Annotated in this window: 192 protein-coding genes, 3 tRNA genes, 4 pseudogenes and 2 riboswitches (2 of these 201 running past the window's edge); of the genes and pseudogenes, 132 read left to right on the top strand and 67 right to left on the bottom strand. The window is 71.7% G+C overall.

The annotated features are described in order from the left end of the window. Together OG199_RS08680 and OG199_RS08675 are read left to right on the top strand one after the other, a co-directional pair. Window positions 1-444 carry the 3' portion of a GlxA family transcriptional regulator gene (locus OG199_RS08680; protein WP_405828889.1) on the top strand. Its footprint begins 510 nt before the window's first position, so the window shows 444 of its 954 coding nt (coding positions 511-954); its start codon lies beyond the left edge, outside the window; its stop codon occupies window positions 442-444. 16 nt (window positions 445-460) lie between these two features. After that, window positions 461-1,096 (top strand): DJ-1/PfpI family protein, encoded by a 636-nt coding sequence (locus OG199_RS08675; protein ID WP_356806217.1) that lies wholly within the window; start codon window positions 461-463, stop codon window positions 1,094-1,096. Here OG199_RS08675 and OG199_RS08670 read toward each other — a convergent pair. Further along, window positions 1,083-1,853, bottom strand: a complete 771-nt coding sequence (locus tag OG199_RS08670) for an enoyl-CoA hydratase/isomerase family protein (protein ID WP_401805204.1) — start codon at window positions 1,851-1,853, stop codon at window positions 1,083-1,085. The two genes, OG199_RS08675 and OG199_RS08670, sit on opposite strands and share 14 nt — an antisense overlap. A 300-nt stretch (window positions 1,854-2,153) precedes the next feature. Between OG199_RS08670 and OG199_RS08665 the strand changes: the two genes are divergently transcribed. Then, window positions 2,154-2,660, top strand: a complete 507-nt coding sequence (locus OG199_RS08665; RefSeq protein ID WP_356807322.1) for an ATP-binding protein — start codon at window positions 2,154-2,156, stop codon at window positions 2,658-2,660. A 30-nt stretch (window positions 2,661-2,690) separates the two neighbouring features. On the opposite strand, the gene idi is transcribed toward OG199_RS08665, so the two are convergent. The 4 genes and pseudogenes from idi to galE all read right to left on the bottom strand — a co-directional run bounded on the left by idi (window position 2,691) and on the right by galE (window position 7,071). Beyond that, entirely contained in the window at window positions 2,691-3,284 is a 594-nt protein-coding gene (idi, locus tag OG199_RS08660; RefSeq protein ID WP_356807317.1) for an isopentenyl-diphosphate Delta-isomerase, read from the bottom strand. A 677-nt stretch (window positions 3,285-3,961) separates the two neighbouring features. Further along, window positions 3,962-4,696: pseudogene (locus OG199_RS08655) on the bottom strand (class I SAM-dependent methyltransferase); the annotation flags it as partial. Window positions 4,697-5,016: 320 nt separating this feature from the next. Continuing rightward, the gene (locus OG199_RS08650) at window positions 5,017-5,955 is read right to left on the bottom strand and encodes a cation diffusion facilitator family transporter (protein ID WP_405828886.1); all 939 of its coding nucleotides are present in this window, start codon (window positions 5,953-5,955) and stop codon (window positions 5,017-5,019) included. A 138-nt stretch (window positions 5,956-6,093) separates the two neighbouring features. Continuing rightward, a complete protein-coding gene (gene galE / locus OG199_RS08645) occupies window positions 6,094-7,071 on the bottom strand; it encodes a UDP-glucose 4-epimerase GalE (RefSeq protein ID WP_405828884.1) in 978 nt (325 codons plus the stop codon). A gap of 381 nt (window positions 7,072-7,452) precedes the next feature. On the opposite strand from galE, the gene OG199_RS08640 reads away from it, so the two are divergent. From OG199_RS08640 to OG199_RS08540, 21 genes and pseudogenes are all read left to right on the top strand, one after another. Further along, window positions 7,453-9,246 carry a DUF5941 domain-containing protein gene (locus OG199_RS08640; protein ID WP_401805391.1) on the top strand — a complete coding sequence of 598 codons (1,794 nt, stop codon included), beginning with the start codon at window positions 7,453-7,455 and terminating at the stop codon, window positions 9,244-9,246. Then, the gene (locus OG199_RS08635) at window positions 9,243-9,995 is read left to right on the top strand and encodes a sugar phosphate nucleotidyltransferase (RefSeq protein ID WP_401805209.1); all 753 of its coding nucleotides are present in this window, start codon (window positions 9,243-9,245) and stop codon (window positions 9,993-9,995) included. The genes OG199_RS08640 and OG199_RS08635 overlap by 4 nt, the downstream gene beginning before the upstream one ends. Then, complete coding sequence (locus OG199_RS08630) at window positions 9,983-11,044, top strand: iron-containing alcohol dehydrogenase family protein (protein WP_266704310.1); 1,062 nt, start codon at window positions 9,983-9,985, stop codon at window positions 11,042-11,044. Before OG199_RS08635 ends, OG199_RS08630 begins: the two co-directional genes overlap by 13 nt. Next, a complete protein-coding gene (locus OG199_RS08625) occupies window positions 11,022-11,801 on the top strand; it encodes a CDP-alcohol phosphatidyltransferase family protein (protein WP_405828882.1) in 780 nt (259 codons plus the stop codon). The genes OG199_RS08630 and OG199_RS08625 overlap by 23 nt, the downstream gene beginning before the upstream one ends. A gap of 8 nt (window positions 11,802-11,809) precedes the next feature. Further along, on the top strand, window positions 11,810-12,682 hold the full coding sequence (locus tag OG199_RS08620) for a glycosyltransferase family 2 protein (RefSeq protein ID WP_405834468.1): 873 nt from the start codon (window positions 11,810-11,812) through the stop codon (window positions 12,680-12,682). Window positions 12,683-12,781: 99 nt separating this feature from the next. Next, window positions 12,782-13,711: an ABC transporter permease gene (locus tag OG199_RS08615; protein WP_356807306.1), complete on the top strand. Its 930-nt coding sequence runs from the start codon at window positions 12,782-12,784 to the stop codon at window positions 13,709-13,711. Further along, window positions 13,704-14,477 (top strand): ABC transporter ATP-binding protein, encoded by a 774-nt coding sequence (locus OG199_RS08610; RefSeq protein ID WP_401805211.1) that lies wholly within the window; start codon window positions 13,704-13,706, stop codon window positions 14,475-14,477. Before OG199_RS08615 ends, OG199_RS08610 begins: the two co-directional genes overlap by 8 nt. Before the next feature lie 358 nt (window positions 14,478-14,835). Beyond that, on the top strand, window positions 14,836-15,738 hold the full coding sequence (gene hpnC, locus OG199_RS08605) for a squalene synthase HpnC (protein WP_405828879.1): 903 nt from the start codon (window positions 14,836-14,838) through the stop codon (window positions 15,736-15,738). Continuing rightward, a complete protein-coding gene (gene hpnD / locus OG199_RS08600) occupies window positions 15,735-16,685 on the top strand; it encodes a presqualene diphosphate synthase HpnD (RefSeq protein ID WP_266704322.1) in 951 nt (316 codons plus the stop codon). Before hpnC ends, hpnD begins: the two co-directional genes overlap by 4 nt. Next, window positions 16,685-16,825 (top strand): DUF6380 family protein, encoded by a 141-nt coding sequence (locus OG199_RS08595; protein WP_356803113.1) that lies wholly within the window; start codon window positions 16,685-16,687, stop codon window positions 16,823-16,825. The genes hpnD and OG199_RS08595 overlap by 1 nt, the downstream gene beginning before the upstream one ends. Further along, on the top strand, window positions 16,822-18,363 hold the full coding sequence (hpnE, locus tag OG199_RS08590; protein ID WP_405828877.1) for a hydroxysqualene dehydroxylase HpnE: 1,542 nt from the start codon (window positions 16,822-16,824) through the stop codon (window positions 18,361-18,363). The genes OG199_RS08595 and hpnE overlap by 4 nt, the downstream gene beginning before the upstream one ends. After that, complete coding sequence (locus tag OG199_RS08585; RefSeq protein ID WP_356803109.1) at window positions 18,360-19,490, top strand: polyprenyl synthetase family protein; 1,131 nt, start codon at window positions 18,360-18,362, stop codon at window positions 19,488-19,490. Before hpnE ends, OG199_RS08585 begins: the two co-directional genes overlap by 4 nt. Before the next feature lie 150 nt (window positions 19,491-19,640). Next, window positions 19,641-21,644 carry a squalene--hopene cyclase gene (shc, locus tag OG199_RS08580; RefSeq protein ID WP_401805218.1) on the top strand — a complete coding sequence of 668 codons (2,004 nt, stop codon included), beginning with the start codon at window positions 19,641-19,643 and terminating at the stop codon, window positions 21,642-21,644. Next, on the top strand, window positions 21,644-22,285 hold the full coding sequence (locus OG199_RS08575; RefSeq protein ID WP_356803105.1) for a 1-hydroxy-2-methyl-2-butenyl 4-diphosphate reductase: 642 nt from the start codon (window positions 21,644-21,646) through the stop codon (window positions 22,283-22,285). Before shc ends, OG199_RS08575 begins: the two co-directional genes overlap by 1 nt. A 5-nt stretch (window positions 22,286-22,290) precedes the next feature. Next, on the top strand, window positions 22,291-23,313 hold the full coding sequence (hpnH, locus tag OG199_RS08570) for an adenosyl-hopene transferase HpnH (RefSeq protein WP_148012166.1): 1,023 nt from the start codon (window positions 22,291-22,293) through the stop codon (window positions 23,311-23,313). A 4-nt stretch (window positions 23,314-23,317) separates the two neighbouring features. After that, window positions 23,318-24,475: a flavodoxin-dependent (E)-4-hydroxy-3-methylbut-2-enyl-diphosphate synthase gene (gene ispG / locus OG199_RS08565; protein WP_266704334.1), complete on the top strand. Its 1,158-nt coding sequence runs from the start codon at window positions 23,318-23,320 to the stop codon at window positions 24,473-24,475. 28 nt (window positions 24,476-24,503) lie between these two features. Continuing rightward, window positions 24,504-26,402: a 1-deoxy-D-xylulose-5-phosphate synthase gene (dxs, locus tag OG199_RS08560; protein ID WP_405828874.1), complete on the top strand. Its 1,899-nt coding sequence runs from the start codon at window positions 24,504-24,506 to the stop codon at window positions 26,400-26,402. Beyond that, window positions 26,399-27,799 (top strand): aspartate aminotransferase family protein, encoded by a 1,401-nt coding sequence (locus tag OG199_RS08555; protein ID WP_405828872.1) that lies wholly within the window; start codon window positions 26,399-26,401, stop codon window positions 27,797-27,799. The genes dxs and OG199_RS08555 overlap by 4 nt, the downstream gene beginning before the upstream one ends. 246 nt (window positions 27,800-28,045) lie before the next feature. Beyond that, window positions 28,046-28,192, top strand: a pseudogene (locus OG199_RS08550) (lipid II flippase MurJ); the annotation flags it as partial. 266 nt (window positions 28,193-28,458) lie between these two features. Continuing rightward, a complete protein-coding gene (locus OG199_RS08545; protein ID WP_351720356.1) occupies window positions 28,459-29,112 on the top strand; it encodes an XRE family transcriptional regulator in 654 nt (217 codons plus the stop codon). 41 nt (window positions 29,113-29,153) lie between these two features. Further along, window positions 29,154-29,270, top strand: coding sequence for a DUF6126 family protein (locus OG199_RS08540; RefSeq protein WP_148012225.1), 117 nt, complete (start codon window positions 29,154-29,156; stop codon window positions 29,268-29,270). A 61-nt stretch (window positions 29,271-29,331) separates the two neighbouring features. Here OG199_RS08540 and OG199_RS08535 read toward each other — a convergent pair whose 3' ends face one another. Beyond that, window positions 29,332-30,129, bottom strand: a complete 798-nt coding sequence (locus tag OG199_RS08535; RefSeq protein ID WP_356803097.1) for a tyrosine-protein phosphatase — start codon at window positions 30,127-30,129, stop codon at window positions 29,332-29,334. Between the two features lie 552 nt (window positions 30,130-30,681). Next, window positions 30,682-30,838, top strand: a riboswitch (cyclic di-AMP (ydaO/yuaA leader). Window positions 30,839-30,843: 5 nt separating this feature from the next. On the opposite strand from OG199_RS08535, the gene OG199_RS08530 reads away from it, so the two are divergent. Together OG199_RS08530 and OG199_RS08525 are read left to right on the top strand one after the other, a co-directional pair. Further along, window positions 30,844-31,683 (top strand): LysM peptidoglycan-binding domain-containing M23 family metallopeptidase, encoded by an 840-nt coding sequence (locus OG199_RS08530; RefSeq protein ID WP_405828870.1) that lies wholly within the window; start codon window positions 30,844-30,846, stop codon window positions 31,681-31,683. Between the two features lie 273 nt (window positions 31,684-31,956). Then, entirely contained in the window at window positions 31,957-32,742 is a 786-nt protein-coding gene (locus OG199_RS08525) for an SGNH/GDSL hydrolase family protein (RefSeq protein WP_356803117.1), read from the top strand. 88 nt (window positions 32,743-32,830) lie between these two features. On the opposite strand, the gene OG199_RS08520 is transcribed toward OG199_RS08525, so the two are convergent. From OG199_RS08520 to OG199_RS08510, 3 genes are all read right to left on the bottom strand, one after another. Then, window positions 32,831-33,451, bottom strand: a complete 621-nt coding sequence (locus tag OG199_RS08520; RefSeq protein WP_405828868.1) for a TetR/AcrR family transcriptional regulator — start codon at window positions 33,449-33,451, stop codon at window positions 32,831-32,833. Window positions 33,452-33,649: 198 nt separating this feature from the next. Then, entirely contained in the window at window positions 33,650-34,840 is a 1,191-nt protein-coding gene (locus OG199_RS08515) for a Glu/Leu/Phe/Val dehydrogenase dimerization domain-containing protein (protein ID WP_405828866.1), read from the bottom strand. After that, complete coding sequence (locus OG199_RS08510; RefSeq protein WP_401805224.1) at window positions 34,837-35,022, bottom strand: hypothetical protein; 186 nt, start codon at window positions 35,020-35,022, stop codon at window positions 34,837-34,839. The genes OG199_RS08515 and OG199_RS08510 overlap by 4 nt, the downstream gene beginning before the upstream one ends. 595 nt (window positions 35,023-35,617) lie before the next feature. Here OG199_RS08510 and OG199_RS08505 point away from each other — a divergent pair. From OG199_RS08505 to OG199_RS08440, 14 genes are all read left to right on the top strand, one after another. Continuing rightward, a complete protein-coding gene (locus OG199_RS08505) occupies window positions 35,618-36,895 on the top strand; it encodes an MBL fold metallo-hydrolase (protein ID WP_356803089.1) in 1,278 nt (425 codons plus the stop codon). 355 nt (window positions 36,896-37,250) lie between these two features. Then, a complete protein-coding gene (locus tag OG199_RS08500; protein ID WP_356803087.1) occupies window positions 37,251-39,278 on the top strand; it encodes an ATP-binding protein in 2,028 nt (675 codons plus the stop codon). Window positions 39,279-39,349: 71 nt separating this feature from the next. Next, window positions 39,350-39,784, top strand: a complete 435-nt coding sequence (locus OG199_RS08495) for a roadblock/LC7 domain-containing protein (RefSeq protein WP_356803085.1) — start codon at window positions 39,350-39,352, stop codon at window positions 39,782-39,784. Between the two features lie 2 nt (window positions 39,785-39,786). Next, the gene (locus OG199_RS08490) at window positions 39,787-40,158 is read left to right on the top strand and encodes a DUF742 domain-containing protein (protein WP_153287578.1); all 372 of its coding nucleotides are present in this window, start codon (window positions 39,787-39,789) and stop codon (window positions 40,156-40,158) included. Then, window positions 40,136-40,735, top strand: a complete 600-nt coding sequence (locus OG199_RS08485; RefSeq protein ID WP_356803083.1) for an ATP/GTP-binding protein — start codon at window positions 40,136-40,138, stop codon at window positions 40,733-40,735. The genes OG199_RS08490 and OG199_RS08485 overlap by 23 nt, the downstream gene beginning before the upstream one ends. A gap of 101 nt (window positions 40,736-40,836) precedes the next feature. Continuing rightward, on the top strand, window positions 40,837-41,454 hold the full coding sequence (locus OG199_RS08480) for a GAF domain-containing protein (protein ID WP_356803081.1): 618 nt from the start codon (window positions 40,837-40,839) through the stop codon (window positions 41,452-41,454). 199 nt (window positions 41,455-41,653) lie between these two features. Beyond that, entirely contained in the window at window positions 41,654-42,847 is a 1,194-nt protein-coding gene (locus OG199_RS08475) for a Gfo/Idh/MocA family protein (RefSeq protein WP_401805229.1), read from the top strand. A 167-nt stretch (window positions 42,848-43,014) separates the two neighbouring features. After that, a complete protein-coding gene (tdh, locus tag OG199_RS08470) occupies window positions 43,015-44,043 on the top strand; it encodes an L-threonine 3-dehydrogenase (RefSeq protein ID WP_356802066.1) in 1,029 nt (342 codons plus the stop codon). Window positions 44,044-44,053: 10 nt separating this feature from the next. Next, window positions 44,054-45,247, top strand: a complete 1,194-nt coding sequence (locus OG199_RS08465; RefSeq protein WP_401805397.1) for a glycine C-acetyltransferase — start codon at window positions 44,054-44,056, stop codon at window positions 45,245-45,247. A 31-nt stretch (window positions 45,248-45,278) separates the two neighbouring features. Continuing rightward, the gene (locus OG199_RS08460; protein WP_401805231.1) at window positions 45,279-46,184 is read left to right on the top strand and encodes a LysR family transcriptional regulator; all 906 of its coding nucleotides are present in this window, start codon (window positions 45,279-45,281) and stop codon (window positions 46,182-46,184) included. A 201-nt stretch (window positions 46,185-46,385) separates the two neighbouring features. After that, window positions 46,386-46,958, top strand: a complete 573-nt coding sequence (locus OG199_RS08455; RefSeq protein WP_356809246.1) for an XRE family transcriptional regulator — start codon at window positions 46,386-46,388, stop codon at window positions 46,956-46,958. Continuing rightward, window positions 46,955-47,491 carry a GNAT family N-acetyltransferase gene (locus OG199_RS08450; protein ID WP_356809247.1) on the top strand — a complete coding sequence of 179 codons (537 nt, stop codon included), beginning with the start codon at window positions 46,955-46,957 and terminating at the stop codon, window positions 47,489-47,491. The genes OG199_RS08455 and OG199_RS08450 overlap by 4 nt, the downstream gene beginning before the upstream one ends. Before the next feature lie 112 nt (window positions 47,492-47,603). Further along, window positions 47,604-47,966 (top strand): MmcQ/YjbR family DNA-binding protein, encoded by a 363-nt coding sequence (locus tag OG199_RS08445; RefSeq protein WP_401805234.1) that lies wholly within the window; start codon window positions 47,604-47,606, stop codon window positions 47,964-47,966. Window positions 47,967-48,344: 378 nt separating this feature from the next. Continuing rightward, window positions 48,345-49,646: an MFS transporter gene (locus tag OG199_RS08440; RefSeq protein WP_405828861.1), complete on the top strand. Its 1,302-nt coding sequence runs from the start codon at window positions 48,345-48,347 to the stop codon at window positions 49,644-49,646. Window positions 49,647-50,101: 455 nt separating this feature from the next. Here the strand turns inward: OG199_RS08440 and OG199_RS08435 are convergent, their stop codons facing one another. Both OG199_RS08435 and OG199_RS08430 read right to left on the bottom strand, forming a co-directional pair. Further along, on the bottom strand, window positions 50,102-51,076 hold the full coding sequence (locus OG199_RS08435; protein ID WP_405828859.1) for a transketolase family protein: 975 nt from the start codon (window positions 51,074-51,076) through the stop codon (window positions 50,102-50,104). A gap of 100 nt (window positions 51,077-51,176) precedes the next feature. Then, window positions 51,177-51,878 (bottom strand): transketolase, encoded by a 702-nt coding sequence (locus OG199_RS08430; protein ID WP_405828857.1) that lies wholly within the window; start codon window positions 51,876-51,878, stop codon window positions 51,177-51,179. A gap of 229 nt (window positions 51,879-52,107) precedes the next feature. On the opposite strand from OG199_RS08430, the gene OG199_RS08425 reads away from it, so the two are divergent. The 8 genes from OG199_RS08425 to OG199_RS08390 all read left to right on the top strand — a co-directional run bounded on the left by OG199_RS08425 (window position 52,108) and on the right by OG199_RS08390 (window position 60,452). Continuing rightward, a tRNA-Pro gene (locus tag OG199_RS08425) sits at window positions 52,108-52,181 on the top strand. 408 nt (window positions 52,182-52,589) lie between these two features. After that, complete coding sequence (locus OG199_RS08420) at window positions 52,590-53,759, top strand: ATP-binding protein (protein ID WP_356808920.1); 1,170 nt, start codon at window positions 52,590-52,592, stop codon at window positions 53,757-53,759. After that, window positions 53,756-54,157 carry a roadblock/LC7 domain-containing protein gene (locus OG199_RS08415; RefSeq protein ID WP_168531241.1) on the top strand — a complete coding sequence of 134 codons (402 nt, stop codon included), beginning with the start codon at window positions 53,756-53,758 and terminating at the stop codon, window positions 54,155-54,157. The genes OG199_RS08420 and OG199_RS08415 overlap by 4 nt, the downstream gene beginning before the upstream one ends. Next, window positions 54,154-54,531, top strand: coding sequence for a DUF742 domain-containing protein (locus OG199_RS08410; RefSeq protein ID WP_356808921.1), 378 nt, complete (start codon window positions 54,154-54,156; stop codon window positions 54,529-54,531). Before OG199_RS08415 ends, OG199_RS08410 begins: the two co-directional genes overlap by 4 nt. Continuing rightward, entirely contained in the window at window positions 54,506-55,099 is a 594-nt protein-coding gene (locus OG199_RS08405; protein WP_266704403.1) for an ATP/GTP-binding protein, read from the top strand. Before OG199_RS08410 ends, OG199_RS08405 begins: the two co-directional genes overlap by 26 nt. Window positions 55,100-55,107: 8 nt before the next feature. Next, window positions 55,108-56,454 carry a cytochrome P450 gene (locus OG199_RS08400; RefSeq protein WP_405828854.1) on the top strand — a complete coding sequence of 449 codons (1,347 nt, stop codon included), beginning with the start codon at window positions 55,108-55,110 and terminating at the stop codon, window positions 56,452-56,454. A gap of 360 nt (window positions 56,455-56,814) precedes the next feature. Then, window positions 56,815-59,406, top strand: coding sequence for a tryptophanase (locus OG199_RS08395; protein ID WP_405834465.1), 2,592 nt, complete (start codon window positions 56,815-56,817; stop codon window positions 59,404-59,406). Window positions 59,407-59,705: 299 nt separating this feature from the next. After that, complete coding sequence (locus tag OG199_RS08390) at window positions 59,706-60,452, top strand: VOC family protein (protein WP_405828852.1); 747 nt, start codon at window positions 59,706-59,708, stop codon at window positions 60,450-60,452. A 92-nt stretch (window positions 60,453-60,544) separates the two neighbouring features. On the opposite strand, the gene OG199_RS08385 is transcribed toward OG199_RS08390, so the two are convergent. Next, entirely contained in the window at window positions 60,545-61,081 is a 537-nt protein-coding gene (locus OG199_RS08385) for an NUDIX hydrolase family protein (RefSeq protein WP_323138435.1), read from the bottom strand. A gap of 220 nt (window positions 61,082-61,301) precedes the next feature. Between OG199_RS08385 and OG199_RS08380 the strand changes: the two genes are divergently transcribed. Further along, complete coding sequence (locus OG199_RS08380; RefSeq protein WP_405828851.1) at window positions 61,302-62,465, top strand: N-acetylglucosamine kinase; 1,164 nt, start codon at window positions 61,302-61,304, stop codon at window positions 62,463-62,465. A gap of 81 nt (window positions 62,466-62,546) precedes the next feature. On the opposite strand, the gene OG199_RS08375 is transcribed toward OG199_RS08380, so the two are convergent. Beyond that, window positions 62,547-63,431: a MurR/RpiR family transcriptional regulator gene (locus OG199_RS08375; protein WP_405834464.1), complete on the bottom strand. Its 885-nt coding sequence runs from the start codon at window positions 63,429-63,431 to the stop codon at window positions 62,547-62,549. Between the two features lie 209 nt (window positions 63,432-63,640). Between OG199_RS08375 and OG199_RS08370 the strand changes: the two genes are divergently transcribed. The 5 genes from OG199_RS08370 (at window position 63,641) to OG199_RS08350 (ending at window position 71,159) form a co-directional block, all read left to right on the top strand. Beyond that, a complete protein-coding gene (locus tag OG199_RS08370; protein WP_401805245.1) occupies window positions 63,641-64,405 on the top strand; it encodes a sugar isomerase domain-containing protein in 765 nt (254 codons plus the stop codon). A 1,068-nt stretch (window positions 64,406-65,473) separates the two neighbouring features. Further along, complete coding sequence (locus OG199_RS08365) at window positions 65,474-67,867, top strand: M4 family metallopeptidase (RefSeq protein WP_405828849.1); 2,394 nt, start codon at window positions 65,474-65,476, stop codon at window positions 67,865-67,867. Between the two features lie 437 nt (window positions 67,868-68,304). After that, window positions 68,305-69,492: a thiolase family protein gene (locus OG199_RS08360; protein WP_405828847.1), complete on the top strand. Its 1,188-nt coding sequence runs from the start codon at window positions 68,305-68,307 to the stop codon at window positions 69,490-69,492. Window positions 69,493-69,617: 125 nt separating this feature from the next. Beyond that, entirely contained in the window at window positions 69,618-70,391 is a 774-nt protein-coding gene (locus OG199_RS08355) for a sulfite exporter TauE/SafE family protein (RefSeq protein ID WP_266704421.1), read from the top strand. 21 nt (window positions 70,392-70,412) lie between these two features. Continuing rightward, entirely contained in the window at window positions 70,413-71,159 is a 747-nt protein-coding gene (locus tag OG199_RS08350) for a cobalt-precorrin-6A reductase (protein ID WP_356809308.1), read from the top strand. 449 nt (window positions 71,160-71,608) lie between these two features. Here the strand turns inward: OG199_RS08350 and cobF are convergent, their stop codons facing one another. Both cobF and OG199_RS08340 read right to left on the bottom strand, forming a co-directional pair. Then, window positions 71,609-72,379 (bottom strand): precorrin-6A synthase (deacetylating), encoded by a 771-nt coding sequence (gene cobF, locus OG199_RS08345; RefSeq protein ID WP_356809309.1) that lies wholly within the window; start codon window positions 72,377-72,379, stop codon window positions 71,609-71,611. Between the two features lie 90 nt (window positions 72,380-72,469). Beyond that, window positions 72,470-72,997, bottom strand: a complete 528-nt coding sequence (locus OG199_RS08340) for a DUF309 domain-containing protein (RefSeq protein ID WP_401805252.1) — start codon at window positions 72,995-72,997, stop codon at window positions 72,470-72,472. A 101-nt stretch (window positions 72,998-73,098) separates the two neighbouring features. Between OG199_RS08340 and OG199_RS08335 the strand changes: the two genes are divergently transcribed. The 8 genes from OG199_RS08335 to thiD all read left to right on the top strand — a co-directional run bounded on the left by OG199_RS08335 (window position 73,099) and on the right by thiD (window position 83,105). Next, window positions 73,099-73,172: transfer RNA gene (locus OG199_RS08335), tRNA-Pro, on the top strand. A 303-nt stretch (window positions 73,173-73,475) separates the two neighbouring features. Further along, window positions 73,476-74,744 (top strand): FAD-dependent oxidoreductase, encoded by a 1,269-nt coding sequence (locus tag OG199_RS08330; protein ID WP_405828844.1) that lies wholly within the window; start codon window positions 73,476-73,478, stop codon window positions 74,742-74,744. Between the two features lie 94 nt (window positions 74,745-74,838). Beyond that, window positions 74,839-76,239 carry a rhodanese-like domain-containing protein gene (locus OG199_RS08325; RefSeq protein ID WP_405828842.1) on the top strand — a complete coding sequence of 467 codons (1,401 nt, stop codon included), beginning with the start codon at window positions 74,839-74,841 and terminating at the stop codon, window positions 76,237-76,239. Window positions 76,240-76,452: 213 nt separating this feature from the next. Then, window positions 76,453-76,806, top strand: a complete 354-nt coding sequence (locus OG199_RS08320; RefSeq protein WP_356800159.1) for an SH3 domain-containing protein — start codon at window positions 76,453-76,455, stop codon at window positions 76,804-76,806. A gap of 1,263 nt (window positions 76,807-78,069) precedes the next feature. Continuing rightward, window positions 78,070-79,287, top strand: coding sequence for a type III PLP-dependent enzyme (locus tag OG199_RS08315; protein ID WP_405828840.1), 1,218 nt, complete (start codon window positions 78,070-78,072; stop codon window positions 79,285-79,287). Between the two features lie 94 nt (window positions 79,288-79,381). Beyond that, window positions 79,382-80,488, top strand: coding sequence for a maleylacetate reductase (locus tag OG199_RS08310; protein WP_356800161.1), 1,107 nt, complete (start codon window positions 79,382-79,384; stop codon window positions 80,486-80,488). Between the two features lie 220 nt (window positions 80,489-80,708). Then, a riboswitch (TPP riboswitch) is annotated at window positions 80,709-80,803 on the top strand. Continuing rightward, window positions 80,793-82,187, top strand: a complete 1,395-nt coding sequence (locus OG199_RS08305; RefSeq protein WP_405828838.1) for a purine-cytosine permease family protein — start codon at window positions 80,793-80,795, stop codon at window positions 82,185-82,187. (Overlaps the previous riboswitch by 11 nt.) Before the next feature lie 105 nt (window positions 82,188-82,292). Beyond that, window positions 82,293-83,105 carry a bifunctional hydroxymethylpyrimidine kinase/phosphomethylpyrimidine kinase gene (gene thiD / locus OG199_RS08300; protein ID WP_405828836.1) on the top strand — a complete coding sequence of 271 codons (813 nt, stop codon included), beginning with the start codon at window positions 82,293-82,295 and terminating at the stop codon, window positions 83,103-83,105. 29 nt (window positions 83,106-83,134) lie between these two features. Here thiD and OG199_RS08295 read toward each other — a convergent pair whose 3' ends face one another. Continuing rightward, complete coding sequence (locus tag OG199_RS08295; RefSeq protein ID WP_401805259.1) at window positions 83,135-84,409, bottom strand: ArgE/DapE family deacylase; 1,275 nt, start codon at window positions 84,407-84,409, stop codon at window positions 83,135-83,137. A gap of 122 nt (window positions 84,410-84,531) precedes the next feature. Here OG199_RS08295 and OG199_RS08290 point away from each other — a divergent pair, with 122 nt between their 5' ends. From OG199_RS08290 to OG199_RS08270, 5 genes are all read left to right on the top strand, one after another. Continuing rightward, entirely contained in the window at window positions 84,532-85,011 is a 480-nt protein-coding gene (locus OG199_RS08290) for an Lrp/AsnC family transcriptional regulator (RefSeq protein ID WP_405828833.1), read from the top strand. Window positions 85,012-85,202: 191 nt separating this feature from the next. Continuing rightward, window positions 85,203-85,427: a hypothetical protein gene (locus OG199_RS08285; protein ID WP_356800165.1), complete on the top strand. Its 225-nt coding sequence runs from the start codon at window positions 85,203-85,205 to the stop codon at window positions 85,425-85,427. A 321-nt stretch (window positions 85,428-85,748) separates the two neighbouring features. Next, the gene (locus OG199_RS08280) at window positions 85,749-87,170 is read left to right on the top strand and encodes a hypothetical protein (protein WP_405828831.1); all 1,422 of its coding nucleotides are present in this window, start codon (window positions 85,749-85,751) and stop codon (window positions 87,168-87,170) included. A gap of 150 nt (window positions 87,171-87,320) precedes the next feature. Beyond that, window positions 87,321-87,394: transfer RNA gene (locus OG199_RS08275), tRNA-Pro, on the top strand. A gap of 164 nt (window positions 87,395-87,558) precedes the next feature. Then, complete coding sequence (locus OG199_RS08270) at window positions 87,559-88,017, top strand: RpiB/LacA/LacB family sugar-phosphate isomerase (RefSeq protein WP_356800166.1); 459 nt, start codon at window positions 87,559-87,561, stop codon at window positions 88,015-88,017. 14 nt (window positions 88,018-88,031) lie between these two features. On the opposite strand, the gene OG199_RS08265 is transcribed toward OG199_RS08270, so the two are convergent. Next, window positions 88,032-89,708: an FAD-dependent oxidoreductase gene (locus OG199_RS08265; RefSeq protein WP_405828829.1), complete on the bottom strand. Its 1,677-nt coding sequence runs from the start codon at window positions 89,706-89,708 to the stop codon at window positions 88,032-88,034. A gap of 236 nt (window positions 89,709-89,944) precedes the next feature. Here OG199_RS08265 and OG199_RS08260 point away from each other — a divergent pair, with 236 nt between their 5' ends. From OG199_RS08260 to OG199_RS08230, 7 genes are all read left to right on the top strand, one after another. Continuing rightward, window positions 89,945-91,081: a SchA/CurD-like domain-containing protein gene (locus tag OG199_RS08260; protein ID WP_356800168.1), complete on the top strand. Its 1,137-nt coding sequence runs from the start codon at window positions 89,945-89,947 to the stop codon at window positions 91,079-91,081. Between the two features lie 70 nt (window positions 91,082-91,151). Continuing rightward, entirely contained in the window at window positions 91,152-91,634 is a 483-nt protein-coding gene (locus OG199_RS08255; RefSeq protein ID WP_356800169.1) for a cupin domain-containing protein, read from the top strand. Beyond that, window positions 91,631-92,899, top strand: coding sequence for a beta-ketoacyl-[acyl-carrier-protein] synthase family protein (locus OG199_RS08250; protein WP_356800170.1), 1,269 nt, complete (start codon window positions 91,631-91,633; stop codon window positions 92,897-92,899). Before OG199_RS08255 ends, OG199_RS08250 begins: the two co-directional genes overlap by 4 nt. Continuing rightward, window positions 92,896-94,152, top strand: coding sequence for a ketosynthase chain-length factor (locus tag OG199_RS08245; RefSeq protein WP_356800171.1), 1,257 nt, complete (start codon window positions 92,896-92,898; stop codon window positions 94,150-94,152). The genes OG199_RS08250 and OG199_RS08245 overlap by 4 nt, the downstream gene beginning before the upstream one ends. 24 nt (window positions 94,153-94,176) lie before the next feature. Next, window positions 94,177-94,434: a phosphopantetheine-binding protein gene (locus tag OG199_RS08240; RefSeq protein ID WP_153287538.1), complete on the top strand. Its 258-nt coding sequence runs from the start codon at window positions 94,177-94,179 to the stop codon at window positions 94,432-94,434. Window position 94,435: 1 nt separating this feature from the next. Further along, entirely contained in the window at window positions 94,436-94,915 is a 480-nt protein-coding gene (locus OG199_RS08235; RefSeq protein WP_266704461.1) for an SRPBCC family protein, read from the top strand. 24 nt (window positions 94,916-94,939) lie between these two features. Further along, window positions 94,940-95,272, top strand: a complete 333-nt coding sequence (locus OG199_RS08230; RefSeq protein ID WP_153287536.1) for a TcmI family type II polyketide cyclase — start codon at window positions 94,940-94,942, stop codon at window positions 95,270-95,272. A gap of 109 nt (window positions 95,273-95,381) precedes the next feature. Here OG199_RS08230 and OG199_RS08225 read toward each other — a convergent pair whose 3' ends face one another. From OG199_RS08225 to OG199_RS08200, 6 genes are all read right to left on the bottom strand, one after another. Next, on the bottom strand, window positions 95,382-96,437 hold the full coding sequence (locus OG199_RS08225) for a methyltransferase (RefSeq protein ID WP_356800172.1): 1,056 nt from the start codon (window positions 96,435-96,437) through the stop codon (window positions 95,382-95,384). Window positions 96,438-96,501: 64 nt separating this feature from the next. After that, a complete protein-coding gene (locus tag OG199_RS08220) occupies window positions 96,502-97,566 on the bottom strand; it encodes a nitrous oxide reductase family maturation protein NosD (RefSeq protein WP_405828825.1) in 1,065 nt (354 codons plus the stop codon). A 267-nt stretch (window positions 97,567-97,833) separates the two neighbouring features. Further along, window positions 97,834-100,053 carry an NADP-dependent isocitrate dehydrogenase gene (locus tag OG199_RS08215; protein WP_356800174.1) on the bottom strand — a complete coding sequence of 740 codons (2,220 nt, stop codon included), beginning with the start codon at window positions 100,051-100,053 and terminating at the stop codon, window positions 97,834-97,836. A gap of 508 nt (window positions 100,054-100,561) precedes the next feature. Then, complete coding sequence (locus OG199_RS08210; RefSeq protein WP_356800175.1) at window positions 100,562-101,677, bottom strand: mechanosensitive ion channel family protein; 1,116 nt, start codon at window positions 101,675-101,677, stop codon at window positions 100,562-100,564. Between the two features lie 313 nt (window positions 101,678-101,990). After that, window positions 101,991-102,755, bottom strand: a complete 765-nt coding sequence (locus tag OG199_RS08205) for a crotonase/enoyl-CoA hydratase family protein (RefSeq protein WP_356800176.1) — start codon at window positions 102,753-102,755, stop codon at window positions 101,991-101,993. Between the two features lie 61 nt (window positions 102,756-102,816). Then, window positions 102,817-103,803: a lysylphosphatidylglycerol synthase domain-containing protein gene (locus OG199_RS08200; RefSeq protein WP_356800177.1), complete on the bottom strand. Its 987-nt coding sequence runs from the start codon at window positions 103,801-103,803 to the stop codon at window positions 102,817-102,819. A 225-nt stretch (window positions 103,804-104,028) separates the two neighbouring features. On the opposite strand from OG199_RS08200, the gene OG199_RS08195 reads away from it, so the two are divergent. Both OG199_RS08195 and OG199_RS08190 read left to right on the top strand, forming a co-directional pair. Continuing rightward, window positions 104,029-105,936, top strand: coding sequence for an ABC transporter ATP-binding protein (locus tag OG199_RS08195; protein ID WP_401805268.1), 1,908 nt, complete (start codon window positions 104,029-104,031; stop codon window positions 105,934-105,936). 149 nt (window positions 105,937-106,085) lie between these two features. Next, window positions 106,086-107,042 (top strand): NAD(+)/NADH kinase, encoded by a 957-nt coding sequence (locus OG199_RS08190; protein ID WP_356800178.1) that lies wholly within the window; start codon window positions 106,086-106,088, stop codon window positions 107,040-107,042. A 165-nt stretch (window positions 107,043-107,207) separates the two neighbouring features. Here OG199_RS08190 and nhaA read toward each other — a convergent pair whose 3' ends face one another. From nhaA to OG199_RS08155, 7 genes are all read right to left on the bottom strand, one after another. Beyond that, a complete protein-coding gene (gene nhaA, locus OG199_RS08185) occupies window positions 107,208-109,121 on the bottom strand; it encodes a Na+/H+ antiporter NhaA (protein ID WP_356800179.1) in 1,914 nt (637 codons plus the stop codon). A gap of 207 nt (window positions 109,122-109,328) precedes the next feature. After that, complete coding sequence (locus OG199_RS08180) at window positions 109,329-110,996, bottom strand: MFS transporter (RefSeq protein WP_401805401.1); 1,668 nt, start codon at window positions 110,994-110,996, stop codon at window positions 109,329-109,331. 152 nt (window positions 110,997-111,148) lie between these two features. Then, entirely contained in the window at window positions 111,149-111,610 is a 462-nt protein-coding gene (locus OG199_RS08175; protein WP_356800180.1) for a MarR family transcriptional regulator, read from the bottom strand. 154 nt (window positions 111,611-111,764) lie between these two features. Further along, on the bottom strand, window positions 111,765-113,972 hold the full coding sequence (locus OG199_RS08170; RefSeq protein ID WP_405828821.1) for a xanthine dehydrogenase family protein molybdopterin-binding subunit: 2,208 nt from the start codon (window positions 113,970-113,972) through the stop codon (window positions 111,765-111,767). Further along, window positions 113,969-114,958, bottom strand: a complete 990-nt coding sequence (locus OG199_RS08165; protein ID WP_356800182.1) for a xanthine dehydrogenase family protein subunit M — start codon at window positions 114,956-114,958, stop codon at window positions 113,969-113,971. The genes OG199_RS08170 and OG199_RS08165 overlap by 4 nt, the downstream gene beginning before the upstream one ends. Next, a complete protein-coding gene (locus OG199_RS08160) occupies window positions 114,945-115,475 on the bottom strand; it encodes a (2Fe-2S)-binding protein (RefSeq protein WP_405828819.1) in 531 nt (176 codons plus the stop codon). The genes OG199_RS08165 and OG199_RS08160 overlap by 14 nt, the downstream gene beginning before the upstream one ends. Before the next feature lie 388 nt (window positions 115,476-115,863). Then, window positions 115,864-116,463, bottom strand: coding sequence for a helix-turn-helix domain-containing protein (locus OG199_RS08155; protein WP_405828817.1), 600 nt, complete (start codon window positions 116,461-116,463; stop codon window positions 115,864-115,866). A 97-nt stretch (window positions 116,464-116,560) separates the two neighbouring features. Between OG199_RS08155 and OG199_RS08150 the strand changes: the two genes are divergently transcribed. Further along, window positions 116,561-117,943, top strand: a complete 1,383-nt coding sequence (locus OG199_RS08150) for an MFS transporter (RefSeq protein WP_405828815.1) — start codon at window positions 116,561-116,563, stop codon at window positions 117,941-117,943. Window positions 117,944-118,041: 98 nt separating this feature from the next. Here OG199_RS08150 and OG199_RS08145 read toward each other — a convergent pair whose 3' ends face one another. Together OG199_RS08145 and OG199_RS08140 are read right to left on the bottom strand one after the other, a co-directional pair. Then, complete coding sequence (locus tag OG199_RS08145; protein WP_405828813.1) at window positions 118,042-119,280, bottom strand: McrC family protein; 1,239 nt, start codon at window positions 119,278-119,280, stop codon at window positions 118,042-118,044. Beyond that, the gene (locus tag OG199_RS08140) at window positions 119,273-121,390 is read right to left on the bottom strand and encodes an AAA family ATPase (RefSeq protein WP_405828811.1); all 2,118 of its coding nucleotides are present in this window, start codon (window positions 121,388-121,390) and stop codon (window positions 119,273-119,275) included. Before OG199_RS08140 ends, OG199_RS08145 begins: the two co-directional genes overlap by 8 nt. Before the next feature lie 147 nt (window positions 121,391-121,537). On the opposite strand from OG199_RS08140, the gene OG199_RS08135 reads away from it, so the two are divergent. Next, on the top strand, window positions 121,538-121,936 hold the full coding sequence (locus tag OG199_RS08135; RefSeq protein WP_401805277.1) for a hypothetical protein: 399 nt from the start codon (window positions 121,538-121,540) through the stop codon (window positions 121,934-121,936). Between the two features lie 172 nt (window positions 121,937-122,108). Here the strand turns inward: OG199_RS08135 and OG199_RS08130 are convergent, their stop codons facing one another. Both OG199_RS08130 and OG199_RS08125 read right to left on the bottom strand, forming a co-directional pair. After that, window positions 122,109-122,651, bottom strand: coding sequence for a hypothetical protein (locus OG199_RS08130; RefSeq protein ID WP_405828809.1), 543 nt, complete (start codon window positions 122,649-122,651; stop codon window positions 122,109-122,111). A gap of 721 nt (window positions 122,652-123,372) precedes the next feature. Next, window positions 123,373-123,966 carry a TetR/AcrR family transcriptional regulator gene (locus OG199_RS08125; protein ID WP_405828807.1) on the bottom strand — a complete coding sequence of 198 codons (594 nt, stop codon included), beginning with the start codon at window positions 123,964-123,966 and terminating at the stop codon, window positions 123,373-123,375. Window positions 123,967-124,061: 95 nt separating this feature from the next. Here OG199_RS08125 and OG199_RS08120 point away from each other — a divergent pair, with 95 nt between their 5' ends. The 7 genes from OG199_RS08120 to OG199_RS08090 all read left to right on the top strand — a co-directional run bounded on the left by OG199_RS08120 (window position 124,062) and on the right by OG199_RS08090 (window position 130,363). Beyond that, on the top strand, window positions 124,062-125,312 hold the full coding sequence (locus tag OG199_RS08120) for an NADH:flavin oxidoreductase/NADH oxidase family protein (RefSeq protein WP_356800187.1): 1,251 nt from the start codon (window positions 124,062-124,064) through the stop codon (window positions 125,310-125,312). A gap of 301 nt (window positions 125,313-125,613) precedes the next feature. Beyond that, window positions 125,614-126,537 carry an acetoacetate decarboxylase family protein gene (locus tag OG199_RS08115; protein ID WP_405828805.1) on the top strand — a complete coding sequence of 308 codons (924 nt, stop codon included), beginning with the start codon at window positions 125,614-125,616 and terminating at the stop codon, window positions 126,535-126,537. A gap of 15 nt (window positions 126,538-126,552) precedes the next feature. Continuing rightward, window positions 126,553-128,151: a succinic semialdehyde dehydrogenase gene (locus tag OG199_RS08110; RefSeq protein ID WP_356800189.1), complete on the top strand. Its 1,599-nt coding sequence runs from the start codon at window positions 126,553-126,555 to the stop codon at window positions 128,149-128,151. Between the two features lie 113 nt (window positions 128,152-128,264). Continuing rightward, window positions 128,265-128,522: a hypothetical protein gene (locus OG199_RS08105; RefSeq protein ID WP_405828803.1), complete on the top strand. Its 258-nt coding sequence runs from the start codon at window positions 128,265-128,267 to the stop codon at window positions 128,520-128,522. Window positions 128,523-128,742: 220 nt separating this feature from the next. Beyond that, a complete protein-coding gene (panD, locus tag OG199_RS08100; RefSeq protein ID WP_392877868.1) occupies window positions 128,743-129,162 on the top strand; it encodes an aspartate 1-decarboxylase in 420 nt (139 codons plus the stop codon). A 113-nt stretch (window positions 129,163-129,275) separates the two neighbouring features. Then, window positions 129,276-129,620, top strand: a complete 345-nt coding sequence (locus OG199_RS08095; protein ID WP_405828801.1) for a GNAT family N-acetyltransferase — start codon at window positions 129,276-129,278, stop codon at window positions 129,618-129,620. Window positions 129,621-129,673: 53 nt separating this feature from the next. Then, window positions 129,674-130,363, top strand: a complete 690-nt coding sequence (locus OG199_RS08090; protein WP_405834461.1) for an aspartate/glutamate racemase family protein — start codon at window positions 129,674-129,676, stop codon at window positions 130,361-130,363. Window positions 130,364-130,780: 417 nt separating this feature from the next. On the opposite strand, the gene gndA is transcribed toward OG199_RS08090, so the two are convergent. Further along, window positions 130,781-132,220: an NADP-dependent phosphogluconate dehydrogenase gene (gene gndA / locus OG199_RS08085; protein WP_405828799.1), complete on the bottom strand. Its 1,440-nt coding sequence runs from the start codon at window positions 132,218-132,220 to the stop codon at window positions 130,781-130,783. 360 nt (window positions 132,221-132,580) lie between these two features. On the opposite strand from gndA, the pseudogene OG199_RS08080 reads away from it, so the two are divergent. After that, window positions 132,581-132,871 (top strand): annotated as a pseudogene (locus tag OG199_RS08080) (transglycosylase family protein); the annotation flags it as partial. A 177-nt stretch (window positions 132,872-133,048) separates the two neighbouring features. Then, window positions 133,049-133,786 (top strand): annotated as a pseudogene (locus OG199_RS08075) (peptidoglycan DD-metalloendopeptidase family protein); the annotation flags it as partial. Here OG199_RS08075 and OG199_RS08070 read toward each other — a convergent pair. After that, entirely contained in the window at window positions 133,776-134,975 is a 1,200-nt protein-coding gene (locus OG199_RS08070; RefSeq protein ID WP_405828798.1) for a DMT family transporter, read from the bottom strand. The pseudogene OG199_RS08075 and the gene OG199_RS08070 overlap by 11 nt on opposite strands. Before the next feature lie 210 nt (window positions 134,976-135,185). Here OG199_RS08070 and OG199_RS08065 point away from each other — a divergent pair, with 210 nt between their 5' ends. The 5 genes from OG199_RS08065 (at window position 135,186) to OG199_RS08045 (ending at window position 141,948) form a co-directional block, all read left to right on the top strand. Beyond that, a complete protein-coding gene (locus tag OG199_RS08065; RefSeq protein ID WP_405828796.1) occupies window positions 135,186-135,935 on the top strand; it encodes a (2Fe-2S)-binding protein in 750 nt (249 codons plus the stop codon). 88 nt (window positions 135,936-136,023) lie between these two features. Then, window positions 136,024-137,175: a glycogen synthase gene (gene glgA, locus OG199_RS08060; RefSeq protein ID WP_356806038.1), complete on the top strand. Its 1,152-nt coding sequence runs from the start codon at window positions 136,024-136,026 to the stop codon at window positions 137,173-137,175. 80 nt (window positions 137,176-137,255) lie between these two features. Further along, a complete protein-coding gene (glgC, locus tag OG199_RS08055; protein ID WP_401805296.1) occupies window positions 137,256-138,515 on the top strand; it encodes a glucose-1-phosphate adenylyltransferase in 1,260 nt (419 codons plus the stop codon). Window positions 138,516-138,978: 463 nt separating this feature from the next. Further along, a complete protein-coding gene (locus OG199_RS08050; protein WP_356806036.1) occupies window positions 138,979-140,310 on the top strand; it encodes a wax ester/triacylglycerol synthase family O-acyltransferase in 1,332 nt (443 codons plus the stop codon). Window positions 140,311-140,424: 114 nt separating this feature from the next. Then, a complete protein-coding gene (locus tag OG199_RS08045) occupies window positions 140,425-141,948 on the top strand; it encodes an SDR family NAD(P)-dependent oxidoreductase (RefSeq protein ID WP_266704512.1) in 1,524 nt (507 codons plus the stop codon). A 239-nt stretch (window positions 141,949-142,187) separates the two neighbouring features. Here the strand turns inward: OG199_RS08045 and OG199_RS08040 are convergent, their stop codons facing one another. The 3 genes from OG199_RS08040 to OG199_RS08030 all read right to left on the bottom strand — a co-directional run bounded on the left by OG199_RS08040 (window position 142,188) and on the right by OG199_RS08030 (window position 144,755). Further along, complete coding sequence (locus OG199_RS08040; protein ID WP_405828792.1) at window positions 142,188-142,994, bottom strand: SDR family oxidoreductase; 807 nt, start codon at window positions 142,992-142,994, stop codon at window positions 142,188-142,190. Between the two features lie 25 nt (window positions 142,995-143,019). After that, on the bottom strand, window positions 143,020-143,475 hold the full coding sequence (locus OG199_RS08035; protein WP_405828790.1) for a hypothetical protein: 456 nt from the start codon (window positions 143,473-143,475) through the stop codon (window positions 143,020-143,022). A 95-nt stretch (window positions 143,476-143,570) separates the two neighbouring features. Beyond that, on the bottom strand, window positions 143,571-144,755 hold the full coding sequence (locus tag OG199_RS08030) for a permease (protein ID WP_405828788.1): 1,185 nt from the start codon (window positions 144,753-144,755) through the stop codon (window positions 143,571-143,573). A gap of 490 nt (window positions 144,756-145,245) precedes the next feature. On the opposite strand from OG199_RS08030, the gene OG199_RS08025 reads away from it, so the two are divergent. Together OG199_RS08025 and OG199_RS08020 are read left to right on the top strand one after the other, a co-directional pair. Further along, complete coding sequence (locus OG199_RS08025; RefSeq protein ID WP_266704520.1) at window positions 145,246-145,422, top strand: hypothetical protein; 177 nt, start codon at window positions 145,246-145,248, stop codon at window positions 145,420-145,422. Window positions 145,423-145,482: 60 nt separating this feature from the next. Further along, window positions 145,483-145,965: a GNAT family N-acetyltransferase gene (locus tag OG199_RS08020; protein ID WP_405828786.1), complete on the top strand. Its 483-nt coding sequence runs from the start codon at window positions 145,483-145,485 to the stop codon at window positions 145,963-145,965. Between the two features lie 58 nt (window positions 145,966-146,023). On the opposite strand, the gene OG199_RS08015 is transcribed toward OG199_RS08020, so the two are convergent. Continuing rightward, the gene (locus OG199_RS08015; protein WP_405828784.1) at window positions 146,024-147,367 is read right to left on the bottom strand and encodes an amidase; all 1,344 of its coding nucleotides are present in this window, start codon (window positions 147,365-147,367) and stop codon (window positions 146,024-146,026) included. 253 nt (window positions 147,368-147,620) lie between these two features. Here OG199_RS08015 and OG199_RS08010 point away from each other — a divergent pair, with 253 nt between their 5' ends. Beyond that, entirely contained in the window at window positions 147,621-149,969 is a 2,349-nt protein-coding gene (locus OG199_RS08010) for an alpha-L-fucosidase (protein ID WP_405828782.1), read from the top strand. A 182-nt stretch (window positions 149,970-150,151) separates the two neighbouring features. Here OG199_RS08010 and OG199_RS08005 read toward each other — a convergent pair whose 3' ends face one another. Continuing rightward, the gene (locus tag OG199_RS08005; RefSeq protein WP_356798149.1) at window positions 150,152-151,198 is read right to left on the bottom strand and encodes a LacI family DNA-binding transcriptional regulator; all 1,047 of its coding nucleotides are present in this window, start codon (window positions 151,196-151,198) and stop codon (window positions 150,152-150,154) included. Between the two features lie 221 nt (window positions 151,199-151,419). On the opposite strand from OG199_RS08005, the gene OG199_RS08000 reads away from it, so the two are divergent. Genes OG199_RS08000 through OG199_RS07975 form a run of 6 tightly spaced genes read left to right on the top strand, consistent with a single transcriptional unit; the run spans window position 151,420 to window position 160,933 of the window. Further along, window positions 151,420-152,712 (top strand): sugar ABC transporter substrate-binding protein, encoded by a 1,293-nt coding sequence (locus OG199_RS08000; protein WP_356798151.1) that lies wholly within the window; start codon window positions 151,420-151,422, stop codon window positions 152,710-152,712. Between the two features lie 6 nt (window positions 152,713-152,718). Further along, entirely contained in the window at window positions 152,719-153,657 is a 939-nt protein-coding gene (locus OG199_RS07995; RefSeq protein ID WP_401805305.1) for a carbohydrate ABC transporter permease, read from the top strand. Then, the gene (locus OG199_RS07990) at window positions 153,654-154,565 is read left to right on the top strand and encodes a carbohydrate ABC transporter permease (RefSeq protein WP_405828778.1); all 912 of its coding nucleotides are present in this window, start codon (window positions 153,654-153,656) and stop codon (window positions 154,563-154,565) included. Before OG199_RS07995 ends, OG199_RS07990 begins: the two co-directional genes overlap by 4 nt. Before the next feature lie 38 nt (window positions 154,566-154,603). After that, the gene (locus OG199_RS07985; RefSeq protein ID WP_405828777.1) at window positions 154,604-155,836 is read left to right on the top strand and encodes a glycosyl hydrolase; all 1,233 of its coding nucleotides are present in this window, start codon (window positions 154,604-154,606) and stop codon (window positions 155,834-155,836) included. A 39-nt stretch (window positions 155,837-155,875) separates the two neighbouring features. Further along, on the top strand, window positions 155,876-157,885 hold the full coding sequence (locus OG199_RS07980; RefSeq protein WP_405828775.1) for an endo-beta-N-acetylglucosaminidase: 2,010 nt from the start codon (window positions 155,876-155,878) through the stop codon (window positions 157,883-157,885). A gap of 30 nt (window positions 157,886-157,915) precedes the next feature. Further along, window positions 157,916-160,933, top strand: a complete 3,018-nt coding sequence (locus OG199_RS07975; RefSeq protein ID WP_405828773.1) for an alpha-mannosidase — start codon at window positions 157,916-157,918, stop codon at window positions 160,931-160,933. Window positions 160,934-161,006: 73 nt separating this feature from the next. Here the strand turns inward: OG199_RS07975 and OG199_RS07970 are convergent, their stop codons facing one another. Beyond that, window positions 161,007-161,729, bottom strand: a complete 723-nt coding sequence (locus OG199_RS07970) for a FadR/GntR family transcriptional regulator (RefSeq protein WP_356798163.1) — start codon at window positions 161,727-161,729, stop codon at window positions 161,007-161,009. Between the two features lie 193 nt (window positions 161,730-161,922). On the opposite strand from OG199_RS07970, the gene OG199_RS07965 reads away from it, so the two are divergent. The 8 genes from OG199_RS07965 (at window position 161,923) to OG199_RS07930 (ending at window position 169,872) form a co-directional block, all read left to right on the top strand. Then, complete coding sequence (locus OG199_RS07965) at window positions 161,923-162,999, top strand: sugar ABC transporter substrate-binding protein (RefSeq protein ID WP_401805311.1); 1,077 nt, start codon at window positions 161,923-161,925, stop codon at window positions 162,997-162,999. Continuing rightward, window positions 162,996-164,552: a sugar ABC transporter ATP-binding protein gene (locus tag OG199_RS07960; RefSeq protein WP_356798167.1), complete on the top strand. Its 1,557-nt coding sequence runs from the start codon at window positions 162,996-162,998 to the stop codon at window positions 164,550-164,552. The genes OG199_RS07965 and OG199_RS07960 overlap by 4 nt, the downstream gene beginning before the upstream one ends. Beyond that, complete coding sequence (locus tag OG199_RS07955) at window positions 164,545-165,570, top strand: ABC transporter permease (RefSeq protein ID WP_356798169.1); 1,026 nt, start codon at window positions 164,545-164,547, stop codon at window positions 165,568-165,570. The genes OG199_RS07960 and OG199_RS07955 overlap by 8 nt, the downstream gene beginning before the upstream one ends. A gap of 61 nt (window positions 165,571-165,631) precedes the next feature. After that, entirely contained in the window at window positions 165,632-166,987 is a 1,356-nt protein-coding gene (locus tag OG199_RS07950; RefSeq protein ID WP_356798171.1) for an L-fuconate dehydratase, read from the top strand. After that, entirely contained in the window at window positions 166,984-167,742 is a 759-nt protein-coding gene (locus OG199_RS07945; RefSeq protein ID WP_356798173.1) for an SDR family oxidoreductase, read from the top strand. Before OG199_RS07950 ends, OG199_RS07945 begins: the two co-directional genes overlap by 4 nt. After that, window positions 167,739-168,725, top strand: a complete 987-nt coding sequence (locus tag OG199_RS07940) for an aldo/keto reductase (RefSeq protein ID WP_356798175.1) — start codon at window positions 167,739-167,741, stop codon at window positions 168,723-168,725. Before OG199_RS07945 ends, OG199_RS07940 begins: the two co-directional genes overlap by 4 nt. Further along, window positions 168,722-169,036, top strand: a complete 315-nt coding sequence (locus tag OG199_RS07935) for an L-rhamnose mutarotase (protein ID WP_356798177.1) — start codon at window positions 168,722-168,724, stop codon at window positions 169,034-169,036. Before OG199_RS07940 ends, OG199_RS07935 begins: the two co-directional genes overlap by 4 nt. Beyond that, window positions 169,033-169,872 carry an amidohydrolase family protein gene (locus OG199_RS07930; RefSeq protein ID WP_405828769.1) on the top strand — a complete coding sequence of 280 codons (840 nt, stop codon included), beginning with the start codon at window positions 169,033-169,035 and terminating at the stop codon, window positions 169,870-169,872. The genes OG199_RS07935 and OG199_RS07930 overlap by 4 nt, the downstream gene beginning before the upstream one ends. Here OG199_RS07930 and OG199_RS07925 read toward each other — a convergent pair. Further along, window positions 169,860-171,281, bottom strand: coding sequence for a lipase maturation factor family protein (locus OG199_RS07925; RefSeq protein WP_405828767.1), 1,422 nt, complete (start codon window positions 171,279-171,281; stop codon window positions 169,860-169,862). The two genes, OG199_RS07930 and OG199_RS07925, sit on opposite strands and share 13 nt — an antisense overlap. 117 nt (window positions 171,282-171,398) lie before the next feature. On the opposite strand from OG199_RS07925, the gene OG199_RS07920 reads away from it, so the two are divergent. The 3 genes from OG199_RS07920 (at window position 171,399) to OG199_RS07910 (ending at window position 175,788) form a co-directional block, all read left to right on the top strand. Further along, window positions 171,399-172,655 carry a DUF6777 domain-containing protein gene (locus OG199_RS07920; protein WP_405828765.1) on the top strand — a complete coding sequence of 419 codons (1,257 nt, stop codon included), beginning with the start codon at window positions 171,399-171,401 and terminating at the stop codon, window positions 172,653-172,655. A 109-nt stretch (window positions 172,656-172,764) separates the two neighbouring features. Continuing rightward, window positions 172,765-174,840 carry a SpoIIE family protein phosphatase gene (locus OG199_RS07915; RefSeq protein ID WP_356798185.1) on the top strand — a complete coding sequence of 692 codons (2,076 nt, stop codon included), beginning with the start codon at window positions 172,765-172,767 and terminating at the stop codon, window positions 174,838-174,840. An 87-nt stretch (window positions 174,841-174,927) separates the two neighbouring features. Next, window positions 174,928-175,788: a DNA-formamidopyrimidine glycosylase family protein gene (locus tag OG199_RS07910; protein WP_356798187.1), complete on the top strand. Its 861-nt coding sequence runs from the start codon at window positions 174,928-174,930 to the stop codon at window positions 175,786-175,788. A 25-nt stretch (window positions 175,789-175,813) separates the two neighbouring features. Here OG199_RS07910 and OG199_RS07905 read toward each other — a convergent pair whose 3' ends face one another. From OG199_RS07905 to OG199_RS07890, 4 genes are all read right to left on the bottom strand, one after another. Further along, window positions 175,814-176,479: a zf-HC2 domain-containing protein gene (locus OG199_RS07905; RefSeq protein ID WP_405828763.1), complete on the bottom strand. Its 666-nt coding sequence runs from the start codon at window positions 176,477-176,479 to the stop codon at window positions 175,814-175,816. A gap of 312 nt (window positions 176,480-176,791) precedes the next feature. Next, complete coding sequence (locus tag OG199_RS07900) at window positions 176,792-177,307, bottom strand: hypothetical protein (RefSeq protein WP_356798191.1); 516 nt, start codon at window positions 177,305-177,307, stop codon at window positions 176,792-176,794. A 134-nt stretch (window positions 177,308-177,441) separates the two neighbouring features. Next, window positions 177,442-177,981 (bottom strand): sigma-70 family RNA polymerase sigma factor, encoded by a 540-nt coding sequence (locus tag OG199_RS07895; RefSeq protein ID WP_351719093.1) that lies wholly within the window; start codon window positions 177,979-177,981, stop codon window positions 177,442-177,444. A gap of 282 nt (window positions 177,982-178,263) precedes the next feature. Next, window positions 178,264-178,728, bottom strand: a complete 465-nt coding sequence (locus OG199_RS07890) for a universal stress protein (RefSeq protein ID WP_168531334.1) — start codon at window positions 178,726-178,728, stop codon at window positions 178,264-178,266. 319 nt (window positions 178,729-179,047) lie between these two features. On the opposite strand from OG199_RS07890, the gene lysX reads away from it, so the two are divergent. Next, the gene (lysX, locus tag OG199_RS07885; RefSeq protein ID WP_405828761.1) at window positions 179,048-182,326 is read left to right on the top strand and encodes a bifunctional lysylphosphatidylglycerol synthetase/lysine--tRNA ligase LysX; all 3,279 of its coding nucleotides are present in this window, start codon (window positions 179,048-179,050) and stop codon (window positions 182,324-182,326) included. Between the two features lie 81 nt (window positions 182,327-182,407). Then, window positions 182,408-183,247: a polysaccharide deacetylase family protein gene (locus tag OG199_RS07880; protein ID WP_401805326.1), complete on the top strand. Its 840-nt coding sequence runs from the start codon at window positions 182,408-182,410 to the stop codon at window positions 183,245-183,247. A 267-nt stretch (window positions 183,248-183,514) separates the two neighbouring features. On the opposite strand, the gene OG199_RS07875 is transcribed toward OG199_RS07880, so the two are convergent. Beyond that, window positions 183,515-184,177: a class F sortase gene (locus OG199_RS07875; RefSeq protein WP_405828759.1), complete on the bottom strand. Its 663-nt coding sequence runs from the start codon at window positions 184,175-184,177 to the stop codon at window positions 183,515-183,517. A gap of 331 nt (window positions 184,178-184,508) precedes the next feature. Between OG199_RS07875 and OG199_RS07870 the strand changes: the two genes are divergently transcribed. Further along, on the top strand, window positions 184,509-185,171 hold the full coding sequence (locus tag OG199_RS07870; protein ID WP_405828757.1) for a hypothetical protein: 663 nt from the start codon (window positions 184,509-184,511) through the stop codon (window positions 185,169-185,171). A 147-nt stretch (window positions 185,172-185,318) separates the two neighbouring features. Here the strand turns inward: OG199_RS07870 and OG199_RS07865 are convergent, their stop codons facing one another. Together OG199_RS07865 and OG199_RS07860 are read right to left on the bottom strand one after the other, a co-directional pair. After that, entirely contained in the window at window positions 185,319-186,083 is a 765-nt protein-coding gene (locus tag OG199_RS07865) for a DUF4239 domain-containing protein (RefSeq protein WP_168531337.1), read from the bottom strand. A gap of 15 nt (window positions 186,084-186,098) precedes the next feature. Continuing rightward, window positions 186,099-186,653, bottom strand: a complete 555-nt coding sequence (locus tag OG199_RS07860; RefSeq protein ID WP_405828756.1) for a hypothetical protein — start codon at window positions 186,651-186,653, stop codon at window positions 186,099-186,101. A gap of 312 nt (window positions 186,654-186,965) precedes the next feature. Between OG199_RS07860 and OG199_RS07855 the strand changes: the two genes are divergently transcribed. The 4 genes from OG199_RS07855 to OG199_RS07840 all read left to right on the top strand — a co-directional run bounded on the left by OG199_RS07855 (window position 186,966) and on the right by OG199_RS07840 (window position 192,627). Further along, window positions 186,966-187,907, top strand: coding sequence for an SCO0930 family lipoprotein (locus tag OG199_RS07855; RefSeq protein ID WP_405828754.1), 942 nt, complete (start codon window positions 186,966-186,968; stop codon window positions 187,905-187,907). A gap of 504 nt (window positions 187,908-188,411) precedes the next feature. Continuing rightward, window positions 188,412-189,224, top strand: a complete 813-nt coding sequence (locus OG199_RS07850) for an SAM-dependent methyltransferase (RefSeq protein ID WP_356798204.1) — start codon at window positions 188,412-188,414, stop codon at window positions 189,222-189,224. Then, complete coding sequence (locus OG199_RS07845; RefSeq protein WP_356798206.1) at window positions 189,221-191,356, top strand: EAL domain-containing protein; 2,136 nt, start codon at window positions 189,221-189,223, stop codon at window positions 191,354-191,356. Before OG199_RS07850 ends, OG199_RS07845 begins: the two co-directional genes overlap by 4 nt. A gap of 491 nt (window positions 191,357-191,847) precedes the next feature. After that, window positions 191,848-192,627: an oxidoreductase gene (locus tag OG199_RS07840; RefSeq protein ID WP_356798208.1), complete on the top strand. Its 780-nt coding sequence runs from the start codon at window positions 191,848-191,850 to the stop codon at window positions 192,625-192,627. Window positions 192,628-192,657: 30 nt separating this feature from the next. Here OG199_RS07840 and OG199_RS07835 read toward each other — a convergent pair whose 3' ends face one another. Then, window positions 192,658-193,539, bottom strand: coding sequence for a LysR substrate-binding domain-containing protein (locus OG199_RS07835; protein ID WP_356798210.1), 882 nt, complete (start codon window positions 193,537-193,539; stop codon window positions 192,658-192,660). A gap of 120 nt (window positions 193,540-193,659) precedes the next feature. On the opposite strand from OG199_RS07835, the gene OG199_RS07830 reads away from it, so the two are divergent. The 5 genes from OG199_RS07830 (at window position 193,660) to OG199_RS07810 (ending at window position 198,887) form a co-directional block, all read left to right on the top strand. After that, window positions 193,660-194,331 carry a succinate dehydrogenase gene (locus tag OG199_RS07830; RefSeq protein WP_356798212.1) on the top strand — a complete coding sequence of 224 codons (672 nt, stop codon included), beginning with the start codon at window positions 193,660-193,662 and terminating at the stop codon, window positions 194,329-194,331. A 2-nt stretch (window positions 194,332-194,333) separates the two neighbouring features. Continuing rightward, complete coding sequence (locus OG199_RS07825) at window positions 194,334-196,292, top strand: fumarate reductase/succinate dehydrogenase flavoprotein subunit (RefSeq protein ID WP_356798214.1); 1,959 nt, start codon at window positions 194,334-194,336, stop codon at window positions 196,290-196,292. Then, window positions 196,289-197,038 (top strand): succinate dehydrogenase/fumarate reductase iron-sulfur subunit, encoded by a 750-nt coding sequence (locus OG199_RS07820; RefSeq protein WP_266704579.1) that lies wholly within the window; start codon window positions 196,289-196,291, stop codon window positions 197,036-197,038. The genes OG199_RS07825 and OG199_RS07820 overlap by 4 nt, the downstream gene beginning before the upstream one ends. Before the next feature lie 245 nt (window positions 197,039-197,283). Further along, window positions 197,284-198,054 carry a GNAT family N-acyltransferase gene (locus tag OG199_RS07815; protein ID WP_356798216.1) on the top strand — a complete coding sequence of 257 codons (771 nt, stop codon included), beginning with the start codon at window positions 197,284-197,286 and terminating at the stop codon, window positions 198,052-198,054. After that, window positions 198,054-198,887, top strand: coding sequence for a lysophospholipid acyltransferase family protein (locus OG199_RS07810; RefSeq protein WP_405828751.1), 834 nt, complete (start codon window positions 198,054-198,056; stop codon window positions 198,885-198,887). Before OG199_RS07815 ends, OG199_RS07810 begins: the two co-directional genes overlap by 1 nt. A gap of 210 nt (window positions 198,888-199,097) precedes the next feature. On the opposite strand, the gene OG199_RS07805 is transcribed toward OG199_RS07810, so the two are convergent. The 3 genes from OG199_RS07805 to OG199_RS07795 form a co-directional block, all read right to left on the bottom strand. Continuing rightward, window positions 199,098-201,464, bottom strand: coding sequence for a glycosyl hydrolase family 95 catalytic domain-containing protein (locus OG199_RS07805; RefSeq protein WP_405828749.1), 2,367 nt, complete (start codon window positions 201,462-201,464; stop codon window positions 199,098-199,100). 183 nt (window positions 201,465-201,647) lie between these two features. Beyond that, window positions 201,648-204,038 carry an ATP-binding cassette domain-containing protein gene (locus OG199_RS07800; RefSeq protein WP_405828747.1) on the bottom strand — a complete coding sequence of 797 codons (2,391 nt, stop codon included), beginning with the start codon at window positions 204,036-204,038 and terminating at the stop codon, window positions 201,648-201,650. Window positions 204,039-204,103: 65 nt separating this feature from the next. Further along, window positions 204,104-205,096, bottom strand: coding sequence for an LLM class flavin-dependent oxidoreductase (locus tag OG199_RS07795; protein ID WP_405834459.1), 993 nt, complete (start codon window positions 205,094-205,096; stop codon window positions 204,104-204,106). Between the two features lie 343 nt (window positions 205,097-205,439). On the opposite strand from OG199_RS07795, the gene OG199_RS07790 reads away from it, so the two are divergent. The 3 genes from OG199_RS07790 (at window position 205,440) to OG199_RS07780 (ending at window position 211,257) form a co-directional block, all read left to right on the top strand. After that, complete coding sequence (locus OG199_RS07790; protein WP_405828745.1) at window positions 205,440-207,221, top strand: FAD-binding dehydrogenase; 1,782 nt, start codon at window positions 205,440-205,442, stop codon at window positions 207,219-207,221. Between the two features lie 572 nt (window positions 207,222-207,793). After that, window positions 207,794-208,762: an aldo/keto reductase gene (locus tag OG199_RS07785; RefSeq protein ID WP_401805339.1), complete on the top strand. Its 969-nt coding sequence runs from the start codon at window positions 207,794-207,796 to the stop codon at window positions 208,760-208,762. Window positions 208,763-209,328: 566 nt separating this feature from the next. Then, window positions 209,329-211,257: a ricin-type beta-trefoil lectin domain protein gene (locus OG199_RS07780; RefSeq protein WP_405828743.1), complete on the top strand. Its 1,929-nt coding sequence runs from the start codon at window positions 209,329-209,331 to the stop codon at window positions 211,255-211,257. Window positions 211,258-211,339: 82 nt separating this feature from the next. On the opposite strand, the gene OG199_RS07775 is transcribed toward OG199_RS07780, so the two are convergent. The 3 genes from OG199_RS07775 to OG199_RS07765 form a co-directional block, all read right to left on the bottom strand. Then, window positions 211,340-212,599 carry a hypothetical protein gene (locus OG199_RS07775; protein WP_356798229.1) on the bottom strand — a complete coding sequence of 420 codons (1,260 nt, stop codon included), beginning with the start codon at window positions 212,597-212,599 and terminating at the stop codon, window positions 211,340-211,342. 231 nt (window positions 212,600-212,830) lie between these two features. Beyond that, the gene (locus OG199_RS07770) at window positions 212,831-213,547 is read right to left on the bottom strand and encodes a DUF4232 domain-containing protein (protein ID WP_405828741.1); all 717 of its coding nucleotides are present in this window, start codon (window positions 213,545-213,547) and stop codon (window positions 212,831-212,833) included. Window positions 213,548-213,667: 120 nt separating this feature from the next. Continuing rightward, window positions 213,668-215,050, bottom strand: a complete 1,383-nt coding sequence (locus OG199_RS07765) for a serine/threonine-protein kinase (protein WP_405828739.1) — start codon at window positions 215,048-215,050, stop codon at window positions 213,668-213,670. 46 nt (window positions 215,051-215,096) lie between these two features. Between OG199_RS07765 and OG199_RS07760 the strand changes: the two genes are divergently transcribed. Together OG199_RS07760 and OG199_RS07755 are read left to right on the top strand one after the other, a co-directional pair. Further along, window positions 215,097-215,648: an RNA polymerase sigma factor gene (locus OG199_RS07760; RefSeq protein WP_266704599.1), complete on the top strand. Its 552-nt coding sequence runs from the start codon at window positions 215,097-215,099 to the stop codon at window positions 215,646-215,648. Between the two features lie 177 nt (window positions 215,649-215,825). Then, a complete protein-coding gene (locus tag OG199_RS07755) occupies window positions 215,826-216,317 on the top strand; it encodes a hypothetical protein (protein ID WP_356798237.1) in 492 nt (163 codons plus the stop codon). An 871-nt stretch (window positions 216,318-217,188) separates the two neighbouring features. On the opposite strand, the gene OG199_RS07750 is transcribed toward OG199_RS07755, so the two are convergent. Continuing rightward, the gene (locus tag OG199_RS07750) at window positions 217,189-217,404 is read right to left on the bottom strand and encodes a dodecin (protein ID WP_356798239.1); all 216 of its coding nucleotides are present in this window, start codon (window positions 217,402-217,404) and stop codon (window positions 217,189-217,191) included. A gap of 215 nt (window positions 217,405-217,619) precedes the next feature. Here OG199_RS07750 and OG199_RS07745 point away from each other — a divergent pair, with 215 nt between their 5' ends. Next, window positions 217,620-218,879, top strand: a complete 1,260-nt coding sequence (locus OG199_RS07745; protein WP_405828736.1) for an extracellular solute-binding protein — start codon at window positions 217,620-217,622, stop codon at window positions 218,877-218,879. Between the two features lie 27 nt (window positions 218,880-218,906). On the opposite strand, the gene secY is transcribed toward OG199_RS07745, so the two are convergent. The 5 genes from secY to egtA all read right to left on the bottom strand — a co-directional run bounded on the left by secY (window position 218,907) and on the right by egtA (window position 225,004). Beyond that, window positions 218,907-220,214, bottom strand: coding sequence for a preprotein translocase subunit SecY (gene secY / locus OG199_RS07740; RefSeq protein WP_401805351.1), 1,308 nt, complete (start codon window positions 220,212-220,214; stop codon window positions 218,907-218,909). Window positions 220,215-220,564: 350 nt separating this feature from the next. After that, complete coding sequence (egtD, locus tag OG199_RS07735) at window positions 220,565-221,527, bottom strand: L-histidine N(alpha)-methyltransferase (protein WP_401805353.1); 963 nt, start codon at window positions 221,525-221,527, stop codon at window positions 220,565-220,567. Then, on the bottom strand, window positions 221,524-222,351 hold the full coding sequence (gene egtC / locus OG199_RS07730) for an ergothioneine biosynthesis protein EgtC (protein ID WP_405828734.1): 828 nt from the start codon (window positions 222,349-222,351) through the stop codon (window positions 221,524-221,526). The genes egtD and egtC overlap by 4 nt, the downstream gene beginning before the upstream one ends. After that, window positions 222,351-223,673 (bottom strand): ergothioneine biosynthesis protein EgtB, encoded by a 1,323-nt coding sequence (egtB, locus tag OG199_RS07725; protein WP_356803413.1) that lies wholly within the window; start codon window positions 223,671-223,673, stop codon window positions 222,351-222,353. The genes egtC and egtB overlap by 1 nt, the downstream gene beginning before the upstream one ends. Beyond that, window positions 223,670-225,004, bottom strand: coding sequence for an ergothioneine biosynthesis glutamate--cysteine ligase EgtA (gene egtA / locus OG199_RS07720; protein ID WP_405828731.1), 1,335 nt, complete (start codon window positions 225,002-225,004; stop codon window positions 223,670-223,672). Before egtA ends, egtB begins: the two co-directional genes overlap by 4 nt. Window positions 225,005-225,283: 279 nt before the next feature. Here egtA and OG199_RS07715 point away from each other — a divergent pair, with 279 nt between their 5' ends. Further along, the gene (locus tag OG199_RS07715) at window positions 225,284-226,177 is read left to right on the top strand and encodes a TIGR02452 family protein (RefSeq protein ID WP_405828729.1); all 894 of its coding nucleotides are present in this window, start codon (window positions 225,284-225,286) and stop codon (window positions 226,175-226,177) included. A 19-nt stretch (window positions 226,178-226,196) separates the two neighbouring features. On the opposite strand, the gene OG199_RS07710 is transcribed toward OG199_RS07715, so the two are convergent. From OG199_RS07710 to OG199_RS07695, 4 genes are all read right to left on the bottom strand, one after another. Next, on the bottom strand, window positions 226,197-226,652 hold the full coding sequence (locus OG199_RS07710; RefSeq protein ID WP_356803408.1) for a type II toxin-antitoxin system PemK/MazF family toxin: 456 nt from the start codon (window positions 226,650-226,652) through the stop codon (window positions 226,197-226,199). 188 nt (window positions 226,653-226,840) lie between these two features. Next, window positions 226,841-228,328 carry an SPFH domain-containing protein gene (locus tag OG199_RS07705; protein ID WP_356803406.1) on the bottom strand — a complete coding sequence of 496 codons (1,488 nt, stop codon included), beginning with the start codon at window positions 228,326-228,328 and terminating at the stop codon, window positions 226,841-226,843. A gap of 145 nt (window positions 228,329-228,473) precedes the next feature. Beyond that, the gene (locus tag OG199_RS07700; protein WP_356803405.1) at window positions 228,474-228,692 is read right to left on the bottom strand and encodes a hypothetical protein; all 219 of its coding nucleotides are present in this window, start codon (window positions 228,690-228,692) and stop codon (window positions 228,474-228,476) included. Between the two features lie 26 nt (window positions 228,693-228,718). After that, on the bottom strand, window positions 228,719-230,143 hold the full coding sequence (locus OG199_RS07695; RefSeq protein ID WP_356803404.1) for an amidase: 1,425 nt from the start codon (window positions 230,141-230,143) through the stop codon (window positions 228,719-228,721). Window positions 230,144-230,312: 169 nt separating this feature from the next. On the opposite strand from OG199_RS07695, the gene OG199_RS07690 reads away from it, so the two are divergent. Beyond that, a protein-coding gene (locus OG199_RS07690; protein WP_405828726.1) for a LacI family DNA-binding transcriptional regulator crosses the window boundary here: on the top strand, window positions 230,313-230,686 show its start. 661 nt of this gene lie beyond the right edge of the window; the window shows 374 of its 1,035 coding nt (coding positions 1-374); its start codon is at window positions 230,313-230,315; its stop codon lies beyond the right edge, outside the window.

Below are 230,686 nucleotides of genomic sequence, written 5' to 3'. Positions count from 1 at the left end.
GACCTCGGCCGCGAGGCCGCCCTCACCGTCGCGCGTCATCTGGTCGTCTTCCTGCGGCGTCCCGGCAACCAGGCCCAGTTCAGCGCACAGCTCGCGGCGCAGACGGCCCGGCGCGAACCCCTGCGCGAGGTCCAGCAGTGGATCACCGAACATCCCGGCGAGGACCTCTGCGTGGAGTCGCTCGCCGCCCGTGCGCGGCTCTCGCCCCGGCACTTCGCGCGCGCCTTCCAGTCCGAGACGGGGGTCACCCCGGGCCGGTACGTCGACCGGGTCCGCCTCGAACACGCCCGGCGTCTGCTGGAGGACACCGCCGACGGCGTCGCGGAGATATCCCGCGCCTGCGGCTACGGCACGCCGGAGGCCATGCGCCGGGCCTTCGTCCGGGCGCTCGGCGCGGCGCCGGCCGAGTACCGGCGCCGCTTCCGCCCCGCACCCGCGCACTGAACCGGAAAGGACCCTCATGCAGATCGCCATCGTCCTCTACGACCGCTTCACCGCCCTGGACGCCGTGGGCCCCTACGAGACCCTCGGCCGGCTGCCCGGCGCCGAGACCGTCTTCGTCGCCGAGCGCACCGGTCCGGTCCGCAACGAGACCGGCAATCTGGCACTCACCGCCGACCGCTCCCTGGACCAGGTGACGGACCCGGACATCGTCGTGGTCCCCGGCGGCCCGGGGCAGACCCCGCAGATGGAGAACCAAGTCCTTCTGGACTGGCTGCGCGCCGCCGACGCCACGAGCACCTGGACCACCTCGGTGTGCACCGGCTCGCTGCTCCTGGCCGCGGCCGGCCTCCTGGACGGCCGCCGGGCCACCTCGCACTGGCTGGCCCTCGGCACCCTCGGGGAGTTCGGTGCCGAGCCGACGGGGGAGCGGGTGGTCTTCGACGGGAAGTACGTGACGGCGGCCGGCGTCTCGTCCGGCATCGACATGGGGCTCCACCTGCTCGGCCGGATCGCGGGCGACGAACACGCCCAGGCCGTGCAGCTGCTGACGGAGTACGACCCGCAGCCGCCCTACGACGCGGGGTCGCCGCAGAAGGCGCCCGCGCACCTGGTGGAGGAGCTCCGCGCGAAGAGCCGGTTCATCCTGCGCTAGCCGGACCGGAACCCGGCGTGGTCCAGGTGAACCGTGGCGGGCGGCGCTCCAGGAAGGCGGCGACGCCCTCCGCGGTGTCGCCGCTGCCGCGTGCCTGCTCCGCCCAGTGCGTGTCCCGGTCGGTCCGCCCGTTCGCGAACTCCTTGGCGGCCGCCTGCGTCAGCAACGACCGCGCCGTCAGTACCCGGGCGAACTCCGTGACCCGCTTGTCGAGTTCGTCCCCGGCCAGTACCTCGTCCACCAGGCCCGTGCGCAGCGCGCGCTCCGCGTCGATCAACTCGCCCGAGAACAGCAGGTACTTGGCGGTCGCCGGTCCCACGAGCGACACCAGACGCCGGGTGGCGGAGGCGGGGTAGACGATTCCCAGCTTCGCCGGGGTCACGCCGAACAGCGCGCCGGCCTCCGCGAACCGCAGATCGCAGGCCGCCGCGAGCTGCGCCCCGCCGCCGACGCAGTACCCGCGGACGGCCGCGAGCGTGGGCTTGGGGAAGGCGGCGAGCGCGTCCTCGGCCCGCACGGCGAGGCCCTGTGCCTCGTCCGAGGACCCCCGCAGGGTCGAGATGTCGGCCCCCGCGCAGAAGGTGTCACCCTCCCCGGTGAGCACCACCGCTCGGACGGCCGGGTCGGCGGCCAGCCCGTCGAGCAGGGTCGGCAGCGCCCGCCACATCCCGGCCGTCATGGCGTTGCGCTTGGCCGGGTGGTGGATGACGACGGTGGCGATGCCGTCCCCGACGCTGTGCAGCAGCTGCGGCTCCATACGCGGGATGCTATCCGCACCCTCGAACGCGCGATCAGGCGAGGGCGGGCGCGTCCGGGGCCGCCCGCCCCGGCGGACACCGGACGCGTCGCGAGAGCCCGGTGGCAAACCCGTACAACCCGAATAGTTCTCGAAGTGGACACAACAAGGGCAGGAGCGGTCGTCAGGTCGCCCGTGTCATACGGCGACGATCAGAAAACGTCGATAAGCGCTGACTTCTGTTCAGTCATCGGGTCCGGACCAGCGTGTTCCCACACTCGACGTGTGGTGACAATCGAGCGCAAGGGTGGCGACCGGACGATGGAGAACCACGGGCGGGGGTCCGACTCCCGTCCCGAAGGCGGCGGGGACGTGCCTCCCGATCGGAGACCGCCGGGTCCGCTGCCGTACGAGGGGGTGTGGCGGTTCACCGCCCCCGCCGTCGACGCCTCGGTGCCGCAGGCGCGACACGCCGTCCGTGACCTGCTCGCCCGGCAACGGGTGCCCGCCTCGGACGACCTCGTGCAAGGGCTCCTGCTGATCGTCTCCGAACTGGTCACGAACGCCGTCCGGCACGCGGCACTGCTGTCCCCGACGCTCGCCGTCGAGGTGGCCGTCGGCGCCGAGTGGGTGCGTGTCTCCGTGGAGGACAACCACCCCTACCGTCCGACGGCCCTGGAGGCCGACCACGGCCAGACCGGCGGGCGCGGGCTGCTGCTGGTGCGGGAGGTCGCCAGGGAGTCGGGCGGGGTGTGCGACGTCGAGCACACGGCGACCGGCGGCAAGGTGATCTGGGCCGCCCTGCCGCTCACGCCGAGTGTCGTCTAGATCCTGCCGGGAAGCCTCCCCGCGGGTCCGTCACCAGCCGGCGGACGGGCCCGTCAGCTCCCTGACCGCGGGACGGGCCGCGTCCAGGACGGTCATGAACCACGACGAGAAGGGGTCCTTCTCGTGCCGCTCGTCGAGCTCGGCGGCGGTCACGAAGGCCGTGTCGCCGACCTCCTCCGCGTCGGGCCGCAGCGAGGCCTGCACCATCCCGACGAAAAGGTGGTTGTACTCCTGCTCCACCAGGCCGGACTCCGGGTCCGGGTGGTTGTAGCGGACCGTGCCCGCCTCCGCGAGCAGCGAGGGGGAGACCCCGAGCTCCTCGTAGGTCCGGCGGGCGGCCGCCGCGAAGGGGGCCTCGCCGGGGTAGGGGTGGCCGCAGCAGGTGTTGGACCACACACCGGGCGAGTGGTACTTGCCCAGGGCGCGCTGCTGGAGCAGCAGCCGCCCGCGCTCGTCGAAGAGGAAGACGGAGAAGGCCCGGTGCAACTGCCCGGGTGGCTGATGGGCGGCGAGCTTCTCAGCCGTGCCGATCGTATTGCCGTCCTCGTCGACCAGCTCGAGCAAGATCGCTTCAACGGTGCCGTTCGACGAACTGTGCGTCGCGGTGGCAGGTGTGATCGGCATACCCATCCTTCGCATCGGTCTTCGAGTCCCAAGTCTGCCGTACGAAACCGGCACTCCCGGCACTTCACGGCTCCCCGCATGTCCCGCTCCGGACTCCCGGGGCGGGACGTGCGGCCGGTCGGCATCGGGCGCCGGAAGTGGCCGGACACCTGATCGTGCCCGGTGCCGCGGACGAGGAATCGTCCAGGACAGGGGCCGACAGATGTTCGCCCCGCACCCCGTGCACGGTCCCCGTCGGGAAGATCGGATCCGGGCCGGACGCCGACCCCGGAGCGGGCGGGACGCCTCGCGGCGGGTGGGCCGTACGCCGACGGGGGCGGGCGCCGAGGCGCTCCGCGGTCGGCCGGGACGGGCGCGTACGCCGACGGGGGCCGTTCCGCTGTCGGCGGGGTCGGTCCGTGCGGCGGCGGGGGGCGGGTGCGGTACCGGGGGTTGGGTGCGGGGACGGTGGGGTCGGTTCGGGTGCCGAGGGGGTGCCGTGCCGGTGGGGTCGGTCCGAGCGTGGGACGGGCCGGGCGTGGAACGGGTGTGGAACGTGACGGGTGTGGAACGGGCCGGGCCCGATGCCCGATGCCCGATGCCCGATGCCCGATGACCGGCCCGGGCGTCGAGGGGGTTGGGTCGCCGCCGGGCCGGCTCGGACGGTGGTCGGGCCGGGGTCAGGTGCCGTCCGCCACCGGACGCAGCACATGGCCGACGTAGCCGTACTCCCCTCCGTGCGCGCGGCGCAGGGCGATCTCCGCCCGGGTGTCCGCGACGGCCTGGGCCATGCCGGGCCGGGCGAGGTCGGCCGCGTCCGCGTGGGCGGCGAGCGGCCGGTAGTACTCGTGCCAGTCGGACTCCGGCAGGAGCACCGTGCCCAGGACCTCGTACCCGGCGTCGCGTGCGGCCCGGGTGTCCTCCGCGGTCGTGCGCAGCAGCCCGTCCCAGAAGGCGCGGGCCCGGTCGGACGGCATCTCGACCGTCCACGAGCAGTGCGTGAGCACCAGCGTGCCACCAGGGGCGAGCAGCCGCCGCCACGTGCGCAGCGCGGTGTCGAAGCCGATCAGATAGGCCGAGCCCTCCGCCCAGACGAGATCGAACGAACCGTCCGGGTAGGGGAGTTCGCCCATGTCCCCGTGGACGGCGCAGATGGACGCGGAGAGGGAGCGCGCCTCGGCGGCCGTCCGCAGTTCGTCGAGGAACGGTTCGTGCAGATCGACGGCGGTCACCCGTGCCCCGGCCTCCCCGGCCAGCAACAGCGCGGACCGGCCGGGCCCGCAGCCCAGGTCGAGCACGCGCGGGCGATCCGGCAGCGGACCGGCGAGCGAGAGCAGGTGCCGGGTGGTGGCGTCGGACCCGGGGCCCTGCCGGGGCAGTCCGTGGTGCAGGGCGAAGAAGGCCTCGAGGGAGGCGTTGTGATCGGACAGCATGAGCAGCCTTCGGATGCGGGGCCCGGGCCGTCGCGCACGCCGTACGGCGTGGGTCAGCCGTGGACCCGGGGGACGGGGACACATCTGTCGCCGCGCACGGCGGCGTCGAACGTGACAGTCATCGACCCATCTCCTCCTCGGACGGCCGGAAGGCCGCCACGCTAGCACCGGGCGGCACGGCCCGGCATCCGTGTTTTCCGGACCGCCGACCGGCCGAAGAGGACCGTCTCCCGGCCCGCGCGACCGGTGCGTGCGACCGGCTCGTGCGTGCGACCGGTCCGTGCGTGCGGCCGCTCCGTGCGACCGGTCCGCGCACCCGCTCAGTGGCAGAGCCTCGCCTCGTGCCGCGCGTGTCCGCTCGGTTCCAGCTGGAAGGTGCAGTGCTCCAGGTCGAAGTGGTGGCCCAGGCGGCCCCTGAGCTCGAGGAGCACCTTCTCGTGCCGGCCGGCGTCCAGCACGTCCGCGGCGACGACCACATGCGCGGAGAGGACCGGCATGCCGGACGTGATGGTCCAGGCGTGCAGGTCGTGGACGTCCTCGACGCCGGGCACGGCCACGATGTGGGCGCGCACCTCCGCCATGTCGACATGCTGGGGCGCCGCCTCCAGAAGCACGTCCAGCGTCTCGCGGAGCAGCTTGCAGGTGCGCGGGACGATCATGACGCCGATGAGGATCGAGGCGATCGGGTCGGCGGCCTGCCAGCCGGTGGTCATGATCACCGCCGCGGAGACGACGACGGCCCCGGAGCCCAGTGCGTCCGCCGCCACCTCCAGGAAGGCGCCGCGCACGTTCAGGCTGTCCCGGCGGCCGCGCATCAGCAGCGCGAGGGAGACCGTGTTCGCGGCCAGGCCGACCAGGCCGAGGACGACCGTCGGTCCGCCCGCGGTCCCGGCGGGCGTCACGAAGCGCTGGACCGCCTCGTACAGGACGTAGCCCCCGACACCGAGCAGCAGCAGACAGTTGGCGAGCGCGGCGAGGATCTCGGCCCGGGCGTAGCCGAAGGTGCGGTTCCCGCCGGCCGGGCGGTTGGCGAAGTGGATCGCGAGCAGGGCCATGCCGAGGCCCAGCGCGTCCGTCGCCATGTGTGCCGCGTCCGCGACGAGCGCGAGCGAGTCGGCGAGGACACCGCCGGTGATCTCGACCGCCGTCACGGCCAGCGTGATCGACAGCGCCACCCGCAGTCGCCCGCGGTAGGCGGCCGCCGCCGTGCCGGTCGCGGGCCCGCCGTGCGCGTGCCCGTGGTCGTGTCCAGCCCCCATGGAAAGCCGCCTCCCGTCCGCTGCCCGGAAGCACAGTGAACTACGGGTGGGGGGTATCGGGCCAAGGCTGCACTGAACACCGTTGTCATCTGCTCTGACCTGCGCAAACGAGACGCAGGTCAGAGCGGGCAAAGATCGTTAATCCTGTGTCGGGGGGTGATGAAGCCGCCATCCGTCCCACGCCGACGCGACCATCTCGCGCACTCCGCGCCGCGCGGTCCAGTCCAGCTCCCGGGCGGCCAGCGCGGCCGAGGCGACCGCGCGCGGCGCGTCACCGGGACGACGCGGCTCGACGACCGGCTCCCGGGTGTCACCGCTGACCTCCGCGATGAGCGTGAGCAGCTCACGTACCGAGACGCCCTCGCCCCGGCCGATGTTCACGGTGAGATCGCCCGTCGCGTCACCCGTCAGCCGGCGGGCCGCCGCGAGGTGCGCCTCGGCGAGATCCGCGACGTGGATGTAGTCCCGGACGCAGGTGCCGTCCGGCGTCGGATAGTCGGCGCCGAAGATCCGCGGGGCCTCGCCACGGATGAGACGGTCGAAGACCATCGGGATCACGTTGAACACCCCGGTGTCGGCGAGCTCCGGCGAGGCCGCGCCCGCCACGTTGAAGTAGCGCAGGCACACCGTTGCGATGCCGTGCGCCCGGCCCGCTGCCCGCACCAGCCACTCCCCGGTGAGCTTCGTCTCGCCGTACGGGCTCATCGGCGCGCACGGGGTGTCCTCCGTGATGAGGTCCACGTCCGGGTTGCCGTAGACGGCCGCGGACGAGGAGAACAGGAACCGCCGCACGCCCGCCCCGGCCACCGCCTCGAGAAGCGTCGCGAGACCGCCCACGTTCTCCTGGTAGTAGCGCGTGGGCTGCTCCACGGACTCACCGACCTGCTTGCGCGCCGCGAGATGCACCACACCCGTCACCGCGTGCTCCGCGAGAACCCGCTTGAGCAGCTCCCCGTCCAGAGACGAGCCCTGCACCAGCGGGATGCTCTCCGGGAGCCGCCGGGCCACCCCGGCCGAGAGGTCGTCCAGGGCGACGACGCGCTCCCCGGCCTCCGCCATCGCCCGCGCCACGTGTGCCCCGATGTATCCGGCCCCGCCTGTGATCAGCCATGTCATGGACGACCACCCTATGCCGGGCCCGGTACCGCGCCCGTCCTGCCGTGTTCCGGACCGGTGTGCCGGTTCTCGTAGGCAATGCCGCCAATGGTCCGGTCTGGGGTCGCGGTTTGTCGCGCGGACCCCGGATCACCGATGATGATCGCGGCGCGGACGGTCACGCAGACCAGGTTGATCGGACCGTGAACGGGTGGTGAACACCCGCTTCCCATCATCCGATAGCCTCTGCCGACATGCCGCCCGGCGGCCGCAGGCGCTGGCCGCGCCCTCCCGCCCGCCCTCGGGGCGGACGACGGGAGGACGAGGAAAGGGCCCGGGCCCGGGCCGTCCCACCACGCACATGCCGGCGCGAGGCCGCCCGGCACCCAGGGAGTGAGTTCGCTGTCGACCGCCATCCTCACCGGCCAGCCGGTCCCCGGATCGTCGCTCGAGGGCGATCTGCGGTCGCTCGGGTTCGACGTGCGCTCCGCCGTCGAAGCCGGTGACGCCGAGACCCTGCTGGCCGCCGTACCGGCAGGTGAGCGGGTCGCCGTCGTCGACGCCCGCTTCGTCGGGCACCCGCACGCCCTGCGCCTCGGCCTCACGGACCCCCGGTTCCCGGCCTCCGCGGTGCCCGGCGCCGTGACCGTGCAGCCCGAGGCCCGCCGGGCGCTGGCCCGCGCCATGGCCCGCGAGAGCTCGGCGTCCGGCGGCCTGGCCGTCGCGACCGACAACCTCGCGGGGCGTCTCACCGCCGCCCTCGACGCGGACGGCGTCGCCGTGCACCACCCCGAGCTGGGCTCGCTGGTGGCCGCCGTCCCCAGCGACCCGCAGGAACGCAACGAGATCCGGCAGGCCGTCTCCGCCGTGGACGACGAGGCCATCCGGCTGCGCAGCGCCGTGAAGGCCCGCGACGGCTTCTTCACCACGTACTGCATCAGCCCCTACTCCCGCTACCTCGCCCGCTGGTGCGCCCGCCGCGGCCTGACCCCGAACCAGGTCACCACCGCCTCACTGCTGACCGCGCTGATCGCCGCGGGCTGCGCCGCCACCGGCACCCGCGCCGGGTTCGTCGCGGCCGGCCTGCTGCTCCTGTTCTCCTTCGTCCTGGACTGCACCGACGGGCAGCTGGCCCGTTACTCCCTGCAGTACTCGACGCTCGGCGCCTGGCTGGACGCGACCTTCGACCGTGCCAAGGAGTACGCCTACTACGCGGGCCTCGCCCTCGGCGCCGCCCGCGGCGGCGACGACGTGTGGGCGCTCGCCCTGGGCGCGATGATCCTGCAGACCTGCCGGCACGTCGTCGACTTCTCCTTCAACGAGGCGAACCACGACGCCACCGCCAACACCAGCCCCACCGCGGCTCTCTCCGGCAAACTCGACAGCGTCGGCTGGACGGTCTGGGTGCGCCGGATGATAGTCCTGCCCATCGGCGAACGATGGGCGATGATCGCCGTTCTCACGGCGCTGACCACACCCCGGATCACCTTCTACGCGCTGCTCGTCGGCTGCGCCTTCGCGGCGACGTACACCACGGCGGGCCGGGTACTGCGCTCGCTGACCCGCAAGGCCCGCCGCACGGACCGGGCGGCACAGGCGCTGGCCGACCTCGCGGACAGCGGACCGCTCGTCGACCTGCTGGCCCGCCTCGCCCGCGGCACCGCCCGGCACACGGCGCCCGTCAGCGCCCTCATCGGCGGCTTCCTCGTGGTCGCCTCGGCCGTGCTGTGGGGCTCCGGCTGGCAGACCGTCGTGTTCGCCGTCGTCTACACGCTGATGTCCGCCATCGCCGTCGTCAGCCCCCTCAAGGGCGCCCTCGACTGGCTGGTCCCCCCGGTCTTCCGCGCCGCCGAGTACCTCACCGTTCTGGTACTGGCAGTCAAAGCCGACGTGAACGGAGTACTTCCGGCGGCTTTCGGCCTGGTGGCCGCGGTCGCCTACCATCACTACGACACGGTGTACCGCATCCGCGGCAACGCGGGCGCGCCGCCGCGCTGGCTGGTGCGGGCGACCGGGGGGCACGAAGGCAGGACGCTGCTGGTCACCGTCCTGGCCGCGCTGCTCACCGCCGCACAGTTCGAGGTCGCGCTCACGGTGCTCGCCGTGGCGGTGGCCGTGCTGGTGCTCTTCGAGAGCATCCGCTTCTGGGCGTCCTCCGGGGCGCCCGCCGTACACGATGAAGGAGAACCCGCATGATCGGCCTCGTGCTGGCGGCCGGCGCCGGACGGCGTCTGCGCCCCTACACCGACAGCCTCCCCAAGGCTCTCGTGCCGGTTGGTCCCGCGGGCATAGAGGACAGCATCACGGTCCTGGACCTGACCCTCGGCAACTTCGCCGAGATCGGTCTGACCGAGGTCGGCATCATCGTCGGCTACCGCAAGGAGGCCGTCTACGACCGCAAGGCGGCCCTGGAGGAGAAGTACGGCCTCCGGATCACCCTCATCGACAACGACAAGGCCGAGGAGTGGAACAACGCCTACTCCCTGTGGTGCGGCCGTGACGCCCTCACGGACGGTGTGATCCTCGCCAACGGCGACACCGTGCACCCGGTCTCCGTCGAGAGGACGCTGCTCGCGGCCCGCGGCGACGGCAAGCGGATCATCCTCGCCCTCGACACGGTCAAGAAGCTCGCCGACGAGGAGATGAAGGTCGTCGTGGACCCCGACAAGGGCGTCCGGAAGATCACCAAGCTCATGGAGCCCACCGAGGCCACTGGCGAGTACATCGGCGTCACCCTCATCGAGGGCGAGGCCGCGGCCGACCTCGCCGACGCGCTGAAGACGGTCTGGGAGACGGACCCGCAGCAGTTCTACGAGCACGGCTACCAGGAGCTCGTCAACCGCGGCTTCCGGATCGACGTGGCCCCGATCGGCGATGTCAAGTGGGTCGAGATCGACAACCACGACGACCTCGCCAAGGGACGTGAGATCGCGTGCCAGTACTGACGAGGCTCATCCCCTCGCCGGTCGTCGTCGACATCCGTCCGGGTGCCCTGGACGACCTGGCGAGCGTGCTCTCCGACGAGCGGATCTCCCACTCGGGCAAGCTGGCCGTCGCGGTCAGCGGCGGCTCGGGAGCCGGGCTGCGCGAGCGGCTCGCCCCGGCCCTGCCCGGCGCCACCTGGTACGAGGTCGGTGGCGGCACCCTCGACGACGCGATCCGGCTGGCCGGCGACATGCGAGCGGGCCACTACGACGCGGTGGTGGGCCTGGGCGGCGGCAAGATCATCGACTGTGCGAAGTTCGCCGCCGCGCGGGTCGGCCTGCCCCTGGTCGCCGTGCCGACGAACCTCGCCCACGACGGCCTGTGCTCTCCGGTCGCGACGCTCGACAACGACGCGGGCCGCGGGTCCTACGGCGTGCCGAACCCCATCGCGGTGGTCATCGACCTCGACGTGATCCGCGAGGCCCCCGCGCGCTTCGTCCGGGCCGGCATCGGCGACGCCGTCTCCAACATCTCCGCGATCGCGGACTGGGAGCTGGCCCACCGCGTCAACGGCGAGAAGATCGACGGCCTGGCCGCCGCGATGGCACGGCAGGCCGGCGAGGCCGTGCTGCGCCACCCCGGCGGCATCGGGGACAACGACTTCCTCCAGGTGCTCGCCGAGGCGCTGGTCCTCAGCGGTATCGCCATGTCGGTCTCCGGCGACTCCCGGCCCTCGTCGGGCGCCTGCCACGAGATCAACCACGCGTTCGATCTCCTCTTCCCCAGGCGCGCCGCGAGCCACGGCGAGCAGTGCGGCCTGGGAGCGGCCTTCGCGATGTACCTGCGGGGGGCGCACGAGGAGTCGGTGTACATGGCCGAGGTGCTGCACCGCCACGGGCTGCCGGTGCTGCCCGAGGAGATCGGCTTCACGGTGGACGAGTTCGTCCAGGTCGTGGAGTTCGCACCGCAGACCCGGCCAGGCCGCTACACGATCCTCGAACACCTCGACCTGAAAACCCACCAGATCAAGGACATCTACTCCGACTATGCCAAGGCCATCAGTAGCTGAACTCCGCCCCGTCGTTCATCCCGCAGGGGTGAAGGACCGGCGCAGCGGTGAGCATTGGGCGGGACGCCTGTACATGCGAGAGATCTCGCTGCGCTGCGACCGCTACCTGGTGAACACCAGGATCACGCCCAACCAGCTCACGTACCTGATGACCGTCTGCGGTGTGCTCGCGGCCCCGGCCCTGCTGGTGCCGGGGATCGCGGGCGCCGTGCTCGGCGTGGTCGCGGTCCAGCTGTACCTGCTCCTGGACTGCGTCGACGGCGAGATCGCGCGCTGGAAGAAGCAGTACTCGCTCGGCGGGGTCTACCTGGACCGCGTCGGCGCCTATCTGACCGACGCGGCCGTCCTGGTCGGCCTCGGGCTGCGCGCCGCCGACCTGTGGGGCGGCGGGCGCGTCGACTGGCTGTGGGCCTTCCTCGGCACGCTGGCGGCCCTCGGCGCGATCCTGGTCAAGGCCGAGACCGACCTCGTCGGTGTGGCCCGCCACCAGAGCGGACTGCCGCCGGTCAAGGAGGCCGCGTCCGAGCCCCGCTCCTCCGGCATGGCCCTCGCGCGCCGGGCCGCCGCAGCGCTCAAGTTCCACCGGCTGATCCTCGGCATCGAGGCGACCCTGCTGATCCTGGTCCTCGCGATCGCCGACCAGGTCAGGGGAGACCTGTTCTTCACCCGGCTCGGCACCGCCGTCCTCGCGGGCATCGCGCTCGTGCAGACCCTGCTGCACCTCGTGTCCATCCTCGCCTCCAGCAGGCTGAAGTGAGTGCGGCGATGAAGGTCGGCGCGGTGATCATCACCATGGGCAACCGCCCCGACGAGCTCCGGGCCCTGCTGGACTCCGTGGCCAAACAGGACGGCGACCGGGTCGAGGTGGTCGTCGTCGGCAACGGCTCGCCCGTCCCGGACGTCCCGGCAGGCATACGCACCGTCGAGCTGCCCGAGAACCTGGGCATACCCGGCGGCCGCAACGTCGGCATCGAGGCCTTCGGGCCCGGCGGCGCCGACGTCGACATCCTGCTCTTCCTCGACGACGACGGACTCCTCGCCACCCACGACACCGCCGAGCTGTGCCGCCGAGCCTTCGCCGCCGACCCGGCGCTCGGCATCATCAGCTTCCGTATCGCCGACCCGGAGACCGGCGAGACCCAGCGCCGCCACGTGCCGCGGCTGCGCGCCTCCGACCCGATGCGCTCCTCGCGCGTCACCACCTTCCTCGGCGGCGCCAACGCGGTCCGTACGAAGGTCTTCGGCCAGGTCGGGGGGCTTCCGGACGAGTTCTTCTACGCCCATGAGGAGACCGACCTGGCATGGCGGGCGCTGGACGCCGGCTGGATGATCGACTACCGGTCCGACATGGTGCTGTACCACCCGACGACGGCGCCTTCGCGGCACGCGGTCTACCACCGGATGGTGGCCCGCAACCGTGTCTGGCTCGCCCGCCGGAACCTTCCCGCAACGCTCGTCCCCGTCTATCTGGGCGTGTGGCTGCTCCTGACGCTGGCCCGCCGCCCCTCCGGACCCGCGCTGAAGGCCTGGTTCGGCGGTTTCAAGGAGGGCTGGACCAGCTCGTGCGGACGGAGGCGTCCCATGAAGTGGCGTACGGTGTGGCGCCTGAGCAGACTGGGCCGTCCTCCCGTCATCTGAGAAGCTCGTTCCTGTGAGCACGAGGTCCCGACCCCGGTCCCGTGCCCACGGCCCTGCCCGACCCGGCCGTGCGCATCCTGAAGACGAAAGTTTCCCCTTGTGAGTGACACAACGCAGGACGGAGCGGTCGCGGTGAGCGACCACCCGTCGCCCGATGGCGGGCTCTCCGCCGCCGAGCTGGCCGGAAAGTACGGGCTGGCGGTCAGCGGTGCGCGGCCCGGCCTCGTCGAGTACGTGCGTCAGCTGTGGGGGCGGCGGCACTTCATCCTCGCCTTCTCGCAGGCCAAGCTCACCGCCCAGTACAGCCAGGCGAAGCTCGGCCAGCTGTGGCAGGTGGCGACACCGCTGCTGAACGCCGCCGTGTACTACTTCATCTTCGGCCTGATCCTGAAGGCCAGCCGGGGCATGTCGCACGACACGTACATCCCGTTCCTGGTGACCGGCGTCTTCGTGTTCACCTTCACGCAGAGCTCGATCATGGCCGGCGTCCGCGCGATCTCGGGCAACCTCGGGCTGGTGCGCGCGCTGCACTTCCCGCGCGCCTCGCTGCCCATCTCCTTCGCGCTCCAGCAGCTCCAGCAGCTGCTGTTCTCGATGCTCGTGCTGTTCGTCGTGGCGATCGCGTTCGGCAGCTACCCGGGCCTGTCCTGGCTGCTGATCGTGCCCGTGCTGACGCTGCAGTTCCTCTTCAACACGGGCCTCGCCCTCATCGTGGCCAGGCTCGGCGCGAAGACCCCGGACCTCGCCCAGCTGATGCCGTTCATACTGCGCACCTGGATGTACACCTCCGGTGTCATGTTCTCCATCAGCAACATGCTCGTCGGCCGTCCGGAGTGGGTCATCCGCGCGCTCCAGGTGAACCCGGCCGCGATCTACATGGACCTGATGCGCTTCGCGCTCATCGACGGTTACGGCGCCTCCCACCTGCCGCCGCACGTATGGGCGATCGCGACCTTCTGGGCCGTGCTCTTCGCCACGGGCGGATTCGTGTACTTCTGGAAGGCGGAAGAGAGGTACGGCCGTGGCTGACCAGGTGTCCCACATCCCCACCGTCATCGCGGACGAGCTGCACATCGTCTACCGCGTGAACGGCGCCAAGACCGGCAAGGGCAGCGCCACCGCCGCGCTCAGCCGCATCATCAAGCGCGGCGAGGAACGGGGCGTGCGCAAGGTGCACGCCGTCAAGGGCGTCTCCTTCACCGCCTACCGCGGCGAGGCCATCGGCCTGATCGGCTCCAACGGCTCCGGCAAGTCCACCCTTCTGCGGGCCATCGCCGGACTGCTGCCCGCCGAGAAGGGCAAGGTCTACACCGACGGCCAGCCCTCCCTGCTCGGCGTGAACGCGGCCCTGATGAACGACCTCACGGGCGAGCGGAACGTCATATTGGGCGGGCTCGCGATGGGCATGTCCCGCGAGCAGATCAGGGAGCGCTACCAGGAGATCGTCGACTTCTCGGGCATCAACGAGAAGGGCGACTTCATCACGCTGCCGATGCGGACCTACTCCTCCGGGATGGCGGCGCGGCTGCGCTTCTCCATCGCGGCCGCCAAGGACCACGACGTGCTGATGATCGACGAGGCCCTCGCCACCGGCGACCGCTCCTTCCAGAAGCGCTCGGAGCAGCGGATCCGCGAGCTGCGCAAGAGCGCGGGCACGGTGTTTCTGGTCAGTCACAACAACAAGTCGATCCGCGACACCTGCGACCGCGTGCTCTGGCTGGAGCGCGGTGAGCTGCGCATGGACGGCCCGACCGAAGAGGTCCTCAAGGAGTACGAGAAGTTCACGGGCAAATAACCCGTCTCGCCCGGGGCCCCGCCGGAACGGTTCGGCGGGGCCCTGCGTCTGCAAAGGGAAAGCCAACTCCTGCTGTCCGTAGGAATCTTGACGCCAATCGGTGTGTTGTTGTGATGTGCAGGACACCCCGACGGTCCGTGCAGCGTTGTACAACGTAAGCTGTACCGGTGCTGAATCGCGCCAAGTGGGGCGATATTGCGCTACGCCCGGTACCCGCGCGCTGCGCGGACCTCCGGGCGGCGTGTCCGAAATGGGCAGTATTGGGTCGGCAGTGTAGAACGGGAGATGTGACGGCAATGGCTACGGAAACTCTCCAGCTCCGCGATGCGTGTGCCGTCCTCGCGCCGGGCGGCGAGCGGTGACCGAAGCCGGGACGGCCCGCACCGGAGATCCGGAGCGCGGCACCCTCGACAAGGCCGCCGACGAGAACTTCCCCGTCGCGCCCTTCTTTCTGCCCCGGGCCTGGCGCGACGACCTGATGGCGGTCTACGGCTTCGCCCGCCTCGTCGACGACATCGGCGACGGCGATCTGGCCCCCGGCGGCGCGGACGCCCGGCTGCTCGGCGTGTCGCCCGAGGGGGCCGAGGACCGCCTCGTGCTCCTCGACGCCCTCGAAGCGGACCTTCACCGGGTGTTCGATTCGACCCCGCTCCACCCCCTGCTGCGCCGCCTGCAGCCCACGGCGCGCCGCGCCGGCCTCACCCCCGAGCCCTTCCTCGGCCTGATCGGGGCCAACCGCCAGGACCAGCTCGTCTCGCGGTACGAGACGTACGACGACCTGCTGGCCTACTGCGAGCTGTCCGCCAATCCGGTGGGGCGACTGGTCCTCTCGATCACCGGCACCTCGACGCCCGAGCGGGTCCGCCGCTCCGACGCGGTGTGCACGGCGCTGCAGATCGTCGAGCACCTCCAGGACGTGGCCGAGGACCTCGGCCGCGACCGCGTCTACCTGCCCGCCGAGGACATGAAGCGCTTCCATGTCCAGGAGGCGGATCTCGCCACGGCCACAGCAGGCGCATCGGTGCGCGCGCTGGTTGCATACGAAGCAGAACGCGCGCTCAACCTCCTGAATGAAGGCACCCCCCTCGTGGGTAGCGTCCACGGCAGGCTGAAGCTGCTGCTCGCGGGGTTCGTGGCAGGGGGAAGGGCGGCAATCCGTGCGATTGCCGTCGCTGAATACGACGTACTTCCCGGCCCGCCCAAGCCCGGCAAGCTCCAGTTGCTGCGCGAGGTGGGAGTGACTCTGCGAGGAAAGGGGTGATCCGGACCGTGGAGTCGGAACAACACGTGTCCGCACCGGTACTCGCCGCTTACAGCTACTGCGAGGCAGTGACCGGTCAGCAGGCGCGTAATTTCGCGTACGGCATCCGACTTCTCCCGACGCCCAAGCGTCGTGCGATGTCGGCGCTCTACGCGTTCTCACGGCGTGTCGACGACATCGGCGACGGCACGCTGGCACCGGATGTGAAGGCGGCCCGTCTCCAGGACACCAGGGCGCTGCTCACCCGGGTCCGTGAAGGCCGGGTCGACGAGGACGACACCGACCCGGTCGCGGTCGCCCTCAGTCACACCGCGGCGTACTTCCCGGTGCCGCTCGGCGGCCTCGACGAGCTCATCGACGGCGTCCTGATGGACGTACGCGGTGAGACGTACGAGACCTGGGACGATCTGAAGGTGTACTGCCGGTGCGTGGCCGGGGCGATCGGGCGGCTCTCGCTTGGCGTGTTCGGTACGGAACCGGGGGCGCGCGGCGCCGAACGCGCGCCGGAGTATGCCGACACGCTCGGGCTCGCGCTCCAGCTCACCAACATCCTGCGGGACGTACGTGAGGATGCCGCGGACGGGCGCACCTATCTGCCCGCCGACGACCTCGCGAAGTTCGGCTGCTCGGCCGGGTTCAACGGGTCGAAGCCGCCGGAGGGCTCCGACTTCGCGGGCCTGGTGCACTTCGAGGTGAGACGGGCCCGCACCCTCTTCGCGGAGGGCTACCGGTTGCTGCCCATGCTGGACCGGCGCAGCGGCGCCTGCGTCGCGGCCATGGCGGGCATCTACCGGCGGCTGCTGGACCGCATCGAGAGGGAGCCGGAGGCCGTGCTGCGCGGCCGCGTCTCGCTGCCGGGCCGGGAGAAGGCGTACGTCGCCGTGCGCGGCCTCTCCGGCCTGGACGCGCGGCACGTGTCCCGCCGCACCGTCAGGAGGCGCACCTGATGGACAATCTGGGCCAAGGTGACTCCACCGGAGAAATGCGGCACGCAACCCTCCGGCGGTCCGCGGCGTCCCTGACTGCGACGGCCGGTCGTACACCGTTCGAGGATCGCGGCGGGCCGAAGGGGGAGGACGCACGATGAGCGAGGCCACGCAGCCGGGGGAGCCGGACGCGGACGGTCCGGACGGCCCGGGCCGCTCCGGGACGCCCGCCGGTGCGGCCGGCCCCGGGACATCCGCCGTGGTGGTCGGTGGCGGGCTCGCCGGGATCACCGCCGCCCTCTCGCTCGCCGACGCCGGGGTGCGCGTGACGCTGCTCGAAGGCAGGCCGCGGCTGGGCGGGCTGGCCTTCTCCTTCCAGCGCGGCGAGCTCACCGTGGACAACGGCCAGCATGTGTTCCTGCGCTGCTGCACCGCCTACCGGTGGTTCCTCGACCGCATCGACGCGACCTCGCTGGCGCCGGTGCAGGATCGTCTCGACGTGCCCGTTCTCGACGCGGAGGGCACTGCGGGACGACGGCTCGGCAGAATCGGCCGCACCGCGCTGCCGGTGCCGCTGCATCTCGCGCGCAGCCTGGCGACCTATCAGCATCTGTCGCTCACCGAGCGCGCCAAGGTCGGCCGTGCCGCTCTGGCGCTCAAGGCGCTCGACCTCGACGATCCGGCGCTCGACGACCAGAACTTCGGCAGCTGGCTCGCCGGGCACGGTCAGTCGGAGCGTGCCGTCGAGGCACTGTGGGACCTGGTGGGGGTCGCCACCCTCAACGCGGTGGCCGGCGACTCGTCGCTCGGGCTCGCCGCGATGGTGTTCAAGACCGGTCTGCTGTCCGACCCGGGCGCGGCCGACATCGGCTGGGCGCGCGTTCCGCTGGGCGAACTGCACGACACACTGGCCCGCAAGGCGCTCGACTCCGCGGGCGTCCGTACCGAAGTCCGTACACGAGTCACCTCCATCTCCCTCAACGAGAACGGGCGTTGGAGCGTTCAGGTTCCCGGCGAGACATTCGACGCGGACACCGTGGTGCTCGCCGTGCCCCAGCGCGAGGCGCACGATCTGCTGCCCGCGGGCGCGCTGGACGCCCCCGAGCGACTCCTGGAGATCGGTACCGCGCCCATCCTCAACGTCCACGTGGTCTACGACCGCAAGGTGCTCACGCGTCCGTTCTTCGCGGCGCTCGGCTCCCCGGTGCAGTGGGTCTTCGACCGCACCGAGGCGTCCGGACTGCGGGAGGGGCAGTACCTGGCCCTGTCCCAGTCGGCCGCCCAGCACGAGATCGACGAGACCGTCGCCGTGCTGCGCGCACGCTATCTGCCGGAGCTGGAGCGGCTGCTGCCCGCCGCCCGCGACGCCGAGGTGAAGGACTTCTTCGTGACCCGGGAGCGCACCGCGACGTTCGCCCCCGCCCCCGGCGTCGGGCGGCTGCGGCCCGGCGCCCGCACCAAGGCTCCCGGCCTGTACCTGGCCGGCGCGTGGACCGCCACCGGGTGGCCCGCGACCATGGAGAGCGCGGTCCGCAGCGGCGCCGGTGCCGCGGGAGCCGCACTGGGCGCCCTGGGCCGGCCCCGCGATCACCTCCTCGCGTTCGAGGAGACGGCCCCCACCCTGCCGGGAGACACCCCCCGGGCCCCCGGCCGAACACCGGCGGGAACGGGCGCTTCACCGCGAGGTGGACTCAGGTGAGGGTCGAGCAGCGCGCGGTGGACCCCCGCACCCCCGGTACCGCAACAAGAGGAGAGACTGTGCCCACTGTGCCCCCGGCCGAATCGGCTGCCGACGCGGTGGACGTGACCGCGCTCCTGGAGCGCGGCCGGACCCTGGCCACACCGGTGCTGAAAGCGGCCGTCGACCGCCTGGCGTCGCCCATGGACACCGTCGCCGCCTACCACTTCGGCTGGATCGACGCAGCGGGCAACCCCGCCGACGGCGACGGGGGCAAGGCCGTGCGCCCGGCGCTGGCCGTCCTGTCCGCGCAGGCCGCGGGCGCCGCCCCGGAGGTCGGCGTGCCCGGCGCGGTCGCGGTGGAGCTGGTGCACAACTTCTCGCTGCTGCACGACGACCTCATGGACGGCGACGAGCAGCGCCGCCACCGCGACACCGTCTGGAAGGTGCACGGCCCCGCCCAGGCGATCCTGGTCGGCGACGCCCTGTTCGCGCTCGCCAACGAGATCCTCCTCGAACTCGGCACCGCCGAGGCCGGCCGCGCCACCCGCCGCCTGACCACCGCCACCCGGGCCCTCATCGACGGCCAGGCACAGGACATCTCCTACGAGCACCGCGACCGGGTCAGCGTCGAGGAGTGCCTGGAGATGGAGGGCAACAAGACGGGCGCCCTGCTCGCCTGCGCCTGCTCGATCGGCGCGGTCCTCGGCGGCGCGGACGACCGCACCGCCGACACGCTGGAGCGGTACGGCTACCACCTCGGCCTGGCCTTCCAGGCCGTCGACGACCTGCTCGGCATCTGGGGCGACCCGGAGGCCACCGGCAAGCAGACCTGGAGCGATCTGCGCCAGCGCAAGAAGTCCCTGCCGGTCGTGGCGGCACTCGCCGCGGGCGGGCCCGCCTCGGAACGGCTCGGCAGGCTGCTCGCCGAGGACGCCAAGGCCAGCGACTTCGAGAACTTCTCCGAGGAGGAGTTCGCGGCCCGCGCCGCGCTCATCGAGGAGGCGGGCGGCCGCGAGTGGACCGCCCAGGAGGCACGCCGTCAGCACACCATCGCCATCGAGGCCCTGAACGCCGTCGAGATGTCCGACCAGGTGCGGGCAGAGCTCGTCGCGCTCGCCGACTTCGTCGTCGTACGAAAGAGATGATCACTATCGGTCGAATAAACCTCGCGTAGTCGCCGGCCGGTGTCTCCCCAGGTTCTCCGCTTCGTACGAGAACAGGGGACCCCATGAGAGCGACGCACCGGCCGACGGCGGACCCACAGCAGAGACGTACCACTGCACGAAGGGGAAGCCATGACAGCGACGACCGACGGAAGCACCGGGGCACTGCCGCCCCGCGCTGCCGCGGCCAGCGAAATCCAGCCAGAGACGACTCCCGTGGCGGCCGGGACAGTCGAGACCCGAGACGTCGCCGAGCACGCCATACAGCGTGCCACCGGTTACCTGCTCTCGCGGCAGGACGCCGAGGGCTGGTGGAAGGGCGACCTCGAGACGAACGTCACGATGGACGCCGAGGACCTGCTCCTGCGCCAGTTCCTGGGAATCCTCGACGAGACGACCACCCACGCCGCCGGACTGTTCATCCGCGGCGAGCAGCGCGAGGACGGCGCCTGGGCCACCTTCTACCGTGGCCCGGGCGACCTCTCCGCCACCGTCGAGGCGTACGTCGCCCTGCGGCTGGCCGGGGACGCCCCCGACGCGCCGCACATGACGAAGGCCGCCGCGTGGGTCCGGGAGCGGGGCGGTATCGCCTCGGCCCGCGTCTTCACCCGGATCTGGCTCGCCCTGTTCGGCTGGTGGAAGTGGGACGACCTCCCCGAACTCCCGCCGGAACTCATCTACTTCCCGAAGTGGATGCCACTCAACATCTACGACTTCGGATGCTGGGCGCGGCAGACGATCGTGCCGCTCACCATCGTCTCGGCGAAGCGACCTGTGCGGCCCGCCCCGTTCCCGCTGGACGAGCTGCACACCGACCCGGGCAATCCCAGTCCGGTCAGGCCCACGGCTCCCGTGGCGAGTTGGAGCGGCGTCTTCCAGCGGCTGGACAGGGCGCTGCACCAGTACCGCAAGGTCGCGCCGCGGCCGCTGCGCCGTGCCGCCATGAACGCGGCGGCGCGCTGGATCATCGAACGACAGGAGAACGACGGCTGTTGGGGCGGCATCCAGCCGCCCGCGGTGTACTCCGTCATCGCGCTCCACCTGCTCGGCTACGACCTCGACCACCCGGTGATGCGTGCCGGGCTCGAGTCCCTGGACCGCTTCACGGTCTGGCGCGAGGACGGGGCCCGGATGATCGAGGCCTGCCAGTCGCCCGTGTGGGACACCTGCCTGGCGACCATCGCGCTCGCCGACGCGGGGCTGCCGGCCGACCATCCGCAGCTGGTCAAGGCCGCGGACTGGATGCTCGGCGAGGAGATCGTCAGGCCTGGCGACTGGTCGGTGAAGCGGCCTCATCTCCCGCCGGGAGGCTGGGCGTTCGAGTTCCACAACGACAACTACCCCGACATCGACGACACCGCCGAGGTGGTCCTCGCGCTGCGCCGTGTGCGCCATCACGACCCGGAACGCCTCGAGAAGGCGATCGGGCGCGGGGTGCGCTGGAACCTCGGCATGCAGTCCAAGGACGGCGGCTGGGGCGCGTTCGACGTCGACAACACCAGCCCCTTCCCCAACCGGCTGCCGTTCTGCGACTTCGGCGAGGTGATCGACCCGCCGTCCGCGGACGTCACCGCGCACGTGGTGGAGATGCTCGCGGTGGAGGGCCTCTCGCACGACCCGCGCACCCGCCGGGGCATCGAGTGGCTGCTCGCCGAACAGGAGCCCAACGGCTCGTGGTTCGGGCGCTGGGGCGTCAACTACGTCTACGGCACGGGATCGGTGGTGCCCGCGCTGACGGCCGCCGGACTGCCCGCCTCGCACCCGGCGATCCGCCGAGCGGTCGGCTGGCTGGAGACCGTCCAGAACGACGACGGCGGCTGGGGCGAGGACCTGCGCTCCTACGACGACGCCGCCGAGTGGAGCGGCAAAGGCGCCTCGACCGCCTCACAGACCGGGTGGGCGCTGCTCGCGCTGCTCGCGGCCGGGGAGCGCGACTCCAAGGCCGTGGAGCGCGGTATCGCCTGGCTCGCGGAGACCCAGCTGCCCGACGGCTCCTGGGACGAGCCGTACTTCACCGGCACCGGGTTCCCGTGGGACTTCTCGATCAACTACCACCTCTACCGGCAGGTCTTCCCGCTCACCGCGCTCGGCCGCTATGTCAACGGCGAGCCGTTCGCCGAGGTCAAGGGGGGTTGATGAGCACGAAGCCCGAACCGGCCCCGCTGCTGATCGCCTGCGCGCTCGGCATCGAGCACCTCGCCCTGCGCACCGGCGACCGGAGCGGTTCCGACGGGCCCGTCACCGTCCTGCGCACCGGCATGGGACCAAGGGCCGCGGAGCTCTCGCTCGGCCGGGTCCTCGCCGGCCCGGCGCTGCGCGAGGCCGCCGTCCTGGCCACGGGCTTCTGCGCGGGGCTCGCCCCGGGCATGCACCCCGGCGACCTGGTGGTCGCCGAGGAGACCCGGGATCCGCGCGGGAGCACTCCGTGCGTGGGCACGGAGCTGCTGGTCAAGGAGCTGGTGCGCGCCGTGCCCGGGCGCACCGTCCATACGGGGCCGCTCACCGGCTCCGATCACGTCGTCCGTGGTCACGAACGGTCGGACCTGTTCGCGACCGGCGCCATCGCGGTCGACATGGAGTCCGCGGCGACGCTGCGCAGCGCCGTCCGCGCGGGCCCCCGTCCGGTTGCGGCCGTCCGGGTGGTCGTGGACGCTCCAGAACATGAACTCGTCCGTATCGGCACGGTGCGCGGTGGAATATCAGCTTTCCGTGTTCTTCGTGCCATCCTTCCCGCTTTTTTTGAATGGCACCGTTCTTTGCTGCTCCCTCGGAGGTGAGCCAGATGGCCATGCCACTTCGGCAGTCCATGAAGGTCGCTGCATACCTGTTTGAACAGAAGCTCAGGAAGCGGGACAAATTCGCGCTGATCGTCGAGTTGGAACCCCTCTTCGCGTGCAATCTCGCGTGCGAGGGATGTGGCAAGATCCAGCACCCCGCCGGCGTGCTCAAGCAGCGGATGCCAGTGGCCCAGGCCGTGGGGGCTGTGCTGGAGTCCGGCGCCCCGATGGTGTCCATCGCGGGCGGCGAACCTCTGATGCACCCGCAGATCGACGAGATCGTGCGGCAGTTGGTGGCCAAGAAGAAGTTCGTCTTCCTGTGCACCAACGCGATGCTGCTGCGCAAGAAGATGGACAAGTTCAAGCCCTCGCCGTACTTCGCCTGGGCCGTGCACATCGACGGGCTGCGTGAGCGGCACGACGAGTCCGTGGCCAAGGAAGGCGTCTTCGACGAGGCGGTCGAGGCCATCAAGGAGGCCAAGCGGCGCGGCTTCCGGGTCACCACCAACTCGACCTTCTTCAACACCGACACCCCGCAGACCGTCATCGAGGTCCTCAACTACCTCAACGACGACCTGAAGGTCGACGAGATGATGCTCTCGCCCGCCTACGCCTACGAGAAGGCCCCCGACCAGGAGCACTTCCTCGGCGTCCAGCAGACCCGGGAACTGTTCAAGAAGGCCTTCGCGGGCGGCAACCGGCGCCGCTGGCGGCTCAACCAGAGCCCGCTCTTCCTGGACTTCCTGGAGGGCAAGGTCGACTTCCCGTGCACCGCGTGGGCGATCCCGAGCTACTCGCTCTTCGGCTGGCAGAAGCCCTGCTACCTGATGAGCGACGGGTACGTGCAGACGTACAAGCAGCTCCTGGAGGAGACCGACTGGGACTCCTACGGTCGCGGCAAGGACGACCGGTGCGCCAACTGCATGGCGCACTGCGGCTACGAGCCGACCGCCGTCCTCGCCACCATGGGCTCCCTCAAGGAGTCCCTGCGCGCCGCCCGCGAGACGTTCACGGAAAGCCGCGGGTGACGTCATGACCGCCGTTTCCTTGGGCCTCCCCGAGGTGCCGGTCCGACCGATCGCGGAGCGCCGTGTGTCACGGCGGATCCAGGTCGGACCGGTGGCGGTCGGGGGAGGAGCACCCGTCTCCGTGCAGTCGATGACGACGACGCGTACGTCGGACGTCGGTGCCACGCTGCAGCAGATCGCGGAACTCACCGCGTCCGGCTGCCAGATCGTCCGGGTCGCCTGTCCCACGCAGGACGACGCGGACGCCCTCGCGACGATCGCCCGCAAGTCGCAGATCCCGGTGATCGCGGACATCCACTTCCAGCCGAAGTACGTCTTCGCCGCCATCGACGCGGGCTGCGCGGCGGTGCGGGTGAACCCGGGCAACATCAAGCAGTTCGACGACAAGGTGAAGGAGATCGCGCGCGCCGCCTCCCAGGCGGGCACGCCCATCCGGATCGGTGTGAACGCGGGCTCGCTCGACCGGCGGCTGCTGGAGAAGTACGGCAGGGCGACGCCGGAGGCGCTCGTCGAGTCGGCGCTGTGGGAGGCGTCCCTCTTCGAGGAGCACGGGTTCCGGGACATCAAGATCTCGGTGAAGCACAACGACCCGGTCGTCATGGTCAACGCCTACCGCCAACTGGCGGCGGCCTGCGACTACCCGCTCCATCTGGGCGTCACGGAGGCCGGCCCGGCGTTCCAGGGGACCATCAAGTCGGCTGTCGCCTTCGGGGCGTTGCTCGCGGAGGGCATCGGGGACACCATCCGGGTCTCCCTGAGCGCGCCGCCCGCCGAGGAGTGCAAGGTCGGTATCCAGATCCTGGAGTCGCTGGGCCTGCGTCAGCGGCGCCTGGAGATCGTCTCGTGCCCGTCCTGCGGGCGCGCCCAGGTGGACGTCTACAAGCTGGCCGACGAGGTCACGGCCGGTCTGGAGGGGATGGAGGTCCCGTTGCGCGTCGCGGTCATGGGCTGCGTCGTCAACGGCCCCGGCGAGGCGCGGGAGGCGGACCTGGGGGTCGCCTCCGGCAACGGCAAGGGGCAGATCTTCGTCAAGGGCGAGGTCATCAAGACCGTGCCCGAGTCGAAGATCGTCGAGACCCTCATCGAGGAAGCGATGAAGATCGCCGAGCAGATGGAGAACGACGGAGTCGGGTCCGGGGAGCCGGCCGTCACCGTGAGTTGATCAGCACGGACCGAGAGGGGGCCCGAGCGTGACGATTCTGGAGAGCATCCGGGGACCACGCGACCTGAAGGCGCTGTCCGAGGCGGAGGTCGGTGAACTGGCTGATGAGATCCGGGAGTTCCTGGTGCACGCGGTCGCCAGGACCGGTGGACATCTCGGGCCCAATCTGGGGGTGGTGGAACTCTCCATCGCACTCCACAGGGTCTTCGAGTCACCCGTCGACCGCATCCTGTGGGACACCGGTCACCAGAGCTACGTGCACAAGTTGTTGACGGGACGTCAGGACTTCTCCAAGCTGCGCGGCAAGGGGGGCCTTTCCGGCTACCCCTCGCGCGAGGAGTCCGAGCACGACATCATCGAGAACAGCCACGCCTCCACGGCGCTCGGCTGGGCGGACGGCCTCGCCAAGGCCCGCCAGGTGCAGGGGGAGAAGGGCCATGTCGTCGCGGTCATCGGCGACGGCGCGTTGACCGGCGGGATGGCGTGGGAGGCGCTGAACAACATCGCCGCCGCGAAGGACCGTCCGCTGATCATCGTCGTCAACGACAACGAACGCTCGTACGCGCCGACCATCGGCGGCCTCGCCAACCACCTCGCCACCCTGCGGACGACGGACAGCTACGAGAGGGTGCTGGCCTGGGGCAAGGACGTACTGCTGCGCACCCCCGTCGTCGGACCCACGCTCTACGAGTCCCTGCACGGCGCCAAGAAGGGCTTCAAGGACGCCTTCGCACCGCAGGGCATGTTCGAGGACCTCGGACTCAAGTACGTCGGTCCGATCGACGGACACGACACGGGAGCCGTGGAGTCCGCGCTCCGGCGCGCGAAGCGCTTCCACGGGCCGGTGCTGATCCACTGTCTGACGGAGAAGGGCCGCGGCTACGAACCCGCGCTCGCGCACGAGGAGGACCGTTTCCACACGGTGGGCGTGATGGACCCGCTGACCTGCGAGCCGCTCGCGCCCTCCAACGGGCCTTCCTGGACCTCGGTGTTCGGCGACGAGATCGCCCGGATCGGGGAGGAGCGCGAGGACGTCGTGGCGATAACGGCGGCGATGCTGCACCCGGTGGGACTCGGCAGGTTCGCCGAGCGGTTCCCCGACCGGGTGTGGGACGTCGGGATCGCCGAGCAGCATGCCACGGTCTCCGCGGCCGGACTCGCCACGGGCGGCCTCCACCCGGTCGTCGCCGTCTACGCCACCTTCCTCAACCGGGCCTTCGACCAGCTCCTGATGGACGTCGCGCTGCACCGCTGCGGCGTCACCTTCGTACTGGACCGGGCCGGTGTCACCGGCGTCGACGGCGCCTCGCACAACGGCATGTGGGACATGTCCGTCCTGCAGGTCGTGCCGGGCCTCAGGATCGCCGCGCCGCGCGACGCCGACCAACTCCGCGCCCAGCTGCGGGAGGCGGTCGCCGTCGACGACGCCCCGACACTCATCCGCTTCCCGAAGGAGTCGGTGGGCCCGGCGATCCCGGCGACCGACCGGGTGGGCGGCCTCGACGTCCTGTACCGGTCCGCGGAGACCCCGCAGGTCCTCCTGGTGGCCGTCGGTGTCATGGCGCCGGTCTGCCTCCAGGCCGCCGAACTGCTGGAGGCCCGGGGCATCGGCTGCACGGTCGTCGACCCGCGCTGGGTCAAACCCGTCGACCCGGCCCTGCCCGGCCTCGCGGCCGAACACCGGCTCGTGGCCGTCGTCGAGGACAACAGCCGGGCGGCCGGCGTGGGCTCGGCGGTCGCACTGGCCCTGGGGGACGCCGAAGTGGACGTACCCGTAAGGAGGTTCGGGATCCCGGAGCAGTTCCTCGCGCACGCCAAGCGCGCGGAGGTGCTGGCCGACATCGGGCTCACGCCCGTCGAGATCGCCGGGCGGATCGGGGCCGGCCTGGCAGTCAAGGACGAGCTGTCCAAGGAGAAACAGGAATGACCACCCCTTCCGGAAAACGGGAGTTCGACCTCGGCGCGCTGCTGGCCGAGCGCGGGGCCGAGCGCTACGAGCTGCACACCAAGTACCTGAACCACCAGCTCCCGCGCATGCTGCACACCATCGGCTTCGACAAGGTGTACGAGCGGGCCGAGGGCGCGCACTTCTGGGACGCGGACGGCAACGACTACCTGGACATGCTCGCCGGGTTCGGGGTGATGGGCCTGGGCCGCCATCACCCCGTCGTCCGCCAGGCGCTGCACGATGTCCTGGACGCCTCGCTCGCCGACCTCACCCGCTTCGACTGCCAGCCCCTGCCCGGACTGCTGGCGGAGAAGCTTCTCACGCACAGCCCGCACCTGGACCGGGTGTTCTTCGCCAACAGCGGTACGGAGGCCGTGGAGACCGCCCTGAAGTTCGCCCGGTACGCCACCGGCAAACCGAGGATCCTCTACTGCGCGCACGCCTTCCACGGGCTGACCACCGGGTCGCTGTCCGTGAACGGCGAGGACGGGTTCCGCGACGGCTTCGCCCCGCTGCTGCCCGACACGGCCGTCCCGCTCGGCGACCTCGACGCGCTGGCCCGCGAGCTGAAACGGGGCGACGTCGCCGGGCTCATCGTCGAGCCCATCCAGGGCAAGGGCGTGCACGAGGCCCCGCCCGGCTATCTGCGCGCCGCCCAGGAGTTGCTGCACCGGCACAAGGCGCTGCTCATCGCCGACGAGGTGCAGACGGGCCTGGGGCGGACCGGGGACTTCTACGCCTACCAGCACGAGGACGGCGTGGAACCCGACCTGGTGTGCGTGGCGAAGGCGCTGTCCGGCGGTTATGTGCCGGTCGGTGCCACCCTCGGCAAGGACTGGATCTTCAAGAAGGTCTACTCGTCGATGGACCGGGTCCTCGTCCACTCGGCGAGCTTCGGGTCCAACGCGCAGGCCATGGCGGCCGGCCTCGCCGTGCTCTCCGTGATGGAGAACGAGCAGGTCGTCGCGAACGCGCGGGCCACGGGGGAGCAGTTGAAGACCCGGCTCGCGGCGCTCGTCGACACGTACGAGCTGCTCAGTGACGTCCGCGGCCGGGGGCTGATGATCGGCATCGAGTTCGGGCGGCCCAAATCGCTGAAGCTGCGCAGCCGTTGGACCATGCTGCAGGCCGCGCGCAAGGGGCTCTTCGCGCAGATGGTCGTCGTCCCGCTGTTGCAGCGGCACCGCATCCTCACCCAGGTCTCCGGGGACCACCTGGAGGTGATCAAACTGATCCCGCCGCTGATCGTCGGTGAGCGGGACGTGGACCGGTTCATGGAGGCCTTCGTCGCCGTGATGGACGACGCGCACAGCGGTGGCGGGCTGATGTGGGACTTCGGGAAGACGCTCGTCAAGCAGGCGGTGGCGAACCGCTAGGTCCCGTCCGCCCTTTCCCGTCCGCCCTTTCCTGTCCGGCACCGCTTGCCCGACGGGAAGGGGCGGGCTCGCCCCAGGGGCGGACACGACGCATCCGCGGCCCGCCCGGCCCCAGGGCCCGGAGTGTCCGCCCGCCGCGCCACGTGGACGGGAGACCGCGGGCCCACCGGAGAACCCGGGCCCGGCCGATCTCTACGCCGTAGATCGGGTACGTGGTGGAGGGGACGCGGAGCGCGGCGAGAACGCTACGCCTCCGCCGCGGACACGGCACTGCCCCATGGCGGGGTGGGATTTTCGGCCTAGACCTACGCGCAGACCATCTGGTCGCTGCCGCGGTCGGTCGTCACCGTCTCGCTGGTCACCGCCCTGCTGCCGCGGATGAGCCGGGCGGTGCTCTCGCACGATTCCTGGAGGTCAGCGAGGTGCGGAGCCTGCCGGGCCTGGGGTGAACGCCCGGTCCCGACCGCGTCGCAGCGGCCGGTCGTCGACGGCTGTCACCGGGCGAGAGCAGGCTTCCGGCCTCGGCGACGGTCTCCGGCGACGGCTCGAGGTCGCGACGGAGGTTCTCCGGCTTCCCGCGCCACGACGCCGGCCACGGCGTCTTTGCCTCTGAGGCAAGAAATTTGCCCGAGAGGCAAGATTGCGGCTCAATGGAGTGCATGAGCCCCATCGAGCCGGGGGCGGCCGGTACGCCGCCCGAGCCCGGGACAGCCGACGCGCTGCCCGTCGTCGCGCCGCAGTTGCGTGAACTGCGGCGGCGCGCCGCACTGACCCTGGAGGCCGCGGCCCGCGCCGCAGGGCTCTCGGCCGCCCATCTCTCCCGGCTGGAGACGGGACAGCGCCAGCCCTCGCTGCCGATGCTGCTCGCTCTCGCCCGCATCTACGGTACGACGGTCTCGGAGCTGCTGGGCGAGAGGGTCGCCGAACGGGACGCCATCGTCCGGGCCGCCGACATGGAGCCGACCGCGGCGGGCGGCTGGACCTACTGGCAGGCCGGTTCGCCGGGCCGCGGGATGCAGGCGCTGCGGGTGCACGTCCCCTACGGCTCCCAGGGCGACATCGTGCGCGTCCATCCCGGCGAGGAGTGGCTCCACGTCCTCCAGGGGCGGCTGCGGCTGCGCCTCGGGGACACCACGCAGGTGCTCGCGCCCGGGGACAGCGCGCACTTCGACTCGCTGACCCCGCACCGCATAGCCGCCGCCGACCAGGCGGGCGCCGATCTCCTCTTCGTACACACCCTGTTGCAGAGCCCCGCCGCCGCGCTGTGCCTCGGCCCGGCGGCGGCGCACCCGACCCTGGGAGAGATGTCATGACGGAACCCACGCAACCCACGGAACCCGGCCCCCGTCGGTCCATGGAGGACAAGTTCCCCCGTGCGCTGTGGGTACGGCTGATCATCTACGTCGCCGTCGGTCACCTCTTCGCCGCCTTCATCTACCTGCTGTTCACGCTGGGAGCGCAGAACCAGTAGACCGGGGGCCGGCGGACGTCCGTACAGCCGTACAGCCGTACCGCCGTACCGCCCGTGGACGTCAGTCGAGGAGCCGGTCGCGCAGCCGGTCGCGCAGGTCGGGGGTGAGGCGCAGGGCCTGCTCCAGGTAGCTGTCGACGCCGCCCCAGGTCTCCTCGATCGTCTCGAAGGCCGCCGTCAGATACTCGGCCCGCGCGTCGAACAGCGGGCTGAGCAGCTCCATGACCTCGGGGGAGCGGGCCGTGTCCGAGGTGCCGTTGCGGTGGACCTTGTAGCGGCGGTGCCGCGCGTTCGACTCCAGGTAGTCGGCGACGATGGCGTCGCGCTCGACGCCCACGGCGAGCAGCGTCACGGCTATGGACAGGCCGGCGCGGTCCTTGCCCGCCGCGCAGTGCATCAGCGCGGGCACGCTGTCCTCGGCCAGGGCGTGCAGCACCTGGGAGTGCTCGGCCGTCCGCTCGGTGATGATCGTGCGGTACGAACCGATCATCCGGTCCGCCGCCCGGCCGTCGCCGAGGTGGGCACGGAGCTGGTCGAGCTCGCCGTCGCGGACCATCTTCCAGAACTCGCTGCCGTCGGCCGGGTCCGTCAGCGGAAGGTTCACGTTCCGGACACCGGGCAGCTCGACGTCCGGCCCCTCCAGCTTCTGGTCCGAGGCATTGCGGAAGTCGAAGATCGTGTGCAGGCCGAGCGAGGAGAGGAACACGGCGTCCTCCTCCGTGGCGTGCGCGAGGTGACCACTGCGGAACAGCCGCCCGGACCGCACCCGTCGGCCGTCCACGGTGGGCAGGCCGCCCACGTCTCGGAAGTTGCGCACTCCGGCCAGCTCGGGCTCGGTCGACGGGACCTGCTGCGTCACGGGGGCTCCTCCCATAGGGCCGTCGGCACCGCTCGTCGTTGCTCGCCGACGGGAATCGCCTCTCGACGATACGACATGGGTTCCTCGGGCAATGAGTTGTCCACAGGCGCCCCGAGAACGGCGCTCTCGGGGCGCACGGACGGGTGAAACAGGTGAAGTGCATCGAAATGCGGTGCTGTTGCACCACGGACCGCGCCCGGGACCGCGCGGGGATCTCGGTGCGCCGCGGTCATCAACCTTTGTCTGATATTGGCGTTTTGTGTCAGTTGTCACTTCAGGTCGAACTCGCCCGGGAATATGGCTACATGGGAGGACGTGCGTGAGCAGCGTCATACGCGTGACGATGCGTGGCGGCATTCCCTCCACCATGTGCCCGGACCGCCGCGCGGATTGCCGGGATGGAGGGGGCGCTGTGCACGGAGGGTGACGGGCAATTCGGGCATCGATCATGAAAAGGGTGCGTGCGGGGATCGCGCACAGTTGTCGACGCCCTCTCCCCTCGCCTACGTTCGCCCTCAATCCGGACGGACGCCCAATCCTGCCGCCGCCCGGAATCCGCACTCACCCGTACGCGGCAGGAGCGGGGGATCCACAGGTATCGCGCCTGTTCCGGTCTCCGGAACGGCTAGGGGTACAGCCGCGCTGCCGCGCGGCCGGACATCTCCAGTCCGCACCCGACAGCTCACCTCGCAGGCGCCGGAGAGGAAATGCGCCATGCCCGCGAAGGGTAAGCACCGTCGCCCCAAGTTCCTGCGTCTGCCCCGCTCGATCGCCGTGCTCGGCACCGGTGGTGCCGCGCTCGCAATGCCGCTGATGGGGGCCGTCTGCGCCCATGCCGCGGCCCCGGCGGCCGCGGTCCCGTCCGCCGTGCAGAAGATCACGACGGTTTCCGTACCTGGGACCGCCGCGGAGAAGACCGCGGCGAAGACCTATGTCGTGAAGGCCGGCGACACACTCGCGAAGATCGCCGACCGGCAGCACGTCAGCGGCGGCTGGAAGAAGCTCTACGCCGACAACCGCGCGGTCGTCGGCGGCGATCCGACGGCGATCCACCCCGGTCTGAAGCTCACGATCGAGGGGCAGGGCGCCGCGCAGCCGGCCGCGTCCACCGCCACCCAGGCCTCCGCGGCCAAGGCCGCCGCAGCCGGGTACACCCTGCCGGTCGAGGGGGCCACCATCGGCACCGGCTACAAGGTGCCCGGCAGCATGTGGTCCAGCGGCTACCACACCGGTGTGGACTTCGTGGTCCCGACCGGCACCACGATCAGGTCCGTCGCCGCGGGCACCGTCGTCTCGGCCGGCTGGGGCGGCGCGTACGGCAACCAGGTCGTCATCCAGCACGCGGACGGCCGGTACTCGCAGTACGCCCACATGTCCGCGCTCTCCGTCGCGGCGGGGCAGACCGTGACCGAGGGGCAGCAGGTCGGCGTCTCCGGCGCGACCGGCAACGTCACCGGTCCGCACCTGCACTTCGAGATCCGCACGACGCCGGACTACGGCTCGGACATGGACCCGGTCGCGTACCTGCGCTCGTACGGAGTCGTCGTCGGCTGACGCCCCCACGCGACCCGCGGGCCGGACCCCACGATCCCGGGGTCCGGCCCGCGGTGTCTCGTCGATGCCGTGCCGGCGTCGTCTCCGGATCACGGTCTTCCAGGTGTGGCGGCTGTTCAACCACGCCTGAGAGAACCCTATTCCGGATTTCGCCGGTCTTTATGAGTGGCTTATCTCACCACCCGTCAACCCATTCCTACGGTCGCGTAGCTCACATCCCAAGGTGAATCATGGCTCGACGTGGCAGACGATTCGAAGAGTGACAACAGAGCGGTGATCGGGTCGTACGTGGCGGTGGGGGACAGCTTCACCGAAGGCGTCGGCGACCCCGGCCCCGAAGGAGCCTTCGTCGGTTGGGCGGACCGTTTCGCGGTACTGCTCGCGGACCGGCAGCCGGAAGGCGACTTCACCTACACCAACCTCGCCGTCCGCGGGAAGCTGCTCGACCAGGTCATCGACGACCAGCTCCGGCGGGCCAAGGAACTCGCCCCGGACCTGGTCTCCTTCTGCGCGGGCGGCAACGACATCATCCGGCCCGGCACCGACCCCGACGAGGTCGCGGAGCGCTTCGAGCGCGCGGTCGCCGACCTCACCTCGGCCGTCGGCACCGTCATGGTGACGACCGGCTTCGACACCCGTGGCGTCCCGGTGCTGAAGCACCTGCGCGGCAAGATCGCCACGTACAACGGACATGTGCGGGCCATCGCGGACCGGTACGGCTGTCCGGTCCTCGACCTGTGGTCCCTGAAGACGATCCAGGACCGGCGCGCCTGGGACGGCGACCGACTGCACCTGTCGCCGGAGGGCCACACCCGGGTCGCGCTGCGGGCCGGCCAGGTCCTCGGCCTCGACGTGCCCGCCGACCCGGACCAGCCCTGGCCGCCCCTGCCGCCCCGCGGCACGCTGGAGGTACGGCGCGACGACATCCACTGGGCGCGCGAATACCTCGTGCCGTGGATCGGACGAAGGCTGCGCGGGGAGTCCTCGGGCGACCATGTCGCGGCCAAGGGCAGCCTGTCGCCGAACGACATCAGGATGCGGATCGGATCCGTCGCCTGAGCCGCGTGACATCGCGGGACGGCCGACGGGCGGGACCGCGGGGGGGCGTCGCCCCGGACACGGCGGGGGATGTGCCGGGGCAGGCGCCTCAGCGCACCGCCGCCGTCAGGGCCGCCCGCTCGATTCCCAACTCCCGCGCGAGCGCGTCGTCCACCCACTCCTGGGCCCGCGCCCGCGACACCGCGCCCGTGTAGGCGGTCATCTGCACCGCCAGCCCGTCGAGCAGCGCCGTCAGCCGCAGCGCGGCTCCCGCGGGATCCGGGCACCGGAACTCGCCGCCGGCCACTCCCTCCGCGATCACCTCGGTGATCGCGGCCTTCCACTGCCTGTCGAGGTCACGCGTGACCTCCCGCAGCGCGGGCTCGCGCAGCGCCGCGCCCCAGCCCTCGATCCACAGTCGCCAGCCCTTGGCCTGGCCGGTCGGCGCGTACCAGCGGACGGCCGCGCGCAGTCGTCGCAGCGCGGACGTACGGCGGCCGAGCAGCTTGCGCAGATGGGCGAGGTCGTCCTCGGCGGCGTGGGTGAACGCGGCCGCGACCAGCTTCTCCTTGGTGGAGAAGTGGTACAGCACCAACGCGTTGCTCACCCCGAGCGACGAGGCCACGTCGGCGATCCGTACCGCCGCCACGCCCCGCGCCTCGATCTGTCCGATGGCAGCCCGCAGCAATTCCTGACGCCGCTCCGCCACGCTCAACCGCACCCTTGCCACGCGGCAACCCTAGTGCCTCGCCCGGGTCGGACGGCTCCCGGTGGCCGATCCGGACACGTCCTGTCTCTGCGGACACCGGGAACTCCCGTCCCGCGCAGGCGGATCGGACGAGAGCGCGACGGGATTCGGCGGCAGCGCGGTGCCGGAGTCGGGCCGGAAGCCCGGCGCGGGAGTCGGGCCCGGAACCCCGCTCCCGGGTCAGCGGTACCAGCCGAACCGTTCCGCGATCACCGGCAGCCGGTCGGCGACGATGGCGTGCGCGGCGGCCCGCGGCGTCGTCCCGTCGGCCTCCGCGCGGGCGAGCATCCGGTCGATCAGACCGCGCATGGAGCGTCGGGTGTACGCGAACGCCTCGTCGGCGTCCGCGCCGATGTCGCCGAAGAGCGTCCACCACCACCAGGCGTTCGTCCCGGAGTTGACGACGACGTCCGGCAGCACGAGGACACCGCGCGCGGCGAGCAGGTCCTCCGCCCCGGGCAGGACGGGCATGTTGGCCGCCTCCACGATCCAACGGGCGGTGATCCGGGCCTGGTTCGTGGTGTCGATCGCGTACGAGACCGCCGCGGGCACCAGGACGTCCGCGTCGGCCGACAGCCAGGCATCGGCCGGGAGTTCACGGTCGGCCGGGCGCAGCACCGCGCGGTCCACCGTCCCGTAGGCGTCTCTCGCCGCGAGCAGCGCGTCGACGTCGAGTCCGTCCGGATTCCCGATCGTGCCCTTGATGTCGGCGACGGCCACGACGGTGAGTCCGGCGCGCGACAGGAAGCGCGCGGTGGCTCCGCCCATGGTGCCCAGGCCCTGTACGGCGACGCGCGTTCCCGGGTACGCGACTCCGGCGCGGTCCAGGGCCGCGAGCACCGACTCGGCGACACCGCAGCCCCCCACGAGTTCGTCGAGCCCGATCCCGTCCACCTCGACCGCGAAGGCGTCCGCGAGACGGCTCCGCGCGCTCTTCTCGTCGTCGAGCAGCGGGTACACGGCCTGGATGGACGAGACGAGCCCCGCCTCCGTGGCGGCCCGGTCCACCAGGTCCTGGGAGAGCCCGAGATCCTCGCCCGTGGTCCAGAAGTTCTCGATGTACGGGCGCATGGCACGCAGATAGCGCACCAGGAGGCCGTACGACGCGGGGTCCTGGGGGTCGCAGTCGATGCCGCCCTTGGCGCCGCCCAGCGGGATGTAGCGGCCCTCGGGGTTGTAGTGCAGGGCCTCCTTCATCGTCATGCCCCGGGCCAGCCCGGCGACCTCGTCCAGGGTGCAGCCTTCGCGCATCCGCAGCCCGCCGCTGGAGACGCCCCGGACCAGACGGTCGACCACGAGGAACCCCGGGCGGCCGGTGACGTGGTCGGTCCAGGTGAGTGTGATCAGGGGCGTGGTCGGGGGCGCGGTCATGGGTACTCCTCGGGGGCGGGGATCAGGGTGGGGCGGTGGGTGCGCGGCACCTCGGCGGGGTGCGGGCCGGTTCGTCGACGGGCGCGCCGTCCGTGGGCGGTCGGCGGCGACCGGAGACCGCTCCCGGCCGGCTCGGTACCCACGGCGACGATCACATCGCGACCCGCCAGCCACTTCTGCACCGACTCAGTGTGCAGGGACACCCCTGGGCGGGAGGTGACGGCGCTCGGGATCGGTCGCCTTCGGTGAGTGCGTCGGCATCCATCGTTCCTCCCGGTGCGGACGGATCGGCGCGAGCGCCTCCACCGGAACCTTTACTGAATCGTCAGTCAGTATCGGAACGCTGCCCGCGCTGTGTCAATCCACTGGACGGATCAGCGGTGGGTGGGGGCGGACAGGGGAGTGAGGGGTGGCGTCGGCGCGGGCGGCTCCGCGCTGGTGGCCCAGGTGTTCGCGCGGCCGGCCCGTTCGGCGGCCGGCTCGCCGGAGGTGACCGGCCGGGCGCCGGGCCGGGCACCCGGCGGCCGTCGGGCCGGTCGGGCCCGCGCGTCCCGAAATCCCCTTCCCCGGTGCGGAAGAAGAGAGAGCGCCGCGGGGTTGCGAGATACGGGCCGTAGGCCCCTCCGGCGCGTTCGCCCGGCAGTGCGGGCGCCGGGACCCCGTCCTCGCGGCGCGCGTACCGGGGACACCACGCCGTGACCCCGCGAGGGCGGAGTCCCGGCACCGTCAGAGGGGCCGACCATAATGGGAGGCCTGACCGACTCCATTGGAGGTACCGTGACCGGTTTCCGTACGTTGAGCTCCGGGCTCCGCGCGCTGCAGCCCGCCGCCTTCGGCGCGGACCCGGGCGGTGAGCGCCTGGAGCGCATCCGCAGATCGCCGAATTTCGCGGACGGGGTCTTCCAGAACCCGGTGAGCGCCCGGACCCGCCCCGACGGCTCCATGATCGAGTTCGCGAAGGTCTTCTTCCGCAAGGAGGAGCGCGTCCGTCGCGCCCCCGCGGGCACGGTGCCGGTGCACGCCACGACGCTCGCCGACCTCGCCAGGCCCGCGAAGAGCGGGCTGCGGATCACCTGGATGGGGCACTCCAGCGTGCTGGCGGAGATCGACGGGCACCGTGTGCTGTTCGACCCGGTCTGGGGCGAGCGCTGTTCTCCCTTCAACTTCGTCGGACCCAAGCGGCTGCACCCGGTGCCGCTGCCGCTGGCCGCGCTGGGCCCGGTCGACGTCGTCGTCATCTCGCACGACCACTACGACCACCTGGACCTGCCCACCATCAAGGCGCTCGCCGACACGGACACGGTGTTCGCGGTGCCGCTCGGCGTCGGCGCCCACCTGGAGCACTGGGGCGTCTCCCCGGACCGCCTGCGTGAGCTGGACTGGAACGAGTCCACGAAGGTCGGCGGCATCTCCCTCACCGCCACGCCCGCCCGACACTTCTGCGGCCGGGGCCTGCGCAACACCCAGCACACGCTGTGGGCCTCCTGGGCGGTGGCGGGCGACGAGCACCGGATCTACCACAGCGGTGACACCGGCTATTTCGAGGGCTTCAAGGACATCGGCGCCGAGCACGGCCCGTTCGACGCCACGATGATCCAGATCGGCGCGTACAGCGAGTTCTGGCCCGAGATCCACATGACGCCCGAGGAGGGCATGCGTGCCCACCTGGACCTCCAGGGCGGCCGGCCCGACGGTGTGATGATGCCGATCCACTGGGCCACGTTCAACCTGGCCACGCACCCGTGGGTGGAACCGGGCGAGGGGACCATAGCGGCCGCGCAGGCGGTCGGCGCGCGCATCGCGCTGCCGCACCCCGGTGAGCCCTTCGAGCCCACCTCCGGGACCGTCCCGGCCGAGCCCTGGTGGCGCGGGGTGGCCGTGCCGCCCGAGGGTGGCTGGCCCGCGGTCGGGACGACCGGCGCCACCGCCCCGGCCTCCGGCGTGTCCGCCTCCGGGACGCCTGCTTCCGGCATGGCGGGCTCCGACACGCCGGGTGACACCGGCGGCGGCGCCGCGGAGGACACCGGAGAGCCGGAGACGGTGCCCGCAGGCTGAATCTCCTGAAAGTCCGATCTACGGCGAGGGCCGGGGCGCGTCGCGCTCCCCGGCCCTCGCCGTCTTTTCATGACCACTTCTGACCAGCACTGATCGGAACGGCACCTCTAGGGAACGCGTGTCCGACAGTGATATCGATCTGCCGTGCGAGGCCTCATACCAGAGCGGGACGCTGTCCGGGGGACTTTGTCAACTGCCCACCGCACCTGTCCCGTTGCCGACTACTGTCAGTTGCCGTCGGGCGACGCAGGGCCGTTTTTTTCGGCTCTCTCGACCGGCACCGCGATGGCGCACGCCCGAGTCGCGCAGACCCGCGGGAGCCCGAGTGCCCCCGACGCCCAGTACGAGGACGCAGATGTCTCACCTTCGCGCACCGGCCGCCCGCGCAGACCGCCGTGAGGGCGGGCGGCACGGACGGCCGGTGGCCCGTGCCGCCCCCTCGCCGCCCGAGACCCCCCTCCGGCCCCAACTGCTGCGGATGGCGGTCCTGCCGCCCACCGCGGTGGCCCTCAGCGCGTGTGCGGCCGTCCTGTTCACCGTGCGCTCCACCGGCGCCCGCCCGGGCGCGGTTCTCTGGGCGGTCCTCGCCGGCGCCCTCGGGGTGGCCCTCGCGGGCATCCTGATCGCCGCCGTGGCCGCCGACCGGGCCGCCCGGTCCGTCCGGGACCGCCTCGGCGCGATACGCCGCACCAGCGCGCGTACGGAGGCCGACCTGCGCGCCGTCGTCGAGGGCCTGCGCCGCGGCGAGACCCCGTCCCCGCGCGCACCGAACCGCCGGCCCCTCCCGGACGCCGACGACTTCGAGCTGCTCGCCGCCGACCTCTCCCGGGCGCACGACGGCGCCGTCACCGCCGTCGTACAGGCCGCGCAGCTCTCCAGCCGGGCCGGCAGCGAACAGAAGGTCGAGGTCTTCGTCAACCTGGCGCGACGGCTTCAGTCCCTCGTGCACCGGGAGATCTCGATCCTCGACGAGCTGGAGAACGAGATCGAGGACCCGGACCTGCTCAAGGGCCTCTTCCACGTCGACCACCTCGCCACCCGCATCCGGCGGCACGCCGAGAACCTCGCCGTCCTCGGCGGTGCCGTTTCCCGGCGCCAGTGGAGCAACCCCGTCTCCATGACCGAGGTGCTGCGGTCGGCGATCGCCGAGGTCGAGCAGTACTCGCGGGTCAAACTGGTGCCTCCGATCGACGGCACCCTGCGCGGGCACGCCGTCGCCGACGTCATCCACCTGCTGGCCGAACTCGTCGAGAACGCCACGGTGTTCTCCGCCCCCCACACCCAGGTGCTGCTGCGCGTCAACCTCGTCACCTCAGGGCTCGCGGTCGAGGTCGAGGACCGAGGTCTGGGCATGCCGCCGGGCGAGCAGGACAAGATGAACGCGCTGCTCACCGACCCCGATCAGGTGAACGTCGCGAGCCTTCTCCAGGACGGCCGCATCGGCCTCTTCGTTGTGTCGCAGCTCGCCCGGCGACACGGCATCCACGTCCGGCTCCAGAGCAACATCTACGGCGGTGTCCAGGCCGTACTCGTGGTGCCGCAGGAGCTGTTGGGCACGGAGCCGGGCGCCCCGGGGCACCTCGCGCAGGGGCGGCCCCGCGAGACGGCGGGCGGCGCGCTTCCGCCCGCGGGACCAGCGGCCGGGCAGGCCGTGCCGCTCCCTCCCGCGGGCGGGGCGGCGTCCCCCGTGCCCCGGCAGTCGCGCCGGGAACAGGCGGAGCCCGTCATGCCGCGGCGCGACGGCACGGACGATGGCGGGCCGGCGCCGCTCCCGGTGCGCGGTGCCCGCGCGGAGCGGCCCAATCCGGCGGAGGCCGTGCCCGGCATCCGCCCCGACGACCGGCACATCCTCGCGGAGAACGCGGAGATGCCGCCCACCCCGCGCAACGGAGCGGTCCGCGGCACCATGGCGAGGCCCCAACTGCCCCGCCGGCGCGCCCAGGAGCACATCGCGCCCCAACTGCGCGACGGGCCCCTGCCCCGCCCGGACTCGGAGCACGTCGCCGGTCACGACCCCGGGCTGATGGCGGCGTTCCAGCGCGGGATCGGACTGGCGGAGGCCCGGCAGACGGAGGTCCCCACCGATCGGCCGCACCCGGACCCCGGGCACCCGGACCCCGCGCGCCTGGACGCGCTGCCACCCCTGCGAGTGATCCGCGTCGACCAGCCGTCCCCACGCTCGCCCCACCTGGAAGGCCACCTGGACGTACCGCCCCTGGGGGCCGTCCGAACGGCCGACGAACCCGCGGGCGCTGCGCACAGGGCCGACCCGCACACCGCGCATGCGCCCGCCCCGCCCGACGCGCCGGGGACGCGTGACACCGCCCCCACGCCCGGACACGACCTCACGGCCCGGCACGACGGGAGCGCACCGGCCGGATGACCAGTCTCCTGAGCACGCCCACCCCCACCTGCGCTCCCGCAGACCTTCGTACCCCAAGGAGTCGATCCACCATGGCGAGCGACGTGCCGACCGGCCATGCATCCGATCTCGACTGGCTGATGAGCGGCCTCGTGCAGCGCGTGCCGCACACCACCAGCGCGGTACTCCTCTCCAGCGACGGGCTCGTGAAGTCCGTGCACGGCCTCGACCCGGACAGCGCCGACCACATGGCGGCCCTGGCCTCCGGCCTGTACTCGCTCGGCCGCAGCGCGGGCGCCCGCTTCGGGGACGGCGGCGACGTGCGCCAGGTCGTCGTCGAACTCGACTCGACCCTGCTGTTCGTCTCCACCGCGGGCTCCGGCACCTGTCTCGCGGTGCTCGCCGGACGCGAGGCCGACGCGGCGGTCCTCGGCTACGAGATGGCGATGCTCGTCAAGAGCGTCCGTCCGTACCTGATGACCGCGCCCCGGCAGGCCGCCGTCGGCCCCACGGCGATGAGGCCTTGAGGGTGGCCGCGGCCGGCGACGGGCCCTGGCTCGACGACGCGGCCGGGCGGCTGGTGCGTCCCTACACGGTCAGCAACGGCCGGACCCGTCCGACCACCGCGCTCGACCTGTTGTCCCAGGTCATGGTCACCGGAGCCACGCCCCTCGGCTACCTCGGCCCGGAGCACACCCAGGCGCTCGAACTGTGCCGGGCGCCCGTCTCGGTCGCGGAGATCGCCGCCCAGCTCAAGCTGCCGGCGGCGGTCACCAAGGTGCTGCTGTCCGACCTCGTCGACTGCGGGGCGCTGACCACCAAACCCCCCGAGTTCCACCACAACCCCACTGACCGGTCTCTTCTGGAGGCAGTGCTCGATGGACTACGACGACAGCTCTGATCCCTTCCCCACCGCGCTGAAGATCCTGGTGGCGGGAGGGTTCGGAGTCGGCAAGACGACCTTCGTGGGCGCGGTGAGCGAGATCGCGCCGCTCAGCACGGAGGAGCTGCTCACCACGGTCAGTGCCGCGACCGACAATCTCGACGGCGTCGAGAACAAGGTCGAGACCACGGTGGCGATGGACTTCGGCCGCATCACCCTCGACCCGGAACATGTGCTGTACCTCTTCGGCACACCCGGGCAGGAGCGGTTCTGGTTCATGTGGGACGAACTGTCCGAGGGCGCGCTCGGTGCGGTGATCCTCGCCGACACCCGCCGCCTCGAGGACTGCTTCGCGGCCGTCGACTTCTTCGAGCAGCGCGGTCTCGGCTTCATCGTCGCCGTCAACGAGTTCGACGGTGCCTTCCGCTACGACCCCGCCGAGGTACGGGCGGCCATCGACCTCGACCCCGGGGTCCCCATCGTGCGCTGCGACGCCCGGATCTCCAGTTCGGGCGTGCAGACCCTGCTCACTCTGGTACGGCACCTCCTCGCCCACGCTCCGGCGCACGCCCCCATTCATGGCGTCCACAGGTGACGTACTGACCTGCGCCGCCCGGCGAAAGAGCCCGCACGCGACCCACGTTCCCGACCATGGAGCCCGCATATGACACCCGGCCCCCACCAGGGAGTCCGTCCATGAGCTACGACCCGCCGCGCCCGGTCGGCCGGCTGCTGCTGACCCCGGAGGACAAGGACGCCCCCGCCCGGGTCCGGCGGCTGCGCCGACTCGGCCTGGGGGAGCACGCCGAGCCCGCTTTCGACGCCTTCGCGGACCGGCTCGCCGACGTCGCCGCGGTGCCGTACTCGATGGTCAACTTCATCGACGAGAACCGGCAGTTCTTCGCGGGCCTGCACACCCCGGACGGCAACGTCTCGACCACCCGGCCGGTCCCGGCTCCCGTGGACGGCACCCACCATGGTGTCGGCCGCTATATGACCCGCGACTACGGGTTCTGCCCCCATGTGGTGGTCCGCCGCCGGGCGTTGGTGCTGGAGGACGTCTGCGACTATCCGCGCTTCGCGGGCAACCCGGTCGTCGACGAGATCGGGGTCCGCTCCTACCTCGGCGCCCCGCTCATCGACCGCACGGGCATCGCCCTCGGCACCGTCTGCGTCGTCGACCTCGAACCGCGTCCGTGGGGCAGAGCGGGCCTGGAGACCATCAAGACGATGGCGGCGGAACTGGTCGAGCAGCTCGGACAGCGGGAGGGTGGCGTGGGAGGCATGGGTGGCGTGGGAGGCGTGGGGTTCTGAGGCCACGCGGCGCCGACCGCGCGTGCGCGGCGCACGTATGACGTGCCCGCGGGAGCCGTGCCCGCCGTGCCCGCCGTGCCTGCCGTGCGTGTCGTATCCGCTGTAGCCGCCGTATCCGCTGGGACCGCCGGGGGTTGACCCCGCCCGCGCGGAGGAACGCTGTGCCCGAGCCACCCCGACACGGCCCGGAAGGCACCCCATGACCGATCTGCGTCTCGGCGTTCTCGGCTTCGGCCTGCGCGGCCCCCTCGCGCTCACCGCCCACCGCCCCGGCCGGGGCTCACGTGTGACCGTTCTCGCCGAACACGACCCGCTGCTGCGGGAGTCCGCCGCGGCCCGGATCCCCGGCGTCCGGACCGTCGACGACCACCGCGAGGTCGTCCACGCCTCCGACGTCGACGCGGTACTCGTCCTCACCCCGGACCACACCCACGCCGACCTCGCCCGCGAGGCGCTGCGCGCGGGCAAGCCCGTCTTCGTCGAGAAGCCGCTGGACATCACCATCGAGCGCTGCGACGCCGTCCTGCGCACCGCCTTCGAGACGGGCACCCGCCTCTACGTCGGCCACAACATGCGCCACATGCCGGTGATCCGCCTGATGCGCGACCTCGTCCGGGGCGGTGCGGTGGGGAACGTCAAAACCGTGTGGGTGCGGCACTTCGTCGGCTTCGGCGGGGACTGGTACTTCAAGGACTGGCACGCCGAACGCCGTTTCACCACCGGCCTGTTGCTGCAGAAGGGCGCCCACGACCTCGACGTACTGCACTGGTTGGCCGGCGGCTACACACGGCAGGTGCAGGCGCTCGGCGACCTCATGGTGTACGGGGACAACCGGCATCGACGAGCGCCCGGAGTGCCCAAAACGGAGGACTGGTACACCGACGACGGCCACTGGCCCCCGCACACCCAGCGGGCCCTCAATCCGGTCATCGACGTCGAGGACGTCTCGCTGGTCAACCTGCGCCTGGACAACGGAGTGCTGGCGGCCTACCAGCAGTGCCACTTCACCCCCGACTACTGGCGCAACTACACCGTGATCGGCGACGCGGGCCGGCTGGAGAACTTCGGCGACGGGCCCGGCGCCGTGGTGAAGGTCTGGAACAGCCGCCGTTCGGGGCACCGGGACCGGGCCGACGCCGAGTACCCGGTACCGGAGCCCCCCGAGGACGCCGGACACGGCGGCGCGGATCCGCTGCTGATCGACGAGTTCCTCCGGTTCGTGCGGGAAGGAGGGCGCACCGACACCTCCCCGGTGGCCGCGCGCATGGCGGTGGCCGCCGGCTTCCGGGCGACGGAGTCCCTGCGGGACGGCGGCACCGCGCGCGAGGTGCCCGCGCTCGACCCCGAGCTGGTCGCCTACTTCGAACGGGGGCAGGTGCCCGGGGAGGTGTAGGGGCCGGGAATCCGACGTGTGAAGGAAAGCTGCGGCCGCGTTTAAGAAAACCTCGATGGACCAGGACTACGGTCGTACGGCAGATTCCTCAGGGAATACACCCCTCTCCCCGGTACGGGCCCCTTCGGCGTGCCCTGGCCCGGGGGCTCACCCACAGGAGCCGTCGCGTGAAGGCGCTGGTCAAGGAGAAGGCGGAGCCCGGGCTCTGGCTCGTGGACGTCCCGGAGCCGGAGATCGGCCCCGGCGACGTACTGATCAAGGTCCTCAGGACCGGGATCTGCGGAACCGACCTGCACATCCGCAACTGGGACGGCTGGGCGCAGCAGGCCGTCAGCACGCCGCTCGTGCTGGGCCACGAGTTCGTCGGCGAGGTCGTCGCGACCGGCCGTGACGTCGCCGAGATCAAGGCCGGCGACCGCGTCAGCGGCGAAGGCCACCTGGTGTGCGGCAAGTGCCGCAACTGCCTGGCCGGACGCCGCCACCTCTGCCGCGCCACGGTGGGTCTCGGTGTCGGCCGCGACGGCGCGTTCGCCGAGTACGTCGCCCTGCCCGCCACCAACGTGTGGGTGCACCGGGTCCCCGTGGACCTCGACGTCGCCGCGATCTTCGACCCGTTCGGCAACGCCGTGCACACGGCGCTCTCCTTCCCGCTGGTCGGCGAGGACGTCCTGATCACCGGTGCCGGACCGATCGGCCTGATGGCCGCCGCGGTGGCCCGGCACGCGGGCGCCCGCAACGTCGTCGTGACCGACGTCAGCGAGGAGCGCCTCGAACTCGCGCGCAAGATCGGCGTGAGCCTCGCCCTGAACGTCTCGTCCGCGACGATCGCCGACGGCCAGCGCGAGCTGGGGCTGCGCGAGGGCTTCGACATCGGCCTGGAGATGTCCGGCCGTCCCGAGGCGATGCGCGACATGATCGCCAACATGACACACGGCGGCCGGATCGCGATGCTGGGCCTGCCCGCCGAGGAGTTCCCGGTCGACTGGTCCCGGATCGTCACCTCCATGATCACGATCAAGGGCATCTACGGCCGGGAGATGTTCGAGACCTGGTACGCGATGTCGGTGCTCCTCGAAGGGGGCCTCGACCTCGCTCCCGTGATCACCGGCCGATACGGCTTCCGCGACCACGAGGCCGCCTTCGCCGAAGCGGCCGGCGGCCGTGGCGGCAAGGTCATTCTGGACTGGACCCTCTAAGGAACTGATGATGTTCGATTCCGTACGCGACGATCTGCGCACCACCCTCGACGAGATCCGCGCCGCCGGGCTCCACAAGCCCGAGCGCGTCATCGGCACCCCGCAGTCCGCGACCGTGAGCGTCACCTCGGGCGGCCGCCCCGGCGAGGTCCTCAACTTCTGCGCGAACAACTACCTCGGCCTCGCCGACCACCCCGAGGTCGTCGCCGCCGCACACGACGCCCTCGACCGCTGGGGCTACGGCATGGCGTCCGTGCGCTTCATCTGCGGTACCCAGGAGGTGCACAAGGAGCTGGAGGCGCGGCTGTCCGCGTTCCTCGGCCAGGAGGACACGATCCTCTACTCCTCCTGCTTCGACGCCAACGGAGGCGTCTTCGAGACCCTGCTCGGCGCCGAGGACGCGGTGATCTCCGACGCCCTCAACCACGCCTCGATCATCGACGGCATCCGGCTCTCCAAGGCGCGCCGCTTCCGGTACGCCAACCGTGACATGGCCGACCTGGAGGCCCAGCTCAAGGAGGCGTCGGACGCCCGGCGCCGCCTGATCGTCACGGACGGCGTCTTCTCGATGGACGGCTACGTCGCCCCCCTCCAGGAGATCTGCGACCTCGCCGACCGCTACGACGCGATGGTCATGGTCGACGACTCGCACGCCGTCGGTTTCGTCGGCCCCGGCGGCAGGGGCACCCCCGAGCTGCACGGCGTCATGGACCGTGTCGACATCATCACCGGCACCCTCGGCAAGGCGCTCGGCGGCGCCTCCGGCGGCTACGTGGCGGCCCGCGCCGAGATCGTCGCCCTGCTGCGCCAGCGGTCGCGTCCGTACCTCTTCTCCAACACGCTCGCCCCGGTGATCGCGGCGGCGTCCCTGAAGGTTCTCGACCTCCTGGAGTCGGCGGGCGACCTGCGCGAGAGGCTCGCGGCGAACACGGCGCTGTTCCGCTCCCGGATGACCGCCGAGGGCTTCGACATCCTTCCCGGCGACCACGCGATCGCCCCGGTCATGATCGGTGACGCCTCCGTCGCCGGGCGCATGGCGGAACTGCTCCTGGAGCGCGGCGTGTACGTGATCGGCTTCTCGTACCCGGTCGTCCCGCAGGGCGCGGCCCGTATCCGGGTGCAGCTGTCCGCGGCGCACTCGACGGACGACGTGAACCGCGCGGTGGACGCGTTCGTGGCGGCACGGGCGGAACTCGACGGCTGAAAGACACGTGTGACCTGAGAGAATCGGTCGCATGATCGAAGCGCGGCGGCTCCACATCCTTCGTGCGGTGGCCGACCACCGCACGGTGACGGCGGCTGCCGCCGCGCTCTATCTCACGCCTTCGGCGGTCTCCCAGCAGCTGACCGCCCTGGAGCAGGAGACCGGGCACCGGCTCGTCGAGCGGAGCGCGAAGGGCGTGCGCCTGACTCCCGCAGGTGAGATCCTGCTCGGCCACACCCACGCGGTGCTCGCCCAGCTGGAGCGGGCCGAGGCCGAACTGGCCGCCTACAGCTCGGGTTCCGCGGGCACGGTCACGGTCGCCGCCTTCGCGACCGGCATCGGCCTCGTGGTGGCTCCCGCGCTCGCCCGCCTCGCCGTCACCGCACCCGGTATCCACATCCGCGTGCAGGACGCCGAGGGCGACGCCAGCCTGCCGATGGTGCTCGACCGGCAGGTCGACATCGCGGTCGCCGTCGAGTACCGGGGAGCCCCGGCCGCGGACGACCCGCGGCTCACCCACGTACCTCTGTACGCCGAGCCGTTCGACGCGGTGGTGCCGGTCACCCACCGTCTGGCCGACGCCGACGAGGTGCCGCTCGCCGAGCTCGCCAAGGACCCCTGGATCGGCCAGTACCCTGGCAATCCCTGCCACGACGTGGTGGTCCTGGCCTGCGAGAACGCGGGATTCGAGCCGCGTCTCGAACACTCCTCGGACGACTTCCGCGCCGTCGTCGCCCTCGCCTCCGCCGACGCGGGCGTCGCGCTGGTGCCCCGCTCGGCCCTGATCGGCATGGACCTCACGGGCGTGGTCGTGCGCCCCGTCGACGGGGTCGCGCCCACCCGCCGGGTCTTCGCGGCCGTACGGCGTGGCGCGGAGGGGCATCCGCTGATCCGTCCGGTGCTGGACGCGTTGGCGCGGGCCGCGACCGTGGAGTGACGTCCATGTACTCCGCGGGTGCCATGAACTCCGCGGGCGCCATGAACTCCGCGGGCGCCAGGGGCACCGCGAGCGCCATGACCTCCACGAACCTGACGAACTCCGGCCGAGCCCGATCCCGAGCCCGATTCCGCTCCCGATTCCGCTCTCGTTCCGCTCTCGCACCCGATCCTGTTTCATATCTGGGATAACATCCTGAATATGGGAACCGATGTGCAAGACGCCGTAGACGTCCGCCTGGGGGCCCGGCTCGCCGAATTGCGGGCCGAACGGGGCTGGTCGCTGGCGGAGCTGGCGGACCTCAGCGGGGTCAGCCGGTCCACGCTGTCCCGGGCCGAGCGCGCCGAGATCAGCCCCACGGCCTCGCTCCTGAACCGCCTGTGCGCCGTGTACGGGCGGACCATGTCGCAGCTGCTCAGCGAGGTCGAGGCGGAACCCGCCGGACTGGTGCGGGCGGCCGACCAGACGGTCTGGAGGGACGGCGCCTCCGGCTTCGTACGACGGTCGGTGTCCCCGCCGCACACGGGGCTGCGCGGTGAACTCGTCGAGGGACGGCTCGCGGCCGGCGCCGACATCGCGTACGACCGGCCTCCCGTGCCCGGTCTGGAGCAGCACATCTGGGTGCTCGACGGGTCGCTGGAGGTGACGGCGCGGGATGTCGAGCACCGCCTGGGCACCGGTGACTGCCTCCGACTGCGGGTGTGGGGCCCGACCCGCTTTCGCTGCCCCGGCCCGCAGGACGTGCGGTACGCGCTGGTGGTGGTGGCGCCGTGACCGCCGTCTCCCGGCTGAACGCGGCCGAAGTCCTCGCCCAGGCCGAGGAGTTGGCCGGTCTCCTGACCGACACCGTGGACGACGGGGCGTCGGTCGGCTTTCTCGCGCCGCTCGACCGCGCGTCGGCCGTGGCCTGGTGGGAGGGGCGCGCGGCCGCGGTGTCGGCCGGCCACCTCGCGGTGTGGGTGGCGCGCGGCGCGGACCGGGTGCTCGGCACGGTCGGCCTGGCCTTCCCCGACAAGCCCAACAGCCGTCACCGCGCCGAGCTGGTGAAGCTGATGGTGCACCCGGACGGCCGAGGGCGGGGACTCGGCCGCACGCTGCTGACCACCGCCGAGCGGGCGGCCGTCGCGGCCGGGCTCACTCTCCTGCACCTGGACACGGAGACCGGCAGCCCGGCCGAGACCCTCTACCTGTCCGCCGGCTGGACGCGTCTCGGGGCGATACCCGACTACGCGACGACTCCCTCGGGAGAGCTCCGCGCGACGACGGTCTTCTACAAGCGGGTGGGGGCCGCCGCCGCGGCGATGTGAGGTGCCGCGCCCCGGCGACGACTCACGCGTTTCGCAGCACGAGCTAGCGGCCGTGCCGCTGATCGCGCAGGTCAGCGACGGTGTGTCGGTGCCATTGGCTACCGTGCGTCCCATGTCGCCGAACGCCGAAGACGTACGCCGGATCGCCCTGTCCCTGCCGGACACGACGGAGAAGACCGCCTGGAGCATGCCCACCTTCCGGGTCGCGGGGAAGATGTTCGCCACCCTGCCGGAGGAGGAGACCTCCATCGCCGTGCGCTGCCCCAAGGAGGAGCGCGACGAACTCGTCCTGGCGGAGCCCCGGAAGTTCTGGATCGCCGGCCACGAGGCGGGCTTCGCCTGGGTCCGGGTCCGGCTCGCGGCCCTGGAGGACGACGACGAACTCCGTGACATCCTCGCCGACTCCTGGCGGCAGGCAGCCCCGCCCCGACTGCTCGACTCCTACCCGGCGTTGGGGCTCCCCGCGGACCGATGAAAACCCCTCCGTCACCGGGTGCGCCGCGTGACATGATCCGGGTGCCGGAGCGGAGGCAGGGACGCCCGGTTCGCGGGGGGAACCGCGGGGCGACTGCAGGCGAGGGGCACGGGCGGGATGCACGGGACGTCACCGGGTGGAGAGCCGACGCGGTCCGGACCGCCGGCCGACGAGGGCACGGAGGATCCGACGCGCGGTGGCGGCCGGGGGACGCGCCGGAGACCCGACGGCGCGGGTCCACGACCCGGGCCGACGAGCGACGGGACACCGATGGGCGATGACCTACCGACGGTCCACGGGATACCGACGGTCCACGGGACATCGAAGGGCCACGAGGTACCGACGAGCCGCGAGGTGCCGGCGGCCCACGGGACACCGGTGAGCCCTGAGGTCCCGCGCCGCGAGAACCCCGTGACCGGGCTCGCGCCGGTCTGGTCGCGGGACTTCGCGCTGTTCTTCGTCGCACGGGCCCTGGCCCGGCTCGGCGACACGATGCTCCCGGTGGCACTCGCGGCCGGACTGCTCCAGCACGGCTACGGGGCGGGAGCGATCGGCCTCGCGATGGCCGCGTCCGCCGCCCCGTTCGCGGGGCTGGTGATCTTCGGCGGGGTCATCGCCGACCGGTTCAGCACACGCAAGCTGATGATCGGGGCCGACCTCGTACGACTGGTCACCCAGGCCCTCGCCGCGGCATTCTTCTTCGCCGGCCATGTGGTCCTCTGGCAGATCTGCGCGATCGGCGCGGTCAACGGCGCGGCCGGAGCCGTCTTCCAGCCGGGCGTCGCCAGTACGGTGCCGCGCCTGGCGGCCGACGTCCAGGGAGCGAACGGCGCGATCCGGATCGCCGAGTCCGCCGCACAGCTCGCCGGCCCCGCTCTCGCGGGACTGCTGGTCGCGTTCTCCTCGGCGGGCGGGGTCTTCGCGGCGCACGCGGCGACGTACGCGCTGAGCGCCCTGTGCCTGCTCCTGCTCCGCCTCCCGCCGGCCGCGCCCGGGAGCCGGCCGCACGGAGGCAGCTTCCGGGGCGATCTCGTCGTGGGCTGGCGGGAGTTCAGGGCGAGGACCTGGCTGTGGGGGGTCATCGTCATCTGGTGCGTGTACATGCTCTTCATCTCGGGTCCCACCGTCCCCCTGGTGGCCACGGAGGTGGTCCAGCAGCACGGCGCGAGCGCCTACGGCCTGGTCAACTCCGCGCTCGGCGCCGGCACGGTGGTCGGCGGCCTGCTGGCGCTGCGGCTGCGTCCCCGCCACATGCTGCGGGCCGGCTCGATCGCCCTGTTCGCCTTCGCCTGCTTCCCCGCCTCCGTCGGTGCGGGCCTCGGAGTCCCGGCCATGTCGGCCGGAGCGGCGGTCGCGGGCGCGGGCATGTCGTTCTGGGGCGTGATGTGGGCGACCAGCGTGCAGACCCAGGTCGCTCCCGACGTCCTCAACCGCATCCACGCCTACGACGTCGCGGGTTCCCTGGCGATGATGCCCTTCGGCCAGGCGCTGGCGGGGCCTGCCGCGACGGTCCTCGGCGCCGACACCGTCCTCCTCGTGGCCGGCGCGATGACGCTGGTCGTCTGCACGTCCCTGCTCCTGGTGCCCGCCATCCGCAACCTGCTGCGCGTCGACCCGTCCGTGCGCCTGCCGCGTACGGCCCCCGCCATGCGTCGACCGGCGCGACGCGCCGACCGCTGAGCCGGCCGAAGCCCCGTGCCCGGCCTCGGCCGCCCGGGGCGCGGTTGTCACCTGCCCGGGTCGCCCGAGTCACCAGTCACACTCAACTCGCGTCCTCCGGGCCGCCGGTGACCCGTGACCCGGAGGTGCCAGGCGTGCTGGTCGCGCACTACCGGGCGCCCGAGCCGCCGGTCACACTCAACTCGCGTCCTCCGGGCCACTGGTGACCCGTGACCCGGAGGTGCCAGGCGTGCTGGTCACGCGCTACCGGGCCCCGAGGCGCCGGTCACACACGACTCGCGTCCCTGGAACCGCCGGTGACCCGTGCCCCGGAGGTGCCAGGCGTGCTGGTCGCGCACTACCCGGCGCCCGAGCCACCGGTCACACACGACTCGGGCCCCCCGGGCCGCCGGTGACCCGTGACCCGGAGGTGCCGGGCGTGCTGGTCGCGCACTACCGGGCGCCCGAGCCGCCGGTCACACACGAATCGAGGCGGCCGGGCCGCCGGTGACCCCTGACCCGGGGTGCGGAGCCGTCGGTCGGACGGCACCCGGGGCGCGCAGGAAGCCGCCGATCCGCTCGCGCAGCGACCCCGCGTCGAGCCCGTGCGCGGCCAGGTGCTCGTCGACGGTTCCGTACTTGCGCAGCTCGCGGCGGCCCACGCCGAGGCCGAGCACGCGGTGGGGCACGTCGGCGAGCGCGTCGCCCGCGGCGGCCGTGGACGTGCCCGCGAGGAAGGGCTCGACGAGGACGACGTCGGTGCCCGCCGCCTCCGTGGCGCGCCGCAGCCCCGCCGCGTCGAACGGCCGGACGGTGGTGGCGTACAGCACGGTGACGTCGAGCCCCTCCGTCGCGGCGAGCACCGCGTCGAGCATCGGCCCGACGGCGACGACGACCCCGCCGCGCCCTTCGCGGACCGTGCGCAGCCGTGCGCCGTCGACCGGGCGGGCCTGCGCGTTGGACTGCGTCGACAGCCGCACGTACACCTTGTCGTCGCCGGCGGCGACCGCGTGCCGCAGCAGGGCCTCGGCCTCGTCGGGGTGCCCCGGCACATGCACGGTCCAGCCGTCCAGGGTGTCGAGCAGCGCCACGTCACCGGGTGCCATGTGGGTGAAGCCCCCGGCGGGCCAGTCGAAGGACGCGGCGGCGCTGACCAGGACCGCACCCACGTCCTGATGACCGAGGTCGAGCTTCACCTGTTCGAAGGGACGCTCGACGAGAAAGCTGGCGAAGGTGTGCACGACGGGCCGCAGCCCGGTGAGCGCCAGGCCCGCGCCCGCTCCGACGAGGAGCTGTTCGCGGATCCCGACGTTGATCACCCGCTCCGGATGCCTGGTCCGGGCGTCCGCGAAGCCGTCCATGCCGATCTCGGCCAGGACGACCGCGACCCGGGGGTCCTCGTCGAGCAGCTGGGAGACGACGGGGGCGAAACGGTCACGCATGGTGTCCATGGGGGTGGTCCTTTCGGCGACGTGCGGGATGAACCGGTGGGGACGGTCCCGGTGGAGAGGGGACCGGCGGTGACGGGACGGGTGCGCGCGGGGTGGCCGCTCAGGCGAGCTTCGGCTCGACCCGGGCGACGACGACGTGCGGCCGGCCCGGATGGGGCGCGGTGAAGGCGGCGTACAGCGCCTCGTGGTCCCGGCCGTCGACGGTCAGGGCGGACCAGCCCGCCGCCTCGAACCGGGCGGCGATGCCTCCGGGCCGGGCATGGCTGGCCGAGGAGTTGTCGATCACGACGGTGTGCAGCCGGTCGAGCCCGGCCGGACCGGCGTACGCGATCGCCTCGTGGTTGCTGCCCTCGTCCAGTTCCGCGTCGCCGGTCAGCACCCAGACACGCGGCTCGTCGCGTCCCTGCGCGCGCAGGCCCAGTGCGGTGCCGACCGCGATCGGCAGCCCGTGCCCGAGCGAGCCGCTGCCGATCTCGGCGCCCGGCACCAGCACCCGGTCCGGGTGGTGCCCGAGCGGCGAGTCGTACGAGCCGAAACCCGGCAGCCACTCGACGGGCAGGAAGCCCTTGGCCGCCAGCACCGCGTAGTACGCCATCGGCCCGTGCCCCTTGGAGAGCAGGAACCGGTCCCGCTCCGGATCGTCCAGCCGCTCGGGCGTGACCCGCAGCACCCGGTCGTAGAGCACCCACAGCGCGTCCAGCGTGGACGTCGCCGCCGGTCCGTGCTTCTCGTCTCCGGTCATCAGGCCCATCAGCCGGGGCAGGTCCGGGTATCCGTGGTCGCGTTCCGTCGTGATCGTCATGGTGTCGATCGTGCAACCTCGACCAAGCTTCAGGTCAAGCGGCGAGCTGGAGGTTCCGTCGGCCCCGAAGACTGGAGGTTCCGCCGGCCCCGAAGACTGGAGGTTCCGCCGGCCCCGAAGACTGGAGGTTCCGCCGGCCCCGAAGAAAGGGGTGCGCGACCACCGGTGGGAGTGCGGTATTGTTTCGGTGCACGTTCGGCCAGGGGGAAACCCCAGGTCAGGCGGGCAACGGGACGTGGCGCAGCTTGGTAGCGCACTTGACTGGGGGTCAAGGGGTCGCAGGTTCAAATCCTGTCGTCCCGACTTTTGAAGTCGTGGCTCGGAGGCCGTCTTCTCAGCGATGAGAAGACGGCCTCCGAGCTTTTTGGCGTCCACTCCGGGCACCGGTTGACGAAAGCGACAGAGCTTCCTTTTCGGATATCACCCCTTGATGCGGGATAGGGGACTGATTGCGGAAGGAATCCTGTCCGGCCGGAGGGTGCATGAGGCAACTGACCGGCCGTCAATGTTCGCAAGTGCTCCCCATATTGACGGTCCGTCATGACTTGGGGCGATGATACGATCGCCGCACTTGCCGAGCGGGCTACGGGCACAGAACGACTTTTCCGGCCAGCAGTACGGCCCGGGCGGTAATCCCTGCGCAGTGGGCTGTGGGCCCGCCGTGCTGACGGGAATTCAGTAGCTGGCTGCCAGTCGCTTGAAGAGAGTCTTATGACGCAATACATACAGGACCCGGCTCTCTGGGCTCTTATCGCTGGGACTCCGCTTGCAGCTGCCGCCATTATTCGTGGACAGCGGGCGGCGCGTAGTTTAAAGCAGGAGAATCAAGGGCTCAGGGATCACTACGCTGAGCTTGAGAATCAATATTCCGCCTCGGTGAAAAAGGCCCAGGAGCAAGCCGAAGAAGCAACGAGAACGGCGCTCAAGTCGGCGATGCGAACCCTTCAGGGTCTCGCCGCCGAACAGCAGCTCGCTATTTCGAAACTGCAGACGAAGTACGGCGAGTCGCTCATTCTCCAGGATCTCCTGGAAATCGACCACATGAACTCGCAGTTCGGTCGGCGCGCTCAGTCCATCGCGGTTCTCTGTGAAGGCTGGCTGGGGCGGCAGCGTGATATCGCCTCCGTCTACGACGTGGTACGCAGCGCGCAGGGAAGGATCCGTCACTTCCAGCGGGTCGAGATTCTCTCGCAGGTCGACTTCGCGGTCACCAGCCGGGCTGTCGAACCGGTGGCACTGGCTCTCGCCGAGCTTCTCGACAATGCGACCAGCTATTCCGCACCGGAATCCACGGTCGAGATCAACGTCCGCGCCGTACCCAAGGGTATCTGCATCGTCGTCGACGACGCCGGTGTCGGCATGAACGAGGAGGAGAAGACCAGGGCGGCGAAACTCCTGTCGAGTGAGCGGGCCTCGGGAGTCTCCGGGCTCGGCAATCCTCCGCAGTTCGGCTTCGCGGTGATCGGTGTGCTCTGCGAGCGCTACGGCTTCACGGTGTCCGTCGACTCCACCTCCCCCTACGGGGGTGTGCGGGCCGTGGTGCTGCTGCCGGACGAGCTGCTCACCAGCATGCCGCAACCAAAGGAGCGGGCGCAGACCGTGAGCACTGTTCCCTCGCTGAACCCGAGCGGTCCGGATCCCGTCGTGGCCGCGTCCACGACCGCCGACGGACTGCCCAAGCGCCGCCGCAGGCGGGCCATGGCCATCGTGCCGCAGAGTTCCGACACCGCGAGCGCGCCGGTCCGCTCCGAGGAGGAGACCGCCTCGATCATGGGCGCCTTCCAGCGCGGCACCCAGACCGGTCGAGCCGCGCACCCGGACCCCGCGGGCCGGACGAGCAACGCACATGAGGCAAGCAGCGAAGGGCATGAGGTTTCGTGAACAACGATCTGTCATGGATGCTTGACGGCGTCCTGGAGATTCCCGGCGCTCTGCACGCGGTCCTGGTCTCCGCCGACGGGCTCCTGATGGCCTCCTCCAAGGGGGTCGACAGGGACACCGCGGACACCGTCGCCGCCGCGATGAGCGGCGTGCAGTCGTTGAGCCGCTCGATCGGGTTCTTCTGCGACGGGACCGACCTGAAGTGGCGCCAGACGCTGGTCGAGTTCGACGGCGGCTGGGTCTTCCTGATCTCCGCCGGTGACGGCGCCTACCTCGCGGTCTCGGCCTCCACCGACATCGACATGGCGGACATCACCTTCCGTATGCAGCAGTTGGTCGGACAGCTGGGCAAGGCCCTGACGACCCCGCCGCGCGAGAACATCGGCGCACGCCCGTGACCGACTCCGACCAGCAGGAGCCCGAGGCCGCGGAGTTAGTGCGGCCGTATGTCATCACCAACGGCCGGGACCTCCCCGAGGGCGACCAGTTCTCGCTGATCACACTGGTCACGGCCGCCGCCGACCACCCCCAGCGGCGGACCCGGCTCTCTCCCGAGGAACAGAGCCTCCTGGAGATGTGCTCCGGCGGTTACCTCTCGGTCGCCGAGATCGCCGGACACATGCGCCTGCCCATGGGCGTGGTGAAGATCCTTCTCAACGCCCTGGCCGAGGGCGGTTACCTCATCACGCGTGCGCCGGTGGCGCGCGCCCGCCTGGTCGACGAGCAGATACTTCAGGAGGTGCTGGATGGTCTCCGGGCCCGTTTTGGATGAGAAGGCGTACGTCCGCGGCGGAGCGGCGCAGACCGCCGTGAAGATCCTGATCGTCGGGCACTTCGCGGTCGGCAAGACCACCTTCGTCGGGACGATGTCCGAGATTCCTCCGCTGTCCACGGAGGAGACGATGACCCAGGCCGGCGAGGAGATCGACGACCTCAAGGGCGTCCGCGGCAAGACCACCACCACGGTCGCCATGGACTTCGGACGCCTGACGATCAGCGATCACGTCGTGCTGTACCTGTTCGGCACGCCGGGACAGCAGCGGTTCGTCCAGATGTGGGAGGACATGGCGCGCGGCGCGCTCGGCGCGCTGGTGCTGGTCGACCCTGAGCGGCTGGCGGACTCCTTCGCCGTCATCGACCTGATCGAGCAGTACGGACTGGCCTACGCCATCGCCGTCAACCGCTTCGACGGTACGCCGATGCGTGAGGAGCACGCCCTGCGCGAGGCGCTGGATCTGCTGCCCGACACTCCGGTCGTCACCTGCGACGCGCGTGACGAGACTTCATCAGCCAGCGCTCTGATCACCCTCGTTCACTATCTGCAGGACCGTGCCCGCTAGGAGCAAGAATGAACACTGATTCCACCGTTCCCGTGCCCCCACCCGGGTGCCCGGCTCACGCCACGGGTGAGCCGGTGCCGCTGCACGGGCCGGAGTTCGCGGCCGATCCGCAGGCCTATTACGAGTACATGCGTCACTACGGGCCGACCGCGCCGGTCGAACTCGCCCCGGGTGTCGAGGCGACCCTGGTCACGGATTACTCGGCGGCGCTCCAACTGCTCCAGAACGCGGGTTCCTTCCGAAAGGACTCGCGCCGCTGGCGCGACTTCAACGACGGCGTGATCAGCCCGGACAGCCCGGTCCTTCCGCTTCTCGTGTACCGGCCCAACTGCATGTTCACTGACGGCGCGGAACACATGCGGCTGCGGCAGGCCGTCACGGACAGTTTCGCGCGTGTCGATTCGCACTGGCTGAGCCAGAGTGCCGAACGGGTCTCGAACTACCTCATCGCACAGTTCAGTACGCGCGGCTCGGCCGATCTGCTCAACGACTACGCCAAGCTGTTGCCGCTCTTCGTCTTCAACGAACTCTTCGGCTGCCCCGCCGAGATCGGTGACCGCGTTCTTTTCGGTATATCCGGCATCTTCGACGGTGTGAACGCCGAGAAGGCGAACGCGGTGCTGTCCCAGGCGGTGGGCGAGCTGGTGGCCCTCAAGCGAGCGCGCCCCGGCGACGACGTCACCTCCTGGCTGATGGAACATCAAGCAGGCCTGAACAACGAGGAGATGGCGCACCAGCTCGTCCTCCTCCTGGGCGCGGGCGCCGAACCGCTGCGCAATCTCATCTCGAACACCCTCCATCTGCTGCTCACCGACGACCGTTACGCGGCGGGCGGGTTGATCGAGGAGGCGATCGACACCACGCTGTGGAAGAACCCGCCCATGGCCAACTACGCGCCGCACTACCCGGCGGCCGACATGGAGTTCGCCGGGCAGAAGCTGGCGGCCGGTGATCTGGTCCTGGTCAGCTTCGCGGCGGCCAACACCGACCCGGCACTCGCCGCCTCCCGCCACGCCTCCAGCAACCGGTCCCACCTGGCGTGGAGTGCCGGACCGCACGCCTGCCCGGCGAAGGACCCGGCCCGGCTCATCACCGTGGCGGCCATCGAGAACCTCTTCAACCGGCTGCCGGATGTCGAACTGGCGGTCCCCGAGGACAGTTTGACCTGGCGCCCCGGCCCCTTCAACCGGGCGCTGGCCGCGCTGCCGGCCCGTTTCCACCCGGTACGGGCGGTACAGCAGCCGGATGCGCAGCAACAGCCGCAGGTCGCGGAACGGAGCGACCAGGGCGGCGCACCGGGCCGGCAGGACCGCGGCGGCCTGTGGAGTTCGTTCCTTTCCTGGTGGAAGGCGTGATCTACGCAACAGTCCGCAACATCCACGCACAGCATGAACTTTCAACCGTGGGGGTAGGGAAGAGCGCGGCATCCGTGTTGTAACACAAGTTAAAGGAGGTGTCGTGGAGCCCTCGTCCACCGACGCCACTTCAGCTCAGCACCCCGCAGCGGCCCACCGTCCCCTACGACCGACCCCGCGGAGGAGTTCCCACCCCCGCCGGGCCATACGCATCACACCGCACAGGCCGGAAGGCGAGATACCCGCCCGCACAGGCGGGTATCTTTTTGCCCTCTCTCCGGAGCCCCGCTCCCGCCGGGCTCCCGTCCCGCCCTACCCGTGGCGCGCGAACTCCGCGTCGCGTCGGGAGGGTTGCTCGTGATCTCCTCCCGTGTCGACGGTGGAAAGGTCGTGGCGACCCAGCCACTGGGCACCTTCGTGTCGGACCAGTTACTACGGCTGTGCCGAGCCGTGGGACTGCGCCGGTCCGACGCCGAGGTCTACGCGCGTGTCCTGACGGACTGTCTGGGCAGGGGCGCGGAACGGTTGTTGGACCAGCCGCCGCCCCACCCGAGCTTCCTGTCCGACGACCACACACCGGTCGAGTACTCCCTCGCCCTCGTCCCTGACGCGCCCCCGACCCTGCGGGTGCTGCTGGAACCGGGGTACGCGGCCGAGACCCTGGCAGAACAGGGCCGTACCGGACTGCGTGTCGTCCGCGCCATGGCGGAGCGATGGGGCTTCTCCACCGACCGGCTCGACGGATTGGAGGACCTGTTCTTCCCTCCGGACCCCCAGGGCCCCCTGGCGCTGTGGATCGCTCTGGAACTGCTTCCCGGCGGGGTACCCAAGGTCAAGATCTATCTGAACCCGGCGGCATCCGGGGCGGACCGGGCCGCCGAGACCCTGCGCGAGGCACTGGACAGACTCGGCCACCGGCGGGCGTTCGACGCACTGCCCCCGGCCGACGGCTATCCCTTCCTCGCCCTCGACCTCGGTGACTGGGAGACACCCCGGGTGAAGGTCTACGTCACCCATCGCGACGCGTCGGCCGCCGACGTCGGCTCGCTGTCCCGCAGTGAGTCCGGCCCGGAACGGGAGACCGTCGAGGAGTTCTTCCGGGTCGCGGCGGGCCTGGCGGGAGCGGACCGGTACACCGGCGCGGGGGAGGCGGTCCGGCTGGCGGGACGGCCGGTGCTCTCCTGCCACTCCTTCACGGAGCGGGCGACCGGTCTGCCGAGCGGCTTCACCCTCCACGTCCCCGTACGGGACTACGTCCGGCACGACGGGGAGGCGCACGCCCGTGCCACGGCCGTGCTGCGTCGCCACGGAATGGACCCCGCCGTGCTCGACCGGTCGCTGGCCACCGTCAGCTCACGACCCCTGCACGACGGTGTCGGCCTCCTCGCGTACCTGGCGCTGGTCCACGAACGCGACCGGCCGCCACGTGTCACCGCGTACATCTCCGCGGAGGCGTACGCGGTACGGCCGCCGCTGCCCGCCGGGCCGCTTCACCAGCCGTTCTCTTCCCCCCGCGCGGCGCGTACCGAGCCGCGTGCATTCCTCCACTCAGTAGGACACGGAAAGGCAGGAGCAGAAATCAGGATGGAGCCGTACCGGATCAAAGTCGTCGAACCCATTCCGCTCACGACGCCCCAGCAGCGCAAGGCGGCCATCGAGCGGGTGCACTACAACCTCTTCGACCTGCGCGCGGACGAGGTGACCATCGACCTGCTGAGCGACTCGGGCACGGGTGCCCTGTCCTCGGCGCAGCTCGCCGCGGGCATGGCCGGTGACGAGTCCTACGCGGGCTCGCGCTCCTTCTACCGTTTCCGGGAAACGGTGTCCGAACTGACCGGCTACACGCACATATTGCCGGCCCACCAGGGGCGTGCGGCGGAACGCATCCTCTTCTCCAACCTTCTCGAACCCGGCGACACCGTCCTGTCCAACACGCACTTCGACACCACCCGCGCCAACGTGGAACTGAACGGCTGCGTGGCCCGCGACCTGCCGTGCCCCGAAGCCCGGAACCTGGACAGCCGGGAGCCGTTCAAGGGGAACATCGACCTGCAGGCGCTGGAGCAGGCGCTGGGTGAGTCGACCGGATCGCGCGTCGCCGCGGTGGTCATGACGATCACCAACAACGGCGGTGGCGGTCAGCCCGTCTCCATGGAGAACCTGCGGCGGGCTTCGGAACTGTGCCGCCGGCACTCCGTCCCGCTGATCCTGGACGCGGCCCGGTTCGCCGAGAACGCCTGGCTGGTCACCCGGCACGAGGAGGCCTACCGCAACCACACCCCCCGGCAGGTCGCGGAGGAGGCGTTCCGTCTGGCCGACGGCTGTGTGATGAGCGCCAAGAAGGACGGCATCGTCCACATCGGTGGCTTCATCGGGCTGAACGACCCGGAGCTCGCCCAGAAGTGCGAACTCCTCCTGATCGCCACCGAGGGGTTCCCCACCTACGGTGGCCTCGCCGGTCGTGACCTCGACATGATGGCCCAGGGTCTGCAGGAGGTGACCGAACCCGCCTACCTCGCGGAGCGGGCGGAGAGCGCCGACCATCTCGCCCAACGCGTCCGTGCCGCGGGCGTCGACATCCTCGAACCGCCCGGTCTGCACGCCCTGTACCTCAACGCGGGACGGCTGCTGCCCCACATACCGCCCCACCAGTACCCCGGACACGCCCTGGCCTGCCGGCTCTATCTGGAGGGCGGCATCCGCTCGGCCGAACTCGGCTCGCTCTACCTCGGCGAGGAGGACGAGGACGGGAACCCGGTCAAGAGCCCGCCGTACGAGCTCGTCAGGCTGGCGCTGCCGCGTCGTGTGTACACCCGCAGCCACTACGACCACGTCGGCAGGACCCTGGAGCGGATCGCCAAGACCGCGGAGTCCGTGCGCGGTTACCGGATCGTGGAACAGTCCCCGATCCTGCGGCACTTCCGCGCCAAGCTCCAGCCGGTGACCGGCTAGCACGGCCGGGGGGTGGCGCCCGACGAGTCCCACGCGGGCCGTCGTAGCGCCACCCCCCGCCGCTGGACGGCGGACAGGCGGTCGGGGAGGGCCGCGGTGGTGCACCACCGCGGCCGCTTCAGAGACGGGCACCCGCGGGCGACGACGGTGCCGTTCCGCGCGGTCGTCGTCCTGTGGGGGACCAACTCCCCGTCCGCGGCGGAAACTCGGATGCGGGAGCCGCACGGACACCCCTAGGCTGCCGCCTCCGGGAGGTCGAGTCGCCGTATCGGCCGTCAGTGGATCGGAGACGCACGGGGATGACCAGTCAACTGTTCGCGATCTGCTTCCGCGCGACCCGGCCGTCGGACCTGGCACGGTTCTGGTCCGGGGTCCTGGGCTGGGAGTTGGCCGACGGTCCGGAGGACGACGTCGCGATCCTGCCCCCTGACGCCGCCGGGTTCCGCATCCGGTTCCTGCCGGACCAGGAGCCGAAGACCGGCCGGAACCGGGCGCACTTCGACCTGACGAGCGCCTCCCCGGAGGACCAGCGGCAGACCGTGGCCAGGGCGCTGGAACTCGGCGGGAAACACATCGACGTGGGCCAACTCCCGGAAGACGGGCACGTGGTGCTCGCCGATCCGGACGACAACGAGTTCTGCGTGATCGAGGCCGGCAACAAGTTCCTCGCCGACACCGGCTTCATCGGAGCGCTGGCCTGCGACGGGACGCAGGAAGTCGGCTACTTCTGGAGCGAGGCGCTGCGGTGGCCACTGGTCTGGGACCAGGATCAGGAGACCGCGATCCAATCACCGGACGGCGGCACGAAGATCACGTGGGGTGGACCTCCGGTGGCGCCCAAGACGGGCCCCAACAGGCTGTACTTCGAGCTGGCGCTTCCCGCCGGCGCGGACCGGGAGGCGGAGATCGACCGCCTGATCTCGCTCGGCGCGACGCGCACCGGCACCGGCACCGGCACCGGCATCGGCATCGGCGAGGGCGACGGCCGCCGGGTGCTGATGCTCGACCCCGACGGCAACGAGTTCTCTGTACAGCGGCCCCGGTAGCGGGGCTGTCGTCAGGAGGCGGCGCGGGACCCCGCAGCGGCCGGTTCCGGCCGGGGTCGGCGCCGCCCCCGGCCGGGGCGCTCCCGGCGAGTTCAGGACAGGCGGCCCACGTGCGCCAGGGCCTGCTTGAGCAGGGCGCCGTGACCGCCCGGCATCTCGTTGAGGACGACGGACGTCGACGCCTCCTCGGGGCTGAACCAGACCAGGTCGAGGGCGTCCTGCCGGGGACGGCAGTCGCCGGTGACCGGGACGATGTAGGCCAGCGACACCGCGTGCTGGCGCGGGTCGTGGAAGGGCGTGATGCCCTGGGTCGGGAAGTACTCGGCGACGGTGAAGGGCTGCAGGGAGGTGGGGATACGGGGCAGCGCCACCGGCCCGAGGTCCTTCTCCAGATGACGCAGCAGGGCGTCGCGGACCCGCTCGTGATGCAGCACGCGGCCGGAGACGAGGGTGCGGCTGACGGTACCGTCCGGCCCTATGCGCAGCAGCAGCCCGATGCTGGTCACTTCGCCGTTGTCGTCGACGCGCACCGGAACGGCCTCGACGTACAGAATCGGCATACGGGCCCGCGCCATCTCGAGCTCGTCGGGGGTCAGCCAGCCGGGCGTGGTCTCGGTCATGTCAGACATTGGCTGATCATACTTTCAACCCCTCCGGATTTGCGTGCGCCGCTCGACGCGACACGGAGAACGGCGTCTCCTTCGTGGGCGAACGCCCGCCCGGTGGGACGGGGTGCGCTGCGGCTCCGCCTCCACCGCGGGCCGGCCGCTCGCGCGCGGAGTGCGGTCCACCTGTCGGCACCGCCGAGAGGCTTGTCCCGGGTGAATGCATCAACCACCATGGTGGGCGATGAGCAATGGATCGAACCAGGATCTCGTGGTCGGCCTGGACGCGGGAGGCACCCGCACCCGCGCCGTTCTGGCGTCCGCCGCGACCGGACGCACCGTGGGCGAGGGCGCGGCGGGACCGGGCAACGCCCTGACGGTTCCGCTGCCGCGGCTCACCGATCACCTCGCCGAGGCCATCGGCCGGTCGGTGCCGGAGCGGGTCCGTGGCAGTGTCGTGGCCGTGGTCGGCGGATTCGCCGGCTCCACGGGCACGGGCTCCGCCGACTTCGGTGACTTCGCGGACAGGGAGCCGGGGCGGCTGAACGCCCTCGCGGCGCTGACCGAGGCGCTGCGACGGCTGGGCATCACGGCGCGGACGGTCGGTGTGAGCAGCGACATCGAGGCGGCCTTCGCCGCGGCGCCCGGAACTCCCGCCGACGGGCTGGCCCTGGTCGCCGGTACCGGAGCGGTCGCGACCCGCGTCGCCGGCCGCCGCTGCACGGCCACCGTGGACGGCGACGGCTGGCTGCTCGGCGACGACGGCAGCGGCTTCTGGATCGGGCGCGGAGCGGTACGCGCGGCCCTGCGGATGGCGGACGGGCGGGGCGGCCCCACGACGCTGGCCCGGGCAGTCGGCGTCGCCCTGGGACTGCCCGCCGATCTCCTGGAGGGGGCCCAAGGGGCCGCCGACGAGGCTGAGCGGGCCGGAGGAGCCGACGGTGCCGCAGACGGGACCGACAGGGCCGGAGGGGCCGGCAGAGCCGCGGGGGCCGGGGAGGCCGGGCGGACCGGGGCGGCCGCCGCGCGGTGGTCGGGACCGCGGCGGGAGGCCTACCGCATGCGGCTGCTGCCCATCGTGATGGCGCAGCCGCCGATCACGCTCGCCCGGCTCGCTCCGCTGGTGGCCGAGGCGGCCCGCGCCAAGGACCCCGTCGCGGAGGCGATCCTGCGCGAAGCGGTGGACCACTTGACCGCGGCGGTACGCGCGTTGGGCCCCCGGCCGGGTGAACGGATCGTCGTGACGGGCGGGTTGCTCGGCCCGGACGGTCCGCTGACCGCACCACTGACGGGTCGGCTGGAGGACCTGGGGCTGACGGTCGACCGGGTGGCGGACGGCTGCCGGGGAGCCGTGGCCCTGGCCCGCCTCGATCACGGCAGCCCGCCGCGCGCTGCCGGGACCGTCTGACCGACCGACCTCACGCGATCCGGCAGGGGGCGGCGGTGGTCCGCGGGCGGGTCGCCCACGGACACGCGGTGCCGGGAGGACTCAGCGGGTGCGCCGGGACGTGACCGCGTGCTGTCCTGCGATGTGGCCGGTCAGCGTCAATGAGGCGCTGGCGCGCGAGTACGACAGTTGCGCGACCCGTACGTACAGGCAGTCGATGAGGACCAGGACGGAGTGACGGGCACCGATGCTGCCGGTGCGGAAGCTGGTCTCGGACGAGGCGGAGATCAGCCGGACGTCCGCGGCGCGGGCGAGCGGCGAGCGCGGGTCCGCGGTGATCGCCACGGTGGTGGCGCCGCGCTCCTTGGCGAGTTCGAAGGGCTCGATGGTCTCGCGGGTCGACCCGGAGTGGGAGATGCCGATGGCGACGTCGGCCGGGGTGAGCAGGGCCGCGGAGGTGGCCGCGGCGTGCACCTCGTTCCAGCCGCGCACCGCGCAGCCGATACGGAAGAGGCGGACCTCGGTCTCCAGGGCCACCGCGCCGCTGCCGCCGACGCCGTACACGTCGATCCGGCGGGCGCGCGCCACGGCCTGGGCCGCGCGCTCCAGCGCGTCGAGGTCGATCCGGTCGATGGTCCGCTGGACCGCGCGCAGGTCCGCGCTGCCGACCACGGCGACGACCCGTTCGAGGTCGTCGTCGGGGGCGATGTCGGAGCCGATCTCCGCGGTGCCCCAGTCCGAGACCTCGCCGCGGCCGCGCTCCTGGGCCAGCGCGATCAGCAGGTGCTGGTAGGAGTCGAGGCCGACGGCACGGCAGAACCGGGTGACGGTCGCCTGCGAGGTGCCGGTACGGCGGCCCAGTTCGGCGGCGGAGCAGTGGGTGGCGGCGGCCGGGTCCTCGAGGATCAGCTCGCCGACCTTCCGCAAGGAGCCGGTCAGCCGCGGCAGTTCGGTGCGGATCAGTGCGGTGACATCCGTCGGGGGCAGCCCGCTGCCGGCGCCGGTCCGTTCCATGCTCTACCCGGTCTCCTCTGCTCTGCGTACATCCCGGCCCCTTCGGGACGCTTCGGGCCGTGAATGTACCAGCCAACGTCTGGCCGACAACTTGAATCGTAGGACCGAAGGAGGGGTAGGGTTCAGCCATTCATGGAGAGTCGCCCGAGTTGGTGGTTCGATCCACCGGTGGGGAGTGCCACGTGTCCACAGGGTCCATCAGCGCCGACGACTTCGCGCGCGAGAGCCTCGCCGTCCTCGACGGCATCACCGCGTCGGCTCGCGACGACGTGCGGCGTGCCGCCGAGCTGATCGCGGACTGTGTACGCGCGGACGGCGTCGTCCAGGCGTTCGGCACCGGGCACTCCCAGGCCCTCGTGCTCGAAATCGCGGGCCGCGCCGGGGGGTTGGTTCCGACCAACCGGCTGAGCATCGCCGACCTGGTCCTGTACGGCGGGGAGCGGCCGAGCGTCCTCGCCGACCCGCTCCTGGAGCGCCGGTCCGGGGTCGCCGCCCGGATCTACGCTCTCGTGGAGCCGCGGCCCGAGGATCTCTTCGTCATCGTCTCCAACTCGGGCGTCAACAACGTGGTCGTGGAGATGGCCCTGCACGCCAAGGAGCGGGGGCATCGCATCCTGGCCGTCACCTCGCTGGCCCACACGCGGGCGGTGCCCGCCTCGCACCCGAGCGGGCGGAAGCTGGCCGACCTCGCCGACGTCGTCCTGGACAACGCCGCGCCGCGGGGCGACGCGCTGCTCGAACTCCCGGGCGGCGGCGCCGTCTGCGCGCTGTCCACACTCACCGGCGTGATGCTGGTTCAGATGGCCGTCGCGGAGAGCGCCGCGCTCCTGCTCGCCGCCGGCGTCAGGCCGCCGGTCTACGTGTCGGCCAACGTTCCCGGGGGCTTCGAGGGCAACCTGGTACTGGAGGAGCGCTACGCGGGACGCATCCGCCGCACCGCGAGCTGACCCACGCCGCCGCGCTCCGCGTCCCGCGCCCGAACAAGCCCCGCGCCGGGGGGAGTTCGCATCAGTAGGGGAGGATTCGCCCGGACGGTGTCCGTCGGTCGATCTCCATCTTGACCTCGCGCCCGGAGGTGGGGCGGCGGCTGGTACGAATTCGGATCTGGCGGGTCATTGCGCCTCCTTGGACTCGTACGACCGGCTTCCACGCCGCCCGGCTCGGGCGCCGCGGAGTCATCTGCCCCAGCCCTGGAGGAACAGGCGCGTGCCTCAGGGGTACTGCCGGGAAAGGGGGTCCCTCCCGGCCGGCACGGCCCGGTGCGTCGCCGTGCTCTTCGGAGTTACCCCGTTCCGCGTCCGCATATTCCGTCGTCATGCCTCCGGCGAAGTCGGGCACCACGGCCCGCTGGTCACCGGCGGCCCCGGCATCCCGCCCCGGCGGACGGGCCGCTGGGCGCGGGGGCGGATGGGCGGAAGGGCAGAGGAGTGGAAGGCATAGAGGTGGAAGGGTGGGGTGGACTGGTGAACGGAGGTGTCGCCGGGCCCGGTTCACTCTCGGCGCCCTGACCCACGCGGGTGCGCGTCCGTCCTGCGCGGCGGGCCCGTCGTGGTGGATCCGGCGGCTCTCGGCTCCCGCGATCGGTTTCGCGGACTCGGACCGGCGCGGGCCCGGTTTGCGGGTTCCCACGACTGGGTCGCGGCCGACGAGGTGCACGGATACGGGCACGCCCGGAGCGAGAAAGCGTCGCTCGTCGGGCAGGCCGACCGTGCCGACCTCCTTCGTGGCGGTACCGGCCGGTCCGGCCGTGCGCCGCCCCTCGCGTCCATCCTCCGCCCGTCCGGGCCGCGCCGCCATCCGGGCCGGGGCGCCACCCGCCGAGGGTTAACCCTCGAATGCCCCGCTGGGGCATGACATGACTGCGTCAAGCTGCCATTCTTCCTCCACCTGTCGGACAGGCCCCCACGGCCTGCGCAGGGGCCCCGCACCGCACTGCTCAGCTCGTCCCGGGCAGCACATCCCGTCTGTCCGGGCTGTCACCGGTCGTCCCCGCGACCGCAGCAGTAGGAGTACGAGTGAGACGAATTCCCCGTCAGGCGGCCGCAGCCGGAGCGCTCGCGGCCACCGCCGCGTTGCTGGCCGTCGGTGTACAGACGGTTCCGGCGGTCGCCAAGCCCGCCGCCCCCCACCCCAGTCCGTTGCGCACCGGAGGGCTGGAGGCCAAGCTCACCCCGGCCCAGCACGCAGCGCTGCTGAAGAGCGCGGCGCAGAAGACGACGGCGACCGCCGGCACCCTCGGCCTCGGGGCGAAGGAGAAGCTGGTCGTCAGGGACGTCGTCAAGGACCAGGACGGCACGCTGCACACCCGCTACGAGCGCACCTACGCCGGTCTGCCGGTGCTCGGTGGCGACGTGGTCGTGCACACCCCGCCGGCCTCGCTGGCCGCCGGCACGGTGAGCAGCACCTTCAACAACAAGCGCACCATCAAGGTCGCCTCGACCACCGCGACCTTCAGCAAGTCGGCCGCCACCGGCAAGGCCCTGAAGGCCGCGCGCTCCCTGGTCGCCGACAAGGCCACCGCCGACAGCGCCCGCAAGGTGATCTGGGCCGGCAGCGGCACCCCGAAGCTTGCCTGGGAGACCGTGATCGGCGGCTTCCAGGACGACGGCACCCCGAGTCAGCTGCACGTCATCACCGACGCGGCCACCGGCAAGGAGCTCTACCGCTACCAGGGCATCGAGACCGGTGTCGGCAACACCCAGTACAGCGGCCAGGTGACCCTGACGACGACGCAGTCGGGCTCCAACTACACGCTGACCGACGGCGCCCGCGGCGGCCACAAGACGTACAACCTCAACCGGGGGACGTCGGGCACCGGCACGCTCTTCTCGCAGACCAGCGACACCTGGGGCAACGGCACCATCTCCAACGCCGCGACGGCCGCCGCCGATGCGCACTACGGCGCGGCGGAGACCTGGGACTTCTACAAGAACACGTTCAACCGCAGCGGCATCAAGAACAACGGCGTCGGCGCCTACTCCCGCGTCCACTACGGCAACGCGTACGTCAACGCGTTCTGGGACGACAGCTGCTTCTGCATGACCTACGGCGACGGATCCGGCAACGCGGACCCGCTGACCGCGCTGGACGTGGCGGGCCACGAGATGAGCCACGGTGTCACCTCCAACACCGCGGGCCTCAACTACACCGGCGAGTCCGGCGGTCTGAACGAGGCGACCTCCGACATCTTCGGCACCGGCGTCGAGTTCTACGCCAACAACACCTCCGATCCCGGTGACTACCTCATCGGCGAGAAGATCGACATCAACGGCGACGGCACCCCGCTGCGCTACATGGACAAGCCCAGCAAGGACGGCGGCTCGGCGGACAGTTGGTACTCCGGCGTCGGCAACCTGGACGTCCACTACTCCTCGGGTCCGGCGAACCACATGTTCTACCTGCTCTCCGAGGGCAGCGGCACCAAGGTCATCAACGGCGTCACCTACAACAGCACCACGTCCGACGGTGTCGCCGTCGCGGGCATCGGCCGGGCCGCCGCCCTGCAGATCTGGTACAAGGCGCTGACGACGTACATGACGTCCAGCACCAACTACGCCGCGGCCCGTACCGCCGCGCTCAACGCCGCCACCGCGCTGTACGGCGCCAACTCCACCCAGTACGCGGGGGTGGCGAACGCCTTCGCGGGCATCGCCGTCGGCGGCCACGTCACCCCGCCGTCGAGCGGTGTGACCGTCACCAACCCGGGCAGCCAGTCCTCCTCCGTCGGTACCGCGGTCAGCCTGCAGGTCTCCGCGAGCAGCACCAACAGCGGCTCACTGAGCTACGCCGCGACCGGCCTGCCCACCGGCCTGTCGATCAACGGCTCCACCGGCGCGATCACCGGGACACCGACCACGGCCGGCACCTACAGCACCACGGTCACCGTCACGGACAGCACCGGCGCGACCGGCACCGCGTCCTTCACGTGGACCGTGAGCACCTCCGGCGGCGGCGGCTGCACCTCGGCGCAGGTTCTCGGCAACCCGGGCTTCGAGTCGGGCAGCGCCTCGTGGACCGCGTCGAGCGGCGTCATCACGACCGACACCGGTGAGGCGGCGCACGGCGGTTCGTACAAGGCCTGGCTCGACGGCTACGGCTCCACCCACACCGACACGCTCTCCCAGTCGGTGACCATCCCCGCCGGCTGCAAGGCCAGCTTCACCTTCTACCTGCACATCGACACCGCGGAGACCACCACCAGCACCGCGTACGACAAGCTGACGGTCACCGCCGGATCGACCACCCTGGCCACGTACTCCAACCTCAACAAGGCCACCGGGTACACCCAGAAGACCTTCGACCTCTCCTCGTTCGCCGGCTCCACCGTCACCCTGAAGTTCAGCGGCGTCGAGGACTCCTCGCTCCAGACCAGCTTCGTCGTCGACGACTCCGCCGTCACGACCAGCTGACCGGCACCGGCCGAACGGGTCGGTAACAGCGCTGACGTGGGCCACCCCTCCGGGTGGCCCACGTTCGTGCACCGTGATGTCAGCTCTCTTGTGGGATGCCTTCACGGATGGCGTGACGTTTCCGCATGCGTGAACCATCGAGGCAAGGACAGTGACCGTGCGCAGACTCGCTCCCGGCGGGCACGAGAACCACGGCCGGCTCCAGGCCCTCGCCCTCCTCGCACGGCACCATCACGCTGGTGGTGAGCAGGTCCATCGAACGGGCCAGGCTGCACGGCCGAAGTGCCGCCGGCACCCGCTCCGTGCCGAGGCGCGCGAGCGCCCCGGGTTCCGTGGGACCGTGCTTTCCAAGGCGTGGACGGCGGGCTATAGTCAAAAACTAGCGGTGCTAATTAATCGTTGATCTCGTCGTTCCGGTGTCCGTCAGGAGTCCTGTCGTGCGTCCTGTCCACTTCGCGGCGGCCCGCCGCACCCCCATCGGCAAACTGCGCGGCGCCCTGTCCGGGGTGCGGCCCGACGACCTCGCCGCGACCGTGATCCGCGGTCTGCTCGCCGACGTGCCCGCGCTCGACCCGGCCCGGATCGACGACGTCTACTGGGGCGCCGCCAACCAGGCGGGCGAGGACAACCGCAACGTCGCCCGCATGGCGGTTCTCCTCGCCGGCCTGCCCGCGACCGTGCCCGGCGCGACCGTCAACCGGCTGTGCGCCTCGGGCCTCGAGGCCGTCACCACGGCGGCCCGCGCCATCGCCGCCGGCGAGGCCGACATCGTGCTCGCGGGCGGCTCCGAGTCGATGAGCCGGGCCCCCTTCGTCCTGCCCCGCCCCGACGAGGCACTGCCGCACCGCATCGAGACCGTCGACACCCGGCTCGGCTGGCGGCTCGTCAACCCGGCGATGAAGGAACTGCACGGACTTCTGTCGATGGGAGAGACCGCCGAGGAGGTCGCCGCCCGGTACGGCGTCTCCCGCGAACGCCAGGACGCGTTCGCGCTGCGCAGCCACCAACGTGCCGCGGACGCCCGCAAGAACGGCCACTTCGACGGCGAACTGCTCCCCGTCGAGCGGCCCGACGGGGTGATCGTCGACACCGACGAATGCGTACGCGAGGACACCTCGCTGGAGAAGCTGTCCCGCCTCAAGCCGGTCTTCCGCGCGGGCGGCACGGTCACCGCGGGCAACGCGTCGCCCATGAACGACGGAGCGGCCGGGCTGCTCCTGGTCGGCGAAGAGGCACTGAACGACCTCGGACTCGACTCGCTGGGCCGTTATGTCGCCGGCGCCTCGGCGGGAGTCGACCCGGACGTCATGGGCATCGGCCCGGTCCCCGCCACGCACAAGGCGCTGGCGCGGGTCGGCTGGAGCGTCGGCGACCTCGACGAGGCCGAGTTCAACGAGGCGTTCGCGGCCCAGGCCCTCGCCTGCGTGGACCGGCTCGGCATCGACCCGGAGCGGGTGAACCCCACCGGCGGCGCCATCGCGCTGGGCCACCCCCTCGGATGCTCCGGCGCCCGGATCCTCACCACCCTGCTGCACCGGATGCGCCGCACCGACGCCGGGCGCGGTCTGGCCACGATGTGCGTCGGAGTGGGCCAGGGCAGCGCGGTCCTGGTCGAGCGCCCCTGAACCCCGTCCGTGTGCGTGCCGGGCGCGCCCCGGGACCGTGACCGGGGCGGCCGGGCCGCGCGGGGATCATCTGACGAGACGCTCCTTACCGGGGCGAGATGCGTGGGCATAGCATCGGTCCCCGCATGAACACGATGACGCTCTGGCACATATCCGGCTGGGAATTCGCCGCCCTCGCCGCCGCGGCACTGCTCGTCGGCTTCTCGAAGACCGCCGTCAGCGGGGCCAACACGGTCAGCCTGGCGATCTTCGCCGCCGTCCTGCCCGCCCGCGCCTCCACCGGCGTGCTGCTCCCCCTCCTCATCGTCGGGGACGTGCTGGCCGTCCTGACCTACCGGCGGCACGCGCACTGGCCCACGCTGTGGCGGCTGTTCCCGGCGGTCGCCGCGGGCGTCGTCCTCGGCACGCTGTTCCTGGTATGGGCCGACGACGGGATGGTACGGACCTCGATCGGCGCGATCCTGCTGCTGATGGCGGCGGTGACGCTCTGGCGCCGCCGGGCCGCTCCCCAGGAGGAGGAACCCGGCGCGGTCGCGACCCGGGCCGGCCGGATCAAGGCACGCTCGTACGGCGTCCTCGGCGGGTTCACCACGATGGTCGCCAACGCGGGCGGCCCGGTGATGTCGATGTACCTGCTGTCCGCCGGCTTCCGCAAACTCGGCTTCCTGGGCACCTCGGCCTTCTTCTTCCTGATCGTCAACACGTCCAAGGTGCCCTTCAGCGTGGGCCTCGGACTCATCGACGGACACTCACTGCTCCTCGACGCGGCGCTCGCGGCCTTCGTCGTACCGGGCGCGTTCCTCGGCAGATGGGCCGTGCACCGCATCAACCAGCTGCTCTTCGAACGGCTGGTGATCGCGGCGACGGTGGTGGGCGGGGTGCAGCTGCTGCTGCGCTGACCACCTCGTAGGCTCGACGCCATGTCCCCCCATGTCCTGGTCCTCGGCGGCACCACCGAGGCACGCCGGCTCGCCGCCGAACTGGCGGGCCGCCCCGGAGTGCGGGTGACCACGTCCCTCGCGGGGCGTGTGTCCCGGCCGGGTGCGCTCGAAGGGGACGTGCGCGTCGGCGGGTTCGGCGGGGCCGACGGGCTGGCGCGGTGGCTGCGCGAGCAGCGGGTGGACGCCGTCGTCGACGCCACCCACCCCTTCGCCACCCGCATCACCGAGAACGCGGCCCGGGCCGCCGCCGCGACCGGAGTCCCGGCCGTCGTCCTGCGCCGCCCCGGCTGGCGGCCCGGCCCCGACGACCGGTGGCACTTCGCCGCCTCCCTGGCCGAAGCCGCCGCGCTCCTGCCGCCGCTGGGCCGGCGGGTCTTCCTCACCACCGGCCGTCTGGGCCTCGCGGCCTTCGCGCCGCTCACCGGACTCCACTTCCTCGTCCGGTCGGTGGAGGCGCCGGAGCCGCCACTGCCGCCGCACGCCGAGGTGCTTCTCGCCCGCGGCCCGTTCACGGTGGACGACGAGCGGACCCTGCTGCGCGCGCACCGCATCGACGTCCTGGTGACGAAGGACAGCGGGGGAGAGGCGACGGCCGCCAAGCTCACCGCCGCTCGCGCACTGGGCCTGCCCGTGGTCGTCGTGCGCCGGCCGCCGCTCCCGGACGGTGTGGCCGCGGTACCGGACGTGGTGTCGGCCCTGGCCCGCCTGGAGTTCGGCTCCGTCTGACGCGGGCGCGGATCGACTCGGCGCCCACAACCGGCGTCCGGCCCACCGCACCGGACGCGGCCCCCAGGTGCGTACGGGACGCGCCGCGCGGCGACATGTGACGGACGACCTGCCCCGAGGCAGCCGGACGCCCCGCCCGGCGACATGTACGGCAGGATGCCCGCCCGGCCTACGAGCCCGGACGCGCGTCCTGGCCGCGCGACCTTCACGCAAGCCCGTGCGGCGGCGCGCGGTGACGTGGCCTGCTCCCGCGCCTTTTGCGGAGGTCTGCGCGGCGGCGCGCAGTGACGTGGCCTGCCCTCCGACCTTCGCGGAAGCCCGTGCGGCCGGGGGGCGGTGACGGGACCTGCCCCTCCGGCATTTGCGGAAGTCCGTGCGACGGCGCGCGGTGACGGGCCCTGCCTCCTCCGACCTTCGCGGAAGCCCGTGCGGCGGGGCAGGTACGACTCCTACCCCCGCGGACGCCTGCGCAGCAGATACGTGTCCATGATCCAGCCCTTGCGCTCGCGCGCCTCGGCCCGCAGCCGCTCGATCCGGGGCGCCGCCTCCGCTATCGGGCCGGAGGCGAGGATCTCGTCGGGTGTGCCGATGTACGCGCCCCAGTAGATGTCCATGTCCTCGTCGGCGTACCGCCGGAAGGCCTGGTGGGCGTCGAGCATGACGACCACGTCGTCGACACCTTCGGGGAAGCCCTCCGCGAGACGCCTGCCCGTGGTGATCTGGACGGGCCCGGCGACCCGGTTGAGCCCCGTGCGGTGCCGGGCGACGAGCGCGGAGACGCTGCTGATGCCGGGCACGACGTCGTACGTGAACGCCACCGCGCCCCGGTCCAGGATCTCCTCCAGGATCCCGAGCGTGCTGTCGTACAGCGCGGGATCGCCCCACACCAGGAACGCGCCGCTCTCGTCCTCGCCCAGCTCCTCGGCGATGAGCCGCTGACAGATGTCGGCGCGGGCGCTGCGCCAGTCCCCGACGGCGGGGGAGTAGGCGGCGCCGTCGGCGGCTCGGTCGCGGTCCGGGTCGCGGGCCTCGACCAGGCGGTACGCCCCGTCGGGCAGGTGGGCGTCGAGGATGTCACGGCGCAGCTGGACGAGGTCCGACTTCGCCTCGCCCTTGCCCAGGACGAAGAACACGTCCGTGCTCCTCAGTGCCTTGACCGCCTGGAGGGTGAGCTGGTCGGGATCGCCCGCGCCGATGCCGATGACATGAATCTTTCGCACCCCCCGAGTCTGCCGCACGCCACCGACAGCGGACGCACCGCATCCGACCAGGGTTCGCGCCCCGGCCGGACCTGCCCGTGGAACGGCCCCTCAGCGCGTGCTCCCGCGCAACCGGGGCGCCCAGGCCCCGGCGCTGACCGCGGCACCGTCGCTCTCCACGACGGTCGCCAACTCCCTGGCCCATGCGGCCAGTTCGGTGAGATCGAGTCCGTAGGGACGGATCCGGCCGGCCGAGCCGGCCCGCCACTCGTCGACGGCTCCGGCGCCGCGCCGCAGCAGCCGGGCGCCGCCCGTCGTATTGCCCCGGGCCGCGTGCGTGAGGCCCACCGCGAGCTGGGCCAGGCCCCGCCAGAGCGTGCGCTCGTCCTCGGGGCCCGCCTTCCAGGCGTCCTCGAAGACCTCGTGCGCGTGGAAGGGCCGCCCGGCGTCCAGCAGCGCCTGCGCCTCGGTCACGGTCCGCTCGGGGTCGCGCACGACGCCCTCCGGCTGCCGCTCGACGCCGTCCGCGCCGTACGGCAGAGGGCGGCCCAGCCCGTCCCGTGGCCGGGCGTTGCGCGCCCTGCCCTCGGTGTCCCGATCCCGCCCGCCGCTCTGCCGACTTCCGGATGTCCCGCTCATGCCCCGATTGTCGCTCGCCCCGTGCCCTCTTCGGAGCAGCCCCCGCTGTGGGGTAAAGTTCTGTTCGCACGATCCCGCGGGACATCGCGGGGGAAACGCATCGGGACGTGGCGCAGCTTGGTAGCGCACTTGACTGGGGGTCAAGGGGTCGCAGGTTCAAATCCTGTCGTCCCGACGGTGCGAAGGGTCTTCACGGGCGACAGCCTGTGAGGGCCCTTTCTTCATGCACCCGGGGACGCCGGTTTCCTTCCGTCCTCCCAGGGGCTTCCGGCGCCCTCCCCGCGCTTCCTCGTCCGCCGGATGCCCGCGCCGCGTCACTGGCAACAGCCGCCCGGATTGTCAACTCCCCTTGCCTCAGGGGCAATTAACCGATCCCGCAGTGGCCCGCGCGCCCCGGGCGGGTCTAGCATCGCCGACGGCCGCATACCCCGCGGGGTATGCCTCGGGAGCGTGTCCCGCAGACGGCGAGGAGTCCTTCATGTCCTCCGTGTCCTCCGTGCTCTCCACCTTCGTCCCCCTCTCCACGTCCTCCACGTGCCGCGCCCCCGGTTCCGCCCCTGACCACCACCGGGTGCTGATCGTCGGCGGCGGCACCGCCGGGATCACCACCGCCGCCCGGCTGTGCCGAGCCGGTGTCACCGGCGTCGCGGTCGTCGAACCGGCCGCCACCCACTGGTACCAGCCCCTGTGGACCCTCGTCGGCGGCGGCAGGGCCCCGCTCTCCCTCACCCACCGCCCCGAAGCGTCCGTGATGCCCCGGCGGGCGCGCTGGATCCGCGAGGCCGCCACCGCCGTCGATCCCGAGGCGCGGACCGTCACCACCACCGGCGGCGTCCACCGCTACGACTTCCTGGTGATGGCCACCGGCCTGCAGCTCGACTGGGGCGAGGTCCCCGGCCTCGACACGGCCGTCGGGCACGGTGCCGTCTCCAGCAACTACTCCCATGAGCACGCTCCCCACACCTGGGAGCTGATCCGAGGCCTGCGCTCCGGCACCGCCGTCTTCACGCAGCCCGCCGGCCCGGTCAAATGCGGCGGCGCCCCGCAGAAGATCGCCTATCTCGCCGCCGACCACTGGCGCAGACAGGGTGTCCTGGACCGCATCCGGGTGGTCCTCGTCCTGCCCGCCGACTCCATGTTCGGGGTACCGGTCTGGCGCCGGGCCCTGGAACGGGTCGCCGACCGCTACGGCATCGAGGTCCGGCTGAACTCGGAGATGACCTCCGTGGACGGCGCCGCCCGGCGGCTGACCGTGGCGGACCGTGCCGCCGGTACCGCGGAGAGCCTCGCGTTCGACCTGCTCCACGCCGTACCGCCGCAGAGCGCCCCCGACTGGGTGCGGCGCGGTCCGCTGGCCGACCCGGCGAGCCCGTACGGCTACGTCGAGGCCGACCCGTACACGCTGCGCCACCCGCGCCACCGCAACGTCTTCGCCCTCGGTGACGTCGCGAACCTGCCCACCTCCAAAACCGGCGCCGCCGTCCGCAGACAGGCACCCGTCGTGGTCGCCAACCTGCTGGCCGGGATGAAGGGGGAGCGGGGGGACCGCCGCTACGACGGCTACACCTCCTGCCCGCTCGTCACCGCCCGTGACCGGGTGCTGCTCGCCGAGTTCGACTACGGCGGACGGCCCGCGCCCAGCATTCCGCTGGTGGACACGACCAAGGAGCGTCGTGCCATGTGGCTGCTCAAGCGCTACGGCCTGCCCGCCCTGTACTGGCACGGCATGTTGAAGGGGTTCGTCTGACAGGCCGGCGCGGGCCGGATCCGGGCGCGGCGGGGGGCGCCGAGAGCTCTCGCACCCCTTGAGGGCACATCTCCACTCGAAGGGAGTGACCGGCGTGTTCTTCATCGACACCCTTGACCTGACCGGTCTGGGCAACCGCAGCTACCTCGTGGGCGGTGGACGCACCGCCGTCGCGGTCGACCCACCGCGCGACGTCGAGCGGGTGCTGACCGCGGCGGCCCGGCGCGGGGTACGGATATCCCATGTCGCCGAGACACACCTCCACAACGACCACGTCACCGGCGGCCCGGAACTCGCACGGATCACCGGTGCCGCCTATCTGATCCCCGCCGACGCGCGGATCTCCTTCGCGCACACGCCCGTGCGGGACGGGGACAGGATGTCGGTCGACCCCGCGGACGGCGCCGCGGGCCTGATCCTCCGGGCGGTGGCCACGCCCGGCCACACCCCGCACCACACGGCCCACGTGCTGGAGGACGCCGGGACGGCGGTGGCGGTGTTCACCGGCGGCTCGCTGCTCATCGGCACGGTCGGCCGCCCCGACCTCGTCGAGCCGCGCCTGACCGAGGGCCTGGCCCGGGCCCAGCACGCCTCGGCGCACCGGCTGGCCGCCGAACTCCCGGACGAGACGGCCGTGTTGCCCACCCATGGCTTCGGCAGCTTCTGCTCCGCCGGGCAGGCCGGCGGCACGGCCACGACGATCGGCAGGGAGAGGGCGGACAACGTGGCGCTCACCCGGGACGTCGACACCTTCGTCGCCGGCCTGCTCGCCGGACTGGACGACATCCCCGCGTACTACACGCACATGGGCCCGGCCAACGCCGCAGGTCCGGCGCCGGTGGACCTCACCCCGCCCGCCGCGGCCGACGCCGAGGAGATCGCCGCGCGGCTGGCCGCGGGGGAGTGGGTGGTGGACCTGTGCAGCCGCGTCGCCTTCGCCGCCTGCCATGTGCCGGGCTCCTACAACTTCGAGGCCGAAGGACAACTGGCCGCCTACCTGGCCTGGTTGATCCCGTGGGGCAAGCCCGTGACCCTGCTCGCGGAATCGGCGGAGCAGTTGGCCGCCGCCCAGCGCGAACTCGTCGGGGTGGGAATCGACCGGCCCGCCGCCGCGGCGACCGGTGAGCCGAAGGGCTGGGTGCGCGAGGGCGAGGCCCCGGGGTCCTTCCCGCGCGCCGTGTTCGCCGACCTCGCCGACCTCGCCGACCTCGCCGGGCGGCGCGGACGTGAGGGCGTCGTGGTCCTGGACGTCCGGCGCGGGTCCGAGCGGGCCATGGGCTTCGTGGAGGGCTCGGTCCACATCCCCCTGCACACGGTGCGCCGCCGGCTCGGCGAGATCCCCCCGGGTGAGGTGTGGGTGCACTGCGCGGGCGGGATGCGCGCCGCCATCGCCGCCTCCCTGCTCGACGCGGCGGGCCGCACCGTGGTGGCCGTGGACGACGCCTACGCACACGCCGGGAAGGCGGGGCTCCGCGTCCGCGGCGCCCGGGGGTGACGCGACCGCCCCCGACGGCGACGTCCGCCGGCGCCCGTCACGGCCCTCCTCGATCATCCGGATCACGCCGGCCCCGGGGGCGGGACGTTTCGAGCGTGGTCGAAAGAAGTTCCCTGCCCGGAGCCGACCTTGCAAGGTTGCCCTGTGGGGCCGGGCGGGACGCGCGGTCCCACCCGGGAAGCACACCGGGACTCCACCACGGGGAAGGACAGCATGACCATGAGGATGAGGACCAGGGCGTTGAGCACGGCGGGTGTCGGGGCGTTCGCCGCCGGACTGCTTCTGACCGGCGCCGCCGTGGCGCAAGCCGCGGCGGCGGGGCTGCCGTACGGTGTCACGCCGTACGAGAACGTCAACGTCCGCTCCGGCCCGTCGAGTCAGACCGGTATCACCGGGCACGTCGCCGCGGGGGAGCCGCGCGGCGCGTCGTGCTGGACCCACGGCGAGACCATCCGCGACAACGGCTATGTCAACGACGTGTGGGTGCGGCTGGCCGAGGGCTATGTGAGCGCCGTGTATCTCAAGGGCGACCAGTACGGCGGACTGCCCGCGTCGGCCACCTGCTGACCTTGACCGGACGCGGTGCCCGGTTCCGTGCGGAGCCGGGCACCGCGTCGCGTCACGCCGGACCGCGTCGTGCGTCTCGCGCCGTCCCGACCCATCCCGTCCTGCCCGCCCCGACCCACCCACCCCGTCCCGGCTCACCCCCCGGTCCGAGCCACCCCGGTCCGAGCCACCCCGGTCCGAGCCACCCTGATCCGACCCGCCCCGATCTGAGGCGCTGCCACATCCGCTGGGCGCATCCCACGCTCCAGGATCTTCCGGGCCCGGGTGACGGGCCGTACCTGGACATCGCCGTGGCACCGGCGCCCACGCGCCCGTGCCCGCCGACCGAGGCCTGACAGCGATCGGCGCGGACCTCTGGCGCGGTCGACCGCGCCATGCCGCCGAGCGGCGGCCGGTCGTCGCGGACGACTCCCTCCCCGCCGCCACCTGCGGGCCAGCCGGTACCGACGTACCGACCGATGTGCCGATGTACCGATGTGTCGATGTATCGACCGGCCGACGTCCCCCCGTACGCGACCACACCGCCGTGCTGCCCGAAAGTTCCCAAGTGCCGTGCCCCGGAGGGCATCTCGTTCGCCCCGGGGTGCACATCTGCTCCAGCGGCGCGATCACCGACCACGCGCGCAGCTCCGACGCCTGGAACCCGGCCGTTGTCCGCGCCCGCGTCGTGTCCTGGCCGCTTTCCCCGACGAAGCACCTCAACGCCACATGGTGGCGCGCACCGCCGGAACGCCGTCGGCTACGTGCCCGTGGAACCGCGGCGTGGCAAGGTGTCGTGAGGTGTGGTGTGCGCCGGGCGACACTCCCGGGAGGCTGCCGCCCGCGAGCGGCCCGAGGTGCCTAAGGATCTCTCGACGGGTAGAGATCGTATCCGGGCCACGGGTTTTGGAGTCGCGGATCAGAATGATGGTGGGATGCCACAGGGCGCGAGCCCTGCGAGCGAGGGCGTCGGCCTGCCGGAGCGCGGTGGCGGTGCTCTCCCGGTCCCCGCTCGGCGCGCCGAACCGGACGCTCGGTCGGCGTATCGCGGCCACTCCACCCCGGACGACGGACCCGGCACGGACGACGGACCCGGCACGCGCGTCGCACACGCGTCCCGGGAGCGAGGTCGGCGATCCCGTGGCGCACGCGGTCCTGCTCCGCGTATCCGACGTGGCCCTGCTCCCCGTATCGCGCGCCGGCCGGTCGGCGATGCCCTCCGGCCGCTCGCCACCCGCGTCGCGTGCCCACGACATCCCGCGCCATACGACCCGGAGTGCCCCAATGATCACACCCCCGCGCGCGGTGCGCGACCGCATCCTCTCCCTGTCGCCCACGGAACTGCCCGCCTACATATACGACTTGGTGGCACTGCGCGCCCACGCCGCTTCCGTCAGAGCCGCGCTGCCGGATCGCGTCGAGCTGTACTACGCGGTCGAGGCCAACGGGGAACCGGAGATCCTGGCCGAACTCGGCCCGTACGTCGACGGTTACAAGGTGTCCTCCGGCATCGAACTGGACCATGTCGCCGAGGCCGCCGTGGACCGCCCGCGGGTCTTCGGAGGCACGGAGAAGACCCCGACGGAGCTGGCGGACGCGCTGGAGCGGGGCGTGACACGCTTCCAGGTCGAGAGCGAGTACGAGCTGTACATGCTGGCCGGGCTGGCCCAGCGGCACGCTCCGGACCGCCGGGTGGCGGTGCTGCTCCGGTTCGACCTCCCGGTTGACGGCCTCCTCGCGGCGGACGGCGGCGGGTCCGCCACCCCCTCCGGCCTCGATCCGGCCCGTGCCGACGTGATCGTCGGCCTGCTCACGGACGGCAGTTATCCGAGCCTCGAACTGCGCGGTGTCCACGCCCACTTGGCCAACGGGGTGCACGCCGAGGAGCATGTGGCGCTGGCCGAGTCCGTCGTCGCCTGGACCCTGGAACTGGCCGCCCGGAACGGCCTTCAGCTCACCGAGGTGGACCTCGGGGGCGGCATGGCGGTGGACTACGACCGCCCCGAGCGCCGCTTCGACTGGCACGCCTACGGCGAGGGCCTCGCCCGACTCGCCGCGGCCCACCCGGAACTGACGCTGCGGATCGAGCCCGGCCGCGCGCTGACCGCGTACTGCGGCTGGTACGCGAGCGAGGTACTGGACGTCGAGCACGGCTCCAGCGAGGACTTCGCCGTCATCCGCGGCGGCGCCGTCCACCTGAGCACCCCGGTGAACGGGCGGCACGACCAGCCCTGGTCCGTTCTCGAAGTGGAGCCGTGGCCGTACTCCTGGCCGCGTCCCGTGGTGCGGAGGGAGCGCGCCACCCTCACCGGCCAGCTGAGCACGCCGAAGGACGTCCTGGTCCGCGACGTCCGGGCGCAGGGACTGCGGGCCGGCGACCGCGTGGTGTTCTCCCTCGCGGGCGCCTACATCTCGTCCGCCCCGCACCCGGCCCCCGCGCGCTATCCGGAACCCGGGTTCCACTTCCTGGACGCGGGCGCCGGCGGCGACCGGTCCCGATGACCGTGCGACCGAACACCAGGAGTTGCCGTCGGGAGCGCGGCGGCGCATCCTCGGACACGCCTGGCAGGATCGTGTGCCGGACCAGGAGAGTGGCATGACCGTCGAACCGACCGACTTCACGACAGACAACCCGCTCGACTTCTCGTACGAGACCCGGCCCGGCCGGGTCGTCTTCCGGCCCGGCGCCGCCGTGTCCGCGACCCCCGGCGAGGTCGCCCGGCTCGGTCTGCACAGGGTGCTGGTGGTCTGCGGCGGCCGGGGCGAGGCCACCGCACGGGCGGTCGCCGACGCGCTGGGCGGCCAGTGCGCGGGGCTGCACGCCGAGGCCCGGATGCACGTACCCGCCGAGGTCGCCGCCCAGGCCGTCGAGGTGGCCCGCGAGATGCGCGCCGACGGTTGTGTGGCGGTCGGGGGCGGCTCCGCGATCGGCCTCGGCAAGGCGATCGCGCTGCGCACCGGGCTGCCGCTGATCGCCGTACCGTCCACCTACTCCGGCTCCGAGATGACCTCGGTGTGGGGCCTGACCGAAGACGGCGCCAAGCGCACCGGACGCGACCTCGTCGTCCAGCCCCGAAGCGTCGTCTACGATCCCGAGCTCACCCTCGGTCTCCCCGTCCCCCTCTCCGTGACCAGCGGCGTCAACGCCCTCGCGCACGCCGTCGAAGCCCTGTACGCGCCCGATGCCTCGCCCCTCGTCTCCCTCATGGCCGGGGAGGGCGTCCGGGCGATGACGGGCGCCCTGCCGGACGTGGCCGCCGACCCCGGCGACCTCGACGCGCGCAGCCGCGCCCTGTACGGCGCGTGGCTGTGCGGCGCCTGCCTCGGCGCGACCACCATGGGCCTGCACCACAAGCTGTGCCACGTCCTCGGCGGCACCTTCGGCCTGCCGCACGCCGAGACGCACACCGTGGTCCTGCCCTACGCCCTCGCCTACAACGCGCCCGCCGCGCCCCGGGCGATCGCCACTCTGTCCCGGGTGCTCGGCACGGACGACGTCCCCCGCGCCCTGCGGGAGTTCGCCGGAGGTCTGGGCGCACCCCGTACCCTCGCCGAACTCGGCCTGGAGGAGGCCGACTTGGCGGTGGCCGCAGCACAGGTCGCCGGCCAGGCATACCCGAACCCGCGCGAGGTCACCGCGCACGGCGTGCTGGGCCTGCTGACAGCGGCGTACGAGGGCTGGGAGCCGCGCGTCGGCTCCTAGCGCCGCGGCGCATCGCCCGCCGTCCACCACGCATCGACCCCGCGCACCCCGCGCACCCCGCGCACCCCGCGCACCCCGCGCACCCCGCGCACCCGACGAACCCCGCGGACCCCGCGGACCCCGCGGACCCCGCGCCGATTCGCCGGCCCCGCGCTCCCACGCGCACGGTCGGTGCGCACCCTGCCTGGGACGAACGCGCGGACCGGGCTATCCTGACGCCGAACCGGACACGGGGTGCCCCGCACGAGGGCTGAGATCACACCCGTCGAACCTGAACCAGTTAGGACTGGCGGAGGGATGTCTCATGTCGTTGCCGTATGCCCGTGGTGAAGTGGCCGTCGGGGGCCCGCAGGGCGTCTTCGACGGGCGGATGCCCGAGGCTCCCGGCGATCTGCGCGTCGAGGCGCGCGGCATCGCCCCGGTGCCGGAGGACCACCGCTACGGCGGCCCCGGCCGCCTGTTCACCGTGTGGTTCGCCCCCAACCTGACGATGACCGGTGTCTTCACCGGCACCGTGGGCGTCGCGCTCGGCCTGGACTTCTCCACCGCGCTGACCGCCGTCGTGCTGGGCACCCTGCTGGGCGCGGTGCCGACGGCGTACCTCGGCACCTGGGGCAGCCAGACCGGCGCCGGACAGCTGCCGCTCGCCCGGCTCGCGTTCGGGCGGGCCGTGCTGGTGCCGGGTGCGCTCCAGTGGCTGTCCTCGATCGCCTGGGACGCCCTGATCGGCCTGTTCGGCGGGGACGCGCTGGCCCAGCTGTGCGGCTGGCCGTTCTGGCTGGGAGTGCTGGTCATGATGGGCGCGCAGGGAGCGCTCGGCGTCCTCGGGTACGAGGTGATCCACCGGCTCCAGACCGTGATGACGTTCGCCCTCGCCGCCGCCTTCGCCGCGCTGACGGTGAAGCTCCTGAACGGCGACCACCCCGCCGCCACCGCCTCCGCGCACGGCGCCGACCGGGCCGGGGCGTTCGTCCTGACCTGCACCATCGCCCTCAGCCTGGCGCTGTCCTGGGCCCCCTACGCCAGCGACTTCAGCCGTTATCTGCCGCGCACGGCATCCCGGCCGCGCATGTTCTGGTGCACGCTCGCCGGTGTCAGTGTGTCCTTCGTGGCCGTCCAGGCGCTCGGCCTGTGGGGCGCCTCCGTCTTCACCGACCAGACCGCCCGCGGCGTCGACACCCTGCTCGGCGGCGGTGTCCTCGGCGCCTTCGGGCTGCTCGCCGTGGCCCTGGCCGCGCTGAGCAGCAACGCCATGAACGACTACAGCGGCTCGCTCGCCCTGCAGACCATGGGCGTACGCCTGCCGCGCCCGGCCGCCGCCGCGCTGGCGGCCGTCCTCGGCTTCCCGCTGGTGCTCTGGATGCACGCCGCCGACACCACGACCCGGTTCCAGAACGTGCTGCTGCTCGTCGGCTACTGGATCCCCGGGTTCGTCGCGATCGTCGCCGTCGACTGGCTCGTCCGGGCCAGGGCGCGCGCCGGCGCACCGATCGACCTGTCCGCCGAGAGCGCCCGCCCGCAGCCGTGGTGGCCCGCGCTGGTGGCGTTCGTCGGCGCCTTCGCCGCGGCGGTGCCGTTCATGAGCACCAGCCTGTACGTCGGTCCGGTCGCCCGCGCCCTGCACGGAGCGGACCTCGCCTACGGGGTGGCGTTCCTCGCGGCCCTCGCGGTGTACGCGCCGCTGCGGCTGCGTCGCTGACCACGGCCGCGGCCGGCCACGGGCCCTGTCGTCCCGCACCCCTCACCCGTCCCGCCTCACCCGCCCGCCTCATCCGTCTCGTCTCTCGTACGGAGCGAACCCGTCATGTCCTCGAACACGCCCGCCGCCCCGCCCCGCGTCCTGACCGTCGCCGGTTCGGACTCGGGTGGCGGCGCCGGCATCCAGGCCGACCTCAAGACCATGCTGGCGCTCGGCGCGCACGGGATGAGCGTGCTGACCGCGGTCACCGCGCAGAACTCCCTCGGTGTGCAGGGAGCCTGGGAACTTCCCGCGGAGGCGGTGCGCGCGCAGTACCGCAGCGTCGTGGACGACATCGGGGTGCAGGCGGTGAAGACCGGCATGCTCGGCTCCGTGCTGCTCGTCGAGACCGTCGCCGAGCTGCTGTCGGACGTCGCCGCGCCCGTGGTGGTGGATCCGGTGAGCGTCTCCAAGCACGGTGACCGGCTGCTGGCCGACGACGCGCTGGACGCCGTACGGGCCGCGCTGCTGCCGGTCGCGACGGTGGTCACGCCGAATCTCGACGAGACCGCAGAGCTCACGGGAATCGAGGTGACGGACGAGCGGGACATGGGCCGCGCCGCGGAACGGCTGCTGTCCTACGGCCCCCGCTGGGTCCTCGTGAAGGGCGGCCATCTGCCCGGCGAGGCCGTCGACCTGCTGACCGACGGCGCCGAACAGCACTGGTTGCGGGCCCCGCGCCACGACAACCGCCACACCCACGGCACCGGCTGCACCCTGGCCTCGGCCGTCGCGGTGGAGCTGGCGCGGGGGCGGGCGGTGCCGGAGGCGGTGCGGCGGGCCAAGGAGTACGTCACGGGCGCGATCGCGGCGGGCTTCCCGCTCGGTTCCGGACTCGGACCGGTCGACCACGGCTGGCGGATGCGCGCGGGGCGCTGAACGTTCCTCGGGGGCCCTGGTCCGTGTTCCTAGCAGGTTCCCACGGTGCGCAGTGTCGCCAGGACCAGCGCCTGGGCGACGGCGACCGTCTCCGCGAGGGACACGTGCTCGTCGGGGCCGTGGGCCAGACGTACGTCCCCGGGGCCGTACTGGAGTGTCGGTATGCCCGCCCCGGCATAGAGACGCAGGTCGCTCCCGTAGGGGGCGCCGCGTTCCCGGGCCCCGGGCGCGCCGGTGACGTCGGCGTGCGCGGTGCCGACCGTCTCGCGCAGGGGATGGCCGGCCGGGAGCCGCCCGCTGGTGAACTGGCCGCCGGGCCACGAGACGACCGCGGGATGCCCGCGCAGCCACGGATCGGCCGCGCACGCCTCCGCCACACAGCGTTCGAACGCGGCGCGCGCGGCGTCCGGGTCCTCGCCGAGCCGCAGCCCGAGCCGGCCGTCGGCGACGAGCAGCCCCGGCACGCTGCTGGCCCAGTCGCCGGCCTGGAGCATCCCGACGGAGACGGTGTACGGGAAGGGGTACTCGGCCATCAGGGGATCGGGCGTCTCGCTGCGGGCGACCTCCAGCCGGGCCAGTGCGGCGGCGATCGGCGCGTAGGCGTCGATGGCGCTCACCCCGGCGTCCCGGGTGCTCGCGTGCGTGGACCGGCCCGGCACGGTGACACGGAAGGTCAGGGCGCCGGCGTTCGCGGTGACGAGCGTGCCGCCGGTCGGCTCGCTGATGACGCAGGCGTCGCCGGTGTGGCCACGGTGCAGGGTGCCGAAGGCGCCTATCCCGCCGTCCTCCTCGCCGACCACGAAGTGGCCCGCCACGCTGCCGCGCAGCCGTACCCCGGAGGCCCGGATCGCGGCGAGCGCGGCGACGTTGGCGACGACACCGGCCTTCATGTCACAGGCGCCCCGGCCGTGCACGACGTCGCCGCGGACGCTCGGCACGAAGGGGGCGCCCGCCCACTGCGCGAGGTCACCGGGCGGCACGACGTCCACATGGCCCTGGAGGATCATGGTCGGACCGTCCTCGGTGCCGGGCAGTGTCGCGACGAGCCCCCACGCCTCGTCGCGCGGTACCTCCATGCCGGGGAAGCCGGGCTCGGCGCGCAGAGCGGGCAGATCCATCGACCACAGGTCGATGTCCAGGCCGGACCGGCCGAGGTCCCGCGCCAGACGGTGCTGCAGCTCGGACTCGGCCGCGCTTCCCGTCACGCTCGGCACGGCCAGGGTGTCGAGCAGCATCGTGGCGACGGCCGCTTCGTCGACGGCCTCCAGGGCTGCGGACTCCTCGGCACTGAGCACTGCGCGCATGCCACACGCTCCTTCCGCGGTGGACGACGAGGGGGCGTGAGGATGCTACGAACAGTTCCGGTACGCAAACAATCGCCGTTTGTTTCCGTCTAGGATCGATTTATTGTGAAGACTGGGCCTGCGTGGTGATTTCTTGCGCGGAGGAAGGGGCGAGCGACGTGGCCATGGACTCCATCGACGAGGACATCGTGCGGTGCGTGCTGCGCGACGCGCGCAGCACGTACGCGGAGATCGGCCGTGCCGCCGGGCTCTCGGCGCCGGCGGCGAAGCGGCGCCTGGACCGGCTCGTGGCCGACGGCACGATCCGCGGCTTCACCGCGCTCGTCGACACCCAGGCGCTGGGCTGGCGGACCGAGGCCTTCGCCGAGGTGTACTGCAAGGGCAATCCGACCCCCGCAGAACTGCGACGTGAGCTGGAGGCCGTGCCGGAGGTGGTCGAGGCCTACACGGTCTCCGGGGCCGCCGACGCGATGGTGCACCTGATGGCCCTGGACATTCCGCATCTGGAACGGGCCATCCAGCAGGTGCGCGAGGCCAGGGTCATCGAGCGGACGGAGAGCGTGATCGTGCTGTCCGGGCTGATCAACCGGCCGCGGGTCTGACCGCCGGCGACCCGCCCGGCCGCCTCCGGCAGGCAGTTCCCACGGGCACGGTCGCGCCGGAAATCGAACACGTGATTGAATTCGGCCATGGCGAACCCACACTCCTCCGGCGGCCCGACGACGGCGCGCGGTGAACGAGCACGACATCGGGCCGGGATGCAGGCCGGGACCGGAGAGGCGAGGCTGGATTCATGTCCGAACCGCTGCCTGTGATCGTGTCCCCGCCGGCGCCGACAGGTGGCCGCCGGGTCCGTGTGCACGGAGAGAGCCTCGGGTTGGCCTACAACCTGGGCGACCTGGCCGAGTTCCTGCGGCGTGCGGGGCTCGATGTCGATCCGCTGACCATCGCGGTGTCCCCGCTCATCGACTGGCGGGGGATCGGCCCGGAGTACTGGGGGCCGGAGACCGGGAGATGAGGGCGCCCGGACGGTCGCGTCTGCTTCCGTGGGCGGGGCGGTGACCGGTGCCTGTGGCCGGGGCGTGACCGGTGCTCCCGGTCGGGCGGGTGTGTGACGTCGCGTCGACCGGTCCTAGGTTCGCGTGTGTGACGCCACGTCAATTGGTCCGGGGCTCACGTGAGTTGAGGGAGCCGCGACCGCCTCGAGGGCGGCGGCGTGGCGCACATCACCCCTGAGGGGTGCGGAAAGGTGAAGCAGGTCTTCACGACTCCATGGCATGCTCACATCTAGTTACTCACCGGTAATTCCTTGCCGCCCCCACCCCCCTCAGGACTGATCTTGCGTATCCGCAAGCGGCCCTTGCGTGCCGTCATGCCCGCGCTCGCCGCATCCGCCCTCCTCCTCGCCGTCGGCTGCTCCGCAGACCCCGGCCCGCGCTCCTCCGCCGCCCCCGAACGGGTCCCGGACGCCCCTTCGACCGCCGCGCCCGCGGACACCGGCCGGCCGCTCGCCGTCGCCGCCGCGCCCGCGGCCACCTCGACCGCCGTCGCGCGGCCCGGTACGGCCGGCGGCAGGGCCCACAGGTCCGCGCTGACGGTGACGTCGTACGACAGCCGTACCCGACGTGCCGTCATATCCCCTGCCCACAAAGGGGATCCGTCCGCGTCGCCGACCCCCGGAGGGACGCCGGCGCCGGGCCGTACCGCCGTCGGCGACGTCATCGCCAGCGCCCCCGCGCCCGGCGCCCCCGACGGACTGCTCGCCAAGGTCACCAAGGTGATCGACGAGAAGCCCGACGGCACCGAGGTCCAGACCGCGCCGACGACCCTCGACGCGCTGCTCGGCGACGGTGAGGCGAAGGGCACCGTCCCCGTCGACCCCGCCTCCTTCGACGTCGAGCGACTGCTTCCCGACGTCAAGGTGTCCTGGGCGCGGGCCGGAGACGTGCACGCGGGACCCGAGGGCGCGAAGGTCCCGCTCGGCAGCCTTCGGGTCGACGTCGCCACCCGGGTCGCCACGGCCGAGGGCGCGCCGGCCTCCGCGACGGCGGCCGTGTCCGGCTTCGTCCAGGTCAGGCCGGAGGTCGACTTCTCCTACGGCGGCCGGTCCACCGCGGCCGGCCCGGCGACCGCCCACCTCGGTGTCTCCGGCGACTGGACCTCGCGGTGGGCGTTCAAGGGGCGCGCCGCCGCCTCCGCCCAGCCCGTCCGACTGCCGTTCGCGAAGCTGCACGCCGACCCCGTCCTCCAGGTCGGCCCGATCCCCGTCGTCGTGAACCTCGATCTGACCTGCTACTTCCAGATCAGCGGCGACGGCAGGGTCACCGTCGACGTCGAGCAGGACCTCAAGGGCGACTTCGACGCCGGCGGCACCTACGACTCGGCCAGGGGGTGGACCCCGGTCAACGAGTCGCACATGGCGAGCACCCCGGTGCACGCCCTGGTCACGACCGCCGGAGGGGTGAAAGCCGCCCTCGGCGCGCAGGCCACCGTCGGCCTGTACGGAGCCGTGGGCGTCACCGCCGACCTGGCGCCCTATCTGCGCGGTGAGGCCGCGGGCACCGTCGACGTCACCGCCCCGGCCGGCTCCGGCACGAAGGCCGACGTCGAGGCGACCGGTACCTGGGGCGTCTACGGCGGTCTCGATCTGAGCGGGACCCTGCGGATCCAGCTGTCCGTCTTCGGCACCCCGGTCCTCCAGCGGGGCATCCCGCTGGGCACGCTGCACCGCGAGTGGAGGCTGGCCGGCAGCACGGTGTAGCCGCTGTTCCCCTGGTCCGCGCGCCGGCCGTCGCGCCGCGGCCACCCCGGACGCCCCGCGCCGCCGACCGTCGCGTGTGCGGGCCCGCCCCCGCGCGTGCGGTAGGGTTTACCTGCACGATCACGCGGGATCACCGCGGGTGAACAGCATCGGGACGTGGCGCAGCTTGGTAGCGCACTTGACTGGGGGTCAAGGGGTCGCAGGTTCAAATCCTGTCGTCCCGACGGTGCGAAGGGTCTTCACGGGCAATGGTCCGTGAGGGCCCTTCTTCGTGCACGCCGGCCCTTCTTCGGCTACGCGGGTCCTTTCTTGGGGCAGGCGGGCCCCCTCGGGGCGTCGGACCGAGCGGGCCTGACGCACGTCCGCATCGCTGGGTAGGCTGCCGGGCATGCGGATCGCCGTCTCCTCGGACATGGACGAACCCGTGGCCCGTTCCCTCGTCGCGGAACTGCGCGACCGGGGCCACGAGGTCACGACGCACGGCGCGCTGCACCCCGGCCGGGACCCGCGGTGGGCGGTGTGCTCGGAGGCGGCGGCCCGCGAGGTGGCCGAGGGGAGCGCGGAGCAGGCGGTCGTGTGCTGCTGGACCGGCACGGGCGCGTCGATCGCCGCGAACAAGGTGGCGGGAGTCCGGGCGGCCCTGTGCACGGACGCGTACACGGCGGACGGCGCACGCCGTTGGAACGACGCGAACGTGCTGGCACTGAGCCTGCGGCTGACGTCCGAACCGCTGCTCAAGGAGATCCTCGACGCCTGGTTCGCCGCCGAGGCCGGCGAGGACGCCGACGACCGGGAGAACGTGGCGCACATCGGACGTCTCGACCACCTCGGCAGAACGGATCCCTGACCCACCCGGACTCGTCAGCGCCGGTCCAGCAGCGCCACGAGCACGTCCCGCAGCGTCGCGCCGGGATCAGCGGACGGGCCCTCGGACCGCCAGGCGACGAACCCGTCGGGGCGGACCAGCACCGCTCCGCCCGCGGTGACACCGTGCACCCGCGCCCAGTCCGTGCCGTCCTCCGGGGACAGCTCGGCGCCGGGTCCGCCGCCGATCCGGTACGAGTCGAGCGGCACCGACAGCCGCGCCGCGACGTCCTTCGCCGCGGCGTGCCACCCGGCGGTGCCGTCCGCCGAACTCAGGAGCACCAGGGACCGCTCGTACAGGTCGAGCGTGGAGATCCGGTCGCCGGAACGCTCCAGCCACATGTGAGGTGCCCGGCTGCCCGGCTCGCCCGTCAACCGCATGCCGTCCGGCACGATCGGCAGCGTGGGATCGGCGCCCAGGACCGCACCGCGCGCGTAGCGGTAGCTCAGCGCCACGTTGAGGATGCCGCCGCCCTTCCCGCCGGGACCGCCGGGACCCCCGGGGCCGCCGGTTCCGGGGGCCGGGGTGTATCCGGGGTGGCTGTGCTCGACCGAACGCGACGAGGCGCGCGCGCTCGTCGCCTCCGCGACCGGACGGCGCTCCGCGTCGTAGGACTCCAGCAGCCCGCGGCCGGCCCAGCCGCCCAGGACCGCGGCCAGCTTCCAGGCGAGGTTGTGCGCGTCCTGGATACCGGTGTTGGAGCCGAACGCCCCGGTGGGGGACATCTCGTGGGCCGAGTCGCCGGCGAGGAACACCCGGCCGTCCACGTACCGCTCGGCGACCCGCTCGGCCGCGTGCCAGGCGGCCCGGCCGGTGATCTCCACATCGAGATTCCCCACACCCGTGGCCCGCCGGATGTGCTCCGCGCACCGCTCGTCGGTGAACTCCTCCAGCGTCTCCCCGTGTTCGGGGTGCCAGGGGGCGTGGAACACCCAGTGCTCCTTGTTGTCGACCGGCAGCAGCGCCCCGTCGGCCTCCGGGCCGGTCAGGTAGCAGACGATGAAGCGCCGGTCGCCGACCGCGTCCGCGAGACGCCGGGAGGTGAAGGTGACGCTCACGTTGTGGAACAGGTCGCCCGGGCCGTTCTGCCCGATGCCGAGCCGCTCGCGGACGGGGCTGCGCGGACCGTCCGCGGCGACGAGGTAGTCCGCCCTGACGGTGCTGTGCTCACCCGTTCCACGGTTCATGAGCCGGGCGGTCACCCCCTCGGTGTCCTGCTCGAACGAGATCAGCTCCGTGCCGTAGCGAAGATCTCCGCCCAGTTCCCGAGCGCACTCCAGCAGCACCGGCTCCAGGTCGTTCTGGCTGCACAGACACCACTTGCTGGGACTGAAGCGCGCCAAGCCGCCGCCGGGGTCGATGCTCTTGAACAGCCACTCGCCCGCGTCGCCCACCAGGGTCGGCGCCTGAAGGATGCCGTGGTTCTCCGCCAGCACGGACGCGGCCTGCTCGATGCGCCGCTGCGCTCCGGCCACCCGGAACAACTCCATCGTGCGGACGTTGTTGCCACGGCCGCGCGGATGGATCGACGTGCCCGAGTGACGCTCGACGAGCAGGTGCGGAACGCCGAGGCGCCCCAGGAACAGCGAGGTGGACAGGCCGACCAGAGAGCCGCCGACGACCAGGACCGGCGTGTGGTGACCGACCTCGCCGGCCTCTTTCCATCGGTTCATCGATTGCCTCCAGCGCCACCCGCGAGGTGTGAGTCAGGAACGGGACTCAGGTTCCATGCCCTTCGGGGGCCCGCTCGCGCGCCGGGGGCACCCGGATGACACGCAGTTCACTCGTCCGCCCCGTGGGGCTCGCGCGTATCGGACGTCCCGTCAACGATCGGCTCATGGCGACCCCGGCCTTTCGGCCACGGCGGTCGTTCCTGACCTTCCGTGAAGAATGAAGAGAGGTGTGCCGGATGACCAGCTCGGGACGTATCTCGCAGTCGGCGTTCGACGGCTCCAAGCTGCGGGTGATCCTGCTGCTCGATCTGTACGAAGGAGCCCAGCAGCAGTTCCTCGACGCTTACGAACACATGTGCAACCAGGTCGCGTCCGTCCCCGGTCACATCAGCGACCAGCTCTGCCAGTCGATCGAGAACCCCTCGCAGTGGCTCATCACCAGTGAGTGGGAGAGCGCCCCGCCCTTCCTCGCCTGGGTGAACAGCGAGGAGCACGTCGAGACGGTCAGGCCGATGCACAGCTGCGTCAAGGACACCCGCTCGATGCGGTACAGCATCCTGCGGGAGACCCACCGCAACGAGCAGCAGGCGGCGCCGAAGGCGGGCAAGGCGGCCAAGGCCGCCAAGCAGGTGCAGGCCCGCGTGGGGGACGGGGTGGCCCGCCACGCCCTCACCTTCACCGTCAAGCCGGGCTCCGAGTCGAAGGTCGCGGAGATCCTGGCCGGGTACCAGGCGCCCCAGGCCCAGGTGGACGACACCACGCGCCTGCGCCGCACCTCGCTCTTCATGCACGGCAACCGCGTCGTGCGCGCGGTGGAAGTGGAGGGCGATCTCCTCGTGGCACTGCGCCACGTGGCGCGCCAGCCCGAGGTGAGGGCGGTCGAGGAGGCCATCAACCCGTACCTGGAGCAGAACCGCGACCTGGGCAACGAGGACTCGGCACGCGTCTTCTTCACCCGCGCGGCCCTGCCGGCCGTGCACCACGTGGTGGCGGACCGGCCGGAACCCGCGGGCCTTCGCCGGCACGCGCTGTACTACCCGGCCAAGCGCGGCCAGGGGATGGAGCTCGCCCGGCTGCTCGCCCATCAGGACGAGGCCGCGGCGGCCGACCCGAAGGGGGCGGTCTACGGGAGCACGGTCTTCCAGCGCGACGACATCGTGGTGCGCCTCATCGACATCACGGGCGAACTGGACGCCGACCCCGTCGCGTCGCTCGGCCTCAAGGGCGCCGGCAAGGCCGGGGAACTGGAGCGGCTCCTCGACGGTCCCGCGATCGGCGTCGAGGGCTCCCTGGAGACGGACCGCAACGTCAACCGTCTCCTGTCGCACGCCGACATGATGCCCGTCACCGACCGCACCTCGGCGCACTCCTGACGGACGGCCGCGGTCCCCAGGCCCGCGGCCGCCCCCTCGCACGCCACTTCCACAGTCGGAGGTATCAAGAATGATCCAGAAGCATCCACGCATCGTGGACCTGAGCGAGACGGAACCCAACCGCAGGCGCGGAGGCGACATCCGGGCCCTGCTCACCCCCGCCACGGCGGGCTCCACCAGCGGGTTCATGGGCCTGGCCATCATCCAGCCCGGCGAGCGCATCGGCGAGCACTACCACCCGTACTCCGAGGAGTTCGTGTACGTCGTCACCGGCGCGCTCGAGGTGGACCTGGACGGCGAGGCGCACGCGCTCCGGCCGGACCAGGGACTGCTGATCCCCATCAACATGCGCCACCGCTTCCGCAACGTCGGTGACACCGAGGCCCGCATGGTCTTCCACCTGGGCCCGCTCGCCCCCCGTCCGAGCCTCGGTCACGTCGACACGGAGGTGACCGACGGCCACGGGCCCACCCCCGAGTTCGTCGCCGCCGGGACGGACCTGTCCGCGCCTGACCACGGACGGCCGTCCGAGCGAAGTGGGGCCATAAAGTGACCCGGCGGGTGGCCGTCACCGGTATCGGTGTGGTCGCTCCGGGCGGCACCGGAGCGACGGCGTTCTGGGACCTCCTCGCCAACGGCCGTACCGCGACCCGCGGCATCACGCTGTTCGATCCGGTGGGTCTGCGCTCGCGCATAGCCGCCGAATGCGACTTCGACCCCCTCGCACACGGTCTCGACCCGGAGCTGAGCCGGCACGCGGACCGGTACATCCAGTTCGCCGCGGTCGCGGCCAACGAGGCCGTACGCGACTCGGGACTCGACACCGGCAGGGAGGACCCCTGGCGGGTCGGTGTATCGCTCGGCAGCGCCGTCGGCGGCACCACCCGCCTGGAACACGACTACGTCAAGGTCAGTGAGGGCGGCCGACGGTGGGACGTGGACCACCGCGCCGCCGACCCGCAACTGCACCTGGCGTTCTCACCCAGCACGCTCGCCTCGGTGGTCGCCGAGCAGTTCGGCGCGCAGGGTCCGGTGCAGACCGTCTCCACGGGCTGCACCTCCGGGCTCGACGCGGTCGGCTACGCCTTCCACACGATCGAGGAGGGCCGGGCGGACGTCTGCATCGCCGGGGCGTCCGACTCTCCCATATCCCCGATCACCATGGCCTGCTTCGACGCCATCAAGGCGACGTCGCCCGACAACGACGACCCGGAGCACGCCTCCCGGCCCTTCGACGCCCATCGCAACGGCTTCGTCATGGGCGAGGGCGCGGCGGTACTCGTCCTGGAGGAGTACGAGCACGCCCGGGCCCGCGGTGCGCACATCTACTGCGAGATCGGCGGCTACGCCACCTACGGCAACGCCTACCACATGACCGGTCTGACCAGCGAGGGCCGCGAGATGGCCCGGGCGATCGACACCACGCTCGACCAGGCGCGACTCGATCCGACACTGATCGACTACGTCAACGCGCACGGCTCGGGCACCCGGCAGAACGACCGCCACGAGACCGCCGCGGTCAAGCGGTCACTGGGCGCCCACGCGTACAAGACCCCCATGAGCTCCATCAAATCCATGGTGGGGCACTCGCTGGGCGCGATCGGGGCGATCGAGGTCGTCGCCTGCGTCCTCGCCCTGAAGCACCAGGTCGTGCCGCCTACCGCGAACTACGAAACTCCCGACCCCGAGTGCGACCTGGACTACGTTCCGCGCACCGCACGCCCCCGGAAGCTGAACAACGTGCTCTCCGTGGGCAGCGGATTCGGCGGTTTCCAGTCCGCGGTGCTCCTGACCGGGCCGGGTGGGAGGAAACCATGACCAGTCAGCGCACTCAGCGCCCCCGGCACGCGGCCATCACCGGCATCGGTGTGATCGCGCCCAACGGACAGCGAGCCGACGCCTACTGGAAGTCCATCAGTGAGGGGCTCGGCGTCCTGGACCGGATCACCCGCGAGGGATGCGAGCACCTGCCGCTCCGCGTCGCGGGCGAGGTCCGTTCCTTCGACGCCGCATCCCTCATCGAGGAGCGTTTCCTCGTCCAGACCGACCGCTTCAGTCACTTCGCCATGGCCGCGACCGTCCTCGCCCTGGACGACGCCGGCCTCGGCCACGGGGACCCCGCGGAGCCGTACAACATCGGCGTGGTCACCGCGGCCGGCTCCGGAGGCGGAGAGTTCGGACAGCGGGAACTCCAGAAACTGTGGGGCCAGGGATCCCGGTACGTCGGCCCGTACCAGTCCATCGCCTGGTTCTACGCCGCCAGCACCGGCCAGATCTCCATCCGGGGCGGCTTCAAGGGGCCGTGCGGAGTGGTCGCCAGCGACGAGGCGGGCGGCCTGGACTCCATCGCGCACGCCGCCCGCGGGGTACGGCGCGGTACTGGTGCCGTCCTCGCCGGGTCCGCGGAGGCTCCCCTCGCTCCGTACTCGATGGTCTGCCAGCTCGGCTACCCCGAGATCAGCACCGTCGAGGACCCCGATCGCGCCTACCGGCCCTTTACCGAGGGAGCCTGCGGGTTCGCACCCGCGGAGGGCGGCGCGATGCTCGTCGTGGAGGACGCGGCCCGCGCCCGCGACCGCGGTGCCGCGATCCGGGCCACCGTGGCCGGGCACGGCGCCACCTTCACCGGGGCCTCCCGCTGGGAGCAGTCCCGGGAGGGACTCGCCCAGGCCATCCGGATCGCCCTCGACGAGGCGGGCTGCGCCCCGCAGGAGATCGACGTCGTGTTCGCCGACGCCCTGGGCGTACCGGAGGCGGACCGCGCCGAAGCCCTGGCCATCGCCGACGCCCTGGGGGCGCACGGCACCCGGGTGCCCGTCACGGCGCCCAAGACCGGGATCGGGCGGGCCTACTGCGCGGCACCCGTGCTGGACACCGCGGCCGCGGTGCTCGCCATGGAGAACGGCCTGGTGCCCCCCACCCCCAACGTGTTCGACATCTGCCACGACCTCGACCTGGTGATGTCCAGTGCTCGCCCCGCCGAGCTGAACACGGCCCTGGTCCTCAGCAGGGGACTCATGGGATCCAACGCGGCGCTGGTCGTGCGCCGCGGCGGCGACTCCGCCCGATAGGACCGGGCGGGAAGGAGAACACAGATGATCATCGAAGTGACCGTCGACGAACTCGCCAAGCTGATGAAGAAGGCCGCCGGAGTCACCGTCGACCCCCAGCAGCTGCACCACGCGTCGGACTCCCCGTTCGGCACCCTCGGCCTCGACTCGCTGGGCCTGCTCGGCATCGTCGGCGAGCTGGAGAACCGGTACAGCAAGCCGCTGCCCCCCGACGCGGAGCGCTGCAAGACGCCCCGCGAGTTCCTCGACCTCGTCAACAGCACCCTCAAGACTGGAGCCTGAAGTGGCAGGACACACCGAGAACAGCATCACCATCGACGCCCCTCTCGATCTGGTCTGGGACATGACCAACGACATCGAGAACTGGCCGCAGCTGTTCAGCGAGTACGCGTCCCTGGAGGTGCTCTCCCGTGACGGCGACACGACGAGCTTCCGCCTGACCATGCACCCGGACGAGAACGGCAAGGTCTGGAGCTGGGTCTCGGAGCGGACCGTGGACCGCGCCGCGCGGACCGTACGGGCCCGCCGCGTCGAGACCGGCCCCTTCGCCCACATGGACATCCGGTGGGAGTACAAGGAGACCCCGGGCGGCACCCACATGCACTGGGTGCAGGACTTCGCGATGAAGCCCGAGGCTCCGGTCGACGACGCCTGGATGACGGACAACATCAACCGCAACTCCCGCGTCCAGATGGCCCTGATCCGGGACCGCATCGAGCAGGCCGCCCGCGACCGCCGCAACGCGCCCGCCGTACCGGGCTGATCACCGACCCAGGAAGGACCCCCGATGCATCACGCCCTGATCGTCGCCCGGATGGCGCCCGACTCGGCGCCCGCGATCGCCGACGTGTTCGCCGCCTCCGACCGCGGTGAACTGCCGCACCTGATCGGTGTCAACCGGCGCAGCCTCTTCCAGTTCGGTGATGTGTACATGCACCTCATCGAGTCCGACAAGGACCCCGCGCCCGCCATCGCGAAGGTGGTCGGGCACCCGGAGTTCCGCAGCGTCAGCGAGGAACTGTCGGCGTACGTCAGCGCGTACGACCCGCAGACGTGGCGCAGCCCCAAGGACGCCATGGCGCGCTGCTTCTACCGCTGGGAGCGCGCCGCCGCCTCCTGACCGGGCGCCGGGACACAACCCGAGGCCGCCGGCTCCGCGAACGCGGATCCGGCGGCCTCGGGTTTGCGGGGCCGGCCTCTGCGGGGCCGGCCCGGGGCGTCGCGGCGGCTCAGGCCGGGACGGTGCACTCGAACGCGTGGAGATACGCGTTGACCGGACGGACCTCTCCGATGACCAGGCCCGCGGCCGTCAGCCGGTCGACCATGCTCTGCCGGGTGTGCTTCGCGCCGCCTACGTTGAGGAGCAGCAGCAGGTCCATGGAGGTCGTGAACTTCATCGACGGGGTGTCGTCCACGAGGTTCTCGATGACGACGACACGGGCACCGGGCCGCGCCGCCTTCCGGACGTTCGCCAGCGCCCGGCGGGTGCTGTCGTCGTCCCACTCCAGGATGTTCTTGATGATGTACACGTCCGCCTGTACCGGGATGTCCTCGCGGCAGTCACCGGCCACGACGCGCACCCGGTCGGCCAGCGAACCGCCGTCGCGCAGGCGCGCGTCGGCGTTCTCCACCACGCCCGGCAGGTCGAGCAGGGTGCCGTGCATCCCGGGGTGCTTCTCCAGCAGGCTGGCCACGACCTGCCCCTGACCGCCTCCGATGTCGGCGACCGAGGACACCCCGTCGAGGTCGAGCAGGTTCGCGACATCGCGCGCGGACTGCTCGCTCGACGTCGTCATCGCCCGGTTGAAGACGTACGCGGACTCGGGCGCCTCCTCGTTGAGGTACTCGAAGAACTCCCTCTCGTACACGTCCTCGAAGACGTTGCGGCCGGAGCGCACCGCCTCGTCGAGCTTGGGCCAGACGTTCCACGTCCAGGGCTCGGTGCACCACAGGGCGATGTACCGCAGGCTGTGCGGGTCGTCCTCGCGCAGCAGCCGGGACATCTCCGTGTGGGCGAACGTGCCGTCCGGTTGCTCCACGAAGACGCCCTGGCAGGACAGGGCGCGCAGCAGCCGGCGCAGTGTCCGCGGCTGGGTCTTGACCGCCGCCGCCAGGTCCTCGACGCTCATCGGCGTGTCTTCCAGGGCGTCGGCCACGCCCAGGCGGGCGGCGGCGCGTACGGCGGCGGCGCACGCCGCTCCGAAGACGAGCTCCCGCAGCCGCATGGGCGGCGGGGGGGCCTGTTCGGCGGTCGTCCGGTGCGGAGCCTGCTCGGCAGTTGTCATCTGGTGCCTCGCTTCTTCTGTCGTGCCTCGAATGGGGGGTGGGGGTGGGGGAGCGATGGGGCCGTCAGCACCGGCCCGCGGGCTGGGAGACCCGGCAGATGTTGCGGAGGAACACGTTGTCCTTGCCGGCGGTGTCCCGGTCGGCCAGGTCGGCCGGGCCGTTGCGCAGCACCACGTTGTCGCGGATCACGTCGCCCCGGTTGGCGGCGCCGACGAAGCTCTTGAACAGCACGATGCCGCCCGACAGGGGCGAGGTGCCCACGTTGTCGACGACCCTGTTCCTCGTCACCAGGGAGTCCTCGGTGCCGGTGAGGACGATGCCCGAGCCCTGCAGCGCGGGCAGCCGGGGGGTCTTGGGACAGGACCTGTTGTTGGCGTGGATGTTGTTCCGGCGCACGGACAGCGCTCCGGCGTGCGGCTTGTTCTCGTCGCCCACGACGAACACGCCGGTGCAGTTGCCGGTCGCCTCGTTGTCGACGACGGTGAGGTTGCGCAGCCGGCGCACCGTGACGCCGATCCGGTTGCCGACCAGGCGGTTGTGACTGATCACCGTCCCCCGGGTGTCCCGGGCGCCCTCCTCGGTGGTGACCGTGTTGGCGACGAACAGGCCGGCGTCGCCGTTGCCCCTGGCGGTGTTGTACCGGAACACCCCGCGGACGGACCTCTCCTGGGCGATGCCCCACTGGCCGTTGTCCTCGGCGGTCACCCCGCGGACGGTCAGCCGGTCGGTTCCCGACGCCCACAGGCCCTGCTTGGCGAAGCCCCTGAGGGTCAGTGCGCGCACGGTGACCCCCGTGAGGGGACTGCTGTCCGTACCGGTGACGCAGATGCCGTTGCCGGCCTTGGCGCAGGCGTCGACGGCGGAGGCCGGGCCCGGCTCGATGACGGTGCGGCGGGCACCGAAGCCTCGCACCGTCAGGTTCGGCACGGCGACGCGGACGCTCTCGTGATAGGTGCCCGGGAGGATGAGGACGGTGTCCCCGGGGCGTGCGGTGTCCACGGCCTGCTGGATGGACTCGCCGGGTCTCACCCGGTGCACGGCGCGGTGGTCGGCCGACGGGGCGGCACCCAGCCCCGACGCCATGACGGCCGCGGTGCAGGCGAGGTAGGCCATCTGTCGTTTGGTCATGGGCCGAAGCTATGAGCGGGGGTTCCGGCACGCCACCGCTGATCACCCAGGTGGGCAGCCCTTGTCGCCCTTGGGTGTGCGCCGGTGTGTCGGTCGGCCGCGCGGGCGCTCTGAGGGGGTATCAGGACGGCCGGGGGCCGCGTTGGGCACGCACGGTCCGGCACGCTGCCCGACCCGGGATCACCGGACCGGTGGAACGCGGCCGCCCCGGCCGGAGGTTCCGGCCGGGGCGGCGCAGTCGTGGCCCGTCAGGGGCTCGACGGTGTGTCAGGCGAGGGTCGCGAGCGACTCGTTCCAGGTGGCGGACGGACGCATGACCTTCGCGGCCTTGGCGGGGTCCGGCTGGTAGTAGCCGCCGATGTCGGCGGGCTTGCCCTGGACGGCGAGCAGTTCGTCGACGATCGTCCGCTCCTGCGCGGTGAGCGTCTCGGCGAGCGGGGCGAACGCCTTGGCGAGGTCCGCGTCGTCGGTCTGCGCGGCCAGCTCCTGCGCCCAGTAGAGGCCCAGGTAGAAGTGGCTGCCGCGGTTGTCGATGCCGCCGACGCGACGGGTCGGCGACTTGTCCTCGTTGAGGAAGGTCGCCGTCGCGCGGTCGAGGGTGTCGGCGAGGACCTGGGCGCGGGCGTTGCCCGTGGTGGTCGCGAGGTGCTCGAAGCTGGCCGCGAGCGCGAAGAACTCGCCCAGGCTGTCCCAGCGCAGGTAGTCCTCCTTGACCAGCTGCTGGACGTGCTTCGGGGCGGAGCCGCCGGCGCCCGTCTCGAAGAGGCCGCCGCCCGCCATCAGCGGGACGACCGACAGCATCTTGGCGCTGGTGCCCAGCTCCAGGATGGGGAAGAGGTCGGTGAGGTAGTCGCGCAGCACATTGCCGGTGACCGAGATGGTGTTCTCGCCGCGGCGGATGCGCTCCACGGACAGCTCGGTCGCCTCGACGGGGGACAGGATGCGGATGTCCAGGCCCTCGGTGTCGTGCTCCGGCAGGTACCGCTTGACCTTCTCGATGAGCACGGCGTCGTGCGCGCGGGTCTCGTCCAGCCAGAACACGGCCGGGTCGCCGGTGGCGCGGGCGCGGGTGACGGCCAGCTTCACCCAGTCCTTGATCGGGGCGTCCTTGGTCTGGCAGGCGCGGAAGATGTCGCCGGCGGAGACCGTCTGCTCCAGGACGACGTTGCCGGCCTGGTCGACGAGGCGGACCGTACCGGTGGTCGGCACCTCGAAGGTCTTGTCGTGGCTGCCGTACTCCTCGGCCTTCTGCGCCATCAGACCGACGTTCGGCACCGAGCCCATGGTGGAGGGGTCGAAGGCGCCGTTGGCGCGGCAGTCGTCGATGACGACCTGGTAGACGCCGGAGTAGCTGCTGTCCGGCAGGACCGCGAGCGTGTCGGCCTCCTGGCCGTCCGGGCCCCACATGTGGCCGGAGGTGCGGATCATGGCCGGCATCGAGGCGTCGACGATGACGTCGGACGGCACGTGCAGGTTGGTGATGCCCTTGTCGGAGTCGACCATCGCGAGCTCCGGTCCTTCGGCGAGCTCGGCGTCGAAGGAGGCCTTGATCTCGGCGCCCTCGGGCAGGGCCTCCAGGCCCTTGTAGATGCCGCCGAGACCGTCGTTCGGGGTCAGACCGGCGGAGGCGAGCGCCTCGCCGTAGCGCGCGAACGTCTTCGGGAAGAAGGCGCGCACCACGTGACCGAAGACGATCGGGTCGGAGACCTTCATCATCGTGGCCTTGAGGTGCACCGAGAAGAGCACGCCCTCGGCCTTGGCACGGGCGATCTGCTCGGTGAGGAACTCACGCAGGGGCGCGACGTGCATGACGGACGCGTCCACGACCTCGCCCGCGAGGACGGGTACGGACTCGCGCAGCACCGTGGTGGAGCCGTCGTCGCCGACCAGCTCGATCTTCAGCGCGCCGGCCTCGGTGATCACCGCGGACTTCTCGGTGGAACGGAAGTCGTCGACGCCCATGGTGGCGACGTTCGTCTTCGAGTCGGACGTCCACTTGCCCATGCGGTGCGGGTGCGTCTTGGCGTAGTTCTTGACCGAGGCGGGGGCGCGGCGGTCGGAGTTGCCCTCGCGCAGCACCGGGTTCACGGCGCTGCCCTTGACCTTGTCGTAACGGGCGCGGATGTCGCGCTCCTCGTCCGACTTCGGGTCGTCCGGGTAGGCCGGCAGCGCGTAGCCCTGCGCCTGCAGCTCGGCGACGGCGGCCTTGAGCTGCGGGATGGAGGCCGAGATGTTCGGCAGCTTGATGATGTTGGCCCCGGGCGTCTTCGCCAGGTCACCGAGCTCGGCGAGGGCGTCGGGGATGCGCTGGCCCTCCTCCAGGAACTCGGGGAAGAGCGCGAGGATGCGCCCCGCCAGCGAGATGTCACGGGTCTCCACAGTGACACCCGCCTGCGAGGCGTACGCCTGGACCACCGGCAGGAACGAATACGTCGCCAGGGCCGGGGCCTCGTCAGTGTGCGTGTAGATGATGGTCGAGTCAGTCACCGGGTGCTCCGCTCCACGTCTGCAACATTGCTCGACATCAAGATATCTCGTGAGCGACCCCGGCTCGACAGGGGTCGGCGTCCGACCGTGCGCGACCGCGGATGATCAGGTCGGTCCCCTCGCGTGATCACGACGTCCCTGGGGCCCGCGGGCGAAGGGCACCCGGCACCCGGGCCCCGTCGTCCCTACGGGCCCCGGGCCACCCCGGCTCCACGGGTGTTCCGGGGCTACGGGCCGGGGCAGCGTCGGGTGGTCGAGGGCCCCGGCCCGGTGAGCGGGTGTGCTGGGCCCTTGGCCCGACGAGCGGGTGTGCATGGCCCCTGGCCCGACGAGCGGGTGTCCAGTGCCCCTGGCCCGACGAGCGGGCGTCCAGTGCCCCTGGCCCCACGAGACCGGGGGCACTCCGGCTCGGCGGACACCCCGGTCGCACCGTCCGGGGTACGGAGCCCCTCGGACCCCGGAGGCGAGTGGACGGGCTCCGATGCCTCCGGAGGCGACGCCTCGCGCGTCAGAACCGGGCCGGTCCGTCCGCCCGGCTCCGGTCCTGCGGCGGCGCGTCCCGCTGGTGCGGAATGCCCGACTCCAGGAGCTCCGCACCGCCCGTCCGCAGCGCGACCGTGCGGGCGGGCGACGGGATGCGGATGCCCTCGTCGCGGTAGCGCTTGTGCAGGCGCTTGATGAACTCGTGCTTGATCCGGTACTGGTCGCTGAACTCGCCCACGCCGAGGATCACGGTCAGGCCGATGCGGGAGTCCCCGAAGGTGTGGAAGCGGACGGCGGGCTCGTGGTCCGGGACGGCGCCCGTGATCCCGGTCATCACCTCGGTGACGACCTCGTTGGTGACGCGCTCGACGTGGTCCAGGTCGCTGTCGTAGCCGACGCCGACCTGCACGGTCAGCGTCATCTGCTGCTCGGGCCGGGTGAAGTTGGTCATGTTGGTGCCCGACAGCTGGGCGTTGGGGATGATGACCAGGTTGTTGGAGAGCTGACGGACCGTCGTGTTGCGCCAGTTGATGTCGACGACGTAGCCCTCCTCGCCGCTGCTGAGCCGGATGTAGTCGCCCGGCTGGATCGTCTTCGAGGCGAGGATGTGCACGCCCGCGAAGAGGTTCGCGAGGGTGTCCTGGAGCGCCAGGGCTACGGCGAGACCGCCCACGCCCAGGGCCGTGAGCAGGGGCGCTATCGAGATGCCCAGGGTCTGCAGGACGACCAGGAAACCGATCGCCAGCACCACGACCCGGGTGATGTTGACGAAGATGGTGGCCGATCCGGCGACGCCCGAGCGGGACTGGGTCACCGACCGGACCAGGCCGGCGATGAGCCGGGCCGCGGTGATCGTCGTGACCAGGATGAGCAGCACGGTCAGCGAGCGGTTGACCGTGCGTCCGACCGGCGCGGCCAGCGGCAGCACCGCGGCCGCCGACGCGACCCCGCCGGCGATCGCCGCCCACGGCACCAGGGTGCGCAACGCGTCCACGATGACGTCGTCGCCGCTCCAGCGGGTGCGCTGGGCGTGCTTGCCCAGCCATCGCATCAGCATCCGCAGCAGGAACGCCGCCAGCAGTCCCGCGACCACGGCTATGCCGGCGATCATCAGGTCGTCCAGGGTGACCGGACGCTTCATCGACGACCTCCTCGGAGACCGCGACCGGGGTGAGGGCCCAAGGGCCGTATGCGCTGTGTCGTCACTTGCCACCTGCTCGAATCCGGGAACGCACGATCACGCCCGGACAGCCGTCCGGCGTCCGGGGCGACCGCTCATCCTGCCGTACTCGGGGGTACGCCCGTCACCGGGTCGGCGCACCTCGGCCACCACTGTCCGTCCGTCACCGGGCCCGCGCACGGCGGGCCTTGACGCAGCCGGGGCCTCCGGCTGCCGTGGGGCGTGTTGGGAAAGTCCCGCCCGCCTCGCGACGCCCGGCACGCTCTGGCCCGCCTCACGTCCCGCTGAACGACCCGTGCCGCCCGGCTCCCGACGCGAAGCGGGCGGCGCCCTCCATGCCGTCGGCCAACACGTCCATGCCGTAGCGGAGTTCACCGCGCATGGCGGCCTTCTCGATCAGGCCCTCCTGATCGAGGACCGAGGCGCGGTCGCTGCGCAGGCAGGACTGGGGGAAGTCGGCGATGTCGGCGGCCAGTTCCTCGGCCGCGGCACGGGCCCGGCCGGTCGGGACGAGACGGTTGGCGAGCCCCATCTCGTACGCCTCGGAGGCGGGGACCGGGCGGCCGGTGAGGATCATGTCCATCGCGCGGCTGGTGCCGATGAGGCGGGGCAGGCGCACGGTGCCGCCGTCGATGAGCGGAACGCCCCAACGGCGGCAGAACACACCGAAGACCGCGTCCTCCTCCGCGACCCGCAGATCGCACCAGAGGGCCAGTTCCAGACCCCCGGCCACGGCATGCCCCGCGACCGCCGCGATGACCGGCTTGGACAGCCGCAGCCGGGTCGGGCCCATCGGCCCGTCACCGTCCTCGGCGACCCGGTTGCCGTGCTCGGTACCGATCGCCTTGAGGTCCGCGCCCGCGCAGAACGTGCCGCCCTCACCCCAGAGCACCGCCACCCGGGCCGTGTCATCGGCCTCGAACTCCCGGAAGGCGTCGGCGAGTTCGACGGCCGTCGGGCCGTCCACCGCGTTGCGGGCGGCGGGGCGGGAGAGGACGACCGTGGTGACGTACCCCTGGCGTTCGGTCCGGACCGGCATGTTGCTGACCCCTTCTCCCGGCTGACGTACGCCCGAGGCTACTCCGTGCCCTCCTGGCCGCTCAGATCACCTTCAGACGCACCAGCGCCCCCAGCGTCAGCGCCCCGGGCAGCAGCGGCAGCCACACCGTGATGATCCGGAACGCCAGGACCACCGCCGTGGCCACCGCCACCGGACCGCCCGCCGCCACCAGTGCGACGACGAGCGCCGCCTCCACCGAACCGATCCCGCCCGGCGTGGGCACCATCGCCACCGCGGCGGTCGCCGCCAGGTAGGCGAGAGCCATGTGCAGCGGCGGCACCGGCAGGTTCATCGCCTGTCCCACCGCGGTGAGACCGGCGGCCTGCAGCAGCGGGAAGGCGAGCGAACCGCCCCACAGGGCGCACGCGCGCGCCGGGCGGGAGTGCACCGAGCGCGCCTCGCCGAGCGCGGTGCGCAGGAACGACCACACCGCCACGCGCAGGCGCCGTACGAGCAGCAGCACCGTCACCGCGACGCACAGCAGCGCGCCCGCGCCGAGCAGCAGAGGGCCCGTCGCGCCGTCCGGGAGGAGGCCTCCGAGCCGCAGCGCGCCGGGGAACGCGACGAGCAGGCCCGCCAGCAGGGCGAGGCGGGCGACCGACTCGGCGAGCATGTACAGCGCGAGCGCCGCGGAGGAGCGGGCCAGCGGAACGCCGCACACCGTCATGAACCGCAGATTGACCGCGCTGGCGCCCAGCCCCGTCGGCAGCAGGTGATTGGCGGCGCCCGCCGCGAACTGGGTGGCGAGCAGCCTGCGCGCGGGCAGTCGCTCCACGACCGCGCCCTGCCGGGTGACGGCCGCGGCGACCCAGGTCAGACAGGTCGCGACGACCGCCGCCAGCAGCCACGGCCACTCGGCCGCGCGCAGATGGCCGAATCCCTCCACGAGCACGGAGCGGTGGCGTACGCCGACCACCAGCACGAGGGCGAGCGGGATCAGGCACAGGACCGACCGGAGGGGGAGGCGCCGGGGGAGTCCCTTGAGGGGAGTCCGCGGGGGCGTCTGGGGAAAACGGACCGCTGTCACATCCGGAGAGGTTTTCCACACCGCACCAACAGGAGGTTGCGGGCGAGGGTCCGGTGGCTGACACGCCGGGCAAGGTGCGGGAGGAGCCGGGGCCGGCGAGGTCGGCGGGGCCGTGGATACCGTCGTGGATGCCGTCATGAGTTCCCTGGGTCGTTCCTTCGTGCGCGTGGACTTCTTTCGCAAGACATTGACCTCAACGAAGCTTGAGGTCCTACGGTCACTTCCATGAGCATGGAGACCACAGCCTGGACACAGCTGCACAGCGTGATGAACGCGCAGCAGGAGCGCCGCCCCTTCGCCCGCGCGACGCTGCGCCGCATCGCCGCCTTCGCCCGCCCGCACCGCCGACGTATCGGCCAGTTCGTGGTGCTCAGCGTGATCACCGCGCTGCTGGCCGTCGCGACGCCGGTGCTCGCGGGGCGCGTCGTGGACGCCATCGTGTCCCGCGGCGACGAGGGCACCGTCGTCCGCCTTGCCGTGCTCATCGCGGTCATCGCGTTCGCCGAGGCGGGCCTCGGGATTCTCAGTCGCTGGCTGTCGGCGACGCTGGGGGAGGGGCTCATCCTGGATCTGCGGGCGGCTGTGTTCGATCATGTACAGCGCATGCCGGTCGCGTTCTTCACACGTACCCGTACGGGCGCGCTCGTCAGTCGACTCAACAACGACGTGATCGGCGCCCAGCGCGCCTTCAGCAACACCCTCTCCGGAGTGGTCGGCAACGTCGTCACCCTGCTGCTCACCCTCGCCGTCATGCTCACCCTGTCGTGGCAGATCACCCTGCTCGCCCTGGTCCTGCTGCCGGTGTTCGTGGTGCCCGCGCGGCGCATGGGCAGCCGGATGGCCAGGATGCAACGGGAGGCCGCACAGCTGAACGCGGCCATGGGCACCCGGATGACCGAGCGGTTCTCCGCACCCGGCGCCACCCTCATCAAGCTCTTCGGGCGGCCCGAGGACGAGTCCGCCGAGTTCGCGGCGCGGGCCGGGCGGGTGCGGGACATCGGGGTGCGTACGGCGATGGCGCAGTCGGCGTTCATCACGGCCCTGACGCTGGTCTCCGCCCTGGCGCTGGCGCTCGTGTACGGGCTGGGCGGCTGGTACGCGCTGCGCGGCAGCCTGGAACCGGGTGCCGTCGTCTCACTGGCGCTGCTGCTGACCCGCCTGTACGCGCCCCTCACCTCGCTCGCCGGGGCGCGCGTCGAGGTCATGAGCGCCCTGGTGAGCTTCGAGCGCGTCTTCGAGGTGCTCGACCTCAAGCCGCTCATCGAGGAGAAGCCGGACGCCCAGGAGGTCCCGGACGGCCCGGCGGCCGTGGAGTTCGACGACGTCACCTTCGCCTACCCCGCCGCGGACAAGGTCTCCCTCGCCTCCCTGGAGGAGGTCGCCGCCCTCGACACCCGGGCCGGCGCCGAGGTCCTGCGCGGTGTCTCCTTCCGCGCCGAACCGGGCCAGACCGTCGCGCTCGTCGGCTCCTCCGGAGCGGGCAAGTCGACCATCGCCCAGCTGCTGCCGCGGCTGTACGACACCGACGGGGGCGCCGTCCGCATCGGCGGCGTCGACGTCCGCGACCTGAGCGCCGAGTCGATGCGCCGCACCCTCGGCATGGTCACCCAGGACGGACACCTCTTCCACGACTCGGTACGCGACAACCTGCTGCTGGCCCGCCCCGCCGCGACGGAGCAGGAACTGTGGGACGTACTGCGCCGCGCCCGTCTGGAGGAACTCGTACGCTCCCTGCCCGACGGCCTCGACACGGTGGTCGGCGAGCGCGGCTACCGGCTCTCCGGCGGCGAACGCCAGCGGATGACCATCGCGCGGCTGCTGCTCGCCCGCCAGCGCGTCGTCATCCTCGACGAGGCCACCGCCCACCTGGACAACACCTCGGAGGCGGCCGTGCAGGAAGCGCTCACCGAGGCACTGGCGGGGCGCACGGCCCTGGTGATCGCCCACCGGCTGTCCACGGTGCGCGCCGCCGACGTCATCCTGGTCGTCGAGGCGGGACGGATCGTGGAGCGGGGTACCCACGAGGAGCTGCTGGCGCTGGAGGGGCGGTACGCGGAGCTGTACCGGACCCAGTTCGACGAGCCGAGGCCGGAAGGTGCCCGGGAGCCGAGCCTCGGGCTGATGATGGACTGAGGGGCCACCGGTCGCCGTACAGCCGGTCCCGGCACGGTCGGTCCCCGTACGGACACCGAGCGTGTTCCGGGTCGTACCGGCAGGGAAGCCGCACTGCAGGACAATGATGGAGCACTCGGGATCGTCGTATCGACGTAAGGGGAATCCTCATGGGTCAGATCGGATCGATCGGCCTGATTCTGCATCCCAGGCGCAATCCGGGGCCGGTCATCGAGTCCGTCGTCCACTGGGCCCGTACGCACGGGACCGAAGTGCTGGGCCTGCCGGACGAGGTGGGGCGCATCGCCTGCAGCGCCGTGGCCGTGCCGGTCGACGACCTGGTGGCCCGTGCCGGTCTGATCGTCAGTCTCGGCGGTGACGGAACCATGCTCCGCGCCATGCGGCTGCTCTCCGGCTCCGCGACCCCGGTGCTCGGCGTCAACCTGGGCCGGTTGGGATTCCTCGCCGAGATCGACGTCGAGGACCTGGCATCGGCGCTGGACCGCATCGACAGCGGCCGCTTCACCACCGAGGCCCGAATGGCCGTACGGACCCGTCTGCCGGACGGGCGCGAGTTCCGGGCGTTCAACGACATCGCCCTCGTCCGGGTGCCCGGCCACGGAATGGCCGCCATCTCCATCAGTCTCCAGGGGGACGAGTTCATCCGTTACGCCGCCGACGCGCTCGTGGTCGCCACCTCGACCGGATCGACGGCGTACAGCTTCGCCGCGGGCGGCCCGATCCTCTCGCCCAGGGTGGAGGCCATCCTCGTCGTACCGGCCAGCGCGCACTCGTCGTTCGACCGGGCACTCGTCCTGCCCGCGGACGAGGAGGTGGTGCTCGAACTGCTGCCCACGACAGGGCGGTTGGCGGTCGAGGTCGACGGCGAAGTGGTCGAGTACCTCGATGCGGGTGATCGGATCACCGTGACGGCCTGCCCCGCGGTCGCCCATGTGGTGCGCCTCGGCGGCACCACGTTCTACCAGCGGGCCCGCCGGAAACTCGGCATCAGGGGAAGCATCGAAGCGGGCCACCTCCATCCCGACGACCACGTCGATTTCGCGCTCCACGCCGATATCGCGGAGATCGCGGACGTCGCCGATGTCGCGGATACCGCGGAGCTGTGACGCACCGGGACCTCGTGCCGTGTCGGGGTGCTCGTCCGAGCGGATCCGGCGGCCGGGGCGCTGGGCGGTGCGGTACCCGCGGCGCGGCGGGCCGAGCGGCCGGCCGGCCGTTCTCCCTGGTCCCCGCCGCCAGGGTGCGCCCGCACCGGGCGGCGAGGACCGGTGTCAGGCCGTCCGGCCGGCCCCGGTGAGCGCCGCCCTCTCCCGCGCGGCGCGCACGGCCGCGGACAGCGAGGCGATGTCGTAGGCGCCGTGGTGACGGCGGCCGTTGACGAAGAACGTCGGGGTCCCCGAAACGCCGCTGAGATCGGCGGACTCCAGATCCGCGGCGATGTGGGCGGAACCCGCCCCGGCCCGGAGGTCGGCGCGGAAACGGTCGGTGTCGAGGCCGATCTCCTCGGCGTAGTGGAGCAGGTCCTTGGGCAGCAGGTCCCCCTGGTGCTCCAGCAGCAGATCGTGCATCTCCCAGTAGCCGTCCTGGAGGGCCGCGGCCTCGGCGGCCTCGGCGGCCAGCTGGGCGTTGGGGTGCACGTCGTGCAGCGGCAGATGCCGCCACACGTAGCGCACGTCCCCGAAGTCGGCGAGCAGCTCGCGCACCACGGGCTCGGCCAGCCCGCAGTACGGGCACTCGAAGTCCCCGTACTCGACCAGCGTGACCGGCGCGTCCAGAGGGCCGCGCACATGGTCGCGCCGCACGTCGACGGAGTCGCTGAGGTCCACGATGCTCTGGCTCGTACCGAGCAGGGCCCGGGAGCGGGAACGCTGCGGCAGGGCGCCGACCACCCGGGTGACCAGCCAGGTCAGGAGGAACGAGCCGACGACGGCGGCCAGGATCCCGATCTTCGCCTGCCCCAGTTCGTCGCCGTCGAAGGCGAGGGTCGCGATCAGCAGGGAGACGGTGAACCCCACCCCGGCCAGCGTGCCGCCCGCGGTGACGGCGCCCCAGCCGGCCGGCGGCCGGAGGCGTCCGCGGCTGACGCGGGTGGTGAGGAGGGCGGCACCGAGGATGCCGAGGGGTTTGCCGAGGACGTAGCCGAAGAGGATGCCCAGCGTGATCGGCGACGTGAAGGCGTGCGCCAGCTGGGCACCGCTGACGGTGATGCCGGCGTTGGCGAGGGCGAACAGCGGCACGATCACATAGCTCGTCCAGGGGTGGAACATCCGCTGGAGCCGCTCGTTGGGGGAGAGCGTCGAGGCCAGCCCCCGGCGGACCGTGCGCTCCAGTTCCGGCGTCGGCTGCTCGCGGAAGCGCCGGAACAGCGTGCTCGCGTGCTCCAGGTCGCTGCGTTCGGCCGGCCGGGCGTAGGTCAGCAGACCCATCGCGAGCCCCGTCACGACCGGGTCCACCCCCGACTTGAGGAGCGCCACCCAGATCGCCACGCCCAGCACCGCGTACAGCGCCGGGATCCGCACCCCCAGGACGCGGCGCACCAGCAGGAGGACGGCGAACAGGCCGAGCGCCGTCAGCAGCGCCGGTACCGACAGGGCTCCGCTGTAGGCGAAGGCGATGACGGCCAGCGCCACGAAGTCGTCCACGACGGAGACGCTGAGGATGAAGACCCGCAGACTGCCCGGCAGCCGCGTACCGAAGAGGGCGAGCATGCCCAGCGCGAAGGCCGTGTCCGTCGACATGGCGGTGCCCCACCCCTGCGCGGAGGCGTGGCCCGCGTTGACGGCCAGGTAGACCGCGACGGGCACGGCCATGCCGCTGAGTCCCGCGAGCACCGGCAGCGTGACCCGTCGTCGCTCCCGTAGTTCGCCCATGTCGAACTCGCGGCGCGCCTCCAGGCCCACGACGAAGAAGAACAGCGTCATCAGGCCGCTGTTCACCCACTCGCGCAGCCCCAGGGACACGCCGCCCGATCCGATGCGGACCGACAGCTCGGTGTGCCAGAAGGACGCGTACGAACCGGGCCCGAGGTTGGCCCAGGCGAGTGCCAGGAGCGCCGCGCTGAGCAGCACGGCGGCGCTGCCGGTCTCGGTCCGCAGGAAGTCCCGCAGCGGACCGTGGGCGCTCTTGCCGCACACGGTCTGCCCCGACAGGAGGGAGCTCTCAGGTGGCTCAGGTGGCACAGTCACTCCGTGATTCTCGCCCGGCGCGTCAACCCGCACCCGGCGAAGCCACGCCAAGGCGTGCCCCGGTCCCGCTCCGCTCCGACGGTGCACCCCTGGTAACTCCCCGCGGACGGTTCCTCTTCCGGTGCGGGTCCCGCGCGGGCGCCCTCCGGGTGACACGCGGACACGGCCCGGGCGCTTTTCGGGGGGCTTCCGCGGTGGCCGCCGCTCCTACGAGGGCGTGTTGTGCCGCTGTCCCGTCCGCGACGGACCGGCCGCGGCGGGCCCTCGGTCCTGTGGAGGGGCGTCCTGCGCGGGACGGCGCCCGCCGCGCAGGGCCGAGGCGAGCGCGGAGACCAGCGCCATGCCCGCGGCCACGCTGAAGACGATGGTGAGCCCGTGGTGGAAGGGGCCGGAGACCAGTCGGGGGAAGAAGGTGTGACCGGTCAGGGCCGCGTGCTGGGCCGGGGAGAGAGGGGCGAGGGCTCCACCGGACGCGAGCAGGTGTTCGATGGGGTTGTTGCCGAGGAACGTGGCGAACAACGTGCTCACCGGCGGGAGCGACGCGGCGTGTTCGGCCGCGCCGGCGGGCACGCCGTGCGCCTGGAGTCCGCCGCTGAGCGCCGCGGGCAGCGACGAGGCAAGTCCGGAGACCATCAGCGAGAAGAACACGCCGATGGACAGGGCGGTGCCCGAGTTCTGGAACGTGGAGCGCATGCCCGAGGCGACGCCCCGGTACTCGGGCGGCACGCTGCCCATGATCGAGGAGGTGTTCGGGGAGGAGAACATGCCCTGGCCCAGTCCGTTGAGCAGCAGCAGCGCCGCGAAGGTCCCGTAGTCGAAGTCGATGGGCAGGACGAGCAGCCCGAGGAAGGAGACCGCGACGACGATCAGGCCGGTCGTGGAGAACATCCGGGCGCCGAACCGGTCCGACAGGTAACCGGACAGGGGACCCGCGATCAGGAAGCCCAGGGTCAGGGGCAGCATGAAGATGCCCGCCCACAACGGGGTGTCCTCGAACGCGTAGCCGTGCAGCGGCAGCCAGATGCCCTGAAGCCAGATGATGAGCATGAACTGCAGCCCGCCGCGTGCGATCGCGGTCAGCAGCGCCGCCACGTTGCCCGCGGCGAAGGCCCGGATCTTGAACAGGGCCAGGGTGAACATCGGGTCGGCGACGCGCGACTCGACGTAGCAGAAGAGCAGCAGCAGGACGACACCGCCGGTCAGGCCGGCGAGCACCCACGGATTTCCCCAGCCGGTGGCGTGCGAGCCGTAGGGCTGGATGCCGTAGGTGATGCCGACCAGCAGGGTCCCGGCGCCCGCGGCGAAGGTGATGTTGCCCAGCCAGTCGATCCGGCCGGGACGCCCCGCCGAGGTCTCCCGCAGGCTCAGGTACGACCAGACGGTGCCGGTGATACTGACCGGCACGCTCACCCAGAACACCGCGCGCCAGTCGACGGCGGCCAGCAGTCCGCCGGCGAGGAGGCCGAGGAACTGGCCGGCGAGCGCGGTGATCTGGTTGATGCCGAGGGCCATGCCGCGCTGCCGGGTGGGGAAGGCGTCGGTGAGGATGGCGGCCGAGTTGGCGGTGAGCATGGAGCCGCCGAACGCCTGCACGACCCGCCACAGGATCAGCCACAGGGCGCCGGCGGCGGCCCGGAACGGGTCGAGGGAGAGCGCGACGGAGGCACAGGCGAAGACGAGGAAGCCGAGGTTGTAGATCTTGACCCGGCCGTACATGTCGCCGAGCCGGCCGAGGACGACGACGAGTACCGCCGACACCAGCAGATAACCCAGGATCATCCAGAGCAGATAGCCGATGTTGCCGGGTGCGAGCGGGTCGAGCCCGATCCCGCGGAAGATCGCGGGCAGCGAGATGATCACGATGGAGGCGTCCATCGTGGCGATCAGCACGCCGAGCGTGGTGTTGGACAGCGCGACCCACTTGTAGCCGGGACCCGCGGGCAGGTCCTTGCGGCGCAGGGAGCGCAGGACGGACGCGCCGCCTCCGCGCGGACCGCCCGGACCACCGTCGTCAGGCGTACGGACGGTCACAGTCGTTCCGCCAGTCGGTCGAGGAGGGGCAGCGCGGAGGCGAGGGTCTCGCGCTCCCGCTCGGTGAACTCGTCGAGAGCCGCCGCGAGGCGTTGGACGGACTCGGAGCGCCGCTCCGCCAGCATGGCCCGCCCCTCGTCGGTGATCGCCACGATGATCCGCCGCCCGTCCGCCGTGTCGGGAGCGCGACCGACCAGCCCGCGTTCTCCGAGCGCCGCGAGGGTGCTGGCCATCGCCTGGGGCCGTACGCGCTCCAGCTCGGCGAGGGACCCCGGCGAGCCGGCACCGTCGGCGGCGAGCCGCGCGAGCACCGAGACGCCGGAGAGCGACACGTCCCCCACGGCGTGGGCCTGGCGCAGTCGCCGGGTCATACGACCCACGGCGAGGCGCAGGGCGGAGGCGAGCCGGGCGGTGTCGCCGGGTTCCCGGACCTGGTCGTGACCTGCTTCTGTATCCACCTTCACAGATACTGACACTAGGTTTATCAGGCTGGGCTGCTCAATCAAATGTTAGTAATTATCGTGCCCCGGCCGCGCCCGCGGGAGCGCGTCGCGACAGGAATGCGTCCACCGAGTGGGTCCACCGAGTGCACCGAGTGCATTGAGGGTCCCTTCACAGCAGGGCGTCGAGAGTGATCGGCAGATCCCGCAGACGCTTCCCCGTGGCGTGGTACACGGCGTTGGAGATCGCGGGCGCGATGCCGACCAGCCCGACCTCCCCGACACCCTTGGTGCCCGTGGCGGTGCCGCGATCGGGCTCGCCGACGAAGACCACGTCCAGCTCGGGCACGTCGGCGTTCACCGCGACGAGGTAGTCGCCGAAGGTGCCGTTGGCGATGCGGCCGGTGTGCGGGTCGGTGACCGTGTCCTCGTACAGGGCCATGCCGATGCCGCCGACCGTGCCGCCGATGATCTGACTCCGGGCCGTCTTCGCGTTGAGGATGCGGCCGCCGTCGATCGCGGAGACCACCCGCGCGACGCGGATGAGTCCGAGATCCGCGTCCACCCGGACCTCCACGAACTTCGCGCCGTACGCGCCGGCCGGGGACATGCCCAGCTCGGTGGGGGTCGGCGGCGTGCTGTTCCCGTACGCCGTGAGCTCGGACATATCGTGCCGGGCGAGGATGTCGACGTACGACTCCCCTCGGTCCGGGCGGCCGGCCAGATGGACCCTGCCCCCGGTGCACTCCACGTCACCGGGGGACACTCCCCGCAGCGGCGAGTCGGTGTCACCGGCCGCGAGTTCGGCGAAGGAGCGCACCAGTCGCCGGCACGCGTCGTGCACGGCGTTGCCCAGCGCGCCGGTCAGGCCGGAGCCGCCCGCCATCATCGAGTTGGGCATGTCGGAGTCGCCCAGGTCGAAACGGACCAGATCCAGGGGCAGCCCCAGTTCCTCGGCGGCCAGTTGGGCCATGACGGTGTACGTGCCGGTGCCGATGTCCGTCGCCGCGCTGCGCACCAGCGCGCTGCCGTCGCTGTTGACGGTGGCCTGCGCCGAGCAGGGCTGCGCGAAGTAGGGGAACATCGCGCTCGCCATTCCGTAGCCGACCAGCCAGTTCCCGTCGCGCATCGAGCACGGCTCGGGGTTGCGGTCGTACCAGCCGAAGCGCCGCGCGCCGACCTCGTAGCACTCCAGGATCGCCTTGCCGGACCAGGGCAGCCCGTTGCGCGGATCGACGTCGGTGTGGTTGCGCACCCGTAGGTCCAGGGGGTCCATGCCCAGAGTGCAGGCCAGTTCGTCGAGCGCCGACTCCAGCGCGAAGTTGCCCTGTGCCTCGGCGGGGGCCCGCATGGACGTCGGCACGGCGATGTTGATCCGCGCCTGCCGGTCCCGCGTGATCACGTTGGGGCACCCGTAGGCGAAGGAGGTACCCGACGAGAACGGCTCGAAGTCGGTGTCCTCCATGCTCAGGGAGATGAGGCTGCGGTGGTCGAGGGCGACCAGTCCGCCGTCGCGCGTGGCGCCGACACTCAGCCACTGCACCCCGCTGGGGCGGTGCCCGACGGAGGTGAACATCTGCGGCCGGGTCAGGACCAGTTTGACCGGCCGCTTGAGCATCCGGGCGGCGAGGGCGGTCAGGATCACGTGCGGCCACGCGCGCAGTCCGGCGCCGAAGCCCCCGCCGACGTAGGGCACCAGGACCCGTACCGAGCTCTCGGGGATGCCGAAGACCATGGCCAGGGTGGTGCGCACCATGGACGGCCACTGACTGGTGTCGTGGACGGTGAGGGTGTCGCCCTCCCACACGGCGACCGTCGCGAACAGCCCGAGCGGGTTGTTGGTGTTGTCGGCGGTCGTGTACGTGGCCCGGACGGTCACCTCGGCGGACTCCAGCGCCGCGCCGGGGTCGCCGCGCGAGGTGTCCATCTCCCATGGATCGAGGACCTGTTCGGCCCGTGGGTCCCGCAGGTCCAGGAGCGGTTCCTCGACCTCGTAGTCGACCCGCACCAGCCGCGCCGCGGCCGTGGCCTGCTCGGGAGTCTCGGCCACCACGAAGGCGATGTGCTGCCCGTGGTGCACGATCCGGTCGTTCCTCAGCGGTGGCGGCGGCGACGCCCCGAGCACTGTCATCGGGCCCGTGCCGACCGACGGGACGTTCTCATGGGTGATCACGGCCAACACGCCGGGAGCGCCTTCGGCGGCCTCGGTGTGCATGCGCAGGATGCGGCCCGCGGCGACCGTGGACTGCACCACGGCCCCGTAGGCCTGGCCGGGGATGCTGAAGTCCATCGGGTACGGGGCGGTTCCGGTGACCTTGCGCGGGCCGTCGACCCTGCTGACGCCCGCGCCCACCAGCGGCCTGCTCTCGACGGTGCTCATGGCGTCACTCCTGAGACTGTCTGCAGCTCGCGCACCAGCGTGCGACGGGCCAGCGGCACCTTGAACGCCGTGCCGGGGACGGTGAAGGCATCGCGCATCGTGGCGTCGGCCGCGTCCGTGAACGTCGCGGTGGTGGCAGGCGCGCCCGTCAGCACGTGCTCGGCCTCGTAGGCCCGCCAGGGCTTCGTCCCCACCCCGCCGAGGCCGACCCGGGCGCGCCGGATCGTGCCACCCTCCATGAGGAGCAGAACGGCGGCGGAGGTGAGGGCGAACTCGTACGACGTCCGGTCACGGACCTTGAGGTACCCCGACCTGGCGGCCGGCGGGGGCAGCGGGATCTCGACCTCGGTGATCAGCTCGGCGTGCTCCAGGACGTTCTCGCGCTGCGGGCTCTCGTCCGCCGTCACATAGAACTCCGTCAGTGGCACGGTGCGACGCTCCGACACCCCCTGGACGTGCACGAGCGCGTCCAGCGCCACCAGGGCGACGGCGAGATCGGAGGCGTGCAGCGCGATGCAGCGCTCGCTCGCGCCGAGCACGGCGTGCATCCGCGCCACGCCCTCGACAGCGGCGCAACCGGAGCCCGGGGCACGCTTGTTGCACGCCTGGACCGTGGGGTCGCGGAAGTAGCGGCAGCGCGTGCGCTGGAGCAGGTTGCCCCCGATGGTGGCCATGTTCCGCAGTTGGACCGAGGCGCCCAGCAGCAGCGCCTCGCGCACCACGGGCAGCCGCTCGGCCACCGTGGGGTCGGCGGCCAGCTCCTCCATGGTCACCAGTGCCCCCACATGAAGGGATTCGCCACGGCGTTCGATGCCGTGGAGGGGGAGTCGGGTGATGTCGATCAGCCGCGGTGGCTCGAGGACCCCGTCCTTCATCAGGTCCAGCTGAGTGGTGCCGCCCGCGAGGCACGACGCGGCCGGGTCGTCCGCCAGCAACCGCACCACTTCCTGGGTGTCGACGGCCCGCACGTAGTCAAAGGTCCGCATCGAGGCCTCCCCGGGTCGCCGCCTCGCGTACGGCGGCCACGATGTTGGGATAGGCGCCGCAACGGCACAGGTTGCCGCTCATGAACTCCCGGATCTCCTCGTCGGAGCCGGCCCGGCCCTCGGCCAGGAGGGCCACCGCGGACATGATCTGCCCAGGTGTGCAGAAGCCGCACTGGAAGCCGTCGTGCTCCATGAACGCCTGCTGCACCGGGTGCGGTCCGTCGGGCCCGGAGACGCCCTCGATGGTGGTGATCTCCCGGCCCTCGGCCTGCGCCGCCAGGGTCAGGCAGGACAGCACTCTCCGGCCGTCCACGTGGACCGTGCACGCGCCACAGGCTCCCTGGTCACAGCCCTTCTTCGTGCCCACCAGACCCAGCCGGTCACGCAGGGCGTCCAACAGGGTGACCCGGGTGTCCAGGCGGAGCGTGTAGGGACGGCCGTTCACGTCGAGTGTCACGACCCGTTCGATGATCGCGGGACGCTCGTCCACGTCCCGCCTGCTCGCCACGTCCGTCATCGCGTCCTCCTCCGGACGGGTCGCGAAACGACTCGAGCCCCTCCTGGGGGCGGATCCGGTGAGTAGGTTTCGACTGATATGCGCTACTTCAGTAACTTTTCCCACCATATAGGCCGAACAGGTGATTCCGCGCGGGCACCGGCCTGAGCAGGGGCCCGCGCGGCACGTTCCACGAAGGCCTCTGAACGTTCCACGAAGGCCTCTGAACAAGGCGCCTCCGCTCAAGGGCGCCCGAGGCTCAAGGTCGGCTCGAGGCTCAAGGGCGCCCAAGGCTCAAGGGCGGCTCGAGACTCCGAGTGGCCCAAGACTCAAGGGCGGCTCGAGCGCCTCTGTTCGAGCGCCTGCGTTCAAAGGCCTGCGTTCAAAGGCCTGCGTTCCAAGGCTTCCCTCATACGACCGGCGGGCGCCCCGCGCTGTCGGCCGCCGGGCCGGCGCGCACGACGGCCTGGTCGCCGTGGGGCCCGAACAGATGCAGGATCTCCACCGGCTCGGCACCGGCGGGCCCGAACCAGTGCGGTTCGTCGGTGTCGAACTCGGCCACCTCGCCCGGCCGGAGCGTGACCTCGCGCTCCCCGAGGACGAGACGGAGCTCGCCGGCGAGCACGTAGAGCCACTCGTAGCCGGAGTGGGTTACCAGCCGCGGTTCGCGGTACGCGAGCACCTGCTTGAAGACCTGGACCCGGCCGGGGTACTGCGTCAGCGGGACGAGGACGCTGCCCGGCTTGCGGCTCCGCGGCTTGAGATGGACCCGCGGGTCACCGGTGGCCGGTGCCGCGACCAACTGGTCCAGCGCGACACGGTGGGCCCGGGCGAGCGGGATGAGAAGGTCGAGCGTCGGGCGGCGCAGCCCCGACTCCAGGCGCGACAGCGTGCTGACGGAGATCCCGGTGTCCTCCGCGAGGGATTCGAGGGTGAGGCCGCGGTCGTGTCGCAGAGCGCGCAACCGGGGCCCGATACCGGCGAGGAGTTCCGCGAGTTCGGCGTCCATGGGGCCATTTTGCGGTCTCCGCAAAGATCCTGGTTCCGGCACCTCCCCCGACGCGAGCCTGAGCGGGAACCGATCCCGTACCGAAGGGGGACCTCCCGTGCTCACGACATCCCTGGCCGCACCACCCTCCCCACTGGGCGCGCGCCGCCGCTGGACGGTGCTGGCCGTCTGCGCGCTCAGCATGTTCCTGGTGGGCGTGGACACCACCATCGTCAACGTGTCCCTGCCCGAGATCGGGCGTGGCCTCGGCACGGGCACCCACGGTCTGGAATGGGTCGTCGACGCCTACACCGTGGTCCTGGCCGGCCTCCTCATCGTCTCCGGCGCGCTCGCGGACCGTTTCGGGCGCCGCCGGATCTTCCAGTGCGGACTGATCGTCTTCGGTCTGACCTCCCTCGTGTGCGCCCTGGCCCCGTCGCTCGGCGTACTCGTCGCCGCCCGGGCCGCCCAGGGCGTCGGAGCCTCGATGCTCAGTCCGGTGGCCCTGGCGATCGTGGTGAACGCGATGCCCGACCCGCGGGAACGGGCCCGGGCGATCGGCGTGTGGGCCTCGGTCTTCGGGCTCAGCATGGCGGCGGGCCCGGTCACCGGCGGGGTGCTCATCGCCGCCTTCGGCTGGCGTTCGGTCTTCTGGATCAACCTCCCGGTCGTCGCCGCCGCGCTCGTCCTGGTCGCGGTGTTCGTGCCGGAGTCCCGCGCGGAGCGCCCCCGGCGCCTGGACCTGCCCGGCCAGGTGCTCCTCACCGTGGTCCTCGGCCTGGTCGTCGGTGTCCTGATCGAAGGCCCCCGCATCGGCTGGGCCTCGCCCACCGCCCTCGTCTGCTATGCCCTGACCATGGCGGCGGCGGCCGGGTTCGTCCAGGTCGAACTGCGCCACGGCGAACCCCTCGTGGACCTCGGCCTCTTCCGACGGCCGCCGTTCGCGTCGGCGGTGCTCGGCGCCGCGGCGGTGTTCGTCGCGCTGAACGTGAGCCTGCTGCTCAACACCCTCTACCTCCAGCACGCCCGCGGCTGGACTCCGCTCGCGGCCGGCGCCTCGACGCTGCCCATGGCACTCGGGGCGACCCTGTGCGCACCGTGGTCCGGCACCCTGGTCGGACGTCTCGGACCTCGGCGCCCGCTGATCCTCGCGGGCGGGTTCATCGCGGCCGGCGGACTGTGCCTGACGAACCTGCGGCAGGACACGAGCGTGCCGCTGATCCTCCTCGCCCATCTGCTGATCGGCGTCGGGTTCGGTTTCGCCAACGCTCCCCTCACCAACACCGCGGTCAGTGGTCTGCCGCGGGCCCGGGCGGGTGTGGCGGGGGCGATCACCTCCACCGCGCGCCAGGTCGGCGCGGCCATCGGGATCGCCGTCGCCGGGGGCATGGCCGCCGGGTCCGGCCCCGCCGGCCTCGCCGCCGCGTCCCGTCCGGGCTGGCTGCTCGTGACGGCCTGCGGGCTGTTCCTCTTCGTCGTGGCACGCGCCTCCCGGAGTTGAGACGCGCCCACTGGGGGAGTGCCGGGACGCGGCGCTGGTTCGTCTTCGCCAGTAGTGAAGGACTGTCGGAGGCGCTGCTCGGCAAGGTCGTCCAGCGGTCAGCGCAGCACTGAGCCGATCCACGCCGTCGCTTGCTCAGGTGTGGCGTGGGTGTTGATACCGAGGACGTGGATGACGCCCAATACGCCCCTGGGTCCGCACACTTGGAGAGTCCGCCGGGCGTGGCTGCCCGGCTGGGGATGGACGATGACTGCGCCGGGGGCGTCGGCCGCCGCGTAGCCGCAGCTGTACGTAAGCAACTGGTGGACGTCGGCCGCGCTCACGCCGTGGCAGTCGTAGCGCTTGTACTTGGCGTCTATCGGCAGCAGCGTGGAAGGTGCCTCGTCGTGGCCGGGAAGGCTGAGCAGGAGGTCGGGGCGGAAGGCCGAGATGTTGCCCAAGTCTCCACGGACGGTGATGCCGATACCGCTTCCGCCGAGTACGGCGTGGCCGCCGTACGGGCTGACGGCCTCGGTGCCGAGGCGGCGGACGACGGCTTCCCAGAGTGCGGGCATGGGGAGCAGGAGGCCGTCCGCCGTGGTGCCGTGGTCGCTGAGCAGATCGGTTACGCCTCCACCGCACAACAGGAGGCGGGCCCAGGTGTGGGCAGGGCGGTAGCGGGCGTTCAGGCGTGTGTAGTGGGAGCGGTCCAGCGCACGGACTGCCGCGGAAGGGGTAGGGGCCTGTGGAAAGGCGCTGGCGATGCCGTGCAGGGCGCGCGCCAGGTCGGGGCTGGAGGTCAGGCCGAGCGCCGCCTTGATCGCACTTCCCAGAACACGGTTGTCCCAGATGTCCGTCTCCCGGTCGAAGGTGCGGACGTGCAGTTGATCGAGTTGCCCGTAGCGGCGGGTGGTCTGGGCGACGACGTCCAGCCGTCCCCGGAGTACGGGTTCGACACGGCGCCGGCATACGTAGTCCCGGCGCAGGCCCTCCCGTAGCAGCCGCTCGCACTCTTCGAGCAGGGCTGAGGCGACCAGGTCGGCGTATCCGTCAGGTCCGGTGGCCCAACGCCTGGCCGTCGCCGGGACCGGTGTGCCGAGGGCGTAGGCGAGCCAGCTCATGAGCTGCTCTCCCGGGATGGCGAACTTGGGCGAGATCACCACGCGGACACGGTCCAGGAGCAGGACCCCGACAGTCGCGTCGGCCTTGAGGCGCCAACCGGTACGGTCAGGGATCAGGTCCAGGCAGCCCCGTGCCTGGAGGGCATGGAGGCGGTCGATGTCCCGGGGAGTGAGCTGATCGGGCTCCAGTACGGCGGTCTCGTACTCGCCGAGCTGGACCGAGGTGGGGTCAGGCATCCGGGCTGGACCCGCCGCTTGTGAACTCGGTCGCCATCGCGTCCGCCAGGTCCTGTGGAGACATGAGGAGCGGACGCCCGGTATCCGCGTCGACCAGTCCGCCGAGAATGCGGTGCAGCAGTTCCGCCCGGCCGAGACAGTAGTCCTCCAGGAGAGGGATGACCTCGTGGTGGAACGCGGCGGACAGATCCTCCTCGGTGGCGATCGGCGCACCGTCGCGTAGCAGATAGGCGTGCCCGATCTGGTGGTCGGTGTCGAGATGGCGGGCGATGCGGGTGTTGAGGGACTCGAAAAACGCGGCCAGGTCCAGGGGGCCGACGGTTCCGGAGACGGCGTCCGGGTCTGGGCCCACGGGCAGGAAGGCGAAGCGGCGGCGGACAGCGGCGTCCAGGTGACTGATGCTTCGGTCGGCGGTGTTCATCGTGCCGATGATGCGTACGTTCGGCGGGACGGAGAAGCGCCGCTTGCTGACGGGGAGGTCTACCGGCAGGTTCCGCTTGTCCAGTTCGAGAAGGGTGATCAACTCGCCGAAGATCCGCGGCAGGTCACCGCGGTTGATCTCGTCGATGACCAGGAGGAATTCCTGTTCGGGACAGGCGGTGGCCTGGCTGCACAGGTTGTGGAACAGGCCGTCCGTAAGGGCGAGTGTGAGCCCGGGACCCGTGGCACTCAGGTCCGGCTTGAAGCCCTCGACGAAGTCCTCATAGCCGTAGGAGGGATGGAAGGTGACCATGTGGACGCGGTCGCCGTGCAGCATTTCGGCCTGAGCCTTGGCGCGCTGGTCGGCGTTGGCATCGAGTGCCTCCGCGCGACCGTCCATGGCAAGGGCCGCTCCGAGGGCGAGCCGTGTCTTGCCTGTACCGGGCGGCCCGTGCAGGATCACCTGACCCTTGTGCTTCAGGGCGTCCAGGACGGTTTGCACGTCCTCGGGCAGTGCGACGGGCGTGCTCTGCGGTTCCCGGTTCGCCTTGGCGCCGGAGTCTGCCTGATACGCGGTGAGTTTGGCGAAGAAGGCCGGGTCGATCCTGGCGAAGGTGGACCGCCACTGCCTGGGCTCCGACAGCCGCTGCGCATGAGACAGATCCCAGTCCACGGGGACGGTGTGCTGGAACTCCGGGCGGCCCGGCTCGAAGCGGTAGTTCCCACTGACCGTGCCCGTGGCCAGTACCTCGTCCACCCCTCGATTGGCCACGATACGGTCGCCTTCCTCCAGGTCACGGAAAGCCAGCAGCCGACGGGCGAGCGTCAGGCTGCCCCCGCTCTTGCGGGGCCAGTGCGTATCCAAAGCCTGCTTCAGATCGGTGTCGCTCTGGTACAGGCCGAGGTCTCCTACCTGCTCCCATCCCACACGGATGACTCCGTCCGTTCGGCACTCCTCCCACAGACGACCGCGCTCACCAGGAGCGATCTTCCAGATGGTGCGCTGCCGAGGCCGCGGATCGGAGTGCCGGTACAGGAAGTGCATCACTTCGTACCGGCTCCAGCCCTCGAACTCCGTGTGGGCCCGCACGAGTTTCAGCAGACGGCGATTGCTGCGCCAGGCCGGGGCGTCGCCCTGCGCCGAGCCGCCCTGCGCCGAGTCGCCCAGCAGCAGGGCGACGAACCGTCGGAGATGTTCCCCCGCGTAGATGGGCAGAAAGTGCTCGGGGAAGTAGGTGGCCAGCGTCTTCGTCACCAACGTCGGCCCGTACCGCAGCACTTCGAGATCGTCCAAGGCGTCGAAGTCTCCCGACGCGACGGCGTCGAAGGCCTGGACGAACTGACCACGCAGATGTACCCAGGCTTCCTCAGGTTCCATGCCGCGCAAGGGGGCGGCCAGGCGCCATTCGCCGGAGACGTGGTGGTACATGATGTGCTTCGCGGCGCTGCCGCCTTTGATGCTGCCCAGGCTCGGCGTGAGGAACTCCAGCAGCCGGCAGTACGTGGGCGCCGATCCGGGGGACGCTGTCTGCCCCAGGGCGTAGCGCTTCAGCGGCAGTTCTGCCCACGCCTCCAGCGGAAACTGGGACAGCACCTGCTTGCGCTCGTCCTCGGCAGCCGACTCGACGGCCGCCACACTGCTCCGGTCGAACTCCGCCGCCGCTGTCCGCACATCCGCCCCGTTCGTCATGGAAGTCATGATGCCGGAGCGCGAGGGGCCGTTCCCCATGGGTGATGAGGTTGGGTGACTTCCTGCGTGCGAGTCGGAGTGCTGGCACGATGCTCAGCAGGGCGAGGTCGTTCCTGGGCGGCGCGCGCCACGGCGGCGGGAGAGATCGTGCAGGACTGGATCTACATCCTCAATCCGAACAAGGACACCCTTGACGGAGAACCTTCCGACAAAGAGACCTTGCGCCGGCTCGCTCACGAGGACCCCGAACTCGACCTCTGGCTCAGTCGGCGCAACCGCATGAACCCAGGCGACCGCCTGTGGTTCTTCTTCAGCCAACCGGATTCGGCGGTCGCTGCGGTGGCCGAGGTCGACAACGAGCCGCAGGAGGACCCCGCCGACCCCGACTTCGCCTACCGGGTCGACGTGACTCTGCTCCCCGAGCCCACGGACTTGCTGTACGGCAATCCGGTGGGCCGGGATGAGTTGGAGCTCGGTCAGGTCCGGTCCGTGCAGAAGGTCAAGCCGGGCGCATTGAGGATCCTGCTGGAGCGGGCCGGTCTGTGATGCGACCGTCCGTCACGCTGGACGCGTCTACAACGGGGACATCGCGCGAACGCACTTGAGGAAGTCGGGCGGGACACAGCCATCGATGGCCGGCCTTCTACGATGAGGTCGAGGTCGTCCAACTCGGCCAGTGAGCTGACAGGTTGACGGATTTGCCACTGGCGAATCGAGGTCAGGCCTCCAGGGAGCCTTCGGGGTCGTCCTTGCTTTCGGCCAACACCTTGCCCCCGACGAAGACCACGCCCAGGGCAAGTGCGGCACCAGCGCCGGCCAGCACTCTCTTGAGATTCCCGGACAGGAACTGCTTGTTCTCGCTGTCCTTCTGGAACTCCATCCTCAGGGTTTCCTGGATCTGCTCGATGATGAATTTCTTGTCTTCCCCGCTCAGATTGTCTTTGCTGAGTTCGACCCTGAGGATTTCCCTTACCTCCTGGCAGGACCGATGGGAATGTTCTTGGCTCTGCTTGTTGGCCGAGAGTGTGGATTCATACGCTTTCTCCATCACTCCCACGACGTCCTTGGCGAAGTCTTTGAACGCGGGGAACTGTTCAATTATCTTCAGAGCCACCTCGGTGCTCATGTCAGGCATCATCGCCACGAATCTGATCATCTTCTCTTTGGAGAGATGCCTCCATGATTCGATTCCAAGCGCCCGCTTGATCTCGTCTTCGTTCTTGTAGCCCATGCCGTGGTCCCGTCCGTCGTCCTGTCTCATTTCCCCAACCCCCGAGCGACCTACGGCAGCCGTCGGCTTGACCCAACGCCGTACTGCAGTCTCGAGCCTTCCCGCCCAGTTGCGACTCTGGTGGACTGTCGCCCCTCGGTCCGTTCGGGTTCTGCCGGTTCGCAGATCCTGCGAACCGGCGCGCTTCCCTCGGCGACCGCCTCGACGTCCGCCACGGTGGTCCGCTCAACTCGGCTGCCGCCGTGCACAATCACCCCGCTCGTCACGGAGGCCATGATGCCGGAGGGCGAAGGGCCAAATCCCGCGTGTGATGATGTTGGGTGACTCAGGTGGCCGCCGCGATGAAAGGGCCCCTGTGCCGGAGCGTGGGACGCCTCCTGGATTGTGCCGCGCATTCCTGGCGCGGATCCTGCTCGTCGTCAGGAGCGGGTGCGGGTGCGGGCGCGGCAGCGATCGATGGGGAAGAAGGTGTTCGACGTCGACGCCCTCGCGCCCCACGCGATGAGGGCTTCTGCGCTGCCTCACCTGTCTGGGGATCTGCGCCGCGTGAGGAGCGTGCTGCAGTGTGGCTACGTCCGACACTGAGGGGACGGAACGGCGACCACGTCTTCCCTTCCGGACACGTCGATCGTGTTGTACGTGGTGCTGGCGCCCGGTCGCCTACCGGCCGCCCCGCAGCGCCACCAGTGCGCTGCCGACAGCCGCTACCCCGGCCAAAGTCTGCGGCACGGGCTCGTCCTCCGAGGGCCGACTAGGTGGCGGACGTTCGCATCGCGGGTGCGGTGGTGAACAGGGCAGTCACGGCCGCGCGGACCTGACGGGCGACGATCTCGGGGGTGGAGGCGTCGAGTTTGCCGTCGAGGTGCAGGAAGGCCAGGCCGTGGACGAGTGCCCAGACCGTGGTCGACAGGGCGCCGACGTCTGAGCCGGGGAAGGCGCCGCGGACGATGTTCTGGACGTACTCCGAGATGACGGCGGTTGCCGCGACTCGTTCTTCGCTGGTCGGGTCGCAGGGTTCGGCGAACATCGCCCGGAACAGGGCTGGATGGTCGAGCGCGAACTGCACGTAGGCGACGGCGACGGCGGCCAGGTCGTCGACTGTCGTGGGCGAGGGGTGGGCCTTGGCGAGGTTCGTGGCGAGTTCGCGGTATCCCTCGGCGGCGACCGCGGAGACGAGGGCGTCCCGGTCCGCGAAATGGCGGTAGGGGGCTGTCGCTGAAACGCCGGCCCTGCGTGCTACCGCCCTGAGTGACAGGGCGGCGCTGCCGTCTTCCTCCAGCAGTTCCCGCGCGGCGCGCAGGCAGGCTGCCCGCAGGTCTCCGTGGTGGTACGTGGCTTGCGGCACAGGTCACACTCCCTCATGTTTACGCCGCTTACATCATCCCCTAATGTGAACGGTGTACACATCGTAGGCGATGGAGACGGAAGAAGGTAACTCGGATGTCCAGTGAGCTGTTCACGCCGCTGCCCCTGCGTTCGGGGCAGGTCCTGCGCAACCGGATCGCGAAGGCGGCCATGGAAGAGAACATGGCCGATGACGGCCAGCTTCCCGGTGAGGAGCTGTTGGCGTTGTACCGCCGCTGGGCCGCCGGGGGAGCCGGCCTGCTGATCACCGGAAACGTCATGGTCCATGCCGAGGCCCTGACCGGTCCGGCGGGCGTCGTGCTCGATGAGGCCGCGCCGCTGGAGCCGTTCAGCGAGTGGGCCGAGGCGGGCAAGAGCGGTGGCGGGGCGATCTGGATGCAGATCAACCACCCGGGCCGCCAGATCGGTTCCGACATGCCCGGGGTCGTGTGGGGACCCTCCGACGTGGGCGTCGACCTGGGAAAGCACAGCAGCCGCTTCGGCCGCCCCACCGCCATGACCGCAGAGCAGATCGGGGCCACCGTGACCCGCTACGCGGTCACCGCACTCCGGGCCGAGAAGGCGGGCTTCGACGGCGTGGAGATCCATGCCGCACACGGATACCTGCTGTCGCAGTTCCTGTCTCCCCTGGTCAACAAGCGCACCGACCGGTGGGGTGGAGCGCTGGAGAACCGGGCCCGGATGCTTCTGGACGTCGTCCGCGCGGTGCGAGGTGCCGTTTCGCCCTCCTTCGCGGTCGCGGTCAAACTGAACTCCGCGGACTTCCAGCGCGGTGGATTCGACGCCGACGACGCACGCCAGGTGATCGGCATGCTCGAACCGCTCGGCGTCGACCTGGTCGAACTGTCCGGCGGCAGCTACGAGAGCCCGGCCATGTCCGGCCGCGCCGCCGACTCCCGCACGCAGGCCCGTGAGGCCTACTTCCTGGACCTCGCCAAGGATCTCGTGCGGACCAGCCCGCTGCCTCTGATGCTCACCGGCGGCATCACCCGCCGGGAGACGGCCGAGCGGGTCCTGGCCGGCGGGGTGGCGATCGTCGGGATGGGGACCGCGCTCGCCGTCACCCCCGAACTGCCCGACCGCTGGCGTCGCGGCCGGGAGGCCGACCGGCGTCTGCGGCCGGTGACGTGGTCGGACAAGGCCCTCGCTTCCGCCGCGAGCATGGCCCAGGTCCGCCACCAGATGCGCCGGATCGCCCGCGGCAGCAGGCCCACCCCCAATACCCACCCGGCACTGGCCCTGCTCGCCGAGCAGCGCAGGCAGCGGCGCGCCCTGCGTCGCTACCGCCTGTGGCTGACCGAGGCACGCGCCACGCCGGCCCGGTAGGGCAACCAAGGGCAACCAAGAGCAACCGCGAGAAGCGAGCCGGCGAAGCGGGGGCCTTCAGCTCTCGCCGCCCGCGGTCATCCGGCCGTCGCCCGCGCCCTGCCGCGGGCGGATGACGGCCGGACCGAGGCCGGCCCACCTCAAGGTCCGGTCCCTCAGGCGCCGTTGCGCTTGTGGGCCCGGACCTTCGTCGCGTCCACCGCACCCATCACGCGGGGCACCCAAGAGCAGTGTTGACGGTGCTCACATCGAGCGTTAGGGTCATGTGTACATCGTAAACATCAACGGGAGGTAGTACCTCATGCCAGCACCCACGCAGAAGGACACGGTCGAGGTCGACCTGGGCGGCCGCACGGTCACCGTCCGCAAGGGCGGCCTGTACGACCGGTACCGGATGGACACCGACCTGGACGAAGTAGCCAGGGACCCCCGCGTCAGCGGTGTCGGCTTCTTCCGCCGACTCCCCAAGGCCAAGGTCGACTCACCGATCGGCAGCACGCTCACGCCGAACTTCTACTACGCCGTCTCGACCGCGCGGCTCACCATGCTCGCTCCCTCTCGCGCCATCCGCTCGCGCCTGCCCAGGGAACTGGCGCCGCTGGAGATCGCCCCGGGCCTCGGTCTCGTCTCGGTGATGTTCTTCCGCTACGACGTGTGCGACATCGACTTCTACACGGAGGCCGCAGTCGGCATCGCCGTCAGGCCGGCCCGGCACGGCAGGCTCGGCTTCCTCGACCTCGTCGCGGGCCTGACGAACGAGCGCCTCGACTCCTACGTGCTGTCCCTCCCGGTGAGCACGGAGATCGCCCAGGTGCGCGGCCACGACGGCTATGGCTTCCCCAAGTGGGTCACCGAACTCGACGTCGACATCGATCCCCAGCGCACCGGGGCGCGGGTCGCCAACGACGCCGGCGGGACCGACCTCTCCCTCCAGGCGGCCACGCCCCAGCAGACCGCCTACCGAAGCGGCGAGCGCGTCGGCTCACTCACCTCGTACACCTCCATCGGCAACGCGTGGCACTCGACGCTGAGTCAGACCAACGTCCTGTCGGCCGGCACGACGCGCCTTCCGCGCGACATCCGGCTCCAGGTCGGTGAGGGCCGCATGGCGGACGACCTGCGCTCGCTCAGGCCGATAAGAACCCTTCAGTTCGTCGTCATGACCCGGGGTCAGCTTGCGCTGCACATGCCGGTGCCCACCTCCGTCCCGAGCCGGACCAAGTAGCAACGGAGCCCCGTCATGGTCACCGAACACGCGCCCCGTCCCGCGACCGCCCGGGGTACCGGCCTGCCCCCATCGCTCTCCCCGGGCCGCATCGAGCACCTCGCACAGCGCATCACCGCCGCACCCGACGCCGCCCGGACCACGACCACCGCCCCCTACACGGGCCTGCCCTTGGCCGACCTGCCGGTCTCGACACCCGGCGACGTCGAAGACGCCTTCGCGCGCGCCCGCATCGCCCAGAGGTCCTGGGCCGCCCTGCCGCTGAGCCGGCGCAAGAAGATCCTGCTGCGGTTCCACGATCTCGTCCTCGCCCGCCAGGACGAGGCCCTGGACCTGATGCAGGCCGAAAGCGGCAAGACCCGCCGCGACGCCTTCCTCGAGGTGACCGACATCGCGATCACCTCCCGCTACTACGCGCGCAACGCCACCAGGTACCTGGAACCGAAGCGTCGCCGCGGCGCGATCCCGCTGCTGACCCACACCACCGAACTCCGCCATCCCAAGGGGGTCGTCACGGTGATCTCGCCGTGGAACTACCCGCTGAGCATGGCTGCCGGCGACGCCGTCCCCGCACTCCTGGCGGGCAACGCCGTCGTGCAGAAGCCCGACACCCAGACGGCTCTCACCGCGCTGTGGGCGCTCGACATGATGCACGAAGCCGGGCTGCCGGACGGCGTGTGGCAGATGGTGGTGGGCCGGGGCAGTTCCATCGGCGGCGCCCTGATGGACAACGCCGACTACATGATGTTCACCGGATCCACCGCCAGCGGACGCCGGATCGCCCGCGACGCCGGACAGCGCCTCATCGGTGCGTCCCTGGAACTGGGCGGCAAGAACGCCATGATCGTCCTCGACGACGCGGACATCGACAAGGCCGCCGACGGCGCCGTCGCCGCCTGCTTTCCCTCGGCCGGACAGCTGTGTGTCTCCATCGAGCGTCTCTACGTCGCCGAGTCCGTCCGGGAGCGGTTCATCGCCGCGTTCGTCGCCCGCACCCGCCGACTCGAGATCGGCGCCGCCTACGACTACGGCGTAGATGTCGGCAGCCTGACCAACTCCTCGCAGCTGGAGACCGTCACCGCACACGTCGACGACGCCGTCGCCAAGGGTGCGACCGTTCTGGCCGGCGGCCGCGCACGGCCGGATCTGGGGCCGCTGTTCTACGAGCCGACCATCCTCGAGGGCGTTTCACCAGACATGACGCTCCACGACCACGAGACCTTCGGGCCCGTCGTCTCCGTCCACTCCTTCCGCACCGTCGACGAAGCGGTCGCGCGGGCCAACGCCACCCCGTACGGCCTCAACGCCAGCGTCTGGACCGGCGACGGGGCCCGTGGCCGGGCCGTCGCCGCCCGCCTCCACGCCGGAACTGTCAACGTCAACGAGGCATTCGCCGCCGCGTGGGGAAGCATCGACGCGCCCATGGGAGGCATGGGCGACTCCGGACTCGGCCGCCGCCACGGGGCCGACGGAATCCTCAAGTACACCGAGCCGCAGACGGTGGCCCACCAGCGCGTCCAAGGCTTCACGCCGCCCGCCCGGATCTCACCCGAGGCCTGGGCGGCTCTCCTGACCGGCGCACTGAAGGCATTGAAAGCGGCCGGTGTGCGCTGACGTGCCGGCTGAAGAGGAACTCGGCTGCGAACCGCAGGCCGCGCCTCTCTCCGGACCCGCGGCGATGGGGGGCGGCGACCCCGATTCCGCGGCGCCGAGGTCGGTACCGTGCCGTGGAGATCGGCCCAGTCCCCGAACTCACCCCTGTCGTCGACGAAGGCCGGCACCCGCCCCCGGAGTTGTGTCGGCTCTGCCGCCTGCTCGGCGCGCGTACGACGGTGTTCGCGGACGAGGGTCAATGGCTGACCGACACCCACTCCACCCTCGCCGAGATCGCTGAGAGGCTGGGCCGGTGCACACAGCTCGCACCCGACGGCGACCACCGCACCGCACGCCAGATCGCCTCTGTGCGCCTTCCTGCTGGTTCGTGATCGTCATATAGAAGGCGTCGCCGTCCAGGACTGTCCTGGACGATCCTGCCAGGCGGCTTTCGGCGGCTTGGTTCGCGCAGATCGTGCAGGCGGGAAGCCCCCCCCCGCCGTGGCGGACGAACTTCTAGAAGGTCTTCGAGTGGAAGACGTGCCGCTGTACAGTGACGAAAGCCCTTGACCTGCAACAAGCAGGCAGGGAGCCGTCTTCCAGGAGTCCACAGTGCTGCGCACCATGTTCAAGTCCAAGATCCACCGCGCCACGGTCACCCAGGCCGACCTGCACTACGTCGGGTCCGTGACCATCGACGCCGATCTGCTCGACGCCGCGGATCTGCTGCCCGGTGAGCTCGTCCACATCGTCGACGTCACCAACGGCGCGCGCCTGGAGACGTACGTCATCGAGGGCGAGCGCGGCTCCGGCGTGGTCGGGATCAACGGTGCGGCGGCGCATCTTGTCCATCCCGGTGACCTGGTGATCATCATCAGTTACGCTCAGGTCTCCGACGCCGAGGCGCGGGCACTGCGGCCGCGGGTCGTGCACGTGGACCGCGACAACCGGATCGTGGCCCTGGGGGCCGATCCGTCCGAGCCGGTGCCGGGCTCGGACCAGGAACGCAGCCCCCAGGCGGTCACCGCCTGAGCCCCGGCCGAGGAAGTCCGGGGGGCGTCCGAGGCCGTCCGCCGAACCGGCGGATCCGCGGGCCGGGGGCCGAGGAACCAGGACCCGAGGAACCAAGGACTCGAGGAGTACCCGTGAGCGACATCGTGATCCGCGACGACCGGCCGGCCGGCCGTCTGGAGGCCCTCGCCGGGGACGAGGTGGTGGGTCACATCGAGTACTTCGTCCTCGAAGCCCCCGCGCGTGCCCTCGTCCCGGTGCACACCATCGTGGAACCCGCGCACGAGGGGAAGGGCATCGCCGGCTCCCTCGCCCGTGAGCTGTACACCATCGCCGCACGCGAGGGCATCGTGGTCGCGCCGCTGTGCCCGTACGTCGTGAAGTGGGCGGCACGTCACCCCGAGGAGGCTCCGGCGGCCGACCCGGAGCTGCTGGAAGCGGCGCTGGAGTGGCTCAAGGCGCACCCCGGACGCTTCTGATGCCTCCGGTGCCTCCGGCGCACCTGGCGCCTCGGATGCCGGCCGCGGGCCCCGTGCTCGCCCTGCTGCACACCTCGCCCGTGCACGTCCCCGTGTTCGACGCGCTGCGCGACGAGGACCATCCGGACCTGGAACTGCGGCACACCGTGGACGAGGTGCTGTTGGCCCGGGCCCGGATCGAGGGCCCCGCCGCGGTCGCGGGCGAGGTGCGGGCGGCGCTCGGCCGGGCCGTCGCGGACGGGGCCGGCGCCGTGCTGTGCACGTGCTCGACCATCGGCGGGATCGCCGAGCGGGCGGACGCCGGTGTGCCCGTGCTGCGGGTGGACCGCCCGATGGCAGCCGCCGCGGTGGCCGTCGGCCCGCGTGTCGCGGTGGTGGCGGCGCTGGAGAGCACCCTGGCGCCGACGGTCGCCCTCGTCGAGGACGAGGCCCGCGCGGCGGGCCGACGCGTGACGGTCAGTACTCTGCTGGCCGACGGCGCGTGGGCCCGCTTCGAGGCGGGCGACCGGGACGGTTTCGCCGCCGCGGTCGCGGCGGCCGCGGACGCGGTCACCGGCGCCGACGTGATCGTCCTCGCCCAGGCGTCCATGGCCCCGGCCCAGCGGCTGACCACGGCCGCGGTTCCGGTGCTGTCGAGTCCCCGTCCGGGGCTCGCGGCCGGGGCGGCCGCGGCCCGCCTCGCACGGACCCATCCGGTCCGTACGCGGACCCACCCGGTCCGTATCCCTCGCGCGACGGGGTGAGTGGGCGCGCGGGTGCCGGGTACGCGTGGGACAAGTCCAGAGCCGACGTACCGACAGGGACGTACCGACTGGCACGTACCGACTGGCTGGAGGACACGATGACGCATCCGCACCCCGAACCGGTGAAGCCGGGTCCCACCCCCGGGCCGGGGCCCGACCAACCGCAGCCCTTCCCGGACCCGAACCCCTTCCCCGACCCGACGCCGGACCCGGGCCCCCGTCCCACCCCGGAACCCACCCCGCCGCCGTCCCCCGTTCCGCCTCCGCCGGGACCCGAGCCGGTGCCCCAACCGGGACCTCTCTCGTAACAGCCCGGCGATCGGTGATCCGACGGGCCGGGACACCCGGCGATCCGCATGACGAGGCCGTCACACCCCCGCGCCCGGGGGTGTGACGGCCTCGGTGGTACGGGGATGCCTACGCCTCGACCTCCGACCGGTCGTCACCCCACAGCGTGTGGAACGAGCCCTCCCGGTCCGTACGCCGGTAGGTGTGCGCCCCGAAGAAGTCGCGCTGCCCCTGGGTCAGCGCGGCGGGCAGCCGCTCGGCGCGCAGCGCGTCGTAGTAGGCGAGGGCCGCGGAGAATCCGGGCGTCGGTACGCCCTGGCGGGTGGCGGCCACCACCACCTCGCGCCAGTCGTCCTGCGCCGCCGCGATCTCCTGCGCGAACGTGTTGTCGGACAGCAGGCTCGGCAGGTCCGGGCGGGCGTCGTACGCGGCGCGGATACGGTCGAGGAACGCCGCCCGGATGATGCAGCCGCCGCGCCAGATCGAGGCGATCGCGCCGAGGTCGATGTTCCAGTCGTACTCGTCGCTGCCCGCGGTGATCTCGTGGAAGCCCTGCGTGTACGACACGATCTTCGAGGCGTACAGCGCCTGCTCCACCCGGTCGGCGAAGGCCGCCGCGTCGACCTCGTCGAGCTGCTTGGCCGTGGGGCCCGCGAGGCCGCGCGAGGCCGCCCGCAGGTCGGCGTGCCCGGACAGCGAGCGCGCGAAGACCGCCTCCGCGATACCGGAGACCGGAACGCCCAGGTCGAGCGCGATCTGCACGGTCCAGCGGCCCGTGCCCTTCTGCTCGGCGCGGTCCTCGACCACATCCACGAACGGCTTGCCCGTCGCGGCGTCCACGTGCGACAGGACCTCCGCCGTGATCTCGATCAGGTAGGAGTCGAGCCGGCCGGTGTTCCAGGTGCGGAAGATGTCGGCGATCTGCGCGGGGGAGTACCCGGCGACGTCGCGCAGCAGCTGGTAGGCCTCACCGATCAGCTGCATGTCGGCGTACTCGATGCCGTTGTGGACCATCTTCACGAAGTGTCCGGCGCCGTCGGGGCCGACGTGCGTCACGCACGGGGCGCCGTCCTCGGCCTTCGCGGAGATCTTCTCCAGCATGGGACCGAGCGACTCGTACGACTCCGGCGAGCCGCCGGGCATGATGCTCGGCCCGTTCAGCGCGCCCTCCTCGCCACCGGAGACACCGGTGCCGACGAAGTGGATGCCCTGTCCGCGCAGTTCGCGTTCCCGGCGACGGGTGTCCGCGAAGTGCGCGTTCCCACCGTCGATGATCATGTCGCCGGGCTCCAGGAGCGGGGCGAACTCCTGGATCACCGCGTCGGTCGGCTCACCGGCCTTCACCATGATCACCAGGCGCCGCGGCCGCTCCAGCGCCGCCACGAACTCCTTCGCCGTCTCCGCGGCCACGAAGGTGCCCTCGTGACCGAACTCCTCCACCAGCGCGTTCGTCTTGGCCACGGTGCGGTTGTGCACGGCGACCGTGTAGCCGTTGCGTGCGAAGTTGCGGGCGAGGTTGCGCCCCATGACCGCGAGACCCGTGACGCCGATCTGGGCTGAAGTGCTCATACGGTTGGCTCCTAAAAGGTCCTGTAAGAGGTCCTGTATTCGGTAGTGCCGGTCGTGCTCGTCAGTATTGCCTCTGGCCATCCTGACGCGTCGAGGATGTGTACGCAGAACGACCCCCCGGTACCTCAGCCGTCGACGCGGTGAGGCGAGGGTGATCTCCACACGAGAGATATCACCCGGCGTTTCCGATCGCCGCGCACGCCGCTCTGCCGCGAGTGGCGCTCCCGGATCGGAGGGCGGCCGCGCCCCTTCGGCCACCCGGCCAACCCCCGGACGCAGCACGGCCGATTGCCGCCTTGTCCTGGCCTGTTCGCAGCGTTTACTTTTGCCGCTCCTGACGCATGTCGAGGGGGCTCCCACATGGCCGTACGCGGCCGGCACCGCCGGTATCAGCCGAACAGGATCAACCGCGCCTCACTCACCGTCACGGCGGGCGGTGCCGGAATGGCTCTCCCGCTGATCGCCACCGGCGTGGCGCACGCGGCCGACGTGGACACCTGGAACAAGGTCGCCGCCTGCGAGTCCGGCGACAACTGGAGCATCAACACGGGCAACGGCTACTACGGGGGGCTGCAGTTCAACCAGTCCACCTGGGAGGCGTACGGCGGCAAGGTCTACGCCCACCGCGCGGACCAGGCCACCAAGGACCAGCAGATCGCCATCGCCGAGAAGGTGCTGAAGGGCCAGGGTCCCGGAGCCTGGCCGGTCTGCTCGGTGCGCGCGGGTCTCACGCGCGGCGGCGGCGCCCCCGCCGTCGATCCGTCGGGCGGCTCCCCGCGGACGGCCACCGCGGGCACCTCGCCGCAGGCGGTCAAGCGTTCGGTCCGGGACGTGAAGCCGCAGACCACGCCCCAGTCGCACGCGGGCACGGCCGAGATGTACACCGTCGTCCACGGCGACACGCTCTCCGGCATCGCCGGCTCCCGGCACGTCGAGGGCGGATGGCAGCGGCTGTACGACGCGAACCGCGCGACCGTCGGCTCCGACCCCGACCTGATCCTCCCCGGCCAGCGCCTGGACCTGCACGGCAGGGCGCAGACGTCCGCGCCCGCGCGGAGTGCGCCGGCGAAGGAGTCCGCGGCGGACAAGCGCACCGCGGACAGAAGCACCCCGCACAAGGCCGCCCCGCACAAGGCCGCCCCGGACCGCTCCACCAAGAGACACACGCTGGTCGCCCCCGTGAACGCCGCGACGGGGACGCAGTACCACGCCGCCGGCGCGTCCTGGTCGAAGGGCTACCACACGGGCGTCGACTTCCCGGTGCCCACCGGGACCTCGGTGAAGGCGGTCGCCGCGGGCCATGTCGTCAGCGCGGGCTGGGGTGGTTCGTTCGGCTACCAGGTGGTCATCCGGCACGCCGACGGCCGCTACACGCAGTACGGCCACCTCTCGGCGATCTCCGTGAAGGACGGCCAGAGCGTGGGGGAGGGGCAGCGCATCGGCCGCTCCGGGTCCACGGGCAACAGCACGGGCCCGCATCTGCACTTCGAGGTGCGGACCGGGCCCGGCTTCGGTACCGACGTCGACCCGCTGGCCTATCTGCGGGCGGGCGGCGTCAGGATCTGACGCGGGTGCGCTGGGACTTCGGGAGCGGCGTCGTCGGTATGTACGGCCCGTACAGGGGGCCGAAACAAGCCACTTCCCCGGGCGGTGCGTCCTGTGGCGACGCGCTCTCCGGGGACGACGCCGCCACCGACGCCGGTACACGGGGTACGAGGGCGTTCTCGGCGTGCCCCGCGGCGGTCCCGTTCTCGGGGAGCCCGACGCCGCCCGAGCGGGCCTGAGGGACGGGTTGGTCGGGAAGGACGGCGAGCAGGAGCAGCTCCTCGACGGGGTTCGGCGTCGCGGCGCCGGCGGCGGCCGTGTCGTCCGGTCCGGCTCCGGGCTCCGTGTGCTCGGCCGGGGCGTCCACCGCGGGGCGCCCGGTGCTGCCGATCTGCTCCGTCGTGAGGAGGATCAGACCGCCCGCCGCGACGATCCCGCAGGCCAGTGCGAGCACGGTGCCCGTCTCGCCGTAGCGGAACGTCTCACCGAACATCGTGATACCGACGGCGGCGGCGACGACGGGGTTCACGACCGTCAGCGTGGCCAGCGGCGCGGCGAGGCCGCCGCCGCGGTAGGCGGCCTGCGACAGCAGCATCCCGGCCGTCGCGAAGACACCGATGAGCGCGAGGCTCGGCAGGTCGGAGAGCGAGACGTGGTGCTCCCAGTCGACCGCGACCGTCTTGGTGAACACCGAGGACATGCTGAAGGCCGTGCCCGACCCCACCGCGAGCAGCACACTGCGCACGGCCGGGTGCCGGTGCGCGGCGCGGCCCGCGACCATGAACGCCACCACCGCGCCGCCGGCCACCACGGCCAGCACCGTGCGCTGGGCGGTGCTCAGGGACTGCGCGTCCGCGGAGCCGACCAGCGCCAGCAGGACCGCGAGACCCACCGTGGCCATGATCGCGCCGCGCCAGGCGGTCGCCCCGGCCCTGCGGCCGACGAAGAGCGCCGCCATGGGCAGGGCGAACACGATCGTCAGCGCGCCCAGCGGCTGCACCAGGCTCAGCGGCCCGTAGGCGAGCGCCACCACGTGCAGCACGCCACCGAGGCCGGTCAGGGCGACGGCCGCCCACCAGCCGGGACGGCGCAGCGGGGCGTACGTCTGGTCGGGAGAGGTCAGCGCGACCTGCTCCTGTACGATCGCGCCGCCCGCGTACGCAACGGCGGAGACGAACGAGAGCAGGACGGACAGCGCGAGCGCGCTCATGAGTCCCTCCTCTGCGTGCGGCGTGGGCGCGGTGCCCGGCGTGACGAACGATCGGCCTTCATACTGACTACGATCCCTCGTTCGGCCCTCCGCGTCGTCGTACCTGAGCAGGCAATGAGTACTACTGCCGATGGAGTACGACACGCGCCGTGTCCTCCCCTGGGTGGGCGACACGAGGGGGAGGCCCGCCGGTGGAATCCCCTAGGGGGCTTGGTACTACTGGTTTTCGTGGACCTCGACCCCGATCTCGCGGCGCTCGACGCGCTCGGCGGTTTTTTCGTACTACGGACCGGCGTGCCGCCGCGCGGCCCGCTGCCGACCCTCGCGCGCGCGTACGAGGCACGAGAAGTCGATCACTCCGGAGAGGTTTACGGAGATCCGGTAATTTTCCGTGTCCGGAAGGTCTCGGACAGTCTGCGGACCCCGGAGACCCGTGTCGCGGTGTCGGTGGCACAGCAGGCGCTGGCGGCCCGCCTCTGGTCCGTCGCGCTGGGCGCCGCCGCGCTCTACGGGCACCTGCCCGACCTCGATCCGGAGCTGCTGCGCTGGGACCCGGACGGCAGCGCTCCGGACGACCTGTGGCTCTCCGAGGTGCGCGCCCTGCCCGCGAGCGCGATCGGGACGGTCGTACGCGAGGGCCATCTCGGCCCGCTGGAGACCGCCCTCAGGTCCCGGTACCGCGTCTCGCCGGGCCTGCTGCGGGGAAACGCGGCCTCGGCCCTGGCGGGCGCCTGGCGCCAGCTGGACCGCTGGGCCCGGACCCATGACCGTACGGACGTGGCCGACCGGGCCCGCACCCTCGCCGTCGGCCTCCTCCGCGAGCCGGGCCCGGCCGGCGCCCTCGCCCCCCGCACGCTCCGCCGCCGCAGCTGCTGCCTCTACTACCGCCTGCCCGGCGGCGGTCTGTGCGGCGACTGCTGCTTCGACCGCCCGCCGGACCGGACCCCCGGCCGCCGGTGATCGCCCCGTTCCTGAGGGCCGTGGTCTTCCCCGAGCGCTCCTTGTGGGTGACCATGAGGGACACCGACCGGACGACGGGGGGTTCTGTGTGCGAGTGGGACTGCTGACCCGGGAGTATCCGCCGGACGTGTACGGCGGCGCGGGCGTCCATGTCGAATTCCTCGCCCGGGAGTTGCGTGCGCTCACGGAGCTGGACGTGCACTGCTGGGGCGAGGGCGCGGCGGGCGGCGTCGTGCGCCACCGGCCCTGGCCCTCGCTCGACGGCGCCAACGACGCCCTGCGCACCTTCTCGGTGGACCTCGCCATCGCCGCCGCCCTCGAAGGCCGTGAACTCGTCCACTCGCACACCTGGTACGCCAACCTCGCCGGCCACTTCGGCAAGCTGCTGTACGGCATCCCGCACGTGATGACCGCCCACTCCCTGGAGCCGCTGCGCCCCTGGAAGGCCGAGCAGCTCGGCGGCGGTTACGCCCTCTCCAGCTGGGCCGAGCGCACCGCCATCGAGTCCGCCGACGCCGTCATCGCCGTCTCCGGTGCCATGCGCGAGGACATCCTGACCTGCTATCCGGCCCTGGACCCGGCGAAGGTGCGGGTCGTGCACAACGGCATCGACACCTCCCTCTACCGGCCGGATCACGGCACGGACGTCCTCGACCGCGTCGGCGTCGACACGGGCCGCCCCTACGTGCTGTTCGTCGGCCGTATCACGCGGCAGAAGGGCGTGCCCCAACTCCTGCGCGCGGTACGGGACATCGACCCGGCCGTGCAGGTGGTGCTGTGCGCGGGCGCCCCCGACACCCCGGAGATCGGCCAGGAGTTCCGTGACCTGTTCCAGGAACTGAGCGGCGTCCGCGAAGGGGTGCACTGGATCCCGCAGATGCTGCCGCGCCCGGATGTCATCCAACTCCTCACCCACGCTGCGGTGTTCGTCTGCCCCTCGGTCTACGAGCCGCTCGGCATCGTCAACCTGGAGGCGATGGCCTGCGGAACGGCGGTGGTCGCGTCCCGGGTCGGCGGCATCCCCGAGGTCGTCGAGGACGGGGTGACGGGCGTGCTGGTGACGGTCGACGAGGACTTCGAGGCCGCTCTGGCGCGTGCCCTCGACTCGGTTCTCGCCGATCCCCTGGCCGCCCGGCGGATGGGCGAGGCCGGACAGGAGCGCGCGGTACGGGAGTTCGGCTGGGACGCGGTGGCCCGAAGGACCGTCCAGTTGTACGAGGAAGTCCTCAAAGCGGGGTAACCATCGGAGAGGCGTACTTCGGCAACAGGGCCCTGTCCGGCAACCGGGCGCGGCCCGAGCGGGCGTAGAGGGGCGGCGGCATGCGGCGAACGGGATACCCCCTGGGCGAGTGGAGCCGGGACCTGGGGGAGGGGCCTTCCGTACTGGGAATCGTACTCGCGGGGGGAGAGGGCAAGCGTCTGATGCCCCTCACCGCGGACCGCGCGAAACCCGCGGTCACCTTCGGCGGTACCTACCGCCTCGTGGACTTCGTGCTCTCCAATCTCGTCAACGCGGACATCCTGCGCATCTGCGTCCTGACGCAGTACAAGTCGCACTCGCTGGACCGGCATGTGACCACGACCTGGCGGATGTCGAGCCTGCTCGGCAACTACGTCACGCCGGTCCCCGCCCAGCAGCGGCTCGGCCCGCGCTGGTACCTGGGCAGCGCGGACGCGATCCTGCAGTCCCTCAACCTCGTGTACGACGAACGGCCCGACTACATCGCGGTGTTCGGCGCCGACCACGTCTACCGCATGGACCCCCGGCAGATGCTCGCCCAGCACATCGAGAGCGGCGCGGGCGTGACCGTGGCGGGGATACGGGTGCCGCGCACCGAGTCCTCCTCGTTCGGTGTCATCACCCCCGGCTCCGACGGCCAGACCGTGCGGGGCTTCCTGGAGAAGCCCGCCGACCCGCCGGGACTGCCCGACGACCCCGGCTGCGTCTTCGCCTCGATGGGCAACTACATCTTCACCACCAAGGCGCTGGTGGAGGCGCTCCAGCGGGATGCCGAGGACGAGCACTCGGTGCACGACATGGGCGGGTCCATCCTGCCCATGCTCACCGACCGCGGCGAGGCGCAGCTCTACGACTTCAGCGAGAACCACGTGCCGGGGGAGACGACCCGGGACCAGGGGTACTGGCGCGACGTCGGGACGCTCGACGCCTACTACGACGCCCACATGGACCTGATCGCCGAGCGCCCCGCCTTCAACCTCTACAACCGCAGGTGGCCCATCTACACGCACTCCGGGCAGCTCTCGCCGGCGAGATTCAGCGCCGGGGGCATCGCGAGCGAGTCGATCGTCAGCGCGGGCTGTCTGATCCGGGGGCAGGTGTCGCGGTCGGTGCTCTCGCCGGGTGTCCTGGTCGACCCGGGCGCCGTCGTCCAGGGCTCGGTCCTGCACGACAACGTCCGCATAGGGCGTGGCGCGGTGGTGCGCGGCGCCGTCCTGGACAAGAACGTCGAGGTGCCCCCGGGCGCGACGATCGGCGTCAACCCCGAGCGGGACGCGGAGCTCTACACCGTCTCCAGGAGCGGGGTGATCGCGCTCGGGAAGGGCCGGCTCGTGTCGTAGACGGGGCCGCGCGCTCCGACGTCCGCGCGCTCCGACGTCCGCGCGCTCCGACGTCCGCCCGCTCCGACGTCCGTCCGGCCGGGCCCGGCCGGACGAGGTGCGCGGGCCGTCCGGAAATCCGGCGGATTCTCGTACGGCCGTACGGTTTTGATGCCCCGTACGGCCGTGCGCGGCGGACGCTTCGCATGGCCGTACGGATCCGGTCCCCGCCCCTGGGCGCGGTCCTGGGCGCGGTCTCCGTGCGACGCGTTCACTCTCGGCGCTGAGCCGTCCGGCTGGGCTTCTGAGGGCTCCGCGGGGCGCCCGGGTCCGAACTGAGCTCAAGCGTCCCTTGTGTCCGACCCCTCTTTCAGCGGCCGGGCTTAATCTGCTGTTAACTGTGCGTAGCTTGATCGTACTTGACCGTAATCGCCTCTCGGGGTTTGACTGCTTGCTCAACCGTCGTCGACGCGAGAGCAAGCCCTTGACTTCCGATCTCCTCGCACCACTCGACCTGGCGTTCTGGAACATCGAGTCCGACCAGCACCCGATGCACCTCGGTGCCCTCGGTGTCTTCACGGCGCATTCGCCCACCGCGGGCGCGCACGCCGCCGACCTGCTCGCCGCCCGCGCGGCCGGGGTTCCCGGACTGCGCATGCGGATCCGCGACGTCTGGCAGCCTCTCGTCTATCCGCCGACCTTCGGAAGCGCGACCCGGGAGCCCGCGCCCCACTTCGACCCGCTCGACCACGTCCGGCTGCACGCGCCGACCACGGACTTCCACACGGCGGCGGGACGGCTCATGGAGCGCCCGCTGATGCGCGGCCGGCCGCCCTGGGAGGCGCACGTCCTGCCCGGCGAGGACGGCACCTCGTTCGCCGTGTTCTTCAAGTTCCACCACGCCCTGGCCGACGGGCTGCGGGCGCTGATGCTCGCCGCCGCCCTCATGGACCCGGTGGACATGCCGGAACCCCGCCCGCGGCCCGCGGAGCCGCCACGGGGGCTCTTCCCGGACGTCCGCAAGCTGCCGGGACTCGTCCGCGGCACCCTCTCCGACGTGGGCCGCGCCCTGGACATCGGCACCTCCGTCGCCCGCGCCACCCTCGGTGTCCGCTCCTCACCCGCGCTGACCTCGCGGCCCACCGGCACCCGCCGCATCGCGGGCGTGTCCCTCGACCTGGACGACGTGCACCGCGTCCGCAAGAGCGTCGGCGGCACCGTCAACGACGTCCTGATCGCCGTCGTCGCGGGCGCCCTGCGCACCTGGCTCGACGAACGCGGCGACGGCAGCGAGGGCGTGGCGCCCCGCGCCCTGATCCCCGTCTCCAGGCGCCGTCCGCGCACCGCACACCCACAGGGCAACCGGCTCTCCGGCTACCTGATACGGCTTCCGGTGGACGACCCGGACCCGGTCGGCCGGCTGCGCGCGGTGCGTACGGCCATGGACCGCAACAAGGACGCGGGCCCCAACCGGGGAGCGGGCGCCGTGGCGCTGCTCGCCGACCACGTGCCGCCGCTCGGCCATCGTCTCGGCGGCCCCGTCGTCGGCCAGGCGGCCCGGCTGCTCTTCGACATCCTCGTCACCAGCGTGCCGCTGCCCAGCCTCGGACTGAAGCTCGGGGGCTGCCCGCTCGCCGAGGTCTATCCGCTCGCGCCACTGGCCCGCGGCCAGGCACTGGCGGTGGCGGTCTCGACGTTCCGCGGGCGGGTCCACTACGGGCTCGTCGCCGACGCGGAGGCCGTACCGGACCTGCACCGGCTGGCCCGCGCGCTGACCGAGGAGGTGGAGACGTTGATCATCGCCACCGGCCCCTGAGAGGCCGGTGATCACCGCGGGTTTGGCGCCTTGCCCCCTTGCTCCGTAAAATTCCGCCTTCGAAAGCGAGCGCGGTTCGAGCGCGGCGCGAAAACCCAGGAAGCGGCAACGGCGATGACGGTGACAGAGGACGGCCAGGCGGCTCTCGCCGTGGACACGGCAGAGGACGACCGGGCGGCTTCCGCCGTCGACGCGGCAGCGGAGGCGTACGGGCCCGGCATCGACCCGGAGCGGCTGGCCGTCTGCCTCAGCGTGCTCGACGAGCTCGACAGGATCGACGTCGACCACCCCGACGCCATCGCCGTGCGCCGTGCCACCGCGGGCATCTACCGCACGGTGAAGCAGCGCCGCCGCCAGGACCGCAGGGCCGCCAAGACCGCCCACGACAAGGCCGTCACCGAGTCCACCGCCACCGGCTCCGCCCAGCGCATCGACGACGAGACCGAGGGCATCCTGCCCTCGTCCGTCACCGAGGCCGGCGAGATCGCGGGGATACTCCAGCGCCCGCGCTCCTGCTACATCTGCAAGACGCGGTACGTCGAGGTCGACTACTTCTACCACCAGCTCTGCCAGAACTGCGCGGCCGAGAACCGCGCCCGGCGCGACGCCCGCACCGACCTCACCGGCAAGCGCGCGCTGCTCACCGGCGGCCGCGCCAAGATCGGCATGTACATCGCGCTGCGGCTGCTGCGCGACGGCGCCCACACCACCATCACCACACGCTTCCCGAACGACGCGATCCGCCGCTTCAAGGCCATGCCCGACAGCGACGAGTGGATCGGCCGGCTGAAGATCGTCGGGATCGACCTGCGCGACCCGGCCCAGGTCGTCGCGCTCGCCGACTCCGTCGCCGCCGCGGGTCCGCTCGACATCCTGATCAACAACGCCGCCCAGACCGTACGCCGCTCGCCCCAGGCCTACGGCGAGCTGCTCGCCGCCGAGTCCGGCCCGCTGCCCGCCGGCGAGCTGCCGCCCGCCGAGGTCATCGGCACCTTCGGTTCCGGCGCGGTGGCCGCGCTCCCGGTCCCCGGCGGCGGCGCGCTGACCGCCCAGGACGTCACGGACCTTGCGCTGGTGTCCGGATCCGCCTCGTTGGAGCGGATCGCGGCCGGTACGGCCATCGACGCCGGCGGCCTCGTGCCCGACCTGCACGACACCAACAGCTGGATCCAGGCCGTCGAGGAGGTCACGCCGGTCGAGCTGCTCGAGGTCCAGCTCTGCAACTCCACCGCGCCGTTCATCCTCATCAGCCGCCTGCGCGCGGCGATGGCGGCCGCGCGGGCCGAGCGGACGTACATCGTGAACGTCTCCGCGATGGAGGGCGTCTTCAGCCGCGGCTACAAGGGCGCCGGCCACCCGCACACCAACATGGCCAAGGCCGCCCTGAACATGCTCACGCGCACCAGCGCCCAGGAGATGTTCGAGAAGGACCGCATCCTGATGACCGCCGTCGACACCGGCTGGATCACCGACGAGCGCCCGCACCCCGACAAGATGCGCCTCGCCGACGCGGGCTTCCACGCCCCGCTCGACCTCGTCGACGGCGCGGCCCGTGTGTACGACCCGATCGTGCGCGGCGAGCAGGGCGAGGACCTCTACGGCGTCTTCATGAAGGACTACGCGCCCGGCAAGTGGTAGTCCCGCCCGTGCACGGGCGGGTGCGCGCGGGCGCCGGGTGAGGGTCTCCCCGGGCCGTGCACGCCGGAGGCGCCGAAGGCCTCGACCGTCACCTCCGCCGCCTTCGGACCGGCGGACCTCCGGGACGCGGAGCCACTACGGAGACGGAGTCCGGGGCGGCGCGGTGCGCGGCGAGGCGGCGGCCTGACACCGGTGCCGGGCCGCCGCGCTGTCCCGACCGTCGCCGCCGACGCGCGGTCTCACCGTCCGCCGTCGGGTGCGCGGGTGCGCAGACGGTCGTGCAGGGCCTGGCCGGCGCCGTGCGCCGCCCGGACCCGAGTCCCTCCGTCGACCAGCAGGTCGGCGCCGGTGATCCACTCGGCGGCGTCGGAGGCCAGCCACACCACCGCCCGCGCGACGTCCTCGGGCCGGCCGATACGGCCCAGCGGGAGCCCGGCGCCGAGTTCGTCCTCGGCGTCCTCCCAGACGAAGCGGGCCATCTCGGTGCGGACGAGACCGGGCGAGACGGAGTTGACCCGCACCCTCGGGGCCAATTCGCCGGCGAGCTGCCGGGTGAGGTGCAGCAGGGCCGCCTTGCTGGTGCCGTACGCGCCCACGTGCGGTCCCACGTGGTCCGCGCCCTCCGTGCACACGTTCACGATCGCTCCGCCGTGCTCGCCCATCCAGCCGTGCCAGGCGTGCTGCGCCAACCGCAGCGCGGCCTCGACGTTGACGGTGAACGCCGTGCGCCAGCCGTCCGGGTCGACGTCCATGAGCGGGCCGTACGGCTGGTTGGTCGCCGCGTTGTTCACCACGAGGTCGATGCGCCCGAACTCGCGCAGCGCCAGGTCGGTCACGGCTCTCAGATGCGCCGGATCGGCGACCGAACCGGCGAGTGCGACCCCGCCGAGCCGCTCGGCCGCGCGGTCCACCGCGTCCGCGTCCCGGGCGGTCACGCACACCCGTGCCCCCGCCCGGGAGAGCTCCTCGGCGACGGCCAGCCCGATCCCGCGCGAGGCTCCGGTCACGATGGCGGCCCGGCCCCGCAGTCCGTACGGTGACGTCATCCGCGTACCGTCTCATGACGGTCCGTCAGTCGACAGCCCCCAGCCGGGAGTGCTGCGCCGCCACCAGCTCCACCACCGTGCGCCAGTCCTCCAGCACCCCGGCGTGGAGTCCGGCGACCCGTCCCGCGTCGCAGGCCTGGCGCAGGCTCAGCGCGTCGTCGGCGTCGCAGGGGTCCAGCCGGCCGCCGGAGTGGAGGCGTCCCAGCCGGGAGACGCGGTCGCCGAGCAGCGGCTCCACCAGGTCCGGCGCCGGCCCGGCGTGCGCGGCGGCGTCGCCGGGGCGCAGCAGCCGGCCGATGCCGTGGACCAGACCCGCCACCTGGAGTTCCTTGTCGGCGGGGTGGCTGCGGCGCAGCAGGGCGGCGGTCTGCAGCGCGTGGTCGTGCACATCGACCGGGCCACCACTGTCGGCCGGGGTCTGCGGGGTGCCCCGGCAGGCGTGCAGCAGGTCCATCAGCTCCTCGACGCTGCGCAGCTCCATGCTTCGGTCCTTCCGCGAGAAAAGCCGTTGCCGGGCGCCAGCACAACATGGCCGGCTTGCGAACCGGCCAACGGGACCTGAACTGCGCGCCGTGTTCAGTGCCGGCCGTGCGGGTGGTCATGACCTCCGTGCTCCGGGTGCTCCGCCGTCTCCGGTGACCCGCCCATCGTCCGCAGCATCATCGGGCCGCCGGTGCGCAGGAAGCGCCACACCAGCGCCGCCGCGAGCGCGAGGAAGACGATGTTGAGCCAGGTCGTGTAGTCCCAGGTGACGCCCTCCATGGGAATCCGGGCGTCGGCCTGGTCGGGGACGAGCCCGAGGCCGCTGAAGAGGATCTCCACGACGTACCCGGCGACCACCATGGCTCCGTAGAAGGTGACCAGCAGGAAGCCCGCCATCCGCAGGCCGTAGTACTTCCGGTAGATGTTCAGGATCGGCAGGATCAGCAGGTCGGCGAAGACGAACGCGACCACGCCCCCGAAGCTGATGCCGCCCTTCCACAGCACGACGGCCAGCGGCACGTTCCCGATCGAGCACACGAAGGAGGCGATCGCCACGAGCGGCCCGATCAGGGGTCCGACCACCTTCGCCGCGAGGGGATGTCCGTCCAGGAAGAAGGAGCGCCAGAAGGAGTCGGGCACCCAGGCGGCGATGGCGCCCGCGATCAGCAGCCCGCCCACCAGGTCGCGCAGGATCGCCGCCCACTCCATGACGAACACGTGTGCGACCGAGGTGAAGCCCGCGCGGGAGAAGAGCCGGTGTCCGAACGAGCCCTCGCCCCGCACCGACATGTCCATCGCCGCGTGACCCTCCATGGACCCGGCGAGCCCCCGGTCCGCCTGGTCCCGGGCCTGCCGCAGCAGCCGCTCGCGCAGGAACATCCGGAAGAGCACGGCGAGCACCACGATCATGACCGGGCCGCCGACGAACTCGGCGACGGTGAACTGCCAGCCCATCAACAGGGCCAGGATCACACCGAGTTCGACCACGAGATTGGTGGAGGCGATCTCGAACGCCATCGCCGCGGTGAAGTTCGCGCCCTTGCGGAACAGGGAGCGCGCGAGCGCCACGGCCGCGTACGAGCAGGACGAGGACGCCGCGCCGAGCCCGGCGGCCAGGACGAGCGTCCGCGGCCGGTCGTCACCGAGCAGCCGCGCGACCGTGGCGCGCCGCACCACGGCCTGGACCACGGCGGACAGGCCGAATCCCAGGATCAGTGCCCAGGTGATCTCCCAGGTCATCGACCCGGCGATGGACAGTGCGTGCAGGATCGCGTGCATGGGCTCCGCTCTCTCCCTGGGGCGACTTCCGGGTGCCCGCGCGACTGTACCCCCTGGGGGTATGAAAGGCATGGTGTTCCGGCGGGTCTGCGGGGGCGGGGCGCGGAGCGGCGGATTCGGTCCGGGGTGGCCGTGGGTGCGACCGCTACGCCGAACGGGTGGTGCGAACGGGGGATACATCCCCAAATAGACGCAGATCAGCGCTCGGCGGGCACCGATCGACGCGAGACGGTTACCTCTTGTTTTCAGCCCCATAGAGCGGCCATCCGCTCATTTGGTTACCCTGTACCGACGGACAGCCTGAAGGGGTCCCACCCACACCCATGGTCCGTCCCGGGACAGCCGGTCACCACGGCCTGCTCTCGCACGAGTTACCGGCGCCACCGCGTCCCTAACTGCCTTCGACTCAGACCCGAGCGGGCGTCAGGCGGCCGGAAACAGACTGGCCCCTGCACGTCCCGAGGGTGACCCGACACATAAGGAGTGCGCGGTGACACCGGAGAAGACGAATATCGATCAGCGCCCCAAGGAACGCACGGAGCGTATGGGCCGACGGCCCGAGAAGAAGCTGGGAAGCCTCGACGTGTGGGCCAGGTCCGCGCCGATTCGCCTCGCGGGTTACGAGGACGACCTCGCCGAGCCCCACATCCTGCCCAGCGTCGACTGACCGACCCGGCGCGAAACCCCTCGCGACACCTGACGGCATGGGCGTGTCAGACTCACGCCCATGCTGATCAGAGAAGCCGTGGCCGACGACTGGCCGCGGATCTGGCCTTTCTGGCACCGCATCGTCGCCGCGGGCGAGACCTACACCTGGGACCCCGGCACCCCGGCCGACGCGGCCCGGGCCCTGTGGATGGCGCCGGGCAAGCGCGTGTACGTCGCCGAGGACGCCACCGGCACGGTCGTCGGCTCGGCCTACGTCACCCCGAACTACGGCGGCCCCGCCGACCGCATCGCCAACGCCGGCTTCATGGTCGACCCCGACCACGCGGGACGCGGCATCGGCCGCGCGCTCGCCGAGCACGTCCTCACCACCGCCAGGGCCGACGGCTACCGCGGCATGGTCTTCAACGCCGTCGTGGAGACCAACCCCGCCGTCACGCTGTGGACCTCACTCGGTTTCACCGTCCTGGCCACCGTGCCGGACGCCTACGAGCACCCCCGGCACGGGCGGGTCGGACTGCACATCATGTACCGCGCGCTCTGAAGGGCGGATCCTCGCCGTCGTGTCCGCCCCTTCCCGCCGGGCGGGCGACGGACCGGCCTCAGTCCAGCCGCGCCGTCCGCCGCCACGGACGCAGCTCCTCCAACTGTCCCGCCAGCTCCAGCAGCTCCAGCTCGGAGCCGGGACGCCCGACCAGCTGCACGGCGCACGGGGCGCCGCCCGGCAGGGTCCCGAACGGCACCGCCATCGCGGGCCACCCGGTCAGGTTCCAGGGCGGAGTCAGCGGAGAGTAGTTCGTGTTGGCCAGCAGGTTGCGCAGCCAGCCCCGCTCGTGCCAGGCCGCGGCGGCCGGACCCCGCCGGGCCAGCGCGGGCGTCAGCAGCACGTCGTGCTCCTCGAAGAACGGCGTCAGACGCGTGCGCAACTGCTCACGCCGCTCACCCGTGCGCACACCGGCCACGAAGCGACGCCCCACGGCGGCGTGCACACGCGTGCGGCGGGTGAGCCGACGCGGATCGAGGTCCGCGGCGTCCACCGCGGTCCCCGCCGTCCAGTGCGCGAGCGAGGCGGTGCTCAGCCAGAGCGGGTACGGGGGGTCGGAGGGCCGCACCTGGTGCCCCGCCCCGGCCAGCAGCGCGGCCGCCTCCCGGGCCGCGGCCGCGTACGGACGGCCCACGGTCACACCGGCCAGGGGGCTGCGCACGGAGACCGCCACCTTCCGGACGAGGTTCCCGGAGGGCCGTACCGCCTCGGTGTCCGCCAGGACCGCCAGCATCAGCCGGGCGTCCGCCACGGTGGTCGCCAGCGGCCCGTTCTCCGACATGCCGAACCAGTCACCGTGGCCGATACCGGCCGGGACCGTGCCGTGGCCGGGCTTCAGGCCGACCAGGCCGCAGTTGGCCGCCGGGATGCGCAGCGACCCCATCCCGTCGTTGCCCAGGGCGAGGGGCACCATCCCGGCGGCGACGGCGGCCGCGCTGCCGCCCGAGGAGCCGCCGGCCGTGCGCGAGGTGTCCCAGGGGTTGCGGGCGATGCCGTAGACGCTGTCCGAGGTGCCGAAGACGCAGAGCTCGGGCACGTTCGTCAGCCCCACCACCACGGCGCCCGCCGCGCGCAGCCGCGCCACCGTGACGTGGTCCTGCTCCGCGGCGACGTCCGGAGTCGCGGCGGAGCCCTGCCGGCAGGACTCGCCGCGCACCGGCAGGTTGTCCTTCACCGCCACGGGCACGCCCGCGAGGGGGAGCCCGGCCAGGTCCGGGTCGGCGGCCAGCGCGTCGGCCTCCGCGAGAGCCGCCTCGGACCGCACGAGCCGGAAGGCGCCGATCCGGGCGTCGAGCCGCTCGATCCGGGCGAGGTGCTCGGCCACCACCTCGCGGGGGGTGATCCGCTTCTCGCGGACGGCTGCGGCGATCTCGGTGGCGGTCCGGCCGGCCCAACTGCTCACTGGTGCTCCTCCGGGGCAGGGAATTACTGATGAGTACGAGGAGCACTGTGCCGGGGTGCGGGTGCCGCGTCGAGGGCTGGCGCGCTGGGACATTCACTCCGGTTCTCCCGGACATTTCACCGGGTGGCCGTCCCGCGGTCCGTACACGGCACCAGGTCATCCGACCACTATGGCAACTTTCCTGCCCTCAGGCCTCGTTGACAGCCGTCGGAACCCGTCTCATCATCAGACGTCCGATGAATTGGAGCCGCTCATGAGTACGTATCCAAGACGTCAGGTTCTGGGAGTCACCGCGGCCGTCGCCGTCGCGGCGGCCCTTCCGCTCACCGCGGCGACCGGGGCGGGGGCCGCGGAACCGGCCGAAGGGCCGGCGCCGCAGTGGGTTCCCGTCCCCGCCCCGCTCCCCGTACCGCTCGACGCCCACTTCGACAACGACGGCATCGCCCGCACGGCCGCACCCGGCGGCGACTTCGACGGCTCGGGTTACACCTTCCCCGGTGAGGAACTCCCCGAGGGCCCGGTCGAGGTGGACGGCATCGCCTTCCTCTTCCCGTCCTCCGCCGCGGGCGCCGGGAACAACGTCGTCGCCCTCGGCCAGCGGGTCGACCTCCCCCGGGGCCACTACCTCTCGGCCCATTTCCTCACGGCGGGCAGCTACGGCGACGCCTCCGGCACGGCCACCGTGCACTACGCCGACGGTTCGACGACGACCGCCGGACTCGGCGGCACGGACTGGTACGCGACGGGCGGTTCGCTGTCCGCCCCGTACCGCTACCGGCCGGACGGCGGCAAGGACGAGCACAGCGTCGGGATCGGCACGGCGGAGGTCTGGATCGACCCGCTGCGCGAGGCGGTCGCCCTCACCCTGCCGACCACCCGGCCTGCCGAGGAGAACCAGACCTCGCTGCACGTCTTCGCCCTCTCCCTCCAACCGGTCGCACAGGGAAGGGCGTTGGCCCTGCGGGACGCGCACGCCACCTTCTCGCTGCTGGAGTCGACCGGCGCGCAGAGCGTGGAGGCCACCGTCGTCAACGCGGGAACGGTCGCCGTCCTCGCGGGCGACCGGGTGACGGTCGGCGTCGAGGTGCCCGGGGCCCGCACCGTCGAGCCCGCGCGCGTGACCCGCCTCGACCCCGGCGAGCAGGCGCGGGTCCGCGTCGGCATCCGCAACCGCGTGGGCACGGCACCCGGCACCGAGCACGAGGGAACGGTGGTCGTCGAAGGCCGCGGCCGGCGGGCGGCCGCGGCCCGCCGCACACTGACCCTCGGCGTGCCCGACTACCTCCCCACCGAGGAGTCGCTCGCCGGCCACCAGGCCCCGTACTGGTTCCACCGCGCCAAGTTCGGCATCTTCATCCACTGGGGCGTCTACTCGGTGCCCGCCTGGTCACCGGTGGGCGAACAGTACGCCGAGTGGTACTGGAACAACCTGCAGAACCCGGACAACGCGGTGTACGCCTATCACCGGGAGAAGTACGGCGAGAACTTCGCCTACGACGACTTCATCCCGATGTTCACGGCCCACCGGTTCGATCCACGCGCCTGGGTGGAGTTGTTCCGGGACGCCGGCGCCCAGTACCACGTCCTCACCTCCAAGCACCACGAGGGCTTCGCCCTGTGGGACACCCGGGTCGCCGACCGCAACGCCGTGAAAATGGGCCCCAAGCGCGACCTGGTGCGCGAACTCTTCGACGCCTCCCGGCGGTTCACCCCGGAACTGCACCGCGGCCTGTACTTCTCCATGCCCGAGTGGTTCAACCCCGACAACCCCTGGTCGGGCCACGCCCCGCGCAATCCGTACACCCAGGAACCGGTCCCGTACACCGGATACACCGCCGGCAAGGACTATGTGAAGGACTATCAGGCCGCGCAGATGCTGGAGCTGATCCACGGCTACGACCCGTCCGTCATCTGGTGCGACATCGGTGGCGCCAACGACAGCGCGCGGGTGCTCGCCGAGTACTTCAACCACGGCAAGAACCGGCCGAAGCCCTACGAGGTCACCGTCAACAACCGCTCGGGCATCGGCTTCCACGACTTCACGACCCCCGAGTACACGACCTACGAGAACACCGTCGTCGCCAAGTGGGAGTCCAGCCGGGGCCTCGACCCGTTCAGCTACGGCTACAACCGGGCCACGCCCGACGCCGCCTACATGACCGCCGAGGAGGTGGTCCGCAGCCTGGTCGACATCGTCTCCAAGAACGGCAACCTCCTGCTCGACATCGGGCCGCGCGCCGACGGCACCATCCCCGAGATCATGCAGACCCGGCTGCGCGAGACCGGCCGATGGCTGAAGGTCAACGGGGAGGCGATCTACGACACCACGTACTGGTCGCGGATGGCGCAGCTCGGTGAGGACCTGCGGTTCACCGTGCGGCAGAACGAGGCCTTCTACATCCACTCGCTGACCGCGCCCGGCGCCACCCTCACCGTCGAAGCGCCGGTGCCGGTCCGCGGCGGTGACCGGGTGACCCTGCTCGGTCACGACCGACCGCTCAACTGGACGATGCGGAAAGGGGCTTTGGTGATCGACGTGCCGGAGGTGGCCCGCAGGTCCGGCGAGTACGTCTGGGTGTTCAAGGTGGAGTGGCGCAACTGACTTTCGTGGCACGGGGTTCCGCGCGGCGGCGGTCCTCCCTGGCCGGGCTCCCGGCGATGGTGGTCACCTTGTCGACGGCGGTTCACCCGTCGTCGACCGGGACCGGCCCGGCGAACGTCTCCCGGTCCCGGCCGACCGGCCCGGCGAGCCCTTCCCGGCTCCGGCCGACCGGCCGCCCTGTGTCAGAGGCCGGCCGCGGGTCCCGTGCTCTCCCTTTCGATCAGCCGTGGCACCGGCACCTGGACCGTCCGCGCCGGGCCGCCGTCCAGCAGCGCGGTCAGTTCCCGCGCGGCCGTGCGCCCGAACTCCACGGTGTCGCGGGAGAGCGCGGACAGCCACGGTCTGACCATGCGGCACAGCGCGGAATCCTCCCAGGCCACGACGGACACGTCGCGCGGCACCAGGAAGCCCAGTTCCGTCGCGGTGGCGACCCCGGCGACGGCCATCACGTCGTTGTCGTAGACCAGCGCCGTCGGCGGTGCGCCGCTCTCCAGGACCCGGCGGGTGACGGCGGCACCCTCGGAGTCCGAGTAGTCCGTGGTCAGTGACCGCACCTCGGACAGACCCCGCCGTTCCGCCTCCGCACGCAGGGTGCGGATGCGCCGCTCGGTGTGGGCGAGCCCCGGCAGGCCCGCGATGTGCGCGATCCTGCGGTGCCCGAGCGCGTACAGCTCGCCCACCACCGAGGCCATCGCGCCCGCGTCGTCCGCCCAGACCGTGGACATCCCGGGGTGCCCCGTGTCCGGCACACCGCCGATCACCACCGCGGGCAGGCCCAGCTCCTCCAGCAGGTCGGGGCGCGGATCGTCGGTCCGCGGATCGACGACCAGGACCCCGTCCACGCGGTGCTCGGCCCACCAGCGCCGGTAGACCGCGCACTCGTCGCCCACGTCCTCCACGACCTGGAAGAGCAGCCCGAGGTGCCGCTCGGCCAGCACCTCCTGGATGCCGGAGATCAGCTGCAGGAAGAACGAGTCCACGCCCAGGGTGTCGGCGGGACGGGCCACGACGAGCCCCACCGTGGCCGCGCCCTCGCCGGACAGCGCGCGGGCCGCCGTGCTCGGCCGCCAGCCCAGCTGTTCGGCGACCCGGCGCACCCGGTCGCGGGTGATCTCGGAGACCCCGGGCCGGTCGTTGAGAGCGAAGGAGACCGCGCTCTCCGAGACCCCGGCGCGCTGCGCGATGTCCTTCATCGTCGGCCGGCGCGCGGGAGACCGCTTGGCTGGCAACCTGACTCCCCGTTCTGCTGGGACTGCGTACTAATGCGCTTGAGCTGAGGCAATCTAAAGCGCATTAGTGATCGATTGCAAGAGGCTGGTCACACGTCTCTGACCAGCCATGTTTCTTCACTAAAGAGTTTAGCTGGGCCAAATCCATTGACTAGTCGCGCGAGTTGCATGCAAGGTCTGCCCCGGCACCGTTCGCCCCCCACCGCAGAGGAGCCCCATCCGTGCGCATCTCCCGCAGAGTTCTCGCCGCCGCTGCCGCCGTCGCCGTCGTCCTGCCGCTGAGTGCCTGCGGCTCCGGGAACGACGGTGGTGGTTCGACGGACGCCTCCGGCAAGGTCGAGGGCGACATCACCTTCCAGACCTGGAACCTGAGGGCCAACTTCAAGGAGTACTTCGAGGGTGTGATCGCGGACTTCGAGAAGAAGTACCCGGACACCCATGTGAAGTGGGTCGACCAGCCCGCCGAGGGCTACGCCGACAAGATCAGCGCGGACGCGGCCGGCGGCACCCTGCCCGACGTCGTGAACGTCTCCCCGGACCTCGTCGCCCCGCTGGCCAAGGCGGGCCTCGCGCTGGACCTCGACAAGTCGGCCGCCCAGTACAAGAAGGAGTACCTGGACGGTGCCTGGGCCGGTCACCAGGTGCCGGGCATGACCGGGACGTACGCCTTCCCCTGGTACCTCAACACCGGCCCGCTCTTCTACAACAAGTCGCTGTTCAAGGAGGCCGGACTCGACGCGTCCAAGCCGCCGACGACCTACGACGACCTCTTCTCCGACGCGCTGCGGCTGGCGGACAAGACCCACGGCAAGGTGGCCACGCTCGCCAACGTGCCCACCATCGAGGACTTCGGCCGCTACGGCGTCGAGCTGATGAACAAGGAAGGCACCGCCTTCGCGTTCAACGACGCCAAGGGTGTCGAACTCCTCACCAAGTACAAGCAGTTGTACGACGCCAAGGCGCTCGACCCGCAGGCGCTCACCGCGACCCCGGAGTCGTCCGGCAAGAAGTTCCTCACCGGCGCCGTCGCCATGAACCCCGGCAGCGCCCTCGACCTCGGCAACTTCAAGAAGCAGGCGCCGAACCTGTACAAGAACATCGGCATCACGGACCAGATCACCAGCACCGGCAAGGTGAACATGTACGTCATGGGCGTGATGGTCAACTCGCGCACCAAGCACACCCCGGCCGCGGTCGCCCTCGCCCACTTCGTCACCGACGCGCAGAACCAGATGTCCTTCGCCAAGAAGGTCGCGATCTTCCCGAGCACCGCCGGCTCGCTGGACGACCCGTACTTCACCAAGGAGGACGGGACCGACGAGACGCGCGTGCGGATCGCCGCCGCCAAGTCCCTGAAGAACGCGGTCAACTACACCCCGGTCCTGTTCAGCGAGCAGATGAAGACCGCGCTGCGCAACGAGGTCGCCAAGGCGCTCCAGGGCAAGGAGAGCCCCAAGGCAGCCCTCGACAACGCTGTCAAGGCCTGCGACCGGCTCCTCCAGCAGCAGGGCTGATCCGCCATGGCGAGTTCCTCGACCGTTTCCGGTGACGTGCGGCGCGGCGCGCGGACGCCCCGCGCGGCCACCCGGGTGCGACGCCAGCTCCCGTCCAGCCCCTGGCTGTTCGCCGCACCGGGCCTGCTGATCACGGGTGTCTTCATCCTGTACCCGTTCGTCTCGACGGTGGTCAACTCCTTCACCGACCGCCGCACCCTGATCCCCGGCACGTTCGTGGGCCTCGCCAACTTCCGGGAGTTGCTGCACGACGACATGTTCTGGATCGGCCTGCGCAACAGCGCGCTGTACGTCGTCGGGGTCGTCCCCGCACTCGTCCTGCTGCCGTTGCTGCTCGCCCTGCTGGTCCAGAAGAACATCCCCGGCATCACCTTCTTCCGGTCGGCCTTCTACACCCCGGTGGTCGCCTCCATCGTCGTGGTCGGCCTTATCTGGGTGTGGCTGCTGGACGAACGCGGCCTGGTGAACTCGCTGCTGGAGACGGTCGGCATCGGCAGGGTCGGCTTCCTCAGCGACCAGTGGCTGCTCCTGCTGAGCGCCATGGCCGTCACGGTCTGGAAGGGCCTCGGCTACTACATGATCATTTACCTGGCCGCGCTCGCCAACGTGCCGCGCGAACTGCACGAGGCGGCGTCGGTCGACGGCGCGGGAGCGGTGCGCCGCTTCCTCACCGTCACCGTGCCCGCCGTCCGCTCCACCATGGTGCTGGTCGGCGCTCTCTCCTCGGTCGCCGCCTTCAAGGTGTTCTCCGAGGTGTACCTGATGGCGGGCCCGGACGGCGGACCGGCGGGCGAGGACACCACCCTCGTCATGCTGGTCCAGCGCACCGGCACCGGACTGACCGGCCGGGTGGGCTACGCCTCCGCCCTCTCCGTCGTCGTCTTCGTCGTCACCGTCGCGCTGATGCTGCTCGTGCTGCGCGCCGACCGGAAGGAGGACGCGTGAGCGTGCTGGAGAAGGTACGGCCCGCGGAGCGACCGACGCCCGAGCGGCGCCCCCGCCCCCGCGTCACCGACGAGCACGGCCGCCGTGTCCGCGTCTGGGAACTCGCCCTGCGCTACCTGTTGCTGCTCGCCGTCCTCGCCCTGACCGTCGGCCCGTTCCTGTGGCAGCTGTCCACCTCGCTCAAGGGCCCGACCGAGGACATCTTCGACTCGCCGCCGGCCCTCCTGCCCGGCCACCCGACCCTGCACAACTACCAGCGGGTCGCCGACACCATCCCCGTCTGGGACTACGCCGTGAACTCGCTCAAGGTCGCGGGCGCCAACGTCGTGACGAACTGCGTCGGTTCCGCCCTGGCCGGCTACGCACTGGCCCGGCTGCGCTACCGCGGCCGACGGGTGGCGACGCTCGTCTTCATCCTCGCGATGCTGGTCCCCGTCGAGGGCATCATCATCGCCCAGTTCACCACCATGCGCGAACTCGGCCTGAACAACACGCTCATCGGTGTGGTCCTGCCCGGCTGCGTCGGCGCGATGAACGTCCTGCTGATGCGCAACGCCTTCCTCAACCTCCCCTACGAGATCGAAGAGGCGGCCTACGTCGACGGGGCGAACGTCTGGCAGCGGTTCCTGCGGATCGCGCTGCCGTCGGTCAGGGGCACCCTCGCCGTCGTCGCCATCTTCGCCTTCATGGGCGCCTGGGACGACTTCCTGTGGCCGCTCATCGTGCTCAGCGATCCCTCCAAGTTCACCCTCACCATCGGCCTCAACTACCTGCACGGCACGTTCGCCAACGACGAACGGCTCGTCGCCGCGGGCACGATCATCGCCGTGGCACCGCTGATCGCCCTCTTCGCCTGTCTCCAGCGGTACTTCTTCCGCGGAGTGGGCGAGGGCGCGGTCAAGGGCTGAACCCGTACGCCCGTCCTTCCGATTCGCAAGGATCCCGCATGTCCTCTGCCGTGCGCTTCGGCGTCAACTACACCCCGAGCGAAGGGTGGTTCCACCACTGGCTCGACTTCGACCTCGACTCCGTACGCGCCGACCTCGACTCGATCGCCGCGCTCGGCCTCGACCACATCCGGGTCTTCCCGCTGTGGCCCTACTTCCAGCCCAACCGCACCCTGATCCGCCCACGCGCCGTCGAACAACTGGTGGCACTCGCCGACGCCGCGGCCGAACGCGGGCTCGACGTCAACGTGGACGGACTGCAAGGGCACCTGTCGAGCTTCGACTTCCTGCCCGCGTGGACGCAGACCTGGCACCGGCGGAACATCTTCACCGATCCGGAGGTGGTCGAGGCGGAGGCCGAGTACCTGCGCACCCTGGCCGCCGCCCTCGCCGACCGGCCGAACTTCATCGGCATGACGATCGGCAACGAGGTCAACCAGTTCGCCGCCGGGCCGCATCCCGACCCGGACCGCATCACGCCCGAGCAGGCCGGAGCGTGGCTGACCCGCCTGCTCGCGGCCTGCGAGGAGGGCGCTCCCGGCAAGCCGCATCTGCACGCCTCGTACGACGCGGCCTGGTACCAGGACGACCAGCCGTTCACCCCCGAGCACTCGGCCCGGCTCGGCGCCCTCACCGCCGTCCACTCCTGGGTGTTCAACGGGACGGCCCAGCGGCACGGCCGCCGGGGCGTCGCCACCGAGCACCACGCCGCCTACCTCGTCGAGCTCTCCAAGGCCTGGGCCGACGACCCCGGCCGCCCGGTCTGGCTCCAGGAGGTCGGCGCGCCCGCCCCGCTGATCCCGGCCGAGCACGCCGCCGCCTTCACCGAGGCGACCGTCGCGAACGCGCTCGACTGCCCCGACCTGTGGGGCATCACCTGGTGGTGCTCGCACGACGTCAGCCGCGACCTGGCCGACTTCCCCGAACTCGAATACAGCCTCGGCCTGTTGACGAGCGACCGGCAGCCCAAGCCCGCGGCGCGGACCCTCGCCCGGACCGTCGGCGAGGGACGGGCGCACCAGCCGTCCGCCCGCACCACCGCGCTCGTCGTCGACACCGCGCCGGGCCGCTCCGTCTGCGCCCCCGGCGGCCCGGTCTTCGAGGCCTTCGCCCGGCTGACCGCCGACGGCGCCCGTCCCACCACCGTGCTCGCGAGCCGCGCCGACGACAAGGACCACCTCGCGGCCCGTGGCATCACCGAAGTAGTCACACCCGATCAGGTCACCGAGTAGCCCGTCCCCACCCGTCCTCATGACGACACGGAGCACACAGTGAACCTCAGCAGACGCGCTCTTCTGCTCGCCGGAGCCGCGGCGGCGCTCACCCCCGCCCTGCCCGGCGTCCCCGGCCGCGCGGCAGCGGCCGGCCGCGACCTCCAGCCGTACGCCTCGTACTGGTACCCGGACTCGCTGCCCTCGGGCACCCCGGGCGCCGGCATCACCTGGCGCAGCCTGAAGACATGGAGCGCCGCCGGCGACCCCGACCTGGCGTTCAACGCGGCCTCCGTGCCGCTCGCCGCGCGCTTCACCCCGACCCCCGCGAACACCACCGCGCGCGCCGGCCAGGCCCGTGTCCAGTCCCTCGTCTCCTTCGGTCCCACGTCGGGCAACCCCGCCCAGGGCGCGGCCGACGCCGACTACTACGCCCTCACCCACTGGGCCTACCTCGACGAACTCGTCTTCTGGGGAGGCTCGTCCGGAGAGGGCCTGATCCTCGCGCCGAACGCCCCGATCGTGGACGCGGCCCACCGGCACGGCGTGCCCGTCCTCGGCAATGTCTTCCTGCCGCCCGTCGCCTACGGCGGCCGCCTCCAGTGGACACGTGACCTGGTGCAGAAGGACGCCACCGGACACTTTCCGCTCGCGGCCCAACTGGTCGCGGTGGCGGCGGCGTACGGCTTCGACGGCTGGTTCGTCAACGCCGAGACCGGTGGCGGCGACACCGCGCTCGCCACCGCCGTGCTCGGCTTCCTGAAGGAGCTCAAGGCGCTCGGCGCGGCCCAGGGACAGCGCGTCACCTGGTACGACGCGATGACCGTGAGCGGCTCGGTCGGCTGGCAGGGCGCGCTCGACAACCAGAACAAGACGTTCTTCCAGGCCGCCGACTCGATGTTCGTCGACTTCCGCTGGTCATCGAGCAGTCTTGCCACCTCCGCCACGACCGCCCGGCAACTCGGCCGCGACCCGTACGAGTTGTGGGCGGGCGTCGACGTCGAGGCCAACGGCACCAACGCGTCCGTCGACTGGGACGCCATCGTGCCGGCGAACAAGGCGCACGTCGTCTCGGTCGGCTTCTACCGGCCCGAGTGGACCCGCAACCACCTGCCGACGGGGCGCACCCCCGGCGACTTCCACGCCGCCGACGACCTGTTCTGGACCGGCTCCTCCCTCGACCCCTCCCGGCCGGCCACGAACACCGCCTGGCGCGCGCCGGCGCTCTCGGTCGCCGACCGTTCGACCATCGGCTCGCTGCCGTTCGCGACCGTCTTCAACACCGGCCACGGACTGAGGTGGTACGAGGACGGCGAGGTCACCTCGGATTCCGCCTGGAACCACCTGGGTCTCCAGGACCGGCTGCCCTCCCGCCGCTGGGTCGTACGCACCACCGGCCGCCGCCCGACCGTCACCTTCGACTTCACGGACGCCTGGCGGGGCGGCAGCAGTCTCCTGGTCGCCGGCACTCTCGACGCGCCGACGACTCTGGACCTGTACGCGACCCGGCTGCCGCTCGGCGCTGACACGGTGGTCGAGCTGACCCACCGTACGGACGCGGGCAGCACCTCCCTGGAGCTGGCCGTCGCCACCGCGGAGCCCGGCACGGCGGGCGGGACACCCCCGTACACCTACGTACCCGTGCCCACCACCGGTGGCGACGGCTGGCAGACGTCCACCGTGCGGCTGACCGGGCTGTCGGGGACCGTGCACGCCCTGGGCGTCCGGCTGGCCCCGGGCACCGGTCCGGTCGGCTGGCGGCTGGGCCGGCTCGCGGTCCGGGACGCGACGGTGACCCCCGCCGCGCCCACCGGCCTGCGCGTCACCGACGCCGACGGCGGCGACCTGCGCTTCGCGTGGCAGGGCTCCGCGGGCGACGTACGCCACTACGAGCTGTACCGGACGTTCCCCGACGGCACACGCCGCTTCCTCGGCGGCACCTGCCAGAGCGCGTTCTACGCGGGCGGTCTCACCGCCGAGCAGGGCGAGTCCGCCGCAGGATTCGAACTGCGCGCGGTGGGGGAGCTGTTCACCGTCTCGACCCCCGCCACGACCACCCACACCTGGTAACCCGCACCCCTCACCCCACGGAGCACTCCCATGCATGACGACCGCACCCTGGTCGAAGCCCGCCTCGAGCGTGTCCTCGACGAGCGCATCCGACCCGCCGTGTACCCCGAGTCCGTACCGCTGGAGGTGGCGGTGTGGAACGCGCCCGGAGAGCCGGTCCCGGTCGCCGAGGGACTCGCGGCCCTGCCGGAGCCCATCGAGGTGGGCGCGCGCTGGGGCGCTCCGTGGGGCACCAGTTGGTTCCGGGTCACCGGAACCGTCCCCGAGTCCTGGGCCGGCCGGACCGTCGAGGCGCTCCTCGACCTCGGATTCGACGAGAACATGCCCGGGTTCCAGTGCGAGGGCCTCGTCTACCGGCCCGACGGCACCCCGGTGAAGGGACTCAACCCCCGTAACCAGTGGGTGCGCGTCGGCGCGCCGGTCGAGGGCGGCGAGGAGGTACGGCTGCACATCGAGGCCGCCTCCAATCCGGTGATCCTCGACTACCACCCCTTCCTGCCCACCCGGCTGGGCGACAAGGAGACGGCGGGCAGCGAGCCGCAGTACACCCTCACCCGGATGGACCTCGCGGTCCTCGACGAGACGGTGTGGGAGCTGGTGCTCGACCTGGAGGTGCTCGGCGAGCTGATGGCCGAGCTGCCGGTGGAGTCCGCGCGGCGCTGGGACATCCTGCGCGCGGTGGAGCGGGCGCTCGACGCCGTCGACCTCCAGGACGTGGGCGGCACCGCCGCCGCGGCACGTGCCCGGCTCGAGGGCGTGCTCGCCGAACCGGCCGTGCCCTCCGCACACCGGATCAGCGCCGTCGGCCACGCGCACATCGACTCGGCATGGCTGTGGCCGCTGCGCGAGACGGTACGCAAGGTGGCGCGCACGACCGCCAACATGACCGCGCTGATCGAGGACGAATCCGAGTTCGTCTTCGCGATGTCGCAGGCCCAGCAGTGGGCCTGGGTGAAGGAGCACCGGCCCGAGGTGTGGGCGCGGGTGAAGAAGGCCGTCGCGGAGGGCCGGTTCGTCCCGGCCGGGGGCATGTGGGTCGAGTCGGACACGAACATGCCCGGCTCGGAGGCGATGGCCCGTCAGTTCGTGCACGGAAAGCGGTTCTTCCTCGACGAGTTCGGCATCGAGAACGACGAGGCCTGGCTGCCGGACACCTTCGGATTCGCCGCCGGACTCCCGCAGATCATCAAGGCGGCGGGCTCCAAGTGGCTTCTGACGCAGAAAATCTCGTGGTCCCAGACCAACAAGTTCCCGCACCACACCTTCCGTTGGGAGGGCATCGACGGCACCCGCATCTTCACCCACTTCCCGCCCGTCGACACCTACAACTGCTCCATGCGGGGCAGCGAGATCGCCCACGCGGCGCGGAACTTCAAGGACAAGGGCGTCGCCCGGCACTCCCTCGCGCCCACCGGCTGGGGCGACGGAGGCGGCGGCACCACCCGCGAGATGGTCGCGAAGGCGGCCCGCCTCAAGAACCTCGAGGGCTCCGCCACCGTGGTGTGGGAGACACCGGCGGAGTTCTTCGCGAAGGCCGAGGCCGAACACCCCGACGCGCCCGTCTGGGTCGGCGAGTTGTACCTCGAACTGCACCGCGCGACCCTCACCAGCCAGGCGAAGACCAAGCAGGGCAACCGCCGCAGCGAGCACCAGCTGCGCGAGGCCGAACTGTGGGCGGCGACCGCGGCGGTGCGGACCGGGTTCCGCTACCCGTACGAGGAGCTGGACCGCATCTGGAAGACGGTGCTGCTCCACCAGTTCCACGACATCCTGCCCGGCTCGTCCATCGCCTGGGTGCACCGGGAGGCCCGCAGGACGTACGAGCGGGTCGCCGAGGAGCTGGACGGCATCATCGGCGCGGCACAGCGCGCGCTGGCCGGTGAAGGCGCCACCCCGCTCGTGTTCAACTCCGCTCCGCACACCCGCGACGGGGTCCCGGCGGGCGCGGCCCGCCCGGTCACCGACCCCGGCGGAGTGTCGCTCACACCGAGGGCGGGCGGCGGACACGTCCTCGACAACGGGCTGCTGCGGGTCGGGATCGACGCCCGGGGACTGGTCGTCTCGGCGTACGACATCGAGGCCGGCCGCGAGACGATCGCACCGGACCGGGCGGCGAACCTGCTCCAGATCCACCCCGACTTCCCGAACATGTGGGACGCCTGGGACGTCGACGAGTTCTACCGCAACACGGTCACCGATCTGGTGGACGCCGACGAGGTCGGGCCCGGTGAGGACGGCGTGTCGGTCCGGATCGTACGGTCCTTCGGCGCGTCGCGGGTCACTCAGGTGCTGTCGCTGGCGCCGGGGGAGCGGCGGCTCGGCATCGACACCGAGGTCGACTGGCACGAGACCGAGAAGTTCCTGAAGCTCGCCTTCCCGCTCGACGTGCACGCCGAACGGTACGCGTCAGAAACCCAGTTCGGGCACTTCCACCGGCCCACCCACACCAACACCTCGTGGGAGTCCGCCAAGTTCGAGGCGTGCAACCACCGGTTCGTGCACGTCGAGGAACCGGGCTGGGGTGTCGCGATCGTCAACGACTCCACGTACGGACACGACGTGACCCGGACCGTGCGCGACAGTGACTCCGGTACGACCACCACCGTGCGCGTGTCCCTGCTGCGCGCCCCGCGCTTCCCGGACCCGGAGACCGACCAGGGGGTGCACCGCTTCCGGCACGCGCTGGTGCCGGGGGCCGGGATCGGTGACGCGGTGCGCGAGGGCTGGCGGATCAACCTGCCCGAGCGGCATCTGACGGGCGCGCGCGAGGTCGTGCCGCTGGTGGGCGTGGAGCAGGACGCGGTCGTGGTGACGGCGGTCAAGCTCGCCGACGACGGCAGCGGTGACGTGGTCGTGCGGTTCCACGAGTCCCGCGGCGGCCGGACGCGGGCCACACTCACCGCGGGCTTCGCGACCGGTGCCGTCACGGTGACCGATCTGCTGGAGCGGCCCCTCGCGGACGCCGCGACGCCGGAACGCGACGGCGACCGGATCACCCTGCCGCTGCGCCCCTTCGAGCTGGTGACGCTGCGGCTGAAGCGGGCCTGACCACCGTACGGGCCGCGGACCCGGCCAGGGCGTGTCGCGAACGTCCCGCCCGCCGGGGTTCGCGGGACAGCCCTCAGGGCGTGAGCTGGGTCCGCAGCCACTGCTCGACCTCGCCCACGTGCGCGGCGGCGGCCGCTCTGGCCGCCTCCGGGTCGTGGGCCAGCAGCGCGCGGTGGATCGCCGCGTGCTCGCGGCGGGTGCGCTCGAAGGCGCCCTCCTCCTGGTAGCCGCGCCAGACCCGGGCGCGGAACGTGCGCGAGGACAGGCCCTCCAGGATGGCCGCCATCGTCTCGTTGCCCGCGGCGGCCGCGATCTCCCGGTGGAAGGCGAGGTCGTGGGCGAGGATCTCCTCCGGGTCGTCGGTCGCGTTCATCGCCGTGAGGTGTTTCTCCACCTCGGCGAGCTGGTCGGGGGTGATCCGCGCGGCGGCCAGTGCCGTCGCCGTCGACTCCAGGATCCGGCGCACCTCGAGCAGTTCCACCAGCCGCGGCCCGCGCGAGAGGTCGGCCACCACACCGAAGGTCTCCAGGAGGTCCCCGGCCTCCAGCTGCGTGACGTAGATGCCCGAGCCGTGCCGGGCCTCCAGCACGCCGAGAACCGTGAGCGCGCGGATGGCCTCGCGCATCGAGCTGCGCGACATGCCCAGCTGGGCGGCGAGGTCGCGCTCCGTCGGCAGCCGCTGGCCGGGTTCGAGACGGCCTTCCTTGATCATCGCCTTGATCCGCTCGATGGCGCGCTCGGTCACGGTGCCCTTCTGGGGCGCGCCCTCCGTCCCGTGGGACAGGGTCTCGTCCACGCCGCTTCCTCCTGTTGCCGGGTGCGCCGCAGTCTAACCACGGATGTGGTCGGACCACTATGGCCAGAAACCCGGAAAACATGGCTCCGCGGGGTGTTGCGGACCCAAAGTGGTCTGATAAATATTCGTCCCGGCTGGAAGAGGGACTCCGGCCACGCGTCCTGCTCGATCTCGCTCAATGAGGAGCCGTCAGATGGCCGGCAGAACAGTGCGGAACAGGCGAATCTCGTCGCGGGCAGTGAGTGCGGCGGCTGTGGCCGCCTGCGCGACCCTGGTGCTCGCGGCGTGCGGCAGCACCAAGGACGACGTCGCCTCCGGCGGCGGGGGAGGCGACGGCAGTGGCAAGGTCGGAGTGATCCTGCCCCTGCTGACCTCGCCGTTCTGGCAGTCCTACAACGACTACGTGCCGAAGATGGCGAAGTCCGAGGGCGTCGACGCCCTCAAGACCGTCAACTCCAACAGTGATCCGTCGCAGCAGATCACCGACATCAACAACCAGCTGAACCAGGGCGTGAAGGGTCTGGTCGTGGCCCCCCTGGACAGCGCCGCGATCGTCGCCGGTCTCGACCAGGCCGAGCGCAAGGGCGTCCCCGTGGTCGCGGTCGACGTGGCCCCCGACAAGGGGAAGGTCGCCATGGTCGTCCGTGCCGACAACGTCGCGTACGGCGAGAAGGCCTGCGAGTTCCTGGGCAAGCAGGTCGGTTCGGGCAAGGTCGTGCAGATCATGGGCGACCTGGCCTCGGTCAACGGCCGTGACCGCTCCGAGGCGTTCCGCTCCTGCGTGAAGAAGAACTACCCCAAGCTGAAGGTCCTGGAGATCCCCGCCAAGTGGGAGTCCGACACCGCGGCCTCCAAACTGGACACGCTGCTGAACGCCAACCCCGACATCAAGGGCATCTACATGCAGGCGGGCGGTGTCTACCTCGCGCCCACCCTGCAGACCCTGAAGTCGAAGGGGATGCTGAAGAAGGCCGGCCAGGCCGGCCACATCGCGATCGTCTCGAACGACGGCATCCCGCAGGAGTTCGACGCCATCCGCAAGGGCGAGATCGACGCCACCGTCTCCCAGCCCGCCGACACCTACGCCAAGTACGGCATGTACTACATCAAGGCGGCCATGCAGGGCAAGACGTTCAAGACCGGGCCGACCGACCACGACTCCACGATCGTCAAGCTGCCCAGCGGCATCCTGGAGGACCAGCTGCCCGCGCCGCTGGTCACCAAGGACAACGTCGACGACCCCGAGCTCTGGGGCAACACGGTCAAATGAGTACCCCACTGGTGGAGGCGCGCGGGGTGGCCAAGCGGTACGGCCCCACCGTCGCCCTCCAAGACGGCCGGCTCACCGTCCTGCCGGGCGAGTCCCATGCCCTGGTAGGACGCAACGGCGCGGGCAAGTCCACCCTCGTCACGATCCTCACCGGTCTGCAGGCCCCCGACGAGGGCACGGTCCACTTCGACGGCGAACCCGCGCCCCCGCTCACCGACCGCGACGCCTGGCGCCGCAAGGTGGCCTGCGTCTACCAGAAGCCCACCGTGGTACCGGAGTTGACGGTTGCGGAGAACCTCTTCATCAACCGGCAGCCGACCGGACGCGGCGGACTGATCAGCTGGCGCAGGCTGCGCGCCGAGGCGGCCGACGTCCTGGCGACCTGGGACGTGCGGGTCGACCCCGAGGCCCGCACCGCCGACCTCAAGGTCGAGGACCGCCAAATGGTCGAGATCGCCCGGGCGTTGAGCTTCGGTGCCCGGTTCATCGTCCTCGACGAACCCACCGCCCAGCTCGACAACCGGGAGATCGAGCGCCTCTTCACACGGATGCGCGCGCTCCAGGAGTCCGGTGTCACCTTCCTGTTCATCTCGCACCACCTCCAGGAGGTGTACGAGGTGTGCCAGACGGTCACCGTGCTGCGCGACGCCCGCTGGATCACCACCGCGCCGGTCGCCGAGCTTCCGCGCCCGGCGTTGGTGGAGGCCATGGCGGGCGAGGCGATCGCCGAACGGGCGGCCGTCCGGGACACCGCGCCCGAGGACGCGCCCGTGGTGCTGCGCACCGAGGCCCTCACCTCGGACGCGTACGACGCCATCGACCTCACCGTCCGCCGCGGTGAGGTCGTCGGGCTCGCCGGCTCCAGCGCGAGCGGCAAGATCGAGCTGGCCGAGTCGTTCGCCGGCCTGTACCGGCCGACGGGCGGAACGGCCCGTCTCGACGGCGAGCCGCTCCCGTTCGGCGACGTGCAGGCCGCGCTCAGGGCGGGCGTCGGCTGCGTGCCGCGCGACCGGCACGAGCAGGGGCTCGTCTCCGGCATGACCATCGGCGACAACACCACCATGACCGTCCTGAACCGGCTCGGCCGCTACGGCTTCATCGCCACCGACCGCAGACGCCGGTTCGCCGACGAGCTGATCGACCGCCTCGACATCCACGCCGAAGGACCCGACCAGCCCGTCTCGGACCTCTCCGGCGGCAACGCGCAGAAGGTCGTGATGGCCCGCGCCCTCGCTTCCGATCCCCGTCTGCTCATCCTCATCAACCCCACCGCGGGCGTCGACGTGAAGTCCAAGGAGTCGCTGCTGTCCCGCGTGGACAGCGCCCGTGACGACGGCACCGCCGTGCTCGTCGTCTCCGACGAACTCGACGACCTGCGCCGCTGCGACCGGGTCCTCGTCCTCTTCCACGGCCGCGTCGTCGCCGAGCACCCGGCCGGCTGGCACGACCACGAGCTGATCGCCTCCATCGAAGGAGTGGACCATGGCTACCGCATCTCCCCGGGGGGTCAACCCCGGACCCCCGGCCGAGGAGAGCGAGGCCCCGGTGACTGAGACCAAGGCCCCGCCGCTCGCCGCCGCGGGAGTGCGCGACGGGCGTGCCACCAAGACCGTACTGCTCCGCCGCGCCCGCGAACTCGCCCTCGTACCTGCCCTGTTGCTGCTCATGGTGCTCGGTGCGATCGTCAACGACTCCTTCCTCACCGAGCGGAACCTCATCTCCATCCTCGGTGCCTCCGCGGCGCTCGCGATGGTGGTCCTCGCCGAGTCGCTCGTCCTGATCACCGGCAAGATCGACCTGTCGCTGGAGTCGGTCGTCGGTATCGCGCCCGCCGTCGGCGCCCTGCTGGTCCTGCCCGCCGCGCAGTCCGGCTGGGGCACGGAATGGCCGGCCGGGCTCGCCCTCCTGGCGGTCCTCGTCGTGGGCGGCGTCATCGGCGCCTTCAACGGCGTCCTCGTGGTGAAGTTCAAGCTCAACGCCTTCATCGTCACCCTCGCGATGCTGATCGTCCTGCGCGGCCTGCTGGTCGGCGCCACCAAGGGCAAGACGCTGTTCGGCATGCCCGACGCGTTCTTCTCCCTGGCCACCTCCACCTTCCTGCGCGTTCCGCTCTCGGTGTGGCTGGCCGCGATCGCCTTCGGCATCGCCGGGCTGATCCTCAAGTACCACCGGATCGGCCGCGCCCTGTACGCGATCGGCGGCAACACCGAGGCCGCCCGCGCGGCCGGTATCCGCGTCGACCGGGTGCTGCTCGGGGTGTCGGTCGTCGCGGGTGTCCTCGCCTCGGTCGGCGGCATCATGCAGACCGGCTACGTCGGCGCGATCAGCGCCAACCAGGGCAACAACATGATCTTCACGGTGATGGCGGCCGCGGTCATCGGCGGCATCAGCCTCGACGGCGGCAGGGGCACCATGTTCGGCGCCCTCACCGGCGTCCTGCTGCTGGGCGTCGTGCAGAACCTGCTCACCCTCGCGCAGGTGCCGTCCTTCTGGATCCAGGCGATCTACGGCGGGATCATCCTCGTCGCCCTGATGATCGCCCGGGTGACCACCGGACGCGCCCAGGACTGACCGCCCCTTCGCTCTCGTACGGACCCCTCCGTACCCCCTGTTCCGGACCGAAAGGCCTCCCGTGTCCCCAACTGCCGCTCGCATCACCGCGGTCGACACCTACGATGTCCGTTTCCCCACCTCGCGCGAGCTCGACGGCTCCGACGCGATGAACCCGGACCCCGACTACTCGGCGGCCTACGTCGTGCTGCGCGGCGACACGGCCGACTGTCCCGAGGGCCACGGATTCACCTTCACCATCGGACGGGGCAACGACGTCCAGGTCGCGGCGATCGAGGCGCTGCGGGGGCACGTGGTGGGACGGTCCGTCGAGGAGCTGTGCGCCGACCCGGGCTCACTCGCCCGGGACCTCATCGGTGACAGCCAACTGCGCTGGCTGGGGCCCGAGAAGGGCGTGATGCACATGGCGATCGGAGCCGTCGTCAACGCCGTGTGGGACCTGGCCGCCAAGCGCGCCGGCAAGCCGTTGTGGCAACTGCTCGCCGACGCCGAACCGGAGTGGCTGGTACGCCAGGTCGACTTCCGCTACCTCACGGACGCCCTCACCCCCGACGAGGCGCTGGAACTGCTGCGCCGCGGCAGACAGGGAGCCGCCGAACGCGCCACGGCCCTTCGGGAGAACGGCTTCCCCGCCTACACCACCTCGCCCGGCTGGCTCGGCTACAGCGACGAGAAGCTCACCCGGCTGGCCGCCGAGGCGGTCGCCGACGGCTTCACCCAGATCAAGCTGAAGGTCGGCGCCGATCTCACGGACGACGTACGGCGCTGCCGGGTCGCCCGCTCCGTCGTCGGCCCCGGCATCCGCATCGCGATCGACGCCAACCAGCGCTGGAACGTGGACGAGGCCATCGACTGGACCAGGGCCCTCGCCGAGTTCGACCCCTACTGGATCGAGGAACCCACCAGCCCCGACGACGTCCTCGGGCACGCAGCCGTGCGCAAGGCGGTCGCCCCCGTCAAGGTCGCCACCGGCGAGCACGTCCACAACCGCATCGTCTTCAAGCAGCTCCTCCAGGCCGGCGCCATCGACATCCTGCAGATCGACGCGGCCCGGGTCGCCGGCGTCAACGAGAACCTCGCCATCCTGCTGCTCGCGGCCAAGTTCGGGGTGCCCGTCTGCCCGCACGCCGGCGGCGTCGGCCTGTGCGAACTCGTCCAGCACCTCTCGATGTTCGACTTCGTGGCGCTCTCCGGCACCACCGACGACCGGGTCATCGAATACGTCGACCATCTGCACGACCACTTCCTCGACCCGGTGGTGATCCGGCAGGGTCACTACACGGCGCCCACCGCACCGGGCTTCTCCGCCACCATGCGTCCGGAGTCCATCGCGGAGTTCACCTACCCCGGCGGCACCTTCTGGGCCGCCGACCTCGCCCGGCAGGAACCCGACAGTCAGAAGGGGGAAGCGGCATGACCGCGGACTTCGAAGGTCTCAAGGCGCTGGTGACCGGCGGTGCCTCCGGCATCGGCCGCGCCACCGCCGAGCTGCTCGCGGCCCGTGGCGCCCAGGTCGCCGTCCTCGACCTCGACCTCTCACGGGTCGAGAAGCCGCTGCTCGGCTACCGCGCCGACGTCACCGACGACGCCTCCGTGCGTACGGCGGTGGCCGCGGCGGTCGCGGACCTCGGGGGACTCGACGTCCTGGTCAACAACGCGGGGATCGGCGCCCAGGGCACCGTCGAGGACAACGACGACACCGAGTGGCACCGGGTCCTGGACGTCAACGTCCTCGGCATGGTGCGGACGGCCCGCGCCGCCCTGCCGCATCTGCGGGAATCCGCGCACGCGGCGATCGTGAACACCTGCTCCATCGCCGCCACCGCGGGACTGCCGCAGCGTGCCGTGTACTCCGCGTCGAAGGGCGCTGTCCTCTCCCTCACCCTCGCCATGGCCGCCGACCACCTCCGCGAGGGCATCCGGGTCAACTGCGTGAACCCCGGCACCGCCGACACCCCCTGGGTCGGCCGGCTCCTCGACGCCGCCCCCGACCCGGCCGCCGAGCGCGCCGCCCTGGAAGCCCGCCAGCCCTCCGGACGCCTCGTCTCGGCCGCCGAAGTAGCAGGCGCCGTCGCCTACTTGGCGAGTCCGCTGTCCGGCGCCACCACCGGCACCGCGCTCGCCGTGGACGGCGGTATGCAGGGACTGCGGCTGCGGCCGGTGGGCCGGTGAGCACCCTCGGCAGAAGCGGCGTCGAGGTCAGCGCCCTGTCCTTCGGCGGCGCGGGCATCGGCAACCTGTTCACCCCGGTGAGCGACGACGAGGCGTACGAGGCGGTGGACGCGGCCTGGGACAGCGGCATCCGCACCTTCGACACCGCGGCGCACTACGGCCTGGGCCTCTCCGAACGGCGCCTGGGGGCGGCCCTGCGCGAGCGGCCGCGCCGTGCCTACACCCTCTCCACCAAGGTGGGCCGCCTCCTGGTGCCCGCCGACACGGGCGGCGACGACCTGGCCGACGGATTCGCCGTGCCGGCCACGCACCGCAGGGTCTGGGACTTCAGCGCCGACGGAGTACGACGCGCCCTGGAGGACGGCCTCGAACGGCTCGGCGTCGACCGCGTGGACGTCGTCTACCTCCACGACCCGGACGACCACGCCGAGCAGGCCTTCCACGAGGGCTACCCGGCGCTGGAGAAGCTCCGTTCGGAAGGTGTGGTGGGCGCGATCGGCGCGGGCATGAACCAGGCCGCGATGCTCACCCGCTTCGTCCGTGACACGGACGTCGACGTGGTGCTCTGCGCCGGGCGCTACACCCTGCTCGACCACCGGGCGCTGGCCGAACTGCTGCCCGCCGCCCTGGAACGCGGCACCTCGGTCGTCATCGGGGGCGCCTTCAACTCCGGCCTGCTGGCGGACCCGCGGCCGGGAGCGACGTACGACTACGCGACGGCGCCGCGGGAGACGCTGGAGCGGGCCCTGCGGCTCCAGGAGATCGCCGGGCGGCACGGCACCACCCTGCGCGCCGCCGCGCTCGCCTTCCCCGCCGCCCACCCGGCCGTCGTGAGCGTCCTCGTCGGCGCCCGCTCGGCACCCGAGGTGCGCGACTGCGCCGAGCAGTTCGCCACGCCGGTGCCCGCCGCGTTCTGGCGCGAACTGCGGGAGACGGGACTGCTGCCCGAGGAAGCCCCCGTACCGGTACAGGACCCGTCATGAGAATCGCCCTGCACACCAAGGTGCGCGCCGACCGCGTCGACGTGTACGAGACCGCCCACCGGCAGGTTCCCGAGGAGCTCACCGCGGCCATCCGGGCCGCCGGAGCCACCTCCTGGACGATCTGGCGCAGCGGCACCGACCTGTTCCACGTCCTGGAGTGCGAGGACTACGGCCGGATGCTCGCCCAACTGGAGGAACTGCCGGTCAACATCGCCTGGCAGGCGCGGATGGCCGAACTCCTCGACGTCGTGCACGACTACTCCGACGAGGGCGCCTCGGCGGGGCTGCCCGTCGTGTGGGAGCTGCCGTGAGGGTGGACGCGCACCACCACGTGTGGGACCTCTCCGTCCGGGACCAGGACTGGATCACCGGCCCCGGACTGCGGCCGCTGCGCAGGAACTTCACCGTCGGCGACCTCGTGCCCGAGGCGGCCGCCGCCGGGATCGGACGTACCGTGCTGGTCCAGACCGTCACCGTCGCCGAGGAGACCCCGGAGTTCCTCGACCTCGCCCGGCGGAGCGAACTGATCGCCGGAGTGGTGGGCTGGACCGACCTGACCCGGCCGGACGTCGCCGACGAGCTGGCCCGGTTGCGGGAACTGCCCGGCGGCCGGTACCTCAAGGGCATCCGCCACCAGGTGCAGGGCGAGCCCGAGCCCGAGTGGCTGCTGCGTCCGGACGTACGGCGCGGGCTGGCGGCCGTCGCGGCGGCCGGCCTGGTCTACGACCTGGTCGTGCTGCCCCACCAACTGCCCAGCTGTGTCCGTGCCGCCCTGGAGCACCCTGAACTCACCTTCGTCCTCGACCACTTGGGCAAGCCGCCGATCGCGGCCGGCACCCTGGACCCGTGGGCGGGGCACGTCCGGGCGCTGGCGGCGCTCCCCAACACGGTGGGCAAGCTCTCCGGCCTGGTCACCGAGGCCGACCTCGCGCAGTGGACGGTCGACGACCTGCGTCCGTACGCCGAGACCGCCCTGGCGGCCTTCGGCCCCGGCCGTCTGATGTTCGGCTCCGACTGGCCGGTGTGCACGCTGGCCGCGTCGTACGCCCAAGTGGTCGCGGCGACCGAGGAGTTGACCCGGGTGCTCGACGAGGGGGAGCGCGCCGACGTGTTCGGTGGTACCGCCCTGCGCGTCTACCGGCTCTGATCGCCCCGCTCCAGCCGCGTCGGCGGCAGGAACTCCCGTACATGGGTCCGGTGCCAGCAGGCGCCCGTCTCCCGCAGCTCGCGCCAGGTCGTGTAGCGGTAGCGGTACAGACGGGCCCGGACGTACCGGGGCGGCGCGGTCGCCGGGAACGGCGAACGGCGCAGCAGCCGCAGCGTGTCGCGGTCGTTCTCCAGCAGCCGCTCGACCAGACCGGTGAACCAGGAACCGGCGTAGGCGGGGGAGAGCGCCGCGAACCACATCATCCAGTCGAGCCGCAGATGGTACGGCGCGAACTGGCGCGGCCACCGGCGCGGATCACCGGGCTTGCCCCGGAACTCGTACTCCCGCCAGTCCGAGTCCTCGCGCGGCGCCTCGTCCGAGGTGCCCTCGACGACCACCTCGTGGCGCACCCGGCTGACGCTGCCGAACGCGCCGTAGGTGTTGACCAGGCGCAGCGGGTCGAAGGAGCGGTTCATGACCTGGCGCCGGGAGACCATGTTGCGGGCGGGACGGTAGCCGAGGACCAGCAGGACGGCGGCGACGGCGAGGACCACGACCTCGTACCAGAGGGGTGGTCCCGGCACCCGTGGGGGAGTGGCCGGGAACTCGACGGCGGAGAGGGCCAGCACGATCGTGGTCCAGTTCAGCCAGGAGAAGTTGCCCGACAGCACCAGCCAGAGCTGGGTGAGCACCATCAGCGAGGCGGCGGCCGTCGCGACGGGCTGCGGGGTGAACAGCAGGACGGGGACGACGAGCTGGGTGACGTGGTTCGCGGCCACCTCCACCCGGTGCACGGGCTTGGGGAGGTGGTGGAAGAACCAGCTCAGCGGGCCTGGCATCGGCTGGGTCTCGTGGTGGTAGTCCAGGCACGTCAGCTTCCGCCAGCAGGCGTCGCCGCGCATCTTGATCAGACCGGCGCCGAACTCCACCCGGAACAGCACCCAGCGCAGCAGGAAGAGGATCACGACCGGGGGAGCGACCTCGTCGTTGCCCAGGAAGACGGCGAGGAAGCCGACCTCCAGGAGCAGCGACTCCCAGCCGAACGCGTACCAGGTCTGGCCGACGTTGACGATCGACAGATACAGCACCCAGGGGACGAGCCACAGCACCATGCCGCCCCAGAGCGGGAGGAAGCCGTCGAGACCCGCCACCAAGGCCGCGGACACCGCGCAGCCCGTCCAGGACCAGGCCGCGAAGAAGCGGTCCGAGTAGTGCAGGTGGAACACGCTCGGGGCATGGCGGAACGGCACCCGCGCCACGAACCGGGGCACGGGCAGCATCCCGCGCTCCCCGATCAGCGCGCGGAACTGAAGCGCCGCGCCGAGGAACGCGACGAGATACACCACGGCCAGCGCCCGCTGGAAGACCAGCCGGCTCAGCCAGTACTCGGGGGCGGTGAACCACTCCACGGCGAGTCGCTCCTTTCCCTTTCATTGTGACGCTGGGTGATCGTCTCCGCTTGCGAGTGCCGGCCCGGCGACGCAGACAATGGTCATCGACCTGTCCGGGATGAACGGGAGAACGCGGTGCGCATACCCACCCGAACCTTCGTCACGGCCTGCGCGCTCTCGGCGGCCCTTCTCGTCGCCGGGTGCGGCGGCAACGACGACGGGAGCGGCGAGAACACGGCGTCCGACGCCTTCGACGGCGAGATCCTCCTCCAGCCGGTCGCCGCCCGGGGACCCGACCCCTTCACCGAGTCGACGGTCACGGCCGCCGCCACCCCGCCGCGCGTCACCCGAACGCCGCAATCGACGGCGGAGGACTCCTCGGCTCCCGGTGACACCACCGCCACCGCGCACCCGGCGCGTTTCCCGGGCGGTACCCCGGGCCTGTACGGCGGCACCCGGGCCGCCGCCGGCTGCGACGTCGACCGGCAGGCCCGCCTGCTCGCCGCCGACCCCCGCAGGACACAGGCCTTCGCACGCGCCGCGGGCATCGCACAGGCGGCCGTACCGGACTTTCTGCGCGGGCTGACGTCGGTCGTCCTGCGCGCCGACACACGGGTCACCGACCACGGCTACCAGGACGGCCGGGTGACCGGCTTCCAGTCCGTGCTGCAGGCGGGCACCGCCGTCCTCGTCGACGACCGGGGCGTGCCCCGGCTGCGCTGCGCCTGCGGCAACCCGCTGAATCCACCGGTCGCCTCGCGCGGCACCGCGGCCACCCGGGGCCAGTCCTGGCCCTCCTACCGGCCCGGCGAGGTCATCGAGGTGACGCCCGCGCCCGCCGCGCTCACCGGCGTCACGATCATCGACCTCCACGACAACACCTGGATCGAGCGGCGGATCGGCGACGACGGGCACCGCGACGTCGTCGTCCGGCCGCCCGAGGCCGGTGCGCCCGACATCGGGCCGTCCGGTGTTCCCCCGACGGGCCCGGACACGAGCCCGCAGGCCTCGCCGTCCGCCTCCGGCCCCACGGGCCCCGGCGACTCGCCGAGCGGATCGGGCCGCCCGCCCGAGGGCTGCGCGACGCCGACCGTGACCGTCCCGCCCGGTCCGACCGGGAACGCGCCGGACGAGGCGACGCCCGCGCAGACCACGGTGGCGGCGCCCCCGGACTGCCCCACGGCCACCGTCACCTCCTCCCCGCCCCCGACCGTGGGCGAGCCGCCGGCGACGCCGCCGGACGAGGGCACCGTTCCCGGGCCGGACGAGGGGACCGACCCCGACACCCTGCCGGAACTTCCCGGCCTGCCCGACGACGGTGGTCCGGTGCCCGACGAGTCACCCGGAGGGGGCACGGTGTTCGACGCCCCGACCGATGTCTTCGACAGCTGAGCGGACGGGAAGCCGCCGGCACGACGGCCCCCGGCCCGACTCCGCGGAGGGCCGGGAAACGGGCTCCCCACAAGTCGAATAATCCGGCAAATCCTGACAAGGTGGCCCCATGGTTGATCGGGGAGCGAGCGCCCTGTCCCTCCCGGACGACTGGCCCGCCCGCCCGGATCCGATCCTGGCGCTCAACCGCATGGGCAGCTTCGACTGGGACCTGGACAGCGGCCTGTTCCACATGGACGCCCAGGCCCACGAGATCTTCGACCTGCGCCCCGGCGAGTTCGACGGGTCCCCGAGCGGCCTGTCGGTCCGGATGCCGCCGGCGGAGGGCATACGCCTCGACACCGTGGTGTCCCAGGCCATCAAGGACGGCAGCGAGAACTACGGCGCCTACTTCCGCGTCCGCCGCCGAGACGGCTCCCTGCGCTGGACGCACACCCAGGGCTGCATCCGGCGCGACGAGACCGGCAGACCGCGCCGGATCATCGGCATCGTGCGCGACGCCACCCAGGAGCTGAGCGAGGGCGCGGCGCGCCACGAGCTCGCCGCCCAGGACGAGGCCCGCCGCCAGCAGACCAACGTCGTGCAGATCACCACCGCGGCGCTGGCCCACGCCCGGACCGTCCAGGACGTCATCGACATCCTCAAGGACACGCACGGCCTCACCCATCTCGGGGCGACGAGCATGGTCATGGGACTGATCGAGGCCGGCCGCATCCGGCTCGTCGCCGAGGGCCCCGCGGGCAGTTTCGTACCGGGCACCCTGATCACCCGGATCGACGAGGAATACCCGATGAGCGAGGTCGTGCGCACCCTCGCCCCGCGCTTCATCGAGTCGCCCGACGACTTCGCCGCGTCGTACCCGACGCTGTGGCCGCACATCACCGACCTGGAGATCACCTCGGCCGCCTATCTGCCGCTGATCGCGCAGGCCCGTCCCATCGGCGCCCTCGGCCTCCTCTACAACGACCGCTACGGCTTCTCCGCCGAGGAGCGCAACGTCCTCGTCGCACTCGGCAGCAGCATCGCCCAGAGCCTGCAGCGGGCCATGTTCTACGAGCAGGAGAAGGACCTCGCCCAGGGACTCCAGCAGGCCATGCTGCCGCGCTCCATCCCCAGCGTGCCCGGCGCCGACACCGCCGTCCGCTACCGCTCCGCGTCCCTCGGCCGGGACATCGGCGGCGACTGGTACGACCTGATCCCGCTGCCGGGCGGCCGGGTCGGCGCCGTCATCGGCGACGTCCAGGGCCACGACACGCACGCGGCGGCCGTCATGGGCCAGTTGCGCATCGTGCTGCGCGCCTACGCGGCCGAGGGGCACACCCCCGCCACCGTCATGGCCCGCGCCTCCGTCTTCCTGCACGAACTCGACACCGAACGCTTCGCGACCTGCCTGTACGCGGAGGCCGACCTGTCCACCGGAGTCGTCCAGCTGGTGCGGGCCGGCCACATCGACCCGCTGGTCCGGCAGACCGACGGCACCTGTCGCCGGCTGTCCGTCGAAGGGGGCCTGCCGCTCGGTCTGTCCGCCCTGTTCGGACGCCTCGAATACCCGGTCGAGACGGTCGAACTCGACCCGGGCCAGACCCTCATGCTGTGCACCGACGGTCTCGTGGAGCAGCCCGGCGTCGACCTCGACGAGGGGATGCACACCCTCATGGAGCTGATCCGGTCGGGTCCGGAGGACGTGCGCGATCTCGCCGACCGGCTCATCGACGTGGCCGAGGAACGCGGCGGTGAGGACGACGTGGCCCTGCTGCTCCTGCGCCGCTGCGGCCCGGGCCCCCGGCAGTCCGGTGGCCGGCTCCAGCAGCATGTCGCGCCCGGCGACTCCGAGGCCCTCACCGAGGCCCGGCGGATGATCCGGGCGGCGGTCCGCGCCTGGGGCGCCGCCGAGCGCGCCGACGAGATCGAACTCGTCGCCGACGAACTGATCACCAACGCCCTCATGCACACCGAGGGCCCCGCGATCGTCACCCTGCGGGTCCTCAGCGGCCCCGACCGCAGGCTGCGCGTCGAGGTCGAGGACTCCTCCAGCGCCCTGCCGCGCCGCCGGGAGGCGGGCGAGTCCGGTGTCTCCGGGCGTGGTCTGCTGCTGGTCGACCGGCTCGCCGACGTCTGGGGCGTGGAGGCCCGGGGCCGCGGCAAGTGCGTGTGGTGCGAGTTCCTCGTCCCGGGACGGGACTGACCGACGGCGCGGCGCGGCGGGGCGCCGTCGGGGGGCGGGGCCGGTGATCCGGATGGTGGTGTCGGTGCCGGGTGGCACTCTGGATGCATGCCGGAACTGCCAGAGGTCGAAGCGCTCAAGGACTTCCTGGCCGACCATCTCGTCGGCCGTGAGGTCGTGCGCGTGCTCCCCGTCGCCATCAGTGTCCTGAAGACCTACGACCCGCCCGTCACCGCCTTCGAGGGCCGTGAGGTCACCGCCGTGCGCCGGCGGGGCAAGTTCCTCGACATCGAGGCCGACGGCCTGCACTTCGTGACGCACCTGGCCCGCGCGGGCTGGCTGCAGTGGCGGGACCCGTTGCCCGACGGCCCGCCCAGACCGGGCAAGGGCCCACTGGCACTGCGCGTCGCCCTGGAGAACGGCGAGGGCTTCGACCTCACCGAGGCGGGCACTCAGAAGAGACTCGCGGTCCACGTGGTCCGGGACCCGGAGGAGATCCCCGGCGTGGCACGCCTCGGCCCCGACCCGCTCGCCGCCGACTTCGACGAGGCGCGGTTCGCGCGGCTGCTCGAAGGGGAGCGGCGCCGCCTCAAGGGCGCCCTCAGGGACCAGAGCCTGATCGCGGGCGTGGGGAACGCGTACAGCGACGAGATCCTGCACGCCGCCAGGATGTCCCCGTTCAAGCTCGCCTCCTCGCTGACGCCCGAGGAGACCGGCCGTCTGTACGAGGCGCTGCGTGGGACGCTCACCGAGGCGGTGGAGCGCTCCCACGGGCTGGCCGCGGGTCGTCTCAAGAAGGAGAAGAAGAGCGGGCTGCGGGTGCACGGCAGGGCGGGCGAGCCGTGTCCGGTGTGCGGCGACACCATCCGTGAGGTCTCCTTCAGCGATTCCTCGCTGCAGTACTGCCCGACCTGTCAGACGGGAGGCAAGCCGCTGGCCGACCGACGGATGTCCCGGCTGCTCAAATAGCTTCCGCTGCTCAAGTAGCGTCCGCTCAGGGTGACTTGACCGTCACCAGATGCTTGCCGTCCGCGGTGCGCACCTCGAACCTGCTGATGTCCGAGGAGGACATCGAGGCGCCGCCCTGCATGTTGGTGGACGCCCCGTCGTGCCCGGGCACCATCCAGCTCGTGACCGTCTGCTCCGACCCGTCCTTGCCGACGGCGACGAGCTGACAGGGCCGCGGACCGCCGGAGTCCTTGACCTCGACGTCGACCTCGCTGCCCCAGATCCGGTCCTGGGTGGTGATCCGGGCCCAGACACCGGTGTCCGCGTCGGTCGCGGCCGCCTGGTTGGAGGCGGAGCCGCCGGACGCCGAGTCGTGCGACGTCACCATCGCGATCGTGGGCCCGCCGGCCGCGAGGACCACGGCGGCGGCCACCGCGTACAGCCAGCGTCTGCGGCCGGCCCGCCGGCGGCCCGCCACCTCGCCGAGCAGGGTGTCCAGCAGCCGGGGGCCGGGTGCCGCGAACGGGTGCACGGAGCGCGGTGTGGCCCGCCGGTACAGCATCATCTGCCGTGCGGCGGGTCGGAACTCACTCACGTGCGCCGCGCACTGGGGGCACTCCATGAGGTGATCCTCGAAGCGGAAGGCATCCGCCTCGTCCAGCACGCCGAGCGCGTAGGCGCCGACGTCACGATGCCGTTCCAGGGACCTCATACCGAATACCGAATCCTCGTGGCGATCGAGCGGGGTGGGGGTGGTGTTGCTGTTGCCCACCGGTACGGACCAGACCGCCGAATCACTCAAGCTCGTCCGGAATCGCGGCGAAGACGTTCGGAGCGAGCGCGCCCGCGGATTGGTGCGTGCCCGGAAAAGTTGCCCAGGACGCGTCCGCGGGGCGGCTGCCCAAGGATCGCTGGGAGGTTTCTCGCAGGAGGGAAGGACTGTTCGAGGGGTGCGGGAAGAAGGGCGGAGAGAAGATCGGGGGGAGGTCGGAAGGACCGGTCGGAGAAGGGCCGGAGGGTGCGGTCAGAAGAGATGGATCGCCAGATGCCCCAGGGGCAGGCCGAGCTGCCAGGCCGGCGTCCACACCTTGGGGCCGTCGTCCTCGCCCGGGATCGGACCGCCGCCGGGTACGGCGTCCAGGTCGGGCGCGAGCAGTTCGGTCTCCTCCAGCCAGCGCCAGGCCGCCGCGGCCAGCTCCAGGTCCGGGGCGGGGCCGCCGCGTTCGGCCGCCTCGGCCGCGAGCCGGGCCATGTGCTCGCGCACCCAGTCCTGCCACGGCTGGTCGTAGGCGGTCAGCGAGAGCCAGGTCTCCAGCTGCGAGACGACCCGGATGCCCGAGAGCTCGCCGTCGCTGTCGGAGAGGAAGATGGTCAGCGCCAGGGCGTCACGCCCGGCGCGGAACTCGAAGGACGTCGGCGGCATCAGGTCGCCGGTCCGCAGCAACTCGTCGGCGATGTACTCGGCGTACAACCACGCCATGGGGACGGTGAGTTCCCCACCGCCGGTGCCGTCCGTGCTCTCTTGACCTCTGTGCAGCATCCCTTCCTGCCTTCCTCCGGTGCGTGCGCGTCGCCCGACCCGGGCTCTCGGTCGGAACACGGATGAGGACAAGCGGAATACTCAACCATGGTCCTTGGCAGGCGCTTTACGGAGGCTTGACCCGGCGCTCGGTTTCACCGCAGGTCGGCCGCGTATCCCGGAAGGACCCGGCGCAGGGCTCGCAACGCGTAGTAGGCCCGCGACTTCACGGTACCGGGCGGAATTCCGAGCGCGGCGGCGGCCTCCGCCACACTCGCCCCCTGGAAGTACACCTGCACCAGGACTTCACGGTGCTCGGGAGTGAGAGTCTTCACAGCCTCCCGCACATCGAGCGTCGCCGCCGACCTTTCCGCGTGATCCGCGCACACCCGCGCGCTGTCGAGCACCGCGTCACCCACCTCGGGGGGCCGCGCCTGACGGGCCCGCCGCGCGTCGATCGCGAGCCGTCGTCCCACGGTGAGCAGCCAGGGGCGTACGGAGGCGAAGTCGTCGGCGCGCAGCGCCTCGGGGTGCTGCCAGGCCCGTACGAACGTCTCCTGGAGCAGATCCTCGGCGCGCTGGCGGTCGCCGTCGGACAGGCGCAGCAGCAGGGCGAAGAGGGGCCGTCCGTGCTCGCGCTGCAGCGCGAGCAGCTCGTGCTCGGCGGTCGTCTTGGTGGTGGTTCCGGCCGTCATGGCCTGTATGCCAGCGGCTGCCGCTCCACTCGGACAGGGGCGGGGCACGGGTCTGCGGTGGGCGGTCGATGCTGTCGGTGAACGGCACGGTGAACGGTTCAGCGGGCCCGCACGCCCCGTGCCCGGCGCGCCCCTCCCGCCAACGGGCGCGTCAGCGGGGGACGTACGGGCGCACGGCCGCGTGGCGCCCCGGTTCCCGGACTCCCTCACGTCGAAGAAAACCGTCCCCCGGGGGAGGGCGACGACCGGTGAGGGGCGACGGCGGGCACGTGGCCTCGACGGCTACGGGACGACCGTGACCGGCCAGCGCCCCGCCTTCACCAGCCGGATCGCCACCGAACCGACGATGCGGTGCCCCGCCTGCTCGGAGGCGCCGACCACCACGGCGTCCGCCGTGAGTTCGTCCGCCGCCTTCACCAGGCCGTTGTACGGGTCACCGCGGAAGGTGTGGAACTCCCAGCGCACCGCGTATATGCCCTTGAGCCGCCCGGCGGCCTCACGGATCTGCGCGATGAGGTCCTCGGCGATCCGGTCCGTCGTCTCCGCGACCGGTGCCCCGAAGGCCGCTCCCGCGGCCATGACGGGCTGGATGTAGACGACGGCGAGCAGCGCGTTCTGCCGCCTGGCCAGGCCGCTCGCGTACGCCGCGGCGCGCAGCGAGGAGTCGGAGCCGTCCACGCCGACGACGATGACCTTGGGACCGTCCGTACCGCGCTCGAACTGGTGCGAGGGTTGCTGTTCCGCCACAGCGCTGAGGCTATCGGTAGTCGCAGGTCCGGGAGGCGGCTGGGGCGTGTGGATACCAGGGGGACGGCGTGTCGGCCGCACCGACGCGGCTGCCGGTGCGCCCGCGCCGGTGCCGGGCCGACTGCCGGACCCCGCCCGGTCCGGACCGGCGTACCGGGTGTTCACGGGACGAAGCACCCAGGGCCGGCGCACACGGAGTGTCCCGCGGCCGGCTCGCGGGGTGCGGACGTGCGCACGAGGCGGCCCCGCGGGCGGCGCGCGAGCGGGCACCGGGTCGCTCGACGGGCGGCGCCGCCCCGCTCTTCCTAGAGTCGGAACCATGAGTGCCACCGTCGAGGCCCGCGGACCGAAGGGCGCCAAAGGCCCCGTACGGCCGTCCCGGGACGGGTTCCTCAGCAAGGTGCCCGAGGGCTATGGCGCCTTCTTCGGCGCCCTCTGCGCGCTCTGCGTCGTACTGGCCTTCATCGAGCCCCTGCGCCGCCTGCTGCGCCCCGTGGTGGACCTCCTCGACCGGCTGATCGTCCCGGTCAGCGCGAACCTCGCCTACGCGGCCTTCCTCTTCCTGCTCGCCGCCGCGACCGCCGCCCGCAAGAAGGTCGCCTGGTGGCTGGTCGTCGTCTACCTGGGCCTGTTGGTCCTGTCCGACGTCGTCGGCCTCTCGATGGGCCTGTACGCCGAGTCGCTGCCGTCCTTCGTCGTCTGCGGCACCGCCCTGGTGCTCCTGGTCGTGGCGCGCCGCGAGTTCTACGCCGACTCCCGGCGCGGCGCCTGGTGGCGGGCCCTGGCCGTCCTGGTCGCCGGGCTCGCCGTGGCGATCCTGCTCGGCTGGGGCCTGGTCGAGCTGTTCCCCGGCACCCTGCCGCGCGGCGACCGGCTGACGTGGGCGGCCGGCCGGGTGTGCGGCGGACTCGTCTCCGCAGACTCGTTCGGCGGACGCCCACCCCATCAGATCTACTTCTTCCTCGGCCTCTTCGGCGCGGTCGCCCTGCTCAACGCCGCCGCCACGCTCTTCCGCTCCCAGCGGCTGGAAGCGGCCCTGCACGGCGACGAGGAGGCCCGCATCCGCTCGCTGCTGCGGGCCTACGGCGCGGACGACTCCCTCGGCTACTTCGCCACCCGCCGTGACAAGGCCGTCGTCTTCTCGCCCAGCGGCAAAGCCGCCGTCACCTACCGTGTCGAGGCCGGGGTCTGCCTCGCCAGCGGCGACCCGGTCGGGGACCGCGAGGCCTGGCCGCACGCCATCGACGCCTGGCTGGACCTGGGCCGCCGCTACGCCTGGGTGCCCGCCGTCATGGGCGCCTCCGAGGACGGCGCCAGGGCCTTCGTGCGGGCCGGTCTCGGAGCACTCGAACTCGGTGACGAGGCGATCCTGCACGTCGCCGACTTCGACCTGAACGGCCGCGACATGCGCGTCACCCGCCAGGCCGTCAACCGCGTACGCCGCACCGGGGCCACCTGCCGGGTACGCCGCCACTCCACTCTCACCGACGAGGAGATGGAGGAGGTCGTCGACCGGGCCGACGCCTGGCGCGACACCGAGACGGAGCGGGGCTTCTCCATGGCCCTGGACCGGCTCGGCGACCCGGCGGACGGGAACTGCCTCCTCGTCGAGGCCATGGACTCCGACGGCAGGCTCCTGGCGTTGCTCTCCTTCGTGCCCTGGGGCGACGACGGCATCTCGCTCGACCTGATGCGCCGTGACCGCAGAGCCCCCAACGGCGTCATGGAGTACATGGTCGCCGAGGTGTGCGCGGTGGCCGGGAAGTTCGGCGTACGCCGTGTCTCCCTCAACTTCGCGGTGTTCCGGTCGGTCTTCGAGGAGGGCGCCCGGATCGGCGCCGGGCCCGTCCTTCGGCTCTGGCGCAAGCTGCTGCTGTTCTTCTCCCGGTGGTGGCAGCTGGAGGCCCTGTACCGCTCCAACGCCAAGTACCACCCCGAGTGGTACCCCCGCTTCCTCTGCTACGGCGACGCGGGGTCCCTCGCCCGTATCGGCATGGCGTCCGGCATCGCCGAGGGCTTCGTCTCCGTGCCGTCGCTGCGCAAGCTGTGGGGCAAGGGACGCACGAAGGCCCGGACCGCACCCGTGGCCGCCGAGGGCCCGCCCGCACCGCCGGCCCCGGGCCCCGGCGCGGGGGTGACGGCCGGGGCCGCCGATCCGACGGCCGGACTGCCCGAGCAGGTCCGCGTCCGGCACCGCACGCTCGAACGGCTCCGCGCCACGGGCACCGACCCGTACCCGGTCGGCGTCGCGGCGCGCACCCACACCCTCGCCGAGGTGCGCGCGGGACAGCAGGTGACCGTCGCCGGGCGGGTCATCCTCGTACGCGACTTCGGCGGCCTGGTCTTCGCCGTACTGCGCGACTGGTCCGGCGACCTTCAGATCGCCCTCACCCGCTCCCGGTCAGGGCCCGCGCTCGACCGGTTCCGCGCGGACGTCGACATCGGCGACCACCTCACCGCCGAGGGAGTCTCCGGTGCCGGCGACAGGGGCACCCTCACCGTCTTCGTGACCGACTGGCAGCTCACCGGCAAGTGCCTGCGCCCGCTGCCCGACAAGCACCGGGGCCTGACCGACCCCGAGGCGAAGGTGCGCCGCCGCCATGTCGACCTGCTGTCGAGCCCCGAGGCGCGTCAGGTCGTGCGGATCCGTTCCACCGCCGTGCAGGCGCTGCGCCAGGGGCTGTTGGACCGCGGCTACCTGGAGGTCGAGACGCCGATGCTCCAGCAGATCCACGGCGGCGCCAACGCCCGCCCCTTCACGACCCACATCAACGCCTACGACCTGGACCTCCATCTGCGCATCGCCCCCGAGCTGTACCTCAAGAGGCTGTGCGTCGGCGGCCTGGAGAAGGTCTTCGAGCTGGGCCGCACCTTCCGCAACGAGGGCGTCTCCCACAAGCACAACCCCGAGTTCACCATGCTGGAGGCCTACCAGGCGTTCGCCGACTACGACGTCATGCTCGACCTCGCCCGCGAACTCATCCAGGGCGCGGCGACCGCCGCCTTCGGGGCGCCCGTCGCCCGCAGGGACGGCACCGAGTACGACATCTCCGGTCCGTGGCCGGTCAGGACGGTGTACGGCGCCCTCTCCGAGGCACTGGGGGAGGAGGTCGACGCCGACACCCCGGTGGAGGCGCTGCACGGGCTGTGCGACCGTGCGGCCGTGCCGTACCGGGCGGACGACGGCCGCGGTGACGTCGTACTCGAGATGTACGAACGGCTGGTGGAGGCGAAGACCCGACTGCCCACGTTCTACAAGGACTTCCCGACCGACGTCTCCCCGCTCACCCGGCAGCACCGCACCGACCCGCGCCTCGCCGAGCGCTGGGACCTCGTCGCCTTCGGTACCGAACTGGGCACCGCCTACTCCGAGTTGACCGATCCGGTGGAGCAGCGCCGACGGCTGACCGCGCAGTCGCTGCGGGCGGCCGGGGGCGATCCCGAGGCGATGGAGCTCGACGAGGACTTCCTCGAAGCGCTCGAATACGCCATGCCGCCCACCGGCGGGCTCGGCATCGGCGTCGACCGGACGATCATGTTCCTCACCGGTCTCACGATCCGTGAGACCCTGCCGTTCCCCCTGGTGCGTCGTCGCTGAACTGGTCCCATCGGGTGCTTTGCCGGGTCCGCACCGGTGTTTCTCAGCCGCGCCGTCCGCCCGTTGGGCGACTGATGGGTCATGGAAAAGGACCAGCTGCTCACGCGACGCCAGGCATTGATCGCCGGCGGCGCGGTCCTGGGGGTGGCGGGGGTGGCCGGCACGGCCCGCGTCCTCACCGCCGAACCGGCCGGGAGCCCGGTGCGCGCCCCGGCCGCCGGTCCGCAGGCCCGCGCGGGCCGCAAGCCGTCCGCCTACCGCCTGCTGCCCCTGACAGGGGACGGCCCCGCGAGCAGCAGACCCTTGCGTCCCCCCGTCCGGCGCGAGCCGCTCCTGCACGTGTCCGGACGCGGCCGCACCATGGTGCTGACCTTCGACGACGGCCCCGATCCGCGCTACACCCCGGCCATCCTGAAGACCCTGCGCGAGCACGACGTGCGGGCGATGTTCTTCGTCTGCGGGAGGATGGCCGCGGCCAACAAGAACCTGCTGGCCGAGATGGCCGACGACGGGCACGTCGTCGGCAACCACACCTGGACGCACCCGTTGCTGACCCAGCTCCGGCGCTCGCAGATCCGCTCCGAGATCGAGCGCACCTGCGACGTCATCGAGGACGCCTACGGCGAGCGGCCCCTGTGGTTCCGCGCGCCCTACGGTGCCTGGAACCGCGCGACCTTCCAGATCGGCGCCGACCTGGGCATGGAACCGGTGGCGTGGACGGTCGACTCCCTGGACTGGACCACCCCCGGCACCCGGTCCATCGTCCACCGGGTGGAGCACAGCGCCGCCCCGGGCGTCATCGTGCTCTCCCACGACGCGGGCGGCGACCGCTCCCAGACCGTACGGGCGCTGCGTGACTACCTGCCCCAACTCCTCGACCGGGGCTACCACTTCACCGTGCCGCGACGGCGCTACGCGTGAGAGCGGAGCGGCGTACGCCGGGACGGGCCGTGCCGGGACCGGTTGACCGGTGACCGGTGATCGGTGACCTCCGGGACGAGCCAGGCCCGCCCCCGGGCCTTCCGCTCGCCGTCGGCCGGTCCGAAAACCCGGCCGGTCCGTGCATCCCGGCCGGTGCGTGAACTCCGATCGGTCCGCGCATCCCGGCCTGTCCGTGAATTCCGATCGGGATTCCCGGTCGGGCCCTCGTGCCGTGCCGGAAGGCGCTCGGAGGATGCCCCGCGACGTTCAGCGGACGCCGGCGAGACGGGCGAACACGACGACATTGCCGTCGTAGCCGTACTCCTCGGAGAAACCCCCGCCGCAGGTGATCACACGCAATTCCGGGGTGCCCTTGCTGCCGTACACGCGGTCACCGGGGAAGGCGCTCTTCTGGAACACCTGGATGTCGTAGACCGCGAAGATCGCGGTCTTCCCGTCCTTGCGCAGGACCTCGACCCGGTTTCCCTTCTTGAGGGCCCCGAGTCCGTAGAAGACGGCGGGGCCCCGCGCGTTGTCCACATGGCCGACGACGACGGAGGTGCCCTTCTCGCCGGGCGAGACCGCGCCGGTGAACCACCCGGCGAGATTCGGGTCGTCCGGGGGTGGTGCGCCGACCCAGCCGTCCGTGTCGAGACCGACCGGGACGACCGGTGCGTCGACCCGGATCGCCGGGATCCGCACCCGGTCCACCACGGAGTACGGCAAAGGAGCGGGCACCTTCGCGAGGGCGCCGGCGGGGGTCCGGTCGTCCGCCGCCGCTGCCGCCGCGGGCTGGGGAGGGCCCACGTCGAACTCACCTGAACCGTTGCGCAACAGTGCGAGGCCGGTCAGCAGAACAAGCGCCATCACGCCCCAGGGGACCCGCTTCCTCTGCCGCTCCTCCTCTTCGGGCCACGCCGACGAAGTCATTCGCCATCCCCTCTCGACACGGCCGATACCGCGTCCGTCGCGCATTCGAGAAAGCTAAGTGGAGCATGCCCGGCGGCGACGGGACATGGGCTGACGGATGGCGGAGCACCACGGTGGTGCGCCATCCGAGTTGCCGAGTGCAGGATATTTCCGGCAGTCCGTGACCTGCGGCAATATCTGATTATGTGTAAGTCATTCGGCGTGTCTTCTCACCAGGACGGACCATTCTCGAAATGCGGCCCCCCGCACGGCATCTGAGGGTCTGACTGGGAGACGCTTTCTCGCCGATCGACCGGGGACGGGTCCCGGGGCGTCTTCCACGGAGGATCACATGCGTACCATCCGTGCCCTGGCGGTCTCTGCCGCCGCGGTCGCCGCGCTGGGGTTCGCCGCCCCCGCGGCCATGGCCTCGAGCGAACCGGGCTACGGCGAACGGGGAGCCGGTGAAACCCTGGACGACAGCGGGCGAGCGTACGACGACGCGGATCCGGGCGACTACGGACGCTTCGGCGACAGCGGGTCCTGGGACGACGAGAGCCCGGAGGACGGCTGGGGCGGGGGGAACGGCGGGAGCGGGCAGGACAACGGGCCGCGGAACATCAGGGCCAGGCCCGGCGTCGTCGTCCAGGGCGGCCCGTTGACCGTCGCGGTCGACGGCGACTCGTGCCGCAGGCCCGGTAGCGCCGTCTCGTCGCGGGCCTTCCGCACCACCCGGCTGCGAGGCTCGGGCGGCGGCACGGCCACCGCGCGCGTCTTCATCGACCGGGGCGTGCGGCCGGGTTCCTACGACATCACGGCACGCTGCGGCGAGGACCGGACGCTGACCCGGCCGGCCGCCTTCACCGTCGTCGGCGGTGTCCGCGGTGGTCTCGGCGGCGGCACCTCCACCGGAGCGACGCCCACCGACATCGCGATCGGCAGCGGGCTGGTGGCCGCCGCCGTCCTCGGCGGCGGGGTCCTGTGGCTGCGTCGAAGGGCCGACCGGCGGAGCTGAAAGGGGCGCGCGGGGTCACGCCCGCGGTGCCGCGGGCAGGGAGCGTCGCAGGCCGCGCGGGGGCTTCACGTGCGCGGCCGGGGGACGGACACGATGTGTCCGTCCCCCGGCCGCACGGTCGCTAGCGGGGCTTCTCGTGCGGTCCCGTCATCCCGGAAGGTGGGGGAACAGCGTCAGGAACGGCTCCGCCGAGGCCGCGATGCCCCGGCTGTAGGGCGCGTCGAAGTCCCAGATCAGGAACAGCAGGAAGGCGATCAGGGCCGAGAAGAGCCCGGCCAGGATCAGTTCGCGCCTGGTGCGCCGGATCTGCAGCGCGAAGACCATCCCGATCGTGACGACGGCGCCGGTGATCAGCCCGAACCACACCACGCCCGGCATGGTCGCTCCGGTCGACTCCGCCCGTGAGTTGCGCGCGGTGTCGGCCGCGGTCACCTGGTCGACGAGCGGCTGGTAGGCCTGGGCCTCGAAGTCCGTCTTCGGCTGGTAGTCGGTGACGTCCGCGCGGATGCGGTCGAAGAGCCGTCCGCCCTCGGCGGTCACACGACCGTGGTCCGCCATGGTCTTCCACTCGGTGGTGACGACATGACCGACGTACGCCTTCACGTCGCCGCGGATGCGGTCCCGTACGTCCGCCGGGTAGACCCGGACCCGCTCCGAGATCTCGTGCAGGGCCTGGGCCTCGGTCTGTACATGATCCTGGGCGGCGCTGCGGGCCTCCCAGACGCCGGCGATGGCCAGCCCCAGGACGATGGCATACACCACGCCGATCATCATGGTCATGTACTCGATCACGTCCGGGGTCTCGGACGGATCCTCGTCCTCGGGGGCCCGCCGGTTGCGCAGCAGTGCCACGACGAGGACCACGAGGCACGCGGCCGCCATCGCAAGGACGAGAACAAGCCAATCCGACAAAGTTGCCTCCAAGGGTCAGCGCGGACGCAGTGCCGCGACGGCGAGCACCGCGGGCACGGTGACGAGCAGGGTGAGCGAGACCAGGGACGGTCCACTGCGGACCGCGTGCTTGTGCGCCGGTGCGCGGTACACCGGGTAGCTCACCGGGGTGGGCGACGGCCGGGGACTGGCCTTGTGCGTCGGCGTGGGTGTGGGCGTAGGAGCGGGCGGCGGTGGTGGCGGCGTGGGCCTCGGCGTCGGTGCCACGGCGGCGGGCCGCGGGGCCGGCGGAGGGGGTGGCGGAGGCGGGGGTGGAGGTGTCGGTCTGGGTTTGGGCGGTGGCGGTGGTGGCGGTGGTGGTGGCGGCTTCGGGGTGGGCGTCGGCGTGGGGGTGGGCGGTGCCGGGCTGACGGTGCAGAGCCCGTCGCCGGCGACCGCCACCGCGTCCGTGCCGTCCGGTCCGACGGAGGCGTACGCGCAGGCGTCCGCGACCGCGGACGAGACCGGCGCACCGCCGAGGATCCAGGTCAGCGTCAGCAACGCCAGTACCCGTATGACGAGGGCGGACGGGGTCCGCTGTGGTGCATGCACGACCGAGATCATGAGGCGTGCCGTCCCCGCGCACGCCCGAGTGGCGGTGTATTGCCCCGAACGGAGGACTTGTGGACCGGGGCGGTTTGACGGTCGTGCCGGGGACGGCGGTCGTCCGGGCGCAGATGTACGACAGGAAGGGAACGGGTGCATGGCGGACAACTGTCCGAGTCTCCGGCGGCGGACGGTTCACAGCGTTCCGAAAGTTTTTTGTGAGCCCGTTGAACACAACGGCGGCCCCCGTCCGTACCTAGGGCCATGCGCGGCGCTGCAGGGCGCTGCAACCCTTATGCGAACAGTGGGAGTTACCCAATGAAGACCTCCTGGCGGAGCGCCTCCCTCGTAGCGACAGCTGCGGCCGTGCTGGCGCTCACGACGGCGTGTGGTCAGGATTCGGGCACCCAGTCGACGGGCAGCCAGAACGTGGGAGCCGCCGCGGCTGCCAACGGATACGGACAGGTCAGCAGCACCGCGACCCCGAACGGCTACGGCGCCGACCAGCAGGGTGCGGCGGCTCAGGCCGAGTCCGCCGGGCAGCTCGCCGTCGCCGAGAGCACGACGCTCGGCAAGGTGCTGACGGACAGCGCCGGCTTCACTCTGTACCGCTTCGAGAAGGACACCGCCGAGCCCCCGAAGTCGAACTGTGACGGCGACTGCGCGAAGGCCTGGCCCGCCGTTCCCGCCGACGGTGCCACCGCCGCCACCGGAGTGGACAAGGCCCTGCTCGGCGAGGTCACCCGCACGGACGGCACCAAGCAGCTGACCATCGGCGGCTGGCCGATGTACCGGTACGCCAAGGACACGAAGGCCGGCGACACCAACGGCCAGGGCGTCGGCGGCATTTGGTACGCCTCCGCCCCCGACGGCAAGAAGGCCACGCTGGCCGCCCTGCCGGGCCTGTCGACCCGCAAGGACCCCAAGCTCGGCGAGATCGTCGTCGACAAGAACGGCATGACGGTCTACCGCTTCATGAAGGACCAGGCGTGGCCGGTCTCGAAGTCCGCCTGTGTCGGCGCCTGCCTGGAGAAGTGGCCCGTCGTCGCGCCGGTCAAGGCCGCTGACACCAAGGGCGTCCAGAAGAAGGGCCTGATGGGCTTCACCCGCCCGGACGGCGCCAAGCAGATGACCGTCAACTGCTGGCCCATCTACACCTTCTCCGGTGACACGAAGGCCGGGGACACCAACGGTCAGGGCGTGGGCGGCAAGTGGTACGCCGTCGCCCCCGACGGAAAGCCGGTCGGCGCGCAGAAGTAGAGGATCATCACCTCCCCAGGGTTGGTCGTCTCGTCCGCAGAGCAACGGAACGCGGAAGGGAGAGTGGATCAGAACTGGCAAGAGTGCCGGACGAACAGAACAACGCGCGCGACCCCGGTCCGCCCCCTCCGCACCGCACGGAGGGGGCGGACCGTTCGGCGTGTGCGCCGCCCCCGGTCCGCGCCGGCCGCGGCTTCGGGACCGGTCCCGGACCCGGTCCCGGGACCGGAGAATTTTCCACACCGGGGACACCCGCCGTCCCGGACGGCATGACGACGCTTCGTGACCCCCGAGAACTTTTTGGAATGCTTCGCATCGATTTCGCGGTGACACTCGACGGCGTGTCCGAAGGCCCCGCGCGGCGGCCGATTCGGCACATGCCCGAGGCAGTGCCGGTGAACGGACGGTCAATTTCCGTTTTGGCTCGCCCGTTTGGCGGGCGATCAGTAGCCTCAGCTCGAACACCGGATCGCCTACGCCGTCGACTACGCCTTGGAGAGATAGATGGAGCGTCCCGCCTGGGCCCCACGCAGCATTGACATCTCGGTGCCGAGCGTGTCCCGAATCTATGACTACTACCTCGGCGGTTCGCACAACTTCGAGGTCGATCGGGAAGCCGCTCGCAAGGCGATGGAGTTCCTGCCCGGACTGCCCAAGATCATGCAGGCGAACAGGGCGTTCATGCGCCGAGCCGTGCGCTTCGCGGCGGACGAGGGCATCTCGCAGTTCCTCGACATCGGCTCCGGCATTCCGACCTTCGGCAACGTCCACGAGGTCGCCCGTGCGGCCCACCCCGGAGCCCACGTCGTGTACGTCGACCACGATCCGGTCGCCGTCGCGCACAGCCAGGCCGTCCTGCGGGACGTCGAGGACACGGACGTGGTCGCGGCCGATCTGCTCAAGCCCCAGGAGATCCTGGCGAGCGCCGAGGTGCAGCGGCTGATCGACCTGAACCGGCCGGTCGCCCTGCTGCTCGTTGCCATACTTCACTTCGTGGAGGACGCGGACGACCCGTACGCTGCGGTGGCCGAACTGCGCGACGCGCTCGCGCCCGGCAGCCTGCTCGTCGTCACGCACGCCTCCTACGAGGGAATTCCGCTCCCGCCCGAGCGGACCGAGGGTGCGGTCGACGTGTACAAGGACATTCGCAACCCGCTGATCATGCGCTCGCGCGAGGAGATCGCGCGGTTCTTCGAGGGGTACGACATGGTGGAACCCGGACTGGTGCCGATGCCGATCTGGCGGCCCGACACCGCGCCCGAGGACGAGGATCCCTATTCCTTCTCCGGGTTCGCGGGCGTGGGGCGCACGGCGTGACCGCGGAGCCGGACGGGCCGGAGGACAGACTCCGCAGGTTCGCGACGATCTGGAGCCGGGCGGTCTTCCCGGTCACCTCGACCTCGCTGACCCGGCCCGAGTTCGAGCAGCAACTCGTGCCGCTGGCAAGACGGTTGAGCGAGGCACTGCGAGCCAGGACCTTCGAGGCGACCGAGGGCCAGGCGGTCGGCGCCGCGATCGTCTCCGCACACTGCACCGATCCGGAGGCGCTGAGCCGCACCCTCGACTGCGTCGACGCCTACCTGGTGCTCTACTGCGGCGAGGACGGACCCCAGGAGGCCCTGCGTACCCGCTCGGCACGCCTGCAGCACGCCATGGCCGCCGGATTCGCGCGGGCGCTGCGGGAGCGGACGCTCAGCGAGCAGGAGGCCATCTACCAGGCCGCGTTGAACGCGCGCAGCACGGTGGCCGAGGCGCTGCACGCCAGTGAGGCACGCTTCCGCGCGGTCTTCGAGGGCGCGGCCATAGGAATCGCCATCGCCGACCTCGAAGGCAACATCCTGCAGGCCAACGGCGCCCTTCTGCGGATGTTCGGCGGCTCCGAGCAGACGATGCGAGGCCGCCGGGTCCCCGAGTGGACGCACCCCGACGACGCGCCCCAAGTCTGGAAGCTCTACGAGGAGTTGGTCAACGGCGAGCGCGAGCACTACCACGTCGAAAAGGCCTTCTACCGGCCCGACGGTACGGCCCTGTGGACCAACCTGACGGTGTCCCTGCTGCGAGACGCGGACGGCGAACCGCAGTACCAGCTCGCCCTCATGGAGGACACCACCGAGCGCCGGCTGCTCAACCTGCGGCTGCGCTACGAGGCCACGCACGACGCGCTCACCGGACTGCCCAACCGGACCCTGTTCTTCGAGCGCCTGGAGAAGGCGCTGTCCGCGGGCGACGCGCAGCGGTTCGGTCTGTGCTACCTCGACCTCGACGGCTTCAAGACCATCAACGACAGCCTCGGGCACGCGGCCGGGGACCGGTTGCTCGTGGAGGTCGCCGACCGGCTGCAGTCCTGCGCGACCGCACCGGGCGAGATGGTCGCCCGGCTCGGCGGCGACGAGTTCGTCGCGCTCACCACCGGCCCCGACACCGAGCGCGAGGTCGACGAACTCGCCGGGCGCATCATGAACGCCCTGGTCACCCCGATCAGCATCGACGGCCGTGAGCTGGCCGTGCGCGGGAGCATCGGCATCGTCGAGGGGCCGGCGGGCGAACGCGGCCCGGCGGAGGTGCTGCGCAGCGCCGACATCACGATGTACCGCGCCAAGTCCGCGGGCGGCAACCGTTTCGAGCTCGCCGATCCCGAGGCGGACGCCCGCGCGATCACCCGGCACGGGCTCACCACGGCCCTCCCTGCGGCCCTCGACCGGGGCGAGTTCTTCATCGAGTACCAGCCGCTGGTGCACCTCGGCGACGGCAGCGTGCACGGCGCGGAGGCGCTGGTGCGCTGGCTGCATCCACAGCACGGCGTGCTCGGGCCCGACCAGTTCATCCCGCTGGCCGAGCACACCGGGCTGATCGTGCCCCTCGGCCGCTGGGTCCTGGAACAGTCGGTCCGGCAGGCCCGCCAGTGGCAGGAACGACGTGCGGGGACCGGCCCCCTGCGGATCAACGTCAACCTGTCGCCGTGCCAGCTGACCCATCCGGGTCTGGTCCAGGACACCGTCGACATCCTGGAGCGCGAGGGGCTCGACGCGGGCGCACTGTGCCTGGAGGTCACCGAGTCCGCGCTGATCGGCGCCGACGACGACCTCCTCAAGCCGCTGCGCCGGCTCGCCGAGATGGGCGTGGACATCGCCCTCGACGACTTCGGCACCGGCTACTCGAACCTCGCCAACCTGCGCCGGCTGCCGGTGAGCATCCTCAAGCTGGACCGCTCGTTCACCCAGGGCATGCAGCAGTTCCCGGCGGACCCGGTCGATCTCAAGATCGTCGAGGGCATCGTCTCGCTCGCCCACAGCCTCGACCTCGCGGTCACGGTCGAGGGCGTCGAAACGGGCGCCCAGGCGGAACAGCTGCGGATACTGGGCTGCGACACCGCCCAGGGCTGGTACTACGCCCGGCCCGGGCCGCCGGAGCGTCTGCACGAACTGGCCCTGGTCGACGCCACCGGCTGAAGCTTCGCACGCTCGGTGGTCTCCTGGCGGGAGGCCGCCGAGCGGCGCGGGGCCGGAGCGGGAGGTGAGGCACGGCGGTCGTACCGGTGGGCGTCGTCGAGGGGCAACAGCAGCGGCCACCGAGGCCGGCGGACCGAGTACCGCGCCGCGAGCGGACCGAGTGACAAAGGGACCGGGGACCGGCTCAGCCCCTCGCCGTGCAGGGTCGAAACGGACCCCTACCGCGTGCTCGCCGAGCTCGGCGTCCCCTCCTGGGCCTCGCCGCGGGATGCGCCGACGGGGAACTCCACCGAGGCTGGACGAGTCGCGGCCCAAACGCTCGTACCCGGGCACCGCGGCCGACCAGGGCCACTCGCAGGGGGTCACCGACCTCGACCGGTCGTGGCCGCACCCGCCCGCACCGGGCCGGCTCCACGCGACAAGCCCGCCAACTCACCGCACCACATCCAGCACCTTCCGAACCGGGCTCCACAGCACAGGAGTTGAGAAGAATGAGTACGGAACTTCAGGGCCGGACCGCCATCGTCACCGGTGCCAGCAAGGGCATCGGACTGGCCATCGCCCAGACGCTGGCCGGAGCGGGCGCGACGGTCGTCGCCGGGTCCCGCACCACGACGGAGGCGCTGGACACCCTGGTGAAGGAGGGACCCGTCACCTGGGTTCCGGTCGACCTCGCCGAACCGGGCGCGGCCGAACGCCTGGTCGCGGCGGCCGGCGGACGTGTCGACATCCTCGTCAACAACGTGGGCGCCGCCCCGGCCCGCACCGGCGGCTTCCTCACCGTGACCGACGAGGACTGGCAGCGCACCGTCGACCTGAACCTGCTGACCGCCGTACGCGTGACCCGGGCCGCCCTGCCGGTGATGCTCGCAGCCGGACACGGCTCGGTGGTGACGGTCGCGTCGGTCAACGCCACCCTGCCCGACCCCCTGGTGATCGACTACAGCGCCGGCAAGGCCGCGCTGGTCGCCTTCTCCAAGGCGCTGTCGAAGGAGGTCGGCCCGAAGGGCATCCGGGTCAACACCGTCAGCCCGGGTCCGGTGGAGACCGAGCTGTGGCTCGGCGGCGGGGGAGTGGCAGAGACCGTCTCGGCCGCCGCCGGTATCACCCCGGACGACGTGATCGCGCAGGCGTCCGGTGCCACCGTCACCGGCCGCTTCTCCCAGCCGTCCGAGGTCGCCGAACTGGTTCTCTTCCTCGCCGGGGACCGCGCCCGCAACATCACCGGCAGCGACCTGGTGATCGACGGCGGCTTCATCCCCACACGGTAGGCCTTCTCCCCGCGCGCCGACCGGACGGCTTCAGCGCTCCAGCAGCATCCGCTGCAGTTCCCGGGCGGCCCGTGGCGGCGCCACGTCACTGCGGTGCGCGAGCGCGATCGTGCGGTGCAGTCCGGGCGGGGCCAGCGGGGTGACCCGCAGGCCCCGCCCGGACCGCGTCGCGACCATGCGCGGGACGACGGCCAGCCCGAGACCCGAGCGGACGAAACCCAGTACGGCGTCCATCTCGCCGCCCTCCACCGCGAAGTCCGGCTCGAAGCCCTCGGCACGGCAGGCGGCCACCGTCAGTTCCCGCAGGTCGTAGCCGTGCCGGAACATGACCATGCGTTCGCCCTCCAGGTCGGGGATCCGGACCGTACGGCCCCTGCCGGGCGCGGGCGACTCCGGCGAGGACACCACCACCAGATCCTCGCGCAGCAGCTCCACCGTGGTCAGCGCCGGAGACGGGGTGGGCAGCGGGAGCACCACCAGGGCGAGATCGAGGGCGCCGCGGGCGAGCTCCCGGACGAGGTCGTGGGAGCCGCCCTCCTCGATCAGCAGCCGGATGCCCGGATAGCGGTCGTGGAAGGCACGCAGCACATCGGGGAGCAAACCGGTGCACACGCTCGGGGTGGCGCCCAGGCGGACCCGGCCGCCGCGCAGCTGGGCCAGCTCCTGCACCTCGTGCCGTGCCGTGTCCGCGTCGGCGAGGATGCGGCGGGCCAGCGGCAGCAGCGCCTCGCCCGCGTCGGTCAGCGTGATGTTGCCGCGCGCCCGCAGGAAGAGATCCGCCCCCAACTCCCTTTCCAGTGACCTGATCTGCTGGGAAAGGGACGGCTGGGCGACATGGACGAGCTCGGCGGCCCGGGTGAAGTGCCGGGTCTCGGCGACCGCCACGAAGTACTGGAGCTGCTGGAACTGCACCCCACCACGATAGGCCACAGCTATCGAAACGAGCCACACCATGTCTTGGACCGATCGGCCCCTCGCGACCTAGCGTGCGGGGTTATGGCTCTGGCAACGCGGACGGACCGACGACCGTCCATGACCCGCACCGTGTGGGACAGCTCTCTCGGGAAGAAGACCGTGATGGCGGTGAGCGGCCTGATCATGCTGCTCTACCTGGTCGTCCACATGCTCGGCAACCTGAAGATCTTCTTCGGTCCGGGCGATTTCAACCACTACGCGCACTGGCTGCGCACCCTCGGCGAACCGTTCCTGCACTACGAGTGGGCCCTGTGGATCATCCGCGTGGTCCTGGTGGTCGCCGTCGTCGCGCACGCCACCGCCGCCTACCAGCTGAGCCGCCGCGACATCAGGGCGCGCCCGAGCCGGTACGTCCACAGCAAGCCCCGGTCGAGCTACGCCACGCGCACCATGCGCTGGGGCGGGATCATCCTCGGACTCTTCATCGTCTGGCACCTCCTCGACCTGACGACCGGCACCGTGCACTCCGGCGGCTTCCAGTCCGGCCATCCCTACCAGAACGTCGTCGACACCTTCTCGACCTGGTACGGCGACGTGATCTACATCGTCGCCATGCTCGCGCTCGGCCTGCACATCCGGCACGGCTTCTGGAGCGCGGCACAGACCCTGGGCGCCGGCAGCCGCACCCGCGACCGCGCCCTCAAGACCGTCGCCAACGTCCTCGCGCTGGTGCTGACCGCGGGATTCGTCGCCGTACCCGTGGCCGTGATGACCGGAGTGGTGAGCTGAACATGACCGCATCGTCCGTATACGCCGACTACGCGACCGGTGAGCCGGTCGCCGACGGCAAGGCTCCACAAGGTCCGGTCAACGAGCGCTGGGACACCCGCCGCTTCGAGGCCAGACTGGTCAACCCCGCCAATCGCCGCAAGCACCGGGTGATCGTCGTCGGCACCGGACTCGCCGGCGGCTCCGCCGGCGCCACGCTCGCCGAACAGGGCTACCACGTCGTCCAGTTCTGCTACCAGGACTCACCCCGCCGGGCCCACTCGATCGCCGCCCAGGGCGGTATCAACGCGGCCAAGAACTACCGCAACGACGGCGACTCCGTCCACCGGCTGTTCTACGACACCGTCAAGGGCGGGGACTTCAGGGCCCGGGAGTCCAACGTCCACCGGCTCGCGCAGATCTCCGTCGAGATCATCGACCAGTGCGTCGCCCAGGGCGTGCCCTTCGCCCGCGAGTACGGCGGCCTGCTCGACACCCGCTCCTTCGGCGGTGTCCAGGTCTCCCGCACCTTCTACGCCCGCGGCCAGACCGGCCAGCAACTGCTGCTCGGCGCCTACCAGGCACTGTCCCGCCAGATCGCCGCGGGCACCGTCGAGATGCACCCGCGCACCGAGATGCTCGACCTCATCGTGATCGACGGCCGGGCACGCGGGATCGTGGCCCGCGACCTGGTCACGGGCCGCGTCGACACGTACTACGCGGACGCGGTGGTCCTGGCCAGCGGCGGCTACGGCAACGTCTTCTACCTCTCGACGAACGCCATGAACTCCAACGCCACCGCGATCTGGCGGGCCCACCGGCGCGGCGCCTACTTCGCCAACCCCTGCTTCACCCAGATCCACCCCACCTGCATCCCGCGCACCGGCGACCACCAGTCCAAGCTGACGCTGATGAGCGAGTCGCTCCGCAACGACGGCCGCATCTGGGTCCCCAGGGCCGCAGGCGACACCCGCCCGCCGAACGAGATCCCCGAGGACGAGCGCGACTACTACCTGGAGCGCATCTACCCGTCCTTCGGCAACCTGGTGCCCCGCGACATCGCCTCCCGCGCCGCGAAGAACGTCTGCGACGAGGGCAGGGGAGTGGGCCCCGGCGGCCAGGGCGTCTACCTGGACTTCGCCGACGCCATCCGGCGCATGGGCAAGGCGAAGGTCGAGGAGAAGTACGGCAACCTCTTCGACATGTACGCCCGGATCACCGCCGAGGACCCGTACACCGTCCCGATGCGGATCTACCCGGCCGTGCACTACACGATGGGCGGACTCTGGGTCGACTACGACCTCCAGACCACCGTCCCCGGCCTGTTCGCGATCGGCGAGGCCAACTTCTCCGACCACGGGGCCAACCGCCTCGGCGCCTCGGCGCTGATGCAGGGCCTCGCCGACGGCTACTTCGTCCTGCCGTCCACGATCAACGACTACCTCGCCCGCAACCCGCACCACGAGGAGGTCACCGACGAACACCCCGCCGTGCAGGAGGTGCTGGCGGAGACCGAGGACCGGCTGCGGCTGCTCCTCGCCGTCGACGGCGACCGCACCCCCGACTCCTTCCACCGTGAACTCGGCGAACTCATGTGGGAGTTCTGCGGCATGGCCCGTACGGAGACGGGACTGCGCAAGGCCCTGGAGCGCATCCCGCAGATCCGCGAGGAGTTCTGGCGGCGCATCAAGGTCCCCGGCACGGGCGAGGAGTTCAACCAGTCGCTGGAGAAGGCCAATCGCGTCGTCGACTACCTGGAGCTCGCCGAACTCATGTGCCTCGACGCACTGCACCGGGCGGAATCCTGCGGCGGCCACTTCCGTGAGGAGTCCCAGACCCCGGACGGCGAGGCGGAACGCCGGGACGAGGAGTTCTCGTACGCGGCCGCCTGGGAGTTCACCGACACCGGTACCGCACCCGTCCTGCACAAGGAAGACCTCGTCTTCGAGTACGTCCACCCCACCCAGCGGAGCTACGCATGAAGCTCACCCTGCGCGTCTGGCGCCAGAAGAACGCCGACGCCGACGGAGCGATGTCCACGTACGAGGTGGACGACATCTCGGCCGACATGTCCTTCCTGGAGATGCTCGACACCCTCAACGAGGAGCTCATCCTCAAGGGCGAGGACCCCGTCGCCTTCGACCACGACTGCCGCGAGGGCATCTGCGGCGCGTGCTCGCTCGTCATCAACGGTGACGCCCACGGCCCCGAGCGCACGACGTCCTGCCAGCTGCACATGCGGTCCTTCCAGGACGGCGACACGATCGACGTCGAGCCCTGGCGCGCCGCCGCCTTCCCCGTCGTGAAGGACCTCGTGGTCGACCGGTCGGCCTTCGACCGGATCATCCAGGCCGGCGGCTACGTCACCGCCCCGACCGGCGCCGCGCCCGAGGCCCACGCCACGCCCGTGCCGAAACCGGACGCCGACTTCGCCTTCGAGCACGCCGAGTGCATCGGCTGCGGGGCGTGTGTGGCGGCCTGCCCGAACGGCGCGGCGATGCTGTTCACCTCCGCCAAGATCAACCACCTGAACGTGCTGCCGCAGGGGGCACCCGAACGCGAGACACGGGTGCTCGACATGGTGGCGCAGATGGACGAGGAGGGATTCGGCGGCTGCACCCTCGCCGGGGAGTGCGCCACCGCCTGCCCCAAGGGCATTCCGCTGGTCTCCATCACCAGCATGAACAAGGAGTGGCTGCGCGCCACCCGCAAGGCCGGACGGCGCTGACGCCGGGGCCACTTGTTCACGGAGCGTTCGCCGGACCGGTGCGGACGGGCGGGGCCGGGAGTGGTGCTCATCCCCGGCCCCGTCTCGCACACGGGGGCAGCCCCTGGCATTCAACATCCCCACATCCCGGCTCCTGGCACAGGTCACGCGCACGCCAACCGGTATCGGAAGAACAGGAGCGCGCGGACCGCACCGAAACGGCCCGCCGCCGCACCGCCGAACCGGCCCGTGACCAGGAGAGTGCCATGACCGGCGTTTCCACCCTCGACAGCCCCCCGCAGCCGCTGGCCCCCGCCCGCTACACCGTCTCCCTCGCTCGCTCCGAGGAGGACGTCCGGGCCGCCCAGCGGCTGCGCCACGACGTCTTCGCGGGGGAGATGGGCGCCCTGCTGACCACTCCGCAGCCGGGCCTCGACATCGACTCCTTCGACGCCTACTGCGACCACCTGCTGGTCCGTGACACGCAGACGGACCAGGTCGTCGGCACCTACCGGCTGCTGCCGCCGGACCGGGCCGCGGTCGCCGGCCGGCTCTACTCGGAGAGCGAGTTCGAACTCGGCCCGCTCGATGCGATCCGCCCCGGACTCGTCGAGGTCGGCCGCTCCTGCGTGCACCCCGACCACCGCGACGGCGCGGTCATCGGTCTCATCTGGGCCGGCATAGCCCGGTACATGGTCGACGGCGGCCACGAGTGGCTCGCGGGCTGCTGCTCGATCCCGCTCGGCGACGGCGGAGCGCTCGCGGCGGGCACCTGGGACAGGGTGCAGGCCAAGTACCTCGCGCCCGAGGAGTACCGGGTACGGCCCCGCCTGCCCTGGTCCGCCGAGGGCGTCGCCCGCCCGCCCCGCACCGAGCTGCCCCCGCTGCTGCGCGGCTACCTCCGGCTCGGCGCCTGGGTCTGCGCCGAACCCGCGCACGACCCGGACTTCGGCGTCGCCGACCTGTACGTGCTGCTGTCGATGCGGCGGGTCGACCCGCGCTATCTGCGGCACTTCCTCTCGCTCGTACCGGCCTGATGACGCTCACCGACGCCGGGGTACGGAGCGTCTGGCTGCCCAGCGCGCCCTGCACCCCGGGGGTCTGCGTGGAACGCACGGGATCCGTCGCGGCCGTACCGCGGGCCGTGCTGCGGCTCACCGCGGTCGTCGCCCTGCTCGTCGTCGGCGTCGCGCTCTGCCCGGTCGGCGGACGGATCCCGTCCCGGGCGGTGCGGAGGTGGGCCCGCTTCGTCGCCCGGGCGGCGGGCGTCCAGGTCCGGATCAACGGCGCCGCCGCACCCGGCGGCGGCCTGCTGATGGTCGCCAACCACATCTCGTGGCTGGACATCCCGCTGCTCGCCGCCGTACGCCCGGCCAGGATGCTCGCCAAGTCCGAGATCCGGCAGTGGCCGGTCGCGGGTCCCCTGGCCGCGCGCGGCGGTGTCCTGTTCATCGAGCGTGACCGGCTGCGCGCCCTGCCGGGCACGGTCGCGCACATCGCCGGGCTGCTGCGTGACGGTGCCGCCGTCGTGGCCTTCCCCGAGGGCAGCACCTGGTGCGGCAGGGCGCAGGGGCACTTCCGACGGGCCGTCTTCCAGGCCGCGCTGGACGCCGGGGTGCCGGTCCAGCCGGTGCGTCTGCACTACCGGTTCGCCCGGGGAGCGGCGAGCACCGCGCCCGCCTTCGTCGGGGACGACTCCCTGCTCGCCTCGCTGTGGCGGGTGGTATCGGCGCGCGGGCTGGTCGCGGAGGTGGACGTGCGGCCCGCGCTCATGCCGGGCAGCCACGCCGACCGACGGGACCTGGCCCGCGCGGCGCAGGGAGAACCGCGTCCCCGGGAGACCCTCGCCCGGACGCCTCTCCACCTCTGATGCACCGTCACGGACCAGGGCGTACGCTCCGACAACCACCCGCCAGCGTACGGCCCGGCCGGACGGCCGCCGCCACCGCGCCGGGCGGAGTGGAGACAGGGCCCGGGCCGAGCGTGGTGCGGGACCGTGCTCGGCCAGGCGCGGTCCCAGCCCTCCGGGAGCGGGCTTCGGTCGGCGGCCGCGGACCCGCGCGCTCGGTGCCCCGGGTGTTCAGGGGATGCGTACGGTCACGGACTTCCCGGGTTCGAGGGCGATCTGCCGGCGGAACCCGCCGGCCCGCAGTTCGGTGCGTGTGCCGCCGACGCTGCGGATCGTGGCCGTGGTCGCCTTGCCGTTCCGCCAGGAGAAGTCCACCTCGAAGCCGCCCCTCGCGCCGATTCCGGTGACGGAACCCTTCTTCGACCAGGCCTGCGGCAACGCGGGCAGCAGTTCGACGACTCCCGGCCGTGAGTAGAGGACCATCTCCAGGGCCGCGGTGGGGCCGCCGAGGTTGGCGTCGATCTGGAAGATCGTGTAGCTGCCCTGGCTGTACATGTCGAACCAGTTGGCCGAGGTGCCGTTGCCGTTGTTCATCGACGGCCGCAGGACGGTGAGATAGAGCCGGTACGCCTTCTCCGCGTCCTTCAGCCGTGACCAGCACAGCGATCGCCAGGCGCAGGCCCAGCCGAAGCTGTCCATGCCTCTCGCGGTGAGCAGTTCGCGTACGCCGTCGATGAGTTCGGGAGGGCTGGTGTCGGCGGCGATCCGGTCGCCGGGGTAGAACCCGATGAGGGGCGACAGGTGGCGGTGTGTGGTCTCACCGAGGTTGTCCGGGCTCATCCACTCCTCGAGCCAGCCGCTCTTCGGGCTGACCCGGGGGAGGTAGAGCTTGTCCCGCATCCCGTCGAGTTCTGCGGCGAGCTGTCCGTCGCGGTTCAGGACGCGGGCCGCGGTCGTGAACTCGCCGAAGAGTTCCCAGGCGAGTTCCTGCGCGTAGGTGTTGCCCTTGCCGTCCGGTCCGTGCTCCGGCGACCAGGCGGTGTCGTCGATCAGGACCTCGCGCGAGGAACCGTCCGGGTCGGTGACCGTGGTCGTGAGGAGCCGTGCCCTCCAGAACTCCGCGGCTCCCTTGAGCACGGGGTAGATGGTCTCCAGGTACGCGCGGTCCTGGGTGTACTCGTAGTGGCGCCACAGCGAGTTGCAGAGCCAGGCGTTGCCCGAGGGATGCCAGGCCCAGCCGCTGCCGCCGTGGATGTTGGTCGAGAAGGCGACGGCCCAGCCCGCGATCTTCCCGGTGCTGTTGCGGAAGCGGTTGTCGGGGTTGTTGTAGAGCCGGTGGGTGACGTCCGTCCAGACGGGCAGTTGGGACCGGCAGTACCGCGCGAGGGCCTCGGCGTTCTCGCCCAGCCCGGCCGGATCGGCCAGCCAGTAGTTCATCTGGACGTTGATGTCCGTGTGGTAATCGGCGTACCAGTCCGGGTTGTTGTTGTGGATCCACAGGCCCTGGAGGTTCATGGGCAGCCAGTCCCTGGAACCGGTGATGGTCAGGTAGCGGCCGTACTGGACGTAGGTCGCCTCCAGTTCCGGGTCCGGGGTGGAGGCGTCGGTGTACCTGACGGCGATGCGCGACCAGGAGTCCAACGACCGTTGCACCGCGGAGGACGTGCCCAGGTCGAGGGAGAAGCGGTCGTAGAGGCGCCGGTAGTCGGCCACATGCGTGGCGAGCAGCGTGGTGCCGGGGACCTTCGCCGCGGCGGAGACCTTGCCGCGGGCCACGGCGAGCGGGTCGGTGGCCGGTTCGCGGAAGTCCTTTCCGGCGTCGGCCGAGTAGTCGGTGCCCGCGCACACGACGATGAGCACTTCACGGCACCCGGAGAAGGACAGCTTGTCGCCGTCCGCGCGGATGGTGCCCGTGCTGCTGACCGCTCTCACCGAGGCCGCGTACCGCAGGCCGTTCTTGAAGGTGCCGTCGAACGAGAGTTGGCGGTCGCCGTACGAGGTGGACTCGCCGTGGGTGCCTTCCAGCGAGACGGTGCCGGTGTGGCTGCCGCCTCCGGTGAGTCTCATGACGACGACGTCGTCCGGATGGCTGGCGTAGACCTCCCGGCGGAACCGGACTCCCTGGTGTCGGTAGGCCGCGGACACGACACCGTTGCTCAGGTCGAGGCTGCGTCGGTAGTCGCTGATCGTGTGGGCCGTGTGGCCCGGCAGTGTGACGCGGAGCTTGGCCAGCAGGCCGAAGCTGCCGAAATCATCCGCTCCATAGGGGAGTTGGCCGTCATCGGTGGGGGTGTCGTTGCGTCCGCCGGTCCAGAACGAGCCGTCGGTGAGGTAGAGGAAGTCGTCCGCCGGGTCACAGCCGACCAGGGCGCCGAGCCGGCCGTTGCCCAGTGGCAGCGCCTCCTGGATGACGCGTGACTCGGCGGCGGGCGTGCGATACCAGAGGGTGGTCGCCTCGGCCTCCGGGACGAGGGTCACGTGGGCCGGGCGCTCGGGAGCGGCGTGCGCGGCGAACGGCGGCAGGCCGGCGAAGACCGCGAGACCGCCACCGGCGGCCCCGGTGAGGCGAAGGAAGTCACGACGAGAGGAAGAGGGCACGGCACAGGGTCCCTTCAGCGGGAGGCGCGCAAGATTAATTCATAAAATATGAGCCACGTCTTCGCCGAGTCAACGGGCGCGTGCGCCATTGCTCCTATCTATCGGGGGAAGTAATCGCCTCCAGAACGGATTTGTGCGGGTAAAGCGCGACCACTCATCCGATGAAAGGGGCCGGCCGACGCCCTACTGGCTCTGACCGGGACGGCCCTGGTGGTGTCCCTCTCGCCCGGACGGGACGGCGAGCGCGCGGGCGAGATAGGGGGCGGTCGTGCTTCCCGCCGCCCTCGCGACCTCGACGGGCGGTCCCACCGCCACGATCCGGCCGCCGCCCTCCCCGCCGCCCGGCCCGAGGTCGATCACCCAGTCCGCGCCCGCGACCACCGCCATGGTGTGTTCGACGACCACGACGGTGTGCCCCGCCTCGACCAGCCCGTGCAACTGGCGCATCAGCACCTCGACATCGGCCGGATGCAGCCCGGCCGTCGGTTCGTCGAGGAGGTAGAGCGTGTGCCCCCGGCGGACCCGCTGCAACTCGCCTGCCAGCTTGATGCGCTGGGCCTCGCCGCCGGACAACTCCGTGGCGGGCTGGCCGAGCCGCAGGTAGCCGAGGCCCACGTCGAGGAGCGTGGCGAGGCTGCGGGCGGCGGCGGGGGTGTCGCGGAAGAACTCCGCCGCGGTCTCCACCGTCATGTCCAGCACCTGCGCGATGTTCCGCCCGCGGTGGGTCACTTCGAGGGTCTCGGGGTTGTAGCGGGCTCCGCCGCAGTCCGGGCACGGCGCGTACGTGCTCGGCAGGAAGAGCAGTTCGACACTCACGAACCCTTCGCCCTGGCAGGTCTCACAACGACCGCCGGCGACGTTGAAGGAGAAACGCCCGACCCCGTACTTCCGCTCGCGTGCTGCCTCGGTCCCGGCGAACACCTTGCGTACGACGTCGAAGAGTCCCGTGTACGTGGCCAGATTGGAGCGCGGGGTCCGCCCGATGGGCCGTTGGTCGACCGAGACGAGCCGTCCGACCCCCTCCAGTTCCTCCGTCACCTCACCGATGAGTGTGGACTTGCCGGAACCGGACACGCCCGTCACGGCGGTGAACACGCCGAGCGGGATCTCGGCCGTCACCCCTCGCAGGTTGTGCCGGTGCACCGGACCGACCTTCAACCATCCGCGCGGGGAGCGGACTTCACGCACCGGCGCGGACGAGCGGCCGAAGAGGAAGCGGGCCGTGGCCGACTCCTCGACCCCGGCGAGCTCCGCCACCGGACCGCTGTGCAGCACCCGGCCGCCGTGCTCGCCGGCCAGCGGACCGACGTCGACGAGCCAGTCCGCGGCGCGCACGACGTCGAGGTGGTGCTCCACCACGAACACCGAGTTGCCCGCCGACTTCAGCCGGTCCAGGACCGTGAGCAGGGCCTCCGTGTCGGCCGGGTGCAGCCCGGCGGACGGCTCGTCGAGTACGTAGACCACTCCGAACAGACCGGACCGCAACTGCGTGGCCAGCCGCAGCCGTTGCAACTCTCCCGCGGAGAGGGTGGGGGTGGCGCGGTCGAGGCTGAGATACCCGAGACCGAGCTCGACGACGGGGGCGATACGCGCCCTGAGATCGTCCGTGAGCACCCGGGCCGTCTCCCCCTCGGGGCGCAGCGTCCCCGCCAGCTCGGTCAGTGGCAGCGCGGCCAGCTCCGCGATCGTCCGCCCGGCGAAGGTCACCGCCAGCGCCTCGGGGCGCAGCCGGCTGCCGCCGCACACCGGGCACGGGGCGCTGCTGAGGAACCGCTCGGCCCTGGCCCGCAGGGTCGTGCTCTTCGAGTCCGAGAAGGTCTTCATGACATAGCGCCGGGCACTCATGTACGTGCCCTGGTACGGGCGTTGGATACGGCCCGCGTCCCGCACCGGATGCACGGTGACGACCGGCTGCTCGTCGGTGAACAGGATCCACTCCCGCTCCCCGGCGGGCAGTTCACGCCACGGACGGTCCACGTCGTGGCCCAGCGCGTCGAGCACGTCGCGCAGGTTCTTGCCCTGCCAGGCGCCGGGCCACGCGGCGATCGCGCCCGCGCGGATCGACAGCGAGGGATCCGGCACGAGCAACTCCTCGCTCGTACCGTGCACCCGGCCGAGCCCGTGGCACTCCGGGCAGGCTCCGACGGCCGTGTTCGGTGAGAAGGCGTCCGAGTCGAGGCGTTCGGCGCCGGCCGGATAGTCGCCGGCGCGGGAGAACAGCATCCGCAGGGAGTTGGAGAGGTGGGTGACCGTGCCGACGGACGAGCGCGAGGTGGGCGCCGAACGGCGCTGCTGGAGCGAGACCGCGGGCGGCAGTCCGGTGATGTCCCCGACCTTCGGCGCCCCGACCTGGTGGATCAGCCGCCGCGCGTACGGCGCGACCGACTCGAAGTAGCGCCGCTGGGCCTCCGCGTAGATCGTCCCGAACGCCAGCGAGGACTTGCCCGAGCCCGATACACCCGTGAAGACGGCGAGGACGTCCCGCGGGATGTCGACGTCCACACCCCGCAGGTTGTGCTCACGGGCGTTCCGCACACGGACGTACGGGTCGTGGGGGCCGTGCGGATCGGGCATCGACGGGACTCCTGGGGCGGGCTTGCGGCCTGGGGGTGAGCGGGGAGGGGGCAAACCACACCATTCTAGGTCGGGAGGAGTCCCGCGACCCGGGCGAGCCCGCGGAAGGAGTCCAGCAGGGCCTCCCGGTCGTAGGTGCTCGTCGTGACGAGCACCTCCTGCGCGCCCGTCTCCTTGATCACCGTGGCCAGCTCCTCGGCGACCTGCTCCTCGGTCCCCGCGAGCCGGCCGGTGAGCCCGGACTCGTACAGGTCCCGCTCCTTGCCGGTCATCACCAGGCCCTCGACGCGCTCGGCGGGCGGCAGCGGCGGGAAGGTGCCGTGGGTGCGGGAGTACGCCATCGACCAGGCCTCCGGGATCAGCAGCCGGTGCGCGTCCCGTGACGTCGCCGCGACCACGACGGTGCCGGAGACCACGACGTACGGCTCGCGCGCCCACTCCGACGGACGGAACGCCGCGCGGTAGCGATCGATCCCGCGCCGCATCCTCTCCCGGTTCCCGAGGTCACCGATGACCAGCGGGAGGCCCGCCCGTGCCGCGATGTCCGCGCCCTCGCCCAGGGCGAGCACGAACGGCGGCACCGTCAGGCCCTCCGGGGGCCGCGCGTGCACCCCGGTCGGGGAGGTGCCGCGGAACCAGCCCAGCAACTCGTCGAGCTGGGCCGCGAAGTCGGCGGACTCGGCCGCGTCCTTGTCCCGTCCCAGCGCCCTGCGCACGCCGGGTGTGAACCCGACGGAGCGGCCCAGGCCCATGTCGATCCGGCCGGGGAAGAGCGCCTCCAGAACACCGAACTGCTCCGCCACGACCAGGGGTTGGTGGTTCGGCAGCATCACTCCGCCGGTGCCGACCCGGATGGTCCGGGTGGCGGCGGCGACCGCGGCGGCCAGCACCGTCGGGGCGGACCCGGCGACGCCTGGCACGCCGTGATGCTCCGAGACCCAGAACCGGTGGTAGCCGAGCCGCTCGAGCTCCTGGGCCAGGCGGACGGTGTCGCGCAGCGCCTCGGCGGCGTCGTGCCCCTCGCGGGTGCGGGAGCGGTCGAGGACGGAGAAGCGCACGCCCGCCCCGGCCGGACCCTCCTCCCGCGAGACGCCCCGCCGCTCCGGGCCGTGCGCCACCGCCCCGGAGGGGACGGCTCCTGCCCCGGTGCCGGGCTCGCTCTTCTCGGTCGTCACTGTGCTCACTCTCCCCTGCGGTTTCCATGATCCGCCCGCTGTCCGGGACGGGCAAGGCAAGGCTGATCTCCGCGGTGTGGGTGGGGTTGTGAACCACCGCGGCTTCTGGTCCAACACCGAAGCCGCCGCAGTGTTTCCGGGGTGCTACCGACGGTAACAACACGGGTGTCGCGGCAACACCGGCGGCGTCTCCCGCACCTCACGTACCTCCTACGGAAGGCAGCCCATGGAGAATTCTGTGTCCCCGGCCGTGATCAGCAGACGCCGGGCCCTGACGGCGGCGGGCGGTGTGCTGGCCGGTGCCGCCCTCGCGGCGCACGCGGTCCCCGCCTTCGCGGCCGGGTCGTCGGACGCGGACGCGATCGTCGTCGGCGGCGGCCTCGCCGGTCTGGTCGCGACGGCCGAACTGGCCGCCGCGGGCCGCAAGGTACTGCTTCTGGACCAGGAACCCGAGACCAACCTGGGCGGACAGGCCTTCTGGTCCTTCGGCGGTCTCTTCCTGGTCGACTCCGACGAGCAGCGTCTGATGGGCATCAAGGACTCCCAGGAACTGGCGTGGCAGGACTGGCTCGGGGCGGCCGGATTCGACCGCGGCGTCGGGGACCCGACCGGCCAGGACCACTGGGCCCGCAAGTGGGCCGAGGCGTACGTGGACTTCGCCTCGGGGGAGAAGCGGTCCTGGCTCTACGGGCTGGGCGTGCGGTGGTTCCCGATCGTGGGCTGGGCCGAGCGCGGCGGCGGGCTCGCGGACGGGCACGGGAACTCGGTACCCCGCTTCCATGTCACCTGGGGAACCGGTCCCGCCGTGGTCGAGCCGTTCGAGAAGCGGGTACGGGCCGCGGTCGCGGACGGGAAGGTGACCTTCAGGTTCCGGCACCGCGTCGACGAGATCGTGCGCACCGGCGGCGCCGTGACGGGGGTCCGGGGCGCGGTCCTCGAACCGAGCACCGCGGCGCGCGGCAAGGCCAGTTCGCGCACGGTGGTCGGTGACTTCGAACTCCGCGCTCCGGTCGTGATCGTCACCTCGGGGGGCATCGGCGCCAACCACGACCTCGTGCGGCAGAACTGGCCTGCCCGGCTCGGCACTCCGCCCAAGTTCATGGTCACCGGTGTGCCCGCCCATGTGGACGGCCGGATGCTCGGGATCACCGAGGCGGCGGGCGGGCGCATCGTCAACCCCGACCGGATGTGGCACTACACGGAGGGTCTCAGGAACTACGACCCGATCTGGGCCAACCACGGCATCCGTATCCTGCCGGGACCGTCGTCGATGTGGTTCGACGCCACCGGCAAACGCTTCTCCGCCCCCGACCTGCCCGGCTACGACACCCTCCACACGCTCAAGTCGATCACCGACACGGGCTACGACTACTCCTGGTTCGTGACGACGCAGAAGATCATCGCGAAGGAGTTCGCGCTCTCCGGCTCGGAGCAGAACCCGGACCTCACCAACAAGGACGTCTGGATGCTGCTCTCGCGCATCTGGCAGACCCCCGAGCCGATCGAGAAGTTCAAGAAGAACGGGGTCGACTTCGTCGTCGCCGCCACGCTGTCCGAACTGGTCACCGGCATGAACAAGCTGACCGGGGACGGACTGATCGATCTCACCGACCTCAAGCGGCAGATCGACGCGCGGGACCGGGAGATCGACAACCCCTACACCAAGGACGTCCAGGTGATGGGGATCCGCAACGCGCTCGCCTACACCGGGGACTCGCTCAGCCGCACCGCGCCGATCCACAAGATCCTGGACGCCGGCGCCGGTCCGCTGATCGCCGTACGGCTCAACATCCTCACCCGCAAGACCCTGGGCGGTCTGCAGACGGACCTCTCCGGCCGCGTCCTGGACGCCACCGGCACCGCGATTCCCGGTCTGTACGCGGCCGGTGAGGTCGCGGGATTCGGCGGCGGGGGAGTGCACGGATACCGCTCGCTGGAAGGCACCTTCCTGGGTGGCTGCCTGTTCTCCGGGCGACAGGCGGGGCGGGCGGCGGCCGCCGCGCTCTGAACGCGGCGTACGGACCGCCGGAGGCGACCTGCCGGCGGTCCGTACACCGACCTGCCGGCGGTCCGTACACCGGCCCGCCGCCGGTCCGCGGGGCGTTCTGCAGGCGGGTCCGCGGCCGAGCCGCCGCCGATCCGCGGTCGGTCCGTGCGGCGGTCTGGACGCCGGTCCACGCCGGACCACGCCGGCCCGTGCGGCGTTCTGCACGTGCCGGTCCGTGCGCCGGTCCGCGGGGCGTTCTGCACGCGCCGGTCCGTGCGCCGGTCCGGACGCGGTGTCTCCGGCGTCCCGTACGCGGGTCCGTCTCCGCACGGCGGTGGCTCCGGGGGTTCGTACACGGTCCGGTCCGTTTCGCGTGTCCGGGCGTGTCCCGGTGGGGGATCTCGTCGACCGGGGGCGCGGGGGCCCGCGCGGGTGCGCGGAGCGCTGGGCGCTGCGTCCATGCGGCCGATCGGCGGTGGCTGTGCGACTAAGCGAACCGCGATCGGGAAATGGCACTCCCGGAGCCCTTGCCGCCGGCTCGCACGGACGCGGAGGCAGGAACGGCTCCACCCCCACGAAACGCAGGAGTGCGCATGCAGTACGTGAAGCTCGGTTCGACGGGCCTGGACGTGTCCCGGATCTGCCTCGGCTGCATGAGTTTCGGGGTACCCGGCCGGGGGACCCACGAGTGGACCCTCGACGACGAGGCGTCCCGCCCGCTGATCCGCCGGGCACTGGAGGCCGGCATCACCTTCTTCGACACGGCGAACGTCTACTCCGACGGCACCAGCGAGGAGATCGTCGGCCGCGCGCTCGCGGAATACGCTCGCCGCGACGAGATCGTCATCGCCACCAAGGTGAACGGCGCGATGCACGAGGGCCCCAACGCGCGCGGTCTGTCCCGCAAGGCCGTCATGACGGAGATCGACAACAGTCTGCGCAGGCTGGGCACCGACTACGTGGACCTGTACCAGATCCACCGCTTCGACCCCGCCACGCCCGTCGAGGAGACGATGGAGGCCCTGCACGACGTCGTGAAGGCGGGCAAGGCCCGTTACATCGGGGCGAGTTCGATGTACGCCTGGGAGTTCTCCAAGGCGCAGTACACGGCCCTGCTGCACGGCTGGACGCGGTTCGTGTCGATGCAGAACCACTACAACCTCCTCTACCGCGAGGAGGAGCGCGAGATGCTGCCGCTCTGCGCGGACCAGGGCGTCGGCGTGCTGCCCTGGAGCCCGCTCGCGCGTGGCCGTCTCACCCGCGCCTGGGACGTCACCACCGAGCGCAGCAGGACCGACGAGTTCGGCAGGAAGCTCTACCAGGAGGGTGACCGGGACATCGTCGACGCGGTCGGCCGGATCGCCGCCGAGCGTGACGTCCCGCGCGCCCGGATCGCCCTCGCCTGGCTGCTGCGTGCCGACACCGTCACCGCTCCCATCATCGGCGCCACGCGGGTGGGGCACGTCGACGACGCGGTGGCCGCCCTCGACGTGGAACTCACCGAGAAGGAGGTCGAGGAACTGGAGCGGCCGTACACGCCCCGGGCGATCAGCGGTCACTGATCCACGGGCCCGATCCGTTCGCCACGCAAATCTCTCATCGGGCAAAAGTAATGCGCACATGAGCGGCCCCGGGTGGCTGGTGAATCCGGTGCCGCCGTCGCAAGAGGCGGCCGGCGGATATTGGGAGCGCTCCCAATAGGGGGTGGCGTATGGGCGGGCAACACCGCCGGTCGACCGGGTGAATGTCCTTCCTGCCTGGGGGCCTCTCGAGGTGGGCGCCGCGCATGGCGCCCGGAGGGAAGGTCGCGGGATTTCTGTTTTTCTTTTGCGAGCGCTTCTATTGACGTTTCGTCAATCCAGGTCGCGCCCGGTGGAATGGGGAAAACGAGAGGATCACTTGTTTCGGCAAGGTCCGCTGTGCAAAGGTGTGCCTTGTTGGCGTGCAGACAATATTTACTTCCTTCTGCGCGTGCACGGTGTGGCCGCCCGCCCCGCTTCCGAAGAGCCGTCGAAGTGGGTGTTTGCGGCGGCACGGTCCCCCATGGGTAGCCCCTCGCCTGACCGGGCGAGCCGCCCGCTCATTGGTATGGACTAATTCATGCGTTGCCTTTGGGAGGAAAGCGGACGTGAACGACCCCGCCCTGTCTCAGTCCCCGGAATCCGCTCGCTTGTTCGAGATATCGGATGAGCGACTGGCCGCCGAACTGAAGAAGAGCTCGGGGAACACGCCCGCGCACCACCCCGTCGGAGAACTCCTCGACCGACACTGGGAAGCGGTCTTCGGCTACGCCCGGCTGTGCACCAACGGCGTGCGTCCCGCCGGAATCCTCACCACGGCGGCATTCACCCGGCTGTTCGGCGAATCCCTGCGGCAGACCGGACCGACGGCGGCCTGGCGGCCGCAGTTGCTGGTCACCGTGCGCCGCATGACCGCCGAATGGCTCGCGGACCAGCGGCGGGAATCGCTCCACCCCGAGCTGCTGGCCGGCCCGGACGGCGAGGAGCGCGTCGTGGCGCGGCTCCTTCCGCCGGAGGGCCGGCGCCTGCTGTCCCGCGCATTCCAGCGACTTCCGGAGGCGGGCCGTTGCCTGCTCTGGCATGCCGAGGTCGAGGCCGAACAACTAGCCCTGCCCGCAGCGCTGTTGGGCATCCGTGAGGACGCCGCCCTCGTCGAGCTGGCGCGGGCCCGTGAACGCCTGCGTGAGGGCTGCCTGGAGATCCACCGCGAACTGGCCCCCGAGGAGGAGTGCCGCCAGTACCACCGCATGCTGGATGTGTCGCTGCGACGTGGTGGTGACGACCTCGACCCCGATCTGCGCCGGCACATGGGCCGCTGCCGCCACTGCCGGTACACCGCCGACCAGTTGAACCACTTCAACGGCGAACTCGCCCTGCCGCTGGCCGAGTCCGTGCTCGGCTGGGGCGCCGAGGCCTATCTCGCCACCCGGCCCGGACGCGCCGTCGGTCTGGTGGAGGTGACGGGCGACGGGCCTGGCGGCCCGGGCCTCCACGCGGCCCCTCCTCTCCCCGACAACGTCCCGCTCCCGCCGAGCCGGCCGCCGCGTGTGGCGCCGCGCGGCCAATCGGCCACCGACTCGCGCCGGGCGACGCACAAGGCACCCCGGCGCTCGCCGGGCCGCCGCAACATCGCGCTGGCCGCACTGACCGCGAGCGGCCTGATCCTGGTCCCGCTGGCCCTGTGGGCGGCCCAGGGCTCGGACGGCACCGTCGAGGGCGCCGGGCCTTCGGGCAGGCCGAGTTCGGGCCCCGTCAAGGCACCCGGTGCGAAGCCGTCCTGGATAGGCGACGCGTCGAACGGCACCGTGCGCGGCCGGTTGCGCAACCTCAAGACCGGGCTGTGTGTCGGCATCGTCGGCGGGAAGCTCGTGAAGGGGGCCGAGACGGCACTCACCTCGTGCTCCTCGGCCGGGGCGCAGGAATGGTCGTACGAGGCGGACGGGGTGCTGCGCGACGTCGCCGACCCGGGCCTGTGTCTCGACTCCCACCTCGGCTACTCGATCCAACTGGCCTCCTGCACCGCCGAGTCCGGCTCGACCGGCAAGAACGTGCGCTACGACTTCACCCTTCAGGGGGAGTTGGTGCCCCGGGGCAACCAGGACCTGGCCCTCACGCCCGCCGCCACCAACGGCACGGGAGCCCTGGTCCTCAAGCTCCGCAGGGATCAGGCCGTCCAGCACTGGACCCTGGACACCTCGTCGCCCTCGCTCCAGATGGCGGCGGTGAACTGGGACGCCGACGGATCGGCCACCGCGCCGGTGACCCGGGAACCCACCGGGGCCTCGCGGTCGCCGAACGGTGCGTCCAAGGTGTCGCCCGCCCCCTCGGCCGGGCCGTCGACGTCCGCGGGGAACCCCTCCGCCCCGAGTCCCACGTCGTCCTGCTCCCCGTACGACTGCCCGCCGGCCGACGGCCAGTACGGCACCCCGGGATACGGCGACGGGGGCACCTGGGGGAACGGCGGCTACGGATACGGCGGTTACGGCGGCGGTCACGATGGCTACGGATCCGGAGGCGGCCGGGGCGGCCGTCACTGACGCCGTCCCCTGCGGTCCCGCCCCCGGGGATCGCAGGGGACGGGACCGGGCCCCGGGCACCGACCGCCTCCGCCGTGAGGTGTCACGACGCCGCGGTGGCCGACCCCGCGGTGGCCGACGCGGAGGCGGCCGTGCCCAGGAACTCCGCCCAGCCGCCGAGGGGGGACTGTCCGGGATCGAGGGTGCGCAGCTTGCGCAGCACCGCAGGGTCCTGGACCTCCAGCCACTCCACGAGCTGGCGGAACGAGACCAGGCGTACCTCGTCGTGCCCCGCTATCCGCTCGACGGCCTCTTCCACGGCGTCCATGTATATGCCCCCGTTCCACCGTTCGAAGTGGTTGCCGACGAAGAAGGGGGCCCGGTTGCTCTCGTAGGCCCGGCGGAAGCCGGCCAGATAGCTGTCGCGGGCCTGCGCGCGCCAGGCGTCGTACTGGGCGCGGTCACCGAGCGGGTTGGCGTTGGACTGGTTGGCCATCAGGTTGTAGTCCATGGACAGGACCTGGAAGGTGTGGCCGGGGAACGGGATGGACTGCAGCGGGAAGTCCCAGACGCGGCCGTTCTGGACCTTGCCGGGCCACATCTGGAGGCCGCCGGGGGAACTGGCGTCGTACTTCCAGCCGAGGGCGGCGGCCGTCGGCAGCAGGTTGGACTGCCCCTCGAGACAGGGGGTGCGGCCGCCGATCAGCTCCTTGTCGTAGTCGAAGGGAAGCGGTTCGAGATCGGTGAAGCCGGTGTTGGTCTTCCACCCGGTGACGAACTTCTTCGCCTGGTCGATCTCGCTGCGCCACTCGGCGGGGGACCAGCGGCGTACCCCGTCCGCGCCGCAGAAGTGACCGTTGAAGTGGGTGCCGATCTCGTGCCCCTCCAGCCAGGCGCCCCGGATCTGCTGAAGTGTCGCGTGGATGTGCCGGTCGGAGAGGTAGCCGATCGCGGAGGCGCCCACCGGGTGCTGCGGTGGGCTGTAGAGGTGCTTCTTCGACTCGGGCAGCGTGTAGATGCCGCTGAGGAAGAACGTCATCGACGCGCCGTGGTCGGCGGCGACCTTGCGGAACCGCGAGAACAGCTGGTTGCTGAGCTCGCCCGCGCCGTCCCAGGAGAACACCACGAACTGCGGCGGACGCTCGCCGGGCTTGAGCCGCTCGGCCTTCGGCTGCTTGGGCTGGGCCCCCGTGTCGGCGGTGGAACCGTCGCCGATGAGCCGGGGCCGCGGGGTCGCGTCCTGCACCTGCCCCTTGCCGTCGCTGCCCACCGACCAGTCGTGCGCCGAGCAGGCGGAGAGCGCGCCGAGCGCTCCCGCCGCGGCCGTCGCGGTCAGCAGACGCCTGCGTGAGATGCCGGTCATGATGAACCCCCGATGTCCTCGATACCGCTCCCGCGCCGGGCCGGAGCTTCCGTTCCTGCGACGCGCCGGCCTGCCGGAAGGTGCGTCGAACGGTGTGATGCGCGGATGTCCGGGAAAGGTCGCCGGCGGGGGGACGTGTTGCCGTTCCGTGACAAACCCCGCCGGTCCGCGGGCGGACGGCGGGGCGGACAGCGGCGGGGTGGGCGGCCGGGAGCGGCGGGGCGGGCGGGGTCAGGCGCCGCTACCGGCCCGGACGACCGTCAGCGAGACCGAGGAGGAGTTCCCCGACACCGGGACCTCGCCGCCCTTCCAGACCGCCTTGAGCGGGTCCCGCTCGTCGGGCGGTGTGACGACCAGCGACGCCGGCGTGGCCGTGTGCGCCCCGCTGATCTCGGGGTTGGAGAACGTCAGGCCCGCCCACGCGCTCTGCCCGGGGGCCAGCACGACCGTGGTCGGCGACCCGGGGGAGCGCTTCGGGTCGGGCCCGAGCTGCTTGCCCGACGCGTCCACGAAGGCCGCCCCCGGGTAGCCGCGCAGGGTGCAGGTGCGGTGGGAGGTGTTGGTGAGGACGACGGGGAAGTTCTCCTGGCCCGCTCCCGGGTCGTTGGCACCGACCGAGGCGCGCAGTTCGGAGGTGTGGCAACGGGTGCTCGCCGCACCGCTTCCGGTCGACGCCGTCGCCGTCGCCGAGGCCGAGCCCGACACCGGTGCGGAGGTCCTGCCGCCGCCGGCCGACGCGGTACTGGTGCCGGAGCCGTCCGGGGTCGTGTCACCGGAGGCCGGCTGCGCCGTGCCGGGGAGTTTCTGCGGGGTGCCGCCCGTGCCGCTGTCGGTCCCGCAGGCCGAGAGCGTGCCCAGCAGCGCGATACCCGCGACCACCGCCGCCCAGTGCGCGGGGGAGGACGTACGGCGTACCGGAACCTCGTCGCCGTGCCGGAAGGTCGCCATGTCAACACTCCTTCGAATTCAGCGCACGCCGTGACCCGTGCGTACGGCGCTCCGTGCTCCGTCACCACTGTCCGATGCGCGCCGGCCGGAAAAAGTTCGCCGGTCCGGCACGCGTTCTCGTCAGGTGCCTACCCGTACGGAGCCGAGCACACGGTCGGTGGCGTCGCTGCCGCTCTTCTGGCGGATCTGTACATAGAGCTGCGGCTGTGCGGCGCCGCCCGCGGGGGTGAGCCCGACCTCCGTGAGCGAGCCGTGACCGCCCGGGCAGTCGCTCCAGGTCCTCACCAGCCCGTGCCAGTGCGCGCCGGTGTAGGTGCGGCCGCCGTCGTAGTGGCACCCCGTGTGGGCGAGCGAGGCGACCTCGGCCCGGATGTCCCCGTGCTCGCTCAGGCCGACGAACACCCCGTCGACAGCCGAGCGCAGGTCCTGCCACTTCGCCAGGTCGTCGGCGACCGCCAGCCCCGGTTCATGGGCGTCCGACAGGCCCACGGTCCGCGGATTCCAGCCGGAGTCGCGCAGCTGGCGGCCCCAGGCGTGCGGCACGTCGACCGTGAGCCGCCCCGAGGCGTCCGAGACCCGCACCGACCCGCCGGAGGACTGCCGGCTCACCAGGGCGGCGGTGACGCCGCCGGCGGCGACCACGACCGCGACGGCCACCGCGGCGATGACGGTCCTTCGTCGGCGCCGGGGCGTACGGGCGGCCGGAGCCGGCGTCACCCCGGCCAGCCGCTCCAACTCCTCGGCCAGACCCAGCGCCGTGGGAAAGCGCCGCTCCCGGTCGGGTTCCATGGCGCGCAGCAGTGCCCGCCGGACTCCCGGCGCGAGGTCGGTACGGATCCGGTCGGGGCGTACGACCTCTCCGGGCGGCCCGGGAACCGTGCCCGTGACCAGGTGGTAGCCGAGGGCTCCCAGGCTGTACACGTCGGCCCGCGCGTCGATCCCCGACCCGGGCCGGGCCTGCTCCGGCGGGGTGTAGCCCGCCGAACCCGCGGCCATCGTCAGCCCGGAGGCCTGCGCCAGGCTCTTGGCGAGACCGAGGTCCGCCAGCAGGACCCGCTCGCCCGCGCCGGGTGCCGTGCGCAGCAGCACGTTGGACGGCTTGATGTCGCGGTGCACGATCCCGGCCTGGTGCAGCGCGGCCGCGCCGCGGGCCGCCAGGGCGGTCAGCCGCAGGGCCTCGGACACCGGGAGCGGTTCACCGCCGACCCGGTCCGCGAGGGTGCCCCCGTCCGCGTACTCCATGACGAAGTAGGGCCTGCCGTCCGGGAGTTCACCGATGTCGTAGACCTGGACGACCCGGCTCGAGTCGGCCTTGCGCAGCAGCCGGGCCTCGGCGAGGAAGCGCTCCCGCACGTCCAGGTGGTCGACCCAGTTGTCGGACAGCACCTTCACGGCGACGACCGCGTCCAGCACCTCGTCGTGGGCGAGCCAGACCACGCCGAAGCCGCCGGCGCCCAGGCGCCGGTCCAGACGGTAGCGGCCGATCCGCTGCGGAGGGTGCATGCGACTATCATGCCTGGCCTCTGATCGACACCGAGGGGAGCACCCAGTGCAGGACGCGGCGGGAACCGAAGAGCTCGCGCTGCGCGCCGCCGCGGGCGATCCGGACGCCCTGGATCTGCTCCTTCAGCGGCTGGGGCCGGAGGTCATGCGGCGCTGCGGACGCTTCCTGCCGTGCCGCGAGGACGCCGAGGAGGCGGCGCAGGACGTCCTCCTCCAGGTGGCGCGGAAGATCACCGCCTTCGAGGGCCGCAGCCGCTTCAGCACCTGGCTCTACACGGTCGTCGCCAACTGCTCCCGACAGAAGTACCGCGAGCTGAAGCGGCGGGCCGCCGAGCAGCCGGACGTCATCGACGCCTCGCAGCACGTCGACCCGCGCACCACGAGTGTCATCGCCGGTTCCCGCATCGACCTCCTCGAGGCGCTGGAGCGGCTGGAGCGCGAGCATCCGCACCTGGTGGCGCCGCTGGTCTACCGGGACATCTGCCAGCTGGAGTACGCCGAGGTCGCCGAGCGGGTCGGCATTCCGCTCGGCACCCTCAAGTCCCGTCTGCACGAGGCCCGCAAGCAGGTCAGGCCCTGGCTGGCCGACGCCTCGTGACGTCGCGGTACGTCTGACGGTCTGTCAACTTCATGCTCTTCGTCGGGGGTTGGAGCAGGGCGCGAGCCCGTCACGGGTCGGGAAGCGGGCGTGCCCGTCGGTCCCTCCGCCGGGCGGGCCCACGGGGCGCCGCGTGCCCTGACGCGCCGGGTGTCGCGGGCCCTTAGGGTGGTCGGCGTGACCCAGAGGAACAGCAGACCGCTCGCCGTGTTCGACCTCGACGGAACGCTCGCGGACAGCGCGCACCGGCAGCGGTTCCTGGAGCGCACCCCGCGCGACTGGGACGCGTTCTTCGCGGCCGCACCGCAGGACCCGCCGCTGGCCGAGGGCGTGGCCCTGGCGCTGGAGAGCGCGCGGGAGTGCGACGTGGTCTACCTGACCGGGCGTCCCGAGCGCTGCCGCCGTGACACCGTCGCGTGGCTGGCCGCCCAGGGGTTGCCCGAGGGGCCGGTGTGGATGCGGCGCGACGACGACCGCAGGCCCGCCCGCCGGACCAAGTCGGAGATCCTCCGCCGACTCGCCCGCGACCGTGAGGTCCGTGTCCTCGTGGACGACGACGAACTCGTCTGCGACGACGCCGAGCGGGCCGGGTTCACGGTCGTACGGGCGCGCTGGGCGACCGCGTCGGCGGCTCTGAAGAACGCGCAGGAGCGCGAGGGGCGGACCTGACCGGGCTGACGTGACCGGTCCGGCCTGACGTGCCCGGCGCGCCTTGACGCGATCGGGCTGACGTGACCGGCGCGGCCTGACGCGACAGGCCCCGGCCTGACGTGACCAGCCCGGCCCGGCGTGATCGGCCCGCTTGGTCCGGCCTGCACGGCCCGCCCGGCCCGGCGTGATCAGCCCGCCTAATCCGGCCTGCGCGGCCCGGCGTGACCGGCCTGCGCGGCCCGGCGTGACCGGCCTGCGCGGCCCGGCGTAATCGGCCTGCCCGGCCTGGCGTGACCGGCCCGGCCCGGCCGGGCATTACCGGCCCGCCCGGCCTACCTGTCCCGACGAGGGCGGACCGGTCTGGGCCGAAGTGGTCCGAGGGCGACGGGCCGGCGGCCGGCTGGTACCCAACCTGCGGTGCGCCACCGGCAGGACCGTGACGGGCCGGACCGCCGGCAGCGGGCCTGCGATCGACCGGGCAGCCGTGGCCGCCGTGCGATCGGCGGGGCCGTCCCGGCTGATGCGCGGCTGTCGGCGCACGACCGGAAGCCATGGACATCGTGGGCGGTGCAGCGGTGCAGCGGTGCGGCGGTGGGGCGGTGCGGACGGCGGGGGCGCCCGCACGGTGAGCAAAGGCCGCCGGTCGGCCGTTCGGGGGTTCGCTCGCGATACCGCTGCCCGGGTGGGCGCGAGGGCGGGGACGGGGTCACGGGTCCGAGCGCGGGTCGTGCGGGCCCCGCACGACCCCGTCCGCGCGTGCCGGCGTGCGGCTCCGCGGGGGATCGGACTGCTCGCGGGCCCGTGGTGGATCGGCGTACGGCTCGGCGCGGGAAGCGGCATGTGGCCCCGGAGCGGGGCCACATGCCGGGAGTCGTGGCGCCCGGTCGCGTCAGGCGCCGTCCTCCAGGCGGAAGCCGACCTTCAGACCCACCTGGTAGTGCTCGACCTCCCCGTCCACGATCTGCCCCCTGACCTGGGTGATCTCGAACCAGTCCAGGTTGCGCAGGGTCTGCGAGGCGCGGGCGATCCCGTTGCGGACGGCCTGGTCGATCCCCTCGGGAGACGTGCCGACGATCTCGGTGACCCGGTACGTGTGGTCGGTCATGCGGGTGCTCCTCTCCGCCGTGGCGGGTGTGCCACGCGTCATTCCACGGTGCCTCACGGCGCCGCGGTACGCGAGATGTCGGTGGTGTCTCGACGGTCGCCCTTGACGGGTTTGATTGGTCCATACCAAAATCAGAACACCCGTACGAGCGCTGAGCTCGACCCCCACGCCGGGTTCCCTTTCCGCTGTCCGCAAGACAGAACAGGATCCCCTTCGTGACGCGTCGTCTGCTCGCCCTCGCCTGTGTGACCGCCTCTCTGCTGACCGCCTGCGGAGCCCTGCCGGGAGGAGGCGGCGGACGTCACACCGTGACGGTGTGGCTGATGAAGGACAGTGCGTCCGAGGAGTTCCTCAAGCGCTTCACCGAGGACTTCGAACGGACCCACCGGGGCATCGCCCTGGACATCCGCATCCAGCAGTGGACCGGGATCGTGCAGAAGGTCCAGGGAGCGCTGGAGGGCGAGCGGGGCAACGGGCCGGACGTCATCGAGGTGGGCAACACCCAGGTGGCGCAGTACGTGGACCGGGGCGGCCTGAGCGACCTGACGCTCGAGTCGGTGCGCGACTGGGGCATGGACGACTGGCTCCCGGGCCTCGCCCAGCCGGGCCGGTTCAGCACCCGCCAGTACGGCATCCCGTGGTACGCGGCGAATCGCGTCGTCATCTACCGCAAGGACCTCTTCGACCGGGCCGGCATCAAGAAGCCGCCGAAGACCCGCGAACAGTGGATCGAGGACACGGGGCGGCTCAACTCGGCCGGCAACCAGGGTATTTATCTGGCCGGGCAGGACTGGTACACCTTCGCCGGGTTCGTCTGGGACGAGGGCGGAGAGCTCGCGACGGAGTCCGCCGGAACCTGGCAGGGCTCCCTGCAGTCGCCCGCGGCGCTGCGCGGCATGGACTTCTACCGGCGGCTCCAGGCGCTCGGCTCCGGGCCCGCCGGCGCGGACGAGGAACACCCGCCGCAGGCGGGGGTGTTCGCCGGTGGCCATGTGGCACAGATCGTGGCGGTACCCGGCCTCGCCCAGGCGATCGTGGAGCAGAACCCGGCGCTGCGGAAGAAGCTCGGGTTCTTCCCCGTGCCCGGCAGGACGGCCGCCGAGCCCGGCGCCGTCTTCACCGGCGGCTCCGACCTCGTGGTGCCCAAGAACACCGACGACCGGCGGGCGGCTACGGCCGTCGTCTCGGCCCTCGTCGGCGCCAAGTGGCAGACGGAGCTGGCCCGGACGATGAACTACGTCCCCAACAAGACCACCCTCGCGGGCGCCGTGGCCGGCGAGGAGGGCGCCGCGGCCATGGCGGTGGGCGCCGCGCAGGGCCGGGCGACACCCGCCTCGCCGCGGTGGGCCGCCGTCGAGGCCGACAACCCGATCAAGTCCTATATGACCAAGGTCCTGACCGGGGCGGACCCCGCGACCGAGGCAGGGCGCGCCTCCCGCCTGATCACGGAACGGCTGGCGGAGACCGGGGGATGAGTCCCCGGCCGCCGTCCCCCGGGAGCGTCATCGGAGGAAGCCCGTGTAGTGGTGCTGCTCGACCTGGCTGCTGATCTGCTTCACGGTCTCCAGGCCCACGCTCACGATGATCAGAATGCTCGTGCCGGTGAGCTGGTTGGCGCCGCCGAAGCTCGCGAACGCGACGGTGGGGACCAGGGCGATCAGGCCCAGATAGAGGGCACCCGGCCAGGTGAGTCTGTTGAGGACGTAGCCCAGGTACTCGGCCGTGGGCCGGCCGGCCCGCAGGCCCGGGATGAACCCGCCGCTCTGTTTGATGTTCCCCGCCACTTCCTCCGGATTGAACGTGATCGCCACATAGAAGAAGGCGAAGAACACGATCAGCAGGAAGTACGCGAGGACGTAGTACGGATGGTTTCCCCGGACGAAGTTCTGTGTGACCCAGGTGGCCCAGCCCGCGTGCGAATTGGAGAACTGTGCGATCAGCGCGGGGATATAGAGGAGCGAGGAGGCGAAGATGACCGGAACCACACCGGCCTGGTTGACCTTCAGCGGGATGTAGGTCGCCGTTCCCCCGTACGACTTACGGCCGATCATCCGTTTCGCGTACTGCACCGGAATGCGGCGCTGCGCCTGTTCCACGAAGACGACCAGGGCCACCATCGCGAACCCGACCAGAATGACGACGCCGAAGCCGAGCCACCCGTCGGCGATCTGCCCCTCCTGTTTGACGGTCCACAACGCGCCGGGAAACGTGGAGGCGATCGAGATGAAGATGAGCATCGACATTCCGTTGCCGATACCGCGTTCGGTGATGAGCTCTCCGAGCCACATCACGGAGGCCGTCCCCGCGGTGATCGTGAGCACCATCACCAGCGTGGTGAGGATCGAATGGTCCGGGACGATGCCCGCGGCGGTCGGGCAGCTGGGGAACAGCGCGCCACTGCGGGCGGTCGCCACCAGGCCCGTACCCTGCAGAATGGCGAGAGCCACCGTCAGATAGCGCGTGTACTGGGTGATCTTCCCCTGCCCGGCGGCGCCCTCCTTCTTCAGCGCCTCCAGTTTCGGGATGACCACCGTCAGCAGTTGCAGAATGATGCTCGACGTGATGTACGGAAGAATTCCCAGCGCGAACACGGTGATCTGGAGCAGGGCCCCGCCGCTGAACAGATTGACCAGCCCCAGCAGACCGCCGTTGGTCGTCGCCGCGTCCACGCACGCCTGGACGCTCCGATAGTTCACGCCGGGCAGCGGCACATGCGATCCCACGCGGTACAGCACGATGATGCCGAGCGTGAACAACAGCTTCTTGCGCAGGTCCGGGGTTCCGAAGACCTTGGCGAATGCGCGCAGCAAGGGTTCCTCCTTCGCCCCTGCGTCAGCACGTCAGAGGTGCACAGAAGCAGATTTTCCGAGCTCGGGAACATGCTCCAGGAACGCAACGCGAAGTAATGCTTCGCGAACGTAGGGAAATTCAAGCACCATCATCGAATGGGACATCCGGGACGGCAACCGGAAAGGCCCCGACGGGGGATCACGGGACGGCCCTCGAGCACCTTTCGGCGGGCGGAGACGCCACGCCGGGCGCCGGTACGGGGCGCCGGAGCGGACAGGGCGACGGGCGCCGGCGGTGTACATCGCCGGCGCCCGTCGCCCGATGGTGCCCGGGTTCACCGCCCGGGCGGTCTCTCACGCTGCTGGTGACGTCACCCGACCACGCTCAACGACAGTGCGAAACGGCCCTCGCGGTCCGTCCACCAATGGGCCAGGTCGAGCCCCGCCGCGGCGAGTTCGCGCCGTACCCCCTCCTCGCGGAACTTCGCCGAGATCTCGGTGCGCAGATCCTCACCGGCGGCGAAGTCGACGGCGAGGTCGAGGGCGGGGATCTTCACGGTCTGCTCGGTCCGCGAACGCAGCCGCATCTCGATCCACTCGTGCTCGGCGTCCCAGCGGGCGACATGGGTGAACGCGTCCGGATCGAAGTCGGCGCCGAGCTCGCGGTTGACGACCGTCAGCACGTTCTTGTTGAACTCGGCCGTCACTCCGGCCGCGTCGTCGTACGCGGCGACGAGCACCGACTCGTCCTTGACCAGGTCCGTGCCCAGCAGCAGCGTGTCGCCGGGGGAGAGCAGGGCCCGTACGGAGGCCAGGAACGCGGCGCGTTCGGTCGGCAGCAGGTTGCCGATGGTGCCGCCGAGGAACGCCACGAGCCGCGGTCCGGGCGTGCCCGGAAGCGCGAGACCGCCCGTGAAGTCGGCGATCAGCGCGTGCACACCGAGCTCCGGGCGTTCGGCGATCAGCGCGTGCCCGGCCTGGGTCAGGGCGCTCTCGCTGACGTCGACCGGCACATAGGTGTGCAGCCCGGGCAGCGCGTCGAGCAGATGACGGGTCTTCTCGGACGAGCCCGAGCCCAGCTCGACGAGGGTGCGCGCACCGGTCGCCGCGGCGATCTCGGTGGCCCGGGCGGCCAGGATCTCGCGCTCCGCCCGGGTGGGGTAGTACTCGGGCAGTTCGGTGATCTTGTCGAAGAGCTCGCTGCCGTGCGCGTCGTAGAACCACTTCGGCGGCAGCGTCTTGGGTGTGTGGGACAGGCCGTGCAGGACGTCGGCGCGCAGCGCGGCGTCCGTGGCGTCTTCGGGCAGGGTGCGGGTGAGAAGGAACGGACTCACGTGCTGGGCTCCTTCGGACGTGCGGATGCCATGGGGTGGTGGGGGTCCTCGTGGTCGGGCACGCCTTGGCGGTCGTGCGGGTCCTTGAGCGGGGTGAGCAGGACGTCGGTGCCGGTCGCCACGAGCAGCGTGCGGTCCGGCACCTCCTGCCACCGTGGGTCGTCGTCGTACGGCTCGGAGGCCACGACGGTGCCGCGGCCGGGTTCGGCGAGGTACCACAGGGTGTCGCCCCAGGCCGTCGCGGTGATCGTGTCGCCGTCGGTGAGCAGCAGGTTGAGCCGGGAGCCCGGGGCGGCCTCGGCGACCTCCAGGACCGTGTCGGCCAGCGCCCGGCTTCCGTCGTCCCCGGTGCGCAGCCGCTGCAGGACCAGCGCCCAGACGAGCGCCGAGTCGCAGCGGGCCTCCAGCGACAGCAGCTCCACGGCGGGCAGGCCGCGGGTCAGCGGGGCTAGGGAGTGGGGCCAGCCGAGGACGGCGCCGTTGTGGCTGAACAGCCAGGTGCCCGCGGCGAACGGCGCCGCCGCGGCCTCCCCGTCCGCTCCCGCCCGGGTGGCGTCCCGTACGGCGCCGAGCAGCGCCCCGGTCCGTACGACACGGGCCAGGTCCGCGAAGGACTGGTCGCCCCAGATGGGCCCGGCGCGCCGGTACCGGGCGGGCACCGGGTCCCCTTCGGCGTACCAGCCGACCCCGAAACCATCGGCGTTGACCGTCCCGTACCGCTGTCGCCGGGGTGCCCACGACTGCCGGAACAGACTGTGCGGCGGTTCCGACAGCAGCCGGCCGATCGGTGTCTCGGGCCCCAGATAGGCCAGATGACGGCACATCAGGCTTGCCCGTCGCGGGCCGTGCGGAACCCGGAGAAGATCTGCCGCCTGATGGGGTAGTCCCAGTTGCGGAAGGTGCCCCGGCAGGCGACCTTGTCCACGGCGAACGAGCCGCCGCGCAGAATCTTGTGCTCCGGCCCGAAGAAGACCTCCGAGTACTCCTTGTACGGGAAGGCCGCGAAGCCGGGGTAGGGCTGCAGGTCGCTCGACGTCCACTCCCACACGTCGCCGATCAACTGCCGTACGCCGAGCGGGGACTCGCCCGCCGGATAGCTGCCGGCCGGAGCCGGACGCAGATGGCGCTGACCGAGATTGGCGTGCTCGGGGGTGGGGTCGCTGTCGCCCCAGGGGTAGCGGGTGGAGCGGCCGGAGACCGGGTCGTGGCGGGCCGCCTTCTCCCACTCGGCCTCGGTGGGCAGTCGGCGCCCCGCCCAGCGGGCGTAGGCGTCGGCCTCGTACCAGCACACGTGCAGCACCGGCTCGTCGGACGGTACCGGCTCGGTGACGCCGAAGCGGCGCCGCAGCCACTGCCCGCCCTCGCGGCGCCAGAACAGCGGCGCCTCGATGCCGTGGGTCCGGATGTGGGCCCAGCCCTCCGGGCTCCACCAGCGTTCGGTGTCGTAGCCGCCGTCCTCGATGAAGGCCTGGTACGCGGCGTTGGTCACCGGAGTGGTGTCGATGAAGAACGCCGGGACCTCACGCCGGTGCGCGGGCCGCTCGTTGTCCAGCGCCCAGGGCTCGGTGGACGTGCCCATCGTGAACGGGCCGCCGGGGACGAGGACTTCGGCCGGTCCCGTGAACGGCGGGGCGGGATCGGGGTCCGGCGCGGTGAGGGCCGCCGGTCCCCTGCGGAGCTGATGGGTGATCAGCATCGTCTCGTCGTGCTGCTGTTCGTGCTGCGCGATCATGCCGAAGGCGAATCCCGCCTCGGTCAGCGGGGTGCCCCGGAAGGCGGTGCCCTCCAGGACGTCCAGTGCGCGGCCCCGTACCTCGGCGGCGTACCGCCGGGCCTCCGCGGGAGCCAGCAGCGGCAGTGAGGGCCGCTCGGCGCGCGGATGCTCGAACGCGTCGTACAGCCCGTCTATCTCGGGCCGCATGGCATCACGCCCGGCGACGGCGCGCAGCAGCCACAGCTCCTCCTGGTTGCCGATGTGGGCGAGGTCCCAGACCAGGGGGGACATCAACGGCGAGTGCTGCGCGGTCAGCTCGGGCTCCTCGACGCAGGACGTGAGGAGCGCGGTGCGGTCACGGGCCGTGGTCAGTGCGTCGAGCGCGCGCTCCCTGAGCGACTCGGGGTCCGTGGGTGACGTGGGGGCGGTCATGTGCGGAGGTCCTTCCCGTGGGACCGGCCCTGGGACCGGTCGTGGGACCGGTCGTCGAGCCGACCGTGGAATTGACGGTGGAACTGGCTCAGCAGATCGTCGGCGGGGCAGCGACCCCGGGCCACGTAGCGCTCCGTGAACTCCGCGACGGCCTCCCGCACCTCGGCGGTGGCACCGAGGCGGGGCAGTGCCTCGGCGGCAGCCGCGAAGCAGATGACGGCGGCCTCGCGCAGCTCGGGGTCGGTCAGGCCGTGCCGGGCGGCGCCGATCCACAGCGGATTGCACGGAGCCGGCAGGCCTTCCGCCCGCTCCGCGAGGGGCTTGACGGTCCGGTAGGCGATCTCCGCCGCCTCCGGGTCGTCGAACAGCGCCGCCGTCACCGCCAGTGGCACGATCCACCCGTCCTCGCCCGGCTGCGCGTCGATCATGCGCAGCTCCAGATGGCCGCGAGGGCGGACCGGCGGGAACAGGGTCGTGAGGTGGTAGTCCAGGTCCGCCCGGTTCGGCGGTGTGCCGGACCGGGTCCACTCCCGGAAGGTCAGGCCCTCGGGTACCTCCCAGGGGCCTTCCGGAGCCCGGACGCACATCACCGGCGCGTCCAGGACGTGCCGGGCCCAGGCGGCGCGCGGATCGCCGCGCAGCGAAGGCGCGGCGGACCGGCCCGGGTCCATGGCCGTCCACAGGGACTGCCGCGTGGAGCGCCAGCCCGTGTAGCGGCCCTGGGCGAGCGGGGAGTGCGCGAACGCGGCCACCAGGACCGCGCCCAACTGGTTCGCCAGCCACCAGCGGCGCCCGTGGCCGAGCGGGCCGGGCTCCTCGTACCCGGCGTCGAGGCACACCTGGACCGAGGCGGAGGAGCACATCATCGCCCGGCCCTCGGGGCCCGTGCGGTCCAGGTAGCGTTCCATGGCGTCGTAGCGCGGCTCACGGAGGTAGCGGCTCGGGGGGTTCCAGGGTTCGTGGCCGTGGCCGCTGAGGCCGAGATCCATCTCACGCAGTACCGCGCGCACCGCGTCGAGATCGGCCGACACGGACCCGACGCACTCCATCAGGGAGCCGGCGGGTGCGGAGCTGAGCTCCAGCTGGCCGCCCGGTTCGACGGTGAGCGCCGAACGCAGGGGCAGGGTCCGCAGAGCGGCGTAGGCCGCTTCGAGCTGTTCAGGTGTTGCGGGGAGCTGCGGCCGCCGCAGCTCGTGGACGAGCCATTCCACTTCGACACCGAGGGTGCGGGGCGGTCCGGTCTTGAAGCATATGCCTCGGACCAGCGCTTCCACCTCGGCCTCGGTGACGGCGGAGCGTTGCTCCGTACAGTCACTCACCGAATCGGACATGTAGGGATCCTCCTGAGATTCCACCATGCCGCCGGCCCGGCGTCTGTGGTGCCGGACCGGCATTGCTCGTCCCACCCAAGACCCTCTCGGCGGTTCGCACAAGGGTGCAAATCGTCGTGCCCAGGGTTCGGGGGCACCGCGGAGGCGGCCCGCACGTCACTCCGCGCGGGGCCGCGAAAATCTGTTGCGCCGCACGACCAGCATCGCTCACGATGCGTCCGTGGGCACGACGGGGGAGATCGCGCGGGGCGTTCGCATGGCGTGTACGGGGGTGGCGCCATGAGCGCGCGCCTGCGCGCGATCGCGCGGCAGACCGAGGAGGCCGTGGCGGCGGGTTCGTACCGCGGGTCGCACGGGCGGGTGGTGTCGATCGCCGCGGCGGTCGAGGCCGCGCGGGCCGGGACGCGGATGTACGGGCCGGGTCCGATCGGGGTGCCGGCCGGTGGCCGTGCGGCCTCCGCCGCGGGCTTCGCGGGCACGGCGTTCGAGGTCACGGGCGAGAGCAGCACACAGGCCGCGAGACGGCTGGCGGGCGGGTACGCGCACGGCCCCGAGGGCCCCGTCGCCGTGCTGAACTTCGCCTCGGCGCGCAATCCCGGCGGTGGCTATCTGAACGGCGCGCAGGCCCAGGAGGAGGACCTGTGCCGAGCGTCGGCGCTCTACGCCTGCCTGCTGCGGGCCCGCGAGTTCTACGACCACCACCGTGCCCACCGGGACCCGTTCTACACGGACCGGGTCATCCATTCGCCCGCCGTGCCCGTCTTCCGTGACGGCCGCGGCGAACTGCTCGACGAGCCGTACACCGCCGGTTTCCTGACCGCCGCGGCCCCGAACGCCTCGGTCGTGCTGCGCACGGCCCCCGAGCGCGCGGACGAACTGCCGCGCGCCCTGGCCGTCCGGGCCGAGCGGGTCCTGGAGGCCGCCGCGGCCCAGGGGTACCGACGCCTGGTCCTGGGGGCCTGGGGCTGCGGCGTCTTCCGCAACGACCCGGCACAGGTCGCCGCGGCCTTCCGTGACCTGCTGGTCGGGGGCCGCTTCGAGGGGTACTTCGACCAGGTGGTGTTCGGGGTCCTGGACCGTACCCCGGAGGCGGCGACACGATCCGCATTCAAACGCGCGTTCGCATCCGTGACGCACGGACATCCCGACACCGACACCCCGCCGATCGGGTGACGGAAACGTCCCGTGGCGCTCAGCGCCAGCCGTAGCGCTCCCGCAGGCGGTGCACCACCAGGTTGAACCGCATCCGGTCCAGCGCGCACGCCTCACGCCGCATGCCGTCCTCGTGCAGCCGCAGCACCCGGTCCACGGCGACCCACGAGTCCCGGCCCGTCCGGTCCCACGGACCGCTGCCTATCGGTACCCACTCCCGGTCGCCGTCGTGCCGTTTGCTCGACAACTGGACGGCGAGCAGAGTGCCTCCGTCCTCGCGCGCGACGACGAGCACCGGGCGGTCCTTGCCCCGTCCGTCGTTCTCCTCGAAGGGCACCCAGGTCCAGACGATCTCGCCGGGGTCGGGGTCGCCGTCGTGCGCGGGCGAGTACTCCGTGCGCACCCGGCCCACCTCACGGGGCTCGGCCTCCGTGGTGGCCGAAGGGCCGTAGCGGCCGGGGACATGCTCGTCGGTGTCATCGGTAAAGGCATTCACGCGGGCCACGTTAGAACCCGCACCTCGGCGGCTCGTCGACGGGGCCCACGCGACGGGCCCGACGCGGGACACACGCGGCCCCGCACGGAGCACACGCCGCACGGAGCACCCGCCGCACACGCGGCCCCGCACGGAACGCACTTCGGGCGTACGGGAGCCAACTCCCGTACGCCCGAAGCCTCAGCGGGTCACTTGCCGTCCCCCTCCACCGGCACCTTCTCCGCACGCGGCGGCACGAATCCGTTGACCACGCCGCCGTTGCCCGCGCCGGCCCCGTCCTGATTCATCGACGAGAGCAACTGCCGGGCCAGACCCAGGCCCGTCCCGCCCATGGTGAGCGCCTTGGCGAACATGTCCGACATGCCGTCGGCACCGTTGAGCAGCACCATGTGGTCGACGTTGCCGAACGCGCTCGCGCCCGCCTGGACGATCTCCGGCCAGTTCTCCGCGAGTTGCTGGGCGACCACGGCCTCCTGGTTCTCGGCGAGGGCCGCGGCCCTCGCCTTGATGGTCTCCGCCTCCGCGAGACCCTGCGCACGGGTCGCCTCCGCGGTCGCGAGACCCTTGGCCTGGGCGGCGGCGGCCTCGGCCTCACCGGTGGCCTTGGTCGCCATGGCGGCCGCGGCACCCCGCGCCTTCGTCGCCTCGGCCTCGGCGTTGGCGGCGGTCTTCACCCGGTTCGCCTCGGCCGCCGCCGCGAGTTCGGTCTCCTTGGCCTTGGCCTGCGCGGCGGAGATCCGCGCGTCGCGTTCCGCCTCGGCCCGCGCACGGGTCTCGTACGCCTGGGCGTCCGCCGGCTTGCGGACGTCGGCCTGGAGCTGCTGTTCCCGGCGCTGCGCCTCGAGTTCGGCGATCCGGGTCTCCTGCACGACGACATCCTGCCGGGCCGCGGCCTCGGCGAGCGGACCGGCCTGCCGCGACTTCGCCGCCGCCTTGTCACGCTCGGCCTGGTAACCGGCCTGCAGGATCTCGCTGTCCCGGGTCGCCTCCGACATCCGGGCCGCCGCCTTCTGCTCGGCCTCGGTGGCGAGACGGTTCGCCTCCGCCTGCGCGATGCGCGCGTCGCGCTGTACGGCGGCGGCGTGCGGCATCGCGAGGTTCTTGATGTAACCGGTCGGGTCCTCGATCTCGTGGATCTGCAGCGAGTCGACGATCAGACCCAGCTTCTCCATCTCGGTACCGCACGCGGCCCGCGTCTGGCCGGTCAGTTTCTCCCGGTCGCGGATCATGTCCTCGACGGTCAACCCGCCGACGATGGACCGCAGATGACCGGCGAAGACGTTGTGCACCCGCTCGGACATCATCTTCTGCTGGTCGAGGAACCGGCGCCCCGCGTTGGCGATCGACACGAAGTCGTCGCCCACCTTGAAGATGACCACGCCCCGCACCTTCAGCGGAATGCCCTGCGTGGTCACGCAGTCCACGTGCAACTCGGTCTCGTTGAGGTCCAGCGAGATCTTCCGCACCGCCTGCACACCCGGCATCACCAGCGTGCCGCGCCCCGTCACGATTCGGAAACCCATGCCCTCTTCGAGGCCTTCGGTCCGATGCTTCGAACCGGAGATGATCAGTGCCTCGTTGGGCTCCGCCACCCGCCACATGAGCTTGAAGACCACGATCACGAAGATCAGTGCGAGGACAACCGTCCCCGCCACGACGCCGACAACCATCGGCATACGCCCCCTTTTGATGGTGCCCTATCGGCACCGAACGAAGGGAGTGTGCTCCTGAGCGGGACCGGGGTGAAGACGCTGACGATTCCTTGTTGCAATCTTGACGCACACTGCTCTCACCTGGGACGGAGCGCGCACAGACGAGCTGTCAACTGTCGTATGCCGCTGATACGTACACCGTGCGCGGCGCCAGGTACTCGACGACCATCACCACCGTGCCGCGCTCGATGCGCTCCTTGGCGGTGGCGGGGTAGGCAAGGAAGTGCTCGGCGCCCCCGCGTACGCGGACGATCACCTCACCGACGAGCCCGGGCCCGACCGTCCCGGTCACCCGCCCCATCAATCCGACCATCGACACATCGTCCATGGCACCAGCGTACGGCGCGAAGTCGGTTACACCGCGGGGGAATCCGCCGCCGCCTCGCGCGGCGGCCACCGCTCGTGCCAGCGCTGGTCGTCCTCCAGCTGGGAGGCCAGCGCGACCAGCAACGGCTCGCTGTGCGCCGGGCCGAGGAGCTGGGCGCCGACCGGCAGCCCCTCGCCGACGAAACCGGCGGGTACGTTCACACCCGGCCACCCCAGGACGTTCCACGGCCAGGCGTACGGACAGGCGGCGATCATGGCCCGGTCGGTGTCCAGCCCACTCAGGTTCGCCATCGAGCCGACGCGGGGCGGGGGAGCGGCCGTGGTGGGCGCGAGCAGCACGTCGTAGCTGTCGAAGAGCGCGCCGATCCGGTGGTGCAGGGTCGCCTCGGCGCGCCGGGCCACCCGCAGGGGCGCGCCACCGAGCAGCCGGCCGAGGCGGGCGGCTCCCTGGGTGCGCGGGTCCAGGAGGTGCGGGTGGGGCGCGTCGCGCACCCGTTCGGCGATACCGGCCGTCGCGCGCGGGACGAACGTGAGCCCGATCCGTCCGTAGCGCGGCTCGGCCTCCTCCACCGTGTGCCCGAGCGCCGCGATCCGCTCCGCGAGTGCCACCACCTTCGCCCGTACGGCCGGGTCGAGCCGCGCGGGCACCGCCGTGAACGGCGGCTTGAGCGACAGCGCGATCCGCAGCCGGCCCGGCTCGCGGCCCACCGCGTCGGACACCCGCAGCACGGGCGGCCGGTGCAGGTCGCCGTGGTGGTTGCCGCTCGCCGCGTCCAGGAGCAGCGCCGCGTCCGCCACCGAGCGGGCGAGGGTGCCGTTGACCGTGATGCCCTGGAAGGACTCCGGGCGCGGCCAGGTGGAGATCCGGCCGCGCTGCGGCTTGATCCCGATCAGATGGGTCCAGGAGGCCGGGATACGGACGGAGCCCGCACCGTCCGAGCCGAGCGCCGCCGGGACCAGACCCGCCGCGACCGCCGCCGCGGAGCCCCCGGAGGAGCCGCCGGGGGTGTGGTCGGCGTGCCAGGGATTGCGGGTGGCGCCGAAGGCCGGGCCCTCCGTGAACGGCCACTGGCCGAGTTCGCAGGTGTTGGTCTTGCCGATGACGATCGCCCCGGCCGCGCGCAGCCGGCGTACCGCCTCCCCGTCCCGGGCCTCGGGCGGGAAGACCCCTCGGCAGCCGAACGCGGTCGGCTCCCCGGCCACGTCCATGTCGTCCTTCACCGCCACCGGCACCCCCAGCAGCGGCCGGCGGTGTCCCGCCGCGAGTTCCCTGTCCGCCGCGTCCGCCTCGTCGAGCGCTGCCTCGGCGCGCACCAGACGGAAGGCGTTCAGGGACGGCTGGGTGGCCTCGATCCGGGCCAGCGCCCGTTCGACCAGTTCACGCGAGCTCACCTCGCCCGCGGCGAGGGCGCGGGCACACTCCGCCAGACCTGCGGCACGGTCGTCAGCCATACGGGACACCTCCGAAGGCACATCGTCCACCGCACGGTAACCGCCTGGGGAGGTATCCCGCACGAGGGGCGGAAGTTCCTTCGTGCAAGCGGGTGTTCCGGGGCGCGCGGGCCAGGGGTTCCCCCGGCGCCGAGCGGTGCCCGGGGCTTCTGCAAGGATGCGGGGCGTCATGGTGCAGATACCGAATCAGCCCGTCCCGCCGTCGCCCGTACAACGACCCGTGCCGACGAGCGCCGATGTGGCCCGCCTGGCGGGCGTCTCCCGGGCCACCGTCTCGTACGTTCTGAACAACACCAGCGCCGTCCGGATCAGCGAGCCCACCCGTCGCCGCGTCCACGAGGCGGCCAGGGATCTCGGGTACGTTCCGCACGCGGCGGCCCGCAGCCTGCGCGCCGGGCACAGCCGGATGGTCCTGATGCCCGCCCCGAGCGTGCCCGTGGGCCCGCTCTACAGTCAGTTCTTCAACGAGCTGCAGTGGGCGCTGGGCCGTTTGGACTACACCGTCGTCCAGTACGGCAGCGTCGGTCTGCACGGGGACGAGGC

This window comes from Streptomyces sp. NBC_01176 (assembly GCF_045039825.1).
GTDB lineage: Bacteria > Actinomycetota > Actinomycetes > Streptomycetales > Streptomycetaceae > Streptomyces.
Note: the sequence above shows the minus strand (reverse complement) of the source record. Positions and strands in the feature narration are given on the sequence as shown.

What these genes read in the sequence shown, in the direction of transcription:
- OG199_RS08675 (WP_356806217.1), top strand. Translation starts at nt 461, where the DNA reads ATGCAGATCGCCATCGTCCTCTACGACCGCTTCACCGCCCTGGACGCC.
- OG199_RS08670 (WP_401805204.1), bottom strand. Translation starts at nt 1,853, where the DNA reads ATGGAGCCGCAGCTGCTGCACAGCGTCGGGGACGGCATCGCCACCGTC.
- OG199_RS08665 (WP_356807322.1), top strand. Translation starts at nt 2,154, where the DNA reads ATGGAGAACCACGGGCGGGGGTCCGACTCCCGTCCCGAAGGCGGCGGG.
- idi (WP_356807317.1), bottom strand. Translation starts at nt 3,284, where the DNA reads ATGCCGATCACACCTGCCACCGCGACGCACAGTTCGTCGAACGGCACC.
- OG199_RS08650 (WP_405828886.1), bottom strand. Translation starts at nt 5,955, where the DNA reads ATGGGGGCTGGACACGACCACGGGCACGCGCACGGCGGGCCCGCGACC.
- galE (WP_405828884.1), bottom strand. Translation starts at nt 7,071, where the DNA reads ATGACATGGCTGATCACAGGCGGGGCCGGATACATCGGGGCACACGTG.
- OG199_RS08635 (WP_401805209.1), top strand. Translation starts at nt 9,243, where the DNA reads ATGATCGGCCTCGTGCTGGCGGCCGGCGCCGGACGGCGTCTGCGCCCC.
- OG199_RS08625 (WP_405828882.1), top strand. Translation starts at nt 11,022, where the DNA reads ATGCCAAGGCCATCAGTAGCTGAACTCCGCCCCGTCGTTCATCCCGCA.
- OG199_RS08620 (WP_405834468.1), top strand. Translation starts at nt 11,810, where the DNA reads ATGAAGGTCGGCGCGGTGATCATCACCATGGGCAACCGCCCCGACGAG.
- OG199_RS08595 (WP_356803113.1), top strand. Translation starts at nt 16,685, where the DNA reads ATGGACAATCTGGGCCAAGGTGACTCCACCGGAGAAATGCGGCACGCA.
- hpnE (WP_405828877.1), top strand. Translation starts at nt 16,822, where the DNA reads ATGAGCGAGGCCACGCAGCCGGGGGAGCCGGACGCGGACGGTCCGGAC.
- shc (WP_401805218.1), top strand. Translation starts at nt 19,641, where the DNA reads ATGACAGCGACGACCGACGGAAGCACCGGGGCACTGCCGCCCCGCGCT.
- OG199_RS08575 (WP_356803105.1), top strand. Translation starts at nt 21,644, where the DNA reads ATGAGCACGAAGCCCGAACCGGCCCCGCTGCTGATCGCCTGCGCGCTC.
- hpnH (WP_148012166.1), top strand. Translation starts at nt 22,291, where the DNA reads ATGGCCATGCCACTTCGGCAGTCCATGAAGGTCGCTGCATACCTGTTT.
- ispG (WP_266704334.1), top strand. Translation starts at nt 23,318, where the DNA reads ATGACCGCCGTTTCCTTGGGCCTCCCCGAGGTGCCGGTCCGACCGATC.
- OG199_RS08555 (WP_405828872.1), top strand. Translation starts at nt 26,399, where the DNA reads ATGACCACCCCTTCCGGAAAACGGGAGTTCGACCTCGGCGCGCTGCTG.
- OG199_RS08545 (WP_351720356.1), top strand. Translation starts at nt 28,459, where the DNA reads ATGAGCCCCATCGAGCCGGGGGCGGCCGGTACGCCGCCCGAGCCCGGG.
- OG199_RS08540 (WP_148012225.1), top strand. Translation starts at nt 29,154, where the DNA reads ATGGAGGACAAGTTCCCCCGTGCGCTGTGGGTACGGCTGATCATCTAC.
- OG199_RS08530 (WP_405828870.1), top strand. Translation starts at nt 30,844, where the DNA reads ATGCCCGCGAAGGGTAAGCACCGTCGCCCCAAGTTCCTGCGTCTGCCC.
- OG199_RS08515 (WP_405828866.1), bottom strand. Translation starts at nt 34,840, where the DNA reads ATGACCGCGCCCCCGACCACGCCCCTGATCACACTCACCTGGACCGAC.
- OG199_RS08500 (WP_356803087.1), top strand. Translation starts at nt 37,251, where the DNA reads ATGTCTCACCTTCGCGCACCGGCCGCCCGCGCAGACCGCCGTGAGGGC.
- OG199_RS08495 (WP_356803085.1), top strand. Translation starts at nt 39,350, where the DNA reads ATGGCGAGCGACGTGCCGACCGGCCATGCATCCGATCTCGACTGGCTG.
- OG199_RS08485 (WP_356803083.1), top strand. Translation starts at nt 40,136, where the DNA reads ATGGACTACGACGACAGCTCTGATCCCTTCCCCACCGCGCTGAAGATC.
- OG199_RS08480 (WP_356803081.1), top strand. Translation starts at nt 40,837, where the DNA reads ATGAGCTACGACCCGCCGCGCCCGGTCGGCCGGCTGCTGCTGACCCCG.
- OG199_RS08475 (WP_401805229.1), top strand. Translation starts at nt 41,654, where the DNA reads ATGACCGATCTGCGTCTCGGCGTTCTCGGCTTCGGCCTGCGCGGCCCC.
- OG199_RS08465 (WP_401805397.1), top strand. Translation starts at nt 44,054, where the DNA reads ATGTTCGATTCCGTACGCGACGATCTGCGCACCACCCTCGACGAGATC.
- OG199_RS08460 (WP_401805231.1), top strand. Translation starts at nt 45,279, where the DNA reads ATGATCGAAGCGCGGCGGCTCCACATCCTTCGTGCGGTGGCCGACCAC.
- OG199_RS08455 (WP_356809246.1), top strand. Translation starts at nt 46,386, where the DNA reads ATGGGAACCGATGTGCAAGACGCCGTAGACGTCCGCCTGGGGGCCCGG.
- OG199_RS08445 (WP_401805234.1), top strand. Translation starts at nt 47,604, where the DNA reads ATGTCGCCGAACGCCGAAGACGTACGCCGGATCGCCCTGTCCCTGCCG.
- OG199_RS08435 (WP_405828859.1), bottom strand. Translation starts at nt 51,076, where the DNA reads ATGGACACCATGCGTGACCGTTTCGCCCCCGTCGTCTCCCAGCTGCTC.
- OG199_RS08430 (WP_405828857.1), bottom strand. Translation starts at nt 51,878, where the DNA reads ATGACGATCACGACGGAACGCGACCACGGATACCCGGACCTGCCCCGG.
- OG199_RS08420 (WP_356808920.1), top strand. Translation starts at nt 52,590, where the DNA reads ATGACGCAATACATACAGGACCCGGCTCTCTGGGCTCTTATCGCTGGG.
- OG199_RS08405 (WP_266704403.1), top strand. Translation starts at nt 54,506, where the DNA reads ATGGTCTCCGGGCCCGTTTTGGATGAGAAGGCGTACGTCCGCGGCGGA.
- OG199_RS08400 (WP_405828854.1), top strand. Translation starts at nt 55,108, where the DNA reads ATGAACACTGATTCCACCGTTCCCGTGCCCCCACCCGGGTGCCCGGCT.
- OG199_RS08390 (WP_405828852.1), top strand. Translation starts at nt 59,706, where the DNA reads ATGACCAGTCAACTGTTCGCGATCTGCTTCCGCGCGACCCGGCCGTCG.
- OG199_RS08385 (WP_323138435.1), bottom strand. Translation starts at nt 61,081, where the DNA reads ATGTCTGACATGACCGAGACCACGCCCGGCTGGCTGACCCCCGACGAG.
- OG199_RS08380 (WP_405828851.1), top strand. Translation starts at nt 61,302, where the DNA reads ATGAGCAATGGATCGAACCAGGATCTCGTGGTCGGCCTGGACGCGGGA.
- OG199_RS08355 (WP_266704421.1), top strand. Translation starts at nt 69,618, where the DNA reads ATGAACACGATGACGCTCTGGCACATATCCGGCTGGGAATTCGCCGCC.
- OG199_RS08350 (WP_356809308.1), top strand. Translation starts at nt 70,413, where the DNA reads ATGTCCCCCCATGTCCTGGTCCTCGGCGGCACCACCGAGGCACGCCGG.
- OG199_RS08340 (WP_401805252.1), bottom strand. Translation starts at nt 72,997, where the DNA reads ATGAGCGGGACATCCGGAAGTCGGCAGAGCGGCGGGCGGGATCGGGAC.
- OG199_RS08330 (WP_405828844.1), top strand. Translation starts at nt 73,476, where the DNA reads ATGTCCTCCGTGTCCTCCGTGCTCTCCACCTTCGTCCCCCTCTCCACG.
- OG199_RS08320 (WP_356800159.1), top strand. Translation starts at nt 76,453, where the DNA reads ATGACCATGAGGATGAGGACCAGGGCGTTGAGCACGGCGGGTGTCGGG.
- OG199_RS08315 (WP_405828840.1), top strand. Translation starts at nt 78,070, where the DNA reads ATGATCACACCCCCGCGCGCGGTGCGCGACCGCATCCTCTCCCTGTCG.
- OG199_RS08310 (WP_356800161.1), top strand. Translation starts at nt 79,382, where the DNA reads ATGACCGTCGAACCGACCGACTTCACGACAGACAACCCGCTCGACTTC.
- OG199_RS08305 (WP_405828838.1), top strand. Translation starts at nt 80,793, where the DNA reads ATGTCGTTGCCGTATGCCCGTGGTGAAGTGGCCGTCGGGGGCCCGCAG.
- thiD (WP_405828836.1), top strand. Translation starts at nt 82,293, where the DNA reads ATGTCCTCGAACACGCCCGCCGCCCCGCCCCGCGTCCTGACCGTCGCC.
- OG199_RS08295 (WP_401805259.1), bottom strand. Translation starts at nt 84,409, where the DNA reads ATGCGCGCAGTGCTCAGTGCCGAGGAGTCCGCAGCCCTGGAGGCCGTC.
- OG199_RS08285 (WP_356800165.1), top strand. Translation starts at nt 85,203, where the DNA reads ATGTCCGAACCGCTGCCTGTGATCGTGTCCCCGCCGGCGCCGACAGGT.
- OG199_RS08270 (WP_356800166.1), top strand. Translation starts at nt 87,559, where the DNA reads ATGCGGATCGCCGTCTCCTCGGACATGGACGAACCCGTGGCCCGTTCC.
- OG199_RS08265 (WP_405828829.1), bottom strand. Translation starts at nt 89,708, where the DNA reads ATGAACCGATGGAAAGAGGCCGGCGAGGTCGGTCACCACACGCCGGTC.
- OG199_RS08260 (WP_356800168.1), top strand. Translation starts at nt 89,945, where the DNA reads ATGACCAGCTCGGGACGTATCTCGCAGTCGGCGTTCGACGGCTCCAAG.
- OG199_RS08255 (WP_356800169.1), top strand. Translation starts at nt 91,152, where the DNA reads ATGATCCAGAAGCATCCACGCATCGTGGACCTGAGCGAGACGGAACCC.
- OG199_RS08245 (WP_356800171.1), top strand. Translation starts at nt 92,896, where the DNA reads ATGACCAGTCAGCGCACTCAGCGCCCCCGGCACGCGGCCATCACCGGC.
- OG199_RS08240 (WP_153287538.1), top strand. Translation starts at nt 94,177, where the DNA reads ATGATCATCGAAGTGACCGTCGACGAACTCGCCAAGCTGATGAAGAAG.
- OG199_RS08230 (WP_153287536.1), top strand. Translation starts at nt 94,940, where the DNA reads ATGCATCACGCCCTGATCGTCGCCCGGATGGCGCCCGACTCGGCGCCC.
- OG199_RS08225 (WP_356800172.1), bottom strand. Translation starts at nt 96,437, where the DNA reads ATGACAACTGCCGAGCAGGCTCCGCACCGGACGACCGCCGAACAGGCC.
- OG199_RS08220 (WP_405828825.1), bottom strand. Translation starts at nt 97,566, where the DNA reads ATGACCAAACGACAGATGGCCTACCTCGCCTGCACCGCGGCCGTCATG.
- OG199_RS08210 (WP_356800175.1), bottom strand. Translation starts at nt 101,677, where the DNA reads ATGAAGCGTCCGGTCACCCTGGACGACCTGATGATCGCCGGCATAGCC.
- OG199_RS08205 (WP_356800176.1), bottom strand. Translation starts at nt 102,755, where the DNA reads ATGCCGGTCCGGACCGAACGCCAGGGGTACGTCACCACGGTCGTCCTC.
- OG199_RS08195 (WP_401805268.1), top strand. Translation starts at nt 104,029, where the DNA reads ATGAGCATGGAGACCACAGCCTGGACACAGCTGCACAGCGTGATGAAC.
- OG199_RS08190 (WP_356800178.1), top strand. Translation starts at nt 106,086, where the DNA reads ATGGGTCAGATCGGATCGATCGGCCTGATTCTGCATCCCAGGCGCAAT.
- OG199_RS08180 (WP_401805401.1), bottom strand. Translation starts at nt 110,996, where the DNA reads ATGGACGCCTCCATCGTGATCATCTCGCTGCCCGCGATCTTCCGCGGG.
- OG199_RS08170 (WP_405828821.1), bottom strand. Translation starts at nt 113,972, where the DNA reads ATGAGCACCGTCGAGAGCAGGCCGCTGGTGGGCGCGGGCGTCAGCAGG.
- OG199_RS08165 (WP_356800182.1), bottom strand. Translation starts at nt 114,958, where the DNA reads ATGCGGACCTTTGACTACGTGCGGGCCGTCGACACCCAGGAAGTGGTG.
- OG199_RS08160 (WP_405828819.1), bottom strand. Translation starts at nt 115,475, where the DNA reads ATGACGGACGTGGCGAGCAGGCGGGACGTGGACGAGCGTCCCGCGATC.
- OG199_RS08155 (WP_405828817.1), bottom strand. Translation starts at nt 116,463, where the DNA reads ATGGACGCCGAACTCGCGGAACTCCTCGCCGGTATCGGGCCCCGGTTG.
- OG199_RS08145 (WP_405828813.1), bottom strand. Translation starts at nt 119,280, where the DNA reads ATGCCTGACCCCACCTCGGTCCAGCTCGGCGAGTACGAGACCGCCGTA.
- OG199_RS08140 (WP_405828811.1), bottom strand. Translation starts at nt 121,390, where the DNA reads ATGACGAACGGGGCGGATGTGCGGACAGCGGCGGCGGAGTTCGACCGG.
- OG199_RS08130 (WP_405828809.1), bottom strand. Translation starts at nt 122,651, where the DNA reads ATGAGACAGGACGACGGACGGGACCACGGCATGGGCTACAAGAACGAA.
- OG199_RS08120 (WP_356800187.1), top strand. Translation starts at nt 124,062, where the DNA reads ATGTCCAGTGAGCTGTTCACGCCGCTGCCCCTGCGTTCGGGGCAGGTC.
- OG199_RS08115 (WP_405828805.1), top strand. Translation starts at nt 125,614, where the DNA reads ATGCCAGCACCCACGCAGAAGGACACGGTCGAGGTCGACCTGGGCGGC.
- OG199_RS08110 (WP_356800189.1), top strand. Translation starts at nt 126,553, where the DNA reads ATGGTCACCGAACACGCGCCCCGTCCCGCGACCGCCCGGGGTACCGGC.
- gndA (WP_405828799.1), bottom strand. Translation starts at nt 132,220, where the DNA reads ATGAGCACTTCAGCCCAGATCGGCGTCACGGGTCTCGCGGTCATGGGG.
- OG199_RS08070 (WP_405828798.1), bottom strand. Translation starts at nt 134,975, where the DNA reads ATGAGCGCGCTCGCGCTGTCCGTCCTGCTCTCGTTCGTCTCCGCCGTT.
- glgC (WP_401805296.1), top strand. Translation starts at nt 137,256, where the DNA reads ATGCGGCGAACGGGATACCCCCTGGGCGAGTGGAGCCGGGACCTGGGG.
- OG199_RS08045 (WP_266704512.1), top strand. Translation starts at nt 140,425, where the DNA reads ATGACGGTGACAGAGGACGGCCAGGCGGCTCTCGCCGTGGACACGGCA.
- OG199_RS08040 (WP_405828792.1), bottom strand. Translation starts at nt 142,994, where the DNA reads ATGACGTCACCGTACGGACTGCGGGGCCGGGCCGCCATCGTGACCGGA.
- OG199_RS08035 (WP_405828790.1), bottom strand. Translation starts at nt 143,475, where the DNA reads ATGGAGCTGCGCAGCGTCGAGGAGCTGATGGACCTGCTGCACGCCTGC.
- OG199_RS08030 (WP_405828788.1), bottom strand. Translation starts at nt 144,755, where the DNA reads ATGCACGCGATCCTGCACGCACTGTCCATCGCCGGGTCGATGACCTGG.
- OG199_RS08020 (WP_405828786.1), top strand. Translation starts at nt 145,483, where the DNA reads ATGCTGATCAGAGAAGCCGTGGCCGACGACTGGCCGCGGATCTGGCCT.
- OG199_RS08010 (WP_405828782.1), top strand. Translation starts at nt 147,621, where the DNA reads ATGAGTACGTATCCAAGACGTCAGGTTCTGGGAGTCACCGCGGCCGTC.
- OG199_RS07995 (WP_401805305.1), top strand. Translation starts at nt 152,719, where the DNA reads ATGGCGAGTTCCTCGACCGTTTCCGGTGACGTGCGGCGCGGCGCGCGG.
- OG199_RS07985 (WP_405828777.1), top strand. Translation starts at nt 154,604, where the DNA reads ATGTCCTCTGCCGTGCGCTTCGGCGTCAACTACACCCCGAGCGAAGGG.
- OG199_RS07975 (WP_405828773.1), top strand. Translation starts at nt 157,916, where the DNA reads ATGCATGACGACCGCACCCTGGTCGAAGCCCGCCTCGAGCGTGTCCTC.
- OG199_RS07965 (WP_401805311.1), top strand. Translation starts at nt 161,923, where the DNA reads ATGGCCGGCAGAACAGTGCGGAACAGGCGAATCTCGTCGCGGGCAGTG.
- OG199_RS07960 (WP_356798167.1), top strand. Translation starts at nt 162,996, where the DNA reads ATGAGTACCCCACTGGTGGAGGCGCGCGGGGTGGCCAAGCGGTACGGC.
- OG199_RS07945 (WP_356798173.1), top strand. Translation starts at nt 166,984, where the DNA reads ATGACCGCGGACTTCGAAGGTCTCAAGGCGCTGGTGACCGGCGGTGCC.
- OG199_RS07935 (WP_356798177.1), top strand. Translation starts at nt 168,722, where the DNA reads ATGAGAATCGCCCTGCACACCAAGGTGCGCGCCGACCGCGTCGACGTG.
- OG199_RS07915 (WP_356798185.1), top strand. Translation starts at nt 172,765, where the DNA reads ATGGTTGATCGGGGAGCGAGCGCCCTGTCCCTCCCGGACGACTGGCCC.
- OG199_RS07910 (WP_356798187.1), top strand. Translation starts at nt 174,928, where the DNA reads ATGCCGGAACTGCCAGAGGTCGAAGCGCTCAAGGACTTCCTGGCCGAC.
- OG199_RS07905 (WP_405828763.1), bottom strand. Translation starts at nt 176,479, where the DNA reads ATGAGGTCCCTGGAACGGCATCGTGACGTCGGCGCCTACGCGCTCGGC.
- OG199_RS07900 (WP_356798191.1), bottom strand. Translation starts at nt 177,307, where the DNA reads ATGCTGCACAGAGGTCAAGAGAGCACGGACGGCACCGGCGGTGGGGAA.
- OG199_RS07895 (WP_351719093.1), bottom strand. Translation starts at nt 177,981, where the DNA reads ATGACGGCCGGAACCACCACCAAGACGACCGCCGAGCACGAGCTGCTC.
- lysX (WP_405828761.1), top strand. Translation starts at nt 179,048, where the DNA reads ATGAGTGCCACCGTCGAGGCCCGCGGACCGAAGGGCGCCAAAGGCCCC.
- OG199_RS07880 (WP_401805326.1), top strand. Translation starts at nt 182,408, where the DNA reads ATGGAAAAGGACCAGCTGCTCACGCGACGCCAGGCATTGATCGCCGGC.
- OG199_RS07875 (WP_405828759.1), bottom strand. Translation starts at nt 184,177, where the DNA reads ATGACTTCGTCGGCGTGGCCCGAAGAGGAGGAGCGGCAGAGGAAGCGG.
- OG199_RS07870 (WP_405828757.1), top strand. Translation starts at nt 184,509, where the DNA reads ATGCGTACCATCCGTGCCCTGGCGGTCTCTGCCGCCGCGGTCGCCGCG.
- OG199_RS07855 (WP_405828754.1), top strand. Translation starts at nt 186,966, where the DNA reads ATGAAGACCTCCTGGCGGAGCGCCTCCCTCGTAGCGACAGCTGCGGCC.
- OG199_RS07850 (WP_356798204.1), top strand. Translation starts at nt 188,412, where the DNA reads ATGGAGCGTCCCGCCTGGGCCCCACGCAGCATTGACATCTCGGTGCCG.
- OG199_RS07840 (WP_356798208.1), top strand. Translation starts at nt 191,848, where the DNA reads ATGAGTACGGAACTTCAGGGCCGGACCGCCATCGTCACCGGTGCCAGC.
- OG199_RS07830 (WP_356798212.1), top strand. Translation starts at nt 193,660, where the DNA reads ATGACCCGCACCGTGTGGGACAGCTCTCTCGGGAAGAAGACCGTGATG.
- OG199_RS07825 (WP_356798214.1), top strand. Translation starts at nt 194,334, where the DNA reads ATGACCGCATCGTCCGTATACGCCGACTACGCGACCGGTGAGCCGGTC.
- OG199_RS07820 (WP_266704579.1), top strand. Translation starts at nt 196,289, where the DNA reads ATGAAGCTCACCCTGCGCGTCTGGCGCCAGAAGAACGCCGACGCCGAC.
- OG199_RS07815 (WP_356798216.1), top strand. Translation starts at nt 197,284, where the DNA reads ATGACCGGCGTTTCCACCCTCGACAGCCCCCCGCAGCCGCTGGCCCCC.
- OG199_RS07810 (WP_405828751.1), top strand. Translation starts at nt 198,054, where the DNA reads ATGACGCTCACCGACGCCGGGGTACGGAGCGTCTGGCTGCCCAGCGCG.
- OG199_RS07800 (WP_405828747.1), bottom strand. Translation starts at nt 204,038, where the DNA reads ATGCCCGATCCGCACGGCCCCCACGACCCGTACGTCCGTGTGCGGAAC.
- OG199_RS07790 (WP_405828745.1), top strand. Translation starts at nt 205,440, where the DNA reads ATGGAGAATTCTGTGTCCCCGGCCGTGATCAGCAGACGCCGGGCCCTG.
- OG199_RS07785 (WP_401805339.1), top strand. Translation starts at nt 207,794, where the DNA reads ATGCAGTACGTGAAGCTCGGTTCGACGGGCCTGGACGTGTCCCGGATC.
- OG199_RS07775 (WP_356798229.1), bottom strand. Translation starts at nt 212,599, where the DNA reads ATGACCGGCATCTCACGCAGGCGTCTGCTGACCGCGACGGCCGCGGCG.
- OG199_RS07770 (WP_405828741.1), bottom strand. Translation starts at nt 213,547, where the DNA reads ATGGCGACCTTCCGGCACGGCGACGAGGTTCCGGTACGCCGTACGTCC.
- OG199_RS07765 (WP_405828739.1), bottom strand. Translation starts at nt 215,050, where the DNA reads ATGCACCCTCCGCAGCGGATCGGCCGCTACCGTCTGGACCGGCGCCTG.
- OG199_RS07750 (WP_356798239.1), bottom strand. Translation starts at nt 217,404, where the DNA reads ATGACCGACCACACGTACCGGGTCACCGAGATCGTCGGCACGTCTCCC.
- egtC (WP_405828734.1), bottom strand. Translation starts at nt 222,351, where the DNA reads ATGTGCCGTCATCTGGCCTATCTGGGGCCCGAGACACCGATCGGCCGG.
- egtB (WP_356803413.1), bottom strand. Translation starts at nt 223,673, where the DNA reads ATGACCGCCCCCACGTCACCCACGGACCCCGAGTCGCTCAGGGAGCGC.
- egtA (WP_405828731.1), bottom strand. Translation starts at nt 225,004, where the DNA reads ATGTCCGATTCGGTGAGTGACTGTACGGAGCAACGCTCCGCCGTCACC.
- OG199_RS07715 (WP_405828729.1), top strand. Translation starts at nt 225,284, where the DNA reads ATGAGCGCGCGCCTGCGCGCGATCGCGCGGCAGACCGAGGAGGCCGTG.
- OG199_RS07705 (WP_356803406.1), bottom strand. Translation starts at nt 228,328, where the DNA reads ATGCCGATGGTTGTCGGCGTCGTGGCGGGGACGGTTGTCCTCGCACTG.
- OG199_RS07700 (WP_356803405.1), bottom strand. Translation starts at nt 228,692, where the DNA reads ATGGACGATGTGTCGATGGTCGGATTGATGGGGCGGGTGACCGGGACG.
- OG199_RS07695 (WP_356803404.1), bottom strand. Translation starts at nt 230,143, where the DNA reads ATGGCTGACGACCGTGCCGCAGGTCTGGCGGAGTGTGCCCGCGCCCTC.